This window comes from Streptomyces sp. NPDC048417 (assembly GCF_040651615.1).
Taxonomy (GTDB): Bacteria; Actinomycetota; Actinomycetes; order Streptomycetales; family Streptomycetaceae; genus Streptomyces.
Window position 1 is genome coordinate 338950 of sequence record NZ_JBEZKI010000001.1, and the last position, 191670, is coordinate 530619.

General features: G+C 70.2%; 174 protein-coding genes, 9 tRNA genes, 1 other RNA gene, 4 pseudogenes and 1 riboswitch. Of the genes and pseudogenes, 100 read left to right on the forward strand and 88 right to left on the reverse strand.

The genetic code is table 11. The annotated features are described in order from the left end of the window. Positions 1-42 precede the first annotated feature (42 nt). A complete protein-coding gene (locus AB0D59_RS01675) occupies positions 43-1500 on the forward strand; it encodes a globin domain-containing protein (protein ID WP_362559467.1) in 1458 nt (485 codons plus the stop codon). 4 nt (positions 1501-1504) lie between these two features. On the opposite strand, the gene AB0D59_RS01680 is transcribed toward AB0D59_RS01675, so the two are convergent. The 5 genes from AB0D59_RS01680 to AB0D59_RS01700 all read right to left on the reverse strand — a co-directional run bounded on the left by AB0D59_RS01680 (position 1505) and on the right by AB0D59_RS01700 (position 5234). Next, positions 1505-1987, reverse strand: coding sequence for an NUDIX hydrolase (locus AB0D59_RS01680; RefSeq protein ID WP_362559469.1), 483 nt, complete (start codon positions 1985-1987; stop codon positions 1505-1507). Between the two features lie 83 nt (positions 1988-2070). Continuing rightward, a complete protein-coding gene (locus AB0D59_RS01685) occupies positions 2071-2976 on the reverse strand; it encodes a LysR family transcriptional regulator (protein WP_362559470.1) in 906 nt (301 codons plus the stop codon). A 230-nt stretch (positions 2977-3206) separates the two neighbouring features. Then, on the reverse strand, positions 3207-4361 hold the full coding sequence (locus tag AB0D59_RS01690; protein WP_362559473.1) for a cystathionine gamma-lyase: 1155 nt from the start codon (positions 4359-4361) through the stop codon (positions 3207-3209). Next, entirely contained in the window at positions 4358-4849 is a 492-nt protein-coding gene (locus AB0D59_RS01695; RefSeq protein ID WP_362559475.1) for a low molecular weight protein-tyrosine-phosphatase, read from the reverse strand. Before AB0D59_RS01695 ends, AB0D59_RS01690 begins: the two co-directional genes overlap by 4 nt. 7 nt (positions 4850-4856) lie before the next feature. After that, positions 4857-5234, reverse strand: a complete 378-nt coding sequence (locus tag AB0D59_RS01700; protein WP_362559478.1) for a phage holin family protein — start codon at positions 5232-5234, stop codon at positions 4857-4859. A gap of 60 nt (positions 5235-5294) precedes the next feature. On the opposite strand from AB0D59_RS01700, the gene AB0D59_RS01705 reads away from it, so the two are divergent. From AB0D59_RS01705 to AB0D59_RS01720, 4 genes are all read left to right on the forward strand, one after another. After that, on the forward strand, positions 5295-5612 hold the full coding sequence (locus tag AB0D59_RS01705) for a cupin domain-containing protein (protein WP_362559480.1): 318 nt from the start codon (positions 5295-5297) through the stop codon (positions 5610-5612). Positions 5613-5779: 167 nt separating this feature from the next. Next, on the forward strand, positions 5780-5992 hold the full coding sequence (locus AB0D59_RS01710; RefSeq protein WP_351695787.1) for a DUF5326 family protein: 213 nt from the start codon (positions 5780-5782) through the stop codon (positions 5990-5992). Positions 5993-6203: 211 nt separating this feature from the next. Then, the gene (locus tag AB0D59_RS01715; protein WP_362559830.1) at positions 6204-6992 is read left to right on the forward strand and encodes a helix-turn-helix domain-containing protein; all 789 of its coding nucleotides are present in this window, start codon (positions 6204-6206) and stop codon (positions 6990-6992) included. A gap of 99 nt (positions 6993-7091) precedes the next feature. Next, entirely contained in the window at positions 7092-7529 is a 438-nt protein-coding gene (locus tag AB0D59_RS01720) for an SsgA family sporulation/cell division regulator (RefSeq protein ID WP_362559482.1), read from the forward strand. Positions 7530-7676: 147 nt separating this feature from the next. Here AB0D59_RS01720 and AB0D59_RS01725 read toward each other — a convergent pair whose 3' ends face one another. Further along, the gene (locus tag AB0D59_RS01725; protein ID WP_362559484.1) at positions 7677-9197 is read right to left on the reverse strand and encodes a YibE/F family protein; all 1521 of its coding nucleotides are present in this window, start codon (positions 9195-9197) and stop codon (positions 7677-7679) included. A gap of 71 nt (positions 9198-9268) precedes the next feature. Beyond that, positions 9269-9446, forward strand: a riboswitch (TPP riboswitch). Here AB0D59_RS01725 and thiC point away from each other — a divergent pair. Further along, positions 9439-11259 carry a phosphomethylpyrimidine synthase ThiC gene (gene thiC / locus AB0D59_RS01730; RefSeq protein ID WP_362559486.1) on the forward strand — a complete coding sequence of 607 codons (1821 nt, stop codon included), beginning with the start codon at positions 9439-9441 and terminating at the stop codon, positions 11257-11259. It overlaps the preceding riboswitch by 8 nt. A gap of 61 nt (positions 11260-11320) precedes the next feature. Here thiC and AB0D59_RS01735 read toward each other — a convergent pair whose 3' ends face one another. Then, positions 11321-11707 carry a VOC family protein gene (locus AB0D59_RS01735; RefSeq protein WP_362559833.1) on the reverse strand — a complete coding sequence of 129 codons (387 nt, stop codon included), beginning with the start codon at positions 11705-11707 and terminating at the stop codon, positions 11321-11323. A gap of 202 nt (positions 11708-11909) precedes the next feature. On the opposite strand from AB0D59_RS01735, the gene AB0D59_RS01740 reads away from it, so the two are divergent. Then, a complete protein-coding gene (locus AB0D59_RS01740) occupies positions 11910-12842 on the forward strand; it encodes a LysR family transcriptional regulator (protein ID WP_362559487.1) in 933 nt (310 codons plus the stop codon). Positions 12843-13005: 163 nt separating this feature from the next. On the opposite strand, the gene AB0D59_RS01745 is transcribed toward AB0D59_RS01740, so the two are convergent. The 3 genes from AB0D59_RS01745 to AB0D59_RS01755 all read right to left on the reverse strand — a co-directional run bounded on the left by AB0D59_RS01745 (position 13006) and on the right by AB0D59_RS01755 (position 16542). Further along, entirely contained in the window at positions 13006-13875 is an 870-nt protein-coding gene (locus AB0D59_RS01745) for a hypothetical protein (protein ID WP_362559490.1), read from the reverse strand. Positions 13876-14055: 180 nt separating this feature from the next. Further along, positions 14056-15144, reverse strand: coding sequence for a metallophosphoesterase (locus AB0D59_RS01750; RefSeq protein ID WP_362559492.1), 1089 nt, complete (start codon positions 15142-15144; stop codon positions 14056-14058). A 285-nt stretch (positions 15145-15429) separates the two neighbouring features. Further along, on the reverse strand, positions 15430-16542 hold the full coding sequence (locus tag AB0D59_RS01755) for a LacI family DNA-binding transcriptional regulator (RefSeq protein WP_089100504.1): 1113 nt from the start codon (positions 16540-16542) through the stop codon (positions 15430-15432). 437 nt (positions 16543-16979) lie between these two features. On the opposite strand from AB0D59_RS01755, the gene hisC reads away from it, so the two are divergent. From hisC to cydD, 4 genes are all read left to right on the forward strand, one after another. Further along, positions 16980-18059, forward strand: coding sequence for a histidinol-phosphate transaminase (gene hisC / locus AB0D59_RS01760; RefSeq protein ID WP_362559494.1), 1080 nt, complete (start codon positions 16980-16982; stop codon positions 18057-18059). Between the two features lie 267 nt (positions 18060-18326). Then, positions 18327-19835 (forward strand): cytochrome ubiquinol oxidase subunit I, encoded by a 1509-nt coding sequence (locus tag AB0D59_RS01765; protein ID WP_362559496.1) that lies wholly within the window; start codon positions 18327-18329, stop codon positions 19833-19835. Between the two features lie 18 nt (positions 19836-19853). Continuing rightward, positions 19854-20861, forward strand: coding sequence for a cytochrome d ubiquinol oxidase subunit II (gene cydB / locus AB0D59_RS01770; RefSeq protein WP_362559498.1), 1008 nt, complete (start codon positions 19854-19856; stop codon positions 20859-20861). A 103-nt stretch (positions 20862-20964) separates the two neighbouring features. Continuing rightward, the gene (gene cydD, locus AB0D59_RS01775) at positions 20965-24834 is read left to right on the forward strand and encodes a thiol reductant ABC exporter subunit CydD (RefSeq protein WP_362559500.1); all 3870 of its coding nucleotides are present in this window, start codon (positions 20965-20967) and stop codon (positions 24832-24834) included. A gap of 145 nt (positions 24835-24979) precedes the next feature. On the opposite strand, the gene AB0D59_RS01780 is transcribed toward cydD, so the two are convergent. From AB0D59_RS01780 to AB0D59_RS01810, 7 genes are all read right to left on the reverse strand, one after another. Then, positions 24980-25867 (reverse strand): Cof-type HAD-IIB family hydrolase, encoded by an 888-nt coding sequence (locus AB0D59_RS01780; RefSeq protein ID WP_362559502.1) that lies wholly within the window; start codon positions 25865-25867, stop codon positions 24980-24982. A gap of 125 nt (positions 25868-25992) precedes the next feature. After that, positions 25993-26895, reverse strand: coding sequence for an LLM class flavin-dependent oxidoreductase (locus AB0D59_RS01785; protein WP_362559504.1), 903 nt, complete (start codon positions 26893-26895; stop codon positions 25993-25995). Between the two features lie 42 nt (positions 26896-26937). Continuing rightward, positions 26938-27402, reverse strand: coding sequence for a hypothetical protein (locus AB0D59_RS01790; RefSeq protein WP_362559506.1), 465 nt, complete (start codon positions 27400-27402; stop codon positions 26938-26940). Between the two features lie 19 nt (positions 27403-27421). Then, positions 27422-27973 carry an RNA 2'-phosphotransferase gene (locus AB0D59_RS01795; RefSeq protein WP_362559835.1) on the reverse strand — a complete coding sequence of 184 codons (552 nt, stop codon included), beginning with the start codon at positions 27971-27973 and terminating at the stop codon, positions 27422-27424. 205 nt (positions 27974-28178) lie between these two features. Then, positions 28179-29129 carry a MerR family transcriptional regulator gene (locus tag AB0D59_RS01800; RefSeq protein ID WP_362559507.1) on the reverse strand — a complete coding sequence of 317 codons (951 nt, stop codon included), beginning with the start codon at positions 29127-29129 and terminating at the stop codon, positions 28179-28181. After that, entirely contained in the window at positions 29126-30886 is a 1761-nt protein-coding gene (locus tag AB0D59_RS01805) for an SDR family oxidoreductase (RefSeq protein WP_362559509.1), read from the reverse strand. The genes AB0D59_RS01800 and AB0D59_RS01805 overlap by 4 nt, the downstream gene beginning before the upstream one ends. Further along, positions 30883-31734, reverse strand: coding sequence for a M24 family metallopeptidase (locus tag AB0D59_RS01810; protein ID WP_362559511.1), 852 nt, complete (start codon positions 31732-31734; stop codon positions 30883-30885). Before AB0D59_RS01810 ends, AB0D59_RS01805 begins: the two co-directional genes overlap by 4 nt. Positions 31735-31959: 225 nt before the next feature. Between AB0D59_RS01810 and AB0D59_RS01815 the strand changes: the two genes are divergently transcribed. The 6 genes from AB0D59_RS01815 (at position 31960) to AB0D59_RS01840 (ending at position 36063) form a co-directional block, all read left to right on the forward strand. Then, positions 31960-32925 carry an ABC transporter ATP-binding protein gene (locus AB0D59_RS01815; protein WP_362559838.1) on the forward strand — a complete coding sequence of 322 codons (966 nt, stop codon included), beginning with the start codon at positions 31960-31962 and terminating at the stop codon, positions 32923-32925. Next, positions 32915-33823 (forward strand): ABC transporter permease, encoded by a 909-nt coding sequence (locus AB0D59_RS01820; protein WP_362559514.1) that lies wholly within the window; start codon positions 32915-32917, stop codon positions 33821-33823. The genes AB0D59_RS01815 and AB0D59_RS01820 overlap by 11 nt, the downstream gene beginning before the upstream one ends. Beyond that, positions 33820-34731 (forward strand): ABC transporter ATP-binding protein, encoded by a 912-nt coding sequence (locus AB0D59_RS01825; protein WP_362559516.1) that lies wholly within the window; start codon positions 33820-33822, stop codon positions 34729-34731. The genes AB0D59_RS01820 and AB0D59_RS01825 overlap by 4 nt, the downstream gene beginning before the upstream one ends. 9 nt (positions 34732-34740) lie before the next feature. Further along, entirely contained in the window at positions 34741-35460 is a 720-nt protein-coding gene (locus AB0D59_RS01830; RefSeq protein WP_362559518.1) for an ABC transporter permease, read from the forward strand. A 79-nt stretch (positions 35461-35539) separates the two neighbouring features. Then, positions 35540-35752 (forward strand): hypothetical protein, encoded by a 213-nt coding sequence (locus AB0D59_RS01835; RefSeq protein WP_362559519.1) that lies wholly within the window; start codon positions 35540-35542, stop codon positions 35750-35752. 202 nt (positions 35753-35954) lie between these two features. Then, a tRNA-OTHER gene (locus tag AB0D59_RS01840) sits at positions 35955-36063 on the forward strand. 40 nt (positions 36064-36103) lie between these two features. Here the strand turns inward: AB0D59_RS01840 and AB0D59_RS01845 are convergent. The 9 genes from AB0D59_RS01845 to AB0D59_RS01885 form a co-directional block, all read right to left on the reverse strand. Further along, on the reverse strand, positions 36104-36901 hold the full coding sequence (locus tag AB0D59_RS01845) for an HAD family hydrolase (protein WP_362559521.1): 798 nt from the start codon (positions 36899-36901) through the stop codon (positions 36104-36106). After that, positions 36898-38175 carry a serine--tRNA ligase gene (serS, locus tag AB0D59_RS01850; RefSeq protein WP_362559523.1) on the reverse strand — a complete coding sequence of 426 codons (1278 nt, stop codon included), beginning with the start codon at positions 38173-38175 and terminating at the stop codon, positions 36898-36900. The genes AB0D59_RS01845 and serS overlap by 4 nt, the downstream gene beginning before the upstream one ends. A 530-nt stretch (positions 38176-38705) precedes the next feature. After that, the gene (gene pheA / locus AB0D59_RS01855) at positions 38706-39641 is read right to left on the reverse strand and encodes a prephenate dehydratase (RefSeq protein ID WP_362559524.1); all 936 of its coding nucleotides are present in this window, start codon (positions 39639-39641) and stop codon (positions 38706-38708) included. Positions 39642-39852: 211 nt separating this feature from the next. Continuing rightward, positions 39853-41136, reverse strand: a complete 1284-nt coding sequence (efeB, locus tag AB0D59_RS01860) for an iron uptake transporter deferrochelatase/peroxidase subunit (protein ID WP_362559526.1) — start codon at positions 41134-41136, stop codon at positions 39853-39855. An 8-nt stretch (positions 41137-41144) separates the two neighbouring features. After that, complete coding sequence (locus tag AB0D59_RS01865) at positions 41145-43196, reverse strand: copper resistance protein CopC (protein WP_362559528.1); 2052 nt, start codon at positions 43194-43196, stop codon at positions 41145-41147. A gap of 14 nt (positions 43197-43210) precedes the next feature. Next, on the reverse strand, positions 43211-43672 hold the full coding sequence (locus AB0D59_RS01870) for a copper chaperone PCu(A)C (RefSeq protein WP_362559840.1): 462 nt from the start codon (positions 43670-43672) through the stop codon (positions 43211-43213). A 92-nt stretch (positions 43673-43764) separates the two neighbouring features. Next, positions 43765-44418, reverse strand: a complete 654-nt coding sequence (locus tag AB0D59_RS01875) for an SCO family protein (protein WP_362559531.1) — start codon at positions 44416-44418, stop codon at positions 43765-43767. A 129-nt stretch (positions 44419-44547) separates the two neighbouring features. Next, entirely contained in the window at positions 44548-45285 is a 738-nt protein-coding gene (locus AB0D59_RS01880; protein ID WP_362559533.1) for a YcnI family protein, read from the reverse strand. Between the two features lie 142 nt (positions 45286-45427). Next, positions 45428-46300, reverse strand: a complete 873-nt coding sequence (locus tag AB0D59_RS01885) for a hypothetical protein (RefSeq protein ID WP_362559536.1) — start codon at positions 46298-46300, stop codon at positions 45428-45430. Positions 46301-46540: 240 nt separating this feature from the next. Here AB0D59_RS01885 and AB0D59_RS01890 point away from each other — a divergent pair, with 240 nt between their 5' ends. From AB0D59_RS01890 to AB0D59_RS01905, 4 genes are all read left to right on the forward strand, one after another. Next, positions 46541-46990: an ATP-binding protein gene (locus AB0D59_RS01890; protein WP_362559538.1), complete on the forward strand. Its 450-nt coding sequence runs from the start codon at positions 46541-46543 to the stop codon at positions 46988-46990. Between the two features lie 38 nt (positions 46991-47028). After that, positions 47029-47604, forward strand: coding sequence for a GNAT family protein (locus tag AB0D59_RS01895; protein ID WP_362559541.1), 576 nt, complete (start codon positions 47029-47031; stop codon positions 47602-47604). A gap of 121 nt (positions 47605-47725) precedes the next feature. Next, complete coding sequence (locus AB0D59_RS01900; RefSeq protein WP_362559543.1) at positions 47726-48658, forward strand: intradiol ring-cleavage dioxygenase; 933 nt, start codon at positions 47726-47728, stop codon at positions 48656-48658. Between the two features lie 10 nt (positions 48659-48668). Then, positions 48669-49484, forward strand: coding sequence for a triphosphoribosyl-dephospho-CoA synthase (locus AB0D59_RS01905; protein ID WP_362559546.1), 816 nt, complete (start codon positions 48669-48671; stop codon positions 49482-49484). Between the two features lies 1 nt (position 49485). On the opposite strand, the gene AB0D59_RS01910 is transcribed toward AB0D59_RS01905, so the two are convergent. The 3 genes from AB0D59_RS01910 to AB0D59_RS01920 form a co-directional block, all read right to left on the reverse strand. Continuing rightward, a complete protein-coding gene (locus tag AB0D59_RS01910) occupies positions 49486-50850 on the reverse strand; it encodes a PLP-dependent aminotransferase family protein (protein ID WP_362559548.1) in 1365 nt (454 codons plus the stop codon). Positions 50851-51003: 153 nt separating this feature from the next. Then, a complete protein-coding gene (locus AB0D59_RS01915) occupies positions 51004-52497 on the reverse strand; it encodes an aminopeptidase P family protein (RefSeq protein ID WP_362559549.1) in 1494 nt (497 codons plus the stop codon). A gap of 104 nt (positions 52498-52601) precedes the next feature. Next, the gene (locus AB0D59_RS01920; protein ID WP_362559551.1) at positions 52602-53987 is read right to left on the reverse strand and encodes a PP2C family protein-serine/threonine phosphatase; all 1386 of its coding nucleotides are present in this window, start codon (positions 53985-53987) and stop codon (positions 52602-52604) included. Between the two features lie 613 nt (positions 53988-54600). On the opposite strand from AB0D59_RS01920, the gene AB0D59_RS01925 reads away from it, so the two are divergent. Both AB0D59_RS01925 and AB0D59_RS01930 read left to right on the forward strand, forming a co-directional pair. Then, positions 54601-55275, forward strand: a complete 675-nt coding sequence (locus tag AB0D59_RS01925; protein ID WP_362559554.1) for a bifunctional DNA primase/polymerase — start codon at positions 54601-54603, stop codon at positions 55273-55275. Between the two features lie 54 nt (positions 55276-55329). Next, positions 55330-55866 (forward strand): annotated as a pseudogene (locus AB0D59_RS01930) (hypothetical protein); the annotation flags it as partial. A gap of 425 nt (positions 55867-56291) precedes the next feature. Here AB0D59_RS01930 and AB0D59_RS01935 read toward each other — a convergent pair. The 3 genes from AB0D59_RS01935 to AB0D59_RS01945 all read right to left on the reverse strand — a co-directional run bounded on the left by AB0D59_RS01935 (position 56292) and on the right by AB0D59_RS01945 (position 59235). After that, on the reverse strand, positions 56292-57281 hold the full coding sequence (locus AB0D59_RS01935) for a DUF5926 family protein (RefSeq protein WP_362559556.1): 990 nt from the start codon (positions 57279-57281) through the stop codon (positions 56292-56294). A 213-nt stretch (positions 57282-57494) separates the two neighbouring features. Then, positions 57495-58133 (reverse strand): ATP-binding protein, encoded by a 639-nt coding sequence (locus AB0D59_RS01940; protein WP_362559558.1) that lies wholly within the window; start codon positions 58131-58133, stop codon positions 57495-57497. Positions 58134-58407: 274 nt separating this feature from the next. Beyond that, the gene (locus tag AB0D59_RS01945; RefSeq protein WP_362559559.1) at positions 58408-59235 is read right to left on the reverse strand and encodes a glycerophosphodiester phosphodiesterase; all 828 of its coding nucleotides are present in this window, start codon (positions 59233-59235) and stop codon (positions 58408-58410) included. A 257-nt stretch (positions 59236-59492) separates the two neighbouring features. On the opposite strand from AB0D59_RS01945, the gene AB0D59_RS01950 reads away from it, so the two are divergent. Continuing rightward, a complete protein-coding gene (locus AB0D59_RS01950; RefSeq protein WP_362559562.1) occupies positions 59493-60977 on the forward strand; it encodes a trypsin-like peptidase domain-containing protein in 1485 nt (494 codons plus the stop codon). 60 nt (positions 60978-61037) lie between these two features. Then, positions 61038-61124 (forward strand) — tRNA-Ser (locus AB0D59_RS01955). Positions 61125-61680: 556 nt separating this feature from the next. On the opposite strand, the gene AB0D59_RS01960 is transcribed toward AB0D59_RS01955, so the two are convergent. Further along, on the reverse strand, positions 61681-62208 hold the full coding sequence (locus AB0D59_RS01960) for a GNAT family N-acetyltransferase (protein WP_362559564.1): 528 nt from the start codon (positions 62206-62208) through the stop codon (positions 61681-61683). A gap of 35 nt (positions 62209-62243) precedes the next feature. On the opposite strand from AB0D59_RS01960, the gene AB0D59_RS01965 reads away from it, so the two are divergent. Further along, on the forward strand, positions 62244-62411 hold the full coding sequence (locus AB0D59_RS01965) for a hypothetical protein (RefSeq protein WP_362559567.1): 168 nt from the start codon (positions 62244-62246) through the stop codon (positions 62409-62411). 133 nt (positions 62412-62544) lie between these two features. Here AB0D59_RS01965 and AB0D59_RS01970 read toward each other — a convergent pair whose 3' ends face one another. From AB0D59_RS01970 to AB0D59_RS01990, 5 genes and pseudogenes are all read right to left on the reverse strand, one after another. Continuing rightward, a complete protein-coding gene (locus tag AB0D59_RS01970) occupies positions 62545-62961 on the reverse strand; it encodes a hypothetical protein (protein WP_362559569.1) in 417 nt (138 codons plus the stop codon). Positions 62962-62986: 25 nt separating this feature from the next. After that, on the reverse strand, positions 62987-63376 hold the full coding sequence (locus AB0D59_RS01975; RefSeq protein WP_362559842.1) for a fibronectin type III-like domain-contianing protein: 390 nt from the start codon (positions 63374-63376) through the stop codon (positions 62987-62989). Then, positions 63359-65008, reverse strand: a pseudogene (locus AB0D59_RS01980) (glycoside hydrolase family 3 C-terminal domain-containing protein); the annotation flags it as partial. The pseudogene AB0D59_RS01980 and the gene AB0D59_RS01975, both read right to left, overlap by 18 nt. Further along, on the reverse strand, positions 64987-65217 hold the full coding sequence (locus AB0D59_RS01985; protein WP_362559866.1) for a hypothetical protein: 231 nt from the start codon (positions 65215-65217) through the stop codon (positions 64987-64989). The pseudogene AB0D59_RS01980 and the gene AB0D59_RS01985, both read right to left, overlap by 22 nt. Before the next feature lie 648 nt (positions 65218-65865). Continuing rightward, the gene (locus tag AB0D59_RS01990) at positions 65866-66837 is read right to left on the reverse strand and encodes a bifunctional DNA primase/polymerase (RefSeq protein ID WP_362559572.1); all 972 of its coding nucleotides are present in this window, start codon (positions 66835-66837) and stop codon (positions 65866-65868) included. A gap of 360 nt (positions 66838-67197) precedes the next feature. Here AB0D59_RS01990 and AB0D59_RS01995 point away from each other — a divergent pair, with 360 nt between their 5' ends. From AB0D59_RS01995 to AB0D59_RS02030, 8 genes are all read left to right on the forward strand, one after another. Next, positions 67198-67515: a hypothetical protein gene (locus AB0D59_RS01995; RefSeq protein ID WP_362559575.1), complete on the forward strand. Its 318-nt coding sequence runs from the start codon at positions 67198-67200 to the stop codon at positions 67513-67515. 289 nt (positions 67516-67804) lie between these two features. Continuing rightward, positions 67805-68974 carry an acyl-CoA dehydrogenase family protein gene (locus tag AB0D59_RS02000; RefSeq protein ID WP_362559576.1) on the forward strand — a complete coding sequence of 390 codons (1170 nt, stop codon included), beginning with the start codon at positions 67805-67807 and terminating at the stop codon, positions 68972-68974. Continuing rightward, positions 68958-70025 carry a bifunctional MaoC family dehydratase N-terminal/OB-fold nucleic acid binding domain-containing protein gene (locus AB0D59_RS02005; RefSeq protein WP_362559579.1) on the forward strand — a complete coding sequence of 356 codons (1068 nt, stop codon included), beginning with the start codon at positions 68958-68960 and terminating at the stop codon, positions 70023-70025. The genes AB0D59_RS02000 and AB0D59_RS02005 overlap by 17 nt, the downstream gene beginning before the upstream one ends. Position 70026: 1 nt before the next feature. Beyond that, positions 70027-71115 (forward strand): acyl-CoA dehydrogenase family protein, encoded by a 1089-nt coding sequence (locus AB0D59_RS02010; protein ID WP_362559581.1) that lies wholly within the window; start codon positions 70027-70029, stop codon positions 71113-71115. 16 nt (positions 71116-71131) lie between these two features. Next, complete coding sequence (locus tag AB0D59_RS02015; protein WP_362559583.1) at positions 71132-71554, forward strand: MaoC family dehydratase; 423 nt, start codon at positions 71132-71134, stop codon at positions 71552-71554. Then, a complete protein-coding gene (locus tag AB0D59_RS02020) occupies positions 71551-72717 on the forward strand; it encodes a lipid-transfer protein (protein WP_362559585.1) in 1167 nt (388 codons plus the stop codon). Before AB0D59_RS02015 ends, AB0D59_RS02020 begins: the two co-directional genes overlap by 4 nt. A 192-nt stretch (positions 72718-72909) precedes the next feature. Further along, entirely contained in the window at positions 72910-73467 is a 558-nt protein-coding gene (locus AB0D59_RS02025; protein WP_362559587.1) for a SigE family RNA polymerase sigma factor, read from the forward strand. 124 nt (positions 73468-73591) lie between these two features. After that, positions 73592-75262 carry a long-chain fatty acid--CoA ligase gene (locus tag AB0D59_RS02030; protein WP_362559589.1) on the forward strand — a complete coding sequence of 557 codons (1671 nt, stop codon included), beginning with the start codon at positions 73592-73594 and terminating at the stop codon, positions 75260-75262. A gap of 114 nt (positions 75263-75376) precedes the next feature. Here the strand turns inward: AB0D59_RS02030 and AB0D59_RS02035 are convergent. The 4 genes and pseudogenes from AB0D59_RS02035 to AB0D59_RS02050 all read right to left on the reverse strand — a co-directional run. Next, a pseudogene (locus AB0D59_RS02035) lies at positions 75377-75794 on the reverse strand (RNA-guided endonuclease TnpB family protein); the annotation flags it as partial. 234 nt (positions 75795-76028) lie between these two features. Continuing rightward, on the reverse strand, positions 76029-76640 hold the full coding sequence (locus tag AB0D59_RS02040) for a transposase (protein WP_362559591.1): 612 nt from the start codon (positions 76638-76640) through the stop codon (positions 76029-76031). Between the two features lie 281 nt (positions 76641-76921). After that, entirely contained in the window at positions 76922-81085 is a 4164-nt protein-coding gene (locus AB0D59_RS02045; protein ID WP_362559592.1) for a PAS domain-containing protein, read from the reverse strand. Between the two features lie 278 nt (positions 81086-81363). Further along, positions 81364-81783, reverse strand: coding sequence for an SSI family serine proteinase inhibitor (locus AB0D59_RS02050; RefSeq protein ID WP_362559594.1), 420 nt, complete (start codon positions 81781-81783; stop codon positions 81364-81366). 168 nt (positions 81784-81951) lie between these two features. Here AB0D59_RS02050 and AB0D59_RS02055 point away from each other — a divergent pair. The 3 genes from AB0D59_RS02055 to AB0D59_RS02065 all read left to right on the forward strand — a co-directional run bounded on the left by AB0D59_RS02055 (position 81952) and on the right by AB0D59_RS02065 (position 82975). Beyond that, positions 81952-82042, forward strand: a tRNA-Ser gene (locus tag AB0D59_RS02055). 253 nt (positions 82043-82295) lie between these two features. Then, positions 82296-82368, forward strand: a tRNA-Arg gene (locus AB0D59_RS02060). Between the two features lie 385 nt (positions 82369-82753). Beyond that, on the forward strand, positions 82754-82975 hold the full coding sequence (locus tag AB0D59_RS02065) for a hypothetical protein (protein WP_351695681.1): 222 nt from the start codon (positions 82754-82756) through the stop codon (positions 82973-82975). 453 nt (positions 82976-83428) lie between these two features. Here the strand turns inward: AB0D59_RS02065 and AB0D59_RS02070 are convergent, their stop codons facing one another. The 3 genes from AB0D59_RS02070 to AB0D59_RS02080 form a co-directional block, all read right to left on the reverse strand. Next, the gene (locus AB0D59_RS02070) at positions 83429-83566 is read right to left on the reverse strand and encodes a hypothetical protein (protein WP_362559596.1); all 138 of its coding nucleotides are present in this window, start codon (positions 83564-83566) and stop codon (positions 83429-83431) included. A gap of 69 nt (positions 83567-83635) precedes the next feature. After that, positions 83636-84157 (reverse strand): hypothetical protein, encoded by a 522-nt coding sequence (locus tag AB0D59_RS02075; RefSeq protein ID WP_362559599.1) that lies wholly within the window; start codon positions 84155-84157, stop codon positions 83636-83638. A 99-nt stretch (positions 84158-84256) separates the two neighbouring features. Then, positions 84257-84775 (reverse strand): MarR family transcriptional regulator, encoded by a 519-nt coding sequence (locus AB0D59_RS02080; RefSeq protein ID WP_362559601.1) that lies wholly within the window; start codon positions 84773-84775, stop codon positions 84257-84259. A 241-nt stretch (positions 84776-85016) separates the two neighbouring features. Here AB0D59_RS02080 and AB0D59_RS02085 point away from each other — a divergent pair, with 241 nt between their 5' ends. From AB0D59_RS02085 to AB0D59_RS02120, 8 genes are all read left to right on the forward strand, one after another. Further along, positions 85017-85385, forward strand: a complete 369-nt coding sequence (locus AB0D59_RS02085; protein ID WP_362559603.1) for an HGxxPAAW family protein — start codon at positions 85017-85019, stop codon at positions 85383-85385. 141 nt (positions 85386-85526) lie between these two features. After that, complete coding sequence (locus AB0D59_RS02090; protein WP_362559605.1) at positions 85527-86399, forward strand: DUF2797 domain-containing protein; 873 nt, start codon at positions 85527-85529, stop codon at positions 86397-86399. Positions 86400-86703: 304 nt separating this feature from the next. Then, positions 86704-87444 (forward strand): response regulator transcription factor, encoded by a 741-nt coding sequence (locus AB0D59_RS02095; RefSeq protein ID WP_234491525.1) that lies wholly within the window; start codon positions 86704-86706, stop codon positions 87442-87444. Next, positions 87441-89072, forward strand: coding sequence for a HAMP domain-containing sensor histidine kinase (locus AB0D59_RS02100; protein WP_362559607.1), 1632 nt, complete (start codon positions 87441-87443; stop codon positions 89070-89072). The genes AB0D59_RS02095 and AB0D59_RS02100 overlap by 4 nt, the downstream gene beginning before the upstream one ends. A gap of 14 nt (positions 89073-89086) precedes the next feature. After that, positions 89087-90577 carry a bifunctional glycosyltransferase family 2/GtrA family protein gene (locus tag AB0D59_RS02105; RefSeq protein WP_362559609.1) on the forward strand — a complete coding sequence of 497 codons (1491 nt, stop codon included), beginning with the start codon at positions 89087-89089 and terminating at the stop codon, positions 90575-90577. Beyond that, positions 90574-92841: a glycosyltransferase family 39 protein gene (locus AB0D59_RS02110; protein ID WP_362559611.1), complete on the forward strand. Its 2268-nt coding sequence runs from the start codon at positions 90574-90576 to the stop codon at positions 92839-92841. The genes AB0D59_RS02105 and AB0D59_RS02110 overlap by 4 nt, the downstream gene beginning before the upstream one ends. A 107-nt stretch (positions 92842-92948) precedes the next feature. Then, positions 92949-94331 (forward strand): MFS transporter, encoded by a 1383-nt coding sequence (locus tag AB0D59_RS02115; protein ID WP_362559614.1) that lies wholly within the window; start codon positions 92949-92951, stop codon positions 94329-94331. A 153-nt stretch (positions 94332-94484) separates the two neighbouring features. Further along, positions 94485-95219 (forward strand): TetR/AcrR family transcriptional regulator, encoded by a 735-nt coding sequence (locus AB0D59_RS02120; RefSeq protein ID WP_362559844.1) that lies wholly within the window; start codon positions 94485-94487, stop codon positions 95217-95219. Between the two features lie 94 nt (positions 95220-95313). Here AB0D59_RS02120 and AB0D59_RS02125 read toward each other — a convergent pair whose 3' ends face one another. The 4 genes from AB0D59_RS02125 to AB0D59_RS02140 form a co-directional block, all read right to left on the reverse strand. Next, a complete protein-coding gene (locus tag AB0D59_RS02125; protein ID WP_362559616.1) occupies positions 95314-95787 on the reverse strand; it encodes a PPOX class F420-dependent oxidoreductase in 474 nt (157 codons plus the stop codon). A 58-nt stretch (positions 95788-95845) separates the two neighbouring features. After that, positions 95846-96667, reverse strand: coding sequence for a YceI family protein (locus AB0D59_RS02130; RefSeq protein ID WP_362559617.1), 822 nt, complete (start codon positions 96665-96667; stop codon positions 95846-95848). 111 nt (positions 96668-96778) lie between these two features. Beyond that, positions 96779-99319, reverse strand: a complete 2541-nt coding sequence (locus AB0D59_RS02135) for an MFS transporter (RefSeq protein ID WP_362559620.1) — start codon at positions 99317-99319, stop codon at positions 96779-96781. A 20-nt stretch (positions 99320-99339) separates the two neighbouring features. Further along, positions 99340-99915 (reverse strand): MarR family transcriptional regulator, encoded by a 576-nt coding sequence (locus AB0D59_RS02140; protein ID WP_362559622.1) that lies wholly within the window; start codon positions 99913-99915, stop codon positions 99340-99342. Between the two features lie 194 nt (positions 99916-100109). Here AB0D59_RS02140 and AB0D59_RS02145 point away from each other — a divergent pair, with 194 nt between their 5' ends. Beyond that, positions 100110-100313, forward strand: a complete 204-nt coding sequence (locus AB0D59_RS02145) for a hypothetical protein (protein ID WP_351695652.1) — start codon at positions 100110-100112, stop codon at positions 100311-100313. 114 nt (positions 100314-100427) lie between these two features. On the opposite strand, the gene AB0D59_RS02150 is transcribed toward AB0D59_RS02145, so the two are convergent. Next, positions 100428-100670 (reverse strand): hypothetical protein, encoded by a 243-nt coding sequence (locus tag AB0D59_RS02150; protein ID WP_362559625.1) that lies wholly within the window; start codon positions 100668-100670, stop codon positions 100428-100430. A gap of 49 nt (positions 100671-100719) precedes the next feature. Here AB0D59_RS02150 and AB0D59_RS02155 point away from each other — a divergent pair, with 49 nt between their 5' ends. Next, positions 100720-101034 (forward strand): hypothetical protein, encoded by a 315-nt coding sequence (locus AB0D59_RS02155; RefSeq protein ID WP_362559627.1) that lies wholly within the window; start codon positions 100720-100722, stop codon positions 101032-101034. A gap of 163 nt (positions 101035-101197) precedes the next feature. On the opposite strand, the gene AB0D59_RS02160 is transcribed toward AB0D59_RS02155, so the two are convergent. The 4 genes from AB0D59_RS02160 to AB0D59_RS02175 all read right to left on the reverse strand — a co-directional run bounded on the left by AB0D59_RS02160 (position 101198) and on the right by AB0D59_RS02175 (position 104216). Then, a complete protein-coding gene (locus AB0D59_RS02160) occupies positions 101198-102112 on the reverse strand; it encodes an RNA polymerase sigma factor SigF (RefSeq protein WP_362559630.1) in 915 nt (304 codons plus the stop codon). Positions 102113-102611: 499 nt separating this feature from the next. Further along, the gene (locus AB0D59_RS02165) at positions 102612-103517 is read right to left on the reverse strand and encodes an RNA polymerase sigma factor SigF (protein ID WP_362559847.1); all 906 of its coding nucleotides are present in this window, start codon (positions 103515-103517) and stop codon (positions 102612-102614) included. A 206-nt stretch (positions 103518-103723) separates the two neighbouring features. Next, a complete protein-coding gene (locus tag AB0D59_RS02170; RefSeq protein WP_362559632.1) occupies positions 103724-104017 on the reverse strand; it encodes a Dabb family protein in 294 nt (97 codons plus the stop codon). A gap of 22 nt (positions 104018-104039) precedes the next feature. Continuing rightward, positions 104040-104216: a hypothetical protein gene (locus AB0D59_RS02175; RefSeq protein WP_351695642.1), complete on the reverse strand. Its 177-nt coding sequence runs from the start codon at positions 104214-104216 to the stop codon at positions 104040-104042. A 1462-nt stretch (positions 104217-105678) separates the two neighbouring features. Between AB0D59_RS02175 and AB0D59_RS02180 the strand changes: the two genes are divergently transcribed. Next, on the forward strand, positions 105679-106320 hold the full coding sequence (locus AB0D59_RS02180) for an HAD-IA family hydrolase (protein ID WP_362559635.1): 642 nt from the start codon (positions 105679-105681) through the stop codon (positions 106318-106320). Here the strand turns inward: AB0D59_RS02180 and AB0D59_RS02185 are convergent. The 4 genes from AB0D59_RS02185 to AB0D59_RS02200 form a co-directional block, all read right to left on the reverse strand. Then, positions 106317-107168, reverse strand: coding sequence for a DUF1932 domain-containing protein (locus tag AB0D59_RS02185; RefSeq protein WP_362559637.1), 852 nt, complete (start codon positions 107166-107168; stop codon positions 106317-106319). The genes AB0D59_RS02180 and AB0D59_RS02185 overlap by 4 nt on opposite strands. Beyond that, positions 107165-107752: a guanylate kinase gene (locus AB0D59_RS02190; protein ID WP_362559639.1), complete on the reverse strand. Its 588-nt coding sequence runs from the start codon at positions 107750-107752 to the stop codon at positions 107165-107167. The genes AB0D59_RS02185 and AB0D59_RS02190 overlap by 4 nt, the downstream gene beginning before the upstream one ends. A gap of 2 nt (positions 107753-107754) precedes the next feature. Then, positions 107755-108762, reverse strand: a complete 1008-nt coding sequence (locus AB0D59_RS02195; RefSeq protein WP_362559641.1) for an AAA family ATPase — start codon at positions 108760-108762, stop codon at positions 107755-107757. 227 nt (positions 108763-108989) lie between these two features. Continuing rightward, positions 108990-109340 (reverse strand): winged helix-turn-helix domain-containing protein, encoded by a 351-nt coding sequence (locus AB0D59_RS02200; protein WP_362559643.1) that lies wholly within the window; start codon positions 109338-109340, stop codon positions 108990-108992. Positions 109341-109834: 494 nt separating this feature from the next. Between AB0D59_RS02200 and AB0D59_RS02205 the strand changes: the two genes are divergently transcribed. From AB0D59_RS02205 to AB0D59_RS02290, 18 genes are all read left to right on the forward strand, one after another. Beyond that, on the forward strand, positions 109835-110284 hold the full coding sequence (locus AB0D59_RS02205; protein WP_362559645.1) for a transcriptional regulator: 450 nt from the start codon (positions 109835-109837) through the stop codon (positions 110282-110284). Positions 110285-110377: 93 nt separating this feature from the next. After that, positions 110378-110668: a hypothetical protein gene (locus AB0D59_RS02210; protein ID WP_362559849.1), complete on the forward strand. Its 291-nt coding sequence runs from the start codon at positions 110378-110380 to the stop codon at positions 110666-110668. Further along, the gene (locus AB0D59_RS02215; RefSeq protein WP_362559646.1) at positions 110665-111018 is read left to right on the forward strand and encodes a hypothetical protein; all 354 of its coding nucleotides are present in this window, start codon (positions 110665-110667) and stop codon (positions 111016-111018) included. The genes AB0D59_RS02210 and AB0D59_RS02215 overlap by 4 nt, the downstream gene beginning before the upstream one ends. Next, positions 111015-112133, forward strand: coding sequence for a conjugal transfer protein (locus tag AB0D59_RS02220; RefSeq protein WP_362559648.1), 1119 nt, complete (start codon positions 111015-111017; stop codon positions 112131-112133). The genes AB0D59_RS02215 and AB0D59_RS02220 overlap by 4 nt, the downstream gene beginning before the upstream one ends. Beyond that, positions 112130-112744, forward strand: a complete 615-nt coding sequence (locus tag AB0D59_RS02225; RefSeq protein WP_362559650.1) for a GGDEF domain-containing protein — start codon at positions 112130-112132, stop codon at positions 112742-112744. Before AB0D59_RS02220 ends, AB0D59_RS02225 begins: the two co-directional genes overlap by 4 nt. After that, positions 112741-113082: an RRQRL motif-containing zinc-binding protein gene (locus AB0D59_RS02230; protein ID WP_362559651.1), complete on the forward strand. Its 342-nt coding sequence runs from the start codon at positions 112741-112743 to the stop codon at positions 113080-113082. Before AB0D59_RS02225 ends, AB0D59_RS02230 begins: the two co-directional genes overlap by 4 nt. A gap of 84 nt (positions 113083-113166) precedes the next feature. Continuing rightward, the gene (locus tag AB0D59_RS02235) at positions 113167-115398 is read left to right on the forward strand and encodes a cell division protein FtsK (RefSeq protein ID WP_362559653.1); all 2232 of its coding nucleotides are present in this window, start codon (positions 113167-113169) and stop codon (positions 115396-115398) included. 141 nt (positions 115399-115539) lie between these two features. Then, positions 115540-115791 carry a hypothetical protein gene (locus AB0D59_RS02240; protein ID WP_362559655.1) on the forward strand — a complete coding sequence of 84 codons (252 nt, stop codon included), beginning with the start codon at positions 115540-115542 and terminating at the stop codon, positions 115789-115791. Between the two features lie 23 nt (positions 115792-115814). Beyond that, positions 115815-116069, forward strand: coding sequence for a hypothetical protein (locus AB0D59_RS02245; protein WP_362559657.1), 255 nt, complete (start codon positions 115815-115817; stop codon positions 116067-116069). A 15-nt stretch (positions 116070-116084) separates the two neighbouring features. Continuing rightward, positions 116085-116279 (forward strand): hypothetical protein, encoded by a 195-nt coding sequence (locus tag AB0D59_RS02250; RefSeq protein WP_362559658.1) that lies wholly within the window; start codon positions 116085-116087, stop codon positions 116277-116279. Between the two features lie 18 nt (positions 116280-116297). Further along, positions 116298-116768 (forward strand): hypothetical protein, encoded by a 471-nt coding sequence (locus tag AB0D59_RS02255; RefSeq protein ID WP_362559660.1) that lies wholly within the window; start codon positions 116298-116300, stop codon positions 116766-116768. A 14-nt stretch (positions 116769-116782) separates the two neighbouring features. Next, positions 116783-117115: a hypothetical protein gene (locus AB0D59_RS02260; protein WP_362559663.1), complete on the forward strand. Its 333-nt coding sequence runs from the start codon at positions 116783-116785 to the stop codon at positions 117113-117115. Between the two features lie 202 nt (positions 117116-117317). Then, positions 117318-117965 (forward strand): DNA methylase, encoded by a 648-nt coding sequence (locus AB0D59_RS02265; RefSeq protein WP_362559852.1) that lies wholly within the window; start codon positions 117318-117320, stop codon positions 117963-117965. Continuing rightward, entirely contained in the window at positions 117962-118840 is an 879-nt protein-coding gene (locus AB0D59_RS02270) for a bifunctional DNA primase/polymerase (RefSeq protein ID WP_362559665.1), read from the forward strand. Before AB0D59_RS02265 ends, AB0D59_RS02270 begins: the two co-directional genes overlap by 4 nt. After that, positions 118837-119160: a hypothetical protein gene (locus tag AB0D59_RS02275; protein WP_362559666.1), complete on the forward strand. Its 324-nt coding sequence runs from the start codon at positions 118837-118839 to the stop codon at positions 119158-119160. The genes AB0D59_RS02270 and AB0D59_RS02275 overlap by 4 nt, the downstream gene beginning before the upstream one ends. 11 nt (positions 119161-119171) lie before the next feature. Then, the gene (locus tag AB0D59_RS02280) at positions 119172-120719 is read left to right on the forward strand and encodes a YfjI family protein (RefSeq protein WP_362559854.1); all 1548 of its coding nucleotides are present in this window, start codon (positions 119172-119174) and stop codon (positions 120717-120719) included. Between the two features lie 341 nt (positions 120720-121060). Next, a complete protein-coding gene (locus AB0D59_RS02285) occupies positions 121061-121288 on the forward strand; it encodes an excisionase family DNA-binding protein (protein ID WP_362559668.1) in 228 nt (75 codons plus the stop codon). Positions 121289-121372: 84 nt separating this feature from the next. Then, on the forward strand, positions 121373-122608 hold the full coding sequence (locus AB0D59_RS02290; protein WP_362559670.1) for a tyrosine-type recombinase/integrase: 1236 nt from the start codon (positions 121373-121375) through the stop codon (positions 122606-122608). Positions 122609-123145: 537 nt separating this feature from the next. Here AB0D59_RS02290 and AB0D59_RS02295 read toward each other — a convergent pair. From AB0D59_RS02295 to AB0D59_RS02315, 5 genes are all read right to left on the reverse strand, one after another. Beyond that, on the reverse strand, positions 123146-123298 hold the full coding sequence (locus AB0D59_RS02295; protein ID WP_362559672.1) for a hypothetical protein: 153 nt from the start codon (positions 123296-123298) through the stop codon (positions 123146-123148). A gap of 251 nt (positions 123299-123549) precedes the next feature. Continuing rightward, positions 123550-123634: transfer RNA gene (locus AB0D59_RS02300), tRNA-Ser, on the reverse strand. Between the two features lie 78 nt (positions 123635-123712). Then, the gene (gene tadA, locus AB0D59_RS02305; RefSeq protein ID WP_362559674.1) at positions 123713-124144 is read right to left on the reverse strand and encodes a tRNA adenosine(34) deaminase TadA; all 432 of its coding nucleotides are present in this window, start codon (positions 124142-124144) and stop codon (positions 123713-123715) included. A gap of 56 nt (positions 124145-124200) precedes the next feature. Then, on the reverse strand, positions 124201-124740 hold the full coding sequence (locus AB0D59_RS02310) for a hypothetical protein (protein WP_362559675.1): 540 nt from the start codon (positions 124738-124740) through the stop codon (positions 124201-124203). Positions 124741-125102: 362 nt separating this feature from the next. Continuing rightward, entirely contained in the window at positions 125103-125309 is a 207-nt protein-coding gene (locus tag AB0D59_RS02315; RefSeq protein ID WP_362559855.1) for a hypothetical protein, read from the reverse strand. 126 nt (positions 125310-125435) lie between these two features. On the opposite strand from AB0D59_RS02315, the gene upp reads away from it, so the two are divergent. Then, positions 125436-126071, forward strand: coding sequence for a uracil phosphoribosyltransferase (upp, locus tag AB0D59_RS02320; RefSeq protein ID WP_351695636.1), 636 nt, complete (start codon positions 125436-125438; stop codon positions 126069-126071). A 234-nt stretch (positions 126072-126305) separates the two neighbouring features. On the opposite strand, the gene AB0D59_RS02325 is transcribed toward upp, so the two are convergent. Both AB0D59_RS02325 and AB0D59_RS02330 read right to left on the reverse strand, forming a co-directional pair. Further along, on the reverse strand, positions 126306-126959 hold the full coding sequence (locus AB0D59_RS02325) for a LytR C-terminal domain-containing protein (RefSeq protein WP_362559677.1): 654 nt from the start codon (positions 126957-126959) through the stop codon (positions 126306-126308). A gap of 138 nt (positions 126960-127097) precedes the next feature. Next, on the reverse strand, positions 127098-127394 hold the full coding sequence (locus tag AB0D59_RS02330) for a type II toxin-antitoxin system VapB family antitoxin (protein ID WP_180930141.1): 297 nt from the start codon (positions 127392-127394) through the stop codon (positions 127098-127100). A gap of 111 nt (positions 127395-127505) precedes the next feature. Here AB0D59_RS02330 and AB0D59_RS02335 point away from each other — a divergent pair, with 111 nt between their 5' ends. Continuing rightward, positions 127506-129074, forward strand: a complete 1569-nt coding sequence (locus AB0D59_RS02335) for a helicase HerA-like domain-containing protein (RefSeq protein ID WP_362559679.1) — start codon at positions 127506-127508, stop codon at positions 129072-129074. A gap of 71 nt (positions 129075-129145) precedes the next feature. Here AB0D59_RS02335 and AB0D59_RS02340 read toward each other — a convergent pair whose 3' ends face one another. From AB0D59_RS02340 to AB0D59_RS02355, 4 genes are all read right to left on the reverse strand, one after another. Then, complete coding sequence (locus tag AB0D59_RS02340) at positions 129146-129280, reverse strand: hypothetical protein (RefSeq protein ID WP_362559681.1); 135 nt, start codon at positions 129278-129280, stop codon at positions 129146-129148. A 58-nt stretch (positions 129281-129338) separates the two neighbouring features. Then, the gene (locus AB0D59_RS02345) at positions 129339-129680 is read right to left on the reverse strand and encodes a hypothetical protein (protein WP_362559684.1); all 342 of its coding nucleotides are present in this window, start codon (positions 129678-129680) and stop codon (positions 129339-129341) included. A 94-nt stretch (positions 129681-129774) separates the two neighbouring features. Further along, the gene (locus AB0D59_RS02350; protein ID WP_362559686.1) at positions 129775-130497 is read right to left on the reverse strand and encodes an HdeD family acid-resistance protein; all 723 of its coding nucleotides are present in this window, start codon (positions 130495-130497) and stop codon (positions 129775-129777) included. A gap of 382 nt (positions 130498-130879) precedes the next feature. Then, complete coding sequence (locus tag AB0D59_RS02355; protein ID WP_362559688.1) at positions 130880-131524, reverse strand: HhH-GPD-type base excision DNA repair protein; 645 nt, start codon at positions 131522-131524, stop codon at positions 130880-130882. 136 nt (positions 131525-131660) lie between these two features. On the opposite strand from AB0D59_RS02355, the gene AB0D59_RS02360 reads away from it, so the two are divergent. The 4 genes from AB0D59_RS02360 to AB0D59_RS02375 all read left to right on the forward strand — a co-directional run bounded on the left by AB0D59_RS02360 (position 131661) and on the right by AB0D59_RS02375 (position 135466). Next, positions 131661-132260 carry a GNAT family N-acetyltransferase gene (locus tag AB0D59_RS02360; protein ID WP_362559690.1) on the forward strand — a complete coding sequence of 200 codons (600 nt, stop codon included), beginning with the start codon at positions 131661-131663 and terminating at the stop codon, positions 132258-132260. Further along, positions 132247-132720 carry a cupin domain-containing protein gene (locus AB0D59_RS02365; protein WP_362559857.1) on the forward strand — a complete coding sequence of 158 codons (474 nt, stop codon included), beginning with the start codon at positions 132247-132249 and terminating at the stop codon, positions 132718-132720. Before AB0D59_RS02360 ends, AB0D59_RS02365 begins: the two co-directional genes overlap by 14 nt. Further along, positions 132717-133475 carry an SDR family oxidoreductase gene (locus AB0D59_RS02370; RefSeq protein WP_362559692.1) on the forward strand — a complete coding sequence of 253 codons (759 nt, stop codon included), beginning with the start codon at positions 132717-132719 and terminating at the stop codon, positions 133473-133475. The genes AB0D59_RS02365 and AB0D59_RS02370 overlap by 4 nt, the downstream gene beginning before the upstream one ends. 191 nt (positions 133476-133666) lie before the next feature. Next, positions 133667-135466: a copper resistance protein CopC gene (locus AB0D59_RS02375; protein WP_362559859.1), complete on the forward strand. Its 1800-nt coding sequence runs from the start codon at positions 133667-133669 to the stop codon at positions 135464-135466. Here AB0D59_RS02375 and AB0D59_RS02380 read toward each other — a convergent pair. Continuing rightward, the gene (locus AB0D59_RS02380) at positions 135456-135881 is read right to left on the reverse strand and encodes a DUF3500 domain-containing protein (protein ID WP_362559694.1); all 426 of its coding nucleotides are present in this window, start codon (positions 135879-135881) and stop codon (positions 135456-135458) included. The two genes, AB0D59_RS02375 and AB0D59_RS02380, sit on opposite strands and share 11 nt — an antisense overlap. Positions 135882-136425: 544 nt before the next feature. Between AB0D59_RS02380 and AB0D59_RS02385 the strand changes: the two genes are divergently transcribed. Both AB0D59_RS02385 and AB0D59_RS02390 read left to right on the forward strand, forming a co-directional pair. Continuing rightward, positions 136426-140139, forward strand: a complete 3714-nt coding sequence (locus AB0D59_RS02385) for a HAMP domain-containing protein (RefSeq protein WP_362559861.1) — start codon at positions 136426-136428, stop codon at positions 140137-140139. A gap of 64 nt (positions 140140-140203) precedes the next feature. Further along, positions 140204-142573 (forward strand): SpoIIE family protein phosphatase, encoded by a 2370-nt coding sequence (locus AB0D59_RS02390; RefSeq protein WP_362559697.1) that lies wholly within the window; start codon positions 140204-140206, stop codon positions 142571-142573. An 883-nt stretch (positions 142574-143456) separates the two neighbouring features. Here the strand turns inward: AB0D59_RS02390 and AB0D59_RS02395 are convergent. Then, positions 143457-144158: an NAD(P)H-binding protein gene (locus tag AB0D59_RS02395; protein ID WP_362559700.1), complete on the reverse strand. Its 702-nt coding sequence runs from the start codon at positions 144156-144158 to the stop codon at positions 143457-143459. 114 nt (positions 144159-144272) lie between these two features. On the opposite strand from AB0D59_RS02395, the gene AB0D59_RS02400 reads away from it, so the two are divergent. The 4 genes from AB0D59_RS02400 to AB0D59_RS02415 all read left to right on the forward strand — a co-directional run bounded on the left by AB0D59_RS02400 (position 144273) and on the right by AB0D59_RS02415 (position 146313). Next, positions 144273-144992, forward strand: a complete 720-nt coding sequence (locus AB0D59_RS02400; protein WP_362559701.1) for a TetR/AcrR family transcriptional regulator — start codon at positions 144273-144275, stop codon at positions 144990-144992. 261 nt (positions 144993-145253) lie between these two features. Next, the gene (locus tag AB0D59_RS02405) at positions 145254-145532 is read left to right on the forward strand and encodes a hypothetical protein (protein ID WP_362559703.1); all 279 of its coding nucleotides are present in this window, start codon (positions 145254-145256) and stop codon (positions 145530-145532) included. A gap of 134 nt (positions 145533-145666) precedes the next feature. Beyond that, entirely contained in the window at positions 145667-145915 is a 249-nt protein-coding gene (locus AB0D59_RS02410) for a hypothetical protein (RefSeq protein ID WP_058850160.1), read from the forward strand. After that, the gene (locus tag AB0D59_RS02415; RefSeq protein ID WP_362559705.1) at positions 145912-146313 is read left to right on the forward strand and encodes a DNA-binding protein; all 402 of its coding nucleotides are present in this window, start codon (positions 145912-145914) and stop codon (positions 146311-146313) included. The genes AB0D59_RS02410 and AB0D59_RS02415 overlap by 4 nt, the downstream gene beginning before the upstream one ends. 423 nt (positions 146314-146736) lie before the next feature. Here the strand turns inward: AB0D59_RS02415 and AB0D59_RS02420 are convergent, their stop codons facing one another. The 3 genes from AB0D59_RS02420 to AB0D59_RS02430 form a co-directional block, all read right to left on the reverse strand. After that, entirely contained in the window at positions 146737-149166 is a 2430-nt protein-coding gene (locus tag AB0D59_RS02420; protein ID WP_362559707.1) for a helicase-associated domain-containing protein, read from the reverse strand. 834 nt (positions 149167-150000) lie between these two features. Continuing rightward, complete coding sequence (locus AB0D59_RS02425; protein ID WP_362559709.1) at positions 150001-150498, reverse strand: Pycsar system effector family protein; 498 nt, start codon at positions 150496-150498, stop codon at positions 150001-150003. Continuing rightward, complete coding sequence (locus AB0D59_RS02430; protein ID WP_362559712.1) at positions 150482-151768, reverse strand: adenylate/guanylate cyclase domain-containing protein; 1287 nt, start codon at positions 151766-151768, stop codon at positions 150482-150484. Before AB0D59_RS02430 ends, AB0D59_RS02425 begins: the two co-directional genes overlap by 17 nt. 136 nt (positions 151769-151904) lie before the next feature. Between AB0D59_RS02430 and AB0D59_RS02435 the strand changes: the two genes are divergently transcribed. The 3 genes and pseudogenes from AB0D59_RS02435 (at position 151905) to AB0D59_RS02445 (ending at position 159545) form a co-directional block, all read left to right on the forward strand. Beyond that, positions 151905-154409 carry a helix-turn-helix domain-containing protein gene (locus AB0D59_RS02435; RefSeq protein WP_362559714.1) on the forward strand — a complete coding sequence of 835 codons (2505 nt, stop codon included), beginning with the start codon at positions 151905-151907 and terminating at the stop codon, positions 154407-154409. 643 nt (positions 154410-155052) lie between these two features. Beyond that, positions 155053-156038, forward strand: a pseudogene (locus AB0D59_RS02440) (tyrosine-type recombinase/integrase); the annotation flags it as partial. A gap of 198 nt (positions 156039-156236) precedes the next feature. Continuing rightward, complete coding sequence (locus AB0D59_RS02445; protein WP_362559716.1) at positions 156237-159545, forward strand: type ISP restriction/modification enzyme; 3309 nt, start codon at positions 156237-156239, stop codon at positions 159543-159545. A gap of 7 nt (positions 159546-159552) precedes the next feature. On the opposite strand, the gene AB0D59_RS02450 is transcribed toward AB0D59_RS02445, so the two are convergent. Together AB0D59_RS02450 and AB0D59_RS02455 are read right to left on the reverse strand one after the other, a co-directional pair. Continuing rightward, the gene (locus tag AB0D59_RS02450; RefSeq protein WP_362559717.1) at positions 159553-159798 is read right to left on the reverse strand and encodes a hypothetical protein; all 246 of its coding nucleotides are present in this window, start codon (positions 159796-159798) and stop codon (positions 159553-159555) included. Positions 159799-160269: 471 nt separating this feature from the next. Next, a tRNA-Ser gene (locus tag AB0D59_RS02455) sits at positions 160270-160357 on the reverse strand. Between the two features lie 72 nt (positions 160358-160429). On the opposite strand from AB0D59_RS02455, the gene ffs reads away from it, so the two are divergent. The 6 genes from ffs (at position 160430) to AB0D59_RS02485 (ending at position 169060) form a co-directional block, all read left to right on the forward strand. Continuing rightward, an RNA gene (gene ffs / locus AB0D59_RS02460) (signal recognition particle sRNA small type) lies at positions 160430-160528 on the forward strand. Positions 160529-160573: 45 nt separating this feature from the next. After that, positions 160574-162814, forward strand: a complete 2241-nt coding sequence (locus AB0D59_RS02465) for a DNA polymerase III subunit gamma and tau (protein ID WP_362559720.1) — start codon at positions 160574-160576, stop codon at positions 162812-162814. Positions 162815-162944: 130 nt separating this feature from the next. Next, positions 162945-164216 (forward strand): phosphoribosylamine--glycine ligase, encoded by a 1272-nt coding sequence (gene purD / locus AB0D59_RS02470; RefSeq protein WP_362559723.1) that lies wholly within the window; start codon positions 162945-162947, stop codon positions 164214-164216. A gap of 277 nt (positions 164217-164493) precedes the next feature. Continuing rightward, positions 164494-166257, forward strand: coding sequence for a hypothetical protein (locus AB0D59_RS02475; protein WP_362559725.1), 1764 nt, complete (start codon positions 164494-164496; stop codon positions 166255-166257). Positions 166258-166596: 339 nt separating this feature from the next. Continuing rightward, positions 166597-168090: a N,N-dimethylformamidase beta subunit family domain-containing protein gene (locus AB0D59_RS02480; protein ID WP_362559727.1), complete on the forward strand. Its 1494-nt coding sequence runs from the start codon at positions 166597-166599 to the stop codon at positions 168088-168090. 70 nt (positions 168091-168160) lie between these two features. Next, complete coding sequence (locus AB0D59_RS02485) at positions 168161-169060, forward strand: phosphoribosylaminoimidazolesuccinocarboxamide synthase (RefSeq protein WP_362559730.1); 900 nt, start codon at positions 168161-168163, stop codon at positions 169058-169060. A gap of 123 nt (positions 169061-169183) precedes the next feature. Here AB0D59_RS02485 and AB0D59_RS02490 read toward each other — a convergent pair. The 8 genes from AB0D59_RS02490 to AB0D59_RS02525 all read right to left on the reverse strand — a co-directional run bounded on the left by AB0D59_RS02490 (position 169184) and on the right by AB0D59_RS02525 (position 173811). Continuing rightward, positions 169184-169256: transfer RNA gene (locus tag AB0D59_RS02490), tRNA-Gly, on the reverse strand. A 22-nt stretch (positions 169257-169278) separates the two neighbouring features. Continuing rightward, on the reverse strand, positions 169279-169893 hold the full coding sequence (locus AB0D59_RS02495; RefSeq protein WP_362559733.1) for a response regulator transcription factor: 615 nt from the start codon (positions 169891-169893) through the stop codon (positions 169279-169281). Next, positions 169890-171155 carry a histidine kinase gene (locus tag AB0D59_RS02500; RefSeq protein WP_362559736.1) on the reverse strand — a complete coding sequence of 422 codons (1266 nt, stop codon included), beginning with the start codon at positions 171153-171155 and terminating at the stop codon, positions 169890-169892. The genes AB0D59_RS02495 and AB0D59_RS02500 overlap by 4 nt, the downstream gene beginning before the upstream one ends. 32 nt (positions 171156-171187) lie before the next feature. Further along, positions 171188-172018 (reverse strand): ABC transporter permease, encoded by an 831-nt coding sequence (locus AB0D59_RS02505; protein WP_362559738.1) that lies wholly within the window; start codon positions 172016-172018, stop codon positions 171188-171190. After that, complete coding sequence (locus AB0D59_RS02510; RefSeq protein ID WP_362559740.1) at positions 172015-172950, reverse strand: ABC transporter ATP-binding protein; 936 nt, start codon at positions 172948-172950, stop codon at positions 172015-172017. Before AB0D59_RS02510 ends, AB0D59_RS02505 begins: the two co-directional genes overlap by 4 nt. A gap of 178 nt (positions 172951-173128) precedes the next feature. Further along, positions 173129-173204: transfer RNA gene (locus AB0D59_RS02515), tRNA-Gly, on the reverse strand. Positions 173205-173285: 81 nt separating this feature from the next. Then, a tRNA-Gly gene (locus tag AB0D59_RS02520) sits at positions 173286-173357 on the reverse strand. 136 nt (positions 173358-173493) lie between these two features. Next, positions 173494-173811, reverse strand: coding sequence for an Lsr2 family protein (locus AB0D59_RS02525; RefSeq protein ID WP_351695523.1), 318 nt, complete (start codon positions 173809-173811; stop codon positions 173494-173496). Between the two features lie 359 nt (positions 173812-174170). Here AB0D59_RS02525 and purS point away from each other — a divergent pair, with 359 nt between their 5' ends. From purS to AB0D59_RS02545, 4 genes are all read left to right on the forward strand, one after another. Then, positions 174171-174434 carry a phosphoribosylformylglycinamidine synthase subunit PurS gene (purS, locus tag AB0D59_RS02530; RefSeq protein ID WP_093501106.1) on the forward strand — a complete coding sequence of 88 codons (264 nt, stop codon included), beginning with the start codon at positions 174171-174173 and terminating at the stop codon, positions 174432-174434. Further along, positions 174431-175111 carry a phosphoribosylformylglycinamidine synthase subunit PurQ gene (purQ, locus tag AB0D59_RS02535; RefSeq protein WP_362559743.1) on the forward strand — a complete coding sequence of 227 codons (681 nt, stop codon included), beginning with the start codon at positions 174431-174433 and terminating at the stop codon, positions 175109-175111. Before purS ends, purQ begins: the two co-directional genes overlap by 4 nt. Further along, the gene (gene purL, locus AB0D59_RS02540; protein WP_362559746.1) at positions 175108-177366 is read left to right on the forward strand and encodes a phosphoribosylformylglycinamidine synthase subunit PurL; all 2259 of its coding nucleotides are present in this window, start codon (positions 175108-175110) and stop codon (positions 177364-177366) included. The genes purQ and purL overlap by 4 nt, the downstream gene beginning before the upstream one ends. A 102-nt stretch (positions 177367-177468) precedes the next feature. Continuing rightward, on the forward strand, positions 177469-177966 hold the full coding sequence (locus AB0D59_RS02545; RefSeq protein ID WP_362559749.1) for a GNAT family N-acetyltransferase: 498 nt from the start codon (positions 177469-177471) through the stop codon (positions 177964-177966). A 6-nt stretch (positions 177967-177972) separates the two neighbouring features. On the opposite strand, the gene AB0D59_RS02550 is transcribed toward AB0D59_RS02545, so the two are convergent. Beyond that, complete coding sequence (locus AB0D59_RS02550) at positions 177973-179418, reverse strand: MFS transporter (RefSeq protein ID WP_362559751.1); 1446 nt, start codon at positions 179416-179418, stop codon at positions 177973-177975. 95 nt (positions 179419-179513) lie between these two features. Here AB0D59_RS02550 and AB0D59_RS02555 point away from each other — a divergent pair, with 95 nt between their 5' ends. From AB0D59_RS02555 to purM, 7 genes are all read left to right on the forward strand, one after another. Beyond that, positions 179514-180152: a helix-turn-helix domain-containing protein gene (locus AB0D59_RS02555; protein ID WP_362559754.1), complete on the forward strand. Its 639-nt coding sequence runs from the start codon at positions 179514-179516 to the stop codon at positions 180150-180152. A 126-nt stretch (positions 180153-180278) separates the two neighbouring features. Then, positions 180279-180638: a hypothetical protein gene (locus tag AB0D59_RS02560; RefSeq protein WP_362559756.1), complete on the forward strand. Its 360-nt coding sequence runs from the start codon at positions 180279-180281 to the stop codon at positions 180636-180638. After that, positions 180635-182662, forward strand: a complete 2028-nt coding sequence (locus tag AB0D59_RS02565; RefSeq protein ID WP_362559758.1) for an esterase-like activity of phytase family protein — start codon at positions 180635-180637, stop codon at positions 182660-182662. The genes AB0D59_RS02560 and AB0D59_RS02565 overlap by 4 nt, the downstream gene beginning before the upstream one ends. Positions 182663-182676: 14 nt before the next feature. Then, on the forward strand, positions 182677-183474 hold the full coding sequence (locus AB0D59_RS02570) for a sterol carrier family protein (RefSeq protein WP_362559761.1): 798 nt from the start codon (positions 182677-182679) through the stop codon (positions 183472-183474). A 78-nt stretch (positions 183475-183552) separates the two neighbouring features. After that, positions 183553-183966: an META domain-containing protein gene (locus AB0D59_RS02575; RefSeq protein WP_362559763.1), complete on the forward strand. Its 414-nt coding sequence runs from the start codon at positions 183553-183555 to the stop codon at positions 183964-183966. A 221-nt stretch (positions 183967-184187) separates the two neighbouring features. Continuing rightward, positions 184188-185717, forward strand: a complete 1530-nt coding sequence (gene purF / locus AB0D59_RS02580; RefSeq protein WP_362559766.1) for an amidophosphoribosyltransferase — start codon at positions 184188-184190, stop codon at positions 185715-185717. 34 nt (positions 185718-185751) lie between these two features. Beyond that, positions 185752-186855 (forward strand): phosphoribosylformylglycinamidine cyclo-ligase, encoded by a 1104-nt coding sequence (gene purM, locus AB0D59_RS02585; RefSeq protein ID WP_362559769.1) that lies wholly within the window; start codon positions 185752-185754, stop codon positions 186853-186855. A gap of 115 nt (positions 186856-186970) precedes the next feature. Here purM and AB0D59_RS02590 read toward each other — a convergent pair whose 3' ends face one another. Next, entirely contained in the window at positions 186971-187231 is a 261-nt protein-coding gene (locus AB0D59_RS02590; RefSeq protein WP_351937593.1) for a DUF3073 domain-containing protein, read from the reverse strand. A gap of 300 nt (positions 187232-187531) precedes the next feature. Further along, entirely contained in the window at positions 187532-188623 is a 1092-nt protein-coding gene (locus AB0D59_RS02595; protein WP_362559772.1) for a Glu/Leu/Phe/Val dehydrogenase dimerization domain-containing protein, read from the reverse strand. Between the two features lie 235 nt (positions 188624-188858). Between AB0D59_RS02595 and AB0D59_RS02600 the strand changes: the two genes are divergently transcribed. After that, positions 188859-189701 (forward strand): hypothetical protein, encoded by an 843-nt coding sequence (locus AB0D59_RS02600; protein ID WP_362559774.1) that lies wholly within the window; start codon positions 188859-188861, stop codon positions 189699-189701. Between the two features lie 607 nt (positions 189702-190308). Then, complete coding sequence (gene bldC, locus AB0D59_RS02605) at positions 190309-190515, forward strand: developmental transcriptional regulator BldC (protein ID WP_003949541.1); 207 nt, start codon at positions 190309-190311, stop codon at positions 190513-190515. 513 nt (positions 190516-191028) lie between these two features. Here the strand turns inward: bldC and AB0D59_RS02610 are convergent. Continuing rightward, on the reverse strand, positions 191029-191220 hold the full coding sequence (locus AB0D59_RS02610) for a DUF6274 family protein (protein ID WP_362559777.1): 192 nt from the start codon (positions 191218-191220) through the stop codon (positions 191029-191031). Positions 191221-191670 lie beyond the last annotated feature (450 nt).

The window sequence follows — 191670 nt, forward strand, 5'->3', positions numbered from 1 at the left end:
AGTGCGCAGACCGACCGAAAGATGTTCGAGGCGAGGCACACCATGGATGCTCCGACCACCACGTCGGCGGGCAACGACGGGGCCGGCGGAAGCAGCTGGTTCACGTCCCCCAGCAACACCCCGGTCGAGCCCGCCGCCGAGCATCCGGTCGTGGCGCCGGGGTGGCAGCAGGAGGCGCCCCAGGGCCACCGCTCCGCGTCCGAAGAGGTCCCTGAGCGAATACCGCCCGCAGAGGAGCCGGCCCGCCTCCAGAACCCCGTCCAGGCCCCATCGGCCGGGCAGCACGCGGCCCCCGGCCCCTTCGCCCCCATGGCCGGACAGCCAGTGCCCCCCACACTCCAACAGAACGTCCCGCCGCGCAGCGCACAGCCGGGCCCGGAGGCCTCCCCGGACGCGATCCGCATCCGCGGCACCATGGCCGAGGTCGGTCCGATAGCCGACAAGGTCACCTCGTACTTCTACGCACTGCTCTTCGTGCGCCATCCCGAACTGCGTCCGCTGTTCCCGGCCGCCATGGACACCCAGCGGGACCGGCTACTGAAGGCGCTGCTCACCGCGGCCGAGCACATCGACAACACGCCCGTCCTGGTCGAGTACCTCCAGAATCTGGGCCGCGGCCACCGCAAGTACGGCACCCGCGCGGAGCACTACCCGGCGGTCGGCGAGTGCCTCATCGGTGCGTTGAGCAAGTACGCCTCGGCCATCTGGGATCCGGAGACGGAGGCGGCCTGGGTGCGGGCGTACACGACGATGTCCCAGGTGATGATCGACGCGGCGTCGGCGGACGAACTGCGTGCACCGGCCTGGTGGCATGCGCAGATCGTCGCCCACGACCTCAGGACCGCGGATGTCGCGGTGCTCACGGTCCGCCCGGACCAGCCGTACCCCTTCCTTGCGGGGCAGTACGCGAGCATGGAGACACCCTGGTGGCCGCGGGTCTGGCGGCACTACTCCTTCGCCTCCGCGCCCCGCTCGGACGGGCTGCTGACGTTCCATGTGAAGGCCGTTCCGGCGGGCTGGGTCTCCAACGCGCTGGTGCACCGCGCCCGCCCCGGTGACGTCATCCGCCTCGGGCCGCCCGTCGGCTCGATGACCGTCGACCATACGAAGGACTACGGCCTGCTCTGCCTGGGCGGTGGCACCGGCATCGCACCCATCAAGGCGCTGGTCGAGGACATCGCCGAGCGCGGCGCACGCCGCCCGGTCGAGGTGTTCTACGGTGCCCGCACCGACCACGACCTGTATGACATCGACACCCTGCTCCGGCTCCAGCAGGGTCATCCCTGGCTCTCGGTCCGCGCGGTCGTCGACCAGCAGGTGCATCTCCAGCTCCCCGACGCCATCCGCCCCTACGGCCCGTGGGCCGGGTACGACGGCTATCTCTCGGGCCCGCCCGGCATGATCCGCAATGGCGTGCACGCCCTGCGGGACGTCGGCATACCGGCGCACCGGATACGGCATGACTCGGTCGAGGAACTGGTCGTCGTCGGCGACTACTGATCCTTCACCCGAGGTCGGGGGCGTGCATGGCCCGTACACCCTCGATGTTGCCGTCGAGGTAGTGCCGCAGGGAGAGCGGCACGAGGTGCACGGAGGCGATCCCGACGCGAGTGAAGGGGACGCGCACGATCTCGTACTCGCCGGCGGGCTCGTCGACTTCGGGGCCGTGCCGCAGGGCCGGGTCCATGGACTCCAGCCGGCAGACGAAGAAGTGCTGCACCTTTACGCCGGTGGTGCTGCCACTGTCGCCGATGTGCTCCACGGTGTCCACGAAGCAGGGCACCACGTCGGTGATCTTGGCGCCGAGTTCCTCGTGTACCTCGCGATGCAGGGCGTCGACGACAGTGGTGTCCTCCTGTTCGACCCCGCCACCGGGGGTGACCCAGTAGGGATCGACACCTGGCTTGGTGCGCTTGATCAGAATCAGGTCGTCGCCGTCCAGGAGAACGGCACGGGCGGTGCGCTTGACCACGGGTCGGACGGTCATGGGAGAAATGTGGCCCAGCTGGTTCCACGTGAAACATCGCGAAGCGCCACCGTACGGCCGCATCGTGTCACCCCCTCGCATTCTTAGCCCCAGTCCACAGCCGCGTGGTGGAGCCACTCGTGTGCCCGCGCCACATGCGGCATGGCGAGTGTGCCGGTCCGCACCACCAGGAAATAGGTCCGCAGCGGGGGTACGGCGGGCTCGTGCAGCGCCATGACCTCACCTCGCTCCAGGGCGGCCGTGCACAGATAGCGGGGCAGCACGGCAAGGCCGGCGCCCGCGACCGCACAGGCGAGGACGGCGCGCAGATCGGGTACGACAACCGTGCCGGAGGCGGCGGGCCGGGCGTCGAAGACGGAGCCCCAGTAGCGCGAGACGAAGGGCAGCGACTCGTGGACCTCGACGACGGGCAGGTTCTCCAGGACGGGCGCGCCCTTGTCCCGTACCGTCCCGGTGCCGATCTCCTCGACCCAACGGGGAGCGGCGACCAGTACATGCTCCTCGTCGCAGAGGGCGGTAGCGGTGAGCAGGGCGCCACGCGGCCGGGCCGTACTGATGGCCAGGTCGTGATGTCCGGCGGACAGCCCTTCCAGGGTCTCCTCTGCGGTGCCGAACGAGGCGCGCAGCGCAAAGCCCTGGCCGCCGTCGCCGGCGAGCTCCGAGAGGGCGGGCAGGGCGCGCTCGGCGGTGAACTCGGGCGGGCCGGCGAGATGGAGGGTACGTACCGAGGAGTCGTCGTCGAGGCCGCGTTCCGCTATCTCCACGAGCGCGTCGAGGTGCGGGGCTGCCTTGTGGGCGAGTTCGTCGCCGATGGTCGTCGGGGTCACCCCACGGGCCTGCCGTAGGAAGAGCGGACGGCCCAGCTGTCTTTCCAGAGTGCGGATCTGAGAGGTCACGGCCGGCTGCGAGAGTCCGAGCAGGGCTGCGGCGCGGGTGAAGGAGCCGGCCCTGTGCACGGTCACGAAGGTCCGCAGCAAGGCCAGATCCATCGCTTACCCTCCCCTTCGCCCCGCCCCTGGCCGGCCCTCGGGGCAAGTCCACAACTATAAATAAGTCGATAGGTCTCTGCCCCTACAGTGATTGGACACTGACGCAGAGTCAACTAGCCTTGGTCGCGCGGTTCTTGGCGCGCGAGAACCGGGACGGTCCGAGCCACGAGGGGGGAGGCTCGGACCGTCCGTCATGCGTAGTCGGATCGGTGAGGACGTCCGTAATCCGGTCACCGATCCGACTCATCGAGCGCACGGAGCACATCGGCCACCAGATCTTCGGGATCCTCGGCCCCGACCGACAGTCGAATGAAGCCCTCCGGTACGTCGTCCCCGCCCCAGCGCCGCCGCCGCTCGGCCGTGGAGCGCACCCCGCCGAAACTCGTCGCATCGTCGACCAGCCGCAGGGCCTCCAGAAAGCGCTCGGCACGCGCGCGCGTGGGCAGTGTGAAGGAGATCACCGAGCCGTAGCGCCGCATCTGCTGCGAGGCGATCTTGTGCGCGGGGTCGTCGGGCAGCCCCGGGTAGCGCAGCCCGGTCACGTCCGGCCGCTCGAGGAGCGCCTCCGCGAGCACCAGGGCGGTGGCGTTCTGGCGGTCCACCCGCAGCTGGAGGGTGGCCAGGGAGCGATGGGCCAGCCAGGCCTCCATGGGCCCGGCGATCGCGCCGACGATCTTGCGCCACCGGCGTACGGCGGCCATGGCCTCCGGGTCGCGCCCGGCGACGTACCCCAGCAGGACGTCCCCGTGCCCGGTGAGCTGCTTGGTGCCGCTGGCCACGGAGAAGTCGGCGCCCAGCGCCAGCGGTCGCTGGCCGAGCGGGGTGGCGAGGGTGTTGTCGACGGCGACCAGGGCGCCACGCGCGTGCGCCGCCTCGGCAAGCCGACGGATGTCGCACACGTCCAGCCCGGGGTTGCACGGCGACTCGATCAGCAGCAGCTTCGCCCCGTCCAGGACGTCGAGCTGGGCGTCGCCGGCGGTCGGCGCGGTGCGCACCTCGATGCCGTAGGCCTCCAGCTGGGCGCGGACCAGGGGCAGCACCTGGTAGCCGTCGGACGGCAGCACGACCGCGTCCCCGGCGCGCAGCTGCGAGAAGAGCACGGCCGCGATGGCCGCCACGCCGGAGGCGAACACCAGCGTCCCGACGTCCTCACCGGGTGCCTCCAGCTCGCCGATGGCGCGCTCCAGATGGGTCCAGGTCGGGTTCTCGTCACGGCCGTAGGCGTACGGTCCGCCGACCTCGCCCGGCAGGTGGAAGTGTGCGGCGAATACCGGCCCGGGCAGGGTCGGTTCGTTCTTCACCGGCTCGGGCAGTCCCGCGCGCACCGCGCGCGTGCCCTCACCTGTCACGGAGCCGAGGCCGGACTCGGAGTCGGAATCGCTCATGCCGTCGTTCCCTCCACTTGGTCGCGTACCGCGGTGAGCAGGCCCTCGCTCGCCGCCTCCACCATCTCAAGACACTCCTCGAAGCCGTCCAGACCGCCGTAGTACGGATCCGGTACGTCGAGGTCGTCGGCGGCATCGGGGTCGTAGGAGCGCAGCAGGTGGACCTTGCGTGCGTCCTGCTCGGTGGGGGCGAGGCGGCGCAAAGACTTGAGGTGGCCAGAGTCGAGGGCGATCACGAGATCGAGGCGGGCGAACCAGGACGCCTGGAACTGGCGGGCGGTGTGGCCGCCGTCGTAGCCGTGCTTCTGGAGGACGCGGACGGTGCGCGGGTCGGCGCCGTCCCCCTCGTGCCAGCCGCCGGTGCCGGCGCTGTCGACCTCGACACGGTCGTCGAGCCCGGACTCGGCTATGCGGGCCCGGAAGACGGATTCGGCCATCGGGGAACGGCAGATGTTGCCGGTGCAGACGAAGCAGACGCGGTAGGTCATCGAGGGCTCAGTCCGAGTCGGGAAGGATCATGTTCAGGGCCCAGGACACGATCGAGATGATCAGACCGCCGAGGACGGCCGTCCAGAACCCCTCCACGTGGAAACTCAGGTCGAGCTTGTCGCACACCCACGACGTCAGCAGCAGCATCAGCGCGTTGACCACCAGGGTGATCAGGCCGAGCGTGAGGATGAACAGCGGGAAGGTCAGGATCTTCACGATCGGCTTGACCAGGAAGTTCACCAGGCCGAAGACCAGGGCGACCAGGATCAGCGTCCAGACCTTCTTGGCGGTGCTGTCGCCGGTCAGGGTGATCTTGTCGAGCAGCCACACGGCGACGGCCAGGGCGCCCGCGTTGGCGATCGTCTTGACTACGAAATTCTTCATGTGTCTGATCGTGGCAGACGAGATCAGATACGAGCAGTGGGGCGAGGGCGAACAACGGCGATGAAGGCATTCCGGCTGGACGAACTGGAGGCGGAACGCGCCGCCAACGACGGTGCCTACCTGCAGTTCCTGCGGGAGCGGAACATGTCGGTCGGCCTCTATGCCCTGGACGCGGGCGAGCAGGACCCGCAGAAGCCGCACAACCAGGACGAGGTCTACTTCGTTGTCAGCGGTCGCGCGGCGATCACCGTCGGCCTGGAGACCACGCAGGTGGCGCGGGGCAGCGTGGTGTACGTGCCGGCCGGGGTGGCCCACAAGTTCCATCACATCAGCGAGGACCTGAGGGTTCTGGTCGTCTTCTCTCCGCCCGAGGCCTGACCTCTCCCCTCAGGGTTCCCTAGGGGAGAGGTCAGGGGAGGACAAGGGATCAGAGGTCCCCGATCGGCCCCCTCGCGGCTCTAGCATCGAGTGCAGGACATCGCATCGTGCGGCAGGCACGAGACCGACCGTACGTGCCGAAGCGCACGGGAAAGCAGGGCAGGGCAATGCGAGAGATCTTCACGGGTCTGCCGTGGTGGGTGAAGTGGATCGCGGTGCCGGTCATCGCACTGGTGGTGTTCGGCGGTCTGATCGGCTCCATCGTCGGCTTCCTGGCCTACCTGCTCTTCAAGTTGCTGATCTTCGTGGCGCTGGTCGGCGGACTGATCTACATCGTGCGGAAGTTCATGTCGAACTCCTCGTCGAAGAGCGACTGGTGAAGACCGTGGGAATCGGTGACCGGTAACAGGAATCACCGGTTCCCTCGGGGGAGGGAAGTTTCCCGCACGGGCCGACCGGGAGCGGTGGCGGACGGTTAGAGTCGCTGACCCCCTCGCGCTCCGGGAGTGACCCTTGGCCACGCTTGACGCCACCTCCGCACCCACGGAACTTCCACCGCCCCCCACCCAACGCAGTTCCGGCACACCCCCCGTGCAGCGGCCGCCCACCCAGGCCGACCCAGCACAGCCGCACTCGGCCACCCTCATCGGCTCCGTGCAGCGTGCGATGCGCCTGTTGGAGTGTGTCGCCGGGCACGAACACGGCGCCCCCGCCAAACAACTGGCCCGCGAGACCGGCCTCGCGCTGCCCACCGCCTACCACCTGCTGCGCACCCTCGTCCACGAAGGCTATCTGCGCCGCGACAAGGGCCTGTTCTTCCTCGGTGAAGCGGCGGAACGGCTGAGCAGCAGCGGAGCGCAGCAGAAACGTCGCAGCGCGGTCGTCGACACCCTCGCCCACTGGCGGGATTCGATCGGTGCGCCGGTCTACTACGCGATGTACCGGGACGGCGAGATCGAGGTCATGTGTGTCTCCGACTCCCCGGGCACCCCGGCGGTCGAGGAGTGGGCGGACTTTCGCGAGACCGGGCACGCGCATGCCGTCGGCCAGTGTCTGCTCTTCCAGTTGGACGAGAACACCCGCCGTGACCATCTCGACCGCTATCCCCTGCAAGCCCTCACCCCGTACACGGTCCGTGACGACCATGCGCTGCTACGGCGGCTGGAGCGGACGCGGCGGATGGCGCCGCTGGTGGAGCGCCAGGAGTACGCGCTGGGCACGGTGTGCGCGGCGATCCCCATCACCGTCGGCACCACGGTGGCCACGGTGGCCATCTCCCTGCCTCTCCACCAGGCAGACCGGCTGCTGCCCGCCGCGCGGCAGCTGCAGGCGGAGGTGGGACGGCATCTGGGATCGCTGGCGATCGCTATCAGTATCTGAAAACTCACTCCTTGTGATCTGCTGTGTACGTTCAGCAAGATTTGACCACCATCAAAGGGATAAATCCCGGCCAGTCGGTGTCATATGACGGGGTAGGCGATGCGCGAGTCCGTACAAGCAGAAGTCATGATGAGCTTTCTCGTATCGGAGGAGCTCTCCTTCCGCATCCCCGTGGAGTTGCGCTACGAGACCTGTGATCCGTATGCCGTGCGGCTCACCTTCCATCTGCCCGGGGATGCGCCGGTGACCTGGGCCTTCGGCCGTGAGTTGCTGATCGACGGGGTGGGCCGGCCGTGCGGGGAGGGCGATGTGCATATCGCGCCCGCCGATTCCGAGGTGCTGGGCGAGGTCCTGATCAGGCTTCAGGTCGGCGGCGACCAGGCGGTGTTCCGGTCGTCGGCACCACCGCTGGTGGCTTTTCTCGACCGTACCGACAAGCTGGTGCCGCTGGGCCAGGAAGGTACGCTCGCCGACTTCGACGCTCATCTGGACGAGGCCCTGGACCGCATCCTGGCCGAGGAACAGAGCGCTGGCTGAAGCGAGCGACAGGGCACGGGGCACCAGACGCTCCACCGAACCGCGCGAGGATGCGCAGGAACGCTTCTGCGTGTCCGTGGGCGGGTGCCGGAGCGCTTCTTCTCGTCCGGACCCTTGTGTGCCGCCCACCGCCTCCCCGTCGCACGTTCACCGCTTCCGGCGATGCCCGCGCCCGCCACGCGCCGGGGCCTCGACGGACGCGACTGCTTCCTTGCTCTGCCGGTCGGCCGAGACCACCAGTGCCGCGAGCAGCGTGGTGACCGGCACCGAGGCGACCAGGCCGATCGAGCCGACCAGCGTGCGCACGATCTCCTCGGCCACCAGCTCACTGTTGGCGACCGTCGCCACGCTGCTCTGCGCGATCGAGAAGAGCAGCAGCAGCGGCAGCGCGGCACCGGCGTAGGCCAGGACGAGGGTGTTGACGACGGAGGCGATGTGGTCGCGGCCGATACGGATGCCCGCCCGGTACAGCCCGCGCCAGCCCATCGTCGGGTTGGCCTCGTGCAGCTCCCAGACGGCCGATGTCTGGGTCACCGTCACATCGTCCAGGACACCCAGCGAGCCGATAATGACGCCGGCCAGCAGCAGACCACTCATGTCGATCGACGGGTACAGGCCGTGAATCAGGCCGGTGTTGTCGTCGGTGTTGCCGGTGAGCGCGGCCCAGTCGATGAACTCCGAGCCGAGGACGCCGATCAGGCACAGCGAGACAAGCGTGCCGAGCACCGCCACCGAGGTTCGGGCCGACAGGCCGTGGCACATGTACAGGGCGATCAGCATGATGGCACTCGACCCGACCACGGCCACCAGCAGCGGATTCGAGCCCTGCAGGATCGCCGGCAGGATGAACAGGGTCAGCACCATGAAGCTGACGGCCAGTGCGACCAGCGCCATCACACCGCGCAGCCGGCCCACCACGACGACGGCGAGTGCGAAGATCCCGGCCAGCAGCGCCATCGGGAACTTCCGGTTCACATCGGTCACCGAGTACTGCAGGTCCTTGGGCGCCGAGGGCTCGTACGCGACCACGACCTTCTCGCCCTCGTCCAGCTGGCGTGACTGATCGGGCTGCACGATCTCGGTGAACGTACGGCCCTTGTCCTTGCCGGTGTCGACCCGGACCGTGGCCTTCTTGCAGGTGCCGCCCTCCTCCTGCTTGGCGGAGCTGCCCTCCGCGGTGGAGGTGTCGCCGGTCGAGCTGTCCCCGGAAGCGTTGACCGACTTGCAGCTGACCGAGACGACCTTGGTGACCGTGGCCGCCTGCGTCTGCCGGTCGAAGCCGACGCCGGTGCGCTCGTGCGACGGGGCGCCGCCGGGCCAGAGCACCACGAGGCCGACGACGACCGCGGCGGTGAAGGGGATGAGGATCGCCGCGATGACCTTGCGCAGATGCTTGGAGACCGGCGCGGCGGGGCCGTGGCTGTGAGAGTGACCGTGCCCGCCGCCTGCCCCGGAGCCGCCCTGGCCGTGTCCCTGGCCGGGCGGGTGGCCGAGGGTGTGGCCGTCGTCGTGACTCTGGGCGTGCCCCTGGTCGTACTGGTGGCCCTGCCCGTGGTCGTGTCCGTCACCGGCACCATGGCCCCCGTGGCCGGCTCCGCCGCCCTGTGCGGCGCCGTTGCCGCGCCTTGGGTCGGGGGGCGGATAGGGGTGCTGCTGTGTCGTGGTCACCGCCCGATCATCGCAAGAACGGCAGGGGCCCTCTGTTCACCGCGCCCGAATTGACGCTAGCGTGGAGGCACCTTTGCACACGCGGGAGCTCGGAGCACCGGGCTGAGAGGGCGCTGACCTCCGTATTCGCGATGTTTCACGTGGAACGAGTGATGTTTCACATGAATCGCCGCCTGACGGAAGCCGCTGCGTCGACCGCCGAACCTGTTACCGGGTAATGCCGGCGTAGGGAGTAGGTCTCATGACCAACAAGGACGTACGCACGCCTGCCTTCAGCCAGGACGAACAGCCCATGGTGGGCGAAACCCCCCAAGGGGTAGGGAAGTCCATCGGCTGGCACAAGGGGTATGTCGACGGCTCGCGCCCCGACCTTCGGGTGCCGGTCCGTCAGGTGCATCTCACCAACGGGCAGTCGGTCACGCTCTACGACACCTCGGGCCCGTACACCGATCCGCTCGTCGAAACCGACGTCCGCAGGGGTCTGCCGCCGCTGCGGGAGAACTGGATCACCGCCCGCGGTGACACCGCCGAGTACGCGGGCCGCCCCGTCCGTCCCGAGGACGACGGGATCAAGCACACCTCGCCGCGTGGCGGCCTGCGCAACCTGGACGCGGTCTTCCCGGGCCGCCCGCGCCAGCCGCGCCGCAGCCGGGACGGCGAGGCGGTCACACAACTCGCATACGCCCGCCGGGGTGAGGTCACCCCGGAGATGGAGTACGTCGCCATCCGGGAGAACGTCTCCCCCGAAGTCGTCCGTGAGGAGATCGCAGCGGGACGGGCCGTGCTGCCGGCCAACGTCAACCACCCGGAGATCGAGCCGATGATCATCGGCAAGCGGTTCCTGGTGAAGGTCAACGCCAACATCGGCAACTCCGCGGTGACTTCCTCCATCGAGGAGGAGGTGGAGAAGATGACCTGGGCAACCCGTTGGGGCGCCGACACGGTCATGGACCTCTCCACCGGGCGCAACATCCACACCACCCGCGAGTGGGTGCTGCGCAACTCCCCCGTCCCCATCGGCACGGTTCCGCTCTATCAGGCCCTGGAGAAGGTCGACGGCCGGGCCGAGGAGCTGACCTGGGAGATCTACAGGGACACGGTCATCGAACAGGCTGAGCAGGGCGTGGACTACATGACCGTCCACGCGGGAGTGCGCCTGCCGTATGTGCCGCTCACCGCCAACCGCAAGACCGGCATCGTCTCGCGCGGCGGCTCGATCATGGCGGCCTGGTGCCTCGCCCACCACAAGGAATCGTTTCTGTACGAGAACTTCGAGGAACTCTGCGAGATTCTCGCCGCCTACGACGTCACGTACTCGCTGGGCGACGGGCTGCGCCCCGGCTCCATCGCGGACGCCAACGACGAGGCCCAGTTCGCGGAGTTGCGCACGCTCGGGGAACTCAACCGGATCGCCAGGCGTTTCCATGTACAGACGATGATCGAGGGCCCGGGCCATGTCCCGATGCACAAGATCAAGGAGAACATCGACCTTCAGCAGGAGATCTGCGATGAAGCTCCGTTCTATACGCTCGGCCCGCTGACCACGGACGTCGCGCCGGCGTACGACCACATCACCTCCGGCATCGGTGCCGCGATGATCGCCTGGTGGGGCACGGCGATGCTGTGCTACGTCACGCCCAAGGAGCACCTCGGCCTGCCCAACCGCGACGACGTCAAGACCGGCGTGATCACCTACAAGATCGCTGCCCACGCGGCCGACCTCGCCAAGGGCCACCCGGGCGCGCAGGAGTGGGACGACGCGCTGTCCGACGCCCGCTTCGAGTTCCGGTGGGAGGACCAGTTCAACCTCGCCCTGGACCCGGACACGGCCCGTGAGTTCCACGACGAGACGCTTCCGGCGGAGCCGGCGAAGACGGCCCATTTCTGCTCCATGTGCGGGCCGAAGTTCTGCTCGATGAAGATCAGCCACAGCATCACAGAGCGGTTCGGAGCCGGGGCGGCTGAGGGGGTGTCTCCTGAGGAGGTCGCGGAGGGGATGCTCCAGAAGTCGAAGGAGTTCGCGGCCAGCGGGAACAGGGTGTATCTGCCGCTGGCGGACTGAACTCCTCGCCGAGGTGCCGGTCCGGGTTGTCGGACACCCTGGACCGACACCGTCGGCTCGATCACCCTTCGGCGTCCTGCGGGTACCAGCGCAACTCCACCGTGTTGCCGTCCGGATCCCGGACGTAGACCGATGTGGCGGTGCCGCGCGCACCGAAGCGCTCCACGGGCCCCTCGACTACGGTGAACGTCCCCGACGCGATGACCTCGTCCCAGTCCACCGGCTCCACGGTGAGACAGATGTGGTCGACGTTGGACTCGCCCCGGCAGCGGACGACCAGGTCGATGATGGTCTCCGGAGTGACTCTGACCGACGGGAAGGGGACCTTTCCGGCTCGCCATTCCGCGAGACGGACCGGCTCCAGGCCCAGGAGCCCGGCATAGAAGTCCAGCGACCGTTCGATGTCTTCGACGTTGAGGACCAAGTGATCGAAGGCCTTGACGCGCACAGGGGGCACGCCGGCTCCGGAGCGCTGCCGTGCTGTCGGGGAGGCGGCGGTGTCAGTGGCGTTCATGAGGCTTCCTCAGGGTGTGGATCCGGGTCTCATGGGTGACCGGATGGGGATGCCTTCCACGATCGGCCGTGCGATGGGAGCCATCAAGGCATGATCGACGTACGACTGTTGAGCCAGATTAAACGCCGGGGGGATCATGCTGGAGCGACTGGAGACCGAGGTCTTCCTGACGCTTGCCGAGGAACTGCACTTCGGCCGGACCGCCGAGGTGTGGGGAATCACGACCGGGCGGGTGAGTCAGATCGTCAGGAAGCTGGAACGCCGCGTCGGAGGCATGCTGTTCGAACGCAACAGCCGTACCGTCCGGCTCACCCCGATCGGGCGGCAGTTGACCGATGACCTGCGGCCCCTGGTCGCCGCCATGGAGGAGGCACTACACAGAGCGGCCGACGCCAGTCGTGGCGTCACAGGGGAACTGCGGGTGGCCTTCCTCGGAGAGTGGACGGCGCCTGCCCTGCTCAGAGCCGTCGGCCTGTTCACCGCACGTCATCCCGACTGCCGGGTCGATGTCCGAGAGGTACACCTGTCCAACTCCCGGGCGAGCCTGCTGGACGGCTCGATCGACATCCTCCTCGCCTCCTACCCGTTCGACGGCATGGCCTGCGGGCCGGTGCTGCTGAGGGAGGAGCGGGTGCTCGCCGTGGCGGCCGGGCATCCATTGGCCGGCGAACCGTCGGTGTCGGTCGAAGCAATGGCTCAGTACCCCGTGGTGCAGTACCCGGACGTGACCTCTGCGGCCTTCAAGAGAGACCGAACACCGGACCGCACACCGTCGGGAAAGCCCGTTCCGAAGGGGCCTGCCGGCGGGTCGTTCTCCGAGATGCTCACCCTGGTCGCGATGGGTAGAGGGGTCCTCCCGGTCGGAGGGCATTCCCGGCAGTACTACCCCCGACCCGATATCGCCTATGTGCCCCTTCATGATGCGCGGCCGATTGAGCGAGGACTGGTCTGGCCGGCGGGGAACACGACAGAGCGGGTGCGTGCGTTTGTCAGAGCGGCGGCCGATGCCGTAGAGCCGTCGCCGACCGCTTCGGTGTTGCCGTGTCCCGCGGTAGGTCCACCTCGATGAAGATCTCGCAGCACATCCGCGGTGGGCAACCGGGTGCATCTGCCGATCGCCGACCGACGCCGAACACGCGAGAAACTCGGCGAGCCCACTGTCGGTCGGCTTCGCGTCTGCGTCTCGTGACCGGGTGTCCGGCCTGCGCCCCCGGGCGGGGGCGCAAGCCGGGTTATTCCGGCTGGTGTTCCGGGCCTCCGAAGTCCGGGCTGGTGTAGTCCGGGCTCGTGAAGCTCGGCCGGGCGGCGGGTGAGGTGCCGTCGTCGGTGCTGAAACCGGGACGGTCGTAGCCGAGACGCGGCATCCGGCCCCCAGGGCCCGACGGGGTCGCACGGCGCAGTCCGGACGTGCCGGGTTCGGTGGCCAGCGCTTCCCGCAGGAAGGGCAGGATGCCGCGCTCCAGCAGGGCGTCCCGCCAGGCGTCCCTGGCCTTGGCCACATCCCCACCGGGTTCGCCATAGGCTCCGGCCTCCAGCGAGGGACTGTTGCGCAGTGCGGTGAGCAGCAGCCCCGCGCCCGCCATGACGATGGCGGCCGCGGTCACGACGCCGAAGACCCAGCCCGCGGTGAGCATGGTCTGGGCGAACGCCGGAGCCGGGTCCAGCATCTTCAGGACGTAGCCGACGAGCAGGAAGATCGCGGCGGCGGTACCGGCGAGCACGGGCGCCAGGACCAGGGCGAGTGCGAAGCCGCCGGCGCCGGTGGTCTCGGCGGCCTCGCCGAGGGTGGTGGCGAGCCCCATCGCACCGCCCATGGCCGTCTCCGCGGAGTCGGCCTCATGGACGGTGGCCGGGGTGGACCGCGCCGGATTGCGCAGTTCCTCGCGGACCTTCACATAGTGCTGGTACTCGGCCGCCGCGGCCGCCGCTATCAGTGCGGTGGCGTTGAGCGCCATGGTGCGCAGCTGTTCGGTGTTCAAATGCTGGCCGGTACCGGCCAGTTCGGGACGGTAAGGGGCGGAGCGCAGCGCCTCATCGAGGATCCGCTCGTATTCCTGGCGGTCCTCGCTGTGCAGGTGCTGCGGAACGCTGTTCATGTGCATCCCCCGATGCTCCGTAGGGCTTGGGGCTCGCACGCCGGCGAGCCGTCGGGCAGAAACGGAGGGGAGCCTGCTACGGATAAACCGATGGTAGAGCCGTTAAGGCACGCGGTGACAGGGGGTTGCCGGAAATTGGGGGTGGCCCGCGTGTGACATCGGGGTACAGAACAGCGTGTCGAACGCTCAGGCGTCCAGCGGAAGTTGCCTGACCAGCAGCTTTCCGGCCATGGTCACTCCGCCGTCCATCGCGATGGCGAGCCCGTCCGCGTAGACGTGCGGTCCTTCGACGACGGGGCCGGTGTTCTCTTCGCCGTCCTCGGAGCCGACTTCGCCCAGCAGATAGGGAATCGGACTGTGCCCGTGAACGATGCGGGTACCGCCGTACGTATCGAGAAGGGAACGGACGGCGTCTGCACCCCCTTCGTCCCGGAAGGAGAACCGCTTGGTGAACTTACGGAACAGATCCCAGACCTCGTCCGCGTCGTTTCGCGTGATGGTCTCGCGGACCGTGTCGTTGACCGCCTCGATCGAGTCGCCGTAGTCGAGGTAGGCGGTGGTGTCGGAGTGGACGAGCAGATAGCCGTCGACCTCCTCGACCGCGTCCAGGCGGGCCATCCACTGGAGGTGGTGGTCCTGGAGCCGGTCCATGTCGGTCTTCTGGCCGCCGTTGAGCAGCCAGGCCGCCTGGAAGGTGGCGGTGCCCGCACCGGAGTTGACGGGGGTGTCGCCGAACCGCTTGGCGCCGAGCAGCAGCAGCTCGTGATTGCCCATGAGGGCCTTGCAGTAGCCGCCGGCCGCGGCTGCCTCGGCGGACAGCCGCATCACCAGGTCGATGACGCCGATGCCGTCCGGACCCCGGTCGGTGAAGTCGCCGAGGAACCACAGCCGGGCCGTGCCCGCGCACCAGTGCCCGTCGGCGTCGATCAGCCCCTGCTCCCGCAGCGCGTCGATCAGCTCGCCGAAGTAGCCGTGCACGTCCCCGACCACGTACAGCGGGCCGGGACCCGCCGCGAGCTGAGCGGCCGGGGCGACGGCCGGGTCGACGGGCATCTGGAGCGTGTCGCCGCGGTTGATGACGGGCAGGTCGCGCTGGGTGGGCGTGTACCCCTCGGGATATCCGTCGGGGTACGGCTCGTCGAGCGCCGGTGCGACGTCGCCGGGGTGGGTGCTCTGGACGTACGGACCGGTCTCGTTGACGTACGCGGGCACCCGGAAGTCGCGCAACGCCGCCGTCCGTTCCGCTTCGGGTCCCTGACCGGCCCCCTGAGTCATCAGACCCCTCCACCATCGCGCCGCATCTGCACCGCTTCGGACTGCCTGGTCGCAGCGGCCCGCGGTGTCGTGGGCCCATCATAGGAACGCCCGTCGCGCCGTGTGATGACCCAGGGGTGGTGAATCGGAGCAGGACTCCAGTTCAGTGCGGCTTTCGCCCCGGTTGGGCAGGGGTTCGACCACCCGCCGTTCACCTGCCGGCCGTCACTCGACGACGCCCGGCAGGCGCGTCGGCCGCCTCCGTGTGCGTACGGATCGGCCGTGCGTACGTACGGGCCGTCCGTGCTACTCCTCCTCCGGTGCCCGGGGCGGGCTGACCGTGGTGCGCTGCGTGCGTCGCTGGGAGGAGGTACGCACGATCAGTTCGGTCGGTATCACCTGCTCGACCGGCTGGTCCGACTCCACTCCCTCGATCGCGTCGATGAGCAGCTGCACGACCGCGGTGCCGATGCGGCGCGGCTTCAGGGAGAGCGTGGTGATGGGCGGCTCGGTGTTGGCGTACACGGTCGACTCGCTGCAGCACACTAGCAGCAGGTCGTCGGGGACGCGCAGCCCGTAGCGGCGGGCGGCGGCGAGCAGGTCGGTGCCGTTGGGGTCGAAGAGGCCGTAGACGGCGTCGGGGCGGTCCGGGCGGGCCAGCAGCCGGTCGGCGGCGACGGCGCCCGCACAGGGGTCGTGTGCCGGGTAGGCCTCGTAGACCGGGTCCTGGCCGACGCGTTCGCACCAACGCAGGTAGGCGGTGGTGGACAGATGGGTGTACGTGTCCGTCGTGGTGCCGGTGAGGAGGCCGATCCGGCGGGCGCCGGCGTCGGCGAGATGGTCGAGGATGCCGAGCACAGCGGCCTCGTGGTCGTTGTCCACCCAGGCGGTGACCGGGAGCGATCCGGCCGGGCGGCCGTCGGAGACCACCGGCAGCCCCTGCCGGACCAGCTCACTGACCACCGGATCCTGGTCGGAGGGGTCGATGACGACCGTGCCGTCCAGGGCGACGTTCGACCACACGTCGTGGCGTGAGGTCGCAGGCAGGATCACCAGGGCATAGCCGCGGGCGAGCGCGGCGGAGGTGGCGGCCCGTGCCATCTCGGCGAAGTACGCGAACTCGGTGAAGGTGAAAGGTTCATCCCCGTACGTCGTCACGGTCAGGCCGATGAGTCCCGACTTGCCGGTACGGAGGGTGCGGGCGGCGGCCGAGGGACGGTACCCCAGCCGGTCGGCGACCTCCCGGACGTGGCGCCGGGTGGCATCCGGGAGCCGACCCTTACCGTTCAGGGCGTCGGAGACGGTCGTGATGGAGACTCCGGCGGCGGCGGCCACATCTCTGATGCCCGCCCGGCCCGGCCGGCTTCCTCGCCGAGAGGTTTCCGCGCGGCTCACCTGGTGCTTCCCTGCTGCTGTCATGGCGAGCCGATAGTAGGGCTCATGCGGTGGGGTAGTGCGGACGCATATGCACGCGTTGACAGGCACGTTTCTGCAAGGCCAAATGGGGTCAACTACCTTAGAAAGAAAGTCAGTTGAACGATCCAATGGCTAGACGTGACTTGTCGGCGCGCATGGGCCTGCCAAGTGCCCGATGTCTCGAAGAGGTCTCAACTCACCTTCACGGGTGATGCGCGCCACGGCGCAAGCCACCGGCGCGTAGATATATGTAGGGCGCGCCCCCGAAAAATGCGCCTTCGTGCGGTGATGCCCGTGATGCCGGTGGGGCGGATGAGGTCAGGCCCTCGCCTGTCGGCTCGCTCCGCCGCTGTACGCAGCGGAGCCGAATCCTCATAAGGTGAGCAGTATTGGATGCCGGCGGTGCGGACGGTCCGCCGGTGGTCGCGAGGAGGACTGCGGTGAGCGAGACGAGCCCCAAGCTGCGCGCCGAGCTGGGGGATATCCCCACCTACAAGCCGGGCAAGCCTGCCGCGGCCGACGGCCCGGTCGCCTACAAGCTCTCCTCCAACGAGAACCCGTATCCTCCGCTGCCCGGCGTGATGGAGGCCGTGACCGCGGCCGCTGCCGCTTTCAACCGCTACCCGGACATGGCGTGCACGGAACTGATGAACGAGCTCTCGGACCGCTTCGGCGTCCCGCTCGGCCATCTGGCCACCGGCACCGGCTCGGTCGGCGTCGCCCAGCAGCTGATCCAGGCCACCAGTGGCCCCGGCGACGAGGTGATCTACGCCTGGCGGTCCTTCGAGGCGTACCCGATCATCACGCAGATCAGCGGTGCCCGCTCGGTCCAGGTGCCGCTCACGGCCGGCGAGGTGCACGACCTGGACGCGATGGCGGACGCGATCACCGACCGCACCCGTCTGATCTTCGTCTGCAACCCCAACAACCCGACCGGCACGGTCGTGAAACGGGCCGAGCTGGAGCGCTTCCTGGACCGGGTCCCCGGCGATGTGCTGGTGGTGCTCGACGAGGCCTACCGGGAGTTCATCCGCGACCCCGAGGTACCCGACGGCGTCGAGATCTACCGGGAACGACCGAACGTCTGTGTCCTGCGGACCTTTTCCAAGGCGTACGGCCTCGCCGGGCTGCGCGTCGGCTTCGCGATCGCCCATGAGCCGGTGGCGGCTGCGCTGCGCAAGACGGCGGTGCCGTTCGGCGTGAGCCAGCTCGCCCAGGAGGCGGCGATCGCCTCGCTGCGGGCGGAGGACGAGTTGCTCGGCCGGGTCGGCTCGCTGGTGTGCGAGCGGCAGCGCGTGGTCGGGACGCTCCGCGCTCAGGGTTGGACGGTTCCGGAGACCCAGGCCAACTTCGTGTGGCTGCGGCTGGGGGAGCGTACGACGGCCTTCGCACAGCTCTGTGAGGAGCATGGCGCGGTCATTCGGCCGTTCCCGGGCGAGGGTGTCCGGGTGACGGTCGGGGAGACCGAGGCGAACGACATCTTCCTGAAGGCGGCGGAGAACTTCCGCAAGGAGCTCTAGCCGCACGGAGCTCCAGCAGTAGGTCAGTTCCACATACGGGGTCGCCGCCGAGGCGGCCCCGTCGTGTATGGGTTTCACGTGAAACCGAGGGCCGTGGGGCGACGTGACGGAGAAGACAGGACCCCCGCTGTCCGCGTCGAAAATCGGTACGTCATAATAGCTTGTGAATGTGAATGCATTCACAAGCGTGTCCCGTTTGCTCCGTGATGTCTGCGGCAAAAGGGGCAAACTGCCGCTGCACTACGGCGACGTAAGGAGACTGACGACGTGGACCTGGCCCTGGCGCCGGAGACATTGGCGCGTTGGCAGTTCGGCATCACCACCGTCTACCACTTCCTGTTCGTCCCGCTGACGATCTCGCTTGCCGCCCTCACGGCCGGACTGCAGACCGCATGGGTGCGCACGGAGAAGGAGAAGTACCTCAGGGCGACCAAGTTCTGGGGCAAGCTCTTCCTGATCAACATCGCGATGGGTGTGGTCACCGGCATCGTCCAGGAGTTCCAGTTCGGCATGAACTGGTCGGACTACTCGCGATTCGTCGGCGACATCTTCGGTGCCCCGCTCGCCTTCGAGGCGCTGATCGCGTTCTTCTTCGAGTCCACCTTCATCGGGCTGTGGATCTTCGGCTGGGACAAGCTGCCCAAGAAGATCCATCTGGCCTGCATCTGGATGGTCTCCATCGGCACGATCCTGTCCGCCTACTTCATCCTCGCGGCCAACTCGTGGATGCAGCACCCCGTCGGCTACAAGATCGACAAGGCGAAGGGACGCGCCGAGCTGACCGACTTCTGGGCCGTCCTGACCCAGAACACCGCACTGACCCAGGCTTTCCACACACTGACCGCGTCCTTCCTTACCGGGGGCGCGTTCATGGTCGGCATCGCCGCCTTCCACCTGTTCCGCAAGAAGCACATCACCGTGATGAAGACCTCGCTGCGGCTTGGTCTGGTCACCGTCGTCATAGCCGGCATGCTCACCGCGATCAGCGGTGACACTCTCGGCAAGGTCATGTTCAAGCAACAGCCGATGAAGATGGCCGCCGCCGAGGCCCTGTGGGACGGCCAGAAGCCGGCGCCCTTCTCGATCTTCGCCTACGGCGACGTCAGCAAGGGGCACAACACCGTCGAACTGTCTGTCCCCGGTCTGCTGTCGTTCCTGGCCGACGACAGCTTCAACTCGTACGTCCCCGGCATCAACGACACCAACAAGGCCGAGCAGCAGAAGTACGGTGCCGGCGACTACCGGCCCATCATTCCCGTCACCTTCTGGGCGTTCCGCTGGATGATCGGCTTCGGCATGGCGTCCTTCGCCATCGGACTGGCCGGGCTCTGGCTGACCCGCAAAAAGTTCATGCTGCCGCAGCACCTGCGGGTCGGTGAGGACGAGGTGCCGAACCTGGTCCTCTTCAAGAACAAGGCCCTCAGCCCCAAGCTCGGCAAGCTGTACTGGCTGGTGGCGATCTGGACGCTCGGCTTCCCACTGATCGCCAACTCCTGGGGCTGGATCTTCACCGAGATGGGCCGTCAGCCGTGGGTCGTCTACGGCGTCCTGCAGACCCGTGACGCCGTCTCCCCCGGTGTCTCCCAGGCCGAGATCCTCATCTCGATGATCACCTTCACCGCGCTCTACGCCGTCCTCGCCGTCGTCGAGGTCAAGCTGCTCGTGAAGTACGTGAAGGCGGGCCCGCCCGAGCTCACCGAGGCCGACCTCAACCCGCCCACGAAGATCGGCGGCGAGCCCCGTGACGCCGACAAGCCGATGGCCTTCTCGTACTAGGCCGAGGGAGACGCAGTCATGGAACTTCACGACGTCTGGTTCGTCCTGATCGCCGTCCTGTGGACCGGCTACTTCTTCCTGGAGGGCTTCGACTTCGGGGTCGGCATCCTCACCAAGCTGCTCGCCCGGGACCGCCTGGAGAAGCGGGTGCTGATCAACACGATCGGCCCGGTCTGGGACGGCAACGAGGTGTGGCTGCTCACCGCGGGCGGCGCGACCTTCGCCGCCTTCCCCGAGTGGTACGCCACGCTCTTCTCCGGCTTCTACCTGCCCCTGCTGGTGATCCTGGTCTGCCTGATCATCCGGGGTGTCGCCTTCGAGTACCGAGCGAAGCGGGCCGAGGAGAAATGGCAGCGCAACTGGGAGACCGCGATTTTCTGGACCTCGCTGATCCCGGCGTTCCTGTGGGGCGTGGCCTTCGGGAACATCGTGGGGGGCGTGAAGATCGACCAGCACTTCGAGTACGTCGGCACCGTCTGGGACCTGCTCAACCCGCATGCGCTGCTCGGCGGACTCGTGACGCTGACCCTGTTCACCTTCCACGGGGCGGTGTTCACGGCACTCAAGACCGTGGGTGACATCCGGGTACGGGCGCGGAAGCTGGCGACCAAGGTCGGTCTGCTCGCCGCCGTGCTGGCGCTGGGCTTCCTGCTGTGGACGCAGGTCGACAGCGGAGACGGCACGAGCCTGGTGGCCCTCGTGGTGGCGGCTGTCGCCCTGGTCGCCGCGCTCGGGGCCAACCTGCGGGGCCGTGAGGGATGGGCGTTCGCCCTGTCCGGCATCACTATCGTGGCCGCCGTGGCGATGCTCTTCCTTTCGCTCTTCCCGAACGTCATGCCGTCGTCGCTCAACGCGGACTGGAGCCTCACGGTCACCAATGCCTCGTCGAGCCCCTACACCCTGAAGATCATGACGTGGCTCGCGGCGATCGCCACGCCGCTCGTCATGCTCTACCAGGGCTGGACGTACTGGGTGTTCCGCAAGCGGATCGGTACGCAGCACATCGCAGCCGAAGCCGCGCACTGAGTCGGCACCGCCTCCGCGCTGACCCCGCACCGACCCGTACTGAGTCCGCATGAGTCCAAGGAGTGGGTGTTTCACGTGAAACACCCACTCCGGACCGAAGGGCATGTTTCACGTGAAACCAATCGATCCGCGTCTGCTGCGTTACGCCCGAGTCACTCGCCTCTTCTTGGTCGCGGTCGTCGGCCTCGGTGCGGTCGGGGCCGGGCTGGTCATCGCCCAGGCGATGCTCATCGCCGAAGTGGTGGTCGGCGCCTTCCAGCACGGCTACTCGGTATCCGAACTCCGCACCCCCCTGCTCCTGTTGGCGGTCGTCGCCATCGGCCGGGCGCTGGTCTCCTGGCTGACCGAGCTGTCCGCGCACCGGGCGAGCGCTGCCGTCAAGTCCGAACTGCGGGGGCGGCTTGTCGACCGTGCGGTGGCGCTCGGTCCTGGCTGGCTGAGCGGTCAGCGGACCGGGTCGCTGGTCACCCTCGCCACGCGCGGCGTCGACGCCCTCGACGACTACTTCTCCCGCTATCTGCCCCAGTTGGGGCTCGCGGTGGTCGTACCGGCCGCGGTACTCGCCCGGATCGTCACTGAGGACTGGGTTTCCGCGGCGATCATCGTCGGCACTCTGCCGCTCATCCCGCTCTTCATGGTGTTGATCGGCTGGGCCACCCAGTCCCGTACAGACCGTCAGTGGAGGCTGCTGTCCCGGCTGTCCGGCCACTTCCTGGACGTGGTCGCAGGGCTGCCCACGCTGAAGGTGTTCGGGCGGGCCAAGGCGCAGGCCGAGTCCATCCGCCGGATCACCGGGGAGTACCGGCAGGCGACCATGCGGACCCTGCGGATCGCCTTTCTCTCCTCCTTCGCGCTGGAACTGCTCGCCACGCTGTCGGTGGCGCTGGTCGCCGTGACCATCGGTATGCGGCTGGTGCATGGAGACATGGACCTGTACATCGGGCTGGTCATCCTGGTGCTCGCACCTGAGGCGTACCTCCCGCTGCGGCAGGTGGGTGCCCAGTTCCACGCGGCGGCGGAGGGGCTCGCGGCGGCGGAGGAGATCTTCGCGGTGCTGGAGACGCCGGTGCCGGTGTCCGGTGCGGGGGAGGTGCCTTCTGATGCTGTTCTGGCCTTCGAAGGAGTGACGGTCCGCTACCCGGATCGCTCGGCGGACGCGGTGACCGAGGTGTCGTTCACCGTGGACCCCGGCGAGACCGTTGCACTGGTCGGCCCGAGTGGGGTGGGCAAGTCGACGTTGCTGAACGTACTGCTGGGGTTCGTGCGGCCGGTGGCCGGCCGGGTGCGGATCGGGGGAGCCGAGCTCGGCGAGGTGGACCTGGAGGCGTGGCGGTCGCGGATCGCGTGGGTGCCGCAGCGGCCGCATCTGTACGCCGGGACGATCGCCGAGAACGTACGGCTCGCGCGTCCCGACGCGGACGACGAGGCGGTACGGCGGGCGTTGCGGGACGCGGGGGCGCTGGAGTTCGTGGACGCGTTGCCTGAGGGCGCCGGGACCATGCTCGGTGAGGACGGAGCCGGATTGTCCGCCGGGCAGCGGCAGCGGCTGGCGCTGGCGCGGGCGTTCCTCGCGGACCGGCCTGTGCTGTTGCTGGATGAGCCGACGGCTGCGCTGGACGGGGCGACCGAGGCGGAGGTTGTGGCGGCGGTACAGCGGCTTGCCGCGGGGCGGACGGTGCTGCTGGTGGTGCACCGGCCGGCCCTGCTCTCTGTGGCGGACCGGGTGGTGAGGCTCTCCGGCAGCGAGGCCCCCAGGGGGCTCCGCCCCCTGCACCCCCAACCCCTTCGCCCACCCACCACCCGACTCGGTCGATGGGAAGGCAAGGCGATCGAGCAGCTCGGCCGACTGGGAAGTGGGCCGGCGGAGTTGCCCGGCCGACTGGGAAGTGGGCCGGCGGAGTTGCTCGGCGAGTTGGGAAGCGGTCCGGCGGAGTTGCTCGGTGGGCAGGGAAGTGGTCCGGCGGCGTTGCTCGGTGGGCTGGGAAGTGGTCCGGCGGCGTTGCCCGGCGAGCTGGGAAGTGGTCCGGCGGCGTTGCCCGGTGAGTTGGGAAGTGGGCCGGCGGACTTGCTCGGGCAGATCGGAGTGCCCGGTCGGTCGGAAAGCGGCTTGGTGGAGGGGCTCGGTCTGACTGCGGGGGGCTCGGCGGGGCGGCTCGGTCTTTCCGGGCGTGGCTCGGGGGAGTCGGTGCCTGGGTCTCCGCAGGGCGTTCTCAGGCGGGTGCGGGGAGACTCCGGAGCTCGGCGGGGGCGGTTGTTCCTCGCTCTTCTGCTGGGGGCTCTCGCGCTCGGCAGCGCAGTGGGGTTGATGGCGACCTCGGGGTGGTTGATCTCGCGGGCCTCGCAGCAGCCGCCGGTGCTGTATCTGATGGTCGCCGTGACGGCTACGCGGGCCTTCGGGATCGGACGGGCCGTCTTCCGGTACAGCGAGCGGCTCGTGTCGCACGACGCCGTGCTGCGGATGCTGGCCGACACCCGGGTTGCCGTGTACCGGCGCCTTGAACGACTCGCACCTGCCGGGCTTCGGGCGACCAGGCGCGGGGATCTGCTCAGCCGGCTCGTCGCCGACGTGGACACCCTGCAGGACTACTGGCTGCGGTGGCTGCTGCCCGCCGGGGTCGCGGTGGCCGTGTCCGTCGGGGCCGTGGGGTTCACGGCCTGGCTGTTGCCCGAGGCGGGCGCCGCTCTGGCCGTCGGGCTGCTGGCGGCCGGCGTCGGTGTTCCGCTGGTGACCTCCGCCGTGGCCCGACGCGCCGAGCAGCGGCTGGCACCCGCCCGCGGCTTGCTCGCGACCCGGGTGACCGACCTGCTCACCGGCACCGCCGAACTGACCGTCGCCGGTGCGCTGCCCGCCCGTACCGACGACACCCGGCAGGCCGACGGCACGCTCACCCGGATCGCCTCGCGGGCCGCCGCCGCCAGCGCGCTCGGTGACGGACTGACCGCTCTGCTGACGGGCCTGACCGTCGCCGCCACGGCGCTGCTGGGCGCCCAGGGGGTCGCCGAAGGCCGGCTGAGCGGGGTGGCGATGGCGGTCGTCGTGCTCACGCCGCTGGCCGCCTTCGAGGCCGTACTGGGGCTCCCGCTCGCCGTGCGGCACCGGCAACGGGTGCGCAAGAGCGCCGAGCGCATCTACGAGGTGCTGGACGCGCCCGAGCCCGTACGGGAGCCCGAGCGGCCGCGCCAGGCACCCGCCGCGCCCTTCCCTGTCGTACTGAAGGGCCTGTCCGCCCGCCACGAGGGCCAACGTCGGGACGCGCTCGCCGGGCTCGACCTCACCCTCCACGAGGGGCGACGGATCGCCGTGGTCGGTCCCTCCGGCTCCGGTAAGACGACCCTCGCCCAGGTCCTGCTGCGCTTCCTCGACCCGGATGCGGGCTCCTACACGTTGGCCGGCGTGGACGCGTACGCCATGGACAGCGACGACGTACGCCGACTCGTCGGGCTGTGCGCCCAGGACGCGCACCTCTTCGACAGTTCCGTACGCGAGAACCTGCTGCTCGCCCGTAAGGACGCCACCGAGGAGGACCTGCGGGACGCGCTGGGCCGGGCCAGGCTGCTGGACTGGGTGGACGGGCTTCCCCACGGGCTCGACACCCTGGTCGGCGAGCACGGGGCCCGGCTGTCCGGCGGCCAGCGGCAGCGGCTGGCGCTCGCCCGCGCGCTGCTCGCGGACTTTCCGGTGCTCGTCCTGGACGAGCCCGCCGAGCATCTCGACCTGCCGACGGCGGACGCGCTCACCGCGGATCTGCTGGCTGCCACCGCGGGCCGTACGACCGTGCTCATCACCCACCGGCTGGCGGGCCTGGAGGCCGTGGACGAGGTGATCGTGCTCGACGAGGGCCGGGTGGTGCAGCACGGGCCGTACGCGGAACTGGCCGCCGTGGCCGGGCCGTTGCGGGAGATGGCGGAGCGGGAGGCGGCGACAGTCGGCGCGGCCCCGGTATCGGCCCCGACAGGGGCGGGACGACGGTGATCTGGCAGGCGCCGCACCGGAACCAAGATCGGAACCGAAACCGAAACCGAAACCGAAACCGGAACCGGCAGTCCGTGCCGTACCCAAGGCGGCGGCCGGCGCCGTACCGATGGCCGCGGTGATCGCCGTACCGAATCCGGTGGCTTCAGATGTGCGCGGCCAGCAGCTGCTCGATCACGACCGCCACACCGTCCTCGTTGTTGGCGACCGTGCGGCCGGAGGCGGCGGCGATCACGTCGGGGTGGGCGTTGCCCATGGCGTACGACTGCCCGGCCCAGGTCAGCATCTCGACGTCGTTCGGCATGTCGCCGAAGGCCACGACCTCCTCGTGCGAGATGCCGCGCTCGGCGCACTCCAGGGCCAGCGTGCTGGCCTTGGAGACCCCCGGACCGCTGATCTCCAGCAGGGCGCTGGGGCTGGACCGGGTGACGTTGGCGCGCTCGCCGACGGCGAGGCGGGCGAGGGCCAGGAACGCGTCGGGGTCGAGGTCGGGGTGGTAGGCGAGGATCTTGATCACGGGCTCGCCGGCGCTGGGGCCGTCGGCCGCGAGGATCTCCTCGGCGGGAAGCAGATGGTCCGGTGTCTCCAGGTGCAGCTTGGGATAGGCCGGCTCCTGGTGGAATCCGTACGTCTGCTCGACCGCGTACACCGTGCCGGGCGCGGCGTCGCGCAGCAGCCGTATCGCGTCCAGCGCGTTCTCCCTGGCCAGTTCACGCACCTTCACGAAACGGTGGGCGCCGGGGCCGCCGTGCAGGTCGACCACGGCGGCGCCGTTGCCGCAGATCGCCAGGCCGTGGCCGTGGACATGGTCGCTGACGACGTCCATCCAGCGGGCCGGGCGGCCGGTGACGAAGAAGACCTCGATGCCCGCCTCCTCGGCGGCGGCCAGCGCGGCGACCGTCCTCGGTGAGACCGACTTGTCGTCGCGCAGCAGGGTGCCGTCGAGATCGGTGGCGATCAGCCGGGGGGCAGTCGCGAAGGCGGAGGTCTCGGGCTGTCGGGTCGCTGAGGTCACCGGGTCATTCTCGCGCATATGCCCGCACGCCAGTACGGTGCTCCGCACAGGTGAGACACAGACGACTCCCGAAGCGCCCCCCGGGCCCCGTCCACCCTCGTCGGCCCACCCTCGTCGGCCCCCCTCCTACCCGCCCGTCGGTCTCAGGCCAGCTGGGCCGGTGCCTCCATGGCGATCCGCTCGAAGACCTTCTCCTCGGTCGCGAAGTCCGAGTCGGGGATGGGCCAGTGGATCACCAGCTCGGTGAAGCCGAGCTCCTGGTGACGGCCCGCGAAGTCCACGAAGGCGTCCAGGGACTCCAGCGGCCGGGCACGGTCCGGGGTGAACCCGGTGAGCAGGACCTTCTCCAGCTCCGACACGTCCCGGCCGGCCGCCGCGCAGGCCTCGCCGAGCTTCGCCGTCTGACCGCGCAGCGCTTCGACGGACTGCTCGGGCGTGCCGTTCTCGTACAGCTTCGGATCGCCGGTGGTCACCCACGCCTGTCCGTGCCGCGCGGCCAGCTTCAGCCCGCGCGGGCCGGTGGCCGCGACCGCGAAGGGCAGCCGGGGCCGCTGCACACAGCCCGGAATGTCGCGCGCCTCGTGGGCCGAGTAGAACTCTCCCTCGGACGTCACGGAGTCCTCGGTGAGCAGCCGGTCGAGCAGCGGCACGAACTCGGCGAACCGGTCGGCGCGCTCGCGCGCGGTCCACGGCTCCTGACCCAGCGCGGTGGCGTCGAAGCCGGTGCCGCCGGCGCCGATACCGAGTGTCACCCGGCCGCCGGAGATGTCGTCGAGGGAGATCAGCTCCTTGGCGAGCGTCACCGGATGCCGGAAGTTGGGCGAGGTGACCAGCGTGCCCAGACGCAGCCGGTCGGTGACGGACGCGGCGGCGGTCAGCGTCGGAATCGCACCGAACCACGGGCCGTCCCGGAAACTGCGCCAGGACAGGTGGTCGTAGGTGTACGCGGTGTGGAAGCCCAGCTCCTCGGCCCGCGTCCACGCGGCACGGCCGCCCTCGCTCCAGCGGCGGTACGGCAGGATCACGGTGCTCAGACGCAGACTCATGCGCCCGAGACTAAGGGGCCCCACCGGCAACGGACGAAACGGTCACCGTATGCGGCCGCTCAGCCACGGCGTGAGGAAGCTCGCACTCAGGTGCTCCTTGTACGTACGGTCCCCGGGCAGCGGTACGACCAGCGAGGCCGTCGGTGGGAAACGGCGGGCGCGGACATGGGCCAGCCCGCCGAAGACGGCGCGGAGAAAGGCCGGCACGTCGTCGCGCGGGAGGTCGTGGAACGCGACGCCCTCCACCGTGATCACCGCGTCGTCGTCCGGGTAGAGCCGCACGCTCACCCGGGGCACCCCGCCGAACTCGGCGTATGCCTCGTGCGGCAGCGAGCCGTCCGGGTCCGCGGTGACCCCGAAGCCCGCCGCGCTGCGCCGGGAGGTCTGGTCCGCGCCGATGTCGTGCGTCACCTCGATTTCGCGGCCGCACTCGGCGGCGATCGCGTGCAGAGCGGTCACGGCCGCCTCGGTCGTGGGGAGGCGGTCGCTGCGGTCACTCTGGTCCATACCATTCATCATGCAGGGGTCAGTGCGGATCGGGGAAGCGCAGGTATTCCGGCGGTACGGCCTTCGTCAGCCACACCCCGTTCGCGCTGACGTGGAAGACATGGCCGGCCCGGTGCATCGCGCCCGCGTCCACCGACAGCACGACCGGGCGGCCGCGCCGGGCACCGACCCGGGTCGCGGTCTCGCGGTCGGCCGACAGGTGCACGTCGTGCCTGCTCATCGGGCGGAGACCCGCGGTCCTGATCATGTCCAGGTACCGGGCCACGGTCCCGTGGTAGAGGTACGGCGGCGGAGTCGCCGGGGGCAGTCCGAGTTCGACGTCGATGCTGTGGCCCTGGCTGGCGCGGATCCGGGCGCCTTCGATCGCGAAGCGCTGCTTGTCGTTGGCGGCGACGACGTGGTCGAGTTCCTCGCGGGTGACCGGGAAGCCGTGTGCCGCTGCGGCCGCGAGCAGCGTGTCGATCTCCACCCAGCCGGCCTCGTCGAGCGTGAGGCCGATGCGTTCCGGCTGGTGGCGCAGGTGCTTCGAGAGGTACTTCGACACCCTCACGGTGCGCCGGTCGTCCCCCACCTTGTAGTTCTGTCCGATATCCGGCTTGTCGTTCTGTCCGTCGTTCGTTTCGTCGTTCCTTCTGTGGCTCTTCTTGTCGTTCACGCCACCAGCGTGCCGGGAGAGACGCGGATCACGCAGTTATTTTTTGCCGGAGGTTTGATCCACAACCAAGTGCGGTTATCCACAGGTGAATTGGCGGTGCTGTGGACAACCGCTGGGCGATTCAGGGCGTTTCGTCAAGATCGTTAACAGGGACGTGATGTGCGGTCAGCGCGTCCAAGTGGCGTGCGCGCGCCTCCCGTTCGGCAGCCAGGGTGATGAACTCGGCGATGTGGTCCGGGCCAACCAGGCGTCGTACGGCCTGAATCGTGTCGGCGGGGAGAGACACGGTACGCGTCTCATCCGGGGACTTCGGCTGCTCCCCGGCGCCAAGTCGCCGACGCACCTCGCGAGTGGCGAACAGGCGCATGGCCCGGGCCAGTTCGGCGTCCACCGTCTGCTGGGCCAGCGGGCGCAGGCGCCGTACCAGGGAAGCCGCTTCGGCCGCTTTCGCGTCGGTGCGGTGGTGCGGGTCGTCGAGGTAGCGGGCGAAGACGTGCTCGGTGGTGAACTCAAGGAAGCGGGCGGCGATGTGCTCGACCTGGATCCTCAACTCCCGCAGGTGGTCCGAGATCGCGGTGAGCGGCACCCCGGCAGCGTGCAACTCGGCCGCCACGGCCAGCTCTTGGGGACTCGGGACCAGGAAGGAGTCGGGGTCGCCCGGCACCGGTTCCAGGACGCCGAGTGCCACGGCCTCCGCCACGGCCGTGTCGTCGGGGGTGCCGCCGAAGCGGGCGTCCAGGTCGGCGCGGGAGAGACGGGCCGGTTCCTCGTCGGTCCAGGGGCCCTCGGCCTCGGTGACGAGGCCGAGGACGCCGGCCAGGCCGCGGCCGGTGTCCCAGGCGTCGAGGAGTTCCTTGATGGAGGCGAGGGTGTAACCGCGGGCGAGGAGGTCGGCTATCTGGTGGAGGCGGGTGAGATGGGCGTCGGAGTAGAGGTTGGCGCGCCCCTGGCGCTCCGGGCGGGGCAGCAGGCCTTTGTCCTGGTAGGCGCGGATGGTGCGGACGCTGGTCCGGGAGTGGTGGGCCAGGTCTTCGATGCGGTACGTCTTGTGCGGTGGGGGGTCGGCCGTCACAGTCTCGGCTCCATCCTCGCGATCCTCCGCAGCACCCCCGGCGCCACCCGCGACAGCATCCGTGCCCCCCGCGCCTCCGGTGTCACCGGTACCACCGCCCTGTTGTGCTCCACGGCATCCAGAATCGCTGAAGCCACCTTCTCCGGCGGGTAGTTCCGCATCCCGTACAAGCGGGCCGAGCGCTTCTGCCGCCGTCGTTGCTCCTCCTCGTCGACCCCCGTGAAGCGGGCGGTCGACGTGATGTTGGTGTTGACGATGCCGGGGCAGATCGCGGTCACACCGATGCGCTGGGCGGCGAGTTCGGCGCGCAGGCACTCTGACAGCATCAGGACCGCTGCCTTGGAGGTGCTGTAGGCCGGCAACACCCGTGAGGGCTGGAAGGCGGCCGCCGAGGCGACGTTCACGATGTGGCCGCCCTGGCCGCGGTCCGCCATCCGCGCGCCGAACAGGCGGCAGCCGTGGATCACGCCCCAGAGGTTGACGTCCAGGATCTTGCGCCAGTCCTCCGTGGTCGTCGTGAGGAAGGAGCCGGAGAGGCCGATCCCAGCGTTGTTGACCAGCACGTCCAGGACCCCGTGCTCGCGGTGGACCCGCTCGGCGAGCTTCTCCATGGCCTGTTCGTCGGAGACGTCGGCCGTCTCGGCCCAGGCGTCCGCCGCTCCGATCAGCCGGGACAGCTCGGCGGTGCGGGCGGCGGCCTCCGCGTCCCGGTCCACGGCCACCACGCGCGCGCCCGCCTCCGCGAACGCGAACGCCGTGGCCCGGCCGATCCCGCTGCCCGCGCCGGTGACCAGCACCAACTGACCGCCGAACCGCTGGGCATGGCGGTCCGCCCGCTTCGGCTCGGTGCCCCGGCCGTCCTCGACGGAGATCACGAACTCCTCGATCCAGGACGCCACCTGGTCCGGCCGGGTACGCGGGACCCAGTGCTTGTCGGGCAGGGTGCGGCGGGTCAGCTGGGGTGCCCAGCGCTCCAGGTCGTCGTACAGCCGCGCGGAGAGGAACGCGTCGCCCAGGGGCGTGATGAGCTGCACGGGCGCGTGCGCGTACGCGTCCTCGCGCGGGCAGCGCAGCCGGGGCCGTACGTTGTCGCGGTAGAGCCAGGCACCGTGCGCCGCGTCGGAGCGCAGGGAGCCGGTCGGGTAGTCCCCGGCGGGGAGCTTCTCGGCTCGTCGGAGCATTCCCGGCCAGGCCTTGCCGAGCGGGCCGCGCCAGGCCAGCTCGGGGACGACGGGGGTGTGCAGCAGGTACACGTACCAGGACTTGGCGCCCTGGCCGAGGAGTTGGCCCACCCTGCGGGGCGTCGGGCGCTTCACGCGCGCGTTGATCCAGTGCCCGAAGTGGTCGAGGGACGGCCCGGACATCGAGGTGAAGGAGGCGACACGGCCCTCCGTGCGGCCCACGGTGACGAACTCCCAGGACTGCACCGAGCCCCAGTCGTGGCCGACGAGGTGCACCGGGCGGTCCGGGCTGACCGCGTCGATCACCGCCAGGAAGTCGTCGGTCAGCTTGGCCAGCGTGAAGCCGCCGCGCAGCGGTTGCGGTGCGGTCGAGCGGCCGTGGCCCCGGACGTCGTACAGCACCACGTGGAAGCGCTCGGCCAGGCGGGGCGCGACCTCGGACCAGACCTCCTTGCTGTCCGGGTAGCCGTGGACGAGGACGACCGTCGGCTGTGCCGGGTCGCCCAGTTCCGCCACGCACAGTTCGATGCCGCCGGTGTGCACCCGGCGCTCGCGTGCACCCTTCAGTGCCGTCACTTGTCCTCCGCCCAGCGCCGCACGTGCGGCAGATCGTCGTCCAGCCAGAAGGCGCTCTGCTCGGGGTCCCGGGAGTCGGTGACCACGAGGATCTCCTCGAACTTGGCTCCGGTGCCCCGGAAGCCGAGGTGTGGCTCGACCGCCCACAGGCCCGGCCGGGGCGGGTGGTCGGAGAAGCGGTACGGCGACCACAGGGGCGACCAGCCCTCGCGGTGGCCGTGCAGGGCGTCGGCGGCGAGGCCCTTCAGGGACTGGGTGCCGAACCCGAGGAGATGAGGTGACCAGCGGCGCTGTTTCACCCGGTCCACCTTGTGGGCGATCACGCCGAACGGGTACGCGCGGTGCCGGTTGGCGTAGCCCTGGCGGGCCATGAGGCGGTCCACGTCCTCGTAGATCTCGCGCAGCGGGCGCCGCTCGCGCACCTCGCGCAGGATCAGCTCCCGGTGTGCCTCCAGGTCGGCCATGAGCCGGTCCTGTACGGGGTTGATCCCGAGGGAGCCCGAGTAGCCGATGTCGGCCGTGTAGCCGTCGTACACCGGGGCCAGGTCCAGGATGAACGGCATCCCGGGGGCCAGCCGGCGGTCGGTCGGGAAGAACTGCAGCGGTAGGCGGAAGTCCGTGAACGCGGTGCGGTCGCCGAACCAGGCGAAAGGGAGGTGGAACCAGTCCCGTACGCCACGGGCGCGGAGCCACTCGCGCTGCATCCGGGCCGCCTCGCGCTCGGTGATGCCGGGCTTCAGCCGGGCCGCGACCGCCTCCGCGCATTCGTACGCGAGTCGCTGCACCCGCCGGAAACCCTGGAGCTCCGTGGCGCGTTCGGAGAGTACGTCGTGCGCTGTCGTCGTCATCCGCCCCGTCCCCATCGACTGCGGTACGCGTCCGTAACTTGACACTGGTGAATGTGACAGTTGTTAGAGGCGACGTCAATAGGTGGTGCAAGGCCTGTGGATAACTCTGTGTAGCTCTCAAGCAGGGGATCCCCTAGGGTCCCGTAATACTCGAGAGTGATGCGAAGACGGCTCTCGGGTCTGACGACCTCCGTGGTCCACGTCACTACCTTCGATGGCGTGACTGTGATCGCGACCGAAAGCCTGAGCAAGCGGTTCCCCCGGGTGACCGCGCTCGACCGGCTGTCCGTGGACATCGGACCCGGTGTGACCGGACTCGTCGGAGCCAACGGCGCCGGCAAGTCCACCCTGATCAAGATCCTGCTGGGTCTGTCTCCCGCGAGCGAGGGCCGAGCCGAGGTGCTCGGCCTCGACGTGGCGACCAAGGGTGCCGCCATCCGCGAGCGGGTGGGTTATATGCCGGAGCATGACTGCCTGCCGCCCGACGTCTCGGCCACCGAGTTCGTCGTGCACATGGCCCGCATGTCCGGCCTGCCGCCCGCCGCAGCGCGTGAGCGCACTGCCGACACCCTGCGCCATGTCGGGCTCTACGAGGAGCGGTACCGCCCCATCGGCGGCTACTCGACCGGCATGAAGCAGCGTGTGAAACTCGCCCAGGCGCTGGTGCACGACCCGCAGCTGGTCTTCCTGGACGAGCCGACCAACGGCCTCGACCCGGTCGGCCGCGACGAGATGCTCGGCCTGATCCGCCGTATCCACACCGATTTCGGCATCTCGGTCCTGGTCACCTCGCACCTGCTCGGCGAACTGGAGCGGACCTGCGACCACGTGGTCGTCGTCGACGGCGGCAAGCTGCTGCGCTCCAGCTCCACCACGGACTTCACCCAGTCCACGACCACCCTCGCGATCGAGGTCACCGACAGCGACGAGCACCCCGACGGCACCCGCGCGGTGCGCGACGCGCTGCACGCGCGCGGGGTGGAGACGGACCACGAGGGCGGCGGCCTCCCGGGCGCCGGCCACATCCTGCTGCTCACCGCCCAGGGCGAGGAGACGTACGACCTGGTCCGCGACGTCGTCGCCGACCTCGGCCTCGGCCTGGTCCGCATGGAGCAGCGCAGACATCACATCTCCGAAGTGTTCACCAGCAGCGACGAGCAGCGGAAGGAGGCGGCCGTCCATGGCGGTTGAGCAGCCCCTGGCCACCCCGGCGGGTGACCAGTCCCGAATCCACGACATCGGCTACCGCGGCTACGACGGCCCGCGCCTCGGCCGTGCCTACGCCCGCCTGTCCCTCTACTCGCAGACCCTGCGCGGCTCCTACGGCCTCGGCCGCTCGGTGAAGTCCAAGGTGCTGCCGATGCTGCTGTTCGCGGTGATGTGCGTGCCGGCGGCCATCATGGTGGCCGTCGCCGTCGCCACCAAGGCGCACGACCTGCCGGTGTCCTACACCCGGTACGCGATCATCATGCAGGCGGTGATCAGCCTGTACGTCGCTTCGCAGGCACCCCAGGCGGTCTCACGCGACCTGCGCTTCAAGACCATCCCGTTGTACTTCTCGCGGCCCATCGAGACCGCCGACTACGTCCGGTCCAAGTTCGCGGCCCTGGCCTCGGCGCTGTTCATCCTCACCGGCGCCCCGCTGGTCGTGCTGTATGTGGGCGCCCTGCTGTCCAAGATGGACTTCGCCCACCAGACCAAGGGGTTCGGCCAGGGACTGGTCTCGGTGGCCCTGCTGTCCCTGCTGTTCGCCGGCATCGGCCTGGTCATCGCCTCGATCACGCCGCGCCGCGGCTTCGGCATCGCCGCCGTGATCGCCGTACTGACCATCTCCTACGGCGCGGTCTCCACCCTCCAGGCCATCGCGGACTCCCAGGGCAGCACCGGCGCCATCCCGTGGATCGGCCTGTTCTCGCCGGTCACCCTGATCGGCGGCCTGGGCACCGCCCTGCTCGGCGGCACCAACACCTTCCCGGGCGGCGACGGACCCTCCCACGCCCAGGGCGCGGTGTACGTGCTCGTCGTCCTCGGCCTCATCGCGGCGAGCTACGGCCTGCTGCTGCGCCGCTACAAGAAGGTGGGACTGTGACCACGCTCTCCATCGACCATGTCTCCCGCTGGTTCGGCAACGTGGTCGCCGTCAACGACATCACCATGACCATCGGCCCCGGCGTCACCGGCCTGCTCGGCCCCAACGGCGCCGGAAAGTCCACCCTCATCAACATGATGGGCGGCTTCCTCGCCCCCTCCACCGGCACGGTCACCCTCGACGGGCAGCCGACCTGGCGCAACGAGTCCATCTACCAGCACATCGGCATCGTCCCCGAGCGCGAGGCGATGTACGACTTCCTCACCGGCCGCGAATTCGTCGTCGCCAACGCCGAGTTGCACGGCCTCGGCGCCAAGGCCGCCCAGAAGGCTCTGGCCACGGTCGAGATGGAGTACGCGCAGGACCGCAAGATCTCGACGTACTCCAAGGGCATGCGCCAGCGCGTGAAGATGGCGTCCGCCCTGGTCCACGACCCCTCGCTGCTCCTGCTCGACGAGCCCTTCAACGGCATGGACCCGCGCCAGCGGATGCAGCTGATGGACCTGCTGCGGAGGATGGGCGACGAGGGCCGCACCGTGCTGTTCTCCTCGCACATCCTCGAAGAGGTCGAGCAACTCGCCTGGCACATCGAGGTCGTGGTCGCCGGACGGCACGCGGCCAGCGGCGACTTCCGCAAGATCCGCCGCCTGATGACCGACCGCCCGCACCGTTACCTGGTCCGCTCCAGCGACGACCGCACCCTCGCGGCCGCGCTGATCGCCGACCCGTCGACTGCGGGCATCGAAGTCGACCTCACCGAGGGCGCGTTGCGCATCCAGGCCGTCGACTTCGGCCGCTTCACCGCCCTCCTGCCGAGGGTCGCCCGCGACCACGGCATCCGGCTGCTCACGGTCTCGCCGTCCGACGAGTCCCTCGAATCCGTGTTCTCGTATCTGGTCGCGGCGTAGGAGGCCAAGATGTACGACCCCACAGTCGCCCGGCTCACCTATCGAGCCCTGCTCGGCCGTCGCCGGGCCCTCATCCTGGGGGCGCTGCCCCTGCTGCTCATCGCGATCTCGGTCGTCGTCCGCGGCCTCGCCGGCGCCGACGACCAGACGGCCTCCGACCTGCTCGGCGGGCTCGCGCTCGCGACCATGGTGCCGATCATCGGCGTCATCGCCGGCACGGGTGCGATCGGCCCGGAGATCGACGACGGCTCGGTGGTGTACCTGCTGTCCAAGCCGATCAGACGGCCGACGATCATCCTCACCAAGCTGACCGTGGCGATCGCCGTGACGATGGTCTTCTCGGCTCTGCCGACGCTGATCGCGGGCTTCATCCTCAACGGCAACGGCCAGCAGATCGCCGTCGCCTACACGGTGGCCGCACTGGTCGCGTCGATCGCCTACGCGGCGCTCTTCCTGCTGCTGGGCACGGTGTCCCGGCACGCGGTGGTCTTCGGTCTCGTCTACGCCCTGGTCTGGGAGGCCCTGTTCGGCTCCCTCGTCCCGGGCGCGCGCACCCTGAGCGTCCAGCAGTGGTCCCTGGCGGTCGCCCACAAGGTGACGGGCGGCGAACTGGTCACGTCGGACGTGTCCCTGGCGACGGCCACGGTGCTGCTGATCGCGGTGACGGTCCTGGCGACCTGGTACGCCGGCCAGAAGCTGCGCTCGCTGACGCTGGCGGGCGAGGAGTAGACGCCCGGCTTATTGACGGGGGCTTCACCTCTGTCCAGGCACACTGGACAAAGCGGGTGTACTGCGTAGGAGGCGCGGGATGGCTGAGGGTTTCGGTGGCGGGGACTGGGACGGGGTTGTCCTGGACGAGGACTTCATACGGTCCGCGGGGACTTCGGAGCCGTCCGCGCGGGCGCGGATGCTGGCGGCGAAGTGGCGGGCGGAGTCACCGGAGCCTCAGCCGTGGCGGTCGGACGAGCCGCCCGCCGGGTGGTTCTTCAGCAAGGTGCGGCGCAGGTGGTGGCGTCGGTAGGCGCCCTTAATTCGGTGGCTTCCAACTCGGTTCACAGGCACAGTTGTTGTGTCAGCCCCCGAACCGGGAGAGGAGCCGGACGATGTCCATGCACGACAGTACGTCCAGCTCCCTTCAGGGCAGCCTGCGGCGGATCGCGATGTAGCTGCCCGGGGCGGCCGCTTCGAGCACGCGATGTCGCTCTCGCGTGGGCCGCCCACCCGGAGGATTGGCCGAGTGGTAAGGCACTGGCTTGCGCTGTGTTCCGTCAAGTGCAAGCCATGGTCGGGCCTGGAAAGCCCGCGCACGTTCGACCCGTGCATCCTCCGCCACGCTTTGAAGGAGCCCGAGCCGTAACGCCTTGAAGGCGCCTCAGCCGAGCAGCCGCTCCAGCACCACCGCGATCCCGTCCTCCTCGTTGGAGGACGTCACCTCGTCCGCCACGGCCTTCAGCTCGTCATGGGCGTTGGCCATGGCCACACCCCGGGCCGCCCAGGCGAACATCGGGATGTCGTTGGGCATGTCGCCGAAGGCGATCGTGTCGGCGGCCTTCAGGCCCAACCGGCGCACGGCCAGCGACAGGCCCGTCGCCTTCGACAGCCCCAGCGGCAGAAGCTCCACGATTCCCTCGCCCGCCATGGCGACTGTGACGAAACCGCCGGCCGTATGACGTGCCACCTCGGCCAGCTCGTCGTCGGAGAGCTCGGGGTGCTGGATGTAGATCTTGTTCAGCGGCGCCGCCCAGAGATCCGCCGCGTCCGTGAACGGCGTCGACGGGAGCTTGCCCGTCACCGCGTATCCCGGACCCACCAGCACGTCGCCGTCGAGGCCGTCGCGGCTCGCGGCGAGGTACAGCGGGCCCACCTCCGCCTCGATCTTCGCCAGGGCGACCCCGGCCAGCTGGCGGTCCAGCGTCACGGACGTCAGCAGGCGGTGCGCCCCGGCGTCGTACACCTGCGCCCCCTGACCGCACACGGCGAGACCGTGGTAGCCGAGGTCGTCGAGGATGGGCCGGGTCCAGGGGACGCCGCGGCCGGTGACGACGATGTGCGCGGCGCCCGCCGCGGTGGCCGCGGCGAGCGCGTCACGGGTGCGCTGCGAGATCGACTCGTCGGAGCCGAGCAGCGTTCCGTCGAGGTCGGTGGCGATCAGTCCGTACGGGAAGCTCACCGGGACACCGGCTCCAGGACCTCTCGGCCGCCCAGGTACGGACGCAGCACCTCGGGGACCCGGACCGAACCGTCGGCCAGCTGGTGGTTCTCCAGGATCGCCACGATCGTGCGCGGTACGGCGCACAGCGTGCCGTTCAGGGTGGCCAGCGGCTTGACCTGCTTGCCGTCGCGGACCCGGATCGACAGCCGACGGGACTGGAACTCGGTGCAGTCCGACGTCGACGTCAGCTCGCGGTACTTGCCCTGCGTCGGGATCCACGCCTCGCAGTCGAACTTGCGGGCGGCGGAGGAACCGAGGTCACCGGTGGCGACGTCGATCACGCGGAACGGCAGCTCCAGCGAGGTCAGCCACTGCTTCTCCCAGGCCAGCAGACGCTGGTGCTCCGCCTCCGAGTCCTCGGGGGCGACGTAGGAGAACATCTCGACCTTGTCGAACTGGTGGACGCGGAAGATGCCCTTGGTGTCCTTGCCGTGCGAACCGGCCTCGCGGCGGAAGCAGGGCGAGAAGCCGGCGTAGCGCAGCGGGAGGCGCTCGGCGTCGATGATCTCGTCCATGTGGTACGCGGCGAGGGGCACCTCGGACGTGCCGACCAGGTAGAGGTCGTCCTTGTCGAGGTGGTAGACGTCCTGGGCCGCCTGGCCGAGGAAGCCGGTGCCCGCCATGGACTGCGGCCGGACCAGCGCCGGGGTCAGCATCGGGGTGAAGCCGGCCTCGCTGGCCTGTGCGATCGCCGCGTTGACCAGCGCCAGCTCCAGGAGGGCGCCGACGCCGGTCAGGAAGTAGAAGCGGGAGCCGGAGACCTTGGCGCCGCGCTCGACGTCGATCGCGCCGAGCAGCTGGCCCAGCTCCAGGTGGTCCTTGGGCTCGAAGCCCTCGGCACCGAAGTCACGGATCGTGCCGTGCTCCTCAAGCGTGACGAAGTCCTCCTCGCCGCCGACGGGCACGTCGGGGTGGACGAGGTTGCCGAGCCTGAGCAGCAGCTCGTGGGTCTCGGCGGCGGCGGCGTCCCGCTCGGCGTCGGCGGTCTTCACGTCGGCGGCGAGCTGGCCTGCCTTCTTCAGCAGCTCGGCCTTCTCGTCACCGGAGGCCTTGGGGATCAGCTTGCCGAGCGACTTCTGCTCGTTGCGCAGCTCGTCGAAGCGGACGCCGGAGGACCTGCGCCGCTCGTCGGCGGAGAGGAGGGCGTCGACGAGCGCGACGTCCTCTCCACGGGCGCGCTGGGACGCGCGCACACGGTCGGGGTCCTCACGGAGCAGGCGTAGGTCAATCACGGAGCCAAGGCTACCGGTGTGGGGTTGCCCCCCACGAATCACTATTGACCCGTGTTCCGAATCGCGGCTTACGTTCCGTTATGAGGGAATTGCCGAGCGTGTCAATAAAAAGTGTCTCACTCCCCGAGACGGGGCATGTGCGCGGCCTGCGGTTGACTCGATTCCCTTGTGCGGAGCGGGACTTGGGGGCCCGGTTGTCCACAGGAATCCACACCCTTCCGAGAGTTATCCACAGGCTGTGTGGATGGGGTGTGGACTTCGGAATTGATCACTTCGAAACCGGTGCCCGAAGAGAGGAATTCCCCGTCCAAACCTGGACAACACCCACTTTCGAGTGGAAAGGAGTCGCTCCAAAAGATGAACCATGGGAAACGAGTGGACGAAGGGTGACGTGGGTGATCACCGGCCCGCCTGTGGACTGTAGGCCGATTTGTCGACAGAGTCAGGTGTTGCTGTCGACTTGTCCCCAGGTCGAGTTGAGGACCTGTGGATAACTCCTGTGGATAACGAAGATGTGAACGTATGGCCGGTTAGAAGCGGCCGTCCTGGCAGCGCGCCACCCAGTCCGAGGCCGCCATGAACTCCTCGTCCGACGTCCCCGGCCGCGTCGGCCCCGCGGTCTTGCCCGGCTTGATGTCCGCACGCGGGTACGAGCCGAGGAACCGCACCTGGCGGCAGATCCGCTTCAGCCCCATCAGGGCCTCCGCCACCCGGCGGTCGGAGATGTGACCCTCGGCGTCGACGCAGAAGCAGTAGTTGCCGATGCCGGCGCCGGTGGGCCGGGACTGCAGCAGCATCAGATTGATGCCCCGGGTGGCGAACTCGCCGAGCAGATCGCGCAGCCCGCCGGGGTGGTCGTCGTTCTGCCAGAGCACGACCGAGGTCTTGTCCGCGCCGGTCGGGGCCGCGGGCCGGGCCGGCCGGCCGACCAGGACGAACCGGGTCTGCGCGTTCTTCGCGTCGTGGATCTCGGTCTCCAGGGCCTCCAGGCCGTACCGCTCGGCCGCGAACTCACCGGCGAACGCGGCGTCGTAGCGGCCCTCCTGCACCAGCCGGGCGCCGTCCGCGTTCGAGGCGGCGGACTCCCAGAGGGCGTTGGGGAGGTGGGTCCGCAGCCAGTTGCGGACCTGCGGCTGGGCGACCGGATGCGCGGTCACCGTCTTGATGTCGGAGAGCTTGGTGCCCGGGCGGACCAGCAGCGCGAAGGTGATCGACAGCAGCACCTCGCGGTAGATCGTCAGCGGTTCGCCCGCGACCAGCTCGTCCAGGGTCGTGGTGACCCCGCCCTCGACGGAGTTCTCGATCGGCACGAACGCGGCCTCGGCCTCGCCGCCCCGTACCGCGTCCAGCGCGGACTGCACGGAGACGTACGGGATCAGCTCCCGGGTGGCCGCCTCCGGAAGCGTGCGCAGGGCGACTTCGGTGAAGGTGCCTTCGGGACCGAGATACGCATAGCTCGCTGGCATGTCCCTCACCCTAATGGGCGCAAGGGAGCCGGGCTCACGTGTCTCGTCGGAACCACTCGACCGGGTGGTTTGAAACCCGGAAACGCGCCAATAGTGATCAGAATCCACGGTGGTAACGCGGTCACCGCGCGGAATCCACCGCACGCACGCGGAATCCACCGCACGCACGCGGAATCCACTACACGAGATACCCGGCCCCGGCTGTCCGGCCTCAGCCCTCCAGCAGCCGCTGCCCCACGTACTCCCCGTCGGCCGCCCCGCCCGGCACCGCGAACAGTCCGCTCGCCTCGTGCCGGATGTACTGCGAGAGCGCGTCCCCGCGGTCCAGCTTCCGCTGCACCGGTACGAACCCACGCAGCGGATCCGCCTGCCAGCAGACGAAGAGCAGCCCCGCGTCCGGCGTCCCGTCGGCATCGATGCCGTCGTGGTACGAGAACGGGCGCCGCAGGATGGCCGCGCCCCCGTTCTGGTCGGGCCGGGTGATCCGGGCGTGGGCGTTGATCGGGACGACGTAGTCGCCGTCGGACCTGGTCTTCTCCAGGTCCATCGCCGTTGTCTCGGCACCTCCGGACAGCGGCGCTCCGTTGGACTTCCTGCGCCCGATCACGTCCTCCTGGGCCGCGAGCGAGAGCTTCTCCCAGTCGTCGAGGAGCATGCGGATCCGGCGTACGACGGCGTAGGAGCCGTTCGCCATCCAGGCGGGGCCGTTCGAACCGCTCGCCGGAACGAAGATCCGCTGATCGAAGTCCGTGTCCGTCGGCTTCGGATTGCGGGTGCCGTCCAGCTGGCCCATGAGGTTGCGGGCGGTCATGGGGTGGGCGGTGGCGCCCGGGGTGCGGTTGAAGCCGTTCATCTGCCAGCGGACCTTGGCCGCGCTGCCCGCGTCCTTCTGGATGGCGCGCAGGGCGTGGAAGGCGACCAGGGAGTCGTCGGCGCCGATCTGTACCCACAGGTCGCCGTTGCTGCGCGACCTGTCGAGATGGTCGGAGGAGAAGTCGGGCAGCGGGTCCAGGGCGGACGGGCGCTGCTTCTCCAGGCCGGTGCGGGCGAAGAAGCTGTTGCCGAAGCCGAAGGTGATCGTCAGCGACGAGGGGCCGGCGTCACGGGCCACATCCGTGTCGTCCTGTGTCATCGCCTCGCCCGCCATCAGCCGTTCGGCTGTCGTCGACCAGCGACGCAGCAGCGCGGCGGCCTCCTTCCGCCCCGCGCCCGCCGCCAGGTCGAAGGCGACGAGATGGCCGCGCGCCTGGAGACCCTCGGTGATGCCGGGCTGATGTTTCCCGTGAAACATCGCCCGGCCGGATCCCACCGAGCTGAGCGGGGTGGCCTGTGCGGGCGCGGCGGCGTAGCCGACGCCCGCGCCCGCCGCGCCGAGCACGAGTCCGGTGGCCCCGGCGGTGCCGAGCAGGGCGCGCCGGCTGACGCCTGCGGTCGGGGGAGCCGGCGGGCTTTCCTCGGTGACCGGTGGACGGAGGGACTGGGACGGTTCAGCCATGGTGCGGTTCAGCCGATCTGCGCGTTCTTGGAGACGGTCACCTGGTCGATGTCGGAGGTCCGCACGGTCACGGCGATCTGCCAGTCGCCGGCCATGGGGATCTGCACACCGTTGGCGGCCCAGTGGCCGGTGGTGACATGGTCGGGGGTCACGGGAAGCGGACCGATCTTCTTGGCGGCGAGGGTGAAGGCGACCTTCACCTCGGGGATGTCGAAGGCCCGGCCGTTGGGGCGCTGGACGTAGACGTGCATCTCGTTGGTGCCCACGACCGCGGGGTCGAGGTCGACACGGACGACGCCCTTGCCGTCCTTGCCGCCGGTGTCGAAGGACATGTCGAGGGTCAGCGCGCCCGAGGACGAGTTCGATGCCGAGGACGAGGACGAGGACGAGGAGGAGGACGCGGCCGAGGCGGTGGCCTTGGCGTCCTGCTCGGTGCGGCCCGGCTCGGTCTGCGTCAGCACGGTCGTGACCGCGAGCAGGGCGACGGCGACCCCGGCCTCGGCGAGCACCGAGCGACGCAGGCCGAAGCGGTTGGGGTCGGCGTCCCGGAGTCGCTTCTGCCGGGCGGCGTCCTTGGCAGCCTGCTGCCGGGCCAGTTGGGCGGCCCGCTCGGGGTCCTCGGAGTCGTCATCGGCGGAGGCGTCCTTGCCGGAGCCCTTGGCGCCGGACCCGCCGGACACGTCAGAAGCGGCGGACGCGCTGGACACGCCGGACTTGACCGACGCCTCCTTGGTGGCGGCGGACGCCTTGACGGTCTCCTTCTCTTCCTCCGCATCGGTGACTTCCCCGGCCGACTCCTCGGTCTCCGTCACCGCCTCCGTCACCGCCGTGTCCGCGAGCCGTCCCGTCCACCGCCGTGAGATGGACGCGATGCCGACCAGCAGCGCCACCAGCGCGATCTTGACCAGCAGCAGCTGCCCGTAGGCCGTGTCGGTGAACGCCGACCAGGAGCCGAGCTGGCGCCAGGACTGGTAGATGCCGGTGGCGACCAGTGCCACCACGCTTCCGAAGGCCACCCGGGAGAATCGGTGTACGGCGGTGGAATCGACCGGGATGTCGGCCGGCGTCCGGTAGAGGGCGAACAGCAGGGCGGTCAGGCCGCCCAGCCAGGTGGCGACGGCGAGCAGGTGGATGACGTCGACCGGCATCGCGATGTCCGGCTGGAGTCCGGTGGAGGCGTGCTCGGCCATGGCCCAGCTCGCCGCGAGCCCGGCGGCCACGACGGTCCCGCCGATGGCGAGCCCGAAGGTCAGGTCCCGCTTCTCCGCGCCCTCCTCACGCTTGTCGTAGGCCCCGAAGAGAACGGCGATGAACAGCGCGGCGGCCGCGAGCAGCAGCAGCCGGGAGACCAGGGCCGCGCCGGTCTTGGTCTGCAGGACCTGACCGAGCAGGTTGAGGTCGAAGATGTCGCCGAAGCTGCCGGAGGTGGTGTAGGAGCCGCGCAGGAGCAGCAGCCAGAGGGTGGCCGCGGTGAGTGTCAGCCAGCCGCCGACCACCAGCCGTTGCAGGGCCTGTACGCCGGAGCCGCGCTGCCAGCAGGCGAGCACGAAGGCGGCGCCGCCGACGAGCACGATGTACCCGGCGTACGACATGTACCGCCCGAAGCCGTAGAGCCAGCCCACGATCCCGCCGCCCGCGTCCTGGTCCCCGACCGAGGCAACGGTCCTGGAGGGCGCCCCGACGGAGAAGGTGTAGGCGCCGGCGACGGGGTGGCTGTCCGCGGAGACGACCTGCCAGGCGACGGTGTACGTGCCCTTGCCGAGCCCGCTCTTGAGCTGGACGCCGTAGGTCGTCCCGGTCAGGTTGTTCGGCTTGGCCAGGTCGACCCGCTTGCCCTCGGGGTCGAGGACCCGGATCGAGTTGTCGTTCAGCGACACGTTCTCGGAGAACGTGAGCGAGACCTGGTCGGGTGCCTTCGGGACCACCACCCCCTGGGCGGGGTCGCTGCCGGTCAGCGCGGCGTGCGCGGAGGCCGGCCCGGCGCCGGCCAGCAGCGCGCCGGTGACGGCGAGGAACAGCAGCACCAGCGTGCGCAGGCGGGGGGTGATGGTCCGCGTCAAGGTCGGTCCCTCCCTCAGTGTCCGGTCGAAGGGTTGTACGTGGCGGACTTCACCGGCATCTCGACGGTGAGCGGACCGGATTCGGCGAACTTCAGCTTCAGGGTGATCGTGTCGCCCTGTTTCGGGCGGCGCTTCAGCTTCTCGAACATCAGATGATTGCCACCGCTTTTGAACACGAGTTGACCGTGCGCGGGCACCTCGAAGGAGTTGACCTCGTCCATCGCCCCGCCGTTGGTCTCGTGCATGGTGACCTCGCCGGCGGAGTCGCTGGTGACGGATGTCAGCTCGTCCTTCGTCCCGCCCTTGTTGGTGATCGTCAGGAACCCGGCGGCCATGTCGGCGGAGACCGGCTGGGGCATGTAAGAGGCGCCGACGGACAGTCCGGTTCCCGAGGAGCCCGAAGAGTCCGAGCCGCCGCAGCCCGCCAGGACCAGCGCGCCCGCGAGGGCTATGCCGGTCGTGGCCACGCCGGTCAGGGCGAGCCGCCGCCCGGTCGGCGCCGGAAGGGTCAGCGCCCGGCGGGGCGGTGCCGGACGGCGGGGTGCCGGGAAGGCCCGGGCCCGACGACTCACGGGTTCTCCCCCTTGATCAGCTTGGGGAGGTCCTTGGTGTAGTCGTCGACGGTGGCGTCCTCGCCGTAGAGGACGTAACCGCCGTCGGTCTTCGGCGAGAACGCGATGACCTGGGTGCCGTGCACCGAGACGGTCTTGCCGGTCTTCTTGTCCTTGTGGGTCGGCTCGATGGAGATGCCGAGGGTGCGGGCGCCGGCCTGGATGGTGGAGAAGTCGCCGGTCAGGCCGATGAACTGGGAGTCGATGCCCTTGAGCCACTTGCCGAGCTCGGCCGGGGTGTCGCGGGCGGGGTCGGTGGTGACGAACACGACCTGCAGCTTGGCCTGGTCGGCCTTGGACAGCGCCTTCTTGGCGACCGCGAGGTTGTTCATGGTCAGCGGGCAGACGTCGGGGCAGTGCGTGTAGCCGAAGTAGATGAGCGTCGGCCTGCCCTTGGTCTCGGCGCGCAGGTCGTACTTCTTGCCGTGGGTGTCGGTGAGTACCAGGTCCGGCTTCCCGAAGGGCTGGTCCAGGATGGTCGCGGCCTTGTTCGAGGTGTCCCCGGCGACCACGGTGACGGGTGACTTGCCGTCGTCGCCGCTGCCGCAGGCGGAGAGGGTGAGGGTGGCGGCGGCGAGCAGCGCGGCCGCGGCGAACGTCTTCTTGCGCATAGGAAAATGTCCCAGATGTGAGAGATCCGGCGCGCACCGGGGGCGTACGAGAACTGCCGGGGGCGTACCAGAGCTGTCGGAGCCACGACAGCCTCGCACGGCCCCCTGTGCGCGCTACGGACGCGGAGCTCAGGCCTCGGAGCCGGTGGACCGGCGGCGGCCCGCGAGGACGCCGTAGGCGACCCCGGCCGCGCCGACCACGATGCCGACGACGCCGAGGACGCGGGCGGTGGTGTCACTGCCACCGGACGAGGAGTCGGACTCGTCCGAGGCGGTGGTCTCGGTCTTGGCCGCGGTGTCCTCGGCCGTGGTGGTCCCGTGGTGGTCGTCGGTGGCGGCGGACAGCGCGAGGGCCGGGGCCGGGTTCTCGGGCTCCTCCTGGCCCTTCTGCTGGACCTCGATCCAGCGGACGACCTCCTTGTTGGAGTACGTCTGGATCGCCTTGAAGACCAGTTCGTCGGTGTCCTCGGGCAGGGCGCCCACGGAGAGCGGGAACTTCTGGAAGTAGCCGGGCTCGATGCCCTTGTCCTCGGCGGTCCAGGTGACCTTGGTGACCGCCTCGTCGATCTTCTCGCCGTGCATCTCCAACGGCTTGGCCAGCTTGGACTTGGTGACCTCGACCTTCCAGCCGGCCATCGGCTGCGGCATCACGGAGGCCAGCGGGTGGTCGGCCGGGAAGTTGACCTCGAGCTTGGTCGTCGAGGCGTTGTCGCGCTCGTTGGGGACCTTGAAGTCGATGACCGCGTAACCGCCCTTTGCGGCGGTGCCCTCGGGCTGCACGCTGACGTGTGCGAACGCGGGCGAGGAGACGGCCAGGACGGCCGTGCCCGCGACGGCGGTGACGGCGGCGATACGAGAAGCCTTCATGGCAGGGAGCACTCCACTCTGAGTGAGTTCTGGTTGAGGGGGCGCGCGGGCAGCGGGAAGCGCACGCGCGCGCGTGCCGCGCGACGGCGGCAGGCCCCTCCGGATCCGGACAGATCCCGGTGAGTGCTCTGGTCGCGTCGCGTCAGGCGGCGAGAACGAGTACGGCGGCGGCCATGGGCGGCCCGCGCCGGATCACGGAGTGCTGGAGTGCGACGGTGTGGGGCGCGGGCGGTTCGTCCCAGGGGCGGCGACGGCTGTGTGCGGGCGCCTCGGGTACGGCCACGAGCCCGGCGCACAGAGCGCGCGCCAGTGCGAGCGCCCCGCGCAGGGAACGGACGAGCGCCCCCTCGGCGACCCCATGCGCCGACAGCTCGATCAGCCGCAGCAGCGCCAGGTCGCCCCGGCGCAGCAGCCATCCGGCCACCACGGCCGCGAGGAGGTGTCCGAGCAGCATGGGCACGGAGGGCAGCATCGAGCCGGAGGCCCCGGTGGCGCCCGCCGCATGGGTCGTCCCGCTCGGGCCGGCGGCCGGACCGGAGGCGCTGAGATGCGCGTCGGAGAGGATCTTGTACGCGTGCGCGGGGCTGATCTGCGCCGCCCCGGCCCCGCACACCAGCCGCGCGGCCCGCTCGACCAGCGAGGCGTCACTCGTCGACATCGATGACAGTGACGACATCGACATCGACGACATCGACATCGAACCGGCGGACATCGAACCGGCCGACATCGCCGCGCCGCCGTGCTGGCCGAGCCCGAACAGCGTGTGCAGCACGGTCTGCATGACCGCGAGCAGTGCCACGATCCCCGGCAGCGTGCGGGCCCGCCCGGTGAGCGGGGCGACGAGTGTCAGGGTGCCGAGAAAGCCCGCGCCGAGCGTCCACAGCGGAACGGTCGCGCAGGATGCCAGCGTGTGCCCCGCCGCGGCCAGCACGACACAGAGCGCGGCGAACACCGCGGCCCGCAGGAGCCGCAGTCCGCTTCCGGTGCGCGCCGTGCGCGGATGGGGGGCGTTCATGGCGCGCTCATCATCGCACTGGGCTCACGCCCGCCATACGGCAGGTCCACAAGATTCGGTTACACGTGAAAGGAGTGAAAGAACCGGAAGATCGTCCTTGCAGTGAACCACCCGCTCATACACCGAAACCTCCCAAGTCGCATCCCCCGGATGGGCGTTCTCACATGAACGGAGTGCTTACACCCGCGCACGGGTGGCAATAGGTATCGGTATGTCGAGCCGCAGCCAGGAGGCTGGAGCATGAGCATCTGGTGGTCACTCCATCTGCGGCGCGAGGCTGCGAGCGTCCCGCTCGCCCGGCGGCTGTTGATCGGCACGATGGAGACGGCGGGCGTCGACCCCGAGATCTCCTACGACCTCTCGGTCGCCCTCAGTGAGGCCTGTGCGAACGCCGTGGAACACGGCGGGGCGGGCCGTGCCTCGGAGGCGTACCGGGTCACCGCCTATCTGGACGGTGAGAAGTGCCGTATCGAAGTGGCCGATTCCGGCCCGGGGTTCGGCCCGGGGTTCGCCCGCACCCGGGAGATCAGACCCGCCCGTCCGGACGCCGAGCACGGCAGAGGGCTCTGTCTGATCAGAGAACTCGCCGATCACGTCCACATCGGCAACAAGCCGGGCCGTGGCGGCACGGTGGTCAGCTTCGACAAGATCCTCAAGTGGACCAAAGATCCTTCTCTGCTTTCGGCATGACTCTCCCCCCTGCATAACCCGCGCGCTAGGGTGCGCGCATGATTCTCGGAAAGATTAAAGAAAATGCAATCCTGCCTGGCGTGATATTGCGTCCCATTGCCGTCGGCGACGCGAAACCGCTGTCCGCCGCGTACGCAGGCAACCGAAAGCATCTCGAACCCTGGGAACCGCTCAGACCCGAGTCGTTCTTCACCCTCGAGGGTCAGACCGAACGCATCGATGGCCTGCTGCGACAGGCTGCGGACGGGATCATGGTCCCCTGGGTCATGGAGTCGGCCGAGGACCGCCGGATCGTCGGCGCGATCACCCTTTCCGGAATTTCCCTGGGACCTTTCTGTAGTTCGTACGTCGGCTATTGGGTGGCCGGTGACCAGCAGGGCCGCGGGCTGGCCAGCGCCGCGCTGGAGCGGGTCTGCGAGATCGCCAGGGATGTCGTGGGACTCCACCGGATCGAGGCGTCCACCCTGATCGACAACACGACCTCGCAACGGGTGCTGAAGAAATGCGGATTCGAGACGATCGGCGATGCTCCGCAGTATCTGCACATCAATGGAGAATGGCGGGACAGCCGGCTGTTCCAGCGGGTTCTGCACGACCGCGATCCGGCTCTGTGACAGCGTCACCGCACCGCTGTGACCAGCGTTTTCCCGCCGACCTCAGCTTCCTGGGCGTTCACAGCCTGCTGCCAGTCTCTGCCCATGCCCCTGACAAACGGCGTTCCTAGCTTCGTCGACCATGACGGGAAACCACAAAGACACGTCGATCACCCGCCGCCGCGCCCTCGCGGTGTCCGGCGGCACGGTGGCGGCCGGCGGCCTCGCGGTCGCCGGCTTCCAGTCGGCCTTCGCCGATGTGACCGACACCAGTACCGACGCGGACGCCACGGCCTCCGCCAGTTCCACCAGTGGTGAGTGCATGACGCTGATGAGCAGCGTCACGGAGGGCCCGTACTACCTCGATGGTGCCTTGGTGCGCAAGGACATCACCGAGGGCAAGGCCGGTGTTCCGCTCACCCTGCGCCTGACCGTGGTGGACGCCACCGATGGCTGCACCCCGGTCAACGGTGCCGCGGTCGAGATCTGGCACTGCGACGCCTGGGGCTACTACTCCGGTTACACCACCGCCAACCCGGGCGGTTCCGCCCCCGCGGAGAGCGAGGAGGGCGACTCCGCCGACGACAACACCTATCTGCGCGGCTACCAGATCGCCAACGCCAACGGGGTCGTCAAGTTCGAGACGATCTTCCCCGGCTGGTACACCCCGCGCACCTGCCACATCCACGTGAAGGTGCACACGGGCGGCGAGAAGGAGGACGGCACCTACGAGGGCGGCAAGGTCAACCACACCGGTCAGCTGTTCTTCGACGACACCATCGCCGAGGAGATCTTCACCCTCGACCCGTACGCCAAGCACACCGGCAGCTACACGGTCCTCGCCGACGACATGGTGTACGACGGCGGCGGTGCCTCCAGCGGTCTGCTGACCCTGAAGGCCGTGCACAAGAAGGACCCCTCGAAGGGCTACAAGGGCTCCCTGACCCTGGGCATCGACCCCGACGCCGAGAACACCGGCGCCGGCGGCGGTGGAGGCGGCACCCCGCCCAGCGGCGCCCCCACGGGCGCCCCGCCCACCGACAGCGCCTCCCCTTCGGCCTCCGCCTCCTCGTAAGGTAAGGGACATGACAAGCCGCGAGGACGACGTGCTGGCGCAGGCCGCCGTGGCCGCGCTCACCGGCCAGCTGGCGCTGGCCCCGAAGCCGGGGCTGCCCGACCCGCGCGACCTGGCGGCCCGCAGCACGCGCCGCGAGCACGACAGTCTGCGCTGGTCGGCCAGGGCGCTGGCGCCCGGCCTCGCGGCGATGGCCGCCTCCGCCCGCCGTACCGGCGAAGCCTCGCCGGTGCTGCGGGCCGAGCTGGGCGCGATCGGCCGGTGCACCGAGCACTCGGTCGGCCTGGCCGGCGGCGGCCACAAGGGCGCCCTGTGGGCCCTCGGCCTCCTGGTCGCCGCGGCCGCCCTGGACCCCCGGGCAAAGACCCGCGAGATCGCCGCCACGGCGCGCAAGATCGCCGCCTTCAACGACAAGGGCGCCCCCAAGCGCCCCTCCCGGGGTTCGTCGATCTCCGCGAAGTACGGCGCGGCCGGCGCCCGGGGCGAGGCCAGGGCCGGATTCCCGCACGTACGAAGGGCGTTGGACGCACTGGCGACGGCCCGCAAGGCGGGTGCCACCGACGACCAGGCCCGGCTCGACGCCCTGCTCACCGTGATGTCCACCCTCCAGGACACCGAACTCCTCTACACCGCGGGCCCCCTGGGCCTGCGCCACGTCCAGGCGGGCGCCCGCGGCGTCCTGGAAGCGGGCGGCACGGCTACGGGGGCCGGCGCGGAGGCACTGACAGCCCTGGACGCCGACCTGTACGAGCGCGGCTGGAGCCCGCGGGGCAGCGCGGGCCTGCTCGCCGGGGCCCTGTTCCTGGACGCCCTCCCGGCGCGCTGAGTCAGCCGTTCAGCACCTTGGCGAGCACTTCCAGGGCCTCCGGGTAGACCCGCTCCCGGGGCGTCCCGTACCCGACGACCAGGCCCTGCGGCCGTCCCGCACCGCCGCCCGTGTGCCAGTGCTCCCCGAGGCCGCCCACCGCCAGCCCCGCGGCCTCCGCGCGGGCCAGCGTCTCCTTCTCGTCGGCCACGGTGACGAGCGCGTGCAGCCCGGCCGCGATCCCCGCCACGTCCCGTCCGGCACCCAGCCGCCCCAGCAGTTGGTCCCGGCGCCGCCGGTACCGCAACCGGCACGCGCGCACGTGCCGGTCGTAGGCATGGCTCTCGATCAGCTCGGCGAGCGCCAGCTGCCCGATGGACTCGGTGTGGTGATCGCTGTGCAGCTTGGCGTCGGCGACGGCACCGACGAGATGCGCCGGCAGCACCATCCACCCGAGCCGCAGCGCGGGCCCCAGCGTCTTGGAAGCGGTCCCCAGATACACGACCTGCCCCGGTGCCACCCCCTGCAGGGCACCCACGGGCTGCCGGTCGTAGCGGAACTCCCCGTCGTAGTCGTCCTCGACGATCACCCCGCCACGCGCGCGTGCCCAGTCCACCACGGCCCGCCGCCGCTCCGGATGCAGGGCGACTCCGGTCGGGTACTGATGGGCCGGGGTGAGGACGACCGCCCCCGCGTCCCCCAGCTCCGCCGCCCGCGCCCCTCGTTCGTCCACGCGCACCGGCACCACGGTCCCGCCGTTCTTCCGCACCACCTCCCGGTGGAACGGCATCCCGGGGTCCTCCATGGCCACGGCGGCGGCCTCGCCCAGCACCCGCGTGAGCAGCGCGAGCCCCTGCACGTACCCCGAGGTGACCACGATCCGCTCCGGCGGCGCCACCACGCCGCGGGCCCGCGCCAGATACCCCGACAGCGCGGTCCGCAGCTCGATCCGCCCGCGCGGATCGCCGTAGTCGTACGCCAGGGAGGGCGCGCCGGCGATGGCCCGCCGCAGGGCCCGCAACCAGGCCGCCGCCGGAAACGCCCCGACGTCCGGCCCGCCGGGCCGCAGATCGAAAAGAGGCGCACGCGCGCGTGCGGCGGCTTCGGGAGCGTCGGAAGCGGCGGAGGGGAGGGTGGCGACGCGGGTCCCGGACCCCTGCCGAGCCGTCAGATACCCCTCGGCGACCAGCTGGTCGTAGGCGGCCTTTGCGGTGCCCCGGGAGATCCCCAACTCGGCAGCGAGCCGTCGGGTGGCGGGCAACCGGGCCCCGGGCACCAAGCGCCCGTCGCGAACGCCATCACGCAGGATGCGCTCCAGCCCGATCCGTCTCCCGTCGCCGGTATCACCATCGGGACGCAGATCGATGCCGGCCCAAAAGTCGTCCACTCATAACCCCCCTCGACTGAAGCGCCCCTTCAGGGGCGCGGGGCTGTATCGATGTGCGGCTGCCGCCGCGCGGGCGCGACCAGCCCCCACCCACCCGCAGAACACAACAATGGCCGGGCACCCACCCAGGTACCCGGCCATTCACACCACATGTCAGCTCTTGAGCGAAGCCATCCACGCCTCGACCTCGTCCGACCGCCGGGGCAGCCCCGCGGAGAGGTTCCGGTTCCCGTCGGCCGTCACGAGGATGTCGTCCTCGATCCGCACCCCGATCCCCCGGTACGCCTCCGGAACGGTCAGGTCGTCGGCCTGGAAGTACAGCCCCGGCTCGACGGTCAGCACCATCCCCGGCTCGAGGACGCCCTCCACGTACGTCTCGGTCCGCGCGGCAGCGCAGTCGTGGACGTCGAGCCCGAGCATGTGCCCCGTCCCGTGCAGGGTCCACCGGCGCTGCAGCCCGAGCTCCAGCACCCGCTCCACCGGCCCCTCCACGAGCCCCCACTCGACGAGCCGTTCGGCCAGCACCCGCTGCGCGGCATCGTGGAAGTCGCGGTACTTGGCGCCCGGCTGCACCGCCGCGATGCCGGCCTCCTGGGCGTCGTACACCGCGTCGTAGATCTTCTTCTGCAGCTCGCTGTAGGTGCCGTTGATCGGCAGCGTGCGCGTGACGTCGGCGGTGTAGAGGCTGTGCGTCTCCACGCCGGCGTCCAGGAGGAGCAGGTCGCCCGAGCGTACCGGGCCGTCGTTGCGGACCCAGTGCAGGGTGCAGGCGTGCGGGCCGGCCGCGCAGATGGAGCCGTAGCCGATGTCGTTGCCCTCCACGCGCGCGCGGAGGAAGAACGTGCCCTCGATGTAGCGCTCGGACGTGGCCTCGGCCTTGTCGAGGACCTTCACCACGTCCTCGAAGCCGCGGACCGTGGAGTCGACGGCCTTCTGCAGCTCGCCGACCTCCCACTCGTCCTTGACCAGCCGCGCCTCGGAGAGGAAGACGCGCAGTTCCTCGTCGCGTTCGGCGGTGACCTTGTCGGTCAGCGCGGCCTCGACGCCGGCGTCGTACCCGCGGACGACCCGCACCGGGCCGGTGGCCTCGCGCAGCTTGTCGGCGAGTTCGCGGACGTCGGCGGCGGGGATGCCGTAGAGCGCCTCGGACTCGGTCAGGGAGTGGCGGCGGCCCACCCACAGCTCGCCCTGCCCGGAGAGCCAGAACTCGCCGTTCTCGCGGTCGGAGCGGGGCAGCAGATAGACGGTGGCCACATGGCCGTCGTCCTTCGGCTCCAGGACGAGTACGCCGTCCTCCGTCTGGTCGCCGGTGAGATAGACGTACTCGACCGACGCCCGGAACGGGTAGTCCGTGTCGTTGGATCGGGTCTTCAGATTGCCGGCCGGGATCACCAGGCGGTCGCCCGGGAAGCGGGCGGACAGCTCGGCGCGGCGGCGGGCGGTGTGCTCGGCCTGCTCGACGGGGGTCAGGTCGCGCAGCTCCGTGTCGGCCCAGCCGGACTTCATGCTCTCGGCGAGCTCGTCGGACACGCCCGGGTACAGGCCGTTCTTGCGCTGCTTGATCGGCTCTTCCGGCTCGGTTTCCGGGCCCGCTGCGTCAGCAGCAAAATCAGGTACTGCCGGTGTGAGCTCGTCGGCCACGGTCATCCTCCTCGACACTGCACTGGATCCCGTCCATCGTACGGTCGTACCGAACGGCGACCCAGGGCCGGACGACTCCTGACCGGTGACCTGGCTTTTTGACTGACCGATCAGTCAAAACGGGCCGCGAGCAGCACCACGTCCTCCTCGCTGCCGGCCGCGTCCAGTCCGTTCGGCAGCACCGTGCGCAGCACATGGTCGGCGATGGCCCCGGGGTCGTGGCGCAGCGCGCGCGGGATGCTCGCGGCGGCCGCGTGCAGCCGGGCGAAGGCGCGGTCCATGGGGTCGCCGGTGCGGTGCAGCAGCCCGTCGGTGTAGAAGAGCACGGTCTCCCCGGCCTCGGCCTCGATCTCCACGCTGGGCGCCTCCCAGCAGGCCAGCATCCCGAGCGGTGCCGAGACCGACGTCTCGGCGAACTCGGTGCGGCGCTCCCCGATCAGCAGCGGCGGGCTGTGGCCGGCCCCGGCCAGGGTGACCCTGCGCAGCGCGGGCTCGCAGTAGGCGAACAGGGCGGTGGCGGAGCGGGCCGGTTCGGTCAGCCGCAGCAGCAGTTCGAGGTCGGAGAGGACCGCGACCGGGTCCTCGCCCTCCATCACGGCGTACGCCCGCAGGGAGGCCCGCAGCCGGCCCATGGCGGCCACCGCGCTGGGCCCGGAGCCGGTGACCGAGCCGACCGCGAGGCCGAGGGCGGCGTCGGGCAGCGGCAGCGCGTCGTACCAGTCGCCGCCGCCGCGCGGTCCGGTGCGGTGCCGGGCGGCGAGCTGGACGCCGGCCACCCGGGGCAGCCGGGAGGGGAGCAGTTCCTCGGCGATGGTCGCCATGCACGCGCGCGTGCGCTCGACTTCCAGCAGCCGGGCCAGGTGCTCGGCGGCGAAGCGGACGTACAGGCCGATGAGGTGGCGCTGGCGCTCGTTCGGCTCGGCCGGCTCGTCGTACAGCCACAGGACCGCGCCGAGGCGGGCGGCCGCGTCGGTGGTCAGGGGGAGGGCGTAGCTGGCGGCGTAGCCGAGGCGGGCGGCGACCTCGCGGTGCCGGGGGTCCAGGCCGTCCTCGGCGAACAGGTCGGGGTGGACGATCTCGGCGGCGGTGCCGGTGTCGTAGGGCAGCGCGCCCCTCGGGACGGTCTCCATGTGGCCGAGGTCCGCGCGGCCGAGTCCGAGGCCGAGCGTGGTGTGCGGGCCGAGGCCGTCGGCGGGCTCCAGCGCTACGAGACCGCGCCGGGCGCCCACGAGGGCGGTACCGGCGCGCAGCAGTTCCAGGAGGGCCGGCTCCAGTCCGTCGGTGCGGGCGAGCCGTTCGGTCAGTTCGTGGAGGGTGGTGAGGTCGGAGACCCAGCCGGCCAGCCGGTCCTGGAGGAGCGTGCCCGGCGCCGGTGCGGCGGGGGCTTTCGGGACGGGAGGTGCGCCCGGGGCGGGGGGGACCGACGCGACAGTGTGTGCGGGCGTGGGGATCGTTGAATCGATTCCAGCCACTTTCGGAGGGTGCGGGGCGTTCATCGTGTCCGGCTTTCAGACCTGTGCGTATTGCTCAAAAGCATCGCAAACCCCCATGTCCTTCTGCGCCGCTAGCGGTGTCTCCACATGTACACGCACTCGTGAGGGGATGTCCAGCATTGTCCTGCTGGGATTCCTGGTGTCCGTGGGTCTGCCGGTGACTTCTCCCGGACGGCTTGCACAAAAGCAAAGTTGGCTTAAAGCTGACTCGGGTAACGGTTCATTGCGGTCGACTGGCCTTGCTCCACGGAGCGTCACAGCGGTCGTGATGGGTACGTACTCGGAGAAGGCCAGGGGTGGTTGGGGATCACCCGGAACCTGGCGACGGACCCGGGCGTCTTAACCACCGACGACCGTGCCCCATCCCCCCGTGGCGGCGGCGGAGAGAAACACTCGGAACGGCAAAACGCCAGACTTCGCCACCCCCACGCCGTGGCCGTGCTTTTGATAGACGCAGTATTGGATGCGGGCGCGGCCCCCGGCTCGACCCTTTGGGGTTCCCCTTGCCAGTGCAGGGGTGTGATGCGCCAACAGGTACGCACAGTGAAGTGATCGACACATGATGTGATGTGGTCCACGGTGTTGCCAGCGGTGCAACGGAAAGGAACGAGCGCTCATGCGCGAGATCCTCGGAAGGCGACGCAGGCTCCTGTCCAGGCGGAAAGACAAGGGGCCTGATTTTCTCGGCGCGGCCCTGACCTTCGCGACGGAATGGCAGTGGCCCGTACTCCCGGGTGTGGCCCCGGACCCGCAGGGCCGGGCCCGCTGTGCCTGCCCCGACCCGGAGTGCACGGTGCCCGGTGCGCACCCCTTCGACCCCGGCCTGCTCGCCGCCACCACCGACGAGCGCATGGTGCGCTGGTGGTGGGGCAACCGGCCGGCCGCGCCGGTCCTCCTCGCCACCGGGGCCGCCGGCGGAAAGGCGCCCTGCGCGGTCAGTCTGCCCGCCCTCGCGGCCTCCCATGCCCTTACTCTCCTCGACCGCCGCGGCATGCGCCTCGGCCCGGTGGTCGCGGCGCCCACCCGCTGGGCGCTGCTCGTCAAGCCGTACTCCATGGAGCAGTTGGGCGAGCTGCTGTACGCCAAGGACTTCGTCCCCGGCTCGCTCCGCTTCCACGGGGAGGGCGGCTATCTCGCCCTGCCCCCCTCCGAGACCGGCCAGGGCGCCATCCGCTGGGAGCGCGCCCCGCTGCCCGGCTCGGCCAAGCCCTGGGTGCCCGATGTGGAGGCCGTGGTGGACGCCGTGGTCGACGCCCTCACCCGTACGGGTGTGAACGCACCCGAGTTGTAAGGGTGTCGGGCGTGAGAGCACGGCTTCTCGCGCCTCGCTGGTTATCTTCCGCACATGCTGCGTAATTCTGGGGGGCAACCCCCAGACCCCCGACTACGTCTGCTCGCCCTCGCGGGCGTCATGGTGTGCGCGGTCGCGTTGCCGCTGACCGTGGCGTCCGCGGGACAGGTGGGCGACGCCGCCGGACACCCCGCCCGGAGTGACGACGAGAAGCTGCCGGCGCCTGCCCGGTCCCCCCTGGTGCTCGGCCTCGGCCTGGCCACGGCCGCCCGCTGCGGTCCCGAACTCACCGCCCCCGGCGGAGTGGAGGCGCAGACCTGCGTGATGACCCAGGGCGCGGACACCTGGGCGCGTACCTACTACCGCAACGCCACCGGGGCGGACCTGGAGTCCGTGCTGAGCCTCATGGGCCCGCACGGCCGCACCGTGCAGACGCACTGCGCCGCGGACGCCGCCGACGAGCCCGCCACCTGTGAGACGCCCCGGGAGCACACACGGGGCGCGCTGGACGCCTACACGGCCGTCACGGAGTTCGCGGCACGCGACGGCGACGGACCGTTGCTGCTGCGCAGCGCGAGCAACTCGGCGAGCGACGGCGGTGACTCCGGGGGTGGCTCCGGCAGTGACTTCGGGAGCGGGGCCGCGAGCGGCGCCGGAGGCGACTTCGGGAGGGGCGCCGCGGGCGACTCGGCCGACGGCTCCAGGGGCTCGTACGAGAGCAACTCCCGTGTTTCAAACGGGAGTTGACGTATCGCTGCGGTCCGTACACCGGACGCGGGCATGGACGCCGGTCTGAAGGCGGGCATGAAAAGGCCCGGTTGCTGGCGACGGGGGATGCACCAGCAACCGGGCTACTGAGACGGTAACAAGAGATCGGCGGTTCGCAAATTCGATCTCGGCTATTCGGACACGTATTTGCTTGCCACGTAGGGAAGTTGTGACAGGAGTCACCCGGGTCGACGGGGCCGGAGCGGCTGACCGGTCGGTCAGCCGCGTCCCTCCGCCGACCCTGATCGTCAGCTGAGCGTGACCTGTCGGTTGGTCAGCCCGCCACGGGCCCGGCGCTCGTCCGCCGTGAGCGGTGCCTTCGAGGCCAGAGCGGTCGCGAGCCGCTCGGCGAACTCGGCGGCCGGCTTCTCGACATCCTCGGCACCGACCCCGCTCGGCAGGTCCCAGACCGGCACGGTGAGACCGTGGGCGCGGAAGGAACCGACCAGCCGGGTCCCCTCGCCGAGGCTGGACCTGCCCGCCGCGTGCAGCCGCGCGAGAGCGTCCAGAAGCTGCTCCTCGGGATACGGCATGACCCACCGCAGATGGTTCTTCTCGGGCGTTTCGCACCAGTAGGCGGAGTCGACGCCGGTCAGCTTCACCGTCGGGATGGCGGCCGCGTTGGCCCGCTCCAGGGAGGCGGTCACCTCCGTGGTGGCGTTCTCCGCGTCCTGCACCCAGAACTCGAAGCCTTCGTGCACGACCGGCACGAAGGGGCCCTCGGGGTCGAGCAGGTCCTGCAGCCGGGGGCTGTCGGCGGGGGCGCGGCGGCCCTGCACGGGGGTGCCCGGGTCGGCGGCGAGGGCGCGCTGGAGGGTGTCGGCGAGGTCGCGGCTGATGTCGCCGGACGCCGTGTCGTTCTGCAGGCCGAGGAGGACGGTGCCGTCCTCGCGCCGGAGTGCCGGCCAGGCCATCGGCAGCACCGTCGCGAGCGTGACCGAGGGGACGCCCTCGGGCAGGCCGTCCTTCAGGGTCAGCTCGGCCGTGGCGGCGGGGACCAGCTCGCGCAGTGCCACCCAGTCGCCCTCGCCCGCCAGCCCCTCGAACGGGCGGTGCACCAGCTCGGTCGCCGCGTGTGCGGCCGCCCGGCCGTGGCACGCCTTGTAGCGCCGGCCGCTGCCGCAGGGGCAGGGTTCACGGGCACCGACAACCGGAAAGTCTCCATCAGCGCCTTCGGCCCGGGCCGCATCGCTGAGCTGCGGCCGCGTGGCCTTTGTCTGGGGTCGCTTCTTGGCCATCTGGGTGTCTCCCGGTTACGGCTCGTCTCGTACTGGCGGGAGCCTAGCCGTTCACACCCTGGACCACGGGTACCTGTGGACAGAGCCGCGGGAGCGGGTGGCGCCGGACCGGGTCGGCACGGCTCGGTCCCGGCCGGTACCGGTCGGTCCAGGCCGGTACTGGCCGGTCCAATTCGGTGCCGGTCGGTACCGGTCGGTCCGAGTCGGTACCGGTCAGTCCAGGTCCTCGAACGCGTCGGTGAAGTCCAGACCGGACATCTCCGGGGCCGCGGGTGCCATGACGCGCGTAGCGAAGGCGTCGCGGCGGACCGTGCCATCCGGATCGCTCACGTCCTTTTGGACCACGACCCAGACCGTCACCTCGCCCCGGGCGTCGTCCCGGACCCCCCAGTCGTCCGCCAGGGCCGTGATGATGTTCAGCCCGCGGCCGCCGTGTGCCGTGACCGACGGGGTCATGGGAGCGGGGCGGGTCGGTCCGCCGCCGTCCGTCACCTCGACGATCAGCCGGCCGCGCGTGTCCACCCGCCAGGCGGCCCGGACGTCGCCGTCCCCGGCCAGCGCGTCCCCCAAGGGGCGCCCGTGTTTGCACGCGTTGCTCAAAAGTTCGGAAAGGATGAGTACGGCATCGTCGATGACCGATTCCGATACGCCACCGGTGCGCAACTGATCGCGCATACGGTGTCTCGCCTTCCCCACGCCCGCAGGGCCATGGGGTACGGCCATGCTCGACGACGTGGGCACCTCCTGTGCCACCACCAACGCCACCCCCGAGACCTCCTTTGCCCCACGCCACGGTGTGGATGCCCCATCGGCCTGAACCGGAAACCGGCCAAAGAATGTCCGGTGACGCATTCGCAACGAACGAATGCGGACCGAACGCGCCGGAGCACACCCTGTGACGGGTACGTCGCCATATCCCCCAGATATGGCTTCGTGTGGCTGGATTTCGATGGTGTGGCCGATACGTGAGGATGCTGTGAGTGGGCTGTCGGGTCAAGGGGTGCGGAGATTCCTTACGCGACTCTTTATCTGAGCCTCGATCAGCTCATCGACCAGCTCATCTGCCAGTGCCTTGATCAGTGCCTTGATCGGCAGGACGGGCCCCGGCTCATCGGGCTCGTCGGGCTCATCGCCCGAGCCGCCGCAGCACCGCCCCCGGCCGGTTGGTGATGATCGCGTCGATACCGAGCTCCAGGCACAGATCCACGTCCTCCGGCTCGTTCACCGTCCAGACGTGCACCTGGTGGCCGTTCCGCTTCAGCCGTTCGATGTAGGTGGGGTGATTGCGCACGATCCGGATCGAGGGGCCCGCGATCCGCACTCCGGCCGGCAGTCGGCCGTCGCGCAGCCGGGGCGAGAGGAACTGCAGCAGATAGACCGTCGGCAGCGTCGGCGAGGCCGCCCGCACCCGGTGCAGCGACCGCGCGGAGAAGCTCATGACCCGCACCTGTGACTCGGCCGCCGTGGGCGGAGCGTCCAGGCCGAACCGCTTCAGCAGCACCATCAGCCGCTCCTCGACCTGCCCCGCCCAGCGCGTGGGGTGCTTGGTCTCGATCGCCAGCTCCACCCGCCGCCCGGCGTCCGCCACCAGCTCCAGCAATCGTTCCAGTGTGAGTACGGAGGTGTCCCCGCGGTCCTCCGGCCGGAACTCCCATTCGGGCTCCTCGTCCCGTCCCCGCCAGGCCGGGCCCTTCCTCCAGGAACCGAAGTCCAGGGCCGCCAGCTCCGCGAGCTCCAGGGCCGAGACGGCACCCCGCCCGTTGGACGTACGGTTGACCCGTCGGTCGTGGACACAGACCAGGTGGCCGTCGGCGGTCAGCCGTACGTCGCACTCCAGCGCGTCGGCGCCGTCCTCGACGGCCTTCTTGTAGGCGGCAAGGGTGTGCTCGGGGGCGTCCTCGGAGGCCCCGCGGTGCGCGACGACCTGGATGCGATGCTGTGGTGCGTGGGTCACCGCGACATGGTGCCACCGCGCGGGCGTACTTGGGGGCATCCCCGATGCCAGCAAAGGGAACTTTTGTCGGACAGGCCCTATATAAAGGTTATCGGTGTACCCACAGCCACCGCTTATGGTGCTCTGACGGCCTGTGGGAAAAGCTGACGGCATACAAAAGCACATGCACAGCTGAATCGCGCCGGACCGACAGCAAGCGTGAAAGAGCGTGACCGAGTGCGACCGAGAAGAAAAGCCGTGGACCGAGGAGAGAAGCTGTGAGCACCGAGAACGAGGGCAACCCGGTACCTCCGGCCCCGTCCGCACCTCCCGTGCCGCCGACGTCTCCCGCTGCTTCGCCGCAGGCAGCCGCGTCCGACGGCGGGGAAGCGCCGACCACCCCGATCCCGCCGGCGCCCCAGAGCGCGCCCGCGGGTGACCCTTACGCGCCCCCGCCGCAGGCCCCTGCCGAGGGTTCCTGGCCGCCCCCGCCCCCCGTGACCCCTTCCTACGCGGACGCCGGCGCGGGTGCAGGTGCGGCTGCCGGGGCCGGCTGGGGCTCGCCGTACGACCAGCAGCACCAGCAGTACCAGCAACACCAGCCTTTCCAGCAGCCGCAGCCCGCGCCGAAGAAGGGCAGTGGGCGCGGCGGTCTGATCGCCGCCGTTCTGGTGGCCGCGCTGGTCGCGGGCGGCATCGGCGGCGGCCTCGGCTACACGCTGGCCAAGAACAACGACGACATGGGCTCCACGACCGTCTCCGCCTCCTCCGACGGCGGCGCCACCCAGGTCAAGCGCGCGGCCGGCACCATCGCGGCGGTGGCCCACAACGCGCTGCCCAGCACGGTCACCATCGAGGCCGAGTCGACCAGCGGCGAGGGCGGCACCGGCACCGGGTTCGTCTTCGACACCCAGGGCCACATCATCACCAACAACCACGTGGTCGCGGACGCCCTCGACGGCGGCAAGCTGACCGCTACGTTCCCGGACGGCAAGAAGTTCGACGCCGAGGTCGTCGGCCACGCGCAGGGCTACGACGTCGCGGTCATCAAGCTCAAGAACCCGCCGTCGGACCTCAAGCCGCTCGCCCTGGGCGACTCCGACCAGGTGGCCGTCGGCGACGAGACGATCGCGATCGGCGCCCCCTTCGGCCTGTCCAACACGGTCACCACGGGCATCATCAGCGCCAAGAACCGCCCGGTCGCCTCCAGCGACGGCAGCTCCACCAGCAAGGCGTCCTACATGAGCGCCCTGCAGACCGACGCCTCCATCAACCCGGGCAACTCCGGCGGTCCGCTGATGAACGCCTCCGGCGCGGTGATCGGCATCAACTCGGCGATCCAGTCCGCCTCCAGCGGCGGCCTGGGCAGCACCGGGCAGTCGGGCTCGATCGGCCTGGGCTTCGCCATCCCGATCAACCAGGCCAAGTACGTCGCCCAGCAGCTGATCAAGACCGGCAAGCCGGTCTACGCGAAGATCGGCGCCTCGGTGTCCCTGGAGGACAGCACGGGCGGCGCGCAGATCACCGACTCCGGTTCGGGCGGCTCCGCCCCGGTCGAGTCGGGCGGCCCCGCGGACAAGGCAGGCCTCAAGCCCGGCGACGTCATCACCAAGCTCGACGACTCGGTGATCGACAGCGGCCCGACCCTGATCGGCGAGATCTGGACCCACAAGCCCGGCGACAAGGTCGAGATCACCTACAAGCGGGGCGGCAGCGAACACACTGTCACCCTCACCCTCGGCTCCCGCGCCGGCGACAACTGACCCGCACGCGCGCGTGCGAACCGGTTACTCTGTTCCCCGCGCCGATCTCGGTCGGCGCGGGGTGGGTTGCCCGAGCGGCCTAAGGGAACGGTCTTGAAAACCGTCGTGGCAGTGATGTCACCGTGGGTTCAAATCCCACACCCACCGCAGGTGAACGGCCCCCGATCCGGTAACTCGGTCGGGGGCCGTTGGCATGTCCCGGCACCGCTGACGTCCGGTGTTCCCCGTGGCTCCCCGAGCGAGCGAGCACGAGAGGGGCGCGGATAGCCTCTGTTGCCATGACCGCTGTTGATCCCACTGACCCGCAGCGAGAGCACGAGATGGGGCGAGTCGCCCTCTGGCTCGCTCCCGATGACCTCCGCTGGCTGGCAGAGCATTGTTGCTCCGGTCCAGAGACCTCGGATGAAGATCGTGATCGTTGCGGCCGTATCCGCTTTCGGGCCCGTGCGGCCCTGCACAAGCAGGGGCATACCGATTGAGAGTCACCCCCGGAGATCAGCTTTGACCTCGCTGCCTCCATCCTTGTCAGGTCAATCACAGGGTCCTGTCCGCGTCGACCAACGCCCCCGCGTCTCGCTCGGTCGCCCACGGAGGTCCAGGCCGACCGCTCATGATCGTGCCTGCTGGTGTCAGAAGCCGATGTCGGCCGTAGCCGGATCTCCTACCTGCGGCCGTACCGCCGATCAGTGCTGCAACCTGCGCCTCAGCTGTCGCCGGTTGTCGGTGTTGGTTTCTCGAGGAGCGTGAATGACTTGGGCGCACCGCCCGGCTGCGGCTTGCCTGCCTTGCTCCCCACGACCCGATAGCCGGCGTCCAAGTAGTAGGCGTTCAGACGCGCGTTGTCGGCCAGACAGTCCAGACGCACAACCCCTCTCCCCGCCGCAGCGACGCGGCGCTCCGCAGCACACAGCAGAAGCCGCCCCGTCCCCGGCCGTGCGCTGTTGCGGTCCACCATCAGCCGATGCACATAACCAGCCACGGGCAGTTGCGGTCCCCAGGCGTCCTCGTCTTCCCACCACAGCTCCCAAGCCCCGGCCACGCGGCCGTCGGCCTCGGCAAGCCAGACCTCGCCGCTGGCCATGGTCCGCCGGAAGTGGTCCTCGTCCAACTGACCGGGCTGCCACTGGCCGGTGATGCCGTGCGCGAGCATCCAGCGGGCAGCGTCGTCGCGCAGACGAACCAGAGTGTCGAGGTCGGCCTCGTCGGCGAGGCGGAAGCGGAGATCATTCACGGCGCGATACTCGCACGAGCACGCACAGGAGTTCGATGCCCTACCTCGCTCACAATCCTGAAAACCGTCGTGGCAGCGATGTCACCGTGGGTTCAAATGACCAGCGCGTGCGGCCAACCCGTGGCCAGGCCGGCGACGCTGGTCACGGCCCGTTCTCGTCGGCCATCGCCGCATCGATCATCCGGTTCGAGGTCTGCTGCTGACCTCGAAGGATCTTGCCACAGCGCATCCGGCGAACCAGGCCCGCGGGCTCGCTTTGGTCATGAGGAGGTTTCCCGGCCGACATCTCGTATGCCGTTCCAGAAGTCGGTCAGGACCTCAACAGGTCCCGCGGGGTCAGTCGTTGCGCCAGTCGTTGATCCGCTGCTGCCACTCCCGGTCGTCCGTCGTCTCCATGAACTCGCGGCGGTTGATGAGCAGGTAGATCTCGCCCGCCGACGGGGAGGCGGTGGTGAGGATGAGGGGCTTTCCGGCGTTGAGGAGGCCGCCGAGGAAGCGGCCGTAGAGGTCGGTGAAGCGGGTTTCGGCCGTGGTGATGTCCGCGCGGGTGAGGACGAGGGAGGAGCCGACCTCGGACCAGTTCGTGAGGACGAGTTCGTCGGGGTGCAGGACGATGCGCCCGCGGCGCTGGAAGAGCGCCTTCTGGCTGATGATCGCCGCGGCCTTGTCGGCTCCCTGCTTGCGGCTCAGCTCGTCGGCGGTGGCCGCGATGTAGTCGGCCTCGGCGAGCGGGGTGTCGTGGGTGCTGCTCATGTGTTGCTCCCGGTGAGGTGGAAGGTCAGGACACGGTCAGGGAGATGCGCTGGTGCGGGCGGTCCGAGGCGCTGCCGATCGTGAGGTCGAACGTTCCCGGCTCGACGACGGTGCGCAGCCGTTCGTCCACGAGGGTCAGGTCCCGGGCGGCCACCACGGGGAACGACACCGTGACCCGCTCGCCCGCCGCCACCCGCCGCTTGGCCACGCCCCGCAGCCTGATGCGCGGCAGCGAGACGCTCGCGTGGTTGTCGGTGACGTGCAGCTGTACGACCTCGGTTCCGGCCCGGTCACCCGTGTTCGTGACGTCGACGTGGACGTGGGTCCGCCCGTCCGGCGCGATGGACGTGTCGTCCAGCCGGATGCCGCTGTAGCGGAAGGTCGTGTAGCCGCGGCCGGATCCGAACGCGTGCAGGGGGGTGGAGGGCAGGTCGACGTAGTCGTCCGCTTCGGCGCGGGCGTGTTTCTGGTCGTAGGAGAGGGGGAGCTGGCCGACGTTCCGGGGGAAGGTGACGGGCAGCCGGCCGGTCGGTTCGGTCTCTCCGAACAGCACCTCCGCGACCGCCCTGCCGCCCGCCTCGCCGGGCAGCCAGGCGACCAGCAGCGCCGGCAGGTGTGCCGTGGCCCACGGCAGGGCCAGAGCACGGCCGGTGACCACCACGGCGACGGTCGGCGTGCCCGTGGCGTGCACCTCCTCCAGCAACCGCTGCTGTACGCCGGTCAGGTCGAGCGAGGCGACGTCCTTGAGCTCGCCGTCGGTACGGTCCGGCGAGAACTAGCCGCCCTTGGTCTGCTCGCCCACGACCACCACGGCGACATCGGCGTTCCGGGCCGCCGCACGCGCGGCGGCGAAGCCGGAGGTGTCCGTTCCGGTGACGGCACAGCCGGGCGCGTACCGCACCTGGACGCGGTCGCCGAGCAGACGTGTCAGCGCTTCGCGGATGGAGGGGGTCTCCTGCAGGGCGGGGGAGGCGTTGTACTCGCCGAGGAGATTCAGCTCGTCGTCGGCGTTGGGCCCGATCAGAGCCACCGCATGGACCTTGTCGGCGGCCAGCGGCAGCAGGTCGCCCTCGTTCTTCAGCAGCACCATCGACTCACGCGCGGCGCGCAGCGCCAGGGCCCGGTGCTCCGCGCAGTTGACCACCCGTTCCGCCCGGGCGGCGTCGACGTGCGGGTTCTCGAACAGTCCCAGACGTTCCTTCAGGGTCAGTACGCGTCGCACCGCGCGGTCGAGCAGGGCTTCGTCGACGCTTCCGTCCCGCACGGCCGCGGCCAGCTGGTCGAGGTAGATCTCGTCCCAGGACAGGCTGACGTCGACCCCGGCGCGCAGCCCGAGCCGTGCCGCCTCCTGGGCCGTGGCCGCCACGTGTTCGCGGATCAGGCCGCGCAGGTCGTTGCCGATCACCACTCCGTCGAAGTGCAGTTCCTCCCGCAGGAGTTCGGTGAGGTACTTGCGTGAACCGTGCACGACCAGCCCGTCGATGGTCTGTTCGCTCGCCTCGGTCATCAGGGCCCCCGCCCCGGTGAAGCCCACCCGCCACGGCTCCAGGTGGGTCTGGCGGAAGGCACGTTCACCGATCTCGATGGAACTGGTCTCCAGGCCACCGACGTTGGGGGACTCCATGGGGAAGGTGACCAGGGACGTGACCGCCGACTCGTCGGACGTGAGGTCGTCGCCCTGCATGGCCGGCACCAGCGCGCCGACGTAGGCGGCCGTCAGGAAGGGGTCCTCGCTGAACGCCCGGATTCCGCGGCCGTAACGAGGGTCCCGGTTCAACTCCGCCGTGATGGTGCTCAGCGCGTGGATCCCCACCGCGCGGGACTCCCGGGCCACCGCCGCGTACACCTGGCCCACCAGGTCCGGGGCGAAGGTCGCGCCGAGCGCCAGTCCCTCCGGGAAGATCGTCGCCCCGGGGCCCACGGAACCGTGTGTGCCCTCGCTGATCTGGAGCAGCGGAATGCCGAGCCGGGTGCGGGTGGCAATCCGCTGCAGCCGGTTGTGCTGCTCGGCCTGTTCGCGGGGCGTCAGCGGATGCGGGACCTCGATGGAACCGGAAGGGACTGGTTGACGAGGCCGAAGAAACCGCCGCCGGGGCCCAGGGTCAGCTGCCGGACACCTGTTCCGACCACGGTACGGCCGCGTACGTACGCCTCCCGGTTCTCCGGCGTACCCGTCGGATCCGTGGAGTCGCCGAGCAGTTCCTGCGGAAGGCAGACCGGGATGTTCAACTGGGCGATCTTGTCGGCCGACGTCATACGGGCCAGCAGGGCCTCGACCCTTCGGGAGCCCGAGCTCCCCGCGCTTCGACCCGGCGCCGACCGGGCAGGGGATGCCGACTGCGCCCCAAGAGCCGGTGTCGCCCCGACCGCGACGGCAGCGGTGGCAGTGGCGGCAGCGGCGGCGGCGCCCACCAGTGCACGCCGGGAAATCTTCGCCTGATCCATACCGCCAGCATGCCGAGCGAGCCCCGCCCGGATCAGCTCCCGAAAGTCTGCGTCCACGCGTCTTTCGTCGCTGCCGAGCAAACCCCAAAGTCGAGCCGAACCCGACGCGCGCCACGCGCACGTGCCGTGCGAGATCGGAGACGGGGGCCGGAGAGGGGGGATCAGAGTCCGCCGGCCAGCGGCCGGGGATTGCAGTTTGGCGGTCGGGGGTCGGCGGTCGTGGGCCGGAGCCCAAGGCTCAGAGCTCGTAGTCCCGGGCCAGTTCCTTCCCGGCCGGTTCCTCCCAGGCCACCTCCCGCAGTTCCTGGTCCGCGTCGTGGCCCGATGGCGGTCGAGGTGTGGGTTGGAACCAGACGATCGTGACGGACGAGCGGTGCTGGCCGGAGGCGAGGTCGACGCGGATCAGATCAGGGGCATGAGCGTCAGGTTCGGGGGCGGGCGACCTTCCGTGTTCGATTCTCAGGGGCGGTGGCCGGTCATGCGGGCCGCTGACGCGATCGTCGCGCGGGCCTCGCGTTCCGTCAGGCCGGTGTGGACCGCCGCGTCGATCAGCGGTGCCCGCAGGGCGCGGCCGATGCCGTTCTCGTAGGCGCGGCACGCCGCCCAGAACAGGCGGGTGTTGCGCTGGCCCTCGTGGGCGGCGAGGACGAACTGGACCAGGCCCTGGCCGCGGTTGCCGACCGAGGGGTGGGTCGCGGGGTGGGGTGCTCGCGGGGGCGGGAGCAGGAGGCGGAGCAGAGCCGGCGGGCAGGGCGCCGGGACCAGGTGTTCGGTGCCGGGGGCGGTGGCGTAGACGCCGTGGTCGGTGCGGGAGCCGGGGCCGACCAGGTAGCCGCCGGCGCCCCGGATGTCGATGCCGGGGGCGAGCCGGCCGGCCGAGTTGGGGATCACGGCGTCCGTCGGTCCGGTCAGCCAGAGGTGGCGGCCGCCGCTCGGCGTGAGCACGACGACCGTGGGCGGGATCGTGAACAGGTGCCGCAGTGCCAGTTCGCTCAGGGCGGCGGTGGAGTCCGTACCGGACTTCACGTCGAGGTCGACGCCGATGAGGCGGTACGGGGGCAGCCCGCAGGCGATGCCGTAGCCGGTCGCCCAGGGCGCCGCGGCGAACAGTTCGCGGATGCGGGCGGGGTCGGTGGTGGCGTCGTACACCCCGTGACCGGGGCGGCCGCACTCGCCGTGGCAGGGCGGTAGCGCCGGTTCCGGCTCGTCGAGCTCCGGGGAACGGTCCGGAGATCGGTCCGGGGACAGGGACCGGTCCGGGGACTGGGAACGGTGAAGGGACTGGGATGGGTCCGGGGACAGGGATCGGTGCGGGGAGCGCAGGGCCGGGAGTTTGGTCCGGGACAGGGGGATGACGGCCAGGCCGCGCTCGGCGGCTGACAGGGCGTGTGCGAGGGCCAGCGTCGTGGCCTGCCGGTCGGTGGTGGCCATGGATCCATGTTCGTACGTACGTTCGAAAAAGGGAAGAGGGGCCCGGTGTGACACGCCGAGGGCGGCAGCTTGGCCGGAAAAGGTGCCGGATCGGTTCTCCCCATGGGGCGCTTGAAAGGGGTGATGTCAGGACTGGTCATGACTGGGGCTGGAGTCAACCAAAGATGGCGAAAGGGGTTTATCGACTTGTCATCACGCTTGAGGGCGAATGGTCCTGTCCGGGGTGGTTCGCCGGGGATTCGGTGGGCAATTCTGATCTCGCGACGTCGATGACAACCACCGAGGCGGTCGGCCAACTGCCTTGGAAACAGCCCTACTTGACGTACTTTCCGGCATAGCCGGGCTCCGAGAGGAAACAACATGGCAAGCATCCGTACCGCCCGCGTTCTCGCCGCCGTCTCCGCCCTTCCGCTCGCCGCCGCTCTCTTCGCCGGTGTCGCCGCCGCGGACAACGGTGCGATCGCGGACAACGGATCGAGCGCCAACGCCGGTGTGGCGGGCATCATCGGCAGCGGCGTCGGCCACGACAACAACGGCAACTCCTCCACCACGCAGCAGAACGCGGTGGGCAACGGCGCCTCGAACCAGAGCAACACCGCGCAGGTCAAGGGCTCCGCGTGGACGGCCATCCAGCAGGGCAACGACAACGTCGCCGTCCACTTCACCCAGCTGTGGTAGCCCCCGTCTGAGCTCAGGTGGGGTGTGCTCTGTGGGGATGCAGCACGCCTGCGCGGCGGTACTCCGGTACCGCCGCGCAGGCGTTTTCCGGCTCTCTTTCGGCGCACTGTCCTCCGGCGCACCGCCTTCCGGCGGCTCCCGGCCTCCCGGCTCCGGCGCACCGCCTTCCGGCGGCTCCCGGCCTCCCGGCTCCGCGCACCGCCTTCCGGCGGCTCCCGGCCTGCCGCCTGCGCGCACCCCCCCTGTTCGACCTTGACAGTGCGTCCTATCTGACGGACAGTCAGAAATCATGCATCTGGCCCCCACCGAACGCCAGCGGCGGCTGCGCGCCGAACTCCGCGCCTACTTCCGGTCCTTGATCCCGTCCCCCGCCCCCGAGGCCCCCGAGGAACGCCGTGCCCTGCTGCGCCGGATCGGCGCGGACGGACTGCTCGGCCTCGGCTGGCCCGTCGAGTACGGCGGTCAAGGGCGTGGCGCCGAGGAGCAGTTCGTGTTCTTCGACGAGGCGTACCGGGCCGGCGCCCCCGTCTCGATGGTCACGCTCAACACGGTCGGGCCCACGCTCATGAAGTACGGCAGCGACGAACAGAAGGCCCGCTTCCTGCCCGGCATCCTCAGCGGCGACCTGGTCTTCGCCATCGGCTACAGCGAACCCTCCGCCGGCACCGACCTCGCCGCGCTGCGCACCCGGGCGGTGCGGGACGGCGACGGCTGGCGGATCGACGGGCAGAAGATCTTCACCTCGGGCGCCCAGCACGCCGACTGGATCTGGCTGGCCTGCCGTACCGATCCCGAGGCGCCCAGGCACCGGGGCATCTCGATCCTCCTGGTCCCCACCGACGCCCCCGGGTTCTCCTGGACCCCGATCGAGACGGTGGGCGGCCAGATCACCACGGCGACCTACTACGACGGCGTCCGCGTCCCCGCCGGCCACCTGGTCGGCGCCGAGCACGACGGCTGGTCGCTCATCACCAACCAGCTCAACCACGAGCGGGTCGCCCTCGCCGCGACCGCCATGCAGGCCGAGGACTTCTACGAGGCCGCGCTCACTGCCGCCCGCACCCCCGATCCGGTGACGGGTCGACGCCGTGTTGACGAGCCTTGGATTCGTTTTCGGCTGGCCGAAGCGCATGCCCGGCTGGCGGCAAACCGCCTGCTCAGCTGGCGTTTGGTGGGGGACGCGGGGGCGGGCCGGGTGGCCCCCGCGGAGGCCAGCGGCGTGAAGTTCGCGGGAACGGAATCGGCAGTCGCGACGTATCGCATGTGTCAGGAGATCGTCGGCGAGGCGGCATTGGTCCGGTCCGGATCGCCGGGGGCGTTCGAGGGCGGCGAGCTGGAGCGGCTCAACAGGGCGGCGCAGATCAACACGTTCGGGGGCGGGGTGAGCGAGGTGCAGCGGGAGATCGTCGCGACGATGCGGCTCGGGATGAGGAGGGGTGGCCGTGGCCGGGGGGACTGACGAGCTGGGAGCGCGGCTCAAGGCGTACGAGGAGCGGCCGGCCGCGGTCTCGGGCGTGGGCAGGGATCCGGTCAACCTGCCCATGATCCGGCACTGGTGCGAGGCGACGGGCGACACGAATCCGGCGTACGAGGGGCCCGACGCCATCGCCCCGCCCACCATGCTCCAGGCGTGGACCATGGGCGGACTGTCGGGACACGGAGGGCGCACCGGTGCGTACGACGAACTGATGACCCTGCTCGACGAGGCGGGCTGCACCTCGGTGGTCGCCACCGACTGCGAGCAGGAGTACCTCAAGCCGCTGCGGCCGGGCGACGAGGTGGTCTTCGACACGGTGATCGAGTCGGTGTCGGAGCGGAAGCGGACGAAGCTGGGCACCGGGTACTTCGTCACGACCCGCACGGACGTCCGGGTCGGGGACGACCTCGCCGGCACCCACCGCTTCCGCATCCTCAAGTACGCGCCGGGCGCCCGGCCGAGCGTCCGGCCGCCCGCCGGGAGGGCCCGGCGCCCCCGCCCGGTGGTCAACCGGGACAACGCCGGCTTCTGGGAGGGCGTGGCCGAGGGCCGCCTCCTCATCCAGCGCTGCGCCGGCTGCGGCACCCTGCGCCACCCCTGGCTGCCGGGCTGCAACGCCTGCGGCTCCCTCGACTGGGACACGGTCGAGTCGGCCGGCGAGGGCACGGTCTATTCGTACGTCGTGATGCACCACCCGCCCTTCCCGGCCTTCGCCCCTCCGTACGCGGTGGGCCTGATCGAACTCGCCGAGGGCGTGCGGATGGTGAGCAACGTGGTGGGGGTGCCGTACGACAAGGTGCGGATCGGGCTGCCGGTACGGGTGGAGTTCCGCCGGTACGAGGACGAGGAGGGCGCGCTGACTCTGCCCGTCTTCCGGGCCGCCGACACCCTCGACGATCCAGCCGCTCTCGACGAGTCAGCCGAGTCAGCCGATCCAGTCGATCCAGTCGATTCAGCCGCTCTCGGCGCTCTCGGCGCTCCCGGCGCTCTCGGCGCTCCCCGCGGTCCCGGCGGTCTCGGCGGGGAGGTCTGACATGGACTTCACGCCCACCGAGGCGCAGGCCGAGGCCCGTGACCTGGCCGCACGGATCTTCGCCGACCTCGCCACCCATGAGCGTCTGCGGGCGGCCGGGACCGGCAGTGACCCGGAGCTGTGGAAGGCCCTCACCGCGGCCGGTCTGGTGGCCGCGGTGGCGGACCTCGGCCTGCTGGGGCTGGTGCTGCTCCTGGAGGAACAGGGGCGCACCACGGCCCAGGTGCCGTACGCGGCGAGCTGTGTGTACGGGCAGCTGGCGATCGCCGCCCACGGCACGAGCGAACAGCGGGAGCGGCTGCTGCCGGGGATCGGGGACGGGTCGGTGATCGTCGCCGGAGCATTTCCCGCCCAGCAGGGTGTACGGCCTTCCGGGCGCGGTGGGCTGACCGGCACCGTCCCCGTCGTCCCGTGGCTGCGTGACGCCACGCATGTCCTGGTCGCGGACGCCGGCCGGCGGCTCTGGCTGGTGCAGCTCGGCGAGGGCGCCGGCATCGAGAAGCCCGAGCTCACCGCGCCCTGGTCGGCGGGACGGCTCACCCTCCACGAGGCCCCCGCCGAACCCCTCGGCCCCGACCTCGGCCCCGGGGGTACCGACCCCGGCCCCGGCTCCGGCGCTACCGGCTCCGGCCCCGCCGTCACCGCCTACGCCGACATCCTGGCCACCGCCCGCACCGCCTTCGCCGGGCTCCAGGCCGGTGTCTGCGCGGGCTCCCTCGCCCGGGCCGTCGCGCACACCAACACCCGCGAGCAGTTCGGGCGTCCGCTCGCCACCCGGCAGGCCGTGCAACTCCGGGCCGCCGACGCCCATATGGACACCGAGGCGATACGGGTGACGGCGTACGAGGCGGCCTGGCGGCGGGACGCGGGACTGCCGTACGCCACGCATGCGCTGACCGCCGCCTGGTGGGCGTCCGAGGCGGGGCAGCGGGTCGTGCTCACGGGCCAGCATCTGCACGGCGGCGCGGGCGCCGACGTCGAGCATCCGGTACACCGGCACTTCCTGTGGGGGCGCCAGCTGGACGCGTATCTGGGCAGCGGGAGCGAAGTGCTCCAGGAACTGGGGGAGTTGATCGCGAGTGGGGATTGAGACGACACGGCCGGGCGTGGGCACCCAGCTGCCACCGCTGGAGATCCCGATCACGCGGACGCTGATCGTGGCCGGCGCGATCGCGTCCCGGGACTACCAGGACGTGCACCACGACGCCGAACTGGCCCGGCTGAAGGGCTCCCCCGACATCTTCATGAACATCCTGACGACCAACGGCCTGGTCGGCCGGTACATCACCGACTACTTCGGCCCGACGGCAGAGCTCCGCAAGGTCGCCATCCGGCTGGGAGCGCCCAACTACCCCGGGGACACGATGGTGTTGACCGGCCGCATCGAGGAGCTGGACGAGGTGACGGGGACGGCGACGGTCCGGGTGGTGGGCGCCAACGGCATCGGCAACCACGTGACCGGCATGGTGACCGTCGTCCTCACCGAGGCCACGGTGACCGTCACCATCACCGACGAGGGGGACTCATGAGCGTGCGGGGCCGGGACTCGCTCGGCGGGCGGGCGGCGATCGCGGGGATCGGGGCCACCGAGTTCTCCAAGGACTCGGGGCGCAGTGAGCTGCGGCTGGCCGCGGAGGCGGTGCGGGCCGCGCTGGCCGACGCGGGGCTGACCCCGGCGGACGTGGACGGGATGGTGACGTTCACGATGGACACCAGCCCGGAGATCACCGTGGCCCAGGCCTGCGGGATCGGCGAGCTGTCCTTCTTCTCCCGCGTTCACTACGGCGGCGGCGCGGCCTGTGCGACGGTCCAGCAGGCGGCGCTCGCGGTGGCGACGGGGGTGGCCGAGGTGGTCGTCTGCTACCGGGCGTTCAACGAGCGGTCGGGGCGCCGGTTCGGCTCGGGCGTGCAGCACCGGGAGCCGTCGGCGGAGGGCGCGGCGCTCGGCTGGGCGCTGCCGTTCGGGCTGCTCACCCCGGCGTCCTGGGTGGCGATGGCGGCTCAGCGCTACCTGCACGCGTACGGGCTGACCCCGGAGGCGTTCGGGCGGGTGGCGGTGGTGGACCGGAAGTACGCGGCGACCAATCCCGCCGCCTACTTCCACGGCCGTCCGATCACCCTCGCCGACCACGCGGCGTCCCGCTGGATCGTCGAACCGCTCCGACTCCTCGACTGCTGCCAGGAGACGGACGGCGGACAGGCGCTCGTCGTCACGTCGGTGGAGCGGGCGCGTGATCTGCCGCAGCCGCCGGCCGTGATCGCGGCGGCCGCGCAGGGCGCCGGCCGGGCCCAGGAGCAGATGACCAGCTTCTACCGGGACGACCTGACCGGGCTGCCGGAGATGGGCGTGGTGGCCCGGCAGCTGTGGCGCACCTCCGGGCTCGCCCCGGCCGACATCGACGTCGGGATCCTGTACGACCACTTCACCCCGTTCGTGCTGATGCAGCTGGAGGAGTTCGGGTTCTGCGGACGCGGGGAGGCGGCGGACTTCGTGACCGAGGAGCGGTTGCCGCTGAACACGCACGGGGGACAGCTCGGGGAGGCGTACCTCCACGGGATGAACGGGATCGCGGAGGGGGTACGCCAGTTGCGTGGCACGGGCGTGAACCAGATACCGGACGCGGGCCGGGTCCTGGTGACCGCCGGCACCGGGGTACCGACGTCCGGGCTGGTCCTGACCTCGGACGGGTGAACCGGCGGCCTGCCGGGGCGTGGTCCGCCGCCTTCGCCCTACTGCCCCCTCAGGGGTAAACCCGCAGGAGGACTGCCCGCGTACTCCACCTTCAGGAGGTGTAGCCAGCCCCACCCCTACAACCTGAGGCGGACTCTCCTTCGGGACCTGCGGCCGATCCGCCGTCACACTGTTCGCTCATAGCGTGGAGCCATGACCACACCCGTCTGCACCAGCGCTTCGGACGCCGCTGTCTCGGCGAGGCAGACCCGGCCGTACCCGTCCTTCGCGTCGTACGTCAGGGCTCGCCAGCCGGTCCTGCTGCGCACCGCCCGGTCGTTGACCGCGAACCCCAGTGACGCGGAGGACCTCCTCCAGACCGCGCTCGCCAAGACGTATGTGGCCTGGGAGCGGATCGAGGACTATCGGGCGCTCGACGGCTATGTGCGCCGGGCGCTGCTGAACACCAGGACCTCGCAGTGGCGCAAGCGCCGGGTCGACGAGTTCGTCTGCGAGGAACTGCCCGAGCCGGAGCCCGGTGGCGGCGGGGACGACCCGGCCGAACGGCAGGCGCTGCGCGACGCGATGTGGCGGGCGATCATGAAGCTGCCCGCGCGGCAGCGGGCGATGGTCGTGCTGCGGTACTACGAGGACCTCAGTGAGGTGCAGACGGCCGAGGTGCTCGGGGTGTCGGTGGGCACGGTGAAGTCCGCCGTGTCGCGTGCGCTCGGCAAGCTCCGCGAGGACCCTGAGCTGGACGTCGCCCGCTAGCGACCGGACTCCGCCGGCCGGTGTTAGTTGCCTCTCCCCTAGTGACATACCGCCTGGTATGTGAGCAGAATCAGCGCAGCCCCTTTACCACCGAGTAGGCAATGTCGCCCCCGGGAGGACCGCCGTGCTGAGCACCATGCAGGACGTACCGCTGCTGATCTCCACGATCCTGACGCATGGGTCGAGGGTTCACGGCGAGTCACAGGTGACCACCTGGACGGGCGAGGCCGAGCCGCACCGGCGCAGCTTCGCCGATGTCGGCGCCCGCGCCGCCCAGCTGGCCCACGCCCTGCGCGACGACCTGGGAGTCCAGGACGACGACCGGGTGGCCACGCTCATGTGGAACAACGCGGAACACACCGAGGCGTACTTCGCGATTCCCTCCATGGGTGCGGTCCTGCACACGCTCAACCTGCGGCTGCCCGCCGAACAGCTGACCTGGATCGTGAACCACGCGGCCGACCGGGTCGTGATCGTCAACGGTTCGCTGCTGCCGCTGCTCGCCCCGCTGCTGCCCCACCTGAAGCCGTTGCGGCACGTCGTGGTCTCCGGCCCGGGTGACCGTTCCCTGCTGGACGGCGCGACCGTGGCCGTACACGAGTACGAGGACCTGATCGCCGGCAAGCCGACGGCGTACGACTGGCCGGAGCTCGACGAACGCCAGGCCGCCGCCATGTGCTACACCTCCGGCACCACCGGCGACCCCAAGGGCGTGGTGTACAGCCACCGTTCGATCTACCTGCACTCCATGCAGGTCAACATGACCCAGTCGATGGGCCTGACGGACCAGGACACCTCCCTGGTCGTCGTGCCCCAGTTCCACGTCAACGCCTGGGGCCTGCCGCACGCCACCTTCATGACCGGCGTCAACCTGCTCATGCCGGACCGCTTCCTCCAGCCCGCCCCGCTCGCCGAGATGATCGAGAAGGAGCGGCCCACGCACGCGGCCGCGGTCCCCACCATCTGGCAGGGCCTGCTCGGCGAACTCACCGCCCGGCCCCGGGACGTGGCCTCGCTCACCCAGGTCACCATCGGCGGCTCGGCCTGCCCGCCCTCCCTCATGGCCGCGTTCGACAGCCTGGGCATGCGGGTCTGCCACGCCTGGGGCATGACCGAGACCTCGCCGCTCGGCACGGTCTCCCGCCCGCCGGCCCACGCCGTGGGCACGGAGGAGGAGTTCGCCTACCGCCTCACCCAGGGCCGTTTCCCGGCCGGTGTCCAGGCCCGGCTGACCGGCCCCGGCGGCGAACGCCTCCCCTGGGACGGCGAGTCGGCCGGCGAGCTGGAGGTGCGCGGCCCCTGGATCGCGGGCGCCTACTACAACGGCCCCGACGCCGACCCGCTGCGCCCCGCCGACAAGTTCAGCGAGGACGGCTGGCTGAAGACCGGTGACGTCGGGACCATCTCCCCCGACGGCTTCCTCACCCTCACCGACCGCGCGAAGGACGTCATCAAGTCCGGCGGCGAGTGGATCTCCTCGGTCGAGCTGGAGAACGCGCTGATGTCCCACCCGGACGTCGCCGAGGCCGCGGTGGTCGCCGTCCCCGACGACAAGTGGGGCGAGCGCCCGCTGGCGACGGTCGTCCTGCGCGAGGGCTCCACGGCCACCTTCGAGACCCTGCGCGTCTTCCTCGCCGAGGAGGGCAAGATCGCGAAGTGGCAGCTGCCGGAGCGCTGGACGGTGGTGGCGGCGGTGCCGAAGACCAGCGTCGGCAAGTTCGACAAGAAGGTCCTCAGGCGGCAGTACGCCGAGGGCGAGCTGGACATCACCAGCCTGTCAACGACCCGGGACTAAAGTCCTGGGCTTGCACAGCGGGCGCCACTGGCTGTGGTGCTGCGCTTGCGTCCTGTCCCACGCCCCGGTTTCGGGGGTGGGTCTGGGGCGGTTGACTGCGCCTCGCGTCGCCACAACTCTTCCGCGCGAGCAGGTCCAGAGGGAGACGGTCCGGTCGGTGATCTGCCAGGACAGTATCCGGTCGTCATAGGGCTGCGCGCCCTCGGGCCGGAACGTGATCGGTTTCCCGGTGGCCCGCCGGTAACGTGTGGACCACGGCTTGCCCAGGTTCCCGGCCTTCAGGTTCGCTTTGAGGGTGGTGTAGGCGTCACAGGTCTTCTTGATGGTGTGCTGGGCGGCCTGCGCGCCCAGGCCCACCGCTGCCTGATCTCGGAGTAGGTGTGCTCGCGCAGTGCGAAGTTCCGCTTCACGTCCCTGGCGAAGGCGACCTCGGACGCCCAGGCGGCCGCCTCGTTGCAGGCGTGCAGGGTCGCCTCGAGCGCCCCGCCTGTACGGGCGTCGGCGCCAGCTTGACCTGCACGGTGAACTTCACGGGACCCGACGTTACGCAGCCGTCCATACAAACAGACGACTTCCGCACGCCTGTCCCACCATTCAGCGACCCATCGACCGTACGTTCGGCATTGCCCGGCTCCGCCGGACAGCCCTACGGGCGCTCCGCGCCCGAACTCCCTGACACTGCGACGCTCCGCGTCGCCACCACACGATGCGACTCCTCCCAGGCGTAAACGACTCCGTTGGGGAATCCCAAAAAACGGGGCCGTGATCAGGCTGCCAGGGTGAGTGCGGCCCGGCGGGAGGTGCGTGTTGGGCCAAGGGGGGTGTCGTTCAGCCAGGCGTCGAGGCGGATGATGTTGACGGCGGTGGCTGCGAGGACGTTGCCGAGGTGGGTCTTGCGTTGCCCGGTGTAGCGGGTGTGGCGGATGCCTGTGCGGCGGACGGCTTGCGAGATCGTGCCCTCGACGCCGGCCCGGATGTCGTACCGCTTCTTCCACGCCTCGGTTCGCTGTTCTTGGCGGCGCTGGTCGAGAACCTGTTGCTGCTCGCGGGGCAGCAGGGTGGGGCTGCGGCCCCACTTGCCGTTCGACGCCCTGGTGCACTTGCCCCGCACCGGACAGGCCGCGCAGTCCTGAGCGGTGAAGTGCACCCGCGAGACGGGAGTACCGCTGCTCTTGCGCTGGTCGGACCAGCTGGCACTGACCTTGCCCTGGGGGCAGACAGCCTTCTTGGCGTCCCAGTCGACAGTGAACGCGCTCTGTGTGGAGTGCTCGCCGTCGTGGTTCTCGTGGCAGGTGTCCAGTCCGACCGGTCCCAGCAGTTCGACGCGGTGCGCGTCGCGGGCGGTGACGATTATGCGCGGCGGTGACGTATCCGGCATCGACGTCGTGCTCGTCAGGCAGCAGCTCCCGCCGTGCCATGCCGTGGTGGACGGCCTCGGTGACCTCGCTGTCGGCGACGGTGGCGTCCGTGGTGAGGACATGGGTGATCAGGTGCGGGGCGTCGGGTTCACAAGTTTCGCTCAGGATCTCGCTGAAACACCCCGCACGGGAGCGCCCCGTAAGGGGCGCGGGCTGTCTTCGACATGCGGCTACCGCCGCGTGGGCGACCAGCCACGAACCACCCGCGACCGGCAGACCGCAGTTCCCCGACAGCGCTCCCCTAATTCGTACCGATCCGTGCAAGCAGATCCACGATCCGGTCCTGCACCTCGGAACTCGTCGACCGCTCCGCCAGGAACAGCACCGTCTCCCCCGACGCCAGCCGCGGCAGGTCGGCCTGGTCGACGGCCGCCGTGTAGACGACCAACGGCGTCCGGTTGAGCTGCCCGTTCGCACGGAGCCAGTCGATGATGCCGGCCTGGCGGCGGTGCACCTGCAACAGGTCCATCACCACCAGGTTCGGCCGCAGCTGCCCGGCCAGCGTCACCGCGTCCGCGTCGCTCGCCGCCCGCGCGACCTGCATTCCACGCCGCTCCAGCGTCGCGGTCAGGGCGAGGGCGATCTCCGCGTGCTCCTCGATGAGCAGCACCCGCGGCGGATGCTGCTCGCTGTCCCGGGGCGCGAGCGCCTTCAGGAGTACGGCGGGATCGGCGCCGTACGCCGCCTCGCGCGTCGCCTGTCCCAGCCCGGCCGTGACCATCACCGGCACCTCGGCCGCCACCGCCGCCTGCCGCAGCGACTGCAGCGCGGTCCGCGTGATCGGCCCGGTCAGCGGGTCCACGAACAGCGCCGCCGGGAACGCGGCGATCTGCGCGTCGACCTCCTCACGGGAGTGCACGATCACCGGCCGGTAGCCGCGGTCGCTCAGCGCCTGCTGGGTGGTGACGTCCGGCGCGGGCCACACCAGCAGCCGGCGCGGGTTGTCCAGCGGCTCCGGGGGCAGCTCGTCGTCCATCGGCTGCGGGCGCGGCGGATCCGCGACCTCGACCGCCCCGCCCGGGCCGTCCAGCGGCTCCGGGCCTTCGGCGGCGTTCACGTCCGGTGCGCCTATCGCGTACGACCGTCCGGCGCCGTCCGTGGCGCCCGTGAGCCGGGACTGCCCGGCCAGTGACGGCTGGGGCAGCGGCTGGGCCACCGGCTGCTCGGCCGGCGGATGCGGCCGGGCCGACTGCTCGGGCTGCTGCTGCTCCTTGCGTGTGCCCAGCTTGCGCCGCCGTCCGTTGCCGCCCGGCTGGTGCGGGGGCGGGGTCGCCGTCGGCTGCTGCACCTGCGCGGCCTGCCGGGAGAACGGCACCCCCTGCCCCAGCGTCCGCACGCTGAACGCCCGGCCCTGGGTGGAGTCCGGGTCGGCCGGTGCGGGCGTCGCCGCCGCCTCGGCGGGCAGCGGCTGCGCGGCACGGGCGGGCTGGGCGGCGGGCGCGGGGGCTTTGTCGGCGCCGCCCGGCCACTGCTGCGGTACGGGGGCCGCGGGCGCGGCCTCCGCCGGCAGCGGCTGGGCGCCGGCCGGGGTGCCTTCAGCGGCCGGGGCGGGCTGCGCGGGCACCGGCTGGGCCGGGGTCGGCCGGCCCGGGGCCGCCGGAGCGGGGATCTGCGGCTGAGACTGCGGCTGCTGTGCCTGCGCCGGTACGGCGGCCGCGCCCGGCAGCGCCTGCGGAACCGGCCGGCCGGGCTGCCCCGGCTGCACGGGCTGCTGACCGGCGGCCGCCGGGGCGGCGGGGATGCCGGACGGTGCGGCGACCTGGGCCGCGGGTCCGGCCTGGGCCGGGATGCCCTGGCCGGGCTGGCCGGGCTGGCCGGGCTGGCCGGGCGGAAGCTGCCCCGGCGGAACCGACTGACCGGGCTGGCCGGGTGCGCTCGCCTGCGCGGGCACCGTCGGCACAACGGCCGGCGCGGCCTCCTCGGGCTGGCCCACGGCCCGTCGGCGGCGGCCCGTCGGCGCGTTGGTGGGGTGCGGCTGCGGCGGGGTGTGGTCCTCGGCCTGGTCGTGCGCCACGGCGTCGTGCCGGCCCTCCTCACCCGCCACCGCGACCGGCTCGGGGGCGCGGTCGGCCTCGGCGGGCGGCAGCGCGAAGACCGGGCGGGGGCCCGCCTGCTGCTGCTCCGCCCGCTCGGCCGCCGCGGCCAGCGCACGGCGCCGCCGCCCGCTCGGCTGCCCCTCGTCGTCCTGCGCCGCAGCCGCAGCCGCAGCCGCAGCCGCAGCGGGTGCGGGCAGCGCCGGCGGCAGTGCCTGCCGCTCGTCGGGCTCACGCCGGGCGCGTCGCCCCGCAGCCGGCGCGGGCACGCCCTGCGGCGGAACGGTGCCACCGAGCCCCGTACCCGCGGCAGCCGTACCGGCGCCCTGCTCGGCCGCCGTCACCACGGCACCCTCGGAAACGCCGGCGACACCGGCGGCCCCCGGGTCTCCGCCGGCGTCCGCGTCGGCCGGTCGTCCGCGCCGCCGCCCGGTACCGCCGGACGCCGACTCCGCGCTCTCGATGCTCGCGGCGCTCTCGATCGCGGCGGGCCCGCTCTCCAGGGCCGCCGCCTCGGCGGCACGCCGACGCCGCCGCCCGGTCGGTGCCACGGCCGGGACCTCGCCCTCGCCGCCCTCGCCGCCGGGCACGTCGCTCTCCAGGAAGGCGTCCACGGAGGGCCGCCGGGCCCGCCGCCGCCCACCGGCACCGCTGTCGTCGACGGCAGGCATCAGGGCCACCGCCGTACCGACCGGAGGGGGCACGGCCCCGGCGCCGCCGCCGATCGGCACCTCCAGGACGAACGCGCTGCCGCTCATGCCGGGCACCTCGTGCGTCTGCAGCACACCGCCGTGCGCGCGCACGATCCCGCGCACGATCGGCTCGTGCACCGGGTCGCCCCCGGGGTAGGGCCCGCGCACCTCGATACGGACGACCTCACCGCGCTGCGCCGCCGCGACCACCACGGTGTTGTCCATGTAGCCGCCGGCGGAGACGGGCGCGTTGCCGGTCGCGTCGACACCCGCCACGTCCGCGACGAGATGGGCGAGCGCGACGGCGAGCCGCTGCGGATCCACCTCGGCCTCGATGGGCGGCGCGTGCACGGCGAACTGGACCCGCCCGGGCCCGATCAGCTCCACCGCCCCGTCCACACCGGCGGCGACGACCGCGTCCAGCATCACTTTGGTGCGGTGGATGTCCTCGGTCCCGGCGTCCAGCGCCTGGTAGCCGAGCACGTTGTCGATGAGCTGGGTGATGCGCGAGTAACCGGCCGAAAGGTGATGGAGTACCTGGTTGGCCTCGGGCCACAGCTGCCCGGCGTCGTCGGCGGCGAGCGCGGCCAGTTCCCGGCGCAGCTCGTCGAGCGGGCCGCGCAGCGACTGCGCGAGCAGGGTCAGCAGCTGCTCGTGACGCCCGGAGAGGGCCTCGTACCGGTCCTTCTCGCGCTCGCCGAGGGCCGCGTACCGCTCCTCGCCGGACGCCAGCTCCTCGGCCTGCCGCTCGCGCAGCTCCTCGACCTCGGTGACGTGCTTCTGGCGCAGTGCGGTCAGATCGGAGGCGTGCTCCTCGGAGAGCCGATCCAGCTCTTCGGCGTGCGCCTTCTCCAGGGCGTCCTTCTCCTCGGCGAGGTCGTCGTACGGACGCCGGTCGGTGAAGGTCATCACGGCGCCGACGAGCTGGTCGCCGTCGCGTACCGGCGCGGTCGTCAGATCGACCGGCACCTTCTTGTCGCCCTTGGCCCACAGCACCTGGCCGCGCACCCGGTGCTTGCGCCCGGAGCGCAGGGTGTCGGCGAGCGGCGACTCGGCGTACGGGAAGGGCGAGCCGTCCGCGCGCGCGTGCAGCACCAGATCGTGCAGCTGCTTGCCGCCCAGCTCGCCGGCCCGGTATCCCAGTATCTGAGCGGCGGCCGGGTTCACAAGCACGATCCGCCCGTCGGTGTCCGTCCCTACGACACCCTCGCTCGCGGCCCGCAGGATCATCTCGGTCTGCCGCTGCGAGCGGGCCAGTTCGGCCTCGGTGTCCACGGTGCCGGTCAGGTCGCGCACGACCAGCATCAGCAGCTCGTCGGCGCCGTAGCCGTAACCGTCGTACGCCTGCTGTCCGTTCTCCAGGTTGGCGCTGGTGACCTCGACCGGGAACTCCGAGCCGTCGGTCCGTCGCGCCACCATCCGGGTCGGTTTGGTACGCCCGCGCGGATCCATGTGATCGGGCCGCCGCATGGACCCCGGGATGAGCCGGGAGTCGAACTGCGGCAGCAGATCCAGCAGCCCTCGCCCGACCAGCGCGGTACCCGGTGCCTCGAACGCCTCCAGAGCGATCGTGTTCGCGTTGACGACGGTCCCGTTGGCGTTGACCAGCACCAACGCATCCGGCAGCGCATCGAGTATGGCTGCGAGGCGAGCAGCGCCTCGGGATGGCCTGCTGCTCACGAGACGCTTCCTCCCTGTTACCGCACCTTGCCGACCGCTCGAGCCATCTTGCCAACCGGCCCGCGGCGTGTCACGCGAGGGAGTCTAAAGGCACCGATTGCGCTCACGGCGCCGGATGAGAGGGAGGTCGCACGACGAAGTGACGGTGAACATGTGACCGACACGCCTCACCTCCGCCGTACCTCCGCGAGACTTTTACGGGAGCGGGGCCTCCGCCATGTGACCGCTGTGCCGTCCTGACGGCTGGATCGCTCCAGGGGCGACGGGGCCGCCGGGCCCTAGGAACCCAGGTCGGGCAGGAGGGGCACCATGCGGTTCCAGCGTCCGATCTCGCAGCCGTTGCTGCGGTCGTAGGTCGCGTCGACCGGGCGGCCGGCCCAGGTGCCGGTGACATGGGCGGTGGCGGGACCGCCGTACAGCATGGTGCAGGCGGTGCCGGGAGCGACCGGGGCGAAGGTGTCCCGTCCCCAGCGCGTGTTCCGGTCGAGCGACTGGCAGGCCCCGCTCACGTCCGGGTGACTGCCGGCGCCGGGATGGCAGGACAGCTCGTACGTGCCGTCCCGCCCGTCCCCGGCGTGCCGGACCGTGACGGTGAGGTGATCGTCCTGGACGGCGGCGGCGGAGGCGGGCAGGGCGGGGACGGATCCGAGAACGGCGGCGACGGCCCCGAGGGCGCCCCGCACGGCGAAGTGAGACATGCCGTGCCCAACGCGCCGGCCGCCCGGACGTTGCGGCGCGCCCCGACGACGGGAAGGGCTTTGCCCTGCGGCCAGGCTGCCTAGTACCGTGGGAGCCGATTGGTGACAGCACGCTCGACTGTGTCATCATCTGCACGCACCACTCGCGCTCGCGCGGGCGGCTGTGCGGGAGGCGTCGCCTAGTCCGGTCTATGGCGCCGCACTGCTAATGCGGTTTGGGTCTTAAAGCCCATCGAGGGTTCAAATCCCTCCGCCTCCGCACCTGTCTCAGGGAGCTCGACCATTTTCGGTCAGGGCTCCCTGAGTCGTTTGCGGCTCTGCCTTCGCTCCGCGGTGATCACCGCCGCTCCCGTCGGCCGGTGCGTGCAGGACCCCGAGATATGGCGTTTCTGCAGGTCACAACGGGTGCACCTAACGGATTTCACATGGCGGCGGCAGTCATGTAATGTTCTTCCTGTCGCCGCGAGCGGGCCGGAAGGGCCGGAAGCAAAGACAAAAAAGCAAGAGAACAAGCACTCGTAGCTTAACGGATAGAGCATCTGACTACGGATCAGAAGGTTGCAGGTTCGAATCCTGCCGAGTGCACACAGAGCAAAGACCCCGGATCATTCCGGGGTCTTTGTTGTTTCGAGGGCGTGCGTCTGCCACTGGCCCTGAGGTTCAACGACATCCTGGCGTATGGGTCGGCTGATGTCGGTTCCTCTGATCTTGCTGCCACTCGTCCTGCTGATCGGCTCCTTGATCCCCTGAGCCGGGTGCGGGGCACAAACGGGAGTGGCCGGGCGGGGGGCGCACACGGGAGTGCGGGGGCCGGCCCGCAGCGCGTCGCGCGCGGATCGGTCAATCCCGCGGGAGGGGAACTCCTCACAAGGTCTCGAAACACCAGGTCAGGGGTCCGGCGCGATGGTTCGCTTCTGGATCTGTGCCGACGGCCACAGCAAATGGGCCGCGCGTAGGCTCATACTGAGCCATGACAAAGCCTGCGGCACCGAAGCGTCACCTGCCTACCAGCCCCTTCAAAGCACCGGTCGCACCGGCTCCCAAGCACTTCGCCATGGGCGATCAGGTCACCCATGATGTGTACGGCCTCGGCCGGGTCATCGGCATCGAAGAGGGAACCGCCGCGCTCGTGGACTTCGGTTCGGCGCAAATGCGGATCCTGAGCCCGTACGCCAAGATGACCAAGCTGTAGGACCGCCGTGCCCGGTCGCGGCACGCCAGGCCCCGTCAGGGACCTGTAACGAAAGGCAGACCTCTCATCGACTCGACGTCGCTGTTCTCCGCCCTGGAAGGGCAACCCCGCCGTTCCACCGCTGTATCACCGCCTCCGACGACAAGGCCCTTCCAGGCCCCGGACTTCGGAGAAGACGAGATCTCCTGGTCCGAGGACGCACAGGAGCCCGCCCCGGGCACACGTGCGGCGCGGCCCGAGGCCGCCTAGCGGCCTGTTCGACAGCTGACCGCCGAGTGTCGCGGCGTTGCGGTGCTGCGAGGAGTGCGGGCGTCTGGACGCCCGGGAAGGGCGGGGCGGAGCCGGCGCCCGTTACCGCCCCCAACGTCTCAGCTTCGGCAACCGACAGCAAAGGCCCCGGTTCAGGTCCGGGGCCTTTGGCGTTTCGGGGTGGGGCAGCCGAGGGGCTGGGGCTTACGAGGGGCTGCCGGGGCGGACCGTGAGGTAGGTCCAGCCGGTCCAGGTGCTGCCGGTCTGGGCGCCCTTGGCCGGCGGCGTGCAGTGGGCGCGGATGCGGTAGTGGTCGTCGCCCGTGTCGGCGGTGCCGTCCAACTGCCTTGGTCCTGAGGGGGGCCGGGGGTCGTGGCGGTGGCGGCCGGTCCGTGGGCCGCCCTGCACGGCTCACGCCGTGGTGAGGACGCGGGTGCGCTCGCGGCCGCGGAGTGACTGGCCGCGTACGACGATGATGCCCAGGCGGATGACGACCTCGCTGACGGCCATGAGGACCAGCGCGGCGACCCATGCCTGTCCGCCAGTGATGTGGTGGGTGGCGGAGAAGTGGGCTATGCGGCTCTCGCCGGAGGGGTGGGAGGTCCAGATCGCGAAGCCCAGTCGGAAGCCCATGCTGAGCACCCACAGGGCCGCCGCGCCCAGGGTCGCCTTGACCCGCACGTGCCCGTCCGCGAAGCGGACCCGGGTGAGCAGGCCCCCGGCCACGCCGCAGGCGATGCCGATTCCGGCGAACGCCGCGATGAGGGAGAGGTCGTGGCCCGCTGTCGGAATGTCGTGCAGGTAGCTCGTCGCCACCCAGGTGATCAGGCCCAGGGGCAGCAGCAGCCTGAAGGCCGTCAGCCGCTCCTCCCGCATCTGCTTGATGACCACGAGGATGAGCGCCACATCGATGATCCAGTCGGAAATCGTCATGCCCCGACTATCCGGTTCCGACCCCGTCCGGCACTTGGACCCATGGGTGGAAGCAGGGTGGAAAACGGGTGGACACGGCTGCTCTACCGGGGGGAGGACTCAGCACGGCTCCGTGGAGTCGCCGCAGTCGGCGGAGTCCTTGGAGCCGTTGCGGTTCAGCCGTTCCAGGTACTCGTGGGCCAGCTCCGTCGCGCGGGTGAACCAGTCGGTGAGGGTGGCCAGTTCGTCGGGGGTGTAGTCGGCGAACAGGTCCGTGAGGCGTCTGTAGTGGCCGGCGTACACCGCCTCGACGCGGCTGACCGCGTCCGGGACCGCGGCCACGCGGACCCGGCGGCGGTCGTCGGGGTCGGAGCGCCGGGTCACGTAGCCCGCGCGTTCCAGGCGGTTGAGGATGCCCGTCACCGCGCCCGTCGTCACATGGGCGCGGGCGGCCAGGTCGCCCGCCGTCAGCAGGTCCTCGCCGGCCTCCAGGACGAAGCCGAAGCAGGTGAGGTCCGTGACGTTGACCCCGAGCCGACGGGCCAGCTCCTGCTGGCCGATCACATGGGCCGCGATGAGATGGTCCATCGCGGACAGGGCGCGGGCGGGGTCCGCGGGCGGTCGCGGCTTGCCGAGCATGGTCGTTCCCGATTCCTTGGGGGTTCGCGGATCCCCGTAGATCCGTCGATCCCCGAAGACCCGCCGATCCTCGAAGATCCGTCGATTCTCGGAGATTCGCCGAATCCCTTAGTGCGTGAGAGATATAGAAGGTAAATTTCTTAGCCTGTGAGGGATTCTAGTCGAGTCGTCGTCCAGACGCCGGACGTTGGGTTCCTGCTGCCAGTGAAGTTTCCGCTGCCTACGAAGGGGAGGCGGGTACGTGAGTCTGCACGATGAAGGTCACACGGTCGCCGGGTGGACGGGTACCGCGATCGCGACCGTCGGAAGCGGTCTGCTGGGCTGGGGGGTGTGTGCCGTCTCGGTCCCCGCCCTGGTCGGAGGGGGCGCGGTGGGTGCCGCGAGCATCCTGGTCACCTGGTATCTGCACCTCGCCGGCTGGGGCAAGCCGCCCGGCCCCCGGCCCCGGACGCAGTGGGCCCTCGGAGCCCGTGACACCAGCGCACGCGACGGCCACCTGGGATGCGTGGGGTGCCGGCTGGCGGGCCGGGGACGACGTACCGGGTCCGTGCTCGAGCCGGTGACGGCCACCGGTGAGGCCGAGCCGGCGACCGCCCGGACCGGCGGCTGATCAGGAGCCGGTACCCACCTGGAGCCGGTACCCACCTGGAGCCGGTACCCACCTGGAGCCGGCACCCACCTGGAGCCGGCACCCACTTCCAAATCCCCCGTCCCGCCCCGTTGTCAGTGCCGCCCTCTACGCTCGCGAGTGATGGCACAGGTGTGGAAATGCTCGGGGCTGCGGTGGTCGGACGGCGGGCCCGTGCTGGTGTGGAGCGGCGGGCGGCGCAGTGTGCTCGGGCCGGGGAAGCGCGTCGCCTTCAGGACGGCCGACGGAGCTGTGCGGGAGTGCGTGGGAGCGCGGGGGCATCCCTGCGCGGTACGGGCATCCGTGTCCGCGCGCAGTACCGGTGCGCGCTGCGAAGAGTGTGCCCGGCTGGACCGGGCGCACTCCGTGGCCGCCGACGGTATCGCCGATGATCCTCGGCCGTACCACGTGTATCTGGCGTGGTTCGGGCCCGGCATGGTCAAGGTCGGGATCACCGCGGTGGAGCGCGGGCCGGCGCGGCTGCTGGAGCAGGGGGCTGTGTGCTTCAGCTGGCTGGGCGCCGGGCCGTTGATGGCCGCGCGGCGGACCGAGGAGCTGTTGCGGGCCGCGCTCAAGGTTCCCGACCGCATTCCCTACGGCGACAAGCGCGTCGTACGGGCCGCCCTGCCGGCAAGCGATGCCGAGCGTGCCGCCGAGGTCGTCGTACTGCATGCGCGGGCGCTGGCGCTCGGGGCCTGGCCCGAGGCGCTCGTTCCCGAGCCCTGCCAAGTCGTCGACCATGTGCGGGTGTTCGGGCTGGACGGGGCGCCCGCCGCCGTCGGCGAGGTGGCCGAGCTGGTCCCGGGTGGCGGGGTGAGCGGTGAACTCGTCGCGGCCGCCGGGCCGGATCTGCATCTCGCCACCCGGCGAGGGGTCGTCGTCCTCGACACGCGCTTGCTGCCCGGGTGGGAGCTGACCGCCGCCGGAGCGGGGGACGAGGGTGAACTCGGCGTACCCGTCCGGGAGTTCACCGCACCCCAGGAGGGGCTGTTCTGACCCGTGCCGAACACCCGGGAAAGATCCCCGAGGAGGACCTGCCAAGGTCCACCCGCAGCCACCCGACGGGCGCCCGACCATCCACCCCGGTACGCTCTCATCAGCGGTTCATCGAGGTTTCATCAGCGGGCCGGGGCGCACACCGGACGTACATGATCCGCACAGCCGGGGGCGGGCGTGGTCGCGAGTTCGTGCGCATGTGATGGGATTCCCAGGCGTTCCCTGAGAGGTGCCTGTGTGTTTCTTAGGGAAATCACAGATTAGTGAAAGCGTGTTCTCAGAGGACCCGGACAAGGTGTCCATCATGACCACGACCTCGCCCCAGGGGCGCACCGAACTGCTGAGGCCGGACGGGAGCCCCGTCCGAGTGCTTGTGGTGGACGACGAGCTGTCGATCACCGAACTCCTGTCCATGGCCCTGCGTTACGAGGGCTGGCAGATCCGGAGCGCGGGTGATGGCACGGGTGCCATCCAGACCGCCCGGGAGTTCCGGCCCGACGCCGTCGTCCTCGACATGATGCTGCCCGACATGGACGGCCTCACCGTTCTCGGTCGCCTGCGGCGCGAGCTGCCCGACGTGCCGGTGCTGTTCCTCACCGCGAAGGACGCGGTCGAGGACCGGATCGCCGGTCTCACCGCGGGCGGCGACGACTACGTCACCAAGCCCTTCAGCCTCGAAGAGGTCGTGGCGCGGCTGCGCGGGCTGATCCGGCGTTCCGGCGCCGCCGACCGGCGGTCGGACTCGGTGCTCGTCGTCGGCGACCTGACCCTGGACGAGGACAGCCACGAGGTCTCGCGGGCCGGGGATTCGATCCACCTCACCGCCACCGAGTTCGAGCTGCTGCGCTTCCTGATGCGCAATCCGCGGCGCGTGCTCAGCAAGGCCCAGATCCTGGACCGGGTGTGGTCGTACGACTTCGGCGGGCAGGCCAATGTGGTCGAGCTCTACATCTCGTACCTGCGCAGGAAGATAGACGCCGGCCGGGAGCCGATGATCCACACCCGGCGTGGGGCCGGTTACCTGATCAAGCCCGCCGCGTCATGAGCGGGCGACGACGGCCGCGTGCGCAGAAGCGACGAGCAGCACAGCCGCGCACCCTGCGGACCCGGCTCGTCGTCGTGTCCGTGACCCTGATCGCCGTGGTCTGCGCGGTGATCGGGACCGTCACCACGCTCGTGCTGCGGGACCACCTGTACGGGCAGCTGAACAGCAACCTGCGCGAGGTCGCGCTGCGCGCGGCCGGCGGACCCGTGGGCGGCTTCGACGGCAAGGGCAGCCCCCCGGCCGGCAACGCCAACAAGCTCAAGCCGAACCAGACGAAGACCCTCGGCGACTTCGTCACCCAGGGGCCGCAGCCGCAGAAGACCATCGCGGCCCAGGTCGAGAACGGGTCGATCACCAGCGGCAAGGTCGGTACCAAGGAGAACAACTCCGCCGGCTACACCCAGATGACCCCCGACGGCCTCACCGAGGCCCAGACCAAGGCGCTCGGTTCCGTCGCCCAGGACGAGCGGCCGCACACGGTCGACATCCCGGGCCTCGGCACGTACCAGGCCCAGTACGTCAAGGGCAACAACGGCACCTTCTACGTCGGCATCCCGACCTCCGACGTGGATGGCACGATCAACACCCTGATCATCGTCGAGATCAGCCTCACCCTCTCCGGCCTGATCGCCGCCTCCCTCGCCGGCACCGTCATGGTCGGCGTGGCCACGCGTCCGCTCCGCAGGGTCGCCAACACCGCCACCCGCGTCTCCGAACTCCCCCTGCACACCGGCGAGGTCAACCTCAGCGAGCGGGTCCCGGAGTCGGAGTGCGACCCGCACACCGAGGTCGGCCAGGTCGGCGCCGCGCTCAACCGCATGCTCAACCACGTGCACGGCGCCCTGCACGCCCGCCAGCAGAGCGAGATGCGGGTACGGCAGTTCGTCGCCGACGCCAGTCACGAGCTGCGCACCCCGCTCGCCTCCATCCGCGGTTACGCCGAGCTGACCCGGCGCGGCCGGGAGGAGGTCGGGCCCGACACCCGGCACGCCCTCGGCCGTATCGAGTCCGAGGCCGGCCGGATGACCCTCCTCGTCGAGGACCTGCTGCTGCTCGCCCGGCTGGACGCGGGCCGTCCGCTGCAGTTCGAGCACACCGACCTCATCCCGCTCGTCGTCGACACCATCAGCGACTCGCGCGCGGCCGGCATGGACCACAACTGGCGCCTTGACCTGCCCGACGAGCCGGCCCTGGTGGCCGCCGACGCGGCCCGTATCCAGCAGGTGCTGGTCAACCTGCTCGGCAACGCGCGCAAGCACACCCCGCCGGGGACGACCGTCACCGCCCGTATCCAGCGGCGCGGCCCCTGGATGTGCGTGGACGTCGAGGACAACGGGCAGGGCATTCCGCCGGATCTGCTGCCGCACGTCTTCGAGCGGTTCGCGCGCGGCGACTCCGCGCGGTCGCGATCCACCGGGTCCACCGGCCTGGGGCTCGCCATCGTGCAGGCCGTCGCGTCCGCGCACGGCGGTGCCGTCACCGTGGACAGCGTCCCCGGCTGCACGGTGTTCACCCTGTATCTGCCCGCGCTTGCCCCGGTGGCTCCTCAGCCGACTCCCGAAACGAACTGGCAATCGCACTCACAGGCGCAGCACAGTGCCACCACATGGGTGCAACAGGACGCTTGACCAGAGTCGTTGCCATGCGAACCGACTCTTCTCCCGGCACCCTGCCGGCGCGGGAGCACCTCCCGGCCGGAGACGCCGGTACGCCTGTCCTGGACGTAGTGATCCCCGTCTACAACGAGGAGAAGGACCTCGGCCCATGCGTCGTCAGACTGCATGACCACCTCAAGCGCACCTTCCCGTACGCGTTCCGCATCACCATCGCCGACAACGCGTCCACGGACACCACCCCCCAGGTGGCACAGCGCCTTGAGGCGGAGATCGCCGAGGTGAGGTCGTTCCGGCTGGAGCAGAAGGGCCGCGGCCGTGCGCTGCGGACCGTCTGGTCGGCCTCGGACGCGCCGATCCTCGCGTACATGGACGTCGACCTGTCGACCGACCTGAACGCGCTGCTGCCCCTGGTGGCGCCGCTCATCTCCGGCCACTCCGACCTGGCGATCGGTTCCCGGCTGGCCCGCTCGTCGCGCGTGGTGCGCGGCGCCAAGCGGGAGTTCATCAGCCGCTCGTACAACCTGATCCTGCGCGGCTCGCTGCAGGCCCGCTTCTCGGACGCGCAGTGCGGCTTCAAGGCGATCCGGCGCGATGTCGCGCAGGTGCTGCTGCCGATGGTCGAGGACACCGGCTGGTTCTTCGACACCGAGATGCTGGTGATCGCCGAGCGCGCGGGCCTGCGCATCCACGAGGTGCCGGTCGACTGGGTCGACGACCCGAACTCGACCGTGCACATCGTGAAGACGGCCACCGACGACCTCAAGGGCGTGTGGCGGGTCGGCAAGGCGCTGGCCACCGGTTCGCTGCCGCTGGACCGGGTCGCCCGCCCGTTCGGCGACGACCCGCGCGACCGCGACATCCAGGACGTGCCGAAGGGCCTGGCCCGCCAGCTCGTCGGCTTCTGCGTGGTCGGCGCTCTGTCGACCCTCTTCTACCTGGTGCTCTACAGCCTCTTCCGGCAGTTCTGCGGCTCGCAGATCGCCAACGCGCTCGCGCTGCTGGTGTCGGCCGTCGCCAACACGGCCGCCAACCGGCGCCTGACCTTCGGGGTGCGCGGCCGGGGCGGGGCGGTCCGCCACCAGGCGCAGGGTCTGGTCGTCTTCGGCATCGGGCTGGCGCTGACCAGCGGTTCGCTCGCCGCCCTGAACGCGGCGAGCAGCGACCCCGCGCACTCCACCGAGCTGGCGGTGCTGGTCGCCGCCAACCTCGCCGCGACCGTCCTGCGCTTCCTGCTGTTCCGCGCCTGGGTCTTCCCGGACCGCGACGGCGGCCGGCCGGACTCCTCCACGGTGGTGGCCGGCCACAGCCCGTCGTCGCCGACGTACACCACGGCCCCCGGCGGACACCAGCAGCAGGGCCCGCTGCCGCACCGCCCGGCGCACCAGCCCTACGCCCAGGGCTCCACCATGACCACCCAACTCCGCGCCGGTGAAGCCGCGGACGGGACCTGGAGGGACGCCACCATGCAGTTGCAGCCGGTGCGCCCCCATGACACCGATCCGGGGGATCCCCGATGAGCAGCACCCACACCGACCGTCCGACCCAGTGGGGCCCGGCGGCCCCCACGGCTCCCTCGCCGCCCCAGCAGGCGCCGGACGGCCAGGACGTCCCGGCGGCGCAGGCGGGCTCGGGCGAGCCCCGGCAGCCCTTCGCCCGCAGACTCTGGCGCGGCCGCCCCGAGGACCCCCGCTGGGCGCGCCCGGCCTTCCTCGGCCTGCTGCTCGTCACCGCGGTGCTCTACTTCTACAACCTGAGCGTCAACGGCTACTCCAACTCCTTCTACTCGGCCGCCGTCCAGGCGGGCACCAAGAGCTGGAAGGCGCTGTTCTTCGGCTCGCTGGACGCGGGCAACGCGATCACCGTCGACAAGCCCTCGGCGTTCCTGTGGCCGATGGAGATCGCGGCCCGGATCTTCGGCCTGAACACCTGGACGATCCTCGGCCCCGAGGTCCTCATGGGCGTCGGCACGGTCGCGGTCGTCTACGCCTCCGTGCGCCGCCGGTTCAGCCCCGCGGCCGGTCTGATCGCGGGCGCCGTGCTCGCGCTCACCCCCGTCGCGGCGCTGATGTTCCGGTTCAACAACCCGGACGCGATGCTGGCCCTGCTGATGGCGCTGGCCTGCTACTTCGTGGTCCGCGCGGTCGAGGACGGCAAGACGAAGTGGCTGGTGTGGGCGGGCGTGGCGATCGGCTTCGCCTTCCTCGCCAAGACCCTCCAGGCCTTCCTGATCCTGCCGGCGCTGGCCTTCGTGTACGCGGCCGTCGGCCCGCACACGTGGAAGAAGCGGATCGGCCAGCTGGCCCTCGCGACCGGCGCGCTGATCGTCTCCGCCGGCTGGTGGGTCGCGATCGTCGAACTGTGGCCGGCCTCCTCCCGCCCCTACATCGGCGGTTCGCAGAACAACAGCTTCCTGGAGCTGACCTTCGGCTACAACGGCCTCGGCCGGATCAGCGGCGACGAGACCGGCAGCGTCGGCGGCGGTGGCGGCGGCACCGGCACCGGGCAGTGGGGTGCCACCGGCTGGGACCGGATGTTCAACTCCGAGATCGGCAGCCAGATCTCCTGGCTGCTCCCGGCCGCGCTGATCCTGCTGGCCGCGGGCCTGGTGGCGACGCGCCGGCTGAAGCGGACCTCGGTGACCCGGGCCTCGTTCCTGGTCTGGGGCGGCTCGCTGCTGATCACCATGGTGGTCTTCAGCTACATGGCGGGCATCTTCCACCAGTACTACACGATCGCCCTCGCCCCCTACATCGCCGCGGTGGTCGGCATGGGCGCCGGGCTGCTGTGGGAGAAGCGCGCCGAGCTGTGGGTGTCGATCACCCTCGCCGCCGCCGTGGTCTCGGCCGCGGTCTGGGGCTACGTCCTCCTCAACCGCACCTCCACCTACCTGCCCTGGCTGAAGTGGCTGGTCCTGATCGGCGGTCTGGCCGCCGCGCTCGGCCTGATCTTCGCGGGCCGGATCAGCCGTCAACTCGCCCTCGGGGCGGCCGCGGTGGGCCTGGTGGCCGCGCTGGCGGGCCCGACGGCGTACACCCTCAGCACCGTGAACTCCGCGCACACCGGTTCCATCCCGACGGCGGGCCCGGCGGGCGCGAGCATGATGGGCTTCGGCGGCAGGGGCGGCGGCCGTGGCGGCATGGGCGGCGGCGGTGGCTTCGGCCAGGGCGGCCAGAACCAGCAGGGCGGCAACGGCAGCACCCAGAACCAGCAGGGCCAGAACGGCACCGGCGGCTTCCCGGGTGGTGGCACCGGCGGCACCGGCGGCTTCGGCGGCGGTATGCCGGGCCAGAACCAGCAGGGCCAGGGCCAGAACGGGAACGGAAGCAGCACGCAGAACGGCAACGGCTTCCCCGGCGGTGGTCAGATGGGCGAAGGCGGCGGCATGGGCGGCGGCGGTGGCGGCGGCGGCCTGCTGAACGGCGCGACCGTCACCTCCGAGGCCAAGAAGCTGCTGGAGACGGACGCCTCGAAGTACACCTGGGTCGCGGCGGCCATCGGCGCCCAGAACGCGGCGAGCTACCAGTTGGCCACCGACGACTCGGTGATGGCGATCGGCGGCTTCAACGGCACCGACCCGTCCCCGACGCTGGCCCAGTTCAGGGAGTACGTGGCGGACGGCAGGATCCACTACTTCATCTCCTCCGGCACCGGCGGTGGCATGGGCGGCAGCAGCAGCGGCACGTCCTCGCAGATCACCTCGTGGGTCGAGAAGAACTTCAAGAAGGTGACGGTCGGTTCGTCCACCTTCTACGACCTCACGCAGAAGGCCAGCAGCAGCTGACCGACTCCTGACCGGCACAAGGGCGGTGACCTCCCCGGTCACCGCCCTTCGCCGTGCCCGGAAAAACCGCGTTGTACGCCGTACAAGGCTGTTCTACGGTGTACAACATGACTTCTCAGGGCCACCCCCAGCGCTGGCTGATCCTCGGTGTGATCTGCCTCGCGCAGCTGACCGTGCTGCTCGACAACACCGTTCTGAACGTGGCGATCCCCTCCCTCACCCGGGAGCTGCACGCGGCCACCGCGGACATCCAGTGGATGATCAACGCGTACTCGCTCGTCCAGTCCGGCCTGCTGCTCACCGCCGGCAGCGCGGCCGACCGCTACGGCCGCAAGAAGATGCTGATCACGGGACTCGTCCTGTTCGGCGCGGGCTCGCTGGCCGCGGGCCTGGCCGGCTCCACGGCCCAGCTGATCGCCGCACGGGCCGGCATGGGCGTGGGCGGCGCGCTCCTGCTCACCACCACCCTCGCCGTGGCGATGCAGATCTTCACCCCCGACGAGCACCCGAAGGCCATCGGCATCTGGAGCGCCGTCAACGCGCTGGGCTTCGCCGCCGGGCCGCTGATCGGCGGGTTCATGCTCAACCACTTCTGGTGGGGCGCGATCTTCCTGATCAACCTCCCGGTGGCGGCGCTGGCCCTGGCCGCGGTCGTCGCTTTGGTCCCCGAGTCCAAGAACCGGCAGGGCGACCGCCCCGACCTGCTCGGCGCGCTGCTCTCCACGATCGGCATGGCCGCCCTGGTCTTCGCGATCATCTCCGGCCCGGAGCACGGCTGGACGTCGGCACGGGTGCTGGGCCCGGCGACCGTGGCGGTGGTGGTCCTGTCCCTGTTCGCGTACTGGGAGAACCGGATCCCGTACCCCATGCTCGACCCCCACTTCTTCCGGGACCGCCGTTTCACGGGCGCCGTCGCCGGCGCGGTGCTCATCACCTTCGGCATGGGCGGCGCGCTCTTCCTGCTCACCCAGCACCTGCAACTCGTCCTCGGCTACGGCCCGTTGGAGGCCGGCCTGCGTACGGCACCGCTCGCGCTCACGGTCGTCGCCCTCAACTTCACGGGCCTGTCCGCCAGGTGGGCGACGAAGCTGGGTACGCCGGTGGCGATAGCCCTGGGGATGCTGCTGATGTCGCTCGGGCTGGTGTCCATCGCCGTACTGGACTCGAGCGGGTACGGCGGCACGCTGCTCGGTCTGCTGCTGATCGGAGCGGGGTGCGCGATCGCCAACCCGGCCATGGCGCACGCCATCATGAGCGCGATTCCTCCGGAGAAGGCCGGGGTGGGGGCCGGGATCAACGGCACGCTGGCGGAGTTCGGGAACGGGTTGGGGGTGGCCGTGCTGGGAGCGGTTCTCAGCTCTTCGGTGGCGTCGGGGAAGTCACTGTCGGCGGGACTGGGGGCCGGGCAGTTGGTGGGGGCGGTGGCCGTGGTGGTCGGGGGGTTCGTGGCGGCGGGACTTCTCCGTAGGGCGGAGAGGAATGTCGCCTGAGGGGGAGGGGGTATGAGTCGGTTTGCGGGTGCGCGTTGTGGGTGGCTGGTCGCGCCCACGCGGCGGAGTCACAAATCGGACACGGTCCCGCGCTCCTGAAGGGGCGCCGCAGCCGTAGCATCGTGGGAAGTGATCGTCGAGGAGGAGGCCGTGATGGCGCGGGCCAGTGTGTGGCTGGAGGGAAAGGCCCGCAAGGGCGGCCGTAGCGGTCAGCCGTCCGGGCTCGACCGTGAGCGCATCACCTCGGTCAGCGTCCGGCTCCTGGACTCCGACGGGCTGGACAAGTTCTCCATGCGGCGGCTGGCGGCCGAGCTCAACGTGACCGCCATGTCCGTGTACTGGTACGTCGACACCAAGGACGACCTGCTGGAACTCGCCCTCGACGCGGCCTTCGGCGAACTGCGTCTGCCGGAGGCGGCCGACGGCGACTGGCGGGAGCAACTGCGGGCGCTGGCCACGGAGTACCGCGCGCTGCTGGTCCGCCATCCCTGGCTCTCCCCGCTGGCCGGCCGGTACCTCAACGTCGGCCCCCACTCGCTGGCCTTCTCCCGGGTGGTCCAGCAGGTCGTCCGCCGCGCCGGCCTGCCCGCGCACGGGGTGACCGGCGCGATCTCGGCCGTCTTCCAGTTCGTGTACGGCTACGGCACGATCGAGGGCCATTTCGCCGAGCGGGTGGCAGCGGCCGGCATGACCCCGGACGAGTACTTCAGCACCGCGATGACCGCGGTGACCGAGGCTCCCGGCACCGCGGAGATCATCGAGGAGTCGAGGGACCTCATGGCGGCCAGGGGCGGCGACACGGTCGCGGAAATGCTGGACAGGGACTTCACGTTCGCGCTGGACCTGCTGATCGCGGGCATCGAAGCGAAGGTGACTCGACCCACCTGAGGGGCGCGGGACTGTGTCCGGTATGCGGCTCCGCCGCGTGGACGCGATCAACCACACACAGCCCGCGGTCGCGCACTCACAACGCCCCCACCCCTCAGGCCTCCGGCGAAGCCAGCCGCGCCGGGAACCCGCCGGTGGCCACCGGCCCCCACTTCTCCGGCGTCACCCGGATGATCGACTTGCCCTGCTTCAGCATCGCCGCCCGGTACTCGTCCCAGTCCGGATGCTCCCCGGCGATGTTCCGGTAGTACTCCACCAGCGGCTCCACCGACTCCGGCGGGTCGATCACCTCCGCGCGGCCGTCGACCTGGACCCACGGGCCGTTCCAGTCGTCGCTCAGGACGATCACGCTCACCCGCTCGTCCCGCCTGGCGTTGCGGGTCTTGGCCCGCTCGGGGTACGTGGAGGCCACGATCCGTCCGGAGTCGTCGACCCCGCAGGTCAGCGGCGACCCCTGGGGGCTGCCGTCGGCGCGGCGCGTGAGCAGGATCGCGCGGTGGCGGGGTCGTACGAAGTCCAGCAGTTCGTCGAGGGAGACGGTGGTGTTCGTCGCGATGTTCGGTGCCATGCCGTCAGCCTAGGCCGCGGGGACCCGCGCCGCCCGTCTCTGCCTGTCCCTGCCGGTCCTACGCCTGCGGCAGGGATTCGCCCTGGACCGCCTGGATCTCCAGCTCGACCTTGAGGGTCGTGCCGATGGCGGCGATGCCCGCCTGGACGACCTGGTTGTAGTTCATCGCGAAGTCCTCGCGGTGCAGCTCGGCCGTCGCGCGGAACGCGGCCCGTGTGCCGCCCCAGGGGTCGGCGCCGGTGCCGAGGTAGGCGAGGTGGAGGTCGACGGGGCGTACGACACCGCGCATGGACAGCTCGCCGTGGACCGTCCAGCGGTCGGAGCCGGCCACCGTCAGACCTGTCGAGGTGTACGTCAGCTCGGGGTACTGCTCGACGTCCAGGAAGTCGGCCGAGCGCAGATGCGTGTCGCGCATGCCGTTGCCGGTGTCGATGGAGGCGGCCCGGATGACGGCCTGGACGCGGGACTTGGTGACGTCGTCGGGGGCGATCTCGATGGCCGCCGTGAAGTCCGTGAAGCGGCCGCGGACGCTGGAGATGCCCAGGTGCTGGGCGACCGCGGCGACCGTGGAGTGCGCCGGGTCGGCGGTCCACGGGCCGGGCGGCGGCAGCTCGGTGCCGCCCTGCCGGGCGAGCGTGATCTTGCCGACCTCGGCGCGGCCGCTGGCGGTGACGATCGCGCTGGAGGCGGCGGGCGCGTAGCCCACGGCGGTGACGATGACGGTGTACGCACCGGGCGCGAGCGGGTTCGGGTCCCGTACCGTGCCCTCGTCGTCCGCCTCGACACGCAGCACCTGCGTGCCGGTCATGTCGGTCACCGTGACGACCGCGTGCGACACGGCCCATCCGTCCCGGGTACGGATCCTGGCGGTGAGTCCCATCCCGAATTCTCCCTGAATACCGATCTAGAGGCGTGAAAAGCCTTATAAATTGCACAGATTGCGACGGCCCGGGGCAGCCGATGAACCATCGCTGCCCCGGGCCGGGGTGAACTACTCGCCGGGGTGGGAGAGTTCGATGTCGTGCCCGTCGACACCGGCGCCGGTGACGTTCAGGGCCGTGGCGACCGGCGGGTAGCCCGTCGCGATCACGGTGTAGTCACCGCCGTTCAGGTCGGCGAAGGCGTACGCGCCGTCCAGGCCGGTGGTGGACGTGCCGACCACGTTGCCGGCCGCGTCCACGAGGGTGACGCGGGCGTCGGCCAGCGGCCCGTGCGGGGCCCGTACGACACCCTGGAGCTGGGCGCCGGCGTCCAGGTCGACCTCGATCCGGGTGACCCCGGTGGTACCGATCTGGACCGGCAGGGCGCGGGGGCGGTACCCGGCCGCGTTCACCGCGACCGTCACCACGCCCGGCACCAGGTCGCCGAAGACGAACTGGCCCGCTTCACCGGTGGCCGCGGTGGCCAGCAGGTCGCCGCGCACGTCGGTGACGATCACCATCGCGTCCTTGACCGGCAGCGCGCTGCCCGCGCCCCGCACCACACCGCTCAGCCCGCTGGTGCCGCTGAGCAGGATGTCGTACGGCAGCGGGTCCTCGCCCACCATGACGGTGGCGGCCTGCGGCTGGTGGCCGTCGGCGGAGGCGATCAGCACGTACGAGCCCGCGCCGGGCGCGTCCAGGCGGTAGGAGCCGTCGTAGCCCGCGACCGAGCGGCCCAGCTGGCGGCCGGACAGGGAGATGAGGGTGACCGCGGCCTGGGCGACCGGGGCGCTCTCGGCGCCGCGCACGAAGCCGTGCACCGGGGTGCCACCGGAGCCCGCCGACTGCTCGGGGGCGGCGATGGTCGCCACGGCGGCGAACTGCCGGGTGGCTTCCGCGGCGGCGTCCGTGGTGCCGCTCACGACCGGGGCGGCCCAGCTGGGGACCGTCTCCTCGGCGGGAGCCGGGACGGCGGCGGCAGCGGCCGGAGCGGCCTCGATGCCCTGCTCGTCGGCGGCGGCCTGGGCGAGTGCGCCCTTGGTCCTCAACGGGACCTCCTTGATGAACAGGCTGATCAGGAACGCGAGGGCCGCGAGGCCACCGGCGATCAGGAAGACGTCGGCGATGCCGTGGCCGTAGGCGCTCTCCATGAGGGTGCGCAGCGGGACCGGCAGCTTGCTCAGGTCCGGGAGGCTGTCGCTGGACGAGCTGGAACCGGCCAGGGCGGCCTGGTACTTGTGCGGGAGGGCGGCGGCGCCCTCGGTCACGTAGTGCGTGATCCGGTGGGCCATCACCGCGCCCAGCGCGGAGACGCCGACCGCACCACCGAGGGAGCGGAAGAAGGTGACCGTGGAGCTGGCCGAGCCGAGGTCGGAGGGCTCCACCTGGTTCTGCGTGCACAGCACCAGGTTCTGCATCATCATGCCGATGCCGAGACCCAGCAGGGCCATGAAGATGGCCATCTTCCAGTAGTCCGTGTCGTACCGGATGGTCCCGAGCAGGCCGAGACCGGCCGTCACCAGCACGCCACCGCTGACCAGCCACGCCTTCCAGCGTCCGGTGCGGGTGATGAACTGCCCCGAGACGGTGGAGGAGATGAACAGCCCGCCGATCATCGGGATCGTCATGACCCCGGACATCGTCGGCGACTTGTCGCGGGCCAGCTGGAAGTACTGGCTGAAGAAGACCGTGCCGGTGAACATCGCGACACCGACGAACAGGGAGGCCAGCGAGGCCAGGGTGATGGTGCGGTTGCGGAACAGCCGCAGCGGGATGATCGGCTCCTTGGCCTTCGACTCGATGAGCACGAAGATCAGGCCGAGCACGATCGAACCGCCGACCATGGCGTAGGTCTGCCAGGAGACCCAGTCGTACTTGTCACCGGCGAAGGTGACCCAGAGCAGCAGCAGCGAGACGGCGGCGGCGACGAAGAACGCGCCGGACCAGTCGACCTTGACCTCCCGCTTCACCACGGGCAGGTGCAGGGTCTTCTGCAGCACGATCAGCGCGACGACGGCGAAGGGGACACCGACGTAGAAGCACCAGCGCCAGCCCAGCCACGAGGTGTCGGTGATGACACCGCCGAGCAGCGGGCCGCCGACGGTCGCGACGGCGAAGGTGGCGCCCAGGTAGCCGGAGTAACGGCCGCGCTCACGCGGCGAGATCATCGCGGCCAGGACGATCTGGGCGAGCGCCGACAGACCGCCGACGCCGACGCCCTGGACGACACGGCAGGCGATCAGCATGCCGGAGTTCTGCGACAGACCGGCGGCCGCGGAACCCAGGACGTAGATGACCAGGGCGAGCTGGACGAGCCCCTTCTTGCTGTACAGGTCGGAGAGCTTGCCCCACAGCGGGGTGGTGGCGGTCATGGCCAGCAGCGACGCGCTGACGACCCAGGTGTAGGCGGACTGGCCGCCGCCCAGGTCGCTGATGATGTGCGGCAGAGCGTTGGTGACGATCGTGGACGACAGGATCGCCACGAACATACCGAGCAGCAGCCCGGATATCGCTTCCATGATCTGCCGGTGCGTCATCGGGGCAGCCTGCTCGACGGAGCCTCCCCCGTGCTTTGCATGGGCCCGCACACCGGCTGGTGTGGTCGTTGCCATGGGCTTCCTTTTCTTACGTCTTACGCGGGTGTACGGGTGGTCGGTTCGAGTACGGGGGCGATGGTGGGGGCGCGGGCGGCGGAGGCGACCGTGGCCGCGGCGGCGGCCTTCAAGGTCCCCGGGACCGGCGCGGCCGGGCCCGTCGCGGTCAGCCGCGGAGGGCCGGTCCGGCAGTCGCTGAAGCTGTCCCGGAGCCGGGTCATCAGCTGGATCAGCTGGTCGACCTCCTCGTCGCTCCAGTCGCCCAGCCGCTCGGTGAGCAGCTCGGTGCTGCGCCGGGACAGGTCCCGTAGCGTCGCCTCGCCCGCGGGGGTGAGGTGCAGGATGCGGGAACGCTTGTCCGCCGGGTCGGGGGACCGCTCGATCCAGCCGCGCTCGGCGACATGCGCCACGTGCCGGCTGGTCACGGACATGTCCACGGCGAGCAGCTCGGCGAGCTTGCTCATGCGCATGGATCCGTAGCGGCCGAGCAGCGTCAGCACGGCCGCGGAACCGGCCGGGCATTCGTGCGGCAGGATCCGCGCGAGGTCCCGCTTCACAGCTCCGACGGCGCTGAGCTGACGCGCCAGCTCCTCGAACTGCGCCTGCTCCGCCATCACACCTCCCGTATTCGTTGCTTGGGGCAACCATAGAACTGCTTGGTTGCCACAGGCAAATATGTAGGCGGGTGCGGGGATAAAAACTTGGCAAAGGCAAGTATTGCGAACGTAAACACCCAGGTGGGACGGGTTGTACCTCCGGACGGCCCCCCACTTGGGCCGGACCACCGGATTCGCTAGTGTCTCGGGGCATGGCTAACACCCAGGGCCCCCAGGGCAACTACGATCCCGCCGGCAGCACCCAGATGTTCCGTGCGTTCGTCGACGAGGCCCCGCAGACCTCCCAGCAGACGGCATCCCCCTCCGCCTCCGGCGGCCCCCGCATCGGCCTGATCCTCGGCGTCGTCGCCGTGGTGGTCGTGGTCGCGGCGGTGGCCTGGCTGGCACTCAAGTAGACACTCGCCGCCCGCTCGGCCCCTCGGGCGATACGAGGGTCAGGGCGGCGGCGCGACGAAGCACCCGGGGTCCACCGCCCCGGGCTTTCGTCGTGCCCGTACGGACGCGCCGACTCAACTCCAGTCGACCGCCGCGACCCGGGTCTCGACATGCATGCCCAGGGGGACGCGCCAGTCGTCCACGCACACCGTCCAGGTCCCGCTCCTACGGGAGTGGGGCGCGACCGGGGCCGGCAGGGACTCCGTCGAGCTGATCGTCGCCCAGTCGATGCCCAGCAGGTCGATGATGTGCGTGCCGAGGGTGACCGTGCCGGAACGGACCGCCGTGCCGCCCGAGTTGCGGAACTCGACCGTCACCTTCTCGCACCACCGCTTGTCCGTGGGCTCGCGGGTGGGGGTGCTCCAGGTGAGGGCCGCGGGTGAAGTGCCGCTGGGGGCGGTGGCGGTGGGCGAAGTGGCGGTCGGCTGCGGTGAGTTCGGCGCCGGCGGATCGGACCGCCGGGGCCGGGTGCCGTCGTGGCGGGAGGAAGCGGATGACGGCGTCGGGGCCGAGGTCGCCGACCCGGCCGCTGCCGCGGGCCGGCCGTCCTGGGCCGCGGGTGAGCCGCGGGTCGCCCCCGCCGGGGAACCGTCCAGCGGGACCAGCGTCACTGATCCCGTCGGTCTCGACGACGTCCCCGGCGCTCCCGGTGCGGTGCCCGCCGCGCCCACCGCCGTATAGCCGCTGCTGCCACCACCGCCGCACGCCGTGAGTGCCGAGGCCAGGCAGACGGCGGCCGCCGACGCTGCCGTGACGGCGCCTCGGCGGCCACTCGGTGTCCTACGGAGAAGCATCGCGCCAGTGTGGCTGACACTCCGTCAGTAAGGAACCCGTCGGCGCGGGTTCAGTCCGAGATCAGGCCCTCGCGGAGCTGGGCGAGGGTGCGGGTCAGCAGGCGGGAGACATGCATCTGGGAGATGCCGACCTCGTCGCCGATCTGGGACTGGGTCATGTTCGCGAAGAAGCGGAGCATGATGATCCGGCGCTCCCGGGGCGGGAGCTTGGCCAGCAGCGGCTTCAGCGACTCGCGGTACTCGACGCCCTCCAGGGCCGTGTCCTCGTAGCCGAGGCGGTCGGCCAGCGAGCCCTCGCCGCCGTCGTCCTCGGGGGCCGGGGAGTCGAGGGAGGAGGCGGTGTACGCGTTGCCGACGGCCAGGCCGTCGACCACGTCCTCCTCGGAGACGCCCAGGACGGCGGCCAGTTCGGTGACCGTCGGGGAGCGGTCCAGCTTCTGGGAGAGTTCGTCGCTGGCCTTGGTGAGGGCCAGGCGCAGCTCCTGGAGGCGGCGCGGGACGCGGACCGACCAGGAGGTGTCGCGGAAGAACCGCTTGATCTCGCCCACGACCGTCGGCATCGCGAACGTCGGGAACTCCACGCCCCGTTCGCAGTCGAAGCGGTCGATCGCCTTGATCAGGCCGATGGTGCCGACCTGGACGATGTCCTCCATCGGCTCGTTGCGGCTGCGGAAGCGGGCCGCCGCGTAGCGCACGAGAGGGAGGTTCAGTTCGATCAGGGTGTCCCGTACGTAGGCACGCTCGGGGCTGTCCTCATCGAGCGCGGCAAGGCGCAGGAACAGGGAGCGGGACAGGGTGCGGGTGTCGAGGTTTCCCGAGGCCACCGGGGGTTCCGGGGTCGGAGGGGTCTCCAGCGCCGGGGCGCCGTCGATGCTGTCGAGCACGTCGATGGCGTCGAGCTCCTTGGGCGCTGCCTCGCTCTTCGTGAGCGTAAGCACCTTCGAGCTGCCCTGGTCTGCGGACATGCCACCCCCTTTGGGTCGCGGGACGGTCGCGGCGACGCCCCTCACGAGGAACGGCGCCTTCACCTGAATACCGGAGCCGAAGCCTCGGCAAACGCGCTTCCCGCAGAATGTCACATGTCGGCAACACGCTGTAGTGACATGTCGACATGGGAAATGCGAATCCGCCCTGGATGCAGGGGGTCTGACGCTATTTCGACCCCCAACTGTCGGGAAGTGCGCTGGTGAGCGATTCGCTCGCGACGGTGATGGCTCGATCCTGCTTGCGGTTATCGCCGCACGAAGCAGGCCGGGGCGTGTCTCGGACCGGTAACGGGTCCTGCGACGGGCGCATGCGACGGCGCATGCGCGGGCGCGTGCGGAGGGCCTCGGGTGGCGCGTGCGGGCCCTCGGCGGCGGGTTCGCGGCGGGGCCTCGGCGGTGGCTTCGCGGCGGGGCCTCGGCGGTGGCTTCGCGGTCGGGCCCGAGGCGGGACTCGCGGCGGGGTCTTCTGCGGCGGGGCTCAGGCCTCGATGCGGTTCGCCGAGCGCAGTCGCTGGAAGCTGCGGGCCAGCAGGCGGGATACGTGCATCTGGGAGACGCCCAGCTCCGCGCTGATCTGCGACTGGGTGAGGTTGCTGTAGTAGCGCAGCAGGAGGATCCGCTGCTCGCGCTCGGGGAGTTGGACCAGCAGGTGGCGGACCAGGTCGCGGTGCTCCACACCGTCCAGGGCCGGGTCCTCGTAGCCGATGCGGTCCAGCAGGCCCGGCAGCCCGTCGCCCTCCTGGGCGGCCTCCAGGGAGGTCGCGTGGTACGACCGGCCGGCCTCGATGCAGGACAGCACCTCCTCCTCGCTGATCCGCAGCCGTTCGGCGATCTCGGCGGTGGAGGGGGAGCGCCCGAAGGCGGTGGTCAGGTCCTCGGTCGCGCTGTTGACCTGGACCCACAGCTCGTGCAGCCGGCGCGGGACGTGCACGGTGCGCACGTTGTCCCGGAAGTAGCGCTTGATCTCTCCTACGACGGTCGGCATCGCGAACGTCGGGAACTGCACGCCCCGGTCCGGGTCGAAGCGGTCGATGGCGTTGATCAGCCCGATGGTGCCGACCTGGACGACGTCCTCCATCGGCTCGTTGCGGGAGCGGAAGCGGGCGGCCGCGTAGCGCACGAGCGGGAGGTTCGCCTCGATGAGCGCCGCGCGCACCCGGTTGTGCTCCGAAGTGCCCGGCTTGAGATCCTTGAGCTGACCGAAGAGCACCTGGGTCAGCGCCCGGGTGTCGGCGCCCCGTCGCTTCTCCGGGGGCGGGGCGGGCGCTTGGGCGGGGGGCTGGACGGGTCCTTGGGCGGGGCCTTGGGTGGGGGGCTGGGCAGTGGGGGGAGCGGGGGCGGGCGCCTCTTCCTGGGGCGGCGCAGAACTGGCCGACACGGTCAACGCCACCTCTTCATCGGTCAATCATCCGTCAAAAGCGGTCATAGCATCACAAGACATGTGCACTGTGCGCAAGCACCGCATATCGCCGTGTTGAGGGTGAAAGTCGGCAAGTTGGGGCATAAGACGCAGAAAGGCCCCCCGCTGTTCCCGGCGGAGGGCCTGTCCCCAGAAGGCGCCGTACGGCTGTCCAGAGGGTGCGGTACGGCTCAGAACTCGTAGTCGGCGATCACCCACGTGGCGAACTCCCGCCACTGCGCTGCGGCCATCTGGTGGGCCGGGTGCTCCAGGTACCGCTTCAGCGCGTCCCCGTCCTCGACGGCCGAGTTGATCGCGAAGTCGTGGGCGATGGGGCGCTCGGTGATGTTCCAGCCGCACTCCCAGAAGCGCAGCTCCTCGATCTGGGCGCCGAGCGCGGAGAAGGCCGCGGCGCCCGCGAGGGCCCGCGGATCGTCCCGCTCGACACCCTCGTTGAGCTTGAAGAGGACCAGGTGGCGGATCATGGTTGCTCCCGTGGGTGGTGCGCTATTTGGCTCCGTTGACGAGCCAGGTCATAAACGATCCGATGGCCTTGGCGGCGTCCGAAATGCCCTCAAATCCTATCTGGACGTAATCGGCCGCTTTGGCCGGGTCTGTGATGATCACGTAGAGCGCGAAGACCACGAGCACGTACGTGGCGATCTTCTTGGCATTCACCGCCACCGCGGCCTCCCCTGTGCCTGCCTCTGCCGGCGTGTCTGCTTAGCCTGTGGACCCTGCTGCCGGCGGCGAGTGTAACCTTCGCGCCCCCCTCGGGGACCAACGGCCCGCTGGTCGAGGCCCGTTGCCGGGTCCAGGGGCGCGGCGGGGGGCGCGCGACGGAGAAGTGCGCGGGGTGGAGATGGGTCCGACGGTATGTGTCCGGCGGATGTGTCCGACGGCGGACGCAGAAAGGGCCCCGTCTTTCGACGGGGCCCTTTTCCAGCGGTAGCGGAGGGATTTGAACCCTCGGTGACTTGCGCCACACTCGCTTTCGAGGTCTGTTCGGGCTGGTCAGGGCGCGAACCGGGCTTGTTCAGAGCCGTTCATTCCAGTGCAAACGGTGTGATCCGCTGGGCGGGTTGAACGACTCTGAACGGCGCCGTACTGGGATGAATGAGACGGAAACTGAGACGAGTGCGCCCCGCCCTGAGGCCGCGCTCACCTGCTAATTCGTCGGCTAGGGGGACACCACAGGGGGCTGGCCGATAGAAGGAGCCTCCGGCCCGTCCGGCGGTTCCTTGCGGCCTATGCGTCGTTTCTGGGCGCCACGGGTTGCCCTGAAGAGCGCGCCGGTGATACCCGAAGAGAGCACTGCAAAGGCAACCCAAGCCGTCGTTGCCGGGCCATTCCCGGCCCGCGCGGCAAGAACGACTCCGACGTAACAGCTTGCGGCGGCCACGCAAACGGCTCCGCACACTATGAAGCTGGCGACTTCCAACCTGTGCTGGACTCGGTCCAGCTCCGCGAGCCGAGAAGAGACCTGCGCAGGAGTGAGGCCGTTACACAAGACAGCCTCCGGTTCGGGTGGTCCTTACTATGTGGATCCCCCGGTGCTGAGGCGTGAGCTGCGTCTCGTCGGTCTGGCGCTTTCTAGGCGCATCACTACGATGGGGCACGGGTAACGACTCCCTTTGGAGATCGGCTGAAGACCCGGCGACCCCCTGTTCGTACCAGGGGGTCGCAGCCGTTTTAGGGCTGCGACTGGCTGCCGAGAAGGCCCTCCTGTGGGCCTCGGCACTATTGACAGGTAAGCGAGTCGCGAGAATCAAGCCGAGTGACTTCGACCACAAAAACACCAACGGGTCACGGTTGCACTGCCCGTCACTGCCCGTAGTACATTGCAGGTCAAGCCGTACGGCTCGCCGAAGTGCAGCGTTGTCCGTGGGGGGGCCAATACTCCCCGTTCGGATAGGTGGCCAAGCCCGGTACTTTCGGTCGAGCGACACCTGTGGTCCACATCACACATTGGGGCCATTCGGCATTGGCATGTACGCGTATGTGGCTACGCTCAAGGCGCTTCACGATCGCCGCGGCTGATGCCCTCTTCTGTCGACGGTAACGAGTGGCCCGCTTTTGAGGAAGCCCTGTGGCGGCCCGCAACGGGCCAGGGACCGGCTGTCGGCCCATCACGTAGCTTCGCTATGTGCTGGCACTTTTCGACCTGGACGACACCCTGATTGATCGGCGCGGCGGCCTTGAGGACTGGGCTCGTGGCTTCGTGCGGTCACGGCGCTTGCCGAGTGAGACGGTCTTCGTCATCTGCGACCGGCTCCGGGAGCGGGCCTGCCCCTCGGACTTCGTAGAGCTAAGGGAGACGCTCGGGCTGGTTGACGCTCCTGACGCTCTCTGGCACGAGTACGTCACTGGCGTGGCTCGGTCGGTGCGCTGTGCCCCGCAGGTGCGCGAGTGGTTACGAGAGCTGCGCGCGGCCGGTTGGACTATCGGTATCGCCACGAACGGCGCGGGGGACGTTCAACGGGCCAAGCTGGCTGCAGCCGGACTGACGTCGTTCTTCGACGGTATCTGCGTCTCTGAGGAAATCGGCGTGCGCAAGCCGGCTTACGAGCACTTCGAGACTGCCGCATTGCTGTGCGGCTCAGATTTGGCCGCTGGCGGGTGGATGGTCGGCGACAACCCAGACACGGACATCGCAGGGGGCCGCATGGCTGGCCTGCGGACAGCATGGGTGACGGCTGGCCGTGAATGGGGAGATGGCCCCCATCAGTCCGACGTCGTGGCTCGGGACGTCACGGAGGCCATCGGAGCGATGTTGGCGGCGGCTTAGCTGGGATCACCGTCCGGGAAGTCGTGTAGGTGGTCTAGAACCTCAGGGAGCTCCCGAGGCGAATCCTTCAGACTGTCCCACCGGCTCATGACCATGGCTGACGCCTCAGCCAACTCGGGAGGCAGGCCGGCCCCCCGAAGGGCGTGCGCTACTTCCCGCATCTCCGGTGCCCAGCGCCACGACCGCGCAGCCACCTTCGGGATGTACGCCGTCTCAGACAGGTAGCTGGTGGTTCGCCCCTGTGCGACGTCGATCAGGGCGTCTTCCACCCCGTAGTCACGCGCAAGGGCGTAGGAGACAGCGGCCAGAACTCGGCTCGCCTTCTGGTAACTGCTGTAGGACAGCTTCAGGGCGGAAGAACGACCGATGCCACCGGGCAGGAGATGAGCCTGTACCGCTGAGTCGGCGAAGAGTGCGGCGACGGCTGGTAGTGAATCCTCTGGGCCAGACAGATACAGGCGGGCCGACTTTGAGGGGGATGGAGGCGAACCGATGATGGAGCCGTCGACCACAGTGACCCCGGTCCGGCTCACGATGCCGTGGATCCGCGCCATGCTGTCCGGCGAGATCGCATTCGCGTCCACGTAGATCCCAGCGAACGGATGAGCCGAGACGGCGACCGCGACATCTTCCGCGTAGGCCGGCGGGCAGATGCTGAGGATGATGTGGGCTCGATCCGCCAGCTCTCCGAGGCTGCTCACTGCGGCCAGCCCGTGTCGTTCGGCTCGCTCTCTGGTAGCAGAACTGCGGCCGGTGGGGCACCAGAGCACTTCCGCTCCCCTGAGTCTGGCCTCCCCTGCTACAGCCGCGCCCATGCTGCCCGGATGCAGGATCCCGACGACAGTCATCCGACCAGCTCACAGATATCGCGCTCTTCGGCGGGAGCGTCGGTCATGCAGGCGGCATCAATTGCTTGTGCTGCCTGAGCCACACTCACCTGATCGGTTCGGATCACGAGTGACCACGGCTCCGCTGCATGGTCCAAGAGATCCTGCCGGGTCTCATGCCACACCTTCAAGCGTGCGTCCAAGTCCTTGTCCCCGCGTCCACGGCAGCGCTGCCGAGTGACGTCTTCAGGGCACCACAGCAGCACTCGCACCCAGTGGATGGGGAAAGCGGCGACAGCGCGTGCTCCGGCAACTTGCCCCATGTGGAGAACAGGGATACGGCCAGTGCTGATGAGAGCCGCAACCTCGCCGCTGTCGACGGCGTATTCGGCGTCGTAACGGCTGTTGCGATACAGAATCTCTCCTGCCTGAGCCAGTGTCTCTATCTGCTGTGCCGTGCTGAGTCGGTACCCGGCCGTGCGGCCGGGGCCGGCCTTGAGTCTCTGGAAGAGCGTGAAATCCGCCCGCTGCCGCGACAGTTCGGCTGAGATCGTGTCCTTTCCGGCGCCCGGAGGGCCGTAGAGGATGACTCCAGACGGGCTCACAGTCAGCCTCCGCTCAAGACATCGCGCGCTTCGTCAACCAGGGCTACGGCCGCACCAAGCCGGTTGTCGACCACGAAGTGCGGACCCTGTGGCCGCATCTTCAGGTTCAGCCCGGAGACGTAATCTTCCCACGCTTCCATCTTCCAAGCATCGCGCGCAGCCCCACGAAATTCAATGTACTCGCGCATTGACTCGGGGTCGCATTCAACCCATATCGTCGCGACGGAAACGCGCTTTGATCGGCAGCGATTATGGAAGCGCTGCATCCATTCCTGCTGGGAGAACTCGGCAATAAATGGAGCGTCGAGAATTACGGAAATGCCGCAATTCAGATTGTCCCATGCTGCTTCCATGAGGCACCTGTACTCAAGCGGTCGTACCTTTTCCCGGTACAGATCTGAGCTGCGGTCGTGCGCTTCGCCACCCATGGCGACCAATAGTTGGTCCACGAGTGGGCGGGTGAGAGAGTCTTTGTCGAGAATGGGCCAGCCGGTGAGTCCTCCGAGGAACTTGGCGAACTCCGATTTCCCCGACCCGGCAAATCCGCCGACAAGGATTACTGTAGGGCCGTCAATGCTTCCCCCTGATGTATGCCGCCGCCATGCGTCGACTACGCGGTTGTGCAGATTTTCGCTGTCCGCGTCATCGCCGCCGCGAATGCTGCTGAGTGCGCGGCGTACTGCGTCTGATTGATCGGGGAGCTTTCGGTCGGTGGAAATGGGTGCCGGTACGGATTCCACGGGGGCATCCTCTCCGGGCAGAGCGCGACGGAAGCCGAGTTGAGCCTCATTGCAGTGATAGAGACGGCAATAAGCCCGGCGGTAATGCGGACCGGGATATACCGTTCCCTTCTCGTGACCCCAGATTGTCTGGAAGTTTGCGGCAATATTGAAGCCGTGACGCTCCGCGATTTCGCGAAGCTTCTCCCCCGTGTCTTCCAGGGTGAGCCCGATCTCCTCGCGGTGCTTTCGCAGGAGATCCGGGTTCCAATCCGGGTGCTTCCGAGCCATCTGCCCCTCCTAGATAGCTAGTCGAGCCGCGAGTGTAGCGACTCGACTAGGCCCATGGAAATTCGTGATAGTGCATGTGTAAGCGGATGTATAAAACCGCCGGGATTTTCTCAGGTAGCGGGACGTGATACCCGTTCCCGCTCATCGGCGCTGAACTTGTGCCTACACCGAACGAGGAGGTTCACATGGTCCCGGGCACGGCTTCCCGCCCTCTGGCTTGCGGGGGATCAGTTCCCTTCAAGGGTCGCGAGGCGCCGGCGAAGCTCCCCAACCTCGTCGCGCAGCTTGTCGACCTCTTCGCGCAGTTCGGTTACGGCCGCGCTCGGGTCTGCGAGTTGCGCGGCACGGTCGGCATCGGGAGTGAGAAAGGCTCCCTTGCCCTGGTGACTCACGGCAAGTCCCTCTGCCTTGAGTTGATTGATGGCAGCGCGAGCCACGGTCACTGTGACGTCATACGTCTGCTGAAGCTGTCCCAGCGAGGGAAGTTGGCCGGTCGCGGAAAACTCGCCGGCCGCGATGCGTTGCCGCAGGTCATCGGCAACCTGCTTGTAGGCAGACCTGCCCGTCCACTCGATCATCTCTGTCTCTGTCTCTTGTCTCTGTCTCTTGTCGTTCTCTGCCTCATAGTGCCTAAGCCGCAGAGGTAGAACCAGGGCCCCACGCTGGTTGTTCCGCAAGAGGACTTGACGCACTCTGCCTCACAGTGCACTCTGAGGCAGAGCTGATGAAGCGGCTCGGTCCCGGCAGGGGCAGAGCGTTGCAACAGCGGCTTGACCTGCGTAAACAGCGTCCGGAGGAAAGCCCGAGGGGGTGAGTACGAAGGCAGCGCCTGTTCCTTGAGAACTCAACAGAGTGCTTTGAGATCGGCGGGGCTTGGCCCCGTCCCCGTGGCGGCCGGGTGATGACCGTCGGCCCCGGTATCCAGCCGTGAGGGCGCGGATTCGACGTCCGCCCGGGGTCACTTGGCCTGCCGCGACGTGCGGTGTTGGGCCATATCTCCGGTCGCGGCGGCACTCCCGGACAGGACAGCCCGCCGCGCCGGATCATCCCGACGCAGAGGAGTCAGCTACCGATGCAGGCTGCCACGTTCGCCGCTGTGTTCATCGCCCTGTACGTCGCTCACAGCGTGGGTGATCACTGGGTGCAGACCTCGCACCAGTCCGCGACCAAGGGCCGTCCCGGGTGGGTCGGCCGACTCGCGGACGCCCGGCACGTCGCCACCCTGACGCTCACCAAGCTCGCCGTGCTCATCCCGGCCGCCGCGCTGCTGGGGCTGCACCTGTCAGTGCCCGCCGTCGTCGCCGGCCTCGCGGTGGACGCGGCCTCGCACTGGTGGGCCGACCGGCGCACCACCCTCGCCCGGCTCGCCGCGCTGCTCGGCAAGGGCGAGTTCTACCGGCTCGGTGCCCCGCGCGCCGGCCGGGACGACAACCCGCACATCGGTACCGGTGCCTACGCGCTTGACCAGTCCTTCCACCACCTGTGGCTGCTGGTTGCCGCGCTCATCGTCGCCACCGTCTGACCCCCGTTTCTTCGCGGGGCGGTCGCACTCCCGGACAGGACAGCCGACCGCCCCGCGCCCTTCCCGACGTTCAAGGAGAGATCCACCATGCGTATGCGTACGTTCGTCGCCGGCCAGGAAGCGCACGGCGACATTGAGTTCGCGGAACTGGCGCTCGGCATCGACGTCGACCTGTTCCGGGGCCCGCTGAAGTTCGAGACGGACGACGACCGCGAGGCCCGTGAGGACGTGGCCCGCGAGGTTCTGCGGGACCTGCGAGAGATGGGCGAGGCCGGTGACGAGATCGCCGGTTGGGACGCCCTCTACGCCGACGCGCTGACCCGCACGGTGCCGTTCCTGCGCGCCGCCCGCAGCTACCGGCCGGGGACGGGGGAAGCGGCATGACGTACGCCCTCACCCTTGGGGAGATGACGCCCGCGCTACGGGTGTTGCGGCTCATCGCTGCCGAGTGCGCGCATCTGCCGGCGCCGTTCGTGCACCTGACGCCCCTCGAACCGGAGCGGCTGGAGCTCTCGCTCCACGACGTGGACCTGACGGGCGACACCTTCAACGTGTTCGAGTTGTGGCGGGAAGCGCTCGGCATCGACCCCGACCAGGTGACTTTCCGCGTCCAGGGCAACGGCCGTACCCGCGTCCTGCGTGCGACCGGCCCCCACGGGGGTGCCGAAGTCACGCTGACCGCCTACGCGGACGCCCCGGCCGTCGTCACGACCACGACGGGGGGTGCGGCATGAGCGAGATCGGCAAGCCGCTGACGAAGACTCAGATCGGTGTTTTGACGGCCGCGTTCGTGCCGATGCTCGCCACGGGTGTGGTCGGCGGGTTCGGTACGTACAGCAACATCGGGCACGCCTACGGCACTGGTACCGCCCTCGGTGCCCTCGGTGCCGGTGAGGGTGCCACGGCCGTGCTCGCCCTGGTCCTGCTGGGGCTGACCCTGCTGGGGCAGTCCTCGCCGCGCGTCGTACGGATCGGGCTGTGGGCGCTGCCGGCCGCCGCCGCCGTCATGGGCGCCATGGCCGCACCCGACCCCGGCCGGACCGTCATCTACGCCCTGACCCCGCTGGGCATGTCGGTGTCGGCGGAGGGCATGGCGTTCCTGGCCCGCCGGATCGTCGTCCACACCGACGGCCGCGACGCAGAACACGAACAGCGCACCGCCGACATCGTCCAAGCCCTCGCCTACCACCGCGCCCGCGCCGCCCAGCACCCGAGCAAGCGGGTCAAGTGGTGGTCGGAGCGCAAGTCGTGGCGTCTGGCCCGCAAGGTCGGGGTCGGGGACGTGGCGCTCGGATCGAGGCTGCTGGACGTGCAGCGCGACCGGATCACCGACGGCGCGGACGCCGCACTCGCGTCGATGTTCGGCATCGCCGCCGCGATTCCCGCCGTGGTCGCAAATATGGAGGAATCGACGGGAAGTAGTCGAGAACGGTCTACCCCTGACCTGCCTGTATCGAGCAGGCCCGCGGTCGTGGTGACGCGGCTTTCGGTCCCCGACCCGGCGCCGGTCGACCTCGGCAAGTCGGGCGGCGGCATGAAGCCGATGCCCGCCGTCGTCCCAGCAACGAAGCCGGTCCCGATCGCCCCGGCGCCCGCCCGATCGGTCCCGACCGCGTCGACCGCGCCGCGTCGGGCGACGGGCCGTGTCCCGGTCGCCGCGAAATCGACCCGCACCCGCCGCACCCCCGACCAGCTCATGACGGAAGCACGCAAGGCGACGGCCGGCCTCCCGGACGCGCAGGTCACTGGGGAGGGCATCCGCCGGGCCCTGCGCACCTCGCCCGCCAACGCTCGCATGCTGCGTGACGCCCTGCTCGCCGAACGCGCCACCCAGGTGGTGACGCCGTGAGCACCCTCGCCGCGCTCTTACCGGCTGTGCCCGCCGTTGGGTGGGCGGTCCACGCCCGGTGGCTGCACTCGCGGTTGACCACGGCCCGCCGTGACCCGCTCACCGGGTTGTGGACGCGGGACGCGTTCACCCGGCGGGCCCGGCGCTTGCTGCGCGACCCGCGCGCCGTGGTCGTGCTGGCGGACGTCGACCACTTCAAGCAGATCAACGACCGCTTCGGCCACGCGGCCGGTGACGCCCTGCTCGCCACGGTCGCCGCGCGGCTCGCCCACGGCACCACCCCCGGCGGTGTCGTGGGACGGCTCGGTGGCGACGAATTCGCCGCCGTCGTCATCGACCGCGACGGCACGATGCCGGATCGGCTGCACACCCTCGCCCGCGTTCTCGCCCGGCCGGTCGACACCGCCCCCGCCGTGCACACCACGGTGTCCCTGGGGTGGGTACGGGCCGGTGACCATCCGGGCGAGGACCTGTCCGCGCTGCTGCGCCGCGCCGATGAGGCCATGTATGCGGCGAAGCGGTCCGGCCGGTCCGGTCCCCGCCGGGCCCGTCTCGGGCGGCTGCTGGGATCGGTGGCCGGTCGTCGTCCTGGACGGCGCGGCGCGGCGTGAGTGCGCTGCCGGTCTTCCGGTGGCACCTGGCCCCGGACGGCTACGCCACCCGTCGTCAACTGCGGGCCCGCGACCTGCGCCCCGGCGGTCAGGGCGTCGCCGCCCAGCTCGAACGCCCCCGGCGGCGGGGGCGCCCGCCGCTGGTCGCCTACCTGTACCGCGTCGACCTCGCCAAACCGGTCCGGCCGATGACACCGGGCCGGTGGCGGGCCCACGCCGCGATGATGCGGGCCCGCCGCACCTGCCCCGAGTGCCGCCGGGACGCCGGATACGTCATCCCGCCCACGCTCGGAACCTGTGTGACCTGCGCCTATCCCGAGGAACAGTGCGCTGCCTGAACTGCCCTGAATTCCGGGTCCGGCCGCCCGACCTTCCACAGCAAGCCGGCCGGACCCTTCGACTCCCGAAGGAGTGCGTACATCGTGACGGAAACCACCGCCTTCACGCCCCCCGGCAGCCCGGAGGGCCCCGACGAGCAGACGGCCGCTGTACTGCCGTTCCCGCTGACCAAGACGACCACCACCCCCGCCCCGGCCGCCCCGAGCGAGGGCGAGGCCAAGCCGGGGGAGTGGGAGGCCGAACTCCCCGACACCGACGACCCGGAGGCCGACGGGCTGACCGACGGGGCGCCGGTCGACCCGCCGCGCGAGGTCTACCCGCCCTCCGTCGCGGAATGGATGGAGGCCAAGGACAAGGCCCGGCTGCCGGTTCTGCCGGACTGGGTGAAGCTCCCTGACCAGCGCACCGCCGTCCGCAAGTGGGCCATCCGGCACTACTCCGCCGTGGCCGGCTATCACGCGATCCGGCTGCCCCTGGTCTACACGCCGAAGATCTGCATGTACTCGCCGCGCGGCGCGTGGCGGTGGTCCACCGCGATCGGCCGGTGGGTGTCCGACGCGGAAGGCAAGTCACTGCGCCTCGCGGCCGTGGCGGAAGAGAACGCGGCGGACTACCTGAAGCTGTCGCGGCAGCGCAACGACCGCGTCCGCCTGCGGGGGATCGTGGCGACGATCGGCGGTTTCATCGGTCTGGCCGCCGCGCTGACCCTGTACGTCATGGCGCCGTCGTGGCTGCTCGCGCTGACGGTGGCCGCGCTGACCACCACCCTCGGGGCGGTGGGGGCGCCGGCCGACCGGCCGCTGATCGACATGGCCAAGGTGACGTTCCGCAAGCGCAAGCTGTCCTCGGACATCGTCATCCGCGCCCACGAGGTGGCCGGGCTGACCAGCCGCGACCAGTCGGTTGCCTTCCCCCGCCCGATCGGCCGGGACGGCGACGGATGGCGGGTCGTGGTGGACCTGCCCTACGGCAAGACGTTCGAGGACGCGGTGAAGGCGCACGCGCGGCTCGCCTCGGGTATGGACATCGCCCCGACTCAACTGTTCCTGGACAAGGACGAGACGAGTGGGCGGCGGGTGTCGTACTGGATCGCCGACCGTGACCCGCTCGCCGTGCCGTCGGGCAAGTCCCCTCTGCTGGGGGCGACCCGGGTGGACTTCTGGAAGCCGTTCCCGTGGGGCGTGGACGAGCGCGGCAACCCGGTCATGGCCACGATGCTGTGGCTGTCGCTGCTGGTCGGCGCCGTGCCGCGTCAGGGCAAGACGTTCTCTGCCCGCACCATCGCGCTGGCCGCCGCGCTGGACCCGTACGTGCGCCTGTACGTGTTCGACGGCAAGGCGTCGCCGGACTGGCGGAAGTTCGCGCTGGTCGCGCACCGTATCGGGTTCGGGATCGTGCCGAAGAACGGGTTCGACCCGGTTCAGCATCTGCTCGCGTCACTGCGGGAGTTGAAGGCGGACGTCGAGGACCGCTACCACCGGCTCTCCGAACTGCCGCTGCACGTCTGCCCGGAGGGCAAGCTCACCCCGGAGATCAGCCGGGACAGGAAGCTGAACATGCCGCTCACGCTGTTCGTGGTGGACGAGGTGCAGGAGTACCTGACCCACCCCGAGCACGGCAAGGAAATCCTGTCCCTGCTGGTCTACCTCGCCCGGGTTGCCCCCGCGGTGGGTGTCTCGGTGATGACGTCGACGCAGAAGCCGGACGACAAGGCGTGCCCCTCCGAGCTGCGTGACCAGCATCAGGCCCGGTTCGCGCTGCGGGTCGGCGCCTACCAGGTCTCCGACGTCATCCTGGGTGCCGGCTCGTACTCGGAGGGGTTGGACGCGTCGAAGCTGCTCAAGTCCCACAAGGGCGTCGGTCTGCTCAAGGGCATGTCGGATGACTCCGGGATCGTGCGCACCTACCTCGCCGACGGCCGCGACGCCGAACGCATCCTGACGCGTGCCGCCGCGCTGCGCGAGGCGGAGGGCACGCTGTCCGGTGACGCGGCCGGCGAGGCCCCGGCCCCGGAGACGTCCGCGACGATCCTGGACGACGTCGCGACCGTGCTCGGCAAGGGCGAGGCCAAGGTGTGGTCCGAGACCATCGTGGACCGGCTCGCCGACCTGCGCCCCGAGGTCTACGGCCCGTGGGCCGAACTGGAGCCCAAGCCCAAGGCCGAAGCGCTCACCGCCGCACTCAAGCCGTTCGGCATCAACACCGTGCAGATCAGCCGCCGCATCGACGGCGAACAGGTCAACAAGCGCGGCATCAAGCGCGACGACATAGCCACCGCGATTACGGAGCGCAACAACAAGAGGGACGCGGGATAGGTCCCGAACCCTGCTACCGGTAGCGGCAGGCGTCGCTACCGGTAGCAACCCTGCTAGCAACCCAAACCACCCCTGATCAGGTAGCTAGCACGTAGCACCCCACCTGCGAAAACCCCTCCAAAGCGCGCTGAGAGGCCCCTGATGAGCCTTGCCTCCCTCACTACCTCCTTCCTACTGACTGTCACTCTGTGTTATGGCGTCAAGTGCTGGCTGAGCCCGTTCGGGGACTGCCGCAAGTGCGCCGGCATGGGCCACGCGATCGCCACCGACCGCAAGGGCAAGACCAAGCGCGGCCGTGACTGCCGCCGCTGCCAGGCCACCGGCAAGCGCATACGCGTCGGCCGCTGGATCTACAACCGCGCCGCGCGCACCTACCGCGCCGGCCACCGCTGACCATCCGCCCACAGGAGCCCGCCATGCGCAAGACCCTCGCGGCTGCCACGGCCACCCTCGCCGCCGTCCTGGCCCTGACCGCGTGCAGTCCCACCTACGCCCCCGGCCCGGCCGGGACCGTGAGCGACCGCAGCGCCGCCTACTTCAAGTCCGGTGGCTGGCACTACCGGCTGACCGTCACCACGAACGACGGCCGCCACCACGGCTTCCGCGTTACCCGCGCCGACTACGCGCACTGCTTCCGCGGCTCGGCCTACCCCACCTGCACCCACCGCTGACCCCCGGGAGGTCTCATGACCCTCACCATCCCCCTTGTTCTGCTGCTCGCCGTCGTCGTCGTGCTGCTGCTGCGGTTCAAGGCTGTTGGCGGCGGAGCGCTGGTCGTCGTCGCCCTGTTCGGCTTCTACCTCGCCCACACCGGGGCGGCCGGCACCGTCAACCAACTCGTCACCGCCCTCACCGACGCCCTGCCCGGCATCAGCCACTAGCCCCGAAAGGAGCGCACCGTGAACGAATCCACCGCGTACGGCCGCCCGTCCGGACACGAGACGGCGGCCGTGGAAGTCCACACCCCCACCCCGCTCACCCCCGCGCACACCACCCCGCTCATGCCGATGCAGCCGGGGACCATCCCGACCGTGGCGAGCGTGGTCCTGCCCGACGGCCGGGTCATCACCGGCTACGCCATCGAGCCGGCCAAGCCCGGACCGGTCGCCGCCAAGCCGGCCGTCTCCCGGACGGCGGTGAACATCGCGCTCGGGGGCGTGGGTTTCCTCGCGGTGTGCGGCGGGCTGTTCCTGCTGACCGCGTTCATCACCGCCCTGACCGCGCTCATCACCCAACTGATCGTGCTCGCCGCCGTCATCTTCGGCGGCTGGATCGCCGTGCAGGTGTTCAGCGCGAGCGGCCACCGAGGCGGCGGGACCACGGTCAACATCCGCAAGGCCGTCATCAAGCGCAACAAGTTCTACAGCTGACAGGAGACACCGACGTGAGCGCCACCCTGATCCCCGTCGCGGCCCGCATCGCCGCCGCGCTGAACATCGCCAACGGCACCCGCGAACATGAGGCCGCCATGCGGCTGATGAAGGTCGCGGAAGAGGCCGGCGAGGCCACGGCCGCGTACATCGGGATGACCGGCCAGAACCCCCGCAAGGGCATCAGCCACACCACGGCCGACGTCGCCGACGAACTGTGTGACGTCATCATCGCCGCGGCCGTCGCTCTGCATTCCTTCACCGCGACGCCGGCCGCCGACCTCACCGCCAAGCTCGACGCGGTTGCCCGCCGCCTGACTACCAACGCCCCGCAGCGCGACCTCTGAATGCGCCCGTGGGCGGTGGCACTCCCGGACAAGGACAGCCCACCGCCCACGGTCTCCGAGTCCCGACGTTGCAGAACAGGAGACCTACAGCATGACCCAACTGCGCGTTTTCGGCGAGGGCCCCTCAGCCCATGCCACCCGTACGGGACGAGTGCCCCGGCCGCGTCTGCTGGATCTCTTCTCGTGTGCCGGTGGTGCCGCCATGGGCTACCACCGGGCCGGGTTCGCGGTGGACGGCTGCGACATCGCCGACCGCCCCAACTACCCATTCCCATACCACCGCGGCGATGCCCTCGCCTACCTCGCCCACCTGATCGCATCGGGCGAGATCCGCCGGTACGCGTTCGTCCACGCCTCCCCGCCGTGCCAGCACGGATGCGCGCTCACGGTGGGCACCAACGCCTCGCAGGGGTGGGGCGGCACGCACGTGGATCTCGTCGCCCCCACCCGCGACCTCTTGGACAGGACCGGTCTCCCGTACGTGATCGAGCAGCCCAACGGCCGCGCCGCGATCCGCAAAGACCTCACCCTGTGCGGCGAGATGTTCGGGCTCGGGGTCATCCGTCACCGCAACTTCGAGTTGGGCGGCTGGACGACCGCACGACCGGCACACGTCCCGCACCGGGGCCGGGTCCGTGGCTGCCGTCACGGCAAGTGGTACGACGGCCCGTACGTCGCCGCGTACGGCAACGGCGGCGGCAAGCCGACCGTGCCCGAACTCCAGACCGCCATGGGCATCACGTGGACCGACGTCCGCGAGGAACTGACCGAGGCGATCCCGCCCGCCTACTCCGAGTTCATCGGCCGCGCTCACCTCGCCACCGTGGCGACGTCGGGGGCGGCGGCATGAGCGCGACGACCGAACCCCTGCGGGTCGCCCTCGCCCTCGCGGCGGCCGGCGTCCCGGTCCTGCCCCTGCGGGCGGGCAAGGTCCCGTTCGGCAACTGCCGAACCTGCAAGGACGGCGCGTGCGGCGGCCGACCCAACATGAAGACGGCCGGACCTTGCCAATGCCCTGCGCCGTGCCACGCGTGGGCCGCCGCGACCACCGACCCGCACGTCCTCACCTCGCCCGTGTGGGCGCCGGTGTGGCGTGAGGCGGTGGCGGTCGCCTACCACCCCGGCGGGGCCGGGCTGACCGTGGTCGACCTGGACAACGCGGCGGCCGTCGCATGGGCCCGCGAGACGCTGCCCGCCACCCGCACCGTGCCGACGACGCGAGGCGAACACTGGATCTACCGGGGCGCCATGCCGTCATCGAACGCGGTCCGGCCGGGTGTCGACGTCAAGTCCGCTGCCCAGTACGCCCGTTGGCTCGGTCCCGGGGCCGGACAGATGGCCGTGCTTCCGGCGGCCGTCCGCGCCCTGCTGGTGAAGGAAGACACCACCCCCGCCCGGCGCGGGGTGGCCTCTTCTCTCCCCGCCCGCGCCCCGTGGGACCGGACGGTGGCCACCGGGTGCCGCCACACCGAACGCTACGTCCGCACCGGACTGGAACGCGGCCTCGCCCTCGTGCGGGCCCGCACCGAATCCGGCGCCGGCTCACAGGCGTTCGGCGTCGCCCGGTTCCTCGCCGCACAGCACACCGCGTGCCCGGGCCCCTGCGGACTCGCAGAGATCGGCGAGGAGATCACGGCCGCCGCCGTCTCCGTGGGCGTCCCGGAGGCGTACGCCCGCCGCGCGGTCGCCAACGGCCTTGAGGCCGCTGTGGAGCGCGCGGCATGAACAAAGCGTCCCGAACCCCCGCGAACGACCCTCAGGGCGCCGTACAGGGCCCGCCACGGCCGACCGTGGGCGAACCGAAGGTCGCCGCCCGTAAGGGCGTCCATATCGCTATTGGTTCTGGCCCGCAGACGGTCACCGTCACCGGCATCACCCCGGGGCTTCAGATCCAGTGCGAGGGCGTCCCCGTAGCGGACTGGCTCTGTGTCTGTGGGCAGCACGAATGTGCCCGGGGCCGTGCCGCCGTCACCAGGCTGACCGCCCGCGTTCTCGTCGGCGTCTGTCTGCACGCCACGGCCGACGAAGGGAGGGCGGCGTCGTGAGTCCACAGCCTGTGGACAGTCCCGACCTGTGGGCCGGACTGCCCGCCCTGGAAGACCCGGCCGGCGAGGACGACACGGCACCGGATGTGTGGGAGGACCCCATTCCCCTCACCGGTCAGCGCCGGCGTCCGCCATTCCCCGCCCACGTCTTCCCGCCGTGGTTGGGAGAGTTCGTGGCGGCCATCGCGGAAGAGACACAGACCCCCGTGGACCTCGCCGGTTCGGTTGCCCTCGCCGTGCTCGCCACGGCGGCCGGCGGCCGGTCGGTGGTCCACGTGCGCGGCAACTGGCGCGAACCCACCAACCTCTACACCGTGGTCGCGCTCCCGCCCGGCAACCGCAAGTCCGCCGTCTTCTCCCTGCTGACCAACCCCCTGTATGAGGCGGAGAAACAGCTCAAGGCGGCCATGAAGCCGGTCATCGTGGAAGCGGAGCTGACGGCGAGGCTGGCCAAGGAGGCGGCGGACAAGGCCACCGCCAAGGCCGCGTCCGCCGACGGCGACAAGCGCGATGAGATGGTGAAGACCGCCATCGGTCTCGCGCAGACCGCCGACACGCTCACCGTGCCGGCCGAACCCCTGTTGCTGGCGGACGACTGCACACCCGAGACGGTCACCTCGCTCATCGCGGAACAGGGCGGGCGGCTGTCGGTGATGAGCGATGAGGGCGGAATCTTCGACATCATCGCCGGCCGCTACTCGGGCAGTCCCAACATGGAAGTCTTCCTCAAAGGCCATGCCGGGGGCCGTCTGAGGGTGAACCGGCAAACCCGCCGCGAGTACGTCGACGCCCCCGCTCTGACCATGGGACTGGCCGTTCAGCCCGATGTGCTGGTGGACATGGGGAAGATCAAGGGCGGGAAGGGGCGCGGTCTGCTGGGCCGCTTCCTCTACTCGCTGCCGGTGTCGACGGTCGGCGAGCGGAAGGTCATCACCGATCCGGTTCCCGAGCAGATGGCCGCCGCCTATACCGCCCGGGTCATCGACCTCACCCTGTCGCTCGCGGGATGGACCGACCCGGCCCTCATCCAGCTCACCCCCGAAGCGAGCGCGGCCTTGATCGCCTATCAGGAACGGGTGGAGCCCTGGCTCAAGGCGCGCGGCGGGAAGCTGGGCCACATCACCGACTGGGCTGGGAAACTCATCGGAGCGACCGCCCGCATGGCCGCGCTGCTGCACCTCGCCGAACACGGCGGTAACGGCTACGCCCACCCGGTCACCGAGGCCACCATGCGCGCGGCCATCGAGCTGGGGGAGTACTACACCGCTCACGCCCTCGCCGTGTTTGACGCCATGGGCGCCGACCCCGTGGTCGGCCGGGCCCGCAGTGTCCTGGAAGCGCTGAGAGACAACGGATGGGAGGACGTCAGCCGGCGGGACGTCTTCAGCGTCCTGTCCCGCAGCGAGGTGAAGACCGTCGCTGACCTGGAACCGGCCCTCGCGCTGCTGGAAGACCACGGCTATCTGCGGTCCTACCAGCCCGAGCGCACCGGCAAGCGCGGACGCCCCCCGGCACCCCGCCTCACCGCCCACCCGTCCCTGCGCCACGGCGGCCGGTGACCCCCGCCCGCGCGGACAACCCCTCCCGCACAAACCGCAAAATCCGCAGAAACCCCCGGACACCCCGCTGACCTGCGACGGGTCCCCGCACCGACCCCGACCGGGGGCCCGTCGCACAATCCCGCGATATTCCGCAAAAAACCGAGCGCCACCCCGCCTCCGGGGACCGGCTGACGGCCGCCTCTGATTTTTGCGGAATATCGCGGGTTTCTGCGGAGCGCCACCCGCCACCACCCGCGCACTGCATCACCGCAGGTCAACCACCCTTCCCTGGTTTTCTGCGGATTTTGCGGTTTGTGCGGCGGCACTTGCCCCTGAACTCAGCCTCACAGGAGTGAGCCGTGGACGAACCCACCACCCAGCCCCCCGCCCGCGCCGACGACCCGACCCTTGTCCTCCTCAAGGTCGAAGAGGCCGCCCGCCGACTCCGCATCGGCCGGACCACATGCTTCGCTCTCATCCGCACCGGCGAATTGGAGTCCGTCATGGTCGGCGGACTCCGCCGCGTCCCCGCCGACGCGCCGGGCGCCTACGTCACCCGTCTCCGCACCGCCCAACGCGCCGCTTGACGACGCCCGGGGCGGCGGCACTCCCGGACAGGACAGCCCGCCGCCCCGGTCCCCATCCCGACACCAAGAATCAGGAGTCTGCCTGTGGCAGAGGACAAGAAGAAGCGCACCCGACAGCCCAACGGCCGATCGTCCATCTACCAGGGCAGCGACGGGAAGTGGCACGGTCGCGTCACCGTCGGCATCCGCGACGACGGGAGTCCCGACCGGCGCCACGTCGAACGCAAGACCCGTGCCGAAGTGACGGCCGCCGTCCGTGAACTGGAGAAACAGCGCGAGGCCAAGACCCTGGCCAAGCCGGGCAAGCCTTGGACGGTCAAGACGTGGCTGACTCACTGGGTCGAGACCATCGCCCCGCTCGCCGTGAACGAAAACACCATGGTCGGGTACGGGGTGGCCGTCCGAAAGCACCTGATTCCCGCCCTCGGCGCCCACCGGCTCGACAAGCTGATGCCGGAGCACATCGAACGCTTCTACGGGAACATGCAGGCAGAGGGCCGTAAGACGGGAACGATCCACCAGATTCACCGCACCTTCCGTACCGCCCTGAACGAGGCTGTACGGCGTGGCCACCTGGGACGGAATCCTGTCCAACTCGCCAAGGCTCCCCGTCTCCGAGAGGAAGAGGTGGAGCCGTACACCGTCGAAGAAGTGCAGCGCCTTTTGCGAACCGCTGACAACCGCCGCAACTCGGCGCGGTGGGCCGTGGCGCTCGCCCTCGGGCTTCGGCAGGGGGAGGCGTTGGGCCTCAAGTGGGGTGACGTCAACCTGGAGCGGGGCGTTCTCATGGTCCGCCGGAGCCGTCGCCGGCCGCGCTACGCCCACGGGTGCGGCGACACCTGCGGTAGGAAGGCCGGCTACTGCCCGCAGCGGCAGCGGACGAACCCCGAGACGGCCGACACGAAGTCTCGGGCAGGGCGGCGGGCGGTCGGGCTCCCCTCACAACTTGTGGATCTGCTCCGGGTCCACCGGCTCAAGCAGGACGCCGAACGCGCGACCGCGGGGCACCAATGGACGGATGAGGGGTGGCTGTTCGCGACGCCCACCGGTCGGGGTACATCGCCCCGCACGGATTACGACGATTGGAAGGAGCTACTTGACGACGCGAAGGTGCGAGACGGCCGCCTGCATGATGCTCGTCACACCGCCGCTACGGTCCTGCTGATCCTCGGAGTCTCCGAACGGGCCGTCATGGGTCTGATGGGCTGGTCCACTACAGCCATGGCCGCGCGGTACCAACACATGGTCGACTCAGTCCGGAACGAGGTCGCCCAACGCGTCGACGGGCTGATTTGGTCTCCGGAAGGCGGCAGCGACTAAAGGCATCGGAGCGGCACGAGGTGTAGCGGCGCAGACCAGGACCTGTTCACCGTGAGTCGACTCACGGTGGGATCTGTTCACCGTGAGTCGACTCACGGTGAACAGGCTTCGCAGGCCAGGGCCGTGTGTTGACTCACGAATGAGTCGTAGGAATGCTCAACCGCGGCCAACTTTGTGAGTCCTTCCTCCCTCGCAAGGAAGGAAGGGCCGCTACGCTGACGGTGCAAACCTCGTGTCACTAACCCTGACACGATCTCCGGCCTCACCAAACATCGTGTCACTAACCCTGACATGATCTCCGGCCTCACCATCCGGAGTGCCCCAAATAGAGGAACACCCCAACAGACCGGTGCTGGACCCGCCACCAAACCGGTGCCTGACTTCACTTAGACGCTGTTCCCCAAAGACGGAGGCCGCAGCGCCGTTCGGCGTGCGGCCTCCGATGCGTCCTCGCACGACGCATCACCCTGCCAACAGGCAGGAAGGCTGCTTAGGCAGCCAATCTGGGAAGAGGGCCTGAGCTGCGGTTGTGGTTACTCAATGCCGTTCCAACCAGTCGTGCACGAGGCGCAACAGGTTGATCGCCAGTGAGACCGCGGCCAAGCTTGGGCCCTTCTTCTTTTCCTCCTTCGCCGTCTCGGTCGCCCGAGTTGGTTCGGAGGAGGGAGGTCCGTCCTTCTTGCCGTCCAAAGTCACCTCCAGATCGAAGCCCGCCCTGCGGGCGTTGGACGTGATCTGAGGGACTGGTCGGCGTAGCGTACGGCCACCCAAGTGGCAGCCTATGGGGCCCGTTGGTCGGAGGGGGGCAGGTTCACCAAACAGGGGCGGGCGGTGACTCTCACCGCTAACTTGCTGTCCCTCGGCTGCGCCAACTGAGACGAGAACTGAGACGGAAGCCGAAGGGGCGCCCGGTTCGATGAACCGGGCGCCCCTTCTACCTGCGGTAGCGGAGGGATTTGAACCCTCGGTGACTTGCGCCACACTCGCTTTCGAGGCGAGCTCCTTCGGCCGCTCGGACACGCTACCGAGAGAGACCTTACAGCACGGCGGGCCGTGCTCTGAAATCGCTATTCGGGGGTCCGGGACCGGCGCTGGGAGCGGCCTTCAGCGGTCCCGGAAGAATTCCGTGAGCAGCCGGGCGGATTCCTCGGCCAGGACGCCCTCGACGACCTCGGGACGGTGGTTCAGACGCCGGTCGCGCACGACGTCCCAGAGCGATCCGGCGGCGCCCGCCTTCTCGTCGCGGGCGCCGTAGACCAGCCGGTCCACACGGGACTGGACCAGCGCGCCGGCGCACATGGTGCAGGGCTCCAGCGTGACCACGAGGGTGCAGCCGGTGAGCCGCCACTCCCCGAGCGCCATGGCGGCCCGGCGCAGGGCGAGGACCTCGGCGTGCGAGGTGGGGTCGCCGGTGGCCTCGCGTTCGTTGTGACCGGCCGCGAGCACCGTCGTACCGTCCGGGGACAGCACGACGGCGCCGACGGGGACGTCCCCGCCCCGGACGGCCTGTCCGGCCTCGTCCAGGGCGAGCCGCATCGCGGCCCGCCAGCGGTCGCGTACCGGGTCCGGAGACCCGGCTGCCTCGTGGAAGGTCAGCGGACGGTCTCCAGGACCTCGGCGGCGCCCAGAGCCTCGGCGATCTCGCTGAGCGCGTCGTCGCTGAGCGCCAGCAGCTCCTTGGCGCTCACACCCAGGTCGTCGAGGATCCGGATGTCACCGACCGGGCCGGACGGCACGGCGGACATGTCCGTGCCCGTGTCCGTGTCCTCGTCGTCCTCGGCCTCCGGCTCACCGTCCTCGGTGCCGTCGAGGTCGAGGGCGTCCAGGTCGTCGTCTTCGTCCTTGGGCTCCCTTCCGAGCAGTTCGTCCGTGAGCAGGAGCTCGCCGTACGAGCTGCGGGCGGCGGCGGCTGCGCTGGAGACGAAGACCCGGGGGTCCTCCTCGCCGTCCACGCGCACGACGCCGAACCACGCGTCTTCCTGCTCGATGAAGACGAGCACCGTGTCGTCGGCGTCCGACGCCGATTCCCGGGCCAGGTCGGCCAGGTCCGACAAGGTCTCCACATCGTCGAGCTCTGTGTCGCTCGCTTCCCACCCGTCTTCGGTGCGCGCGAGCAGTGCGGCGAAGTACACCGTGACTCTCCCACTGGTCTTAGGCGTGCCGGTTGGGGGTCCCCCCGGCGGAGGTTCTGGGCGGGGAGAGCTGGGCTCCGAGTCCCACCCACTCGGAATCGTGGCAGAAACAAGGCGTTCAGGGGACGTCTTCGGCTCCCTGTGTCTGGCAGTTTTGTTCGCACGTATGCAAAGAGGCATCCAGGTACCCGCGTACGGAATCACCAGCGCACTCGTTGCCGCCACCTGCGGATCGTACGCGGGTTTTCCCGCGGTCCACGCACGGCCTTCCCCATGACGGACCGCAACGCGCCACAAGCAGTGGATCTTTGCCGAAGGATCGGCTTTACGACTCTTAACCGTTCTTACGGTTTTACCGACTCCTACCAGCGGAACGTCCGCATACGCATGGCGTGCCGCAGCCGGGCCGTCTTGGCGCGGCGGGGCTGGACCCGGTCGCGCAATGCCCTGGCCTCGGCGAGTTCGCGCAGGAACCGGGCCCGGCGGCGACGCCGTTCGGCCTCCGTCTCGCCCTCGGGCGCGCCGTACGCGCGGTCCGACGGCTCAGGAAGAACGGGCAGCTCAGGCACATCAGACACGGTCACACCACCCCAGTCCGGTCACTCCCACTTTCCCCCGGACGGGGGGTTTGGTGCCAGCGAGGACCGGCGCGGGCCAGCGGCGAGGTGTACGCGGACGCGGTTACTGTTATGGGCATGCGTCTCCACGTCGTCGACCACCCTCTGGTCGCCCACAAGCTCACCACTCTGCGCGACCAGCGCACCGACTCCGCGACGTTCCGGCGGCTCGCCGACGAACTGGTCACTCTGCTCGCCTACGAGGCGACGCGGGACGTGCGGACCGAGGCGGTCGACGTCCAGACCCCGGTCTCGCCCACGACCGGCGTCAAGCTCGCCCGTCCCCGCCCGCTGGTGGTGCCGATCCTGCGGGCCGGGCTCGGCATGCTGGACGGCATGGTCCGGCTGCTGCCGACCGCCGAGGTGGGCTTCCTGGGCATGATCCGCAACGAGGAGACCCTCCAGGCGTCCACGTACGCCTCGCGGATGCCGGAGGACCTCTCCGGGCGCCAGGTGTACGTCCTGGACCCGATGCTGGCCACGGGCGGCACGCTGGTCGCGGCGATCCGTGAGCTCATCAAGAGGGGCGCGGACGACGTGACGGCGGTGGTCCTGCTGGCCGCGCCGGAGGGCGTCGAGGTCATGGAACGGGAACTGGCGGGAACGCCGGTCACGGTCGTCACGGCGGCCGTCGACGACCACCTCAACGAACACGGGTACATCGTCCCGGGCCTGGGAGACGCGGGCGACCGCCTGTACGGGGCGGCCGAGTAGGAGCCGTACGCCTTGGCGCCGTTGGGGTGCGGGTGTGTCGGCGCCGTAGGGGTGCGGGCGCGTTGACGCCTCAGGGGTACGGGTGTGTTGGCGGCTGCGGGTTCGTGGTGGGCTGGTCGCGCAGTTCCCCGCGTCCCTTACGGGGCGCGTGCGTCTCTTCGTCTGCGGGTTCGTGGTGGGCTGGTCGCGCAGTTCCCCGCGCCCCTTACGGGGCGGCGGCGCTCGGCTCGGCTCTCAGCAGCCCTTCTTCGACGTCGATGCCGTCGGCTTGGGGTGGGAGAGGGCCGTGATGGCCTTCGCGGCCGTCGCCTGGGGCGTGAGGGCCTTGAAGGCGTTGCCCAGGATCATGTCCACGGTGGCGCCCTTGCGGCCCGCCTCCGTGCGCTGGTCCGGTGCCGTGAGCTGCGTGGCCAGCACCGGCAGGGACGTGTGCAGGGCCGAGGCCGGTCCGAGCAGTATCGCCGTGCCCTTGACCTTCGCGTCGAACTTCGCCGGCGCGTTGCCGACGTCGCCGATCTTGAAGCCGCGTTTCTTGAGTTCGTCCGCGGTCTCCTTGGCCAGGCCCGTACGGGTCGTGGCGTTGTAGACGTTCACCGTGATCTGGGCCGGCTTGGGCAGCGCCGCCGCCGATGTACCGGCCGCCGGCTCCGCGCTCGCGGCGGCCTGCTTCACGCACGCCGTGGTACCGGCCGCCGCTGCCTCCTTGTCGCCGCCCGTGAAGACGTCGATGAGCTGCAGGGTGCCCCAGCCGACGAGGCCGAGCGCGGTGACGGAGGCGACCATGGAGAGGACGAGCCGGGCACGCCGCCGGCGCGGGCGCATGCGAGGGTATTTGTCCCCAGTGATCCGGTACTGGCCGCCCATGCCGGGGGGAGTCAGCATGCTCATGAGCGCAGCGTAGTGCGCCGCGGGTGCGTTGACTAATAGATGATCATCCGACGTCGCACGGTCCAACCCGAAAGGGGCAACCGGCGTGGAACGGCGGGTGGCGAGCGGGTGTCGGCCGAGTCGGTCGACTCGGCCGGGTCAGTCCAGTTCGAGCACGCGCGCGTGCAGCACCTGACGCTGCTGGAGGGCGGCGCGGACCGCGCGGTGCAGCCCGTCCTCCAGGTACAGGTCGCCCTGCCACTTCACGACATGCGCGAAGAGGTCGCCGTAGAACGTCGAGTCCTCGGCGAGGAGGGTCTCCAGGTCGAGCTGCCCCTTGGTCGTCACGAGCTGATCGAGGCGGACCGGGCGCGGTGCGACGTCCGACCACTGCCGGGTGCTCTCCCGGCCGTGGTCGGGGTACGGCCGGCCGTTTCCGATGCGCTTGAAGATCACACGGAAAGCCTACCGGTCCTGACGTTCCGGGCGCAGCCATGGCGACCGAGTGCGACGCTGGAAAAGCCACCGTAAAGGTCGTCAAAACGGTAAAAAGGGAACAGGGGTCCGATGATGAGTGCCGGTGAAGCCGCCGCGACCGGTGACCCGCCCCCGCCCCCGCCTCTGCCCCCGGCCGCCGCCGCGATCGCCTCCGGGTACGCCTTCACCGGTCAGGCCCTGGACCTCGGCGCCCTCCTGTGGGACGGGCGCTGCCGTCCCGACGCGCCGATCCGCATCCCCCTCCCCGTGCTCAACCGGCACGGCCTGGTCGCCGGCGCCACCGGCACCGGCAAGACCAAGACGCTCCAGCTGATCGCCGAGCAGCTCTCGGCGCAGGGCGTCCCGGTGTTCCTGGCGGACGTCAAGGGCGATCTGTCCGGCATCGCCCGGCCCGGACAGCGCGATGAAAGGGTCCTGGGGCGGGCGGGGGAGGCCGGGCAGGAATGGGCGGCGACCGGCTTCCCCGCGGAGTTCCTCGCGCTCGGCGGCCTCGGCCACGGCATCCCGGTCCGCGCCACGATCACCAGCTTCGGCCCGGTCCTGCTGTCGAAGGTGCTCCAGCTGAACCGGACCCAGGAACAGTCCCTCGGCCTGATCTTCCACTACGCCGACGCCAAGGGCCTGGAGCTGGTCGACCTCAAGGACCTGCGCGCGGTGGTCGCCTTCCTCACCTCCGACGAGGGCCGGGCCGAGCTGAAGAACATCGGAGGGCTGTCGACGGCCACGGCCGGGGTGATCCTGCGTTCACTGACCGCCTTCGAGGCGCAGGGCATGGCGGACTTCTTCGGCGAGCCGGAGTTCGACACGGCCGACCTCCTGCGTACGGCACCGGACGGCCGGGGCGTCGTCTCGGTCCTGGAACTCCCCGCCGTACAGGACAAGCCGCTCCTCTTCTCGACCTTCCTGATGTGGCTGCTGGCCGACCTCTTCCACGACCTCCCCGAGATCGGCGACGCCGACAAGCCGAAGCTGGTCTTCTTCTTCGACGAGGCGCACCTGCTGTTCAACGACGCCTCGAAGGCGTTCCTGGACTCGATCACGCAGACCGTGCGCCTGATTCGCTCGAAAGGGGTCGGCGTCTTCTTCGTCACGCAGACCCCCAAGGACGTGCCGTCCGACGTCCTGGCCCAGCTCGGCAACCGAGTCCAGCACGCGCTCCGCGCCTTCACCCCCGAGGACCAGAAGGCGCTGCGGGCGACCGTCCAGACCTTCCCGAAGTCGTCGTACGACCTCGAAGAGCTGCTCACCGGCCTCGGCACCGGCGAGGCCGTGGTCACCGTGCTCAGCGAGAGGGGCGCCCCGACGCCGGTCGCGGCGACCCGGCTGCGGGCCCCCGAGTCCCTGATGGGGCCGGTCGACGCGGCGGAACTCGACGAGGCGGTACGGGCGTCCGCCCTCCACGGACGTTATGCACAGGCTGTGGACCGGGAGTCGGCGTACGAGAAGTTGCAGCGGGCCCCGGCCGCCGAACCGAAGGCCGCGACCCGCCCGGAGAAACCCTCGTCCAAAGAGGAACCCTCGCTCGTCGAACAAGTCGTGAGCAGTGGGATGTTCAGGTCCCTGGCCCGTTCGGTGGGCACACAGCTCGGCCGCGAGATCACCCGGTCGCTGTTCGGTACGGCGCGCCGGCGCAGGTGAGCCGGGTGGCCGGGTGAGCCGGGTGAGCCGGGTGAGCCGGGCGCCCCGCACGGGCCGCCCGGCTCACGACGTCAACCGTGTTTCTGTTCCTGAGGGCGCGGCCTCGGCGGCTCCGCCACCTTCGCCTCCGTCTCCGGCTTCGGCGCGCTGCGAACGGCCTCCGCGCGCAGCAGGGCGCGCAGGACCGCGTACGGGTCTGAGGACATGACGGTGTTCCTTGCGTAGTGCTGACTGACCTGGGGGAGTGCGGGACCTGTCGGTCGGTCAGCAGCGCAGGACCACGGTGCGCAGCAGGGGCGTGGCGTACGGCGGACGCGGTGCCGTCGGGCACGGGCGGTGGCGGCCCGCCGGGTCGGCGGGCGCCGCGTCGGGGAGCGGCGCGGGGCGCTGGGGCACGTCGGCGCGGTGGACGGTGCGGGCGGGGAGCCGTAGCGGAGTGTCGAGGACGTCGTACTCGGCGGTCTCGGCGGAGGCGGCCGGAGCGGTCGCGGCGAGGGCCTCGGCGGCCGTCGGGGCGCCGGCCAGCAGCAGGACGAGCAGCAGCACGAGCGCCCGCAGCCAGGCGGGTCCTGGCTGCGGGCGGCCGGAGCGGGAGCCGCTGCTCATGGCGGTCATCTCCCCACGCGGCGGACGGTGTTCATCGCGCCGGGCGCGAGATCCGCTCGCTCGGCGTACCGGCGGGGCGCGAGGTTGACGCCGTTCACACTGCCCGCGGGATGTGCTTGGCCCGGCTGCGGAGGCCGAACGAGGAGATGATCTCGACGATGCCGACGACGACCAGCCAGATACCGGCGACCAGGGTCAGTACGGCGACCGACTCGAACGGCGAGACGATCAGCACGATGCCGGCGATGAAGGTGACGACGCCGAGGAAGATCATCCAGCCGCGGGCGGGCATCCCGGGGTCGTGGACGGCGGCGATCGTCTGGGTGATGCCGCGGATCAGCCAGCCGATCCCGATCCACAGGGCGAGCAGCAGGATCGACTCCAGCGGGCCGCGGAAGCAGAACAGGCCCAGCAGGATCGACAGCGCGCCGCTGATGAAGGCCAGCACCCGCAGCGAGGTCGTCTTGTGCGTGCCGAACGCGGCGACCAGCTGGAAGATGCCACTGATCAGCAGGTAGATACCGAAGAGCACGCCGGCGGCGAGCAGCGAGGCGCCCGGCCAGACGAGAACCAGGACGCCGAGGATCAGGGAGGCGATCCCGGTGAGCAGCACGGTCTGCCAGGCGGCCTTCGAGAGGGCGTGCAGGGGCCCCTCGAAGGGCGGTTCGGGCTCATGCCGGTAGGCGGGCGTGGGCGCGGATACGGAGGCGGACGCGGACGCCGGGCCTGAGGCCGGGGCCGGGGCCGGGGCGGGGGTCGGGGGGGTGTGAGCCGTGCGGTCGTCGTCGGCGGGGCCGGTGCTGGGAGGCTCGCTCATGCTTCCAGCTGAAAGCGACGGGACCGGCCCTGCCATCAGGGAGGGGCCGAACGGGTGACAGAACCCTTACCCGCCCCGGCCATTCCCCCGGGTCCTGCGCCGGCTGCTTCGCCCGGCTCCGGGCCCTGGGTCCTGCTCCGGCTGGTTCTCCCGGGTGTTGCGCCGATTGTTTCGCTGGGCTTCTGTGCCTGGTTCCTGCTCCGGCTGGTTCTCCCGGGTGCTGCTCCGGCTGCTCCGCCGGGCTCCGGCCCCTGGTTCCTGCCCCGGCTACTTCTCCGGCTTCCGGCCCCTGGTTCCTGCCCCTGCTACTTCTCCGGCTTCCGGCCCCCGGTTCCCTCCCCGGCTACTTCTCCGGCTTCCTGGCTCCCGGTTCCCTCCCCGGCTACTTCTCCCCGGCCTTCGCTGCCTTCGCCGCTGCCTTCATCTCCTGTTTGTGTGCTCGGACCTTCGCCAGTGACTCGGGCCCCGTGATGTCGGCCACGGACCGGAAGGACTCCGCCTCTCCGTACGCCCCCGCGGCCTCCCGCCACCCCGTCGGCCGTACTCCCAACTGCTTGCCCAGCAGCGCCAGGAAGATCTGTGCCTTCTGCTTGCCGAACCCGGGCAGTTCCTGGAGCCGCTTGAGCAGTTCCGCGCCGCTCTCGACGTCGCGCCAGATGCCCTCGGCGTCACCGTCGTAGTGCTCGACGAGGTACTGACACAGCTGCTGGATCCTCTTGGCCATGGAGCCGGGGTAGCGGTGCACCGCCGGCTTCTCGGAGAGCAACGCGGCGAAGGCTTCGGGGTCCTGGGCGGCGATCTCGTGCGCGTCCAGGTCGTCCGTCCCCATCCGCTGTGCGATGGTCGCCGGCCCCTTGAACGCCCACTCCATCGGAACCTGCTGGTCGAGCAGCATGCCGGTGAGCGCGGCGAGCCTGCTGTGGCTGAGGAGTTCGTCGGCCGCGGGGTCCTGGGCGAGATGCAGAGTCGTGGCATTGGCCCCGGCGTCGGTTTCGGTGTCGGGCTTGGCCTTGGCGTTGGCGTCCATGGCTCGATGATCCCGCGCCCGTACCCGCCCCGCGCGCCCGCGGCGGCCCGGCCTCCGCCGCTCCCGCACCCCTCACGTACGATTCCTCCACGATTCAGATTAGGCAAGGCTAACCTTAGGCAAGGGGTGTCGCAGGGTGACCATCAAGACGTACCGAGACGCCTGGGGCATCCCGCACCTGAGGGCGGCCGAAACCCGCGAACTCGCCCGTGCGCAGGGCCGGGTCACCGCCCACGACCGGGCCCGGCAACTGGAGGTCGAACGGCACCGGGCACAGGGCACGTCGGCGTCCTTCCTCGGTTCCCCGGCCGTCGCCTGGGACGTGTTCGCCCGCCGGGCCCGCCTGGCGGACACCGCGAGACGCTGCTTCCAGGCGCTGGAGAGACGGGACCCGGAGACAGTGAGCGAGTGCCACGACGTCCGCCCCGGCGACATCGGCATCCACGTCCTGCTCGCCCCGGCCGGACCGCAGGGCCCCCGCTCCGGCTGGACGGACGCCCTCTTCTCCGTCTTCACGGAGTTCGCCCTGCGCACCCTCGACCGCCACCGCGTCGTCGTCGACCCGGACGTCCGCAACGAGAAGGCGATCGCCCGATTCGTCCGCCAGGGCTTCACGCCCGGCCCGGCCGTCGTACTCCCCGAGATCGACCTCCGGGATGTCCATCTACCCGAAAAGCGGGCTCAACTGGCATTTCTCCCCCGGGCGGTAGCCTTCCCGGATGCTGACCCCCGATGACCTGATCGCCCACTACGGCCTGGAGCCGATCCCCCGCGAGGGCGGCCTGTTCCGGCAGACCTGGGCCGGTCCCGAACGTGCCGACGGCCGCCCCGAGGGCACCGCGATCGTCGTCCTCCTCACCGCCGACGACTTCTCGGCCCTGCACCGCCTCCCCACCGACGAGATCTGGCACCACTACCTGGGCGACCCCCTGGACCTCCTGCTCCTCGCCCCCGACGGCACCACCCGCACTCCCGTGCTCGGCCCGGACCTCCGAGGCGGCCAGCAGATCCAGCTCACCGTCCCGGCCGGCACCTGGATGGGCGCCCGGGTGGCACCGCCCGGCGCCTGGACCCTGTTCGGCTGCACCATGGCCCCCGGATTCACCTTCGAGGGGTACGAACACGGGAACGCGGCCCACCTCACGGCGCGTTACCCCTCCGAAGCCACCCGTATCACGGGACTCTGCCGTCCATGACCCAGCTACTGGACGGACAGATCGCCCTGGTCACGGGCGCGAGCGGCGGCATCGGCCGGGCCGTCGCGCTGCGCCTGGCGGAGGAGGGCGCCGCGGTGGCCGTGCACTGCCGTACAGCGGTGACGGCGGCGCACGAGGTCGCCTCGGCCATCGGCGACCGAGCGGTCGTCGTGCAGGGCGACCTGACCGACGAGGCGACCTGCCACCGGATCGTCCAGGAGGCCGCGGACTGGGGCGGCGGCCGGCTGACCGCGCTCGTCAACAACGCGGCCGTACAACCCGTACAGCCCCTGCCCGGCATGACCGCGGCCGACTGGCGTGCGGTCGTCGACACCGACCTCGGCAGCGTCTTCGCCTGCACCCAGGCCGCCGCCGACATCATGCGCGCCCAGCCCGAGGGCGGCACGATCACCCACATCGCCTCCATCGAGGCGACCCACCCGGCCCCCGGCCACGCGCACTACAGCACGGCGAAGGCGGCGGTGGTGATGCACGCGCGAGCGGCGGCCCTGGAGTACGGCCGCCTCGGTATCCGCGTCAACACGGTCTCCCCGGGTCTGATCGACCGGGAGGGCCTGGCGGACGCCTGGCCGGAGGGGGTGCGGAGATGGCAGGAGGCGGTACCGACGGGCCGGTTGGGACATCTGGAGGACGTGGCGAACGCGGTGGTCTTCCTGGCGTCCCCGCTCGCGTCGTGGATCACCGGCCACGACCTGGTGGTGGACGGCGGGGTGTCCGCCCGGCCGACGTGGTGACGGCGCCCCTGACCACAATGAGCGCTGCACGCCCCCCATCCGTATGAACCATGAACGCCTGCTTCCGAACTCAGGACGGTGACGTGAGCGAAGAACCCGGCCGGCGGTGCATCACCACCCCCCGCACGACAGCCCCCCACCAAGCGGCCCTCCGCTCGCTCGCCTTCCTCGGCACCCTCCTCGCAGCCCTCCTGCTCGCGTCGGCCGCCCCCGCCTCCGCGCACGCGGCCCTGCGCGGCAGCGACCCCGCCGACGGCGCCGTACTGAAGTCGTCGCCCGGCTCCGTCACCCTGACCTTCACCGAGTCCGTCGGCCTGCTCGACGACTCGTTCCGGGTGTACGACCCCACCAACCACGGGGTGGCCACCGGCGACCCCGCGCACGGCCCCGCCGGCTCGGACACCGCCCGGATCACCTTCCCGAAGAAGCTCGGCACCGGCACGTTCACCGTGGCGTGGCGAGTCGTGTCGGCGGACAGCCACCCCGTCTCCGGTGCCCTCACCTTCTCCGTGGGCAAGCCGTCGGCGACCACGGCGGCCGTCCCCGCCGGCCCGGTCGAGAACCCGGCCACCGGCAGCCTCTACAACATCGGCCGCTATGTCGCGTACCTCGCCGTGGCGCTGCTGATAGGCACCGTCGCCTTCATAGCCCTCTGCCGTCCGCCGGACGCGGCCCCGCTCCGCAAACCGATCCGGACGGCCTGGTGGGCCCTGCTGGCCGCCACCCTCTTCCTCTTCGTCCTCCGCTCCCCCTACGAGGAGGGCACCTCCCCGGCGACGGCCTTCGACCTCTCCGCGCTCGCCAGGACCGCGACGGGCCGCCCGGGTCTGGTCCTGCTGGCGAGGGTCGCCCTCCTGGCGATCACGGCAGGCCTGTACGCCTTGTTCGTCCGTAAGCGCGAGCACCGGCTCCGCCCGTCGTCCCGCCCGTTCCTGGTCACAGCCGCCGTTCTCGCCGTCGCCCTGACCCTGACCTGGGCGACGGCGGAACACGCCTCGGCCGGCATCCAGGTACCCCTGGCGATGACGTCCTCGGTCCTGCACCTCCTGGCGATGGCGCTGTGGCTGGGCGGCCTCACGGCCCTCCTCACCACCCTCTACCGGGCCACCGCCACCCCCCTCCCCGCCGTCGTCGTCACCCGCTTCTCCCGGGTGGCCTTCGCCTCGGTGACGGTCCTCGTGGTCACCGGCGTGTACCAGTCCTGGCGCGGCCTGGGCTCCTGGCAGGCGCTCACCGACACGACGTACGGCCGTCTCCTGCTCGTCAAACTCATCGCCGTGACCCTGTTGCTGGCGGCGGCCTCCCAGTCCCGCCGCTGGACGGCGAAGCTGGCGGGCGCCCCGACCGCGGCCGCGGCGGCGGCCCGCGAGCGCGTCCCGCAGACGGTCGGCGCGCCGCTCCCGGAGACCCCGCCGGCCTCGGAGGAACCGGTCCCCACGCCGCTCCCGGAGACCTCACCGGCCTCGGAGGAACCGGCCCCCACGCCGGACCACCGGGCGCTGCGCCGCTCGGTCCTCGCCGAAGTCGCCATCGGCGTCGCCGTCCTGGTCATCACCACGATCCTGACCGGCACCCTGCCCGGCCGCGCGGCCGCCGAAGCGGCGGAGGCGGGCACGGGCACGGGCACGGCCACGACCGGAGGCATCCCGACTACCTCCGTCTCCATGGTCCCGTTCGACGTCGGCACCCCGAACGGCCACGGCAAGGTACAGATCACCCTGGACCCGGGCCGGGTCGGCGACAACTCCGTGCAGGCGGTCGTCTTCGGCCCCGACGGCGGCATCTCCGCCGTCCCCGAACTCCGCCTCTCCTTCACCCTCACCGCCCAGAAGATCGGCCCCCTCCCGGCCGGCCTCACCGACCGCGGCGGCTACTGGGGCACCAACTCCGTCAACCTCCCGATCGCTGGCGAGTGGACGATGAACCTGACGGTACGGGTGTCGGACCTGGACCAGGTGACGGTGGCGAAGAAGATACGGATCACCGGGTAGCCGCCCCGGAGGTCGCTCTCTGCGGAGGACACGAGATGGCGTTGATGCCCTCGTACGGCATGACCGCGTTGTCCGAGTAGGCGCCGGCCGTCAGGTCCCTGTCGCTGGTGGCGCCGGCGGTGATCGCGGCCGACTGCTGGTCCGCGCTCAGCGAGCGCAGGAGCGCGTAGCCGGCGGCGAGTTCTTCCTCGAAGCTCTTCGTGCCCTCGTACTTACTGTCGATGCCGTAGTCGGCGACACGGGGCTCGGACCCCATGAAGGTCGGGGTCATGACGACCTGGTCGCCGAGGACGAAGTAGTTGATCACCAGGTGGTGACCCTCGAACTGCCGGCCCCACGGCTCCGTGGCCGACGGGGTCCCCGTGATGGTGAGCCAGTACAGCTCGTCGTCGAACTTGTCGGTCAGGTCGACCAACTGCCCGGAAGGGCCCCACCGTGAACGATGGGGCCCTTCGACGTATTGGCCCGGTGAGAGCAATGGCGGAGGAGACGAGATTCGAACTCGTGAGGGGTTGCCCCCCACACGCTTTCCGCATGTTCGTCTGGGGGTTCGGCGGCGGCCGTCAGCGTCCTGACCTGGGCTGAGAGGGCCCGATGGAAGCACTCCGGACACCTCTGAACAGAGGTGAATGCAACCCAAACTGCAACCTTCGGACCGGCTTCCCGGCCGGTGTGCCATATGCCCCGCCACCCGTCGGTGGCCTCTTCGTCCCGTAACGGGCGGGGTGGTCGGTGAGGCCACGGCGGCACCTCGGGCGTGCGGTGTCCGCCATGCCTCGTCGGCGGCACACTGGAGACGACGGGGCGACCGCCGGGCAGCCTCCGGGCGGCCCCAGGGCCGCAACCCCCGGGCAGTCTTCCGGCCGGTCGGCCGATGGCGGATCAGTACGGCGGGAGCGGATATGGCTGAGGCTTCCGGAGCGGCCACGCGGGACGGACCTACAAGCGCGGCCTGCCAGATGGACGAGACCGGGTTGCGCCGTCTGCTCGCCGGGCTCACTGCGGTCCGGGACGGCGACTTCCGCACACGGATCCCCGAAGACGGAGACGGGCTGATAGGCGAGATCGCCACCGTCTTCAACGGCATGCTGGACCAGCTGTCACGGTCCACCTCCGAGGTGACCCGGGTGGCCCGCGAGGTCGGCAGCGAGGGCCGTCTCGGCGGGCAGGCCCAGGTGCCGGACGTGTCGGGGTCGTGGAAGGACCTCACCGAGTCGGTGAACGCCATGGCGGGGAACCTCACCACTCAGGTGCGAAACATCGCGCAGGTGGCCACCGCCGTGGCTTGCGGCGACCTCTCCCAGAAGATCACCGTGGACGCCCGCGGGGAGATCCTGGAGCTCAAGGAGACCATCAACACGATGGTCGACCAGCTGTCGGCGTTCGCCGACGAGGTGACCCGGGTGGCCCGCGAGGTGGGCACCGAGGGCAACCTCGGCGGCCAGGCCACCGTCCGCGGCGTCTCCGGCACCTGGAAGGACCTCACCGACAACGTCAATGTCATGGCGTACAACCTCACCGGCCAGGTCCGCTCCATCGCGCAGGTGGCCACCGCCGTTGCCCGGGGCGATCTCTCCCAGCGGATCGTCGTCGAGGCCAAGGGGGAGGTCGCCGCCCTCGCAGGCGTCATCAACACCATGGTCGACACCCTGTCCGCGTTCGCCGGCGAGGTCACCAGGGTGGCCTCCGAGGTGGGCACCGACGGTATCCTCGGCGGCCAGGCCCGGGTGCCGCATGTGGCGGGTACCTGGAAGGACCTCACGGACAGCGTCAACTCCATGGCGAACAACCTGACCGGCCAGGTCCGCAACATCGCCCAGGTCACCACCGCCGTCGCAGGCGGCGACCTCACCCGCAAGATAGACGTGGACGCCCGCGGGGAGATCCTGGAACTCAAGACCACCATCAACACCATGGTCGACCAGCTGTCCTCCTTCGCCGCTGAGGTGACCCGGGTGGCCCGCGAGGTCGGCAGCGAGGGCCGCCTCGGCGGGCAGGCCGAAGTGGAGGGCGTCTCCGGCACCTGGAAGCGGCTCACCGAGAACGTCAACGAGCTGGCCGGCAACCTCACCCGGCAGGTCCGCGCGATCGCCGAGGTCACCAGTGCCGTGGCCGAGGGAGACCTCACCCGCTCCATCACCGTGGACGCCTCGGGAGAGGTCGCCGAGCTCAAGGACAACATCAACGCCATGGTGAAGTCGCTGCGCCAGACCACCCAGGCCAACCACGAGCAGGACTGGCTCAAGACCAACCTGGCCCGGATCTCCGGCCTGATACAGGGCCGCCGCGACCTCGCCGACGTCGCCAGGCTGATCATGGACGAGTTGGTGCCGCTGGTCTCCGCGCAGTACGGCGCCTTCTTCCTCGCCGAGGACACCCACGACGGCGTGCAGCTGTGCCTCGTCGACTCCTACGGACGCCCCGAGAACTCCCGCCGCCCCACGCGGTTCCGGCTCGGCGAGTCGCTGGTGGGTCAGGCCGCCCGCAGCCGACGCACCATAGCGGTGGACGACGTCCCAGCCGAGTACGTCACCGTCTCCTCCGGTCTCGGCAGTGCGGCCCCCGCCAGCCTGATCGTGCTGCCGGTCATGGCGGAGGAGCAGGTGCTCGGCGTCATCGAGCTGGCCTCCACCGTCCGCTTCACCCCGGTGCACCGGGACTTCCTGGACCAGCTGATGGAGACCATCGGCGTCAACGTCAACACCATCATCGCCAACGCCCGCACCGACGAGCTCCTGGGCGAGTCCCAGCGCCTCGCGGGCGAACTTCAGGCCCGTTCGGAGGAACTCCAGGTCCGCCAGGAGGAACTGCAGCACTCCAACGCCGAGCTGGAGGAGAAGGCCGCGCTGCTGGCCAGCCAGAAACGCGACATCGAGACGAAGAACCTGGAGATCGAGCAGGCGCGGCAGGAGCTCGAGGCCCGGGCCCGGGAGCTCGCCCGTGCCTCCAAGTACAAGTCGGAGTTCCTGGCCAACATGAGCCACGAGCTGCGGACCCCGCTCAACAGCCTGCTCATCCTCGCCCAGCTGCTGGCCCAGAACCCCAGCCGCAATCTCACCCCGAAGCAGGTGGAGTACGCGGAAGTCATCCACTCGGCCGGATCCGACCTGCTCCAGCTGATCAACGACATCCTCGACCTGTCCAAGGTCGAGGCGGGGAAGATGGACATCAGCCCCGAGCGCTTCCGGCTGCGTCAGCTGCTGGACTACCTGGAGGCCGCTTTCCGCCCCCTGACCTCCCAGAAAGGACTGGAGTTCCGGGTCGTCACGGCACCCGGAGTCTCCTCCGAGCTGGTCACCGACGAGCCCCGGCTGCGCCAGGTGCTGCGCAACCTGCTGTCCAACGCGGTGAAGTTCACCGAGACAGGCCATGTCGAGCTGCGGATCGAACCCGTCGACACCGCCGCCGCCAACCTGCCCGACTCCATCCGCCGCGGCGGCTCCGCCCTGGCCTTCCGGGTCAGCGACACCGGCATCGGCATCCCGGACCAGCACCTGGAGAGCATCTTCAGTGCCTTCCAGCAGGCCGATGGCACTACCAGCCGCAAGTACGGAGGAACCGGCCTGGGCCTGTCCATCTGCCGCGAGATCGCCTACCTGCTCGGCGGCTCCATCCACGCGCGGAGCGCCCTGGGCGAGGGCAGCTGCTTCACCCTGTACCTGCCGACCGTGCACCCCGCCGTCCAGGACACCGCGGCCCCTCCGGTAGCCGCCGCGGCCCCTGTGGAGGCAGTGCCCGGCACCGAGCCGCCCGACCGCCGCGGCACCGCACCCGGTGGCCTGGGACGCCCCGGCGAAGCCGGCCTCGCCGCGGACACCCAGGGCGCGCCACCCGCAGAGCGCCGCGTGCTGGTGGTCGAGGCCAGGCCGCGAGGGCTGCTGTCCCTGCTGACCGAGAGCGCCGTCGCAGATCTGCCCGGGGTCCCCTCGCCTGTCCGCGTGGACTCTGCCGCCGATCCCGGGGAGGCGGCGGCCGCACTGGCCGGCCGGACCCACCACTGCGCTGTGGTGGATTGCGGCCTGCCCGGCGAGGGTGCGGGCGAACTGCTGCATCTCCTCGACGCCGACCCGGCCCTGCGCCACGTCCCCGTCCTGGTCCACTGCGGCCACCCGGCGCCCTCGGCCGAGGAGGAGCATCGGCTCCGGGCCCGGGCCGGCGCCCAGCCGCTGGAGGTGCTCACCAGTCTGGACGAGCTGCGCGAGCGCATCGTGCTGCACCTCACCGCCGAGCGCCCCGGCGAGGCCCTACCACTGGTCCACGCCGCCAACGCCAGACCGGAAGCGCCCCAGGAGGCCGATCCGCTGGCCGGCCGCACTGTACTGATCATCGACGACGATGCCCGGAACGTCTTCGCCCTCACCGGCATTCTGGAACTGCACGGCATGCGCGTCCTGCACGCCGAGAACGGCCGTGCAGGTGTCGAGGCAGTGGCCGAGGAGGACATCGACCTGGTCCTGATGGACGTGATGATGCCGAAGATGGACGGCTACGCCGCCACCGAGGCGATCCGCGCCATGCCCGGGCGTCGCCGTGTGCCGATCATTGCGGTCACCGCCAAGGCCATGTCCGGTGACCGAGAGAAGTGCCTGGCCGCCGGGGCCGACGACTACGTGCCCAAGCCCGTCGACGCGCAGGAGCTGGTCCACTGCATGCGCAGCTGGCTCGACCTGTGATGTGCTTGAGGCGGGTATCGGGCGGGCAGTCGCCCGCCGGGTTCCCGGGCCGAGGAGCAACACCATGGTGGAGCAGCAGCGCGAGCCCACGCGGCACGGTGAGACCGGAGCGGCCGGGCTGGCGGCCACCGTCGACCGGCTGAGTGCCGAGATCCGCGCCCTGCGGGAGGACAGCGAAACCCGGACTCTGGTGAAAATCGCCCAGGGCGTCCTGGTGGAGCGGCTGAACTGTGCTCCGACCGAAGCCGCGCGGCAGCTGCAAAGGCTCGCCTCCGACGCCCGGATATCCCTGCCCGAGCTGGCCGCCGACATCGTCGACCAGGCCGCCTCGGACACCATCGCCCGTGCGGCCGCGGAAGCCCGCGCCGCGCAGGCCGCGCCCGGCACTGGCCGGACGGCGGAGGCAGCCGCGCAGCCGCAGGGCGAAGGGGCCGCCCTGCGACTGCGGACGGCGGAGGCCGCCGCCATCCTGGCCGGCGACGACACCCAGGCGCTCGCCCGCGCCCTCCTCGACCGGGCCCTGAGCCCATTGGGCGCCACCGCCGCCGCCGTGTGGTCAGTCGCCCCCGACGGGTCCCTCACGCTGGAGGGAGAGGCAGGGTTCGGCCCCGCCGAGGCCGCCCGCTGGCGCTATGTCCCGCCCGGGCTCGGCACCCCGGCCCAGCAGGCCAGCACCGAGGACCGAACGCTGTGGATCACCGAGTCCGGCGACGCGCTGCCGCCCACCATCGGCGGCGGCAGCGGCGGCACACGGGCCGTCGTGCCTGCTCAAGGCGGCGGTCAGCGGGTAGCCGTCCTGGAGGTCCACTGGCCCGGCCCCCACTCCGCGCTCGCCCTCCAGCGGCAGCTGGACGCCCTGGCCCAGCTGTGCGCCCTGTCACTCTCCGACCACGGCGTGGAGTCTGGCAGCCCGCCCGGAGGGGCTGCCGCCTGGCTCGTCGGACTGCTCGACGGCCTGCTGGACTCCGTCGCCCTGCTGCGACCGCTGCGGGACCGCGACGGCCGGATCACCGACTTCGTGATCGAGCACACCAATGAGCGCTTCACCGACCCGGCCGGTCGTCCTCGTGGCTCGCTGACCGGGCTGCCGCTGCTGGAGGCGTATCCGCTGTTCGCGGCGGAGGGCGGGCTGTTCGAGCGGATCAAGCGGGTACATAGCACCGGGGGCCCCTATCGCAGCCAGAGCATGGTTTTAAGGTTCCCGGGCAGCCCGGCGCCCCCGGCCGTGGTCGCTGCCGTGGGGCTGGCCCGCTTCGGCGATGTGGTGCTGCTCAGCTGGCGTATCCCGGAGGGCGATGCCCGGCTGGCCGACCTGCTGCAGCACGCCCAGCGGGTCAGCCGGATCGGCGCCTTCGAGGAGAACCTGACCACCGGTGAGATCACCTGGACCGAGCAGCTGTCCACCCTGTACGGGCTGCCGCCCGGCGCGGCCCCGGTGCCGCTGCACCAGCTCTCCGGACACGCGCACCCCGACGACACCGGCGCCGTGGGTCGCTTCCTGCGCACTGTGCTGCACAAGCGGGAGGAGAGCGCGATCACCTTCCGGCTTCGGCGCGCCGACGGGGTGGTCCGCCACCTGCGGGTGGTCGCCGAACCCGTCTGCGACGCCTCGGGGCTCCTGGTCGCGGTACGCGGCGCCTACCAGGACATCTCCCCCCACCACTGGACCGAGGTCGCGCTGGCCGCCACCCGGGACCGGCTGGCCGGTGCCGAGCAGCAGGCCGCGGAGCATCACCGCCTGACCCGGCAACTGCAGCGGGCGATCATGCCTCCGACGGCTCACCCGGTGTACAGGCCGGGACTGCGGATCGCCGTGCGCTACCGCCCGGCGGAGGAGGACCAGCGGGTCGGCGGAGACTGGTACGACGCCGTCGCACTTCCCGATGGCCGGGTGCTGCTCACGGTCGGCGACATCGCCGGCCACGGCATCGCTGCCGCGACGGGCATGGTCGTCCTGCGAAACGCCCTGCGCGGCCTGGCCGTCACGGGTGCGGGGCCGGGTCGGCTGCTCTCCTGGCTGAACAGCGTCGCCTGCTGCCTCACCGAACAGGTCACCGCGACGGTCGTCTGCGGCCTGTTCGATCCCGAGGCCCGTGCCCTGAGCTGGGCCAATGCAGGACACGTGCCCCCGGTCCTCGTCAGCCACGGGAAGGCCGAAGCCCTCACGCCGCCGGACGGTGTGCTGCTGGGCGCTGTCGACGACGCCTCGTACGAGGAGTTCCGGCACGTCCTGCGGCCGCAGGACATCCTGCTGATGTACACCGACGGCCTGATCGAGCGCCGCGACAGCAGCATGGAGCAAGCCCTCGGACAACTCCTCGCCGCCGCCAGCCGCCCGGTGGACGATCTCGAGGACTATCTGGACCATCTGCTGTCCTGTGACATCGCCGACACCGACGACGACACCTGCCTGATCGCCGTTCAACCGACCTGATCGCCGTGCTGCCGGCGGGCTGACAGCCGGGCCGGTACTCCGCCGGCGCCGCCGCATCCGCTGAGCAAAACGCCCCGCTCAGACACCCGTCTGAGCCGGGCTTGGGTGGAGCCGCCTTCGGGATTCGAAACCCGAGACCTACGCATTACGAGGGCCTGCAAGATCGTGACGTAAGGGGCGTGGAATGGTCGGAAGGTTGTCCTGGGAGCTGGAGAGAGCCTCCTCGGCCCGGGGTTTGCGGCCCGGGAAGCGTGATCTTCCTATGACCGGCAGAACCGGGGAGTGGCGGGTTACCGAGAGGCAGTCGGAGGGGCCGTAGTAGTAACGATCGACGGGACAACACAACCCGCCGCGAGCGAAGGACCCCTGCTTCATCGATGCGATTCGCAAACAGGGAGGGACCCGGATGAGTGCCGTTTCGGCTGGTTCCATCCGCCGGGAGGAAGGCGCCGCAGGGCCGGGGCACCGACCTCTGGACAAGGTCCGAGCGTTGCAACGGACGCTCTACCGCTGTGCCAAGCAAGAGCCCGAACGCCGGGTTCACGCCCTGTATGGCCATGTCCATCGCATGGACGTTCTCGGGCGGGCGTGGGCCGGTGTGTGCGCAAACCGAAGAGCCCCCGGCGGGGACGGAAAGACCGTCGATGCGGTGGAAGCCTCGGGGTGATGAGAACCTTTGAAATCGGGTCTGGTCGGAATTTCGTGACGGTCACGATCGCGTAGTCCTCAGCGTCTGTGAACGGTCACGATGATCTCCATGGGGAAGTCCATGAACTTCCCCATGGAGATCCCGAACGCGCTTCCGTGGTTTTCCGGTCCTACCGGCGCGGCGGCGCACACTCAGGGCGATCCGACAGATGCAGCCTTGGTCCGTTGGTGTCGGTCAGTAGCCGATGGTGAAGCGGCGTTGGACGAAGCGCGGCAGTTCGGCCTCGTCGACAAGGGCGACGGCGGAGTCCTCCATGGAGATACGGCTGCGCCCTTCCGCGTCGAGTACCGGCTGGTCGCCGCCGATTCGGAACCGGCCCGTACGTTCCCCGGGTGCGATGTCCTCCGCGGGGCTGAAGTAGGTCCACAGCCGGTTGGAGGTGCGCAGGACGTTCAGGGCGTCGCGGTGGCCGCGCACCGCGGCGGCGTACTCCCTCGGCAGGCCGATCGCGTCGAGGGTTTCGTGCAGGAGTTCGTCGGAGTCGGCCCGTACGACTCCGGGCTCGATCTCCAGGCTGCCGGCACCGCCGATGACGATGAGCCGGGTCCGTGGGTGGCTTTCCAGCGCCTTCAGGAGTGCTCGCGCGGCGGTGGCGTACACCGTGGGATCGGCGATCGATCGGGCCACGGTGTCGGCGATGTCCTTGGCGGCGTTTCCGGGCTGGAATCCGCTGATCAGTACGTCGAGGCCGGGTATGACGGCGGCGACGGCGTCGGCGTCAAGGACGTCGACGCTCTTCCAGACGACGTTCTTGCGGTCCTCGTCGATCCCCGTGGCGTCGCGGCTGAAGGCCGTGACGTGATGCCCCCGGTCGAGGGCTTCGGTGACGACGCGACTGCCGATGCCGCCTGTGGCCCCGATGACTCCGATGTGCATGGCTCTCCCTGGGTAGTTGCTCGTACCGCCGCCTGCCTTCACGGCAGGCATAGACTATACGGCGTGAAGTATTAATACGGCGCACAGAATTGTGACGCTGTAGAGTGAGTGGCCATGGAAAGCGTGGGAAACACCAAGGGGCGCCGCGAGCGGTTGAGGGCCGAGACGACCGCTGAGATCAAGAAGGTCGCGCTGGAGTTGATGGCCTCGGGGGGACCGGACGCGATCACGCTGCGGGCCATCGCGCGCGAGATGGGTATGACGGCCAACGCCATCTACGGCTACTTCGCCACCCGCGACGACCTGGTCACCACGCTCATCAGCAACGTCTACACCTCGCTGGCCGACACCGTGGACGCCGCCTGGGACGCCGCCCCAGCTCAGGATCCGGCCGCTCGGATCCAGGCATGGGCCCGCGCCTTCAGGAACTGGGCGCTGGCCAACCCAGAGGGCTTCCGCCTCATCTACGGCGACCCCGTCCCCGGCTACCAGCCGCCCGAGGGCGGCGCCGCTCCGGAAGCCGCCCGCCGTGTCTGCACTGGCATCACCGCACTCGCAGCGGCGGCCTGGCCGCACGCCGAACTCCGTTACTCGGACAGCGACTTCGAGTGGTCCGACTTCGACCTCGGTCTGCTGGACAAGGTCCGCCCGGCCTTCCCCGACCTGCCCCCTGCCGCCGTGGCCCTTGCCCTGCGTATCTGGAGCCACCTGCACGGCCTGGTGTCACTGGAGATCTACGGCCACCTGCAGACCCAGGCCCTCAGCCCGGAGAAGCTCTTCCGCGAAGAACTGGCCCGGCTCATCCAGTCCTTGGGCATCACACCGCAGAGCTGACTGCCCTGCGCAAGCGACCCAGCTACAGGACCGCTGACTCGCCTCTGTAGGGCAAGCACGCTTGCCGGACCCTCCCCTGGGCCGCGCTCACTACCGAACCCCACCAGGCAACGTCACACGCTGGCAACCGCGAGCCATGGCTTGACTGCTGGCGACGGCGCCGCGACGGATACGCCGCTGCTGAACACACCGGTCCTCATCGGTACGGTGCAGCGCTACGGCGAGGCCATGAGCACCTGAGCCCCAGCCGCGCCGGAGGCGTTGATCGAAGAGGCCACCGTCGACGCCTACGGCGAGGATGAGCAGCTCACCGGCTTCTTCACGATGATCGAGGAGAGCCTCGCCGTGCCGTTCCCCACGACTGTTCTCGGCGTCGAGGTGAGCGTGGTCGGTGTCGATCTGACCGAGGACGGACGCGTGGTCGCACGCTGCGCCCGGGGGTCGGTCCGACAGGACATCGGAATTCTGGACCTGTCGCTGCCGGAACCCGCTCCCGAGGGCCCGCAATGGATCGAGGCATACCGCTACCGGACCCGCTGAACTGGCGCGTCGTACAAACTGCCCAGCTGAGCCCCAGCTCGAACGGACAGTCGCCCCGACTGCCGCTGACCGGACCGACTGCGATGCGGGGAACAGACAGCACGTAGCGCGCATACCGCAGTATGCTTGCTGCTATGGCTGACACCACACGTATCACGGTGACACTCCCCACCGAGCAGGTGGCGGAGCTGAAGAAGATCACGGACAACATCTCCGGCTACGTGGCCGAAGCGGTCGCCAGGCAGATCCGGCACCAGCTCCTGGGGGCCGACCTGCGCAGCCACACGGACGAGCATGGGGCCTTCAGTGAGGAAGAGCTGGCCGAGGCGCGGGCGCGGATCTTCGGTACGACGTCGGCCGCCGGCGGCGCGAGCGCAGCGTGAGCGGGCACCTCGAGACCGTCGTCCTGGACAGCGAGGGACTGTCGGCCTGGGTGGCGCAGGACCGGAAGGTTCTGGCGATGTTCCAGGTGTTCCACGACCTGGGAGCGGACCTTGTCGTCAGCGCCAACACCATCGTGGAGGTGAGCCACGCCAGGGTGAACCTGCCCCGACTGCAATGGGCGCTCTCCCGGGTCAAGGTGGAGCCGATCACGGAGGTGGCGGGCAGGGCGGCGGCCCAACTGCTCAAGGGCGCCGGTCTGCACGGACACAAGCACGCGATCGACGCCACCGTCGCGGAAGCGGCCTTGCGTCAGCCTGGCCCGGTCGCCATCCTCACGTCGGATGTCGATGACATGACCCGGCTGTGCGGCAGCAAGGTCCGGATGATCGGGCTATGACCGCGACATCGTCCCGGGATCATGGGCAGATCCGCGTGGATCCGCCGAGACCAGAGTCGCCGCAGGCCAACTCGTGACGGGTGAATCAGGCATCGACGGATGCGGGGGCATGACTGCGTTCGGTGCCGAAGCTTCTCAGGGCGCAACACCTGCTGGCGGCTCAGGGCGGCGACTGCCTCTTCGTCCACGCCGTAGCGGACGGCCAACTCCTCGTGTGGGTCCTGGCGGCCGGTAACCGTCGTGAAGTATCCCGTCAGATGGTGTGGCTCCCCGCGGTCTGCGCCGGTCGCCCCATAGTTCGTCGTCCAGGTCGATAACCGTCCGACTCATGTTTGTCTCCCTGATATCAAATATGGAGTCAAGTGAATCTCGCGAGGTGCCCGCGGGTGGCACACCCGGGCACCCGGCCTTGGCCGCCGAGTCCTACGCGGGCATCACGCCATGGATGCGGGAGAGAGTGAAGACGCGTTCCGCTTCGCGCAGGTGGCACCAGGCGTCGAGGTAGGGCGGGTCGAGCTCCAGGTCGCTGAGGGTGCGTACGGTCCGGTTGCCCGAGGTGGCGATGTACTCGACCGTGATGCCCGCACCGGTGTCGATGGCATGGGCGACCTGGCGGACGTCGCTGTACGACAGGTGCTTCGCGTATCCGGCGACGATCTCCTCGGTGTCCGTCGCGAAAGGCACCCCGCTGCCGAACGGGTCGGGTTCCGGTGCAATCGGCGGGGCCTTGAGCAGCCGGTCGGCCAGGACGTCCATCCCGGCGTCGGTGGGCATGTCCGAGGTGCGGGTTGCGGTGGTTCGGGGCCCGCGCCGTCCGACGTTCCTTCGCGGGGGCGGGACGGCCGCGGCGGCCCTGTGCGGCATGCGCTTTTCGATGCGTACCGTTCCCCCGGCGGTTTCGGCGACCGGGGCGTAGCCCGCAGCACGGAGCGCGGCGAGAGTCGTCGCGGGTGGGCTGCCGCTGACCAGGACCGTCGGGGCAAGCTGCCGCAGGGCGAGCTTGGACAGTGCGCGGTGGGCGGCGAGTTCGGCCAGGAGCGCGGGTTCGTCGCCGTGGATCACACAGACCGCGGGGGCGATGCGCACCCGTCCGTGACCTCGTGCGGTGTCGGCGATGAGATAGGTCAGCGGTTGTGGCAGGGCCGTGGCGGAGCCTGCTGCCAGGTCGGCCGTGATGTCGTCCGGGGTGCGGCCGGCGTCCAGGGCCCGGCGGATACTGCCGGCACTGAAGCGCCATACCGACGCCGTGCCACTGGTCTCCCGGTCGGCCATCGAATCCAGCAGCGCTGCGAGTCGCGCGGACGGGGTGCCGGTGACGACGGCGGTGAGGTCGGCGCCGATCCGGGCCGTCGTGGTCGCGGGGGGCAGTAGTCGCCGGGCCGCGATGTCGAGATCTTCGTCGGCGTGGGCCGCCAGGTGGGCACCGAGCGGGGACAGCGCACCGCGTGCCAGCACGCCCAGCAGTTCGCCTTCGCGGACCACGGTGCTGAACGGTGCCGTGTCCTGGGGCGAGGCGTCGTCGGCGAGCGGACGGTGCCAGGCCACGAGCGGCCCCAGCTCCGAAGCGACCTTCACACCCTGTCCTGCCGGAAGCCCCGCTGCCGCGGTGAGCAGCCCGTGGCGGGCCTGCAGACAGCCGCCGCAGTCAGGCGCACCGGCGAGCGCGGGAAGAGCCTTGTTGTCTTCGTCGCGCGCCCGGGTGGGAGTGAGCGGCAGGTCCCGCCATGCCCGGAGCAGTACGGCGAGTTGTTCTGCGGGCTCCTGCTCGGCCCAGGCATCGTACGCCTCGGTGGGAGGAACGCGATCGCCGTCGCGGGCCAGCAGCCCGGCGGCGTACGCGGTCTCCAGGGCGATGCGTACGACGGCGTCGTCCGCCTGGGCGGCCTTGCCGAGCCGGGCCAGTTCACGCGCGCCGATCCCGCCCGACTTCAGCCGGGTCGGTGGAGCGGTCGCGCATGCCGAAAGGACGGAGGCGGCATGGGCCCCGAACGCGGTGGCGGCCACTGCGGCCTCCCGCTCCACCTCCGAGGAGGTGAGGGGCACCAACTGTGTGACGGGCGGCAGAGGTTCGAACGGAGCGCGCCAATCGGGGCCCCGCAGAGCCAAGGCCACCTCGACCGGCATCCGGACGGGCCCGTACCGGTGACGGTCCTGGAACAGAAGCCCGCGGTCGAGTGCCCATCGGGCGCCTGGTTGGAGGTCGCGGCCAGGAGCCCCGAACGCGACGAACAGTGACTGACGTGGCTTGGACCTGGCGCTCTGCTCAAGCAACTTCCGTGTGGCCGCAGGTGCCCCCGCCACCAACGCGGCGACCCGTTCCGCGTCACTGTGATGCTCCACCAGAGCCGCGAGTCGCTGCTGCTTGGTGCCGGGTGGCTTGATACCCAGGACCGCCAGCATGCCGCGCAGTTCCTCCGAGGTGGTGCCGGCCAGCAGCTCTTCCAGCGGAGCGTCAAGTCCCAGGGGCGTGCTCCACGCCTGCCGCAAGGGCTTAGGCATGCGGAGCGCCTCGTTGCCGTCGTGCCACACGAGCGCCCGATCCGACAGCGCCTCCAGGGTCGCGTCCAGCGCGTGTACCGCCGCAGGGGACGTCGCGCCGAGCAACTCCGCGAGGCTGTCCCGGGTCGCTCGGGCCCCCAGGGCGGCCAGCGCCTCGGCGGCCTGCAAGCACGGCAGCGTGAGTTGCGGCAGGACGAGTGCCACGGACCCCGGACGTTGGAGACGGTCCGCCAGTTCCCCCACCGAGCGCGGTTCCGGAGAGGAGGCTGCGTCCTTCCGCATGGCGAGTACGCGTGCCAGGCGGGAACCATCGAGTTCGCTGAGCCAAGTCGCAAGCGTCGATCGGGACTTCATGAGGTGCACCTCGACAGACAGGGAACGTCACAGGCCCGCCGAAGCCGCTTCGGCGCCAAGGCCAAGGATGGCGCAGTTCCATGAACCTGGGATGCCGTACGAAGACAGAGTCTGGGGCACCTCCCCGCCGCGGTCCCAGCCCGACGAGACGAGCCGACGGCAGTAGAAGATCTGGCTGCCCGCTTGCCGAAATGCCCCTAATAGGGGTATGTAAATGCAACTGAAACTGCAACCAGCGCACGACGAAGATCCGAGCCGCGATTGCGGCTCGGATCTTCGTTTCGCCTGTCCAGGCGGCTGCGGAGGATACGAGATTCGAACTCGTGAGGGGTTGCCCCCAACACGCTTTCCAAATGTCCGTTTGGGGGTTCGGCGGGGGCCTTGGGTGTCCTGACCTGGGGCGGAGTGGGACATCGGGCGGGTGGCGGATGGCGCTGGACGGGGGTGAATGAGACCAGAACTGAGACCAGAGCGCCGGGCCATGCCTTCTTGACGACGATGGTCTCCGGGAGGACCTTCTCCAGGTTGACGACGTCCGAACTGAAGACGGTGACCGGCCCCTTTTGCCGGCGCGCGATGATGGCGGGCACGGCGTCGATCGCGTACCTGTGGCCGTGCAGCTTGGCGTCAGCCAGGAGGCGGCGGGCCTGGCGGGCCCCGTCTTTTCCGATGTCGGCGACCTTTGCACACGCAGTGACGTTCGGCCTAATGCCCGGTACGGCTCGCGGGCTCCGGATTCGGCGATGCCAGCGCCTATGGGTCTGTACGGTCGTTGGCTGGACACGCCCCGCCTTGGCAGCCTCGCGCATCTCGGAGACATCCCGTACCCGTACTTCATCGCACCGCGTCGAGCAGCGTGGCGGCCGCGACCAGCGCGAACCCGCACCCCAGGAGGTCCACGGCGCGGGCGATGAGCCGGTATTTCCGGGTGGCCAACAGGGACAGTTCGATGAGCTGGGCGCATCGCTCCAGATCGGTGTCGTCCGGATCGGACAGATGAGCAACGAGATCGTCCGACCGCCCTCGGTACTGAGCGTAGTGGGCGAAGTAGCCGCCCACGCCCAGCTGCGCGACACCGCTGGGCCGGACGCAGACGAGCAGGTGGACCAGACCGGCGGTCATGCAACCGATGCCCAGCCACGCGAGCCACTCGGCGCCGTTCCACAGGGCGAACAGGCCCGACCTGCGGACGGTGAAGGCGGCCACGATGCCGGCCGACACTGCAGAGAACAGCGCGAGCAGCGTGGCCGCCTTGTGGTCCGCGCGTGTCAACTCCGCCCGTACGTCGACGAGCGCGCCGGGCAGGTCCCGAAGGTCACGCGGGTGTGCCATCGAGGGCGCCGTCCTGGCCTAGGTCGGTCATGGTGCCGCGGGTCTCGCGGATCTGGTCACCGTTGGTGTCGGTGATGAGTTGGGCGGCGATGCCCCGGTTGTTCCGGCATACCTCCACGGTCACCGGTTCCCCGGGCCGTCGGGTACCCGCCTCGGGACCCAGGTGCACGAAGAGCGCCTGCCGGTTGCCCCGTGCATCGACGACGTCGACGAAGGCGTACTTCTTGTCGGGCCCGGGGAAAACTCGCTGGAACTGTCCCTGGACGCGGTTGCCCTCCTGTACCGTGCAGCCCGCCAGCGGGTTCTTCCCTTCCTGGAGAGGCGGCAGCGGGACGAACCTGACGGAGCGTCCTACCGTCAGGTCGCCCTCGCCGACGATGTACCGGCGGTCGACGTAGTGATCGCCGCCCTCGGCATCCGTCGTGATGAACCCTTGGCCGCGCGTGGTGTTCCAGTGCCGCACCACCCCTTCCATCGTCGCCGCCGCCGGGTGGTGCGCCCACGGCTTCGGGACGAGCGCCGCGGGCTGTGTGCCGGAGTTCCTGGAGTTCGCCTGGCTCTCGGTCGCCTCGGTCAGCATTCCGTTCCTCGCTCCGACCGGCACCTGACGCCAGATGACCTCGCGGTACTTGACTAGCTCGGGGAAGCCCTTGAGCTGGACTGTTTCCTCCGTATCCGTCAAATAGTCGCTGGGGCCATGCCCCGATGCCAGGCCCATCTGGGACGACACCTTGAGCATGTTCGCGGAGACGACGGTCGCGCTGTCGACCCAGATGGCCTGCGGCGCGCCCGCATCGCACAGCCGCGAAGCACGGTCGACGACGGAGCCGGCGTAGTCCAGACCGCCGCCGGGTGCCTCGTATTCGACGACGTGGCCGGTGGCGATGCCGACCGTGGCCAAACACTCCTTGACCGAGTTCTTCCTGTTCTCGGCGAGAAGCATCTCCTGGATACGGATCGCCGCGTTGATTGCCTCGGCCGCGTGCTCGCTGTCGAAGGCCGCGAGCGTGCCGTCGCCCAGGTACTTGACCACGGTGCCACCCTGGGAGGTAACGGCCTCGGTCGTGATGTCGAGGAACTTGCCAATGGTGGCCAGCCAGTTCACCTCGGCCGTCTTCGTCTTCATCTCTGTCGACCCGGACAGATCAGCAAGGAGAATGACCCGGTACGGGCGTTCGGAACTCATGGATGCTTCATGAAAGAGCCTGTAATGATCAGTTGCCATGCCGTGTGACCTCCAAGTGGCGTGTTGTAGGTGGGTGATGGCCATGGGCCACCTCCGCCGACCCGTGGTCAGTGGGTCAGCGAACTTGAGCATCAGGGGGCGGCAACGATGTTCGCCACCTCAACGGGGCAGCCATAATCAACCGATCAATTGCGTGCAACGGTTGTGGAGGTAGGGCGAGTTGGCAGGCAGGCCAGGACGTCGCGAGCAGCCGCTCGATCCGCAGGCGGGCCCGTTGGAGCGCTTTGCGCTGGGGCTGCGTGAACTGCGCGAGAGCGCCGGGCTCACCTACCTGGAGATGGCACAGGGAGCTCACTTCGCCGCCAGCACTCTCTCCCAGGCCGCTGCGGGACAGCGGTTGCCCACCCGAGAGGTGCTCCTGGCCTACGTTCGTGCTTGCGGCGGCGACCCGGGACGGTGGGCGGATTACTGGGAGCGCGTACGACGTGAGGTGTACGGGCTCAGCGGGACGGAGCGGCGGAGCCTCACCGCCGTCACCCCCTCTGCCACCGGGCGTACGGAGGCCACCAGTTTCGTAGGCCGTGAGCATGAACTCGCAGCCGGTGCGGATTTGTTGACGCGCTGCCGCCTGGTCACGCTGGTCGGGATCGGCGGCGTGGGCAAGACGCGGTTGGCCCAGCGGATCAGCCGTTCGGTGCGGGAGCGGTTCATGGACGGTACGTACTGTGCGGAGCTGGCCGATCTCGGCCGCGACCGTGCCTCCGCCGAGGCTGTCGCCGAGGTGATCGCCGCGGTCGTCAGCGTGTCCGCCGGGCCGGGGCAGGACCCTGCGCACGCGCTGGCCACCGCACTGCGCGGACGGAGCGTCCTGCTGCTGCTTGACAACTGCGAGCACGTTCTGGACGCGAGCGCTCACGTAGTACGCGTTCTGCTCGATCTCGTGCCGGAGCTGCGCATCCTCGCCACCAGCCGGCAGCCCCTCGACATCGATGCTGAGCACGTACTGAAGGTGAGCCCGCTGGCCCTGCCCGCCCTGTGGCCGGAGCCACTCCACGACACGGGCGCCACGGAACAGGATCCCCTCGCCTCGCCGGCCATGACACTCTTCGCCGACCGGGCAGGTGCCGCTTCCCCCGGCTTTCGGGTGACCGAGGCGAACCGACACGTCGTGGCGCGCGTGTGTCGGAAGCTGGACGGCCTGCCCCTTGCCCTGGAGATCGCCGCACGACGACTGCGCACCCTGACCCCGGACGAACTTCTGGAACGCCTTGACCACCGGTTCCGGCTGCTCGGCCCCGGCGGCCGCGACCGCACGGCACACCCGCGCCATCAGGCGCTGCGCGCGCTCTTCGACTGGAGTTACGAGTTGTGCACCGAAGCCGAGCAAACGGCCTGGCAGCAGCTGTCGTTATGCGTGGGCGGGGTACTACTGGCTGACGCCGAGCGACTGTGCGGGCCCGCCGAGGGTAGCGAGGCCCCCGCAGCCGCCACACCTGATGACACGTTCGAAGCCCTCGCCGGACTCGTGGACAAATCACTGCTCACCACGGTAGACACCGGCGACCACACCAGACTTCACATGCTGGAGACCGTTCGCGCCTACGGTCAGGAACGACTCGCCGAGAGCGACCGGACGCAGTCCGCGCTGCGTCGGCACCGCACCTGGTACCTCGGCCTCGCCGCGCAGGCAGGGGCCGCCTACGGTACGTCCGAAGAGGCTGGATGGCTGCGCCGCCTGCGCCCCGAGCACCCCAACCTCCGGCAGATCGTCATCGCGCCGCCGCCCGGTGACGAGCCCGCCGAGATCGTGCTGGGCGCCTGCCTCGGCTTCTGGCTGCACTGCCTGACGTCGGGCAACGTGGGAGAGGGTGCGCACTGGATGCGCAAGGTCATCGAACAGCAACCCCGGCCACCGGCGTCCGAGGCCACCGGGACCTGGTACCGGGCCGTCTGGGTGGCGGGCTTCCTGCTGCTGCTCAACGGTGACCACGTCGGCGCCCAGGAGATGATCGGCCGGGGCGAACATGCCCTAGCCGACCCCGCAGACCGTACGGTCCGCCAACCGGTCCGGGCCGAACTGGCCGCCGCCTTTTTGCAGTTGCGCGGCCTGGCGGCGCTGGTCACCCAGGACACGGTGAATGCGGCACGGTACAGCCAGTCATCCCTGGAGACGGGGCACGGGGTGGCCACGCTGTTGACGCGCAAGCAGTGCGTCGCCCAACTCGGCTTTTCCGCCGTCATCCAGGGTGACCACGCGCGTGCCACGGCCCTGCTCGAACGGGCCCTGGCCATGTCAGATGCCCAGGGAGACACTTGGCATCGCTGCTACCTACTGTGGGCCCTCGCCGTCAGTCGCACTGAATCAGGACGGCCGCAGGAGGCGGTGGAGCTCCTGCGGCAGGCCCTTGGGCACATCCGGGAGATCGACGAACGCCTGGGGGAGGCGACGATCAGTGAGACGCTGGCCTGGGTGCTCGCCCCCCTCGGCGCGGCCGGCCCGGCGGCCGTCGTGCTGGGGGCGGTGGACCGCGTCTGGCAGCCGTCCGGTTCCCCGCGGCTCTTCGGGTTCGCCCTCCTGACCGCCCACCGAGAGCGAGGCATCGAGCTCGCCCGTCGTTCTCTCGGTGACGTCGCTTACGCGCATGCCTACGAGAAAGGCCGACGCCTCGGTCTGCGCCGTGCGCTGGACGAGGCGTTTCGGGGCTTGGAGGCGGGCGAGTCCTGAAGATGGGCTTCCTGGATCAGGAAACTCCTTGCACTGCCGTATGCGGTGTTCAGGAATGGGCCGACCTCTCTCGGCTCACTGGCCTGACAGGTCGGTGACGCGGCGGGTGCGCGCCCGTCGGAAAATTGGTCTAGGACGGCGGGGCGGCTGGCTATGTTGGTCGGGCGTCTGCGCTCGGACCGCGTCATGCTCCGCAACCCGGGCCCGGCCCGTTCCGGCCCGAAAGGCGGACGGCCCCGCTGACACGGCGATCAACGGGCTGGTTGAGAAGTTCGCCACGGAGAACGACCTTCTCGTCGTCCATCGCGATCACCTCAGATTATGGAACAACGGGGGTCCTTGCTGTTGACGCTCGGTGCGGTGAACGGCCTGGGGCAGGGCGACCAACGAAATCGGGAGCGCTGGAAGGGATACTACGAGTAAGGGCGCCTCTCGGCCGACGTAGTGCTGACTGAAGGCCAGGTGCCACCCGTTGAAATGCGGGTAGAAGACGACGTTGGGCGAACTGCCAGGGTGTTTTCGCGGCGGTGGCGAAGGCGGCGGGGCCTTCTGGGAGGTGGGTGAGGACGCTGAGGAGGAGGGTGTGGGAGACGGCCAGGAGGGGGCCGTGGCGTTGGGCGGTGTGGTGGAGGAAGGTTGCACCCAGAAGATCAATACTCGCCGCGAGACGAGGAACGCCCAGTCCCGCGCCGGCCAGCGCCCCATCGGCGCCCCCGACGAGCTGCTCCAGCTCCTCCGACAGCACCGCGAGGAGCAGGCCCGCGAGCGAGTCCGGGCACGCGACCTGTGGACGGAGAAGGGGTACGTGTTCACCTCGCCCACCGGCGAGCCCCTGGACCCGAACACCGACTACCACAAGTGGAAGGAGCTGCTGAAGGCCGCCGGCGTTCGCGGTGCCCGCCTTCACGACGCTCGCCACACCGCGGCGACGGTCCTGCTCATCCTCGGCGTCTCCGACGCGGTCGTCGACTCCATCATGGGCTGGGAACCCGGCAAGTCCGCCCGGATGCGCCGCCGCTACCAACACCTGACCAGCCGCGTCCTCAAGGACACCGCCGCCAAGGTCGGTGGCCTCCTGTGGGGCACGGACGAGACTGTGGGAAGCGCTGTGCCGGATGCCAGCCAGAGCCCTGTCCCCGCCGAGCTGGTGGTCCACGTCGCCCGCCTTGGCGAGTGGCGTGTTCCATTCCTCCACCGAGAGCACGCCGACGAGGTTGTCGCACGGTGGAGCGAGGACTGGCCCGACCACACGGCTGATGTCGAAGAGTGGGACCGCTGGCGCTGGGAACACCAGGACTCCGGCGGCGCGAGCGTCATCCGCGACCGCGTGCCGGAGCGGGCCGTGGTCTTCCACGCTCGAGCCGTGTTCCTTCCTGGCGGGGGAACGCGCGGCGACCGAATTCCCCGAGCAGTGGTCGCTGCTGGCCTGGGAGTTCGAGACCGACCGCTACACCGATCGCGCCTCGGCCTGGCGCACGGCCCACCGCCCCGGCCCGGTCCAGGAGGTCGAGGCCCAGGTGCGAGGCATCGACGAGGAAGCCGTCGAGGCAGCCTTCGACGAGGCTTGCGCACAGGCTGTGGATCGCGCCCGAAAACCCCTGGAAGTACGGTGACACGGACGACTGGTAGCAAGGTGCCTGCCTGAGAGGGGGCTGGCCTGTTTCGGCCAGCCCCTGCTTCTTCGGCGGGTTGCTCAATTGGATGAACGAACTGCCGATCTTGGTCGAATCTCAACCAAATTGGTTCCGAGGGGAGTTGGTGCCTTCTCGCCCATCTTTAGGGCTGACATACTCCTCACGCCATGATCGATAGCGCGGGGGTGCGACAGTGACGCAGGACCAGGAGTTCGGCTGGCTCACGGAAGCCATATCGACCTTCGGTGCATCATGTAAGACCATGGTGAATGGTCCGGGCGACCCCGAGGCGTCCATCCGCCCGCCTCTGCAGAACCTCTTGGAGGCAGTGGGCAGCCACGACGCCATGGACGGCGTTCTGTGGCACTCCGAAACACCTCTGCGTGATGTAGGCGTGCGCCCTGACTATGCGGTCGAGGTGCACGGTGACATCGTTGGCTACATCGAGGTCAAGCGTCCCGGTCACCCGGTCGACCCGGAGAAGTTTACGGGGCGTAACAAGAAGCAGTGGGAGCGGCTGCGCGACCTGCCGAATGTGCTCTACACCAACGGCACCGAATGGCGTCTCTTCCGCACCGGGGAACTAATCGGCTCCCCGGTCGTCTTCAATGGCGATCTGGCCAGTGCGGGACGCTCGTTGACCGCCCGCGAGCCTGCCGCGTTCCACAGCCTCCTGAAGACCTTCTTGCACTGGGTTCCCGAGCCGATCCGCCACGTCTCCGCTCTGGTCCGGCGCACCGCGCCGCTGTGCCGCCTGCTGCGTGCAGCGGTCCTGGAGCAGTTGGAGCGGGAGGGACGGTACGCAGCGGAGGGCGTGCGTCCTGAGGAGCTGCGATTCACCGGGCTGAAGAATGACTGGCGCAGGCTGCTCTTCCCTACAGCCGACGACGCCACCTTCGCCGACGGATACGCCCAGACGGTGACCTTCGCGCTGCTGCTTGCGCGCACGGAGGGCATTTCCCTGAAGGGGGTAGGGCTGCACGAAGTCGGCCGGCGCCTGGATGCCGGACACGCCTTGATGGGCAAAGCTCTTCAGCTCCTCACCGACAACATCACGGTGAGCTTCGAGGTCAGCCTCGACCTGCTCATCCAAGTGATCGACGCGGTCGACTGGGCAGCGATTCGCAAGGGCCGACGGGATGCGTACCTGCACCTGTATGAGTCGTTCCTGGAGGTGTACGACGAGAAGCTGCGGCAAAAGAGCGGCTCGTACTACACCCCGCGCGAGGTAGTGGAGGAGATGGTGCGCCTCACCGCGGACGTGTTGCATACCCGCCTGGGGCGCGCGGACGGATACGCGGACGAGAGCGTGCGCATCGTCGATCCGGCGATGGGGACGGGCACGTACCTTCACGCGGTCATCGAGCATGTCGCCGCCTGGGCAGCGGAGAACATCGGCCCCGGAGCGACGCCAGATGCGATAGGCGGCCTGGCGAAGCGCCTGATCGGTTTCGAGCTGCAGATGGGGCCCTTCGCCGTCGCCGAGCTGCGAACTTCGGATCTACTTAAGCGACATCAAGCGGTCGCACCGACGGACGGCATGAAGCTGTTCGTCACCGACACGTTGGATGACCCGTACCTGGCCGAGGAAACCCTCGCCTCGACGTATGGCGTGATCTCGGAGTCTCGCAAGCGGGCGAACCAGGTGAAGGCCAGCACGCCGGTCACTGTCGCGATTGGCAACCCCCCCTACGACGACAAGGCCAAGGGCCGTGGCGGCTGGATCGAGAAGGGAACCCCCGCGCAGGGTGTCGCCCCCATCGAGGCTTTCAAGTGGCCCGGCAACGGCCGCTATGAGCACGTGCTGAAGAACCTCTACGTCTACTTCTGGCGCTGGGCGACGTGGAAGGTCTTCGACGCCCATCCGCAGGATCAGCAGGGAGTTGTCTGCTTCATCACGCCCTCCGGCTTCACTACCGGGCCCGGCGGGCGTGGCATGCGGGACTACCTGCGGCGCACCTGTGACGAGGGCTGGATCATCGACCTTTCTCCGGAAGGGCACCGCCCGGATGTGGCCAGCCGGATCTTCCCGGGTGTCGCCCAGCCGCTGGCCATCTGCATCTTCGTCCGCAGCAAAGACACCGACCCCGAGCGGTCCGCCCGTGTCCATTACCGCGCCGTGCACGGCAAGCGAGGCGTCAAGTACCGCCAGCTCAAGGAGATCCGGCTGGACGACGACGGCTGGCAGGACACGCACTCGGATAGCATCCGCCCCTTCCGCCCGATCACCGAGACGGGGTGGGAGGACTACCCCGCTCTCGACGATCTCTTCTGCTGGGGGAGCCTGGGTATCACGGCCAATCGGTCCTGGGTCAACGGCCCCAGCAGGCAGGTGCTTGAGAAGCGATGGGCGCGTCTGATCCACGAGACCGATCCGGTCAAGAAGGCGGAGCTGTTCAAGGAAACGAGAGATCGTTCGCTGCATGACAGCCGGGCCCCGCTGCCCGGGCAGCCGAAGCGCACCCAGGAGCTCGCGGACGAATCAGAGCTGGCGCCTGACCTGATGCGCATCGCCATGCGGAGCTTCGACCGTCAGTGGTTGATCTCCGACAGTCGTGTCATCGACTTCGCCCGGCCCACGCTGTGGGAAGCCCTGCAGCCAGGCCAGATCTTCCTCAACCAGCAGTCATCCCACGAGATCGAGACCGGGCCGGCGATCGTCGCTACCGCCCTGCTCCCCGACACCCACCACTTCAACGGTCGCGGCGGCAAGGTAATGCCGATCCTCCATCCGGACGGTACCCCCAACGTGCATCCGCGCCTCCTTGCCCACCTGGCGACTGAGCTCGGCCTCGACCACCGAATCATGGTGCACGACCTGGCCGCGTATGCGGCGGCTGTCGCCGGGCACGCCGGATTCACCAAGCGGTTCACGGAGGAGTTGCTCACCCCTGGGGTGCGGCTGCCGCTCACCCGCGATCCCGCTCTGTGGCGCGAGGCGGTGCAGTTGGGCGAGCACTTGCTGTGGGCTTCGACGTACGGGGAACGCTACGTTGATCCGGAAGACGGCCGGCCGGCCGGAGACATTCTCTTCCCGCAGGGCGATCCGCGCCGGCTCCGTTACGACCAGCACATCGGGATGGATGTCCCCGCCGAGATCCGCTACGCCGAGATGAACCGAACTCTGCACCTAGGTGCCGGATACGTCAGCCCGGTCCCCGCAGAGGTGTGGAACTACGACGTCGGCGGCATGCAGGTCGTCAAGAAGTGGTTCGGTTACCGCAAGGCAAGCCCCAACAGCCGCAAGACGAGTCCCTTGGACGACCTGCACGTGGACTCCTGGCTGGCCGACTGGTCACGCGAGCTTATGGAACTGCTCTCCGTGTTGCGCCGGCTCGTCGACCTCGCTCCCGCGCAGCAGGATCTGCTGGACCGGATCCTCGCAGCTCCCACGGTCACGGCAGCCGACCTTGAGAAGGCCGGCATCCTGCCGGTGCCCGTCAAGGCCCGCAAACCCCGTCGTCGAGTCGAGCTCCTCACTGACGCCGACGAGGAGTCGTAGAGGCGGCTCAGTGTTCCTTTGCCCGGCGGTCCACGTACGCTGCAGCCTCCGTCGCGCTCCACGCTCCCTCGGCGAGCTGACGGAGGGCGTGCAGTTCCGCGTCGAGTGAGGGCGTGCGGCGCTGCAGTTCGCCGGCGAAGACGCTCACCTCGACCAGACGTTCTGCAAGCACGGCGCACTCGGCTTCGAAGTGCGCCGCCTTGCCGCGCGGCGTGATGGTCAGATGCTCACCCGTGACCTCCAGCAGGCCCATCCAGCTGAGAGTCCGTACGTCATCTGTGATGCTCGCCTCGTCGAGACCCCGGACTGCCATCGCTATCGCATCGAGGGATGGAATCTCCGCGGTCACGAGGTGGTGCAGAAGTTGAAGCTGCGAAGGGGAGAGAGCTGAGTGCACGGGTCCATGTTTAGCAGCAGCGAGGACAGTCCTGCGCATCAGGGCTGATTCCGACCAAATGGCACCTGAACCGGATCGGTATCGCTGGCCTGCCCAGGGTCTGCGGAGGCCCCCTGCGGGCGCGCGGCGCGAGCAGCTGGTCGGAAGGGTGGCGACGATTCGGACGGGAGGCGGACTGGAGTGCGGAAGCGCAACTGAGACCACGCGACGACGGAAGGGCGCCGGATAGCGGCGGCGTCGGCTGAGCCGCCCCGACCTGGAACGCGAAGAAGGCCCTGACCAGCGTAAACCAGTCAGAGCCTTCGACGTATTGCCCGGTGAGAGCAATGGCGGAGGATACGAGATTCGAACTCGTGAGGGGTTGCCCCCAACACGCTTTCCAAGCGTGCGCCCTAGGCCTCTAGGCGAATCCTCCGCTCGGAACATTACATGACCGAGAGGAGTGCTCGCGAACTCGTTCCTACCCCCTGACGTCGGGTACTCTGTGCAGAGCCCCTCACGCGGCGCTATCTGACTGAACTCCCCCAGGGCCGGAAGGCAGCAAGGGTAGGTTGGCTCTGGCGGGTGCGTGGGGGGCGCTTGCGTTTGCGGGCGGGGCTGCTTGTCAGTGGGCGCCTATAACCTCGTATGTGTGTCGTCTCTCGCGCTGTACCGCCGCTATCGCCCGGAGTCGTTCGCCGAGGTCATCGGGCAGGAGCATGTCACCGACCCGTTGCAGCAGGCGCTGCGGAACAACCGGGTCAATCACGCGTACCTGTTCAGCGGGCCGCGTGGGTGCGGGAAGACCACCAGCGCACGGATCCTGGCCCGCTGCCTGAACTGCGAGCAGGGGCCGACGCCGACCCCCTGCGGCGAGTGCCAGTCATGCCGCGACCTCGCCCGCAACGGGCCCGGATCCATCGACGTCATCGAGATCGACGCGGCCTCTCACGGTGGTGTGGACGACGCCCGTGAGCTGCGTGAGAAGGCCTTCTTCGGGCCTGCCGGCAGCCGCTACAAGATCTACATCATCGACGAGGCCCACATGGTCACGTCGGCCGGCTTCAACGCGCTGCTCAAGGTCGTCGAGGAGCCCCCGGAGCATCTGAAGTTCATCTTCGCCACCACCGAGCCCGAGAAGGTCATCGGGACCATCCGGTCGCGGACCCATCACTACCCCTTCCGGCTGGTGCCGCCGGGCACGCTGCGGGACTACCTCGGCGAGGTGTGCGGCAAGGAGAACATCCCCGTCGAGGAGGGCGTGCTGCCCCTCGTCGTGCGCGCCGGCGCCGGTTCCGTGCGTGACTCCATGTCCGTCATGGACCAGCTGCTCGCCGGTGCGGGAGCGGAGGGTGTGACATACGCCATGGCCACCTCCCTCCTCGGCTACACCGACGGGTCCCTGCTGGACTCCGTCGTCGAGGCCTTCGCGACCGGGGACGGCGCCGCCGCCTTCGAGGTCGTCGACCACATCATCGAGGGGGGCAACGACCCGCGCCGCTTCGTCGCCGACCTGCTGGAGCGGCTGCGGGATCTGGTGATCCTCGCGGCGGTGCCCGACGCCGTGGAGAAGGGGTTGTTCGACGCCCCCGCCGACGTCCTGGAGCGTATGCAGGCCCAGGCCGGCACGTTCGGCGCCGCCGAGCTCAGCCGCGCGGCCGACCTCGTCAACGACGGCCTGACCGAGATGCGCGGCGCCACCTCCCCCCGCCTCCAGCTGGAGCTGATCTGCGCGCGCGTGCTGCTGCCGGCCGCCTACGGCGACGAGCGGTCCGTGATGGCCCGCCTCGACCGGCTGGAGCGGGGCGTCAACTTCTCGGGCGGGGGCGGTGCGCCCGCGATGGGGTACGTCCCCGGGCCCGAGGCACACCCGGCGGCGCCGGGCGGGGCTTCCGCGGGTGTGGCTCCGGTTCCTGCTGCGGTTCCTCCGGCTCCGGTTCCGCAGGGGGGCGGGCCTGCGGCGGCCCGTGCGGCGGTACGAGGGGGAGCGGCACCCGAGCCCGCGCCGGTGCAGGCGCAGGCACCGGCACCGGCCCCTCAGCCGGCTGCGCCCACACCGACGGCCCCGCCGACTCCTCCGGCAGCTCCTCCGGCCGCCCCGCCCGCCGCCGCGCCCGGCGCCTGGCCGACGGCTGCCCCCGCGGGTGGCGGCGCCGCTCGGCGCCCCGGCGGCTGGCCGACGGCCTCGGCCACGGGCGCGGGCACGGCGGCCGCGGGCGGGGCCACCAGCACGGGCACCCCGGCGCCCCAGCCGGCCCCGGCGGCCTCGGCTGCCCCTGCCGGCGGGCTGGACCCCCGTGTTCTCTGGCCGAACATCCTCGAAGCGGTCAAGAACCGTCGGCGCTTCACCTGGATCCTCCTCAGCCAGAACGCCCAGGTCGTCGGTTTCGACGGCACCACCCTCCAACTCGGCTTCGTCAACGCCGGCGCCCGCGACAACTTCGCGAGCAGCGGCAGCGAGGACGTGCTGCGGCAGGCGCTGGCCGAACAGTTCAGCGTGCAGTGGCGGATCGAGGCGATCGTCGACCCGACGGGCGGCGGCGGCTCGGCCCCGGCCGGCCCCGGATACGGCGGCGGTCAGCCCGGCGGCGGTTACGGCGGCGCGCCCGCGGCGTCGTCCGGCTACGGCGGCTCCGCCCCGGCGTCCTCGGCCCGCCCGGCGACGTCCCAGCCCGGGCCGCCGACGGCCACCCCCCAGAGCTCCCCGCCGTCCGCCGCGAGGGCAGCGTCTCCGGCCCCGCCGCCCGTGGCCTCCGAACCGCCTCCGGTGTCTCCCGAGGACGACATCCCCGAGGAGGACGACCCCGACCTCGACGAGTCGGCCCTCTCCGGCCATGAACTGATCGTGCGGGAGCTGGGGGCGACGGTGGTGGAGGAGTTCCAGAACGAGTGACGCGCGGCGGGCGCCGCCGGTGAGGAGGCGGGAGCCGAGGGTTCGCCGGCCCCGCCCTCGGCTCCCCTTCGCCCCCCCTGCACCCCCTTGGAGAATCCTCCAGTCGGTGCACCCGGCTACGCTGACCCCCGTGAAGGTCCTCGTCATCGGCAGCGGCGCCCGCGAACACGCCCTGTGCCGCTCTCTGTCCCTCGATTCCGACGTCACCGCGCTGCACTGCGCCCCCGGCAACGCCGGTATCGGCGAGGTCGCCGAGCTGCACCGGGTCGACGCCCTGGACGGCGCCGCCGTCACTGCCCTGGCCCGGGAGATCGGCGCCGAACTCGTCGTCGTGGGCCCGGAGGCCCCGCTCGTCGCCGGGGTCGCCGACGCCGTGCGCGAGGCGGGGATCCCGGTCTTCGGCCCCTCCGGGGAAGCCGCGCAGATCGAGGGGTCCAAGGCGTTCGCCAAGGCCGTGATGGCGGCGGCCGGAGTGCCCACCGCCCGTTCGTACGTCTGCACAGACGCCGATGAGGTCGCCGAGGCCCTCGACGCGTTCGGGGCGCCGTACGTCGTGAAGGACGACGGGCTCGCCGCCGGCAAGGGTGTCGTCGTCACCGACGACCTGGCCGCCGCCACGGCGCACGCCGCCGGGTGCGACCGCGTCGTCATCGAGGAGTTCCTCGACGGCCCCGAGGTCTCCCTCTTCGCGATCACCGACGGTGTGACGGTCCTCCCGCTCCAGCCCGCCCAGGACTTCAAGCGCGCCCTGGACGGGGACCAGGGGCCGAACACCGGCGGCATGGGTGCCTACTCCCCGCTGCCCTGGGCCGACCCCAAGCTGGTCGACGAGGTCATGGAGACCGTTCTCCAGCCGACCGTCGACGAGATGCGGCGGCGCGGCACCCCGTTCTCCGGTCTCCTCTACGCCGGCCTCGCGATCACCTCGCGCGGTGTCCGGGTCATCGAGTTCAACGCCCGCTTCGGCGACCCCGAGACCCAGGTGGTCCTCGCCCGCCTGAAGACCCCGCTGGCCGGCGTCCTGCTCGCCGCCGCGAACGGCACCCTCGGCGACCTCCCGCCGCTGCGCTGGCGCGACGACGCCGCGGTCACCGTGGTCGTCGCCTCCCACAACTACCCGGACACCCCGCGCACCGGCGACCCCATCACCGGCCTCGACACGGTGGCCGCCGAGGACGCCCCGCACGCCTACGTCCTGCACGCGGGGACGAAGCGGGACGGCGAGGCGGTGGTCAGCGCCGGTGGCCGTGTTCTCTCCGTGACCGCGACCGGTCAGGACCTGACCCAGGCGCGTGAGCGGGCGTACGCGGCCGTGGCACGGATCGAACTCGACGGCTCCCAGCACCGCACGGACATCGCGGCGAAGGCGGCGGCCGAGGCAGCCGAGGTGGCCGAGGCCTGAGCGCCTCCGTGCGTGCACCGCTCCTGGTCAGGCCCCGGACCCCGAAAATCCGGGGCCTGATCGTTGCTGTCTGTCGATCACCTCTGACCAAAGCCATTCCATCGAGTGACCGATGCCCCATCCGGCTGACGGGGGCCGAGGCCCCAACTAGGGTGCGGCGCAAGCGTTCCGGCACTTGGCCCACCGGCATTGCGATGTCAGTGGCGGGTGCCACAGTGGGGGAGTGAGCAACAGCCAGGACGGCACCAGGACAGCAGGGAGGGGGTGAGGTCCGGACGTGACCAGTACCGGTATCGGTGTGGAGGCGGGAGCGCAGGCAGCGCGTACCCGGGCCCTCGCTGTGCTGCGCATCCGCGGCCGGGCCCTGGCCGTGGCGCTGCTGCCCGCAGCGGCCACGGTGATCCTGCTGACCGGCGGTTCCACCGGTCACTTCGTCGGCCGGAGCTGGGACACGGTCCGCTGGATCGTCGGTGTGCTCGCCGTCGTCGTGCTGCTGGCCGCCGCCGGCATCTCCCTGGTCGTGGCCCGTGCCCGGCCGGCCGTGAGCCCCACGGTCCCGATCCTGGAGGAGTCCGCCCCTGACCTGTACCGGATGGTGCGCGACCTCGCCGACCGCCTCGACGTCCCGGTGCCCTCCGCCATAGCGCTCACCCCGGACTGCGACAGCTGGCTGGAGGACCGCACCCACCCGGCGCACGGCCCGCCCGCGCCCCAGGGCGGCGACGAGCTCGGCAACCCCGGCCCGCACCGCCGTACCCCCGCCGCGCCCGTGCTCGTCATCGGCTCCCCGTTCCTGTGGTGGATGCGGGTCGCCGAGCTGCGCGCGGTCCTCGCCCCGGTCGTCGCCGGTACGGGACCCTCGGCGCACCCGGACATAGCCGCCGCCCGCCGCTTCGTGCGCGGGCTGGACGCGGCGGTCGCCGTCTCCTCGACGACCGGCCGATGTCCGGCGACCCGCCTGGTCTGCGCGGGCCTCGGCTGGGTGGCCAGGGTGCTGCTGCGGGGCTGCCGGGAGCACGCGGCGCTGATGGAGCGCGGGGTCGCCGCCGCGGCCGCCGAGCGCGCACAGGCCGTGGACTACGGACTGCGGATCGTCGCCCAGGAGCAGGTCGGCCTCGCCTACGCCGGCTGGGACCGTCTTCTCACCCGGGTCGCGCTGCCCGCCTGGCGGATGGGCCGCTGGCCGTCCCGGCTGGACGCGGGCGTGGTCGCGGCGCTCACCGAGCTGTCCCGGCGCGACCGGCTGGCCGAGGGCTTCGCCTCGCGGCTCGGCGAGCGGCCCGCCTGCGACCTGCTGGAGGAGCCGGGCCTGGTGGACGAGGCGGCCTCGCTGCTGGCCGCCCGTCTCTTCCACGGCGGCCCCGCCGAGCCGGGCCCGGACTGGTCGCCGGTGGCCTGGCCGGAGTATCCGGACGAGGTCGTCGACCGCACCTGGCGCACCGAGGCGGCCCGGCTGCACCGCGTCCTGGACTCCCTCGGCGTCCGCGCCACCCTCGACCCGGCCGCCCCCGACCCCGGCGGCCCCACCCTGGACCGGGTCCTGGACCACCTGACCGACCCGGCCGCCCACAGCAGGCCCAAGGAGCCCCCGGTCTACGACGAGGACGCAGAGGAGGCCACCGGCACCGAGCGCAGCTCCGCCCTGGCGGCGGGGCTCACCGCGGCCCTCGCCCGCGAGGAGGCCGCGGCCCTCACTCCCGGCCCCGGACCCGACGCGCCCGCACCCGCCGGGCAGGGCCCCGACAGTGCCCTCTGGGACGACTGCGCGCTGCCCCTCTTCCCCCTCCAGCCCCCGCGCACCGCCCGCGAGCTGCTCGCCGACCACGTCACGGCGATGGTGTGCTGCGCGGCCGTGGACACCGCCGGAGCCACTCCCGGTCTGGACTGGCTCGACGGCCCGTCCCTGCTGGTCGACGGCGAGCGGGCCGCCGACCTGACGCCCAGAGTCCTCAGCCTCGTCGAGGAGGGAGACCCGGCCCCGCTGCGGGCCTGGCTGGTCGAGTCCGGGATACGTCCCGAGAAGCCCGTACGGCTGGTCTGACCTCGGCGTTTCGACGCTTTAGCGGAGCGAACCGTTCCACTTAAGGCAAATTCGCAACGAACCGTGACCGGACGCGTGCGTTATGTGATGTGCTGGGACCGTTCGGTGAAAATGGCAAGCGCATCCGACATGAGGCAGACGGCACAGTCACAGCCCGCGGAACTCGCAGAGCACCACGGGCGAAACCGGAAAACAGTCACGAACCAGGCGCGAAGCAGAAACGAACCGGGCGCGACCAGGCCCGGCCGGAACAGCACAAGCTCGGCCACGTAACGCCGTACCACCACACAACGACTCGTATCAGCACACTTCACGGGGGCACGAGGGAGGGGAGCCACCATGGCATCGGACCACATCCGCCGCTGGGAGTCGGGAGCACTCGCGCACGCCGTCACGGACCCCTTCGGCCAGGGTCCCGTCCCCTGGCTGCGCGGCAGCGAGACCTATTTCGACGACACCGGTCATGTCGTCCCCTGGTACGTCGACCCGAGTCGGCCACAGCCCACCGGCGAGAACCCGCGGATCCCCGCACCCCGCAGTGCGGTCGGCCCCCGCTCGGCGGACGACGTGCACCGGCAGATCAAAGGATTCGCCTCGACCGGCGCGGTCTCCCCCGGCGAGGCCGTCGACTTCCACATCACCGTCGACCCGCCGCAGGAATTCAGCGTCGACATCTACCGCATCGGCCACTACGGCGGCGACGGCGCCGCCAAGATCACCACCAGCCCGCGGCTGTCCGGCATCGTGCAGCCCCCGCCGCTGGCGGCCGACCGTACGGTCTCCTGCCACCACTGGTGGCTGTCCTGGCGGTTGCAGGTCCCCTCGTACTGGAGCATCGGCGCGTATGTCGCCGTGCTCACCACGGCCGACGGCTACCGCTCCCACGTGCCCTTCACGATCCGCGACAACCACCCCGCCGACCTGCTCCTGCTGCTGCCGGACATCACCTGGCAGGCCTACAACCTCTACCCCGAGGACGGCCGCACCGGCGCCAGCCTCTACCACGCCTGGGACGAGCGGGGCCGGCTGCTCGGCGAGGCCGACGCGGCGACCACCGTCTCCTTCGACCGGCCGTACGCGGGCGCGGGCCTGCCCCTGCACGTCGGCCACGCCTACGACTTCATCCGCTGGGCCGAGCGCTACGGCTACGACGTCGCCTACGCCGACGCCCGCGACCTGCACGCCGGCCGTGTCGACCCCACCCGCTACCGGGGCCTGGTCTTCCCCGGACACGACGAGTACTGGTCGCCGCGGATGCGCCGCACGGTCGATCTGGCCCGGGACAGCGGCACCTCGCTGGTCTTCCTCTCCGCCAACACCATGTACTGGCAGGTGGAGCTGGGGCCGTCCCCGTCCGGGGTCGCGGACCGGCTGCTCACCTGCCGAAAACGCAAGGGTCCGGGCAGGCCCGTGCTCTGGCGCGAGATCGACCGGCCCGAGCAGCAGACGGTCGGCATCCAGTACGCGGGCCGGGTGCCCGAGCCGTACCCCCTGATCGTGCGCAACGCCGGCCACTGGCTCTGGGAGGCCACCGGCGCGCAGGAGGGCGACGAACTGCCGGGCCTGGTGGCCGGGGAGGCCGACCGTTACTTCCCGCGCACCGCGCTGCCCGAGCACGAGGAGCGCATCCTGCTCGCCCACTCCCCCTACGCCGACAACGACGGCGCCCTGCGCCACCAGGAGACCTCTCTCTACCGCGCCCCCTCCGGCGCCCTGGTCTTCGCGTCCGGGACCTTCGCCTGGTCCCCGGCCCTGGACCGCCCCGGCCATATCGACCCCCGCGTCCAGCGCGCCACCGCCAACCTCCTGGACCGCATCTGCAAACGGGACTGACCCAGTGTCCGACGGCAACCCGGCATACGGGAGAATCGGGGGCACCTGTACAGAACCACGGGGAGGAACCGTGTCCGGATTCGTCGAAAAGCCCGAGCCCGTCGTGGTGCCGGGTCTGGTGCATCTGCACACCGGCAAGGTGCGCGAGCTGTACCAGAACGCGGCCGGTGACCTCGTGATGGTCGCCAGCGACCGCATCTCCGCGTACGACTGGGTGCTGCCGACCGAGATCCCGGACAAGGGCCGGGTGCTCACCCAGCTCTCCCTGTGGTGGTTCGACAAGCTCGCCGACCTCGCCCCCAACCACGTCATCAGCACCGAGCTGCCCGAGGGTGCCCCCGCCGACTGGGCGGGCCGCACCCTGGTCTGCAAGTCGCTGAAGATGATCCCGGTCGAGTGCGTGGCCCGCGGCTACCTCACCGGCTCCGGCCTGGCCGAGTACCAGGAGTCCCGTACGGTGTGCGGGCTCGCCCTCCCCGAGGGCCTGGTCGACGGCTCCGAGCTGCCCGCCCCGATCTTCACCCCGGCCACCAAGGCCGAGGTCGGCGAGCACGACGAGAACGTGTCGTACGAGGAGGTCGCCCGGCAGGTCGGCGCCGAGACGGCGGCCCAGCTGCGGCAGGCCACCCTCGCGGTGTACGGGCGGGCCCGGGACATCGCCCGCGACCGGGGCATCGTCCTGGCCGACACCAAGTTCGAGTTCGGGTTCGAGGGCGACACCCTCGTCCTCGCCGACGAGGTCCTCACCCCGGACTCCTCCCGCTTCTGGCCGGCCGACGAGTGGGAGCCGGGGCGGGCCCAGCCTTCGTTCGACAAGCAATACGTGCGCGACTGGCTGACCTCGGCCGAGTCCGGCTGGGACCGAAAGAGCGAGCAGCCCCCGCCGCCGCTGCCGCAGCGGGTGGTCGAGGCGACCCGGGCGAAGTACCTCGAGGCGTACGAGCGGCTGACCGGCCAGAGCTGGAGCTGACCGTACAGAGGGTCGTACAAAGGACCGTACAAAGGACCGTACAAAGGACCGCGTAAAGGAAAGGGCCCTGCACAGCGGGGCCCATGCGAAAGGCCCCCGGTGGAAACCGGGGGCCTTTTCCTGAGCGGACGACGAGGCTCGAACTCGCGACCTCAACCTTGGCAAGGTTGCGCTCTACCAACTGAGCTACGTCCGCATGCGCCGTGGCGCGAGAGCAACTATACCCAACCGCGCTCCCGAGCGAGACGCACTGCGGTGTGCCGGTTCTCCGCACCGAGCTTGGTGACGGCCGAGGAGAGGTAGTTCCGTACGGTTCCCGGCGACAGCGCGGCCCGCTCGGCGATCTCCGTGACCGGCGCCCCGTCGGCCGCCAGTTCCAGCACCTCGGCCTCCCGCGCGGTCAGCGGCGAGTCCCCGGCGGAGATCGCGTCGGCGGCCAACTCCGGGTCGACGTAGCGGTTTCCCGCGTGCACGGTACGGATGATCTCCGCGAGCCGCTGCGCACTGACCGTCTTCGGGACGAACCCCCGCACACCGGCGGCCAGGGCCCGTTTCAGATGCCCGGGGCGGCCGTGACCGGTCACGATCAGCACCTGGCAGCCGGGCAGTTCGGCCCGCAGGGATGTGGCGACCTTCACACCGTCAGCCCCCGGCATCTGCAGATCCAGTACCGCCACGTCGGGCCGATGGGCCCGTGCCATGGCGAGTGCTTCCGGCCCGGTGGCCGCCTCCGCGACCACGACGAGGTCGTCCTCGAGGCCGAGCAGCGCGGCGAGCGCACCCCGGATCAGATGCTCGTCGTCGGCGAGCAACAGCCGTACCGGAGGGGTCATGAAGTGACTCCGCTCACATTCGCATCGGCCGTACGACCGGTCAGCGGCACCGAAGCCACCACCCGGAACCCGTCCGCCCCCACCGGCCCCGCCTCCAACGTCCCCTCCACCACCGCAAGGCGCTCCCGCAACCCGGCGATCCCGGACCCGCCACCCCCACCGACCCCGGCCCCGCCGTCCCCACCGCCGGCCCGCACGGCGACGCCGTCGTTCTCCACCGTCAGTACCACGTGTCCCTCCAGTACCCGCAGGCCCACCGTGCACCGTCCCGCGTCCCCGTGCCGCAGGACATTGGTGGTCGTCTCCCGGACCACCCAGCCGAGTGCCGACTGCACCTCGGCGGGCAGTCCGGTGGTGTCGCCGGTCACCGCGCAGTCGATGCCCGCAGCGGCCAACACGCCCTGCGCGCCCGCGAGTTCGGCTGCGAGGTCGGCGTCCCGGTAGCCCCGTACGACGGCCCGTACCTCCCGCTGCGACTCCTGGGCGATCCGCTGCACCTCGATCATCTGCTGCACGGCCTCGGGCCGTTCGCGGCGGGCCAGCTGGACGGCCAGTTCGCTCTTGAGGGCGATGACGGCGAGGTTGCGGCCGAGCACGTCGTGCAGATCGCGGCCGAACCGCAGCCGTTCCTCGGCGACGGCGAGCCGGGCACGGGTCTCCCGGGCCTCGTCGAGTTCGTAGACGGCGTTCAGCAGCCAGACGGAGAAGCCCGAGGTGGCGGCCAGGAAGCCGCCGGCCATGAACACCACGACCGCCGTGACCAGCGCGGCGGTCCCGGGCACGCCCAGCGGGAAGGAGACCAGGCCCGCCCCGAACGCGAAGCCCGCGATCAGTGTCATCGCCCGCCGCAGGTCGCGGATCCCGAGCGCCGTGGTGCCGGCCCCGAAGGCCAGGATCCCCACGAGGACGGTGGCCGCCGCGCTCTCCATCTCGGCACCCGGCCCGCCGTGCTCGCGCAGCACCAGGGCGGTGACGGCGAAGACGTACGTGGCCGCGCCGAGCACCCACAGCAGCCGCACCGGCTGCTCCCGGCGGCCCCGCGTCCAGTCCAGCGTCCGGGAGGCGGTCAGGGCGCAGAGCACCGCGTGGACGACGACCATCGCGATCAGCCAGCCCGAGACCGCCGCCCTCGTCTCCCCGAACACCGGGAGTCCGATCGCGGTGACCTCGATCACCGCGAAGAAGTGGAACGACCAGCGCGTGTACGTCTCGACCTTGGCGGGGGTGGTCTTCTCCCGCCACCAGCCACCTGCCCCGCTCATCCCGGTCCCGTCCCGTCCTGTCCCGTCTCCACTCAGCGCCGAGGTTCCCAGCGGAACCACCGCCGTACAGCAAACACCGCGACCACGGTCCAGGCCAGCGCGGTGAGGACCGTGCCCATCGCCTCGTAGCCGCCGAGCTCGCCGGTCCAGCCCGCGCGGACCAGCCGGACGGCCGGGGAGAGCGGGAGGAGTTCACAGACCGAGGCGACCCGGTCGGGCAGGACGTCCGTGGGCACGGCGATGCCCGATCCCAGCATCGAGACGAAGACCAGCGGCAGCGCGGTGACCTGGGCGCTCTCGGTGGTCCGGGTGACAACCGAGGTGAGCGCGGCGAGCGCGGCACTGAGCAGCAGGCCCAGGAGCAGCCCGAGCAGGGTGAGATACGGCGCCTTGGGCGCGCCCGCGTGGAGCAGTACCGCGCAGCCGACGGTGAGCACCAGCGCCTGGGCCAGGCCGAGACAGAAGGCGGGCAGCGCGGTGCCGGCCAGGATCTCCGCGTCGGCCGGTTCGCCGGTGCGCAGCCGTTTGAGGACGAGCTCCTCCCGGCGGGCCACATACGCGCTCACCAGGGAGGTGTACACGGCGAAGAGGAAGGAGAACCCGGTCGCGGCGGTCAGCATCAGCGTGCCGACGTTCAGTCCCTGGGTCTTCAGGTCGATCTGGTCGATGGCGGGCCGCACACTGAACGGCAGGGCGAGCGGCACCAGCAGCGCGGTGAGCACCGCGCCCCGATTGCGGCCGAGGAGCAGCAACTCGGCACGGCCGAGCGCACCCAGCCGGCGCCAGGACGCGGCACGCGCCGCCCGGCGCCGGGACACGGTGCCCGCGGCGTCCCGGCGCCCGCCGAGGTCCACCGTGCTCATACGACCGCCTCCTTCGCGATCCCGAGGAACGCCTCCTCCAGCGAGGCCGACCGCACCTCCAGCCGGTCCAGCTCCACCCCGGCCCGCTGGGCCCAGGTCAGCACCCCGGTGGCGGTCCGCTGCACCTCGCGGGTCCGCAGCCGTACGGCCCGGCCGGCGGTCTCGTGCCCGCACACGCCGAGAGCGGCGAGCGGCGGCAGGTCGCCCACGAAGTACCCGAGCGGCAGCTCGAAGGAGATCCGTGCGGGCCGGTCCGCGGTCACCTCGCCCGTTGTTCCGGTGGCCGCGATGCGCCCTTCGTGCAGGATCGCGAGCCGGTCGGCGAGGTCCTCGGCCTCTTCCAGATAGTGCGTGGTGAGCAGGACGGTGGTCCCGGTGTCGCGCAGGGATCGCACCAACTCCCAGGTGTCCCGGCGCCCTTCGGCGTCCAGGCCGGTGGTCGGCTCGTCCAGGAACAGCACCTCGGGCCGGCCGAGCAGCGCGAGCGCCAGGTCGAGGCGGCGCCGCTCACCGCCGGAGAGCTGCTTGACCCGGACGTCCGCCTTGCCGGCGAGTCCGACCAGGCCGAGTGCCTCGGCCGTCGGCCGGGCTCCGGTCGTACAGCCGGCCCACATCCGGGTCGTCTCGCCGACGGTCAGCTCGGACGGGAAGCCGCCCTCCTGGAGCATCACGCCGGTGCGCGGCCGTGCGGCGGCCCGCTCCCGGTGCGGATCGTGGCCCAGCACCCGCACCCGGCCCCCGCTCGGCGGGGCGAGGCCCTCCAGCAGCTCGACCGTGGAGGTCTTTCCGGCGCCGTTGGTGCCGAGGAGCGCGAAGATCTCCCCGCGGCGCACGGAGAAGGTGACTCCGCGGACCGCCTCGAACCCGCCCCCGTAGACACGACGGAGGTCTGTGACCTCAATCACGTGTGCGTTGTCTTCCATGGCTTCCATGGAACGAGCCTCCCCGGGGGCCGGGCCCGGCAGCAGTGCGCGGTGTCATCACTCGCCATGACAAATGTCAGGGCCTGCCTTGACGCAGGAAGGCGCGGGAAGGCGCGGGAAGGCGCGGGAAGACACGTGACGGCGCACGAAAAAACCCCAGTCAATGACTGGGGTTTCTCCTACGAGCTGGAGCGGACGACGAGGCTCGAACTCGCGACCTCAACCTTGGCAAGGTTGCGCTCTACCAACTGAGCTACGTCCGCACTGCTCCCGACCGGCTCCCACCGATCGGTGCGAGCACCAGCCTACCTGATCCACAAGCATGACCAGGACCGGCGGTGCAGAGCGGGTGACAGGAATTGCACACTGCGCCTTCCCCCTGGAAGGGGGATGTTCTACTACTGAACTACACCCGCATGTACTCCGTGGGTTTCGGTCTTTCGGCCGCGCCCCTCGGCGTGCTCCAGACATTAGCTGATCAGCAGGGGGGTAGCGCAAGTCGGCTGTCCTCGGGGGCCGGTGACGGTCCCTGAGGACAGTCCGAGCCGCGTCTCACTGCGCGGCGCTGAACGCCTCGTAGACCTTCTTCGGGATACGACCGCGCGCCGGGACATCCATCTTGTTCGCCTGTGCCCAGGCGCGGACGGCCGCCGGGTCGGGGGCGACCTCCGTCTGCTTGTACGCCTTGCCCGACTTCGACCGCTTGCGGCCGGCCGTCACGTACGGCTCCAGGGCCTTACGCAGTTCCTTGGCGTTGGCTTGATTCAGATCGATCTCGTACGACTTGCCGTCGAGTCCGAAGGCGATCGTTTCCGCCGCTTCCGAGCCGTCGATGTCGTCAAAGAGAGTGACCACGACCTTCTGCGCCACGAATATCGGTCCCTTCGTGTGGCACGTCTATACAGCTCATCGGCGATGACGCGATGGCGGAGATGACGTGCCGAGTATCGGCTATTGCCAATTCATTTGTACAGTGCCTGGCAATACAAAGTGAAGCCCGACTAAATCCGCCCGCGTGTCCCGGGCGCAATAGATGTCGTGGGCGAACCCGGGGAACTTTCCCAGAACTTTTCGTGTGGATCCCCCGCTGTCACCCGATCGTGATGCGGCTCACGTAGTTTCCTACAACTCTACCCGCGTAGAAATTTTGTGCGGGTAGTCTGAAGACACCTGTCGGGGACCCCGGCAGTGCCTGCTCAGCAGCCAGCACCACAACACCGGGAGTGCCAGTGGCACGCGTCGTAGTCGACGTCATGCTCAAGCCGGAGATCCTCGACCCCCAGGGCCAGGCGGTCCAGCGTGCGCTGCCACGCCTGGGTTTCGAAGGCATCTCCGATGTCCGTCAGGGAAAGCGATTCGAACTGGAAGTTGACGGGCCGGTCGACGAGGCCGCGCTCGCCCGCATCCACGATCTTGCGGAATCCTTCCTCGCCAACACCGTGATCGAGGACTTCACCGTTCGGGTGGATGAAGTCGCGGAGGCGGCCAAGTGACCGCTCGTATTGGCGTCGTCACTTTCCCGGGAAGTCTCGACGACCGGGACACCCAGCGTGCGATCCGGCTCGCGGGTGCCGAACCGGTGGCCCTCTGGCACAAGGACAAGGACCTCCACCAGGTCGACGCGGTGGTCCTCCCCGGCGGTTTCTCCTACGGCGACTATCTGCGGGCCGGCGCCATCTCGCGTTTCTCGCCGGTGATGGAGACCGTCATCGAGCAGGCGAAGGCCGGCCTCCCGGTCCTCGGTATCTGCAACGGCTTCCAGATCCTCACCGAGGCCCATCTGCTTCCGGGCGCGATGCTCGGCAACAACCACCTCCACTTCATCTGCCGCGACCAGAAGCTGCGGGTGGAGAACGCGGGCACCAACTGGACCAGCGACTACCGCGAGGGCCAGGAGATCCACATCCCGCTGAAGAACATGGACGGCCGGTACGTCGCCGACGAGTACACGCTCGACAAGCTGGAGGCGGAGGGCCGGGTGGTCTTCCGTTACCTCGACCTCAACCCCAACGGCAGCCTCCGCGACATCGCCGGCATCACCAACGAGGCCGGGAACGTCGTAGGCCTCATGCCGCACCCGGAGCACGCCGTCGAGCCGCTCATCGGCTCCGGCCGCACCGACGGTCTGCCGTTCTTCACCTCGATCCTCAAGAAGCTGGTGGGCGCATGAGCCGGACGCCTCTGGACTCGGTCGAGCACGCGACCGCGACCCCCGACGTCGAGCTGCCCTGGGCCGAACTCGGTCTGAAGAAGGACGAGTACGAGCGGGTGGTGGAGATCCTCGGCCGCCGCCCGACCGGCGCCGAGCTCGCCATGTACTCGGTCATGTGGTCCGAGCACTGCTCGTACAAGTCCTCCAAGGTCCACCTCCGCCAGTTCGGCGAGAAGGCCCCGCAGAGCGACGCGCTCCTGGTGGGCATCGGCGAGAACGCGGGTGTCGTCGACGTCGGCCAGGGTTACGCCGTGACCTTCAAGGTCGAGTCGCACAACCACCCCTCGTACGTCGAGCCGTACCAGGGCGCCGCGACCGGTGTCGGCGGCATCGTCCGCGACATCATCGCGATGGGCGCCCGCCCGGTCGCCGTGGTCGACCCGCTGCGTTTCGGCGCGGCCGACCACCCCGACACCAAGCGGGTCCTGCCCGGAGTCGTCGCCGGCATCGGCGGCTACGGCAACTGCCTGGGCCTGCCCAACATCGGCGGCGAGGTCGTCTTCGACGCCTGCTACCAGGGCAACCCGCTGGTCAACGCCGGTGCCATCGGGGTGATGCGGCACGAGGACATCCACCTCGCCAAGGCCTCCGGCGCGGGCAACCAGGTCATCCTGTACGGCGCCCGGACCGGCGGTGACGGCATCGGCGGCGCGTCGATCCTCGCCTCCGAGACCTTCGACGACGCGAAGCCGTCGAAGCGCCCGGCGGTGCAGGTCGGCGACCCGTTCCAGGAGAAGCTCCTGATCGAGTGCACGCTCGAGGCCTTCGCCGAGAAGCTGGTCGTCGGCATCCAGGACCTGGGCGCGGCGGGCCTGTCCTGCGCGACCAGCGAACTGGCGTCGAACGGCTCCGGCGGTATGACCGTCGTACTCGACGACGTGCCCCTGCGTGACTCGACCCTCTCGCCCGAGGAAATCCTCATGAGCGAGTCGCAGGAACGCATGTGCGCGGTGGTCGAGCCGGCGAAGGTCGAGCGGTTCCTGGAGATCTGCGCCAAGTGGGACGTCATCGCGACGGTCATCGGCGAGGTCACCGACGGCGACCGCCTTGAGATCTTCTGGCACGGCGAGAAGATCGTGGACGTCGACCCGCGCACGGTCGCGCACGACGGCCCGGTCTACGAGCGCCCGTACGCCCGCCCGTCCTGGCAGGACGCCCTCCAGGCGGACGACGCGAACAAGCTGGCCAGGCCGGCCACCGCCGAGGAGCTGAAGGACCAGGTCCTGAAGCTGGTCGGCTCCCCCAACCAGGCCTCCAAGAAGTGGATCACCTCGCAGTACGACCACTTCGTGCAGGGCAACACCGTCCTCGCCCAGCCGGAGGACTCCGGCATGATCCGCGTGGACGAGGAGACCGGCCTCGGTGTCGCCATCGCGACGGACGGCAACGGCCGCTTCGCCAAGCTGGACCCGTACGCGGGCGCGCAGCTGGCGCTGGCGGAGGCCTACCGGAACGTGGCGACGACCGGCGCCAAGCCCCTCGCCGTCTCCGACTGCCTGAACTTCGGTTCGCCGGAGGACCCCGCGGTGATGTGGCAGTTCGCCGAGGCCGTGCGCGGTCTGGCGGACGGCTGTCTGCAGCTGGGCACCCCGGTGACCGGCGGCAACGTCTCGCTCTACAACCAGACCGGCGAGGCGGCCATCCACCCCACCCCGGTCGTGGCGGTCCTCGGCGTGATCGACGACGTCGCCCGCCGCACGCCGGTCGCCTTCCAGGAGGAGGGGCAGCTGCTCTACCTCCTCGGCGACACGCGTGAGGAGTTCGGCGGCTCTGCCTGGTCCCAGGTCGTCCACGACCACCTGGGCGGCCTGCCTCCGAAGGTCGACCTGGAGCGCGAACGCCTGCTGGCCGAGATCCTGATCTCCGCCTCCCGCGACGGCATGATCGACTCGGCGCACGACCTGTCCGACGGCGGTCTGATCCAGGCGGTCGTGGAGTCGGCGCTGCTGGGCGGCAAGGGCGCGCGTCTGGTCGTCCCCGACGGCCTGGACGCGTTCACCTTCCTGCTCTCCGAGTCGGCGGGCCGCGCGATCGTGGCGGTGCCGCGCTCCGAGGAGGTCCGTTTCAACGACATGTGCGGCGCGCGGGGCCTGCCGGTGACGCGCATCGGTGTCGTGGACGGAGACTCGGTGGAGATCCAGGGCGAGTTCGAACTCTCGCTGACCGAACTCCGCGAGGCCCACGAGGGCACGATCGAGGCGCTGCTCGCGTAATCGAGGTCCAGTTGTACGGCCCTGCCTGTTCCGTGCTGTTCCGTGCGGACAGGCGGGGTCGTTTTCCATGTACGACGTCCTCGGACACCTCATCCTTCTGACATGTACTTGCGTGATGTCACCCCGGACGACGTGGATGCCTATGTCCGCATGCGCTGCGATCCCGTCATGATGAAGGATCTCGGCGGGCCGCTGCCCAGCGAAGGCATGAAGGACAAGGTGCGCCGGGACGCCGAGGCGGCGGCGGCCGGTACCTCCTGGATCAAGATGATCGTCCCTGATCCTGGTGCCCCCGAGGTTGTCGCGGGCCATGTGTGCGTCTGGGCGCACGACGAGGACGGGAAGCCGATGTCGGAGATCGGCTGGATGGTCCTCCCCGAGTTCCAGGGCCGCGGCCTCGGCAAGCTCGCCGCCCGCGCCCTCCTCCGACAGGCCCGGGACGAGGACCGTTGGGGAGACATCCATGCCTTCCCGGCGACGGCCAACGGCGCCTCGAACGGCATCTGCAGATCCCTGGGCTTCCGCCTCCTCGGTGAGGTCGACGTCGACTTCGCCGACCGAGTCATCCACAGCAACCACTGGGTGATCACGCCCCGCTGACCGCCCTCACGCGGGTACGGCCTCCCGCACCCGCGCCTTCGGCAGCCGCGACGCCAGCAGCACGCACAGCGCCATCACCGCCGCCGCGCACAGGAACACCGTGTCGGTCGCGGAGACATACGCCTCGATGCCGGCCGTCCTGGCCGTGCCCGTGAGGTGCGGTACCGCGTCCGGGGTGCCGCCCGGTCCGTCGTAGAGGCGGATGACGATCGTGCCGAAGAGGGCCGCGCCCAAGGCCTGGCCGAGGGTCTGGAAGAAGCGGATCGCGGTGGTGGCGACGCCGAGCTGGAGGGGCGGTGCGGCCTCCTGGACCAGCACGATCAGCTGGCCGATGAGCTGGCCGAAGCCGACGCCCATCAGCAACAGCTCCGCGCGCAGCAGCCACAGGGAGGTGTCCGTGCCGGTGGTGGCCAGGAGGAGGAAGGCCACGCAGGAGACTGCTGCGCCGCTGATCACGAACGTGCGCTCGGACCAGCCGCGTTCGGCCAGCTTGCCCGCAAAGACACCGACGGCGGACATGCCGACGGCGAGGGGGAGCAGGTAGAGGCCGGCCCCGGAGCTGGGCACGCCCCGGACGATCTGGACGTACAGCAGGGCGTAGTAGATCGCTCCCATCATGGCGGCGCCCATCAGGCCCTGGACGGCGAAGCCCCAGCGGAGTTCGGGGATGCGGAACATGGACAGCGGGAGGATCGGTTCGGGGGCGGTGCGCTGGCGGTGGAGGAAGAGGGCGAGGGCCGCCACGCCGATCACCAGCAGACCGGCGATCTCCGGTGAGGACCAGGCGTACTTCTTGCCGCCCCAGTCGGTGACCACGAGCAGCGCCGTGGCGAAGAGCGCGGCCAGCGCCGCGCCCGGGTAGTCGATCGCGTGCTTCACGTCCTGCCGGGGGAGCTTGAGGACCGCGGCGCCCACCGCAAGGACGGTCAGGCCCAGGGGCAGGTTGACGTAGAAGACCCAGCGCCAGTCGGCGTGGTCAGCGAGGAGGCCGCCGATCCAGGGTCCGAGTGCCATTCCGCCGCCGGCCACGACCCCACCCATCCCGGCGCCTCCGCTCTTCTGCCGCGGTCCCTGGAGCTGGGCGAGCACCACCATCGTCACGCTCATCAGCCCGCCCGCGCCCAGGCCCTGCACCGCCCGGGCCGCGATCAGCTCCCCGATCGACCGGGCCGCACCGCACAGCGCCGACCCGGCCAGGAAGGTGGCGACGGCCCCGAGCAGGACCCGCTTGGCGCCGAACACGTCGCACAGCTTGCCGTAGAGGGGGAGCACCGCGGCCGTCGCGAGCGCGTACGCGCTGACCAGCCACGGGATCTTGCCGATGCCGTGCTCGGGGTCGAGGTCCCGGACGATCGGGACGGCCGCCGCGGACACGATCTGGGTGTCGAGCACGGCCAGAACAATCGTCACAAAGCATACGAACAGCCCTATTTTGCGCTGGGTCTCGGTCATGGCAGCACCATGCCCGATGAACGTGTACCCGGTCAATCTTTCATCCGAGATCATATTTCATCCCGACCTAAATTTCGCCTTGGTACGGTGCTCTCATGGCTGAGGAGATGGGGCTGCGCGAGCGCAAGAAGCAGCAGACGGCGAGCCGGATCCTCCGCACCGCGATCGCCCTCTTCGTCGAGCGAGGTTTCGACGCCGTCTCCGTGCAGGAGATCGCCGACGCGGCCGAGGTCTCCAAGATGACCGTCTTCAACTACTTCGGCTCGAAAGAGGACCTGATCTTCGCGCCCGTGGAGGAACACTTCGGCGACGCGGCGCGCGCGGTACGGGACCGGCGGCCCGGGGACTCCGCGGTGGAGGCCGTGCGACGGCAGTTCCTCGAGATGGTCGAGAACCGTGACCCCTCGATCGGCCTGCACGCCGATCCGGTCTCCCACCAGCTGCGCAGACTCATCCTGGAGACGCCCGCACTGACGGAGCGCGTCTTCCTCGCCATGCAGAAGGGCACCCGGGAAATGGCCGCCCTGCTGGCCGAGGAGACCGGCGACCTGATGCTCGCCACCATCGCCGCCGCCATGCTGAGCAACGCCCGCAACGCCCTCATCGAGGAGCACCAGCGCAGGCTCGCCGAGGGCGAGGACATCGACATCATCGCCGCCGACGCCCCGGAACGCGCTTGCGCCGCCTTCGGCCTGGTCGAAAAGGGGCTACGGGGATATGCCGTGAAGGAGTAGGGCCACCTCTTCGGACGCAGGGGTTTCACCGCTACCCTCCGGGAAAAAGTGACTTGCCAACTATCGATGTCCGTGGGGTAGTTGGACAGTCGGACACATCCGTGAGCGAGCTGGGGGAGCGGCCGGATGGAGATCAGGTTCGAGGCTGCGGGTACTACTCGCGAGGAAGAACTGCTGTCCCTGTACGACTGGTTGGCGGCCGACCGCGCCCTGCGCGGCCAGATCCGGGTGACCCGGGTCGCCGAAGCCGAAGCCGAAGCCGACGCCGACGCCGGCCGGATGGGCCCCGGCCTGGACGCCGTTCTCGCGGTGCTGTCCGCCGTGAGCGGCGTGGGCCAGCTCCACCTGTCGTATCTGGCGTGGCGGCGGAGCCACCGGCCCCGGTCCCGGTTCAGCATCGACATCACCACAGCCGACCCCGACCAGGTGGCGGAACTGCTGCGCAGGTTCCGGGAGGCCGACGACTCGGACGGGGAGCCGCGGTGACGGGCACCGCACAGACGCCCATGGTCGAGAGTCTGGGCCGGATCGACCCGGAGCGCTCCGCATGTGTGCTGATCGGAGTGGACAACTACGCCCACCTGGACCCGCTGCGCAGCGTCAAGCACAACCTCACGGAGCTGCGGGCCGCGCTCACGGACCCGGATATCTGGGGCGTCCCCGACGACCAGAAGCGGATCCGCTCGGTCCCCAACCCGACCTCCCCGGCCGACCTGGTCCGCCCGATCCGGCAGGCGGCCGAGCTCGCCGAGGACACCCTGATCGTCTACTACGCCGGTCACGGGCTCATCGACCGCCACGAACGGCAGCTGCTCCTCACCCTGCCCGATTCGGTCGAGGACCAGCCGGACACCTGTGTCCGCTCCAGCGACGTCCGCCGCGCCATCCGCGACACGGGCTCCGCGCTGCGCCGGGTCCTGATCCTCGACTGCTGCTTCAGCGGTCAGGTCCTGACGGAGATGACGGACGGCCACCGCCAGGACGTCGAGACGGCCCTGCAGACGCTGCACGACGTCGAGGGCGCCTACGTCATGACCTCCGCACCGCGCGACCGGCCCTCCCACGCCCCCGACCCCAAACGCTGCACCCTGTTCACCGGCGCCCTGGTCGACGTCATGCGCCAGGGGCTGGCCGACGGCCCGGAGATGCTGGGTCTGCGCGACCTCTTCCAGGAGGTCAGAAAACGTATCGTCGCCATCAGACCCGAGGTGCCACAGGAACCACAGGACGAAGACCACAACGGCGTCGGCGCACTCGGCTTCGTCCACAACGCCGCGGTATCGCCCCGGCGGATCATGGGCCCCCCGCCATCCCCTCCCACACGCTGGCAGCGCATCCGCACCCCCGTCCTGTCCGTCACCGCCGGCGCCCTCGGTCTCGTCCTCGGCCTGGGCACCCAGCCACTCGTCCACTGGTGGCGTGACGCCCACCCGGCGGCCGCCGCCGGTCCCTGCGCGGTCCCCTCGCCGTCCGACGCCGCGGCGCCCCGCGCCGTACTGCTCGATCATTCCGACAAGCTGAACAAGGTGAACGTCGACTACGAGAAGCTCTACGGCCTGTCCGCCCTCGCCCTGGTCTCACAGGGCGAGAACGTCAAGGCCCTCGCGCTCGCCGACAACTCCCCGGGCCGGGTCTGGCCGCTCACTCTGGGGTCCCCCCTCCATCTCAGCCCCAGCGCCGACACCGCGGTGCCCCTGCGCCACGCCGACGGCAAGCTGTTCGACGACTGGTACGACGGCGAGGCCATGGTCATCGAAAGGGGCGGCAATTCCGACGGCAAGACGATGCTGATCGCCGCCGAGACCGGACCGGCCATCCGCCGCTTCGACATCGCCACCGGCCGGCAGATAGGCAAGGACTTCCCCATCCGCAAGGAACTGCGCTACTGGCCCCAGGGCTCCGCGCAGACCGGCCGCAGCATCGAGTCCCTGACCGCCTCCCCGGACGGCCGCCATCTCTACGCAGGCTGGGAGGCCCCACTCGCCGAGGACGGCGACCAGCGCGGCCGGGGCATCATCCGTATCCAGCGTTACACGGGCACGTCCGGCGGCAGCTACACCCCGGACTGGCAGTACGCCTTCCTGGCCGACGACGGCATGTACCTGTCCGAGCTGACCGCCATCGACGACGACGGGCATCTCCTCGCCCTGGAACGCCAGTACACCGCAGGCCTCGGCACGGCCATCCGGATCGTGCAGCTCTCCGTCGCCGACGCCGCGGACGTGTCCGGCATGACCTCCCTCTGGCACCAGCCGGCCAAGATCTTCGCCAGTACCGAACTGGTCGTCGACCTGGCGACCTGCCCTGTCGGCGGCCCCGGCCAGGTAGCCGTCCCGTCCTCCTCCCCGGAGCACCCGCTCGTCGACAACGCGGAGGGCATGGCCCTCGGCACCCCCTGGACCTCCGGCCGGTACAAGGGCTGGCGCCCGCTCTACCTGGTCTCCGACGACAACGACAGCGGCGACCAGATCACCCGCCTCTACTCGTTCGCCGTGAAGCTGCGCCCATGAATAGGCTCACCGCCATGCCTCAGGCCAAGAAGCGTGCCCGCCGTTACGACCCGGCCAAGACCCGCGCCGCGGTCCTCGCCCAGTTCGGCAACGTGCGAGAGGCCGTCGCGGGCCTCACCCCCGAGCAGCTCGCGCTCCCCACCCGGCTCGGCGAGTGGACCGTTCGGGACCTCGTCGCCCACATCGGCATGGCCGTCACCGCCGTCCAGCGGGCCCTGGACGAACCCGAGCCGGCCACGGCGGACGCGGTCCTTCTCGACTGGCCCTTCCGGACCGCCGTCAACTCCTCGGCGATCTCCGACTTCACCCGGCGGCTCGCCGACGGCCACCCCGACCTCGACGCCTACCTCGCCGAGGCCGACGACACGCTCCGTGCCCTGCTCGCCGCACACCCCGGCGCCCGGCTGCTCGCCACCAGCGCCGGCGCCATGTCCCTGGACGACTACCTGGTGACCCGGGCCGTCGAGCTGGTCGTCCACACCGACGACCTCAACGCGGCTGTCGCGGGACCGGAGGTGCCCTTCGACCGGCAGGCCCTGGCCGCCTGCACCCGGCTGCTCGCCGACGCGCTCGCGGTCAAGGCCCCCGGCGGCTCCACCGAGGTGCGGGTGCCGCCGTACGCCGTGGTGCAGTGCGTCGAAGGTCCCCGGCACACCCGGGGCACCCCGCCGAACGTCGTCGAGACCGATCCGCTCACCTGGATCCGGCTGGCCACCGGACGGCTGGAGTGGAAGGAGGCCCTGGCGGACGCCAAGGTCGGCGCCAGCGGGGAGCGGGCGGACCTCGGGGCCCTGCTGCCCCTCATGAGCTGAGGGAACCGATCAGCCGGGGTGTTCCGTCGAACCGGCATGTACGGGTACAAGCAGCGCACGCAGCGTAGGACCCTGACCATGACGGCGGCCGCCGTGCTCGTCCCGCTCGCGGTGGCCTGCGGCAGTGAGAAAGCGGGTGTCTCGGTGGGGACCCAGCCATCGGTGACCGGGATCGAGTGGACCGTCGACAGCGTGACCGTGGACGGCACCACCCGGCGCGCCCCGGCACATGCCCACGTGAAGATCGACGACGGCAAGGCCGCCGGCAGCTACGGGTGCAACCAGTTCAGCGCCACGGCGAAGCTCACCGACGACCGGATCCGGCTGAGCAACGCCCGCACCACCCGCATGGCCTGCGACAACACCCGCATGACCTTCGAGCGCGCCCTCGCCCGCACGCTCACCGCGGGGCCGCTCACCACCCGGGCCGACGGCAGGAAACTCACCCTCACCACCGCCGACGGCGACCGGGTCGAGCTGTCCAGGAAATGACCTCCGGCGCCCCGAATGATGTGCGACACCTCACTCAGAGATACGGTGTGAGGGGGTTGCGCGGGCACAGGTCCGCACGAACGTGCCCCGGCTGGAGATTCCTCCCACCGCATTGACCAGCGGAAATGGAGAAACCCACAACCGCGTCCCCGGTCGTGGACCCATTACGGCCGGGTATCCCCAATTCGGACCAGTGGTCGATCTCGCCTACACTCGGTGTCGTGCCACGTGGTGACGGTCTCCTCAATCACGATCTGCTCCCCGGCGAGAAGGGACCCCAGGACGCTTGCGGCGTCTTCGGTGTCTGGGCTCCCGGCGAAGAGGTCGCCAAGCTCACGTACTTCGGGCTGTACGCCCTCCAGCATCGGGGCCAGGAATCCGCGGGTATCGCGGTCAGCAACGGCTCCCAGATCCTCGTCTTCAAGGACATGGGGCTGGTCTCCCAGGTCTTCGACGAGACCTCCCTCAGCTCGCTCCAGGGTCATATAGCGGTCGGTCACGCCCGCTACTCGACCACCGGCGCCTCCGTGTGGGAGAACGCCCAGCCGACGTTCCGTGCCACCGCGCACGGCTCGATCGCGCTCGGCCACAACGGCAACCTCGTCAACACGGCGCAGCTCGCCGAGATGGTCGCCGACCTCCCGAAGGACACCCACGGCCGGTCCACCCGGGTCGCCGCCACCAACGACACCGACCTGCTCACCGCGCTCCTCGCGGCCCAGGTCGACGCCGAAGGCAAGCCGCTGACCATCGAGGAGGCCGCGCACGCGGTCCTGCCGAAGGTCCGGGGCGCCTTCTCGCTCGTCTTCATGGACGAGCACACCCTCTACGCCGCCCGTGACCCGCAGGGCATCCGCCCGCTGGTCCTCGGCCGCCTTGAGCGCGGCTGGGTCATCGCCTCCGAGTCCGCCGCCCTCGACATCTGCGGCGCCAGCTACGTGCGCGAGATCGAGCCGGGCGAGTTCGTCGCCGTCGACGAGAACGGTCTGCGCACCTCACGATTCGCGGATGCGAAGCCCAAGGGCTGTGTCTTCGAGTATGTGTACCTGGCCCGGCCCGACACCGACATCGCCGGCCGGAACGTCTACCTCTCCCGGGTGGAGATGGGGCGGAAACTCGCCAAGGAAGCCCCGGTCGACGCCGATCTGGTGATAGCGACCCCGGAGTCCGGCACCCCGGCCGCCATCGGCTACGCGGAGGCCTCCGGCATCCCGTTCGGCAACGGTCTGGTCAAGAACGCCTATGTCGGCCGGACCTTCATCCAGCCCTCGCAGACCATCCGGCAGCTCGGCATCCGTCTGAAGCTGAACCCGCTGAAGGAAGTCATCAGGGGCAAGCGGCTGGTCGTCGTCGACGACTCGATCGTGCGCGGCAACACCCAGCGGGCGCTGGTGCGCATGCTCCGCGAGGCGGGCGCCGCCGAGGTGCACATCCGGATCTCCTCGCCGCCCGTGAAGTGGCCCTGCTTCTTCGGCATCGACTTCGCCACCCGCGCCGAGCTCATCGCCAACGGCATGACCATCGACGAGATCGGCACCTCGCTCGGCGCCGACTCCCTGGCCTACATCTCCATCGACGGCATGATCGAGGCGACCACCATCGCCAAGCCGAACCTCTGCCGTGCCTGCTTCGACGGCGAGTACCCGATGGAGCTCCCGGACCCCGAGCTGCTGGGCAAGCAGCTCCTGGAGACCGAACTGGCCGCCGGTCCGGCAGCCACGGCCGCGGCCGACGCGATCCGTCGCCCGTAAGCCCCGTAGCAACCAACCCGAAAGATCCCAGGCAATGTCTGCTGCAGACAATCAGTCGCCTCCGGCGACGGGTGCTGTTCCCGGTGCTTCCTACGCGGCTGCCGGTGTTGATATCGAAGCGGGCGACCGCGCCGTCGAGTTGATGAAGGAGTGGGTGAAGAAGACGCAGCGTCCCGAGGTCCTCGGCGGCCTCGGCGGCTTCGCCGGCCTCTTCGACGCCTCCGCCCTCAAGCACTACGAGCGCCCGCTGCTCGCCTCCGCCACGGACGGCGTGGGCACCAAGGTCGACATCGCCCGACAGCTGGGCGTGTACGACACCATCGGCCACGACCTGGTCGCCATGGTCATGGACGACATCGTGGTGTGCGGCGCCGAGCCGCTCTTCATGACCGACTACATCTGCGTCGGCAAGGTCCACCCCGAGCGGGTCGCCGCGATCGTCAAGGGCATCGCCGAGGGCTGTGTGCTGGCCGGCTGCGCCCTGGTGGGCGGCGAGACGGCCGAACACCCGGGCCTGCTCGGCGCGGACGACTTCGACGTGGCCGGCGCCGGTACGGGCGTGGTGGAGGCCGACCGGCTGCTCGGCGCGGATCGTATCCGTACGGGTGACGCGGTGATCGCCATGGCGTCCTCCGGGCTTCACTCCAACGGGTACTCCCTGGTCCGGCATGTCCTGCTGAACCAGGCGGGGCTCGCGCTCGACGCGCACGTCGAAGAGCTCGGCCGCACCCTCGGCGAGGAACTCCTGGAGCCGACCAAGATCTACTCGCTGGACTGCCTGGCCCTGATCAGCACCGCCGAGGTGCACGCCTTCAGCCATGTGACCGGCGGTGGACTCGCCGCGAACCTGGCCCGGGTGATCCCGGATCACCTGCACGCGCGCGTCGACCGCGCCAGCTGGACGCCGGACCCGATCTTCGACCTGGTCGGCCGGACCGGCGAGGTCGAGCGGCTCGAGCTGGAGAAGACGCTCAACATGGGCGTCGGCATGATCGCGATGGTCCCGCAGGAATCGGTGGATGTGGCGCTGGCCACACTGGCCGACCGCGGGGTCGACGCATGGGTGGCCGGCGAGATCACCGAGCGCGGCGAGCACACCACGGGCGCGGAGATGGTGGGCGACTACGCGCCGAACTAGCCCCTCCGGCGTTGGAGGAGCAGGGTTCGGGCGGAGCCCCGTGAGGCCAGCACAAAACCCGGTCCGGCGTCAGAACCCCGGACCGGGTCAGTGAACGGCTAAGCAGCCGCGGGCATTACGCACCGCGACGATGTTGAGACTGGGGACCGGACTGGTCGTCCTCGTCCTCGTCGTCATCGTCGTTGTAGAGATCCGCGTACTGGGCGTACGGGTCGTCGTCCTCGTCGTCGTCCTCGAACGGCTCGCCATTCGGCGGCTGGCTCGAAGTCGAAGCGCCCAGCTCGCTGGCCAGACGTGACAGGTCAGTCCCACCGCTGTTGTACTTCAGCTGGCGGGCGACCTTCGTCTGCTTGGCCTTGGCCCGGCCGCGCCCCATGGCTCGACCCCCTCGGTGACGGGGCTCGACGGCCCCAGAGTCTGACACGCGTTCATGGTCCGGAACGGACTCTCCTCGGAGAGACCGGTCCGTAGGGCTTCCACGGTACCTGAGCCCGCGCCCATACGGTACGTCGCCCGCACCACGCGCCTGGCTGCACGACCCGCGAGGCGCCCCGTCCCCGCTGGTCAACGACGATTTTAACCACTTCCTGGCGGGCGACCCGCCGACGAACGTGAGAGTTCTCTCCAACTGCCCGCCGGCGGGTACCGGAAATCCGTGCGGAAACCCGGCGTTCGGTCAGCGTCCACCAGCTGTTGCCGCTTCGTGCATCCGCTGTTCGGCGATCCGGTCGGCCGCCGCGGCAGGCGGAATTCCGTCGTCCTTCGCACGAGCGAATATGGCCAGCGTGGTGTCGAAGATCTTCGCCGCCTTGGCCTTGCACCGGTCGAAGTCGAACCCGTGCAGCTCGTCGGCGACCTGGATCACCCCGCCGGCGTTCACCACGTAGTCCGGCGCGTAGAGGATCCCGCGGTCGGCGAGGTCCTTCTCGACGCCGGGGTGGGCGAGCTGGTTGTTGGCCGCCCCGCACACCACCTTGGCGGTCAGCGCCGGTACCGACGCGTCGCTGAGGGCGCCGCCGAGCGCGCAGGGCGCGTAGATGTCGAGGCCCTCGACGCGGATCAGCGCCTCGGTGTCGGCGGCGACCTGGACCTGGGGGTGCCGGTCGGAGATCCGGCCGACGGCCTCCCGGCGCACGTCGGTGATCACCACCCGGGCGCCCTCCTCCAGCAGGTGCTCCACCAGGTGGTGGCCGACCTTGCCGACGCCCGCGATGCCGACGGCGCGACCGCGCAGCGAGGGGTCGCCCCACAGGTGCTGGGCGCTCGCCCGCATGCCCTGGTAGACGCCGTACGCGGTGAGCACGGAGGAGTCGCCGGCGCCGCCGTTCTCCGGGGAACGGCCGGTGGTCCAGCGGCACTCGCGGGCCACGACGTCCATGTCGGCGACATACGTGCCGACATCGCAGGCGGTGACGTACCGGCCGCTGAGCGAGGCCACGAACCGCCCGTAGGCGAGCAGCAGCTCCTCGGTCTTGTCGCGCTCGGGGTCCCCGATGATCACGGCCTTGCCGCCGCCGTGGTCCAGACCGGCCATGGCGTTCTTGTACGACATCCCGCGCGCCAGGTTGAGGGCGTCGGCGACGGCCTCCTCCTCGTTCGCGTACGGGTAGAAGCGGGTGCCGCCGAGGGCGGGGCCCAGCGCGGTGGAGTGGATGGCGATGACGGCCTTGAGGCCGCTCTTGCGGTCCTGGCAGAGCACGACCTGCTCGTGACCGCCCTGGTCCGAGTGGAACAGGGTGTGCAGGACGCCGGTGGAAACGTCGGTCACTGTGGTGACTCCCGGTTGTGTTCGCGGCGGGTGGAAGCGGGGGGCTCCCGTACGGGTGGCGGGAGCCTGGCATGAGCGTAGAGCTATTGCCTGCCCACCATCCGCGCCGTGTTCAGGATCACTCTCCCGCGCCGCGTGTGCACGTATGAGCGTGGGACGATTTGCTGTGGTTTCGCGGCTGCTCCGTAGTGGGTCCCGCTGGTTTCGAGCCCGGTCCGATGGGGAGGGAGCAGGCGTGCCCAAGGTGTCCTCGGTGGTCGTCCCCTATGCGACCTACCTGCGTGTGTACGAGCCGCTGGCCGCCTTCCCGGAGCCCGAGCGCGGCCACTGGACGCGCTACGCGCGCCGCCCCGACCGACCCTCCTACCAGGACGAACTCCGGCGCGCGCTGGCCGACTTGCTGCCCACCCCGCCGATCCCGGTGCCGGTGCAGGAGAGCAGTGACGCCTTCGTCCTGGAGGTCGACGGTGTCGTGTGCGTGTGCCCGTGGCGGACCCGGCTGCGTGGCTGGCAGGCCCTGCAGGAGCTGCCCGAAGAACTGCCGAACACGGTCCTGGACGCGATGCTGCCCCCGGTGGTCCGCCGGCAGGCCACGATGGACTACGAGCGGTGGCTGGTCCGCAACCCCGACTCCCGGCCCTGGATCCGTACCGCGACCTGGCAGGTGCCGCTGAACTGGTTCGTGCTGGTCTCCGACGAGGAGCGCCGGTACGAGAAGGGCACCGGCGAGATCCCGCCGATGCTGCGCTACCGCACGCCGATGGTGCAGGCCCGGCGCCGGGTGGCCCGGGCGCTGCGCACGCTCAAGGACGCCATCGAGGAAGGGCCGCTGATCGACGGCCTGGTGGACGTGGGCCGCTGGCTGGAGGAGTTCCATCCGCGTTCGCTGGTCGAGCTGGACTACGGCGGCCTGGTGCACGCCCTGCCGGCCGGTGACCTGGAGGACGACCATTCGGCGGCCGACGTGGCGGCCGGCATCGAGGCGCTGCGGCTGGGCGACGGGGCCACGGCCGGCGAGGCGTACGGGCGGCTGGTGGAGCGGTGGCGGGCGGTGCGGGACCGACGGTCCGCGAACTGAGTACGAATGCCGACTGCTCCGTACTGAGTGTCAGGTCATGTGATGGTGTGACAGTCGGATGACACCTCGGTGACGTATGAGTGTTGAGTGATGTACGTCACGGCCCAGATGGCATGAAACAACGTACGTTGACGGCACTTCAGTGAACGCACGGGACGTTGGTCCCGATCCGGGCTTTTGCGTCAAGGGTGACGGACCGCACTTACACGGCTCTTGCGCCTCTTGCCACTCCTCGTGCCAAAATAGGACAAGGAGTCCGGGGAGGGCTCCTTCCGTCCATGTGTGGTGCACTGTGGGCGGAATCTCAGCATTGCACGCGCTTTGGGGGGTCTGGTGACTCCTGATCGTCATGTGACTGATCGTCACAGTGGCGTGACTGTCCGCTATGGCATGGTCCATCGGCTTCCGCGGCTGATGACTACCTGGGAGGGCAATTCCATCGGTTTGGCCGACGCGGCTGGACAGATGGTGTAGTTGTAGTGCCGAGGACAAGCCGTTCGTCCTATAACCGACTCGACTCGCGTCCGCCATTTCGGGCAACGCGGGTCAAGGTGCAGAATTTAGAGGAAAGAACCGAGAAGGTTCGGTTCTCCCGAGGAGGCCGCTCATGACCGCTCGCACCCCTGATGCCGAGCCGCTGCTGACCCCGGCTGAGGTCGCCACCATGTTCCGTGTCGACCCCAAGACGGTCACGCGGTGGGCGAAGGCCGGCAAGCTCACGTCGATCCGCACGCTGGGCGGACACCGACGCTATCGCGAGGCTGAGGTCCGCGCTCTGCTGGCGGGTATTCCGCAGCAGCGCAGCGAGGCCTGACCAACTGAATAGCGGGCAAACCGACCGGTCCCCCAACTGGCCGAGGTGCCCCAAACCCTAGCTCCGAGCGACGCGGGACCTGCCCCAACGGGGCCCACGCCCAGGCCGACAGAACTTCTCAGGCAGCGACACAGGGTGCGTCGTAGATCGCGCTGGACTCCGCCGGGTCCAGCGCGATCTTTTTTGTGCGTCCATGGGGCTTGATCGACCGGGACCGGCGCCTCTGTGAGCAGCCTTGTCGGAGTCTGGGGAGGCCTGTCGGATCTGCTGTGGATGCGCCCGGAGGGAGGTCGGGGGGAGGCCGCGGGAGGGCCGTGGGAGGTGTCCCAGGGTGGTGCAATTGCACATATTAAATTGACTTGTTGTAGGCGGGGTGTAAGTACCGTTGTTTCAGGAACTTATGCGGTGACTCCCGTCACATACCGCACGGGTTGTTTGTACTGGGGCGGGTGCGCTAATGGAGCCGGACGCTCCACCGCCCCACGGAGGAAGGGCCGTTGGGCCGGGCGTCGCTCACGCGCCGACGGGGCCTTCGTCCTCCGTGGCGTCCTCGGGGGCCTCTGCGGAGTGCGGGGCGGAGTCCATGGCCAGCCGCAGCAGCCGATGGCAGACCGCGCAGTGACGGGTCAGGTGCCGGTACGACGAGGCGGCCGCCAGATGCGCCCGCAGCAGGGCTCGCGTCTCATGCCGCACCGAAGCCGCCATGTGCCACCTCCAGAAGGGGGGCCGAGGGGAAGCGAGCCCTGTCTTCTGGGTACCGAGCGAATGTGACCCCGTCAAGAGCCGACCCCCGCTCCCCGGCCACCGGCCGGTGGCGCCGGCACTGCCGGCCCGCACCGTCGTGGTGGCTCCCCGCCGCGGCGGAGGAGGTGCCCACCCTGGGTCGTGGAGTGCGGAAAAGGCCCGCTTCCCTCGGGGGGACGCGGGCCTCGACGTTGTGCGGTCCTGACGGGATTTGCTGCATCCGATCGCGGCTGCGCCGCGGGCGCGGCCCCCGTCCTGGCGGGGGGACACGCGAGAGACCCGCATCCTCTAGAGGGTGCGGGCCTCGGCGTTATATGCGGTCCTGACGGGATTTGCTGCATCCGATCGCGGCTGCGCCGCGGGCGCGGCCCCCGTCCTGGCGGGGGGACACGCGAGAGACCCGCATCCTCT

Bases quoted from the DNA above. Each gene is read 5' to 3' on its own strand.
- tadA (WP_362559674.1), bottom strand. From the start codon at position 124,144: ATGCGGCTCGCCCTGGACGAGGCCGGACAGGCCGTCCGGGGCGGGGAC.
- AB0D59_RS02080 (WP_362559601.1), bottom strand. From the start codon at position 84,775: ATGCTCGGCAAGCCGCGACCGCCCGCGGACCCCGCCCGCGCCCTGTCC.
- AB0D59_RS02245 (WP_362559657.1), top strand. From the start codon at position 115,815: ATGCGCAAGACCCTCGCGGCTGCCACGGCCACCCTCGCCGCCGTCCTG.
- AB0D59_RS02050 (WP_362559594.1), bottom strand. From the start codon at position 81,783: ATGTCTCACTTCGCCGTGCGGGGCGCCCTCGGGGCCGTCGCCGCCGTT.
- AB0D59_RS01890 (WP_362559538.1), top strand. From the start codon at position 46,541: ATGAGCATCTGGTGGTCACTCCATCTGCGGCGCGAGGCTGCGAGCGTC.
- upp (WP_351695636.1), top strand. From the start codon at position 125,436: ATGCGTCTCCACGTCGTCGACCACCCTCTGGTCGCCCACAAGCTCACC.
- AB0D59_RS01710 (WP_351695787.1), top strand. From the start codon at position 5,780: ATGCGAGAGATCTTCACGGGTCTGCCGTGGTGGGTGAAGTGGATCGCG.
- AB0D59_RS01905 (WP_362559546.1), top strand. From the start codon at position 48,669: ATGACAAGCCGCGAGGACGACGTGCTGGCGCAGGCCGCCGTGGCCGCG.
- AB0D59_RS02090 (WP_362559605.1), top strand. From the start codon at position 85,527: ATGGCACAGGTGTGGAAATGCTCGGGGCTGCGGTGGTCGGACGGCGGG.
- efeB (WP_362559526.1), bottom strand. From the start codon at position 41,136: ATGGCTGAACCGTCCCAGTCCCTCCGTCCACCGGTCACCGAGGAAAGC.
- AB0D59_RS02450 (WP_362559717.1), bottom strand. From the start codon at position 159,798: ATGGGCCTGCTGGAGGTCACGGGTGAGCATCTGACCATCACGCCGCGC.
- AB0D59_RS02250 (WP_362559658.1), top strand. From the start codon at position 116,085: ATGACCCTCACCATCCCCCTTGTTCTGCTGCTCGCCGTCGTCGTCGTG.
- AB0D59_RS01700 (WP_362559478.1), bottom strand. From the start codon at position 5,234: ATGAAGAATTTCGTAGTCAAGACGATCGCCAACGCGGGCGCCCTGGCC.
- AB0D59_RS02215 (WP_362559646.1), top strand. From the start codon at position 110,665: ATGACGTACGCCCTCACCCTTGGGGAGATGACGCCCGCGCTACGGGTG.
- AB0D59_RS02075 (WP_362559599.1), bottom strand. From the start codon at position 84,157: ATGACGATTTCCGACTGGATCATCGATGTGGCGCTCATCCTCGTGGTC.
- AB0D59_RS01970 (WP_362559569.1), bottom strand. From the start codon at position 62,961: ATGAGCAGCACCCACGACACCCCGCTCGCCGAGGCCGACTACATCGCG.
- AB0D59_RS02510 (WP_362559740.1), bottom strand. From the start codon at position 172,950: ATGGAAGCCATGGAAGACAACGCACACGTGATTGAGGTCACAGACCTC.
- AB0D59_RS02115 (WP_362559614.1), top strand. From the start codon at position 92,949: ATGACTTCTCAGGGCCACCCCCAGCGCTGGCTGATCCTCGGTGTGATC.
- AB0D59_RS02265 (WP_362559852.1), top strand. From the start codon at position 117,318: ATGGGCTACCACCGGGCCGGGTTCGCGGTGGACGGCTGCGACATCGCC.
- AB0D59_RS01965 (WP_362559567.1), top strand. From the start codon at position 62,244: ATGCCCTACCTCGCTCACAATCCTGAAAACCGTCGTGGCAGCGATGTC.
- AB0D59_RS02410 (WP_058850160.1), top strand. From the start codon at position 145,667: ATGGCTGACACCACACGTATCACGGTGACACTCCCCACCGAGCAGGTG.
- AB0D59_RS01935 (WP_362559556.1), bottom strand. From the start codon at position 57,281: ATGGCCAAGAAGCGACCCCAGACAAAGGCCACGCGGCCGCAGCTCAGC.
- AB0D59_RS02570 (WP_362559761.1), top strand. From the start codon at position 182,677: ATGCCTCAGGCCAAGAAGCGTGCCCGCCGTTACGACCCGGCCAAGACC.
- cydD (WP_362559500.1), top strand. From the start codon at position 20,965: ATGTTTCACGTGAAACCAATCGATCCGCGTCTGCTGCGTTACGCCCGA.
- AB0D59_RS01790 (WP_362559506.1), bottom strand. From the start codon at position 27,402: ATGGACCAGAGTGACCGCAGCGACCGCCTCCCCACGACCGAGGCGGCC.
- AB0D59_RS02270 (WP_362559665.1), top strand. From the start codon at position 117,962: ATGAGCGCGACGACCGAACCCCTGCGGGTCGCCCTCGCCCTCGCGGCG.
- purL (WP_362559746.1), top strand. From the start codon at position 175,108: ATGAGCCGGACGCCTCTGGACTCGGTCGAGCACGCGACCGCGACCCCC.
- AB0D59_RS02355 (WP_362559688.1), bottom strand. From the start codon at position 131,524: ATGGACGCCAACGCCAAGGCCAAGCCCGACACCGAAACCGACGCCGGG.
- AB0D59_RS02185 (WP_362559637.1), bottom strand. From the start codon at position 107,168: ATGACTGTCGTCGGGATCCTGCATCCGGGCAGCATGGGCGCGGCTGTA.
- AB0D59_RS02140 (WP_362559622.1), bottom strand. From the start codon at position 99,915: ATGGCGGAGCAGGCGCAGTTCGAGGAGCTGGCGCGTCAGCTCAGCGCC.
- AB0D59_RS02120 (WP_362559844.1), top strand. From the start codon at position 94,485: ATGGCGCGGGCCAGTGTGTGGCTGGAGGGAAAGGCCCGCAAGGGCGGC.
- AB0D59_RS01780 (WP_362559502.1), bottom strand. From the start codon at position 25,867: ATGCGCGAGAATGACCCGGTGACCTCAGCGACCCGACAGCCCGAGACC.
- AB0D59_RS02495 (WP_362559733.1), bottom strand. From the start codon at position 169,893: ATGACCCCTCCGGTACGGCTGTTGCTCGCCGACGACGAGCATCTGATC.
- AB0D59_RS01785 (WP_362559504.1), bottom strand. From the start codon at position 26,895: ATGAGTCTGCGTCTGAGCACCGTGATCCTGCCGTACCGCCGCTGGAGC.
- AB0D59_RS02325 (WP_362559677.1), bottom strand. From the start codon at position 126,959: ATGAGCATGCTGACTCCCCCCGGCATGGGCGGCCAGTACCGGATCACT.
- AB0D59_RS01745 (WP_362559490.1), bottom strand. From the start codon at position 13,875: ATGCACATGAACAGCGTTCCGCAGCACCTGCACAGCGAGGACCGCCAG.
- AB0D59_RS02205 (WP_362559645.1), top strand. From the start codon at position 109,835: ATGCAGGCTGCCACGTTCGCCGCTGTGTTCATCGCCCTGTACGTCGCT.
- AB0D59_RS02065 (WP_351695681.1), top strand. From the start codon at position 82,754: ATGACAAAGCCTGCGGCACCGAAGCGTCACCTGCCTACCAGCCCCTTC.
- AB0D59_RS02240 (WP_362559655.1), top strand. From the start codon at position 115,540: ATGAGCCTTGCCTCCCTCACTACCTCCTTCCTACTGACTGTCACTCTG.
- AB0D59_RS01875 (WP_362559531.1), bottom strand. From the start codon at position 44,418: ATGCGCAAGAAGACGTTCGCCGCGGCCGCGCTGCTCGCCGCCGCCACC.
- AB0D59_RS02025 (WP_362559587.1), top strand. From the start codon at position 72,910: ATGACCACACCCGTCTGCACCAGCGCTTCGGACGCCGCTGTCTCGGCG.
- AB0D59_RS01740 (WP_362559487.1), top strand. From the start codon at position 11,910: ATGCTGGAGCGACTGGAGACCGAGGTCTTCCTGACGCTTGCCGAGGAA.
- AB0D59_RS02420 (WP_362559707.1), bottom strand. From the start codon at position 149,166: ATGAAGTCCCGATCGACGCTTGCGACTTGGCTCAGCGAACTCGATGGT.
- AB0D59_RS01685 (WP_362559470.1), bottom strand. From the start codon at position 2,976: ATGGATCTGGCCTTGCTGCGGACCTTCGTGACCGTGCACAGGGCCGGC.
- AB0D59_RS01990 (WP_362559572.1), bottom strand. From the start codon at position 66,837: ATGGCCACCACCGACCGGCAGGCCACGACGCTGGCCCTCGCACACGCC.
- purM (WP_362559769.1), top strand. From the start codon at position 185,752: ATGTCTGCTGCAGACAATCAGTCGCCTCCGGCGACGGGTGCTGTTCCC.
- pheA (WP_362559524.1), bottom strand. From the start codon at position 39,641: ATGCCAGCGAGCTATGCGTATCTCGGTCCCGAAGGCACCTTCACCGAA.
- AB0D59_RS02195 (WP_362559641.1), bottom strand. From the start codon at position 108,762: ATGGCTCGGAAGCACCCGGATTGGAACCCGGATCTCCTGCGAAAGCAC.
- AB0D59_RS02100 (WP_362559607.1), top strand. From the start codon at position 87,441: ATGAGCGGGCGACGACGGCCGCGTGCGCAGAAGCGACGAGCAGCACAG.
- AB0D59_RS01920 (WP_362559551.1), bottom strand. From the start codon at position 53,987: ATGAACGCCCCGCACCCTCCGAAAGTGGCTGGAATCGATTCAACGATC.
- AB0D59_RS01835 (WP_362559519.1), top strand. From the start codon at position 35,540: ATGGCTGAGGGTTTCGGTGGCGGGGACTGGGACGGGGTTGTCCTGGAC.
- AB0D59_RS02105 (WP_362559609.1), top strand. From the start codon at position 89,087: ATGCGAACCGACTCTTCTCCCGGCACCCTGCCGGCGCGGGAGCACCTC.
- AB0D59_RS02575 (WP_362559763.1), top strand. From the start codon at position 183,553: ATGACGGCGGCCGCCGTGCTCGTCCCGCTCGCGGTGGCCTGCGGCAGT.
- AB0D59_RS02385 (WP_362559861.1), top strand. From the start codon at position 136,426: ATGGACGAGACCGGGTTGCGCCGTCTGCTCGCCGGGCTCACTGCGGTC.
- AB0D59_RS01750 (WP_362559492.1), bottom strand. From the start codon at position 15,144: ATGACTCAGGGGGCCGGTCAGGGACCCGAAGCGGAACGGACGGCGGCG.
- AB0D59_RS01895 (WP_362559541.1), top strand. From the start codon at position 47,029: ATGATTCTCGGAAAGATTAAAGAAAATGCAATCCTGCCTGGCGTGATA.
- AB0D59_RS02040 (WP_362559591.1), bottom strand. From the start codon at position 76,640: ATGCCGGATACGTCACCGCCGCGCATAATCGTCACCGCCCGCGACGCG.
- AB0D59_RS02370 (WP_362559692.1), top strand. From the start codon at position 132,717: ATGACCCAGCTACTGGACGGACAGATCGCCCTGGTCACGGGCGCGAGC.
- AB0D59_RS02275 (WP_362559666.1), top strand. From the start codon at position 118,837: ATGAACAAAGCGTCCCGAACCCCCGCGAACGACCCTCAGGGCGCCGTA.
- AB0D59_RS02610 (WP_362559777.1), bottom strand. From the start codon at position 191,220: ATGGCGGCTTCGGTGCGGCATGAGACGCGAGCCCTGCTGCGGGCGCAT.
- AB0D59_RS02210 (WP_362559849.1), top strand. From the start codon at position 110,378: ATGCGTACGTTCGTCGCCGGCCAGGAAGCGCACGGCGACATTGAGTTC.
- AB0D59_RS02200 (WP_362559643.1), bottom strand. From the start codon at position 109,340: ATGATCGAGTGGACGGGCAGGTCTGCCTACAAGCAGGTTGCCGATGAC.
- AB0D59_RS02550 (WP_362559751.1), bottom strand. From the start codon at position 179,418: ATGACCGAGACCCAGCGCAAAATAGGGCTGTTCGTATGCTTTGTGACG.
- AB0D59_RS01940 (WP_362559558.1), bottom strand. From the start codon at position 58,133: ATGCGTCACCGGACATTCTTTGGCCGGTTTCCGGTTCAGGCCGATGGG.
- AB0D59_RS02430 (WP_362559712.1), bottom strand. From the start codon at position 151,768: ATGGCCATCACCCACCTACAACACGCCACTTGGAGGTCACACGGCATG.
- AB0D59_RS01900 (WP_362559543.1), top strand. From the start codon at position 47,726: ATGACGGGAAACCACAAAGACACGTCGATCACCCGCCGCCGCGCCCTC.
- AB0D59_RS02020 (WP_362559585.1), top strand. From the start codon at position 71,551: ATGAGCGTGCGGGGCCGGGACTCGCTCGGCGGGCGGGCGGCGATCGCG.
- AB0D59_RS01995 (WP_362559575.1), top strand. From the start codon at position 67,198: ATGGCAAGCATCCGTACCGCCCGCGTTCTCGCCGCCGTCTCCGCCCTT.
- AB0D59_RS02590 (WP_351937593.1), bottom strand. From the start codon at position 187,231: ATGGGGCGCGGCCGGGCCAAGGCCAAGCAGACGAAGGTCGCCCGCCAG.
- AB0D59_RS01880 (WP_362559533.1), bottom strand. From the start codon at position 45,285: ATGAAGGCTTCTCGTATCGCCGCCGTCACCGCCGTCGCGGGCACGGCC.
- AB0D59_RS02400 (WP_362559701.1), top strand. From the start codon at position 144,273: ATGGAAAGCGTGGGAAACACCAAGGGGCGCCGCGAGCGGTTGAGGGCC.
- AB0D59_RS01810 (WP_362559511.1), bottom strand. From the start codon at position 31,734: ATGACGACGACAGCGCACGACGTACTCTCCGAACGCGCCACGGAGCTC.
- AB0D59_RS02010 (WP_362559581.1), top strand. From the start codon at position 70,027: ATGGACTTCACGCCCACCGAGGCGCAGGCCGAGGCCCGTGACCTGGCC.
- AB0D59_RS01720 (WP_362559482.1), top strand. From the start codon at position 7,092: ATGCGCGAGTCCGTACAAGCAGAAGTCATGATGAGCTTTCTCGTATCG.
- bldC (WP_003949541.1), top strand. From the start codon at position 190,309: ATGACCGCTCGCACCCCTGATGCCGAGCCGCTGCTGACCCCGGCTGAG.
- AB0D59_RS01695 (WP_362559475.1), bottom strand. From the start codon at position 4,849: ATGACCTACCGCGTCTGCTTCGTCTGCACCGGCAACATCTGCCGTTCC.
- AB0D59_RS01985 (WP_362559866.1), bottom strand. From the start codon at position 65,217: ATGACGTCGGCCGACAAGATCGCCCAGTTGAACATCCCGGTCTGCCTT.
- AB0D59_RS02390 (WP_362559697.1), top strand. From the start codon at position 140,204: ATGGTGGAGCAGCAGCGCGAGCCCACGCGGCACGGTGAGACCGGAGCG.
- AB0D59_RS01820 (WP_362559514.1), top strand. From the start codon at position 32,915: ATGGCGGTTGAGCAGCCCCTGGCCACCCCGGCGGGTGACCAGTCCCGA.
- AB0D59_RS02095 (WP_234491525.1), top strand. From the start codon at position 86,704: ATGACCACGACCTCGCCCCAGGGGCGCACCGAACTGCTGAGGCCGGAC.
- AB0D59_RS02125 (WP_362559616.1), bottom strand. From the start codon at position 95,787: ATGGCACCGAACATCGCGACGAACACCACCGTCTCCCTCGACGAACTG.
- AB0D59_RS01755 (WP_089100504.1), bottom strand. From the start codon at position 16,542: ATGACAGCAGCAGGGAAGCACCAGGTGAGCCGCGCGGAAACCTCTCGG.
- AB0D59_RS01885 (WP_362559536.1), bottom strand. From the start codon at position 46,300: ATGAACGCCCCCCATCCGCGCACGGCGCGCACCGGAAGCGGACTGCGG.
- AB0D59_RS02425 (WP_362559709.1), bottom strand. From the start codon at position 150,498: ATGGCACACCCGCGTGACCTTCGGGACCTGCCCGGCGCGCTCGTCGAC.
- AB0D59_RS02335 (WP_362559679.1), top strand. From the start codon at position 127,506: ATGATGAGTGCCGGTGAAGCCGCCGCGACCGGTGACCCGCCCCCGCCC.
- AB0D59_RS02345 (WP_362559684.1), bottom strand. From the start codon at position 129,680: ATGAGCAGCGGCTCCCGCTCCGGCCGCCCGCAGCCAGGACCCGCCTGG.
- AB0D59_RS02160 (WP_362559630.1), bottom strand. From the start codon at position 102,112: ATGTCCGCAGACCAGGGCAGCTCGAAGGTGCTTACGCTCACGAAGAGC.
- AB0D59_RS01680 (WP_362559469.1), bottom strand. From the start codon at position 1,987: ATGACCGTCCGACCCGTGGTCAAGCGCACCGCCCGTGCCGTTCTCCTG.
- AB0D59_RS02135 (WP_362559620.1), bottom strand. From the start codon at position 99,319: ATGGCAACGACCACACCAGCCGGTGTGCGGGCCCATGCAAAGCACGGG.
- AB0D59_RS01830 (WP_362559518.1), top strand. From the start codon at position 34,741: ATGTACGACCCCACAGTCGCCCGGCTCACCTATCGAGCCCTGCTCGGC.
- cydB (WP_362559498.1), top strand. From the start codon at position 19,854: ATGGAACTTCACGACGTCTGGTTCGTCCTGATCGCCGTCCTGTGGACC.
- AB0D59_RS01675 (WP_362559467.1), top strand. From the start codon at position 43: ATGGATGCTCCGACCACCACGTCGGCGGGCAACGACGGGGCCGGCGGA.
- AB0D59_RS02545 (WP_362559749.1), top strand. From the start codon at position 177,469: ATGTACTTGCGTGATGTCACCCCGGACGACGTGGATGCCTATGTCCGC.
- AB0D59_RS02350 (WP_362559686.1), bottom strand. From the start codon at position 130,497: ATGAGCGAGCCTCCCAGCACCGGCCCCGCCGACGACGACCGCACGGCT.
- AB0D59_RS02145 (WP_351695652.1), top strand. From the start codon at position 100,110: ATGGCTAACACCCAGGGCCCCCAGGGCAACTACGATCCCGCCGGCAGC.
- AB0D59_RS01915 (WP_362559549.1), bottom strand. From the start codon at position 52,497: ATGACCGTGGCCGACGAGCTCACACCGGCAGTACCTGATTTTGCTGCT.
- AB0D59_RS01705 (WP_362559480.1), top strand. From the start codon at position 5,295: ATGAAGGCATTCCGGCTGGACGAACTGGAGGCGGAACGCGCCGCCAAC.
- AB0D59_RS02480 (WP_362559727.1), top strand. From the start codon at position 166,597: ATGGCATCGGACCACATCCGCCGCTGGGAGTCGGGAGCACTCGCGCAC.
- AB0D59_RS02505 (WP_362559738.1), bottom strand. From the start codon at position 172,018: ATGAGCACGGTGGACCTCGGCGGGCGCCGGGACGCCGCGGGCACCGTG.
- AB0D59_RS01690 (WP_362559473.1), bottom strand. From the start codon at position 4,361: ATGAGCGATTCCGACTCCGAGTCCGGCCTCGGCTCCGTGACAGGTGAG.
- AB0D59_RS02000 (WP_362559576.1), top strand. From the start codon at position 67,805: ATGCATCTGGCCCCCACCGAACGCCAGCGGCGGCTGCGCGCCGAACTC.
- AB0D59_RS02110 (WP_362559611.1), top strand. From the start codon at position 90,574: ATGAGCAGCACCCACACCGACCGTCCGACCCAGTGGGGCCCGGCGGCC.
- AB0D59_RS02500 (WP_362559736.1), bottom strand. From the start codon at position 171,155: ATGAGCGGGGCAGGTGGCTGGTGGCGGGAGAAGACCACCCCCGCCAAG.
- AB0D59_RS01925 (WP_362559554.1), top strand. From the start codon at position 54,601: ATGCGCGAGATCCTCGGAAGGCGACGCAGGCTCCTGTCCAGGCGGAAA.
- AB0D59_RS02340 (WP_362559681.1), bottom strand. From the start codon at position 129,280: ATGTCCTCAGACCCGTACGCGGTCCTGCGCGCCCTGCTGCGCGCGGAG.
- AB0D59_RS02395 (WP_362559700.1), bottom strand. From the start codon at position 144,158: ATGCACATCGGAGTCATCGGGGCCACAGGCGGCATCGGCAGTCGCGTC.
- AB0D59_RS02220 (WP_362559648.1), top strand. From the start codon at position 111,015: ATGAGCGAGATCGGCAAGCCGCTGACGAAGACTCAGATCGGTGTTTTG.
- AB0D59_RS02170 (WP_362559632.1), bottom strand. From the start codon at position 104,017: ATGATCCGCCACCTGGTCCTCTTCAAGCTCAACGAGGGTGTCGAGCGG.
- AB0D59_RS02130 (WP_362559617.1), bottom strand. From the start codon at position 96,667: ATGGGACTCACCGCCAGGATCCGTACCCGGGACGGATGGGCCGTGTCG.
- thiC (WP_362559486.1), top strand. From the start codon at position 9,439: ATGACCAACAAGGACGTACGCACGCCTGCCTTCAGCCAGGACGAACAG.
- AB0D59_RS02555 (WP_362559754.1), top strand. From the start codon at position 179,514: ATGGCTGAGGAGATGGGGCTGCGCGAGCGCAAGAAGCAGCAGACGGCG.
- AB0D59_RS02560 (WP_362559756.1), top strand. From the start codon at position 180,279: ATGGAGATCAGGTTCGAGGCTGCGGGTACTACTCGCGAGGAAGAACTG.